Below are 203,692 nucleotides of genomic sequence, written 5' to 3' on the forward strand. Positions count from 1 at the left end.
ACATGTGGGGATTTTCATCATGGCACTGACAGTCATCACGACATCCGGTCTCGGCTCGGGCACGGCGCATACCTTTGCCGCCGCCGGGGACGAACTGTATGTTCCCGAAGGGATCTATTGGGGGTCGAACGACAACGCTCTTTGGAGCACCTCGCTGGAGAACCTTTCGGTCACCATCGCCGGGCAGGCGATCACCGCCGCAGGCGTCACCAACCAGACCGGTGACGGGTTTTCGCTGACCATCACCGAAACCGGATCGCTCGTCAGTTTCCAAAACAGCGCAAACCTCACCGTGCTGGGCTTCAATGGCGGCGTCGGGGCCGAGCAAACCCTTGTCAATCATGGCCTTATCTCCATCGAGAAGGGCACGGCGATTGTCAGCAGCGGCGGCACCACGGTGACCAACACGGGCCAGATTTCCGCCGCTTCCCCGATCTTCTTTTTCACTGGGTCGGGCGACGTGCTCGTGAACTCGGGCACGATCGCCGCCAATTCCTATGATGACGCCGTTCACAATGAACGGTTCAACAACGCGGTCATCGTCGAGAACGTAAACAGCCGGGTCACCAACCTGGCCGGGGGCGTCCTGTCGGCGGTCGGGACCGAAGCCGCGGGCCTGCGCCTGGACGGAAGTGCAGACGGGACGCTCATCATCAACGCCGGGGAAATCACCTCTGCCAACTGGTGGGGTGTCGATATTTCGAACACCGTCATCGATCCAACCTTCGTGCTGAACAATTCCGGTATCATTTCGGGCGACCAAGGCGCGCTGCGCGGCCATGACGGCGGCATCGACCGTGTCAGAAACTCGGGCCAGATGCTGGGCGATGTCGATCTGCGCGGCGGCAATGACAGGCTCTTCAACTCAGGCCAGATCATCGGCGAAGTCTACCTGGGCGACGGTTCCGACGTCTACAACGGCAATGGCGGCCTGGTGAGCGAGGACGTCACCGGCGGCGCGGGCAATGACACGCTGATCGGGGGCAGCCAGGGCGATTACTTGATCGGCAGCGGCGGCGGCGACCTTCTGCTCGGAAACGAGGGCAATGACACGCTCTATGGCGCCGACTCCACCGCCAGCGATACAGCCGCCGATATCATCCGCGGCGGCGCCGGCGACGACCAGATCCTTGGCGCCGCGGGCGACGACACGCTGATCGGCGGCGATGACAACGACACCGTCTTTGGCGCGGCGGGGAATGATCTGATCGTGGGCAACGCCGGGGATGACTCTCTTGTTGGGTTCACGGGCGAGGACACGATCTTTGGCGGCGCGGGCAACGATGAAATCAACGCGGGCGCGGACAACGACACCGTCAACGCCAATGCGGGCGACGACACGATCGATGGTGAAGGCGGCAATGACCTGCTGATCGGCCAGGACGGGCGCGATGTCATCGAAGGCGGCGACGGTCTTGACACGATGGACGGCGGCAACGGCGATGACGTGCTGGAAGGCGGCGCCGACAACGACATCCTGCGCGGCCGCGCCGGCGAGGATGAACTGGCGGGCGGGCTGGGCCGGGATTTCCTGACCGGGGGCCAGGATGCGGATGTCTTTGTCTTCCGCAGCACGGCGGAAACCGTGGTCGGTGCCAACCGCGACCAGATCCTGGATTTTGAACAGGGCCTGGACCTGATCACCGTGGCGGGCCTGTCGCCGGGTGTCTTCGAATTCAGGGGCACCAGCCCCTTCGACCCCTCCGGCAACCCGGAACTGCGCCTGCTGGAGACGGCGACCGGCTCGACCATCGTGCAGCTGGACAACGACGGCGACGGAATCGCGGACGCGGAAATCCGCGTGGCCAATGTCACCGGACTGACGGCAGAGGACTTTACGCTGTAGTAATAGGTCTCCCCACAGGAGGTCCCCGAGGGGGCCCCCTCAACCAGAATCCCCGGGGGCCGGCGCGACCCCGACCTTCGGGGTGATCGCGAAAGGGGCATCGATGGCCCTGATCGAGACAGGCCCTCCGGCTTCTCGGATCGGCCTTAAAATGTGCAAATGGGATTTACCAAATGGCAGACTTTACCCTGACCGGCTTTTCGACCACGGCGCAGACCCTGACCGGCAGCGAAACCGGTATCCTCACCGATGCCGATGCCAATCTCGTCGTCAACGGCGATGCCATCACGTCCAGCGGTAGTTTCAACAACCTGAGCATCAATGGGTCTGTGATCGCGAGTACTTTGGTTAACAACAACGCCATCGAACACGATGGTGGGACGTTCACGGCCTTTGTGGGCCCATCAGGCTACGTCAACTCAATCGAAGGCGACACGTTCTTCCTGTCGGGAACCTCCACGATGCGGATCCAAAACACCGGCACCATCCTGGCCGGCGCGGATGCGATCGACGCACGGGCATCGGACGGAGGTGCCCCGATCGACATCATCAACAGCGGCACGATCATCGGGGAATCGGACGGTCTTGTCCTTGATGGTGGGACAGCCAATGTCACGATCGTGAATTCGGGTACAATCGAGGGCGGCTCTGGCGGGATTTTTTCGAACTTCTTTAGCGGAAGTATAGGCACAACCATTCTGCGCAACAGCGGCACGATCTCGGGCGGCACAAGTTTCGCCTACACTTCCGAATTGGGGGGCGGTGTCGATCGCATCTTCAACAGCGGCGTCATGAACGGCGACGTCGAGATGGGCGTTGGAGACGACCGGCTCGACAACACCGGCGGCGTCATCAACGGCACCGTCTTTGGCGACTTCGGCAATGACACCCTGGCTGGCGGCGAGAACGCGGATGATTTCAACGGTGGCGCGGATGCCGACACCATCGTCGGACGCGGCGGCGACGACCTGCTGGATGGCGAAGGGGGGGATGACTTCATCCTCGGCGGCGCGGGCAACGACGACATCGAGGGCGGCAGCGAAAACGATACCATCAACGGCAACGCCGGCGACGACACGATCCTGGGCGACAGCGGCAACGACATCCTGGTCGGCCAGGACGGCAGCGACTTCCTGGACGGCAGCGACGGCCTCGACACGATGGATGGCGGCAACGGCGACGACATCCTTGAAGGCGGCGCCGACAACGACATTCTGCGCGGCCGCGCCGGCGAGGATGAACTGGCGGGCGGGCTGGGCCGGGATTTCCTGACCGGGGGCCAGGATGCGGATGTCTTTGTCTTCCGCAGCACGGCGGAAACCGTGGTCGGTGCCAACCGCGACCAGATCCTGGATTTTGAACAGGGCCTGGACCTGATCACCGTGGCGGGCCTGTCGCCGGGTGTCTTCGAATTCAGGGGCACCAGTGCCTTCGACCCCTCCGGCAACCCGGAGTTGCGCCTGTTCGAGACGGCCACCGGGTCGACCATCGTTCAGATCGACACCGATGGGGACGGCACCCAGGACGCCGAGATCCGCGTGGCCAATGTCACCGGTCTGACGGCGGACGACTTCGTGCTTTGATCCCCTCCCCACTGCCGGGTGACGTAAGACAGGCCCCTGCGGGGGCCTGTTCGGTTCCGGACGTTGGGGATTCGTGCCCGTTGCCCTATGATGGCACGCATTCACCAGTGCCCCCCTGCCCTTTCGCGCGCTCTGCTGGCGCATTTTTTAAGGGGTCCTGCCACAAGGCCGGGCGCTCGAAGGGCGTTAGTCCCGGCATTTTTCAAGGGAACCGATCATGACACTAGTGTTTCAGAACGTAAGCCAGAACAGCGGCGTGACCGTCAACAACGGCGACACCCTGGCCATTCGCGATTTCGTCGACCTTTATTCGGCCGGAACGATTGTCACCCTGTCGAGCGGCACCAGCACAACCGGCGTCGTGAACGATGGCGACCTCTACGGCTATCTTGTCTTCAACGTGAATTCGGACCATTCACGGATCGTCAATAACGGCACTGTCTCGGCCATTATTTCCGACGGCAACACCGGCGAGGCTTTCAACCTTGGCGGGGCCGGAGGAATTCACAGACTGACGAACTTCGGCACCATCACCGCTCAGGGTTCCCTGCTGGCCACCTACGAGGCGACCGGGCCGGTCACCATCGTCTTTACCAACCACGGCGAGGCGTTCACGGATTCCCAGATCCTCACCACTCTGCGCGCGAACCTGAACAGCTTTTACCTGAACAATGCCGGATTCCTCGCCGGCGGGACACTGGACATGGCCGGGGGATTCCTGGCTCGGCTCATGAACACCGGCACGCTTCATTCCAGTTTCATCGACATGGATGCGACATCCGGCGCGACACTGGTCAATCACGGCATCATCGCCGATGAGAATGACCCCACGACGGTCCTGACCAGCAGCGTTGGAGACACCGTCGTCAACTCCGGCGTGATCACCGGGAACCTCAACCTGTTGAACGGCAACGACCGCTACGAGGCCCTGAACGCAGGCATCGTTTCCGGCGGTATCCAAGGATCGAACGGCAACGACACGATTTCCGGCGGCAGCGGCGATGATAGCCTGGCCGGCGGCAACGACCAGGACCTGCTGGTGGGCCGGGACGGAGAAGACACGCTGGAGGGCGGTGCCGGGTTCGACACGCTGCTGGGCGGCAATGGCAACGATCTGCTGGACGGTGGCAATAACAACGACACGCTGAACGGCAACGCGGGCAACGACACGTTGAACGGTGGCTTCGGCAACGACCTTCTCGTCGGACAGCAGGGCGAGGACCTGCTCGAAGGCGGCCCCGGCAACGATACGATGGATGGCGGCGCGGACAACGACGTGCTCGAAGGCGGTGCGGACAACGACATCCTGCGCGGTCGGGCGGGCGAAGACGCCCTGGCCGGCGGCCTGGGAAGGGACCTGCTGACCGGCGGGCAGGATGCGGACATCTTTGTCTTCCGCAGCGCTGCCGAGACCGTGGTCGGCGCCAACCGCGACCAGATCCTGGATTTAGAACAGGGCGTGGACCTGATCTCTGTCGCGGGCCTCAGCCCCGGTGTCTTCGAGTTCCGCGGCACGGCGGGCTTCGCCCCCTCGGGCAACCCCGAATTGCGCCTGTTCGAGACCGCCACCGGTTCGACCATCGTGCAGCTGGACGTGGATGGCGATGGCAACGCCGATGCCGAGATCCGGGTGGCCAATGTCACCGGGCTGACGGCGGATGACTTTGCCCTCTGAGTTTCGGCCCCGGTCATCCTGCTGTGCGTCCGGGGCCCCTGCCCTGTGCAAGCGCGCAAGTTGTTATATCATAACATTCGGCCCATCTGGGTCGCATGACCTACGACATCGAGACCCGCAGCGGTCTGCCCACTGAAATGCAGACCCTGCTCCGGGACCTGCCACGCGATGGCTGGCAGGCACACCCGGGACTTGCCGACAGCACCCGCAACTGGATGCGCGCCCACCAGGGCTTTCGCCAGCTTGGAGAGATCCTGCAGGAGGATACAGAGGCTTTCCTGGACAAGGAGATGGAGGACCAGGCCTATGCCGGGCGTCTGGCGCATTTCGGCAACCTGCTGGTGCGCAACCTGCATGGGCACCACAGCTGGGAGGACCGCAGGTTCTTTCCAGAGCTGGAGGCCGCCGACCCGCGCTTTGCCGCCGGGCTGGAGATGCTGGAAAGCGACCATGTCGCGCTGGACGACCTGCTGGACCGTTTCACGCGGTCGGCCAACCGGGTGGTACAGCTGTCCTCGCTGGAGCCGCGCCAGATGGCAGAAGAGGCCCGCCCGGTGCGTGACCTGTCGGAGACGCTGCGCGGGTTCCTTGCCCGGCACCTGACCGACGAAGAGGACCTGGTGGTGCCGATCCTGCTGCATCACCGGCTGCGCGGCTAGGCACCGCACGCTGCGGAAACCAAGGGTTAACCGGGATCGGGCAAAACCGCTCCCGGTCGACCAGCAAACCGGATCAGCACCCCTCCCTCGGGGTCCGTTCGATCTGCGCAGAATGGGGCGGAACTCGCCCCCAGGGCCGGGATTGGCACTCCGGCGCTTGCGATCCGTTTCCGGCGGCCGCCGGCCTTGCATCCGCCCAAATGGGCAAAGGCACAAAGAAAACCGCCCCGGTCAGACGACCGGGGCGGCATTCGCGCTGCGCATTCGGCAGGTTTACCAACAGCTGACAAGCACCGTCATTTCGGCGGCCAGGTTGGTCAGGTCCTCGGGCGCCAGCGGGGTCAGACCGCCGCGCGCCACCGGCTGTATGCCGTTGTCGCGCAGGAAATCCAGGATCATCTCGCCCTTGGCGGCAAAGCTCACCTGCTCCGGCAGAACACGCCCGCCGGGCGCCTCCTTGGGCAGCAACATCCCCAGCACCGTGCCGCCACTGTCGAAGACGGGGCCGCCGACATCACCAGGCAGCGCCGAAAGCGCCAGCCGCTTGATGCGGTCCTCGCCGCCCAGGCCGCGCAGATCCTCGAGCGTGCCAAAGGTCAGCGTCGGCGCGGTCAGCACGCCACCAAAGGAAAACCCGGCCACGGCCACCTCGGATTGCAGCCGCAACTCGCCGGAGCGAAACTGCGCCACGCGGCGCGGCGCAAGCTGTTCGACCGGGGTCAGCACGGCGATGCCCAGTTCCTCGTTCACGACCATCACGCGTGCGTCATGGACGCCGTTCAGCGTCACCCGCTCGCAGCCGGCAACCAGCGCGGCAGAGGTCAGCACCGTGCCGCGCGCCTCGATGAAAAAGCCGGTGGCGCTGGCCTTGGCGGTGCGCACCTTCAGGCCCGAGACCAGGTCGACCGCCTGGCCATCGTCGCTGACCAGTGCCGGGTCAAGCACGCCGTCGATGCGGGTATAGCTGTCCTGCATGATCTTCAGGACGCGGGTGCGGCGTTCCTCGTCACCGGCCGGCCAGACCAGGCCAAAGCCCTTGATCTCGCCGTTCTGCAGGCCGACCTCGAACCGGGTCACGATACGGTCGTTCTGGCCGGTGATGGTAAAGCCCCGCGCATCGCGGCGGCGCTCGCCCTCGACCGGGATGATCTCCAGCGTCTGCATGATTTCATACAGGCCCGCCAGGTTGCCCGCGTCGCCGGGCTGGCTGACCAGGATGACCCGCGCGCCCAGGTCGCCCCTGGGCTTGTAGATCGCGAAGGGCGACTCGTAACGGTCGAACTCGACCACGCCCAGCGGCAGTTCCATCGCGATGCCGGTGCGCGCATCCTGCACCAGCTCCATCCCCATGCCGTCCAGCACGGCGTTGTACTGGCCCAGCAGGACCGCGCGCTGGCGTGTGCTGAGCACGCCGGTCGGATCAAAGTTGTTGGCCTCCTGCCAGCGCGACATGGACCCGCGCGTGCCGGGGCCAAAGGCGCCGTCGATGGCCCCTTCGTAGAACCCGGCCCATTGCAGGGCGATCTGCAGCGCATCGCGTTCCTCGCGGGTCAGCGCACGTTCAGAGGCGCGGGCCTCCTGCAGGGTTTCCTCGGGGATCGCGGGGACCACGGGCTCGGGCGCGGTGACGGGCGCCTCGGCGACCGGGTCTGCCTGCGGCGCGGGCGTGGGCTGTGCCGCCGGATCGGCCGTGTCCTGCGGCACCGGCACCACTGGGGCGCCGTCGTTGTTCACGCCGACCGGCCAGAACTGCTGGCCAAAGGTCTCGCGCGGCTCGATGTAGCTGTCCGCCGGGATGCGCCGCGCCTGCAACAGCGCGTTCAGCTGCGCCTCGGCCTGCGCGCGGGTATAGGGGCCCAGCGCAATCCCGTACCAGCCGCCGCCCAGCGCAAAGCCGTTCACGTCGGGCAGTCGGCCCGAGTAATCGCGCACGCTGTCCTGCGCGCTGGCCAGCGAGGTGCGCGCCTCGACCTGGATGAAGACGATGTCATCCGCCGCCTGCGCCGAGGCACCGTGCTGCGCCAATGTCGAGGCGACGACCAGCACCATCGCGAAGAAGACCGAAATTAGTCTTTGTATCATGGGAGTTAGGGACCCTTTGGCTCTGAAATCTCAACCTTATCCACCGACCGAGTCTTAACAGAAGCCCCGGCATATGCACGCCAAAAGGACGTGAGGCGCAGACCTCCTATCAGATTGACCCCGCCCGCGCACCGCCCTAATCAGGCGCCAGCCGAAAAAAGGAGCCCTGACATGGCCGGGAGCCCGCAAAAGCCTCGCAGTTTCCAGGAGATCATCCTGCGCCTCCAGACCTATTGGTCGGGCAAGGGTTGCGCGATTCTGCAGCCCTACGACATGGAGGTCGGCGCCGGCACCTTCCACCCGGCCACGACGCTGCGCGCGCTCGGGCCCCGCCCCTGGGCCGCGGCCTATGTCCAGCCCTCGCGCCGTCCGACCGACGGGCGCTATGGCGAGAACCCGAACCGCCTGCAGCATTACTACCAGTTCCAGGTGCTGATCAAACCCAGCCCGCCGGACCTTCAGGCGCTTTATCTCGGGTCGCTCGAGGCCATCGGCATCGACATGGCCCTGCACGACGTGCGCTTTGTCGAGGACGACTGGGAAAGCCCGACGCTGGGCGCCTGGGGCCTGGGCTGGGAGGTCTGGTGCGACGGCATGGAAGTCAGCCAGTTCACCTATTTCCAGCAGGTCGGCGGGCATGACTGTACGCCTGTCTCGGGCGAGCTGACCTATGGCCTCGAACGGCTGGCAATGTATGTCCTGGGCGTCGATCACGTCATGGAGATGCCCTTCAACGATCCGCAAAGCCCGCAGCCGCTGACCTATGGCGACGTCTTCCGTCAGACCGAAGAGGAATATTCGCGCTGGAACTTCGACGTGGCCGACACAGAGGTTCTGCTGCGCCACTTCGAAGAGGCCGAGGCCGAATGCGCCCGCATCCTCGACCAGGAGGCGCAGGACCCCAAGATGGCCCGCCGCATCGTCATGGCGCATCCCGCCTATGACCAGTGCATCAAGGCCAGCCACATCTTCAACCTGCTGGACGCGCGCGGCGTGATCTCGGTCACCGAACGGCAAAGCTACATCGGCCGCGTCCGTACTCTGGCCAAGATGTGCGCCGATGCCTTCACCCAGACCGAGGCCGGGGGGTACGCCGCGTGACCCTCGGCAAGCTTATGGCCATCGCCATCGTCCTCTGCGGCCTGATCGCGGGGGTCTCGATCTATTACCTGCAGGTCTACCACTTCTACGAGGACGTGGTGCCTTCGGGAACGGATGACGTCATGCTGACCACGCAGGACGGCAGCCGCACGGCGATCCCCTATGCCGATTTCCGGGGCATCGACGCCGACAGCTCGCCGATCCGCTACCGCGCCTGTTTCACCACCACGCTGACACCCGCCGAGGCGGCAGAAACCTACAAACCCTACGAGGGCGCAGAGCCGCGCAACGCCCCCGGCTGGTTCGACTGTTTCGACGCCGATGCCATCGGCGACGCGATCGAGGCTGGCACCGCCCGCGTCTTTACCGGCCACCGCAACATGGAATTCGGCATCGACCGTGTCGTGGCGATCACCGACGATGGCCGCGGCTATGTCTGGCACGAGATCAACGATTGCGGCGACAAGGCCTATGACGGCACGCCGCTTGGGGACGATTGCCCCGACCGCGACAGTTTCGAGAAGGATCAATAAATGCCCGATCTTCTGATCGAACTCTTCTCCGAAGAGATCCCCGCCCGCATGCAGGGCAAGGCGGCCCAGGACCTCAAGAAACTGATGACGGACGGACTGGTCGAGGCCGGGCTGACCTATTCCGGGGCCGAGGCCTTTTCGACGCCCCGCCGCCTGGCGCTGACCGTGCACGGGCTTAGCGCCGAAAGCCCCACCCTGCGCGAGGAACGGCGCGGCCCCAAGGTCGGCGCCCCGGACAAGGCGCTGGAGGGCTTCATGCGCGGCGCCGGTGTCACCCGCGACCAGCTGGAAGAGCGCGAGGAGAAAAAGGGCGCCTTCTACTATGCCACCGTGGTCACGCCGGGCCGCCCGGCCGCCGAGATCGTGGCCGAGCAGCTTGAAAAGACTATCCGCAATTTCCCCTGGCCCAAGTCGATGCGCTGGGGCGCCGGATCGCTTCGCTGGGTGCGCCCGCTGCACCGCATCCTGTGCCTGCTGACGGATGAGGCCGGCGACCATCCGATCGACCTGGACATCGACGGCATCAAGGCCGGCCAGACCACCGAGGGACACCGCTTCATGGGCGACGGCGCCTTCGAGGTGACGGGTTTCGAGGATTACGAGACCCGCCTGAAACGGGCCTTCGTCATCCTTGACCCGCAGGCGCGCGCCGATGCGATCTGGCATGACGCCACCAACATGGCCTTTGCGCGCGGGCTGGAGGTGGTCGAGGACCAGGGCCTCTTGCGCGAGGTGGCAGGGCTGGTGGAATGGCCCGTTGTGCTGATGGGCGACATCGCCGAGGAGTTCCTGGGCCTGCCGCCCGAGGTGCTGCAGACCTCGATGAAGGAACATCAGAAGTTCTTCTCGGTGAAGAACCCGGCCACGGGCCGGATCGAGAAATTCGTGACCGTCGCCAATATCGAGACCTCGGACAATGGTGCCACGATCCTCGCCGGCAACCAGAAGGTGCTGGCGGCGCGTCTGTCGGATGCCAAGTTCTTCTGGGAAAACGACCTGCGCGTGGCCAGGTCCGAAGGGCTGTCGGCCTGGACGGAACGGCTGGGCAACGTGACCTTCCACCATGCGCTGGGGTCCCAGCGCGACCGGATCGCGCGGATCACTGCCCTGGCGCGCGGCATCGCGCCCGCCGTCGGCGCCGACCGGCACCTGGCCGGTGAGGCCGCGGATGTGGCCAAGGCCGACCTGTCGACCGAGATGGTCTATGAATTCCCCGAGCTTCAGGGCCTGATGGGGCGCTACTACGCCGAGGCCGCGGGCCTGCCGGCCGAGGTCGCCGCCGCCTGCGAAGACCACTATGCGCCGCTTGGCCCGTCTGACGCGGTGCCCACGGCGCCGGTCTCTGTCGCCGTGGCGCTGGCGGACAAGCTGGACACGCTGACCGGATTCTGGGCCATCGACGAGAAACCCACCGGTTCGAAAGACCCCTATGCCCTGCGCCGTGCCGCCCTTGGCGTGATCCGGCTGGTGCTGGAAAACGGGCTGCGGCTCAACCTCGACCGGTTCATCGACGCGCAGCTGGTGCGCCACAAGATCGCGCTCAAGAACGGCGACCTGGACGACACCCAGGTGGCCGAGCTCGAGGAACTGGTGGACGAGATCGCCGATCACGGCGTCTTTGGCGCCGCCTGGGCCGCCCTGCGTGAGCGTCTCTCGACCGGGGGCAAGGAGATCGCCCCGGTCGTGGCCCCCGTCCCCGACCTGAGCGACGACCTGCTTGGCTTCTTCCACGACCGGCTCAAGGTCTGGCTGCGCGACCAGGGCATCCGCCACGACGTGATCGACGCCTGCCTTGCCATGCCGGGCACCGACGATCTGCGCCTGCTGGTCACCCGGGCCGAGGCGCTGTCCGCCTTCCTCAAGACCGACGACGGCGAGAACCTGTTGCAGGGCTTCAAACGCGCCAACAACATCCTGGCCCAGGCCGAGGAGAAGGACGGCGTCGAATACAGTTTCGGCGCCGACGTGAAATTCGCCGAGACCGACGAGGAACGCGCGCTCTTTGCCGCGCTCGAGGCCGCCGAGGCCCGCATCGCCCCGGCGATGAAGGACGAGGATTTCGGCGCCGCGATGGAGGCGATGGCCGGACTGCGCGCGCCCATCGACGCCTTCTTCGAGGCGGTGCAGGTGAACGCCGAGAACCAGGTGGTCCGCCGCAACCGGCTGAACATGCTGGCCAGCATCCGTCAGACCTGCCTGCAGGTTGCCGACCTGACGAAGATCGAGGGGTGAGCGGCGGTCCGGGCGCAGCCCGACAAAGGCGCCAGTGGCGCCTTTGAGCCGCGAAAGGGTGGAGCCCCGGTCAGCCTGAACCTGCGCTTAAGGCGTCGGCAAGGACTGACACGGGCGGCCCCCGGGCCGCAGGCATAATTCGCCCCCCGCAGGGGGCTCTGCCCCCGTCTCCCTGCGGTCGCCTCCCCCGAGGGTATTTGGAAAACCAAAGAAGCCGGGGGCCGCTCCTCTCCTCCTGCGCCCGGCGCTTCGGCATCGGTCACGGAGGCGCAGCCCCGCGTGGATTATCCTTGACGGGCGGCGACTTGTCTTGAGGCTCGAGAGGGCGCGCTGAGGGCAGACCTGCCTCTCAGACGCCTCCCGGCAGGAAGACGAAAACCCGTCCAAGGGCGTGACATTCCCAGGGTTCCCTGCAGGTCCCACCAGCGGCGCGGCGTGGGTGGGCGGGAGCGACGCCGCGCGCCCGCGCCCGCGTCGGAGGCGCGACCAAGATCCCGGCCGGAGGCGCGCAAAGCCCTTGTTCCACGGGTGCGTCACGCCGCCGTCGCACCCGATCCGGTTTCCCGCCTTGCCAAGCGCCGCTCAGCGCGTATTCTGCCCGCCAACGCAGAGGTGCTGCAGTGCAGAAACCCGATATCCAGAACCCGCATGTGACCCTGATCACCCAGGACGCGCCCATGTCCACGCCGACCCACGGCGGGCGGGCCAAGTGCCTGCAAAGACTGGTCCGTCTCAACCTGCCGGTGCCACGCACGGTGGCGCTTTCTTTCGACGCGGTGCATCGCATTGCCGCCGGCAGGTTTCCCGACATGGACGCGCTTATCGCAGCCTTCGATCCGGGCGCCCTGCTCTGCGTGCGCCCCTCTTCAGAGGACCCGGACTGGGGCGGGCCTGGCGCGATCCTGAACATCGGCATGAACGACGCCCGTTTCGTGGACATGTCCGACGAAATCGGCAAGGAGGCCGCCGCCGGGCTCTACCTGCGCTTCGTGCAGGCCTACGCGATCCATGTCGCCCGGCTCGACCCGGATCTTTTCGACGAGATCGAGGACAATGGCACCGCCGGCCTCTCTGCCGCGCTGCGCGCCTACGAGGAAGAGGCCGAGGAGCAGTTCCCGCAGGACCCGGCGCGCCAGCTGCGCGAGGTGCTGCGCAGCATGGCCCGCGCCTGGGAAGGCACCTCGGCCCGGCTGTTGCGGCAGGCCAAGGGCGCACCGGTGGACGCGGGACTTGGCCTTGTGGTGCAGGAAATGGCCTTGGGGCTGGGGCATGGCGAATGCGGCTCGGGTGTCTTGCAACTGGTCAATTCGGACACCGGCAAGCGCCAGCTGACCGGCCGTTACCTCAGCCAGAGCCAGGGCCGGGAGGCTCTGCAGGGAGGCGCCGCCAGCCTCTACCTGGAACGCGACCCGCGCGGCCCCTCGCTCGAAGAGCTGGCACCCAAGGCCTTTGCCGATCTCAAGGCCCAGGCCGACCTGATGCGCCGCAAGCTGCGCGCCGAAATGCAGATCGAGTTCACCATCGAGGACGGCGAGGTCCACATCCTCGACGGGGTGCGCGTCAAGGCAAGCTCGCGCGCGGCGCTGCGCATCGCGGTGCGGCTGGCGCAGGACGGGATCATCACGCCCGAGGACGCGGTGCTGCGGATCGAACCGCGCGCCATCAGCGAACTCTTGCACCGGCAGGTCGCCCCCGAGGCCCGGCGCGAGGTCATCGGGCGCGGCATCGCCGCCAGCCCCGGCGCCGCCACGGGGCGGATCGTCTTTTCCGCCGCCGAGGCACAGGCCAGCGCGGCGCGCAACGAACCCTGCATCCTGGTGCGCCGCGAGACCTCTCCCGAGGACGTGCGGGGGATGCATGCCGCCGTGGGTGTGCTGACCGAACGCGGCGGCATGACCAGCCACGCGGCGGTGATCGGACGGGGCCTTGGCCTGCCCTGCGTGGTGGGCGCGGCGCGGATGAATTTCAATCTGCAACGCAAGACCATCCAGGGCGAGGACGGGCGCATCTACCGCGAGGGCGACACCGTCACGCTCGACGGGACTTCGGGCCAGATCCTGCGCGGCGCGCCGGAGATGATCGAGGCGGCGCTCGACGATGCCTTCAACACGCTGATGGGCTGGGCCGACGAGGCGCGCGACATCGGCATCCGGGCCAATGCCGACACCCCCGCCGATGCCGCCACCGCGCGCAATTTCGCCGCGCAGGGGATCGGGCTGTGCCGGACAGAGCACATGTTCTTCGAGACCGACCGCATCACCCCCATGCGCGAGATGATCTTTGCCGACACGGTCGAGGACCGGCAGGCGGCGCTGGCCCTGCTTCTGCCCATGCAGCGCAATGATTTCACGGAACTTTTCCGCATCATGGAGGGCCTGCCGGTCTGCATCCGCCTGTTCGACCCGCCCTTGCACGAATTCCTGCCCAGCGACCGCGCGGGGCTGCGCGACCTGGCCGAGGCGCTGGACCTGCCGGTCTCGGACGTCACGCGGCGGGTGCAGGCGATGGGCGAATACAACCCCATGCTGGGGCTGCGCGGCGTGCGGCTGGGCATCACGGTGCCGGAAATCTACGACATGCAGGCGCGCGCCATCTTCGAGGCGACGCTGGACGCCAGCCGCGAAGGCGCGCCGCCGGTGGTGCCGGAAATCATGCTGCCGCTGGTTTCGGCCAAGCGCGAGGTCGACCTGATCCGCACCCGGATCGAGGCCGTCGCGGCCGCAGTGCGCACCGAACGCGGGCGTGACATCACCTATCGCCTGGGCGTCATGGTCGAGACCCCGCGCGCCTGCCTGCGCGCGGATGAGATCGCGCCCTATTCGCATTTCCTGTCCTTCGGGACCAACGACCTGACCCAGATGACCTACGGGCTGTCGCGCGACGATGCGGGCCGGTTCATGTCCGACTACGTCAGCCAGGGCGTGTTCAACGAAGACCCGTTCCATGTGCTCGACATCGACGGCGTCGGAGAGCTGGTGGCCACCGGCGTGCAGCGCGGGCGGGCGACCAATCCATCGGTGACACTGTCGATCTGCGGAGAACACGGCGGCAACCCCGAATCGATTGCCTTTTGCCGCTCGGCAGGCATGGATTACGTCAGCTGCTCGCCCTTCCGCGTGCCGGTCGCACGGCTGGCGGCAGCACATCTTGCGCTGCGCGACCGCGGGCTGGACGGGCCGCGCAAACGCTAAGCCTGCAAGGCCGGAATCGCCCCGGGCGCGGGTCAGGGGTCACAGTCGGGGGGCAATCCGCCGATGCGTCCCCCGGCATTCTTTACCCAATTGTCATTATTCGGTATGGCTGGGCCCGTCGCGTGACGTGAGGCACCACGCGATGCATGTTCGATTGGGGGATTTTTTCGACATGAAACTTCTGACCACTGCCCTGCGCCGTGGCCTTGTTCTTGCGGCCTTTTCGCTCGTTGCCGCACCTTTGGCCCTGACGTCCGGCCCGGTTTCTGCCGACCCGGCCCGGAGTGCGCAGACTCTCCTTTCACTCGAAAGCCGCGCGCTGGCGCGCGTCGGCAACACCCACCTGAAAGGGCTTGTAACGCCCGTGAAACCGACACCTGCCGCGGCCGGCACGGTGACCGGTGGCGGCGGCTTTCTCTATGACAAGACCTGGCTGTCCCGTCAGCCCGCGCCCGAGGGCGGCCCGCAATGGCGCTGCCTCGCGGAGGCGCTGTACTTCGAGGCCCGGGGCGAGACCATCGAGGGGCTGTTTGCGGTCTCCGAGGTGATCATGAACCGGGTCGCGTCGAAACGCTTTCCGAACTCGGTCTGCGGCGTGGTGAACCAGGGCACGGGGCGCAAGTTCGCCTGCCAGTTCACCTATACCTGCGACGGCCGCCCGGAACACATCGACGACAAACGCTCCTGGAACCGGGTGGGCAAGGTCGCCCGCGCCGTGCTGGACGGCAAGGCCACCGGCCTGACCAAGGGCGCCACGCATTACCACGCCACCTGGGTCTCGCCCGACTGGTCGCGGAAATACACCAAGACCTTTGCCCACGGGGTCCATATCTTCTACCGCCACACCTGGCGCGGCGAATAAACCGTCGCCAACGGTTCGCAAAAGGGCGCCTGCGGCTGGCCGTGGGGCGCCCTTTTCGTTACCACGAGCCATCATACAACAGACAGGGGCCGCCATGCCCAGCGATATCCGCCTAGCCTTTGCCCATCCTTCCGAACGCAGCGTCGCCACCGCCGGCGACACGCCGCATGACCGCATCTCGGTGCGCGACCATGTGGTCGAGGTCGACATCGGCGCCTTCCAGGCCGAACGCGGCCAGAAACAGCGCGTGCGTTTCAACGTGGTGGTCGAGGTCATCCCCTTTACCGGCACGCTGGACGACGACGTGGACCGCATCCTGTCCTACGACCGCGTGACAGAGGCGATCAGCCACGAGCTTGAGGCAGAGCGTCTCAACCTGCTGGAAACGCTGGCCGAACGCATCGCGGAACGTATCCTGCTGGAGCCGCAGGCCCTGCGCGCCTTCGTGCGGGTCGAAAAGCTGGACCGTGGCCCCGGCGCGCTTGGCGTGGAAATCGTGCGCTCGCGCCGCGACGTGGCCGACCAGCTGGGCGAAATCGCCGAGGAAATGGCGCAGGAGCGCCCGCACGCGCGGGTCGTCTACCTGTCGAACGCGGCGATGGCGGATCCCCGGCTGGCGTCCTGGCTGGACCAGCTCGAGGCGCGGCGGGCACCGCTGATCCTCTGCGTCGGGCGCCCCGATACCGAGATTCCCCAGACCGGCCACAAGATGACCCAGCGCCGGGTCGACCTGCTGTCGATCGAGCAGAACGCCTGGTGCCTGGCCGCGCGCGACGACCGGGCCAAGGTGGTCGCCACCCGCACGGAACTGGACTGGGCGATGAAGAATGGCCAGATCTGCGTCTGGGCGCCCTCCAAGGTCGTGCTGGACGCAACCCAGGGCCCGCAGGCGCAGCCCCGCGATTCCGTCGCGCTTGCGGCCTGGTTCGCGGGCGAACTGGATGCCTGCGAACTGCTGGTGATCGGCGAAGACCTGCCGGAAGAGGCCACGGTTCCGGCCCGTGCGCTCCCCCCGAGCACCTCGCTGTTCTAACCGCTTGCCAAGTCTTTCCGGATCGGTCAGTCACCCCGCATGAGCGTCTATTTCCGTCCCGTCGTCCGTTTTGACAGCCCCCGCCCCGATGACGCACTCGACCTCGCGGGCGGGCCGGGCTGGTTCGCGCAGGCCGTCCGTTACAGCCGCGATGCGCCGCCGCGCAGCGTTTCCGTCTCCGAGATCCCCGAGGACTGGCGCACGCGCCTGTCCGCGCCCCGGGCCGCCATCGCCGGCATGGTTCTGGACAGCCCGCGCATCATGGGCATCCTCAACGTCACGCCGGACAGTTTCTCGGACGGCGGCAGCCACCAGAGCGCCGCCAAGGCGGTGCAGCGGGCGCGCCGCATGGTCAGCATGGGCGCGCATATCATCGACGTCGGCGGCGAAAGCACGCGCCCCGGTGCCCTGCCCGTCCCGAACGAGGCCGAGATCGCGCGGATAGAGCCGGTGATCACCGCCCTGTCGCGCGAACTGGCCACGCCGATCTCGATCGACACGCGCAAGTCCGCGGTGGCGGATGCGGCGGTCACGGCCGGCGCGGCGCTGGTCAACGATGTTTCGGGCTTCACCTACGATCCGATGCTGGCGCATTACTGCCGCGACCGGGGGTTGCCTGTCTGCGTGATGCACGCGCGCGGCGACCCGGAAACCATGCAACAGGACCCGCGCTATGACGACGTGCTGCTGGACGTCTACGATTTCCTGGCCGCGCAGGTCGCCATGCTCGAAGAGATGGGCATTCCCCGTGCGCGGATCATCGTCGATCCCGGCATCGGCTTCGGCAAGACGATCGACCACAACCTGACGCTCTTGCGCGACGTGGCGCTGTTCCACGGTCTCGGCTGTCCGGTATTGGTGGGCGCCTCGCGCAAGGGGTTCATCGGCAAGATTTCCGGGGTCGAAACCTCTGCCGAGCGGGTCTCCGGCTCTGTCGCCGTGGCGCAGGCGGTGGCTGCGCAGGGGGTGCAGATCGTCCGCGTCCACGATGTTTCAGCAACCGCCCAGGCGCTGGCCATGTGGCGGGCCATTTCGAGAGGTAGTTTTCCATGAGCCGCAAGCTGTTTGGCACCGACGGTGTGCGCGGAACCGCCAACACCTACCCGATGACGGCCGAGATGGCCTTGATGCTGGGCGCGGCCGTGGGGCGTTATTTCCGCAACGAACACTCGGGCGTCCACCGTGTCGTGATCGGCAAGGACACGCGCCTGTCGGGCTACATGTTCGAAAACGCGCTGACCGCCGGGCTGACCTCGACTGGCATGAACGTGCTGCTGCTGGGGCCGGTGCCGACACCCGCCGTGGGCCTTCTGACCACCTCGATGCGGGCCGACCTGGGGATCATGATCTCGGCCAGCCACAACCCCGCCGCCGACAATGGCATCAAGTTCTTCGGCCCCGATGGCTTCAAGCTGTCCGATGGCGTCGAAGCCGAGATCGAGGCGCTGGTCGAGGCTGGCGTGCGCCCGGCCCAGCCCGACAACATCGGCCGCGCCCGCCGGATCGACGATGGCCGCTTCCGCTACCAGGAGCGGGTCAAGAGCACCCTGCCCCACGGGCTGCGGCTGGACGGGATCAAGGTGGTGGTCGATTGCGCCAACGGCGCCGCCTACAAGACCGCGCCCGAGGTGCTGTGGGAACTGGGTGCCGACGTGGTCCAGATTGGCACCGCGCCCAACGGTCTGAACATCAACGACAACTGCGGCTCGACCAAGCCCGCCGCCGCCGCCGAGGCGGTGCGCCGGCATGGCGCCGACGTGGGCCTGTGCCTGGATGGCGATGCCGACCGGATCATCCTGATCGACGAGAACGGCCAGGTCGCGGACGGCGATCAGTTCATGGCCCTGCTGGCGGCCCGCTGGGCCGAAGAGGACCGGCTGAAGGGCGGCACCCTGGTGGCGACGGTGATGTCGAACCTGGGGCTGGAACGGTTCCTGGATGACCGCGGGCTGCGGCTGGAACGTACGAAGGTCGGCGACCGCTATGTCGTCGAGGCGATGCGCTCGGGCGGGTGGAACCTGGGCGGAGAACAGTCGGGCCACATCGTGATGACCGATTACGCCACCACCGGCGACGGGCTGATGGCCGGGATGCAGTTCCTGTCGGAAATGGTCCGCACCGGCAAGCGCGCCTCGGAGCTGACCCACAGCTTTACCCGCGTGCCGCAACTGCTCAGGAACGTGCGCTACGGCGCCGGTGCGCTGCCGCTGGATGTCGACAGCGTGAAAAAGGCGATCGAGGACGCCGAGGGGATGCTGACCGGCAAGGGCCGGCTGCTGATCCGCAAGTCCGGCACCGAACCGCTGATCCGCGTCATGGCCGAATGCGAGGACGAAGACCTGCTCAGCCAGGTCGTCAACGGCATCGTGGCCGAGGTCGAGGCGGTCGCCTGACCGCCTTTGCGACCGCGTCCAGGGCCTGACACCGGACCTCTTGCCGCCTTGGCGTGCCCTCTGCCTCAGGCTTCGCCCCGGTTCGGCGTCTCGCCCCGTCCGCGCAGGGGCGCGGTCATGATCCGCCAGGACCGCCGCAGGATGGCAAAGCCCAGCGCCAGAACCGCCCAGCCCGCAAGGAAACCCGCCCCGGCAAAGACCGCGCCTTCGAAGGTTGCGGGCACCGCGGGCCTGTAGGTCTCGAAGGCGCGCGCGGCCACCTCGCTGTCGGGCAGCACCTCGAAGGCCAGTTTCGCCCGCATGAAGGGCCCCGCCCCTTCCAGCCGCGCCAGCGCCGCCGACAGGCGTTCGTGCCGGGCGATGTCGCTGGCCATGTTCCCGGCCTGGGTCCGCGCCATGTCGCCCTCTTCGGCCAGCGCGGCCAGGTAGGCGTCCAGGTCCATCCCAACCCGGGCGGCATCGCCCTCGTAGCGCGTGACCTGGCGCGCCAGTTCATCCACCGTACCGCCGAGGCGCTGCATGTATTGCTGGGAATACTCGGGGAATTGCGACAGGCCCGCCGCGCCTGTCAGCCCGGCTGCAAGGGTCAATACCCGCAAGAACATCTGCCTGTGCCTCCCGTCGCGTCTGCTGGCGATCTTGGCCCCAGAATGCCAGAAAGCGCAGCCCTGGACGAGGGGAAAGCGTGCGCCGGGGGTCAGTCGGCGAAAACCGCCCAGGCCAGCGCCGCGTCCAGCCGCGCCATCGCCTTGCCGTCGACACAGGCGCCATAGGCCGCGACCACGGTGTATTTCCCCGCCCAGTTGACCGCAAAGGCGCCCAGGCCCGCGTCGTCGAAACAAAGCGCGCCGAAATGCCAGTGGTTGGCCGTGTCACGCCCGGTGCGAAACAGCATCCCCAGCCCGTAGAAGGCGCCGCCGCCCAGACTGGCCGAGGGGGTATCCCGCGGGTCCATCGCCGCGAAACCGCCCCGCATTAGCCGCGCGTAGTCGCGCACCGACATCTGCCAGCCGCCCCAGGGGCCATAACCGCCATACTCGGGCGAGAGCCGCGCCGTGGTGATCCCCAGCGGTTCCAGCACGCGGGAGGCGCAGGCCTTATCGTACCACTCCCCCGCGACCTCCTCGATCACCAGGCCCAGGATCGCGTAATTCTCGTTGTTGTAGCGGTAGCTTCCGCGCCTGCCCCCTTGCCGGTCCCGGTCGAGCGCATTGGCTGTCACCTGCTGCCAGCGGCGGGTGGTGTCCCCGCGCCACAGGGCCATTGCACCCTGCGTTTCATCCGGCCAGAGGCCCGAGGTATGGGTCACGAGCTGGGCCAGCGTGATGGTGCCGCCGCCCTCGATCCAGCGGTTCAACGGATCATCCCAGGCCATCAGCCCCTCGTCCACCAGGGCCTGGGCGCAGAGCCCGGTGATCCCCTTGGACAGGCTGGCAATGGGCACCGCCAGATCGGGGTCAAAGCCACTGTCCTGCCCCAGCAACAGGCTGTCCCCGATCAGGAAGACCAGCGCACCGGGTGGATTGCCCTGCGCCTGCAGCCACTTGTCCCATTCCTGCGCCACGCGGTCGGACTGGGCCAGAACCGGTGCGGCGGCCACCCCCAGGACCAGTGCCAGGACCAGTGCCAAGGCCCTCAGCACGGGCCGAACCCTAGCGAACGCGCAATGCCCGCGATCAGCGGATCGTAGCGGGCGCGCTGCGCCTCGGGATAGCGGATTTCCAGGTAGGCCAACGCCTCTTCGCCGCCGCAGGTGCGGCCCGCCTCGACCCGCAGATAAAAGATAGTCTCGCCGGCGTAGCCCGAGAGCACGAACCAGTCCGCCCCCGCCGCGTCATAGGTGATCTCGGCGCCGTCCTGTAAGTAGTATCCACGCCGATTGGCGCGCTCCACGGCCAGCGGCTCCATTACCCAGCCGCCCCAAAGACGGATTTCGGCGCCATCGGGATAGAAGAAAGCACGCCCGTCGTCATTGCCCGGGCGCGGGCCGATTTCGTAGCCCTCGGGCAAGCTGGCCGAGACTCCGAACCGGCCCACGGTTTCAGAAAGGGCCGGACCGCAAAGGCCCAGCCCGATACACAGTGACAGGACTATGTGACGCATGGGGTCTCCCGGGGCTGACGCCCGCGGATCATGCCCCCGGCAGCACCTTGTTGTAAATCGCCGCGATCCGCGCCACCGCCTCTTCGGGGGGCAGCTCTTCGCTTTCGCCGGTGCGGCGCGAGGTCAGTTCGACAACGCCGTTTTTCAGACCGCGCGGCCCGACGGTGATCCGCCAGGGCAGACCGATCAGGTCCATCGTGGCGAATTTGCCGCCAGCCCGTTCGTTGGTGTCGTCGTAGAGCGGCTCCAGCCCCAGCGCGGTAATCGAGGCATAAAGCGCCTCGCAGGCGGCATCGGCCTCGGCATCGCCGGACTTGAGGTTGACGATACCGCAGTGGAACGGCGTCACGCCCTCGGGCCAGATGATGCCCTTGTCGTCGTGGCTGGCCTCGATGATCGCGCCCAGCAGGCGGCTGACACCGATCCCGTGGCTGCCCATGTGCACCGGCACCTTGTTGCCCTCGGCGTCCTGCACGGTCGCCCCCATCGGCTCGGAGTATTTCGTGCCGAAGTAGAAGATCTGGCCGACCTCGATGCCGCGCGCCTGCCTGCGGCGTGCCTCGGGGACCTTGGCAAAGATCTCTTCGTCGTGGGTTTCATCCGTGCGAGCATAGCGCGAGGTGAACTCCTCCAGCACCGCCTGGCATTCCGCGTGGCTGTCGTAGTCGATTGCGCGGTCGCCGAACTTCAGGTCGGTGATCTCGCTGTCGTAAAAGACCTCGGACTCGCCCGTCTCGGCCAGTACCAGGAATTCATGGGTGTAATCGCCGCCGATCGGCCCGCCGTCGGCGCGCATCGGGATCGCCTGAAGGCCCATGCGTTCGTAGGTGCGCAGGTAGCTGACGAGGTGGCGGTTGTAGGCGTGCAGCGCGTCTTCCTTGGTCAGGTCGAAGTTGTAGCCGTCCTTCATGTAGAACTCGCGGCCCCGCATCACGCCGAAACGCGGGCGGATCTCGTCGCGGAACTTCCACTGCACATGATACAGCGTCAGCGGCAGGTCCTTGTAGCTGCCGACATGGCTGCGGAAGATGTCGGTGATCAGCTCTTCGTTGGTGGGACCGTACAGCATGTCGCGGTCATGCCGGTCCTTCATGCGCAGCATCTCGGCACCGTAATCGTCGTAGCGGCCAGATTCCCGCCAGAGATCGGCCGATTGCAGCGTCGGCATCAGCATCGGGATATGGCCCGCGCGGATCTGCTCCTCGTGGACGATATTCTCGATGTTCTTGAGCACCTTGAAGCCCAGCGGCAGCCAGGAATAGATCCCGGCGGAGGCCTGCTTGATCATGCCGGCGCGCAGCATGTAGCGATGACTTACGATCTGCGCCTCGGAGGGCGTTTCCTTGAGAACGGGCAGGAAGTAGCGGGACAGGCGCATTTGGGTCCTCTGGAACAGCGGTTTTGCCCCTCGTAGCGGGTTGGATCATGGCGGGCAAGAGGCGCGCGGAGATGGCCTGGCGGGCAGTGGCGGGAGGATGGGTGTGAAACGCCATCCAAAGGGATCACGAGCGGGCTGACAGTGGGGGCACAACCGGATAACCTGCCCGACGGCAAGGCGGGAGGACCGAGTGCACAAGAAGGACATCGCGCCGAGGATGGCGGAGGTCTGGGAGATGATGCCCGAGAGCACGCGGACAAGCGCGCGGGCCGAGATGGTGCTGGTGCAGGATTTCCTGGAGGGCACTCGGCACGTGCCAGACCGGGAGATGCCCGCGCTGAGGCGCGAGTTCGACCGTTGCCTTGCCCGATATGTCACCCCCACCCCGCGTTCGTCCGAAGAGGCGCCCGAGACGGCCGCCCCTCCGCCCCCTACAGACGCAGAGATCTACGAAACCGTCGCGCGCACCGCTCTGTCCTGTTTCGACACCACCGTCGACGGGTCGGTCGCGCGGGCGGATTATCTGGCGGACCAGGCCCGGATCCGGGGACGAGAGGCGCTGCGCGGGCTGACCCGCAACCCGCTGAAGCGCCGCCGCCTGATGCGCCGGTTGGAGGCAGAGATCGCCGCTGAACGCGGCAAGGTGATATCCTAGGGCATTCATCCACCGAACACTCCCCAGTTTTCGCAGGGCCGTGACGTGCAAATCCTTGAATCCCGGCCATATACGGGCGATGAAGGACATGTTCGAAAGGATAGCAAATGGCCCTGCCCGTAAGGGATCAGTTGAAGTACTGGGGGATCGCGGCAGCGGTCTTTTCCGTCGTGCTCTGGTTCCTGGGAGACGTGCTGTTGCCCTTCATCCTGGGCGGCGCCATCGCCTATTGCCTGGACCCGGTGGCCGACGCGCTGGAACGCGCCGGGCTGAAACGCGGGGCGGCGACGGCGGTGATCACCGTGGCGGCGCTGATCCTCTTTGTCGTCATGACGCTGGCGGTAATCCCGCTGCTGATCCAGCAGGCCATCGCATTGTTCGAATTCGCGCCGCAGCTGTTCCGCGACCTGCAGGCCTTTCTGACCGAACGGTTCCCCAACATCATGGACGAGGGCAGCGTGGTGCGCACCACGCTGATCGACCTTGGCGACACGATCAAGCAGCGCGGCGGCCAGCTGATCCAGGCGGCGCTGGCCTCGGTGGGCTCGCTGCTCAACCTCGTCATGCTGCTGCTGATCACGCCGGTCGTGGCGGTCTACCTGCTGATGGACTGGGACCGGATGGTCGAACGGGTGGATGACATGCTGCCCCTCGACCACAAGCCGGTGGTCCGCCGCCTCGCGGCAGAGGTCGACCGGGTGCTGGCGGGCTTCATCCGCGGCATGGGGTCGGTCTGCTTGATCCTCGGTGGCTATTACGCACTGGCGCTCTGGGCCGTGGGGTTGCAATTCGGGCCGGTGGTGGGCGTGATCGCCGGGGCGCTGACCTTCATTCCCTATGTCGGCGCCATCGTCGGCGGGGTGTTGGCGGTGGGGCTGGCGATCTTCCAATTCTGGGGCGAATGGTGGTGGATCGTGGCGGTCTACGCCATCTTCCAGTTCGGCCAGTTCGTCGAGGGCAATATCCTGACCCCCAACCTGGTGGGCAACTCGGTCGGGCTGCACCCGGTCTGGCTCTTGCTGGCCCTGTCGGTCTTCGGCACGCTCTTCGGTTTTGTCGGCCTCCTGGTGGCGGTGCCGCTGGCGGCGGCGCTGGGTGTGTTGATCCGCTTCGCGATCCAGCAATACAAGGGCTCGCGCCTGTTCCTGGGCATCTCTGCGCGCGAGAGCTTTTTCGAAAGCGACGACAGATGAGCACGGCCAGCCAGTTGCCCCTGCCCCTGCCGTCGCGGACGGCGCTGGGTTGGGAGGATTTCTTTGTCAGTCCCGCCAACATGCTGGCAGTCGCCCAGATCGAGGGCTGGCGTGCCTGGCCCTCGCACAAGCTGGTGCTGGTCGGGCCGCAGGGATCGGGCAAGACCCACCTGGCCCATGTCTGGGCAGCGCAGTCGGGGGCGCGGATCGTCAAGGCCCGCGATCTCACCCCCGAGACCATCCCCGCGCTGGCGGGCGGCCCGGTCTGCGTCGAGGACATCGAGGAGATCGCCGGCGACCGCCCCGCCGAGGAAATGCTGTTTCACCTGCACAACCTGGTGCTGGCGAACGGCGGCACGCTGATGGTCACGGCGACACGGGCACCCGCGCACTGGCCGCTGGTCCTGCCCGACCTGGCCAGCCGCATGATGCACGCCCAGCTGGCCCAGATCAGCGAGCCGGACGATTCCCTGCTGGCGGCCCTGCTGGCCAAGCTCTTTGCCGACCGCCAGTTGCTGCCCAGTCCCGAGGTCCTGTCCTACCTTGTGCGCCACATGCCGCGCAGCTATGCCACGGCGGCGCGGCTGGTGGCGGCGCTGGACGCCGAGGCGCTGGCCCATCAGCGTGACATCACCCGCCCGATGGCGGCGCGGGTGCTGTCGCGGCTGGTGCCGCCCGGGGCCGAGGATCGCGGCACCTCGCGGCACGATCCCGGTGGCGCGCAGGACTGATCCGTCCGCACCGGCACCTGTCGGGCACCACCGGCCACGATCTTCAGGCACGTCACCCGCGCGCCGTCATAAACCTGTTTCACTTGCGGAGGCATAAGCGCCCCATGACTCAAGCCGACTTTCTCAAAGCCCCGCTGCCGCCCGCCACCGACCTGCCGGACCTCGATCCGGCCGGCCCGGGACGTTTCCACAACCGCGAGCTGAGCTGGCTCGGTTTCAACTGGCGGGTGCTGGAAGAGGCCGAGAATCCCCGTGTCCCGCTGCTGGAGCGGATGCGCTTCCTGTCGATCTCGGCGGCGAACCTGGACGAGTTCTATACCGTCCGTGTCGCCGGCCTGCGCGAGCTGGCCCACAACGGCAACACCACCCCCGCCGCCGACGGCCTGACCCCGGCCGAACAGCTGGTGCTGATCGACGAGGACGCCCGCAGCCTGATGGCCGAACAGCAGCGCGTGCTGACGCTGCTGCGCGACCTGATGGCCGAGGAAGGCATGTCCATCGTCACCCGCTCCGACCTCACCGAGGCGGATGTGAAATATCTGGCAGAGGCCTTCCTGGCGCAGGTCTTTCCGGTGCTCTCGCCGCTGGCGATCGACCCGGCGCACCCCTTCCCCTTCATCGCCAACATGGGGTTTTGCCTGGCGCTGCAACTGGAACGCATCCGCGACAAGCGGCCCTTGCAGGCGCTCCTGCCGATCCCGCAGCAGATCGACCGGTTCATGGAGCTGCCCACCGGCGACCGCGAACACCGCTTCATCCAGCTTGAGGACGTGCTGCTGCTGCACATCGACAGCCTGTTCCCGGGCTACCGGGTCAAGGATCACTTCGGCTTCCGCGTGCTGCGCGACAGCGACCTGGAAGTCGAGGAAGAGGCCGAGGACCTGGTGCGCGAATTCGAGGTGGCACTGAAGCGCCGCCGCCGCGGCGAGGTGGTGCGCCTGACCGTCACCAAGGGTGCCCCCGAGGGGCTGCGCAAGATCGTCATGGACGAGCTGCACGTCCGCCCCGAGGAAGTGATCGAGCTTGAAGGCATGATCGGCGTGGCCGACACCAAGGAACTCGTGATCGACGCCCGCCCCGACCTTCTGTGGCCCTCCTTCACGCCACGGGTTCCGGAACGGGTGCAGGACCACGACGGCAACATGTTCGAGGCGATCAAGCAGAAAGACATGCTGCTGCATCACCCCTACGAGACCTTCGACATGGTGGTCCGCTTTCTCAAGCAGGCGGCGCTGGACCCGGACGTTGTGGCGATCAAGCAGACGCTTTACCGGACCTCCAAGAACTCTCCCATCGTCGAGGCGCTCTGCGAGGCGGCGGAGGACGGCAAGTCGGTGACCGCGCTGGTCGAGCTCAAGGCGCGGTTCGACGAAGCCGCCAACATCCGCCAGTCGCGGCGGCTGGAACGCTCGGGCGCGCATGTGGTCTATGGCTTCCTCGACTGGAAGACCCACGCCAAGATTTCCCAGGTCGTCCGGCGCGAGGGCGACCGGCTGGTGACCTATACCCACTGGGGAACCGGCAACTACCACCCGATCACCGCCAAGATCTACACCGACCTGTCGTTCTTTACCTGTGACGCGGCGCTGGGGCGGGATGCGGCCAAGATCTTCAACTACCTCTCGGGCTACGCCATGCCCGCCGGGCTGGAGAACCTGCTGATCTCGCCGCATTCGCTGAAGACCGGTATGATCGCGATGATCGACCAGGAGATCGAACACGCCAAGGCGGGCCGCCCGGCGCAGATCTGGATCAAGATGAACTCGCTGATCGAGCCGGACATGATCGACGCGCTCTATCGCGCCAGCCAGGGCGGCGTGAAGGTCGATTGCGTGATTCGCGGCATCTGCGGGCTGCGGCCGGGCATCAAGGGCCTGTCCGACAACATCCGGGTCAAAAGCATCGTTGGCCGGTTCCTGGAACATTCGCGGATCGTCTGTTTCGGCAACGGGTCCGGCCTGCCGAGCAAGAAGGCGCGGGTCTTCATCTCTTCCGCCGACTGGATGGGCCGCAACCTGAACCGCCGGGTCGAAACCGGGGTCGAGATCCACAATGCCACGGTCAAGGCGCAGATCGTCAGCCAGGTCATGGCGGCGAACCTGGCCGACACGGCACAAAGCTGGGTCATGGAGCCCTCGGGCAAATTCACCCGTTATCCGGTGCCCGAGGGCGAGTTCTCGTTCAACTGCCACCGCTTCTTCATGGAGAACCCCTCGCTCTCCGGGCGCGGTTCGGCGGGCGCCTCGGACGTGCCCAAGCTGACCCATACCAGCGACTGACGCGGCACTGTGCTCATGAACGGAAAGCGCCCCTGCGGGGGCGCTTTTGCGTTTGGGGGGCCCCGGAAGACTGGCGCTATATCGGGCATGATGCTGCTGGCGGGATTCACCAGCCCGTCCATCACCCGCTTCACGCCCTGACGGTCACTTGCTGCAATTGGCAGAACGGTCGGCGTTTCGCCTTGATGCGCCGACGATGAGCGCAATGCCCAGAGCGGCCAGCCTCGACGGAAATGCCCCGTCGCGATAGGATGCACGGCAGACCCGTTGCCTGCGACCCCCAACGGGTTGCGGTCCGTTCGCTCCTTGTGACACCGATGTTGAACTTGCATGGAATATTGCTCGCCTGCCTTCTCCCCGGACTTGCCGGTCCGGTATTGGCCGAACGCGAGGTTCATGTCGTGTCGGTCGGCGATGGATACCAGACCGAAGATTACTATGCCCTGCCCGAGGCCCGGCTCGTGGTGGACCGCCCGGGCGAGGAAATCGGCCTTGTGTTGCTGGACGGCGGCGCATTGCACTGGAAGGTTGAAGCCACGGCCGGAACCATCATCGGCGAAATCATCAGGAGTGGCCCTGGCCCAACGGACAGCAAGGTCACGCTCAACGGGATACCGATGGCTGGCGTACAGGTCTCCGGGTTGCCCCTGGCATTCCGCCCGCTGGGGAGCGAGTTCCGAACGCTGGTCGAGGCCGTGACGGACAGTATGAAAACAGAGCGCCTCAGCAGCTTCCAGGGGGTGCACAAGGCAACCGACGTGCCGATCAGGGTGGATCATGTCGACACGAGAACCGAGGGGCTCTCGCGTGACTATCTTTCACGGCGCCTGGGCGAAAACCACGATCTGCCGCCGAAGATCCGCGACTGGACCCGGAACCAGGGTGGAAACAAAGATTTCACTCTGGTCTTCGAGGAAACCGGGATCACGCTTTCCAGCCCGACAGGCACACGACGGTTTGCGATCTCACCCGATGTCCCCGATGTCCTCTTGCCGGCAACGGCGGTGTACGACCCGGGCTCGCAGATGATCTATTGCATCACGTACGGCGACGAGGGTTACCTGTACTCTGTCGACGCTCGGACAGGGGCATGGGCCGTCGTGACCGACCTGGACCAGTATGATGCCGCGGAGATGCTCTATGACGCGGAAAGCCGCTTGCTGATTGCCACAGGCGCCTTTTCCCGACCAGGCGAGATCAGGATTTTCGGGTTGGACGGACGTCGTTCTTCGATCTTCATCCCGACCACCTCCTTTCCCGGACTGACGGACCTGTTCGACTACGGCAACGAACACGGGCCTCCGCTGACACCCTACGTGTTCAGCGACGGATGGCTCCCTCTCGAAGCGGTCGCGCGCCGCGACGGCAACACTCCGGTCGCGGGGGATTACCGGGTCTATGCCGTCCAGGTTGACACCGGAGACGTGCGTTTACTCAGCTATGGCAATGACTGAGCGGCCAACGAGACAGGATCGCCGAAAGACTGATTTGTCCGCCGAACCGACACCACGAGCAGCTGCATCGCGCAGGCCTTCGCGGGTGTTCTAGGGTCAAACGCCTCAGCGCGCAGGCAGCAGCCCGGCACGTCGTTACAGAAATTGGCGGCACACCCCTCCCCTGTTTCGAAATCGGCAACCTCTGTTTCCAGATCCTCAATAAACCCCGGACAATTCGCGCCATAGTCTTGCCCCAGTATCACCCCGTCAGCGCCGCAAATCGTTAAAGACGGGTTAAAGACAGCAGGGCAATAGTCACCCTGCACGAGCTTTTCGTGGCGCGGGCGACCCCCAGTCGTCCGCAGCGTCAGAACGGCGGCCATGATGCCGGGCGCGAAACGCGCCCTCTGACGAGAAAGGCGAAAGCGAATGTCGAGTATCAATTCCAATCCCGGGGCCACGGCGGCCCTTCAGACGCTGAAAGCGATCAACGCCTCGATGGGCGACACCCAGATGCAGATTGCCACCGGCAAGAAGGTGGCCTCTTCGCAGGACAATGCGGCGGTCTGGGCGATTTCCAAGGTCATGGAGGCCGACGTCCAGGGCTTTCAGAAGGTGTCCGACAGCCTGAGCCTGGGCCAGGCGACGATTTCCGTCGCCCGCCAGGGCGCCGAGACGGTGACCGAACTCCTGACCGAGGTGAAGGGCAAGATCGTCGCCGCGCAGGAGGAAAACGTCGACCGGGCCAAGATCCAGACCGATATCGACGCCCTGCGCGACCAGATCAGCTCGATCGTGAGCGCGGCGCAGTTCAACGGCCAGGCCATGCTGACCAACACCGACCAGACCGCAGGGTCCGGCGGCATCAACGTCCTGTCCTCGCTCAACCGGACGATGGACGGCGTGACCTCCAGCGACATCCGGGTGTCCAAACAGGACCTGGGCCAGGGCCAGAGCAGCATCGGCAGCGGGCTGACCGCGCTGGCCGGCGCGGCCAATGACATCACCGGCACCGGCGACGGCGCGGCGGCCACCATGACGGGCAACGCCACCGCCCCCACCGGCACAACGACCTTTGGCGCCGCGGCCACGACAACCGTCGCCGCCGGGACCGGGTTCTCGGTCGAGATCACGGCCACGGCGGGCAATGGCCCCTCCAACACCGCTGATCGCAATGACATTTCCTATGTCGCCCGCGACGGTGACACGATGGAGGACGTGGCTGCGGGCCTCGCCGCCGCCTTCAACAAATATGTCAGTGACGACCTGGGCGCCGGCAACGAGGGCACCATCGACGCCACGGCAAGCGGCAACCAGATCACCTTTACCGGCGCGGACCAGGGCGGCGACAACTTCTCGATCACCGTGCAGCAGTATGACCCCGATGCCACCACCACCATCGGCGGCGGACTGGCGGAACTGGGGAATATCGACGTCACCACCCAGGCCGGCGCCGACAGCGCCCTGGCCGAAATCGAGGGCCTGATCCAGACCTCCATCGACGCAGCCGCCGCCTTCGGCTCTGCCGAGATGCGCCTGGACACGCAGAAAGACTTTGTCTCGGGCCTGACCGACGCGCTGAAATCGGGCATCGGAACGCTGGTGGATGCCGATCTCGAAGAGGTTTCCGCCAAGCTGCAGGCGCAGCAGGTCCAGCAGCAACTGGCCATGCAGGCACTGTCGATCGCCAACCGCGCACCGCAGTCCCTGCTGTCGCTGTTCCGCTAAGCAAGATGCACCAGACCTTGAGAACGGCACGTCAGTGCCGCGCAAGGTCTGGTGCTTTTGATTGACCCCCCGGGTCCGAAAGGGTCATAACCCCGCCGAGAGACAGCGGGATTCGGATGGACGGGCAAGAGGAAACGCACGGGCACTGGGACCCGTTTGGCAGGCCGCTCTTCAACGATCCGAAGGCGCGGGCCCTGTCCCGGGTGGGTGTCGTGGACATCGGCTCGAACTCGGTCCGGCTGGTGGTCTTTGACGGGGCTGCGCGCAGCCCGGCCTATTTCTACAACGAAAAGATCATGTGCGGCCTGGGCGCCGGGATGGCCGAGACCGGCCGCCTGAACCCCGAGGGACGCGAGCGCGCGCTGCGCGCCATGCTGCGCTTTCGCGCCCTGGCCAATGGCATGGACCTGCCGGACCTGACCGTGGTGGCCACCGCCGCGATGCGCGACGCCGAGGACGGCGAGGAATTCCGCCGGGTGCTGGAATCCGCCACCGGCCTGCGGGTCTGGGTGATCGACGGCGCCGAAGAGGCGCGGCTGTCGGCGCAGGGCGTGCTGCTGGGCTGGCCCGGCAGTTACGGCCTTGTCTGCGACATCGGCGGGTCCTCGATGGAACTGGCGGAAATCCACGACGGAGAGGTTGGCCGCCGCGTGACCTCGCCGCTGGGGCCGCTGAAACTGCGCGATATCGAAGGCGGGCGCAAGGCGCGCGACAAGCAAATCAAGCGCGAACTCAAGGCCCTGGCCGAACACATGGGCACCCAGCGCGACCGGCTGTTCCTGGTCGGTGGCAGCTGGCGGGCGATCGCACGGATCGACATGCACCGGCAGGGCTATCCGCTGCAGGTGCTGCACGAATACCGGATGGACGCGGAGTCGGTCCGCGAGACCGTCGCCTACATCGAGGCCAACGAGGATCACGACGCGCTGCGCAAGGCCTGCGGCGTCTCGGCCACGCGGATGGCCCTGGTTCCCTTCGCCAGCGAGGTCCTGTTGCGCCTGCTGGAATGTTTCGAACCCAAGGATATCGCGATTTCCAGTTACGGCATCCGCGAAGGCATGCTGTATGAACAGATGCCGCAGGAACTGCGCGACCGCGATCCGCTGATCGAGGCCTGCCGCTTTGCCGAGGCCAAGGACGCGCGGATGCCCGGTTTCGGCGCCGCGCTCTATGATTTCGTGCTGCCGCTCTTTCCCGATGCCAGCGCCTCACGGCGGCGGCTGATCCACGCGGCCTGCCTGTTGCATGACGTCAGCTGGCGCGCGCATCCCGACTATCGCGCCGAGGTCTGTTTCGACAATGCCACGCGCGCCAACATGGGCGGGTTGAAGCACTGGGAGCGGGTCTACCTGGGGCTTGCCCTGCTGCACCGCTATCGCAACAAGCGCGAAGGCACCCGGTTCGAGGATCTCTTTGCCCTGCTCGACGCCCCGCACCAGACAGAGGCCGAGGTTCTGGGCAAGGCGCTGCGTTTCGGCGCGATGCTCTGGACGCTGAAGGCGGACGGCACCGGCCCGCGGCTGGCCTGGGATGCCGAGACCAGGGCGCTGGAACTGCACCTCGACGGCACCACGGCCCCGCTTTACGGCGAGGTGGGCGAGGCCCGGCTCAAGGCCCTGGCCGACGCGCTGGGGGCAGACAGCCGCGAAGTCATGATCGTCTGAGCCCGCATCCGGCCCGGCGATCCGACCGCCCTTACAGGTCGATCTTTTCGTCCGGGACCGCCTGCGGCTCTGGCAGGTCGGGCGCTTCGGGCACCAGCGGGACCCGGCGGCGAATGATGATGTCGCCGTTTTCCAGCATCTCGGGCGGATGATAAAGCGTCCAGTCCTCGACCTTTTCCAGGATCTCGCCCAGGGCGGGTCCCATCTCGGCGGCAAAATCGCGCATCATGGGCTGCATCTCGCGCAGGGTCCTGTCCATCTCCTCCAGCGCCGGTTCCATCTCTGTCATCAAGCCGCGCAGAAAGAGCTTGGCCCCCTCTTCCATCAGGTTGAGACCATCCGGTTCCTCCTCGGCGGCCAACGGCGCGGCGACAAGGGTCAGGACAAGGGCGGGCAAGGCAAGCTGTCTCATGTCCATAGATATAGGCACCGGGAATGGCCCTGGGAAGGGTTCAGAGGTCGATGTCCAGCGTGACCGGGAAATGGTCCGAGGCCACCAGCAGCGAAGCGCGCAGGGCCTCGTCCTGCCAGCATTCCGCGTCGTCGAAGGGATGCCAGATGCGCCAGCGCGGGTTCCGCGCCCGAAGCCCCGGCGAGATCATCACGTAATCCAGCAGCGCCTGCAGGTAGCGTTTTTCGTCGTAGAGGAAAAAGCGCGCGGTGGTGGGCTGCGCCCCCAGCCGCCGCTGCAGCGCCTCGGCCGCGTGCGGGTCATATAGATGCAGCTCTTCGCTGTCGCCATCGCCCAGCAGGATCTCGACCGAGCTGCGCCCGAACAGCCCCTCGTAACTGTCGAGGCCGGGGCCGTCGTTCAGGTCCCCCATCAACACCAGGTCCTCGCCCGCCTCGAGGTGTGCCGCCACCCGCCGGCGCAGCCAGACCGCCTGGGCCAGCTGCTTGCGCCGGTTGGCGATGGCCAGTTTCATGACCTCGTCCTCGCCCTTCGCCCCATGCGGCGCCTTGGATTTCAGATGCGCCCCGATGAACCGCAGGCTGTGGCCCGACATGGTTTCGACCGCCAGTTCCAGCGGCGGTTTGGAAAAGACCACGCGGTCGGCGCGGGCGTCGATGTCCAGGTCGATCTCGAACTCGGTGTCAAAGCGCGGCGCCGCCTTGCTGTCCTGCGGATCGTGACGCACGCGCAGCTTGTCCGCGTCATAGAGCAGCGCGATTTCCTGCTGGGTGTTGTTGACGAACCCCGTGGCCACCTCCCGCGTGCGCAGCCCCGCGGCCTCGGCGAAATTGGCCAGTGCGCGGGTGGTGGACCGGCGGCGATTGGTGTCGGGCGCCTCGATCACCATGATCGCATCCGCCTCCATCCACCGAAAGACGTAGCCCAGCGCCTCCAGCTGGTCGCCCCGGGCGATGCGGTGACGCCCGCCCAACTCGTTGTCGATCAGCGGGCGGCCCTTGTCATCGAACAGCGAGTCGAACCATTCGACGTTGTAGCTGGCCAGGCGCATGGCCCGTCAGGCGGTTTCGCGCGCGGAAATCTCTTCCCAGGCGCGGTTGATGTCGATCAGCCGTTTCTCCGCGATCTTGACCGCCTCCTCCGGCACGCCCCGGGCGATCATCGCGTCCGGGTGACTTTCACGGACCAACTGCCGCCAGGTCTTGCGGATCTGGTCCAGCGGCATCTCCGGGCTGACCCCAAGAACCGTGTAGGGATCGGGCGCCGCATCGGGCACGAAACGGCTGCGCAGGGTGCGGAACTGTCCCTCGTCCATGCCGAAGATGACGGCGACATCGGCCAGGAAGGCATCCTCTGCCGGGTGATAGGTGCCATCGGCCAGGGCGATGTGGAACAGACCTTCCATCAGGTCGCAAAGCGTGCCGGTGCCCTGCCCGAACATGGCCGCGATGCGGCGGGCGTAATCCTCGTATCCGGCCACGTCCTGCCGGGCGAGGTTGAAGACACGCGCTGCCCCGGCCTCGTCCTCGCGCGCGATGTGGAACACCTCGCGAAAGGCCGTCACCTCGTCACGCGTTACCAGCCCGTCGGCCTTGGCCATCTTGGCCGACAGGGCGATCACGGCGATGGTAAAGGCCACGCTGCGCTCGGGCGGCGCGCGCAGCCGGTCAAAGACGGCGGTCAGCCCCTCGCCCGAGGTCAGGGCCTGCAAGGCCCGCGATATGCGTGTCCAGATCGACATGGTGGCAAGTCTACGCGCTCCGGCAGGCGCTGTCAGGGGCGGATCGGGGAAAATTCTGCACCTGCGAACACCCGTCGCGGGTCAGAGGCGGATCGCGCCCTCCGGGCCGGTCATCTCTGCCGAAAGGCGCGGGCTGTCGGCGGGCTCGAACCGCACCAGCGGCGCCTGCAGATGCGGCGCCAGCAATGCCTCCAGGGCCGCCGCCTCGGGATGCGCCACGGTCAGGCAGGTCAACGTCAGCCCCGAAGGCGGCAGGCTTTGCCCCGGCGGGCTCGGCACATGCCACTGGATCAGCGCCGGGAACAGCCCGTCAAAGGGCAGCCTGCCATCCTCCGGCACCGCCATAGACCAGCGCAGCCCGTCGCGTTCCAGGTCCACCCGGCGCCCGGCCACAGGCAAGGCGGCGATGGCGGCGTCGATGTCCGGCACCCGGCAGATCCACTTGTCGAGCCGCGCCGGCCCGCTGAAATCATCCAGCCCGAACCAGCGCGCATCGGGTGGTGGCGGGGCATCGGGGTCGATGGCGATGGCCTCCAGGTACAGGCGCGGCGCCAGGCCGATCAGCCGGTTATGGGTGCCATAGCGCGCGTGTCGTCCGCCCGGCCCCATCGGAACGCCCAAGGCCGCCTCGCAACAGGCCACGGCCGTCGCCAGGTCCGTGCCCGCCACGGCAATATGATCGAGTTCCATCATCGCACAGACCCTTTTATCTAAATCCGGCGGCGACGATAGACCCGCGCCAACGGGATGAACAGGGGCACCGTCCGGCCTGCTCCTTCCGCTGCAGGCCCAGGAGCGCCCCCTGCTTCTTCTTGGTGTAAATACCCCCAAACGGGGGCGCAGCCCCCGACGCGCGCGCCCGACAGGGCGCGCGCGGGTCGGCCCGCGTCAGCGGGCCGAAACCTCTCTCGAACCGTGGCTCAGGCCGCGTCCGCGCGGGCGTCGCGGATCAGCCGCAGGATGTCCTGTGCGGCCTCGGGGATGTTGGTGCCGGGGCCAAAGATTGCCTTCACGCCGGCGCCGTAGAGGAACTCGTAATCCTGGTGCGGGATCACCCCGCCGCAGATCACGATGATGTCGCCTGCGCCCTGCGCCTGCAGCTCCTTGACCAGTTGCGGCGCCAGCGTCTTGTGGCCGGCAGCCTGGCTGGAAATGCCGATGACATGCACGTCGTTGTCGATGGCGTCCTGCGCCGCCTCTTCGGGCGTCTGGAACAGCGGGCCGACGTCCACGTCGAACCCGATGTCGGCAAAGGCGGTGGCGATCACCTTGGCGCCCCGGTCGTGGCCGTCCTGGCCCATCTTGACCACCAGCATGCGCGGGCGGCGTCCCTCGGCCTCTGCGAAATCCTCGACCGATTTCTGGATCGCGGCAAAGCCCTCGTCGCCTTCGTAGGCGGCGCCGTAGACGCCCGCCAAAGTCTTGACCTCGGCGCGGTGACGGCCGAATTCCTTTTCCATTGCCATGCTGATCTCTCCGACAGAGGCGCGCGCGCGGGCGGCTTCGACCGCCGCGTCCAATAGGTTCCCCCCTTCTTTCGCCCGGCGCGTGAGCTCGTCCAGCGCCGCCTGACAGGCCGCCTCGTCGCGGCTGGCCCGGATCTTTTCCAGGCGCGCCACCTGGCTTTCGCGCACCTTCTGATTGTCGATGTCGAGGATGTCGAGGTCATCCTCCTTGTCGAGCTTGTACTTGTTGACGCCGACGATCACGTCGGTGCCGCGGTCGATGGCGGCCTGGCGTTGCGCGGCGGCCTCCTCGATCCGCAGCTTGGGCATGCCGGACTCGACGGCGCGGGTCATGCCGCCCATCTCGTCCACTTCCTCGATCAGTTTCCAGGCTTCCTCGGCCAGGTCATGGGTCAGTTTCTCGACGTAGTAGGAGCCGGCCAGCGGGTCGACCACCTTGGTGACGCCGGTTTCCTCCTGCAGCACCAGCTGGGTGTTGCGGGCGATGCGGGCGCTGAAATCCGTGGGCAGGGCGATGGCCTCGTCCAGCGCGTTGGTGTGCAGCGACTGCGTGCCGCCCAGGACCGCCGACATCGCCTCATAGGCCGTGCGGATGACGTTGTTGTAGGGGTCCTGTTCGGCCAGCGACACACCCGAGGTCTGGCAGTGCGTGCGCAGCATCTTCGACCGCGGGTTCTGCGCGCCCAGTTCGGTCATGATCCGGTGCCAGAGCATCCGCGCCGCACGCAGCTTGGCCACTTCCATGAAGAAGTTCTTGCCGATGGCAAAGAAGAAGGACAGCCGCCCGGCGAACTTGTCGATGTCCATCCCTGCTTCCATCGCGGTTTTCACGTATTCCTTGCCGTCCGCCAGCGTGAACGCCAGCTCCTGCACCAGGTTCGCGCCGGCCTCCTGCATGTGGTAGCCGGAGATGGAGATGCTGTTGAATTTCGGCATCTCGTTCGAGGTGTACTCGATAATGTCCGAGATGATCCGCATCGAGGGTGCCGGCGGGTAGATATAGGTGTTGCGGACCATGAACTCCTTGAGGATGTCGTTCTGGATGGTCCCGGACAGCACCGACTTGTCGTGGCCCTGTTCCTCACCCGTGACGATGAAATTGGCCAGCACCGGGATCACCGCGCCGTTCATGGTCATCGACACCGAGACCTTGTCCAGCGGGATGCCGTCGAAGAGGATCTTCATATCCTCGACGCTGTCGATGGCGACACCGGCCTTGCCCACGTCACCGACCACGCGGGGGTGGTCGCTGTCATAGCCGCGGTGCGTGGCCAGGTCGAAGGCGACAGAGACCCCCTGCTGACCGGCGGCCAGGCCACGACGGTAGAAGGCGTTGCTCTCCTCCGCGGTCGAAAACCCGGCATATTGCCGGATCGTCCAGGGACGGCCGGCGTACATCGTCGCCTTGACGCCACGGGTAAAGGGCTCTGCCCCCGGCAGGGTGCCCATGTGGGGCAGTCCTTCGATGTCGGCGGCGGTATAAAGCGGCTTGACCGCGATGCCTTCGAGCGTGTTCCAGGTCAGGTCGTCCAGCGGGCGGCCCCGCAGTTCCTTTTCAGCCGTCTCGCGCCAGCTTTCGGGCAGATCCGTCATCGTCTCGTCCTCTCTTCAAGTCTTCATGGCAGCCGGGTCCGGGTCTCTGTCCCGGTTGACGACTGCGGGGTCTCTGTCAGTGTGGCCAGCCCGTCGGCGCCCGCGCGCAGCCAGGCCAGGTCCTGTTCGTAGGCATGGCGCAAGCGCGCCGATTGAACCTCGTCGAAGGGCGACCAGCGCGTCGGCACCGGGGCCTCTTGCAGTCCGCCCGTGTCCTCGCCCCGCGCCTCCAGCGCCGCGTGCAGCGCGGCGGTGTCGGGGCGACGGTTTTCCAGGAACCGCCCGGTTTCCGCCAGCGGCAGGCCCGGTTCCCCGGTCATGACCTGCAACAGCAGGTCGGGACGGTCGGCGAAACATTCGAAGGGCGTGACCTGGATCGTTGCATCGGGACAGGCGCAGGCCAGGTCGGTGATCACCGCGCGCCAGCTGCGCGTGCCCCGCGCCAGCGCGGCAATGGCGTCGGGCGCCGGGCGCGACTGCCCGCGCGGCACCAGGTAGGCCGCCACCGAGGCCCACCAGTGATCCAGCGAGCGGATCTGCAGCGTGATTTTCACCGCGCCCCCGACCGCCGCGGACAGGCGCGCCATCCTCTCGCCGATCGCCGGATAAAGCGCCTGCTGCCGCAGGCAGTTGCGCGCGGTGCCGATCATGTTCTCATCGGTGATGACCAGGTGGCGCAGGCCGAGACCCCGGGATTTTTCGAGATTCACGCCCAGGCGCCCGGCGGCGCGGCGGGCGGCCTCGGGCGACTCGGGACGTTCGACCACGTCGAAGAGCAGGCCGTTGCGTGTCCTGCGCGGGCCCCAGAACCCGATGCCGCGCGGCTTGAGCGCGGCACCATGCGTGCGCAGGTAGGCCTGGAAACTGGTGGTGGCGGTGCGATGGGCACCGGCGTGCAGGATGATGTCCATCAGGCAATGCCCCCCGGTCGCGACCCCGTGGCGCGGACTGCGCCGGGGTCCTGGAACGGGCGCGAGACTGCGCCGGGACAGGTGAGAATGCCGTTAAAGGTAAAATTTTTCCGGGCACTGGCGCGGGAAAGCTGTGCAGCCCGCCGGTCCGCGCTTATATCTTTTGTCATGCATGGTTTGACCCGACTGATCGCCGCTGCCCTGATGGGCGCCTTTGCCAGTACCTCGGCCGCCCAGGGGGCCGAGACCACGGATGATTTCGAGATGATCCGCCCCGCGGCCGAAACCTCACTGGAGGACTGGCTGTGGATCAAGCGGCCCGTCGTCGTCTTTGCCGACAGCCCCGCCGACCCGCGGTATGTCGAGCAGATCAACCTGATCACCGAACGGCTGGACGCGCTGGAAGAGCGCGACGTGGTGGTGATCACCGACACCGATCCCGGGGCGCGCAGCTCGGTCCGGCAGAAACTGCGCCCGCGCGGGTTCATGCTGGCGATCCTCGCCAAGGACGGCAGCATCGTGACGCGCAAACCCGGCCCCTGGTCGGTGCGCGAGATCTCCCGCTCGATCGACAAGCTGCCTCTGCGCCAGCAGGAGGCACGCGACAGGTAGGCCGAGTCGCCGTTCAGACGTTGCCGCGCAGGAAAAAGGCGATCTGCGAGGGCCGGTGCAGCAACGCCAGCGCGTTGGTCGCGGGATCGTAGATCATCACCGTCTCGTCCGACATCAGCGCCAGGTAGACATCGGCCTGGAATGTCGCGTCCATGCAGGCGCGGGCCGGGCCGACAAAGCTGGAGATCAGGCCCAGCCCCTCGTAGAGATTGACCGACATCAGCCCCTCGGACACCATGTTGGGGGTCATGCCGGGGATCTCGAAGGCCACCGCGCGGCCCTGCGACAGCAGGCGCTGACCGGCGTGCAGATCGTCCACCCGCCGCAACGGACCGGAGGCCCGCACCTCGCCCGAGATCGTGTCGAAGATCGCCGCCGTGCAGGTCCCGCGCGAGGTAAAGGCCCGCGTCTGTGCCAGGAAGACCCAGCCGCCCAGCTGCGCGCGCACCGCCTCTTCGGTGTCGAGGCGGAAACAGCCCGTCAGCAGCCCCCCGAGGGCCGCAAGAACCACCATCTGCCGAAGAAACCGCACCAGACCGCCCTGCCCCCTTGCCCGTACTCGTTGCGGGCAGGTTAGTGCCAAGGCGTTTAGGATCCGTTGCCGAGAGCCGGGTCATCCGCCGTCCCCCGTTTCTACCCGCGGTTCGTCGCCGCGCAGACGCAGGTGCAGGGCAATCCCGCCGATCCCGAACATCAGGGCATAGCCCAGAAGGCTGCCAGCCCCGGCCGCCAGCATCCGGAAATAGACCGCGCAAAAGACCAGCGTCATGACCGCCAGCACAACCAGCGGCCCGCCAAGGTAAAAACCCCAGCCGGGCAGCAGATCCAGAAGCGCCGCCAGCAGGGCCAGGTAAACGGCATAACCGGTCCCCACCGAAACGATGGAGACCGCAAGCGCGCTGCCGACGAACAGCGCGTTGCCGCCCTCTGTCGGCACCACGAACCACAGGCCGACCGCCACCACCCCCGACACCACCAGCCCGGCGAGGAACGCCAGGCTGTGCATGAGCCAGATGCGGAGGGCGCGGCGGACCATGCCTTATTCGAACTCCATGATGACGTCGTCGACGGCCAGGCTGTCGCCCGGTCCGGCGTTGATCTTGGCCACCACGCCCTTTTTCTCGGCGCGCAGGATGTTTTCCATCTTCATCGCCTCGACAGTGCAGAGCGCCTGCCCCTCCTGCACCTCGTCGCCCTCGGCCACGTTGACCTTCACGATCAGGCCGGGCATCGGGCAGAGCAGCATCCTGGAGGTGTCGGGCGGCAGTTTCTCGGGCATGAGCCGGGCCAGTTCCGCCTGCCGGGGCGAGCGGACATGGACGCGCATATCGGCGCCACGGGTGCGCAGGCGGAAGCCATGCGTGACCTTGTCGACCTTCAGCACCAGCGGCGCGCCGTTCAGCGTCATGTGGGCCAGCGTGTCGCCCGGGGTCCAGCGGCCCTCGACGCGCAGGCTGGAGCCATCGGCGAAATTGACGGTCGAGCCATCGGGGTCGGCGTCGATGACGACGTCGTAATCGACCCCCTGCAGGCTGACGACCCAGTCGCTGCCGACGCGGCGTTCGTGGTTGCCAAGACGCCCGGTGACACGGGTGCGCCGGATCTCGGCCACGCGGTTCATCGCGGCAGCAGCGGCGGCAACGCGCTTGAGCTCATCCTCGCCCAGGGTCACGCCCTCGAAGCCCTCGGGGTATTCCTCGGCGATGAAGGCGGTGGTCATGTCGCCCGAGATGAATTTCGGGTGGTCCATGACGGCGGCGACGAAGGGCAGGTTGTGGCCGATGCCCTCGACCTCGAAACTGTCGAGCGCGTTGCGCATGGTCTCGATGGCCGCGTCCCGCGTTTTGCCCCAGGTACACAGCTTGGCGATCATCGGGTCATAGTACATGCTGATCTCGCCGCCCTCGTAGACGCCGGTATCGTTGCGCACGATGCCCTCGCTCAGTTCGCCCTCGGCGGGCGGACGGTAGCGGGTCAGGCGGCCGATGGAGGGCAGGAAACCGCGATAGGGATCCTCGGCGTAAAGCCGGTTCTCGATCGCCCAGCCGTTGATCTGCACGTCGTCCTGGGTGATCGACAGCGGCTCGCCATTGGCGACGCGGATCATCTGTTCGACCAGGTCGACGCCGGTGATCAGTTCCGTCACCGGGTGTTCCACCTGCAGGCGGGTGTTCATTTCCAGAAAGTAGAAGTTCTTGTCGCCGTCGACGATGAATTCCACGGTGCCGGCGCTGGCATAGCCCACCGCCTTGGCCAGGGCGACCGATTGTTCGCCCATCGCCTTGCGGGTTTCGGGGTCGAGGAAGGGGCTGGGCGCCTCTTCCACGACCTTCTGGTTGCGGCGCTGGATCGAACATTCGCGTTCGTTCAGGTAGATGCCGTTGCCGTGGGTATCGCAGAGCACCTGGATCTCGATATGGCGCGGCTGGGTGACGAACTTCTCGATGAAGATCCGGTCATCGCCAAAGCTGCTGGCGGCCTCGTTCTTGGACGACTGGAAGCCCTCGCGCGCCTCTTCGTCGTTCCAGGCGATGCGCATGCCCTTGCCGCCGCCGCCGGCACTGGCCTTGATCATGACCGGGTAGCCAATCTCGTTCGAGATCTTCACCGCTTCCTCGGCGTCCTCGATCAGGCCCATGTAGCCGGGGACAGTGTTGACCTTCGCCTCCTGGGCGATCTTCTTGGAGGTGATCTTGTCCCCCATCGCCTCGATTGCGCCCTTGGGCGGTCCGATGAAAGCGACGCCGGCGGCTTCGAGGGCCTCGGCGAATTTCGGGTTCTCGGACAGGAAGCCATAGCCCGGGTGCACCGCCTGCGCGCCGGACTGCTTGATGGCGCCCATGATCTTGTCGATCACGATATAGGACTGGTTCGCCTGCGGTGGGCCGATGTGCACGGCCTCGTCGGCCATTTCCACATGCAGCGCGTTCTTGTCGGCGTCCGAGTAGACCGCCACCGTCTTGATGCCCATCTTGCGGGCGGTCTTGATGACCCGGCAGGCGATCTCGCCCCGGTTCGCGATCAGGATCTTGTCGAACATGTCTGTCCCTTCTTCTTGGCCCGCTGGGGGGCTGCGTCTGAACATGCAAACGCCGCCCGGGGCAAAAACCCCGGACGGCGTTGAAACGGATCTGTGGCGGCGCCAGATCGGCGCGCGCGGGTCTGATCAGCGGTTGCGGCAAACCTCTGGCGTGACGTCGTCGCAGACGACACCAGCCGCGCCGCCGATGGCGGCACCGGCCGCCACGTTGCGGCCCGTGGCTGCAGCGCCGGCAGCACCGATACCAGCGCCGATGACGCCGCGTTCGATGTCGCTGCCTTCACAGGCTGCCAAGCCGAGGGTTGCGACAAGTGCCGCGGAAATCGTGAGTATACGCATGAGGACCACTCCTTCTCCCATGTCAGTGCGTCGGGATCATTACCCGACAACGCGGCGCGGGAAAGTTGGTTCCAGTGCGGATGGCCCGGGGCGGCAAGAACCGGCGCAAGGCCGGCGAAGAGCCGCCGAAAGGCAGGGTCAGCAGCGCGAAGGGTAGCGGCTGCAATAGTTGATGTTGTTCGCGACCCCGACCCGCGAGCCGGAGAGCACGTTGACATCGAGCGCCACGGCGTCCTCGCTCTGCTCGCCCAGGTTGTCGCCGCAGGCCGCAAGCGCGACCAGTGCGACCAGCGCAAGGGATGTGCGGTGCGTGTTGGTGTCCCGTCCGTGCATGTGAGGCTCTCCTCATCGTTCTGCGACTGCTCGGGATGCAGGGAACACCATGCAAGGGGGAAAATCCAGTCTCTTGTCCCGACGTCACCCACAGAGCGCGAATATCCGCCAAGCCATTGACTCGGAGCGTGTTTCGCGAGGCAAGAACGGAAATGGGGCGGCCTGGCCGGGGACTGACCTGACCGCCCCCTAGGGGGTTGGGTACCGCGGAGACACAGGGACGAAATAGGACCTTCGCCGCGACCCGTGATCACGCTTGCAGAAACGCCGCGATCTGCAAAGCCCGCAATCCGCGCAAAATTTCCATCGGCAATCGCCCGCGCAATCTGGCGGCGAACTGGCAAGAAAGCGCCCAAGCTCATTCCCAGTCCTCCGACAGTTCGAAGGCCTCGGGAAAGGCCGCCCGTGCGGCGCTCTCGTCGATGACCAGGAGCGCGTCGTAGCTCTCCGGGTCGAAAGGGTCGTCGTAGGGCAGGACCTCGCGGCCAAAGAGCCAGGACAGGCGGCCCGCGTCGAGGTTGCCCCGTTCAAAGGGTTCGTCCCCGAAATGCTGCCAGAGCGCGGCCAGGAAGGCGGTGTCTGCACGACGGTCGGCGGGCCGGCGGTCGCGGTAACGCTCGCGGCGGGTGATCGGCGTGACGCCCTTGGGATTGGCGCGGCGGATCGTGAACTGGAAGTCGGTGCCGGTCAGACGGCCCGGGAACCCGCGGTGCTTCAGCATGTGCCCGCCTCCCCGACAGGGAGAGACGGCACAGCAGGTGATCGCGCGCCGGGACGGCGCGCAACGATGGCATTGCTCGTCAATCCTCCGCCTGCTGCCCCGAACCGGCGGAAAGGCGGGACGGACGCGCGCGCCCGCCCCGATAGGTTCTTACTTGTACTTGCCCGTGTAGACCGGCTCGACCGAGATGGGCTCGGGATCGACCACGATGTACTCTTCTTCTTCCTGCTGTGCGCAGGCGGAAACGCCGGCGATGACAGCAAACATGGCAAGCAGTTTGATGCTCTTGGACATCTTCTACTCCTGTCTAGTGCAACGAAACATTCAGCGCGCGAGCGCCCTGCCTGTCCCCGTTCAGAGGTTTCGATTGCTTGGGTGCAATCAGTCACGAACCTACCCGACTGTCGGGGAAAAAGATACGCACCCTTGGGCAACGAATCGGGTTGTGACTCAGAAGCCTCATAAACTTGTCCACATGAGAGTCGTATCGCAAGATATTGTGGGACCATCAGAAAGCCTCCCAGATGCAGAGGTCGCTTTGGACAAAGAAACTCTCGAAAAACTGCGTCACATCGGGGGTCATGATCCCGAAATCGACCGGTTCGGACATCAGCGTGATGACAATGGTGGCCGGTTCGCCGCCCGCGTCGGTCACACGGCGCAGCGCGTCCTGCGTGCACAAGAGCTCGATATCGCCCGCCACTTCCTCGAAAGGCAGTTCGGCGGTGTCCAGTGCGGGCACGACGTAGCGAACCCGCCAGAGCGGCGGTTCGGCGATGACGTCATGATACGTGAATTCCAGCCCCGAGGTCGGCAGGATGTCCTTCAGGACCGGCGCAGCTTCTTCCTGTGCGCGCAGCGGCCCGCAAAGGACCGTCAAGGCCAGGATGGGTGCGAAGAACAGGCGGCAGCCCCGGTACCTGCGAGCGATGCTCGCGGCTCCTCCCACCGGGGCCGCCAAAGCCCCGGGCACACCCGGGGCGTAAACTCTGGACCGGTTCATGAGCGGCCCTCCCCTGCCCAGCGCAGCCAGCGGGCGCGGTGCGCCGGGCTGTCGAGCAGATCGCGGATCCGGCTTTCCGTGCCTTGCGGCGCCCGCCCCTGAAGGCGACCGCCGGCGCGCACGGTCAAACCGCCTTCCGCCGCGTCAATCTGTATCACCGGTGAAAAACCGCGCAACCCCTGAAGCGCGCGCCAGAGGTCCTGCCGGATGTGGCGCGCCAGCCGAGAGGGGCGCACCGGCGGAAAGTCGCTGACCGCCGAGACATCGAACCGTGGCGGCCAGTGCCGGGCCAGGACGTATTGTTCCGGGTCGCTCCGGATATGCCATGCGTCGCGTTTCATGCCCTCACCCATTTCCGCAACCGGGCCATCAGACCGCGGGATTGCGCCGCCGCCAGCGCGGCGGCCTGCGCCCGCTCCTGTTCCGCCCGCTCGATGAAGATCAGCGCATACGGGCGCAGGGCCTCTTCGGTCCCGCCCTCCAGGCGCTTCATCACCTTGTTGTAGGGCACCGCGCTCAACCCGCCTTCGCGCAGGATAAGCGGCTCACCCCGCGCGCCTGCCACCCAGCCCCCGGCCCCGGCGCGGATGATGACCTCGCCGACATAGCAGGAGGCCGCCTGCAGCAGCAGCCGAAACCCCGACCCGCCGCCCTCGCCCTGGGCGAGGTCGTCCAGGATTTCCTCGACGAGGCCGAGGCTGTCGAGGCTGAAATCCATGTCACGCCCGTAGACGTCGCGCGCCGTCTTGACGAAGGCAAGCGCGACCTGGGGCGCCCGTTCCGGACCGGGGATCATGCGCGGGCCCTCCGGCACTCAAAGCGGGATATTGTTGTGCTTCTTCCAGGGCATCTCGCGTTTCTTGTCGCGCAGCATGGCAAAGGCCCGCGCCACGCGCCGCCGGGTCGAGCGCGGCTGGATCACCTCATCCACAAAGCCGCGTTCGGCCGCGATGAAGGGGTTCGCAAAACGGTCTTCATATTCCGCCGCGTGCCCGGCGATCTTTTCCGCATCACCCAGGTCGGCACGGAAGATGATCTCGGCCGCGCCCTTGGCGCCCATGACGGCGATCTGCGCCGTGGGCCAGGCATAGTTGACGTCGGCGCGCAGGTGTTTCGATGCCATCACGTCATAGGCGCCGCCATAGGCCTTGCGGGTGATGACGGTGACCATCGGCACCGTCGCCTCGCCATAGGCAAAGAGCAGCTTGGCGCCGTGCTTGATGACGCCGTTGTATTCCTGGGAGGTGCCGGGCAGGAAGCCGGGCACGTCCACCAGCGTCAGGATCGGGATCTCGAAACAGTCGCAGAAGCGCACGAACCGCGCCGCCTTCTTCGAGCTGTCGATGTCCAGAACACCCGCCAGCACCATCGGCTGGTTCGCCACCACGCCGACGGTCTGCCCCTCAAGGCGGATGAACCCGGTGATGATGTTGCCCGCGTGATCGGCCTGGATCTCGTAGAAATCGCCCTCGTCCGCGACCTTCAGGATCAGTTCCTTCATGTCGTAGGGCATATTCGGGTTGTCGGGGATCAGCGTGTCGAGGCTGGGCTCGATCCGGTCGACGTCATCGAAGAAGGGACGGACCGGCGGCTTTTCGCGGTTCGACTTGGGCAGGAAATCGACCAGGCGACGAACCTCGGCCAGCGCCTCGACGTCGTTTTCAAAAGCGCCGTCGGCGACCGAGGATTTCTTGGTATGGGTGCTTGCGCCGCCCAGTTCCTCGGCGGTGACGACCTCGTTGGTCACGGTCTTGACCACGTCGGGGCCGGTCACGAACATGTAAGAGGAGTCCTTCACCATGAAGATGAAGTCGGTCATCGCGGGCGAGTAGACCGCGCCGCCGGCACAGGGGCCCATGATGACGCTGATCTGCGGGATCACGCCGGAGGCCTCGATGTTGCGCTGGAATATCTCGGCATAGCCGGCAAGGCTGTCGACACCTTCCTGGATGCGGGCGCCGCCCGAATCGTTCAGGCCGATCACCGGCGCGCCGTTCTGCACTGCCATATCCATGATCTTGCAGATCTTCTGCGCATGGGTGGCAGAGACCGACCCACCCAGAACGGTGAAATCCTGGCTGAAGACATAGACCATGCGGCCGTTGATCGTGCCGACGCCCGTCACGACCCCATCACCGTAGGGGCGGTTCTTTTCCATGCCGAAATCGGTACAGCGATGGGCGACGAAGGTGTCGTACTCCTCGAAGCTGCCCTCATCGACCAAAAGCTCGATCCGCTCGCGCGCGGTCAGCTTGCCCTTGGCGTGCTGCGCGTCGATACGTTTCTGCCCCCCGCCCAGGCGGGCGTTCTCACGGCGGTCGTGCAGTTCCTGGATAATGTCTTTCATCTGGCGGCCCCTTTCGCTTTGGCGCGAAAATACAGGGGAATCCCGGCGCCTCAAGGATTTCCTCGCAAATTTGCAAATCCGGAAAATAACGACCGCCGCATAATGCAAATATGGAAATTACATGTCGACAGCATGTAATGTATGGACATTTCCCGCGGTGCGCCCTACCCCATTCCGCATGAGCCCGAATTCTCCGGCGCGCTTTCTCGACCGAAGCACCCCGCCACATATCGCAACACTTGTCCTGATGGCCGGCATGTCCGCGCTTGCCATGAACATCTTCGTGCCCGCGCTGCAGATCATGGCAGACTGGTACGCGGTGGATTACGCCCTGATGCAGGCCTCTGTGACCGGATATCTGGCCGGGAACGCGGTGTTGCAACTCTTTATCGGGCCGATCTCGGACAAGCTGGGCCGCCGCCCGGTGATCATGGGCGGCATCGCGCTGTTCATCCTGGCCACCATCGGCTGTCTGCTGGCGACGAACATCACGGTCTTCCTGATCTTCCGCATGCTGCAGACCACCATCGTGGTGACGATGGTCCTCAGCCGCGCGGTCGTGCGCGACCTTTACCCTCCGGACGAGGCCGCCTCGATGATCGGCTACGTGACGATGGGCATGTCCCTGGTGCCGATGCTTGCGCCGGTGCTGGGCGGCCTGCTGGCCGAATCGTTCGGATGGCAGTCCAACTTCTGGTTGATGCTGGTGATGGGCGTGCTGCTCCTGTGGCTTTGCCACAACGACCTGGGTGAAACCAAGGCCAGCAGCGGGCTGAGCCTGGCACAGCAGTTCCGCGAATACCCCGAGCTGTTCCGCAGCCCCCGCTTCTGGGGCTATGCCCTGGCCTGCGCCTTTTCCTCGGGCGCCTTCTTCTCCTATGTCGGCGGCGCCTCCTTCGTGGGGATCGAGGTCTTTGGCCTCTCGGCCAGCCTGCTGGGCCTGCTCTTCGGCGCGCCGGCGATCGGCTATGCCCTGGGCAACGGCCTGTCCGGGCGCTTCTCGGCCCGGTTCGGGGTGAACACGATGGTGCTCTGGGGCGGACTGATCGTGGCCGGCGGCGTCGGCCTGTCGCTGATGCTCTTTGCCATCGACATGGGCAACGCCTTTACCTTCTTCGGCTTCATGACGCTGGTCGGATTGGGCAACGGGCTGACCATCCCCAATGCCACCGCAGGCGCCCTGTCTGTCCGCCCGCATCTCGCGGGCACCGCCTCTGGACTTTCCGGCGCCATCATGCTGGGCGGCGGCGCGGCCCTGTCGCAGCTGGCCGGTGTCCTTCTGACCGAGGATGCGGGCGTCTGGCCGCTGCTGTGGATCATGTTCGGCTCCGGCGTGGCTTCTGTCGTGGCAGCGATGCTGGTGATCCGCAGGGCACGGCGTGTCGGGGGGCTGGACGCGGCCTGACAAAGTTTGCATCTTTGCCCGACTCGTTCGCAAAGATGCAAAGATGGCCACCCAGAAACTCTATGCCGGCGCCAAGCTGCGCGACATCCGCACCCGCCTGAACCTGACGCAAAAGGATTTTGCCGCCAAGCTCGGCATCTCCCTGCCCTATCTCAACCAGATGGAGAACAACAACCGGCCGGTCAGCACCACCGTCGTGCTGGCCCTGGCGCAGGAGTTCGGCTTTGACGTGACGGAGCTGGGCCAAGGGGATGCCGAACGGCTGGTCACCGACATGCGCGAGGCCCTGGCCGATCCGATCTTCGGCGAACACAGCCCTCAACTGGCCGACCTGCGCCTGACCGCCTCCAACGCGCCGGTGCTCGCGCGGGCCTTCCTGGCGCTGCACCGGGCCTACAGGCAGACCCATGAACGCCTCGCCTCGCTGGACGAGGCGCTGGGGCGCGAGGGCGCGCAACTTCAGCCAAGTCCCTGGGAAGAGGTGCGCGACTTCTTCCACTACTGCGACAACTACATCGACGCCGTGGACCGCGCCGCGGAACATTTCGCCAAGCTGCACGGCAGCGAGACGGACATGCGCGCCGCTGCCATCGAGCGGCTGGAATCGCGCGGCATCACGGTGCGGCAATCGCAGGGCGCCCCGATGCGCGCCTTCGACGAGGACCGCCAGGAACTGGTCCTTTCCTCGCTGCTACCGGTTGAGACCCAGACCTTCCAGCTCCTGGTCCAGGTGGCACTTCTGCGCCAGAACCAACTGCTGGAGGCGACGCTGGATCTCGCCCGTTTCCAGAGCGACGAGGCCCGCGCGATCGCCAAGCTCGGGCTTGCCAACTACTTCGCCGGGGCCGCGATGATGCCCTACAAGGCCTTCCTCTCGGCGGCGCAGGAAACCCGGCACGACCTGGAACTGCTGGCCGCGCGCTTCGGCGCCTCGATCGAACAGGTCGCGCACCGGTTGTCGACGCTGCAACGGCCCGGCGCCAAGGGCGTGCCCTTCTTCTTTGTCCGGGTCGACCAGGCCGGCACCATCACGAAACGCCATTCCGCCACCCGGCTGCAATTCGCCCGTTTCGGCGGCGCCTGCCCCCTGTGGAACGTCCACCGCGCCTTTGAAACCCCGGGCCGTTTCCTGCGCCAGCTTGCGGAAACCCCGGACGGGGTGCGCTACATCAGCCTCGCGGTGGATGTCTCGAAGACCGGCGGCCACTTCGGCGCCCCCGTCCGCCGCTACGCCATTTCCATCGGCTGCGAGGTGCGCCACGCCGCCGCCCTCGTCTATGCCGACGACATGGATTTCACCCGTCCCAGCGCCTTCGAGCCCATCGGGATCAGTTGCCGTATCTGCGAGCGCACCCATTGCCACCAACGCTCTGTCCCGCCGCTGGAAAAACGCCTGACCACCACGCCCAACCACCGCGACGTGCTGCCCTACCGTCTGGACTAACCGCGCCGATCTTCGTTCCGGAGCCATCCCTCGTCCCGCGTGCCGAAAGACGGCACCGGGCGACCGGGACAAGCCAAATCGCGGAGGGGCCCCGCTTGCGGGGAGACCGCTTTTTTGCTTGGCGCGGGTGCGCGGGGCTGTCAGGCACAAAGCGGGATGAGGGATGGATCAGGGACGAAGATCTTCGTTCTGGTGAATTGCGAAGTTCCGGACCACCGCGCCACCAGCGACCGATCACACAAAGGCGTCACGCGCCCAAACGCGGATAAAAGCGCGCGGAAGCGCTCAATTCAGCACCCGGCTCAGACGTCCCGACAGGGAAACCGTCGCGCCAGGTCCGCCATGATCGCGCAATCCGTGCCGTCGAGCGGCCCCTCCGCCCAGGGGCGAAAACGCAGCCGCACCGCACAGAGCACCTCCTCCCGCGTTTCCGGCGTCACCTCGTAACCGAAGGTCCGGCAATTGCGCCAGAACCGCGCCTCATCCGTGTCGGCGGTGCAGGGCTCGGGCCAGACTGCCAGTCCCCCCAGTGCCAGCCGTCGCCAATCGAACCGGTTGCCGGGGTCGATCTTGCGGCCAAGCGCGGTGTCCGAATGGCCGACGACACGCTCCGGCGGCACCGCCCAGCGGGAACAGATTCCACGCAGCAGGTCCTCCAGGACCGCCATCTGCGGCTCGGGAAAGGGATGAAACCCGGTATTCGCAAGTTCGATCCCGATGGAATGCGAGTTCACGTCAGCCACGCCCCCCCAGCAGCCGCGTCCGGCGTGCCAGGCGCGGTCCTCCTCGCGGACCAACTGCCAGCAGCGCCCGTCTTCGGCGACGACGTAGTGACAGGAGACTTCGCTCTCGGGATTGCACAGCCAGTCGCGCGCCGCTTCGGCGGAGGTCATGGCCGTGTAATGCAGAACCACCATGTCCGGCGCGGAGACACCGCGCCGGTCACCGTAATTCGGCGATGGATACCATTCGGGGGCGGGCGTCACCGCAGGGGTCAGCCGCCGCGCACGGCCCGGAAAGGCGCCGGGGTCCAGGTGCAGGCAAAGCCATCGCCGTCCGGATCCATGCCCTTGCGGTCCTTTTCCGGTCCGCCCATCCGCAGGAAATCCTCCTGCGCCAGATCGGCCGAAGAATATGTCGAACAGGCCCGCTGATACCGTGCCTGCGCGTTGAAGCTCGACCGTTTGTAGAGCGCCGTTCCGACCGGATTGGTCGTGCGCAGGGCATATTCGACGATATTCGGCGCGTCGGTGCCGGGACGCTTGGGCAGGGCCTCGGGCTGAACCACGGTGTACTGCGCGCGGTTGCGTTCGATCAGGCGGGCGTCGGCGTCGATGTCGCGGGTGCGCGAAACGGCGCTGAAGTCGTTCTCGCCCGAGATGCCGCGCGCGTTCGACACGATTTGCGGCGGCGGGTTCGACGGGTCCGCCTCGACCGGGGCCACACCGGAGTTGGCCTGGCGGGCCGCTGCCGCTGCGCGGGCCTCGTCCCCGTCGATGGGGCTGGACTGGACGTCCGGCGCCACGGGAATAGGGCCGGCGTCGCCGTTCAACTGCGCCTCGCGGCGGGCAGCATAGTCGTCGTAGTTGCCGAAACCGACGCCAGTGCCCGGGTCAGCCACCCCGGCACCGCTGTCGGGAACACTGGGTTCGCAAGCCGCAACGGCCAGGGCCGCCACAACCAGTAGATAGTTCCGCATCGTCTGTCCTGCCTGTGCTTTGGCCGCAGGCCTTACCACCATTTCGACGGTTTTGCCACAAATCCCGCAGCCTGTTCGAGCGCATAAGCGGTATTCAGCAGGTCGCCCTCTTCCCAGGGTCGGCCAATCAGTTGCAGGCCCAGCGGCAGCCCCTGCTTGCTCAGCCCGGCGGGCACCGCGATGCCCGGCAGACCGGCCAGGTTGACCGTCACGGTGAAGACGTCGTTGAGATACATGGCGACCGGATCGGCCTCCGTCATCTCGCCCAGGCCGAAAGCGGCAGAGGGGGTCGCGGGCGTCAGGATCGCATCCACGCCTTGGGCAAAGACATCCTCGAAGTCCTTCTTGATCAGCGTCCGCACCTTGCGCGCGCGGTTGTAATAGGCGTCGTAGAAGCCCGCGGACAGGACGTAGGTGCCGACCATGACGCGGCGCTTGACCTCGTCGCCGAACCCCTCGGCGCGGGTTTTCTCGTACATCTCGACGATGCCGTCGCCCTGGCTCAGCTTGGCGCGGTGTCCATAGCGCACCCCGTCATAACGTGCGAGGTTCGAAGAGGCCTCTGCCGGCGCGATGACGTAATAGGCCGGCAGCGCGTATTTCGTGTGCGGCAGGCTGATGTCGACGATCTTTGCCCCCGCGTCCTCCAGCATCTTGCGGCCCTCGGCCCAGAGCGCGTCGATCTCCTCGGGCATGCCGTCCATGCGGTATTCGCGGGGAATGCCGATGGTCTTGCCCTTGATGTCGCCGGTCAGCAGGGATTCGAAATCCGGCACGGCGAGGTCGGCGCTGGTCGAGTCCTTGGGGTCATGCCCGCACATGGCCTGCAGCATGATGGCACAGTCGCGCACGTCCTTGGCCATCGGCCCGGCCTGGTCCAGGGACGAGGCAAAGGCAACGATCCCCCAGCGCGAACAGCGCCCGTAGGTCGGCTTGATGCCGGTGATGCCGGTGAAGGCGGCGGGCTGGCGGATCGACCCGCCGGTGTCGGTGCCGGTCGCGCCAAGACAGAGGTCCGCCGCCACCGCCGAGGCAGAGCCGCCCGAGGAGCCGCCCGGCGTCAGTTGCGCGTCGTCATTGCCGCGCCGCCAGGGGTTCACCGCGTTGCCGTAACACGAGGTCTCGTTGGACGAGCCCATCGCGAATTCGTCCATGTTCAGCTTGCCCAGCATGACCGCGCCCGCGTCGAACAACTGGCTGGTCACGGTGCTTTCATACTCGGGCTTGAAGCCGCCAAGGATGTTCGAGGCGGCCTGCGACGCCACGCCCTTGGTGCAGAACAGGTCCTTGATCCCAAGGGGAATGCCGCAAAGCGCGGGCGCCTCGCCCGCCTTGATCCGCGCATCGGCGGCAGCAGCCTGCTCACGCGCGATCTCGGGCGTCTTGTGCACGAAGGCGTTCAGCGCGCCGGCGCCCTCGATGGCCGTCAGGCAGGCTTCGGTCAGTTCGGCGGAGGTCACGTCGCCCTTGCGCAGCGCATCGCGCGCCTCGGCGATCTTCAGCTTGGTCAGTTCGGTCATCACTCAACCACCTTCGGAACCGCAAAAAAGCCTTCGCGCGCATCGGGCGCGTTCGAGAGGACCTTGTCGGCCATGCCGCCATCCGTCACCCCGTCCTTGCGGCGCTTCAACCGCATCGGCGTGACCGACACCATCGGCTCCACGCCCTCGACGTCGACCTCGTTTAGCTGCTCGATAAAGCCGAGGATGTCGTTGAAGGCATTGGCCAGCGCCGGAAGCTCGTCTTCTTCCACCTTGATGCGGGCCAGGTGCGCCACGCGTGCCGCGGTCTCGATGTCGATCGACATGGGGGCCTCTTTGACTGTGAATTCAGCGCAGGCTTTACCGCCCCGCCCCGCGCGCCGCAAGCACATGCCGCGTCCAGACCTCGATCATCCAGCCCAGCATCACCGCATTCAGCACATGCCACAGGAAATGCGTGCCCAGCGGGATCACGTTGCACAAAGGTTCATCAAGGGTGCGCGCCAGCATCGAGGCCAGCAGGATCGCCACGCCGATCGCCAGTCCCCGCGCCGTCCCGGGCGCCCGGTTGCGCAGGAGGGCGGCATAGATCGCGATCAAGAGCGGCACCGGCGCATAGCTGGAGGTCCCTCCCAGGCCCGGGATCATGCCGAACAGCGGCGCGGTGACGGCCGCATAGGGAATGAACAGCGCCGTCAGGGCCAGCGAAGCCCAGCGCCCCAGCCCCCAGAAATCGCGGTTGGCGCCGTAGATATAGACAAGCACGTAGACCAGGATCGGCAGAACATCCGCCAGTCCCGCCCAGGGCTGCGCAAAGGTGTGGAACAAGAACGAGCCGATCCCGATCGCCGCAAGGATCGCGCACAGCACCCGGCCCAGCCCGAATGTCCGCCGCCACATCACCAGCGCCGCCAGGACAAAGGCGGCATTGGTCACCGCATTCACCGGCTCGGCCCAGAACTCCGACCCCAGCCGTTCGCAATACCCGTCCACCGCCCGTGTCCAGTCCATGTGTTTCTTCTCTCTGAAAATACTCAATCGTCCGTGCCGCGGGCGCCCCCGGTGGGATCTGGTCTCGCCGCGCCAAAATGCTAGGCTCGGGACAGAACAACAACGGGAGTCCACCATGCAAATCATCTGGCTCGGCCACGGCAGTTTCCGCATCGAGATCGGCGGCGAGGTGCTGCTGATCGACCCCTGGATCAACGGCAACCCGATGATGGAAGGCCAGGACACGGAGGCCGCGCTGGCTGGCGCGACGCAGATTCTCGTCACCCACGGGCATTTCGATCACACCAACGACATCGTCGAGATCAGCCAGAAGACCGGCGCGCCGGTCTCGGCCATCTTCGAGCTCGCTGCCCTGCTGACAGGCCAGGGCGCCAAGGAAGGCCATGCCTTCAACAAGGGCGGCACCGTTCGCTTCGGCGAGGCCTCGGTGACACTGGTTCCCGCCTCGCACAGTTCCTCGATGCAGGTCGAGGGCAAGACCACCTACACCGGCATGGAAACCGGCCTCGTCATCCGGGGCGACGGCCACACGATCTATTTCTCCGGCGACACCTGCATCATGGCCGACATGGCCTGGATCGGCGAGTATTTCCAGCCGGACATCGGCATCCTCTCGGCAGGCGGCTACTACACGATGGACATGGAACAGGCGGCCTGGGCTGCAAGGAAATACTTCGACTTCAAGACGGTGATCCCCGGTCACTACCGCACCTTCCCGGCGCTGGAACAATCGGCGCAGGTGCTGGCAGAGGGCCTGCCCGGCGTGGATGTCGTCGAACCGCAGGTGCTGCAGCCGATCACCGTCTGAGCCGAACCTGTTCCCCGGAGCCGCCTGTCGCTGATGCCGGACCGCGACAGACGGCGGAGGGATGCAAGGGGCCGCAGGCCCGCGCGCAGCGCGGCTTGCCCTTGCATCGCTCTGACGGCTGGCGCAGGCATCTTCGGCGACAGGGGGAACCGGGGAAGAGGTTTGTTCCCTGGTGAGCCTCGAAGCGTTGAAACGCGCGCAAGCGCGTCAGATTCGGGTCGGCGGGCACGGGTCGGCGGGCGGGCGATGCGGGCCCGCAAGGGACCGCGAGTCCCGTCCCCGACCCGCACGCGCCTCAGGGGATCAAGGCGCCCGTCCGGTTGAAGGTCGCCCGGTCGATGCTCAGGTCGTCGTAGATCAGCTCCACCGTCATCTCCTCGACGGAGTTCAGCGCAAACGCCCTGTAGGGCAGCTCGTCCGCCGGCATGGCGTTGGGTGCGGGGCTGTCCTCGTTGCAGGCGGGCAGTGGCCAGGGCTCGGGTTGTGCCCCGTTGATGCCGATGTGAATGGCCACCAGTCCGCAACGCCAGGACCACAGATGCGTGACATAGACCAGGTCCTGCCCGTTGAACTCGCGCACCGCGATCCAGTTCGACCGGGTGGCATTCAGGATCGGCTTGACCTCGACGGCGGTGGTGAACTTGCCCGAGGGCACCTGCTGTTCGGCGACATAGGGCAGCTCGCGAGGCGGTGCCGGGTCGGCCTCGGCACTGGGCGGCGGCGCTTCCGAGGAAAAGGGCCGCGCCTCGTCGGTTTCAGCCCGGGGTGCCACCGGCGCCTCGGTGACGGCGGCGGCGGGCGGGGCCTCGGCGGTTTCCAGGCGGGCCGCGTCCCCCGGCCCCCCGCTGGCCACGGCAATGACGAGAAGAACAAGATCGAACATCAGGTATTTCCTTCAAAAAATTCCCCGGGGCCTTGCGGCTTCCGGCGCCCGTCCGCCCTGCCTATAGTGGCGCGCAACAGGCAGCGGGCAGGTCCATCATGACACGCGAGGGCGCGGCGGCTCAAACCGTAAATATTCTCATCGTCGCCCAGGCCGGGCGGCTCTCCTACGAGGCCGCGCTCTTTGCCGCCTCGTTCAATGCCCGGGGCGGCACGGGCTTTCGCCTGGTCGTCGCGGAACCCGCCCCCGGCCCGCTCTGGCCCGAGGATCCCGGCATCCGCCAGCCGGAGATCCGCACCCTGCTGGAGGATCTGGGCGCCCAGATGCGCTCCTTCGAGAGCCGGCATTTCGGCGCCGCCTACCCCTATGGCAACAAGATCGAGGCGCTGGAGGTCCTACCCGAGGGCGAGCCATTCGTCTTTTTCGACACCGACACGCTGGTGCTTGACCGGCTCGACCGCGTGCCTTTCGATTTCGACCGCCCCACGGCCTCGTTGCGGCGCGAGGGCACCTGGCCGCAGATCGAGCTGTACGGTCCGGGCTACACCCAGATCTGGACATCGCTTTACGACCGCTTCGGGCTGGACTTCGCCAGCAGTCTGGACCTCACGCAACCGGACGAATACTGGCAGCGCTATCTCTACTTCAACGCCGGGTTCTTCTTTTACCGTTGCCCCCGCGTCTTCGGGCAGCGGTTCCGCGACTACGCGCTGTCGGTACGGGATGACCCGCCGCCGGAACTGGCCTGCCAGAGCCTCGACCCCTGGCTGGACCAGGTGGTGCTGCCGCTTGTGATTCACGGGCTGGGCGGCGGCCGCGACACGCTGCCCGCCGGGCTTCTGGACGGGGAAGTGACTTGCCATTACCGTCTGCTGCCCCTGCTCTATGCCCGCGAAAGCGACAAGGTGGTCGACGTGCTGGAAGAGGTCGCCGCCCCGAACCGCATCAAGAAGGTGCTCAAGGGCCATGAGCCGTTCAAGCGGATGATCTACCAGGGGCGCGGCCGGAAGGTGCGCGCGCTTTTCGACCGCGAGAACCTGCCGCGCAAGGAACAGGCGATCCGCAACCGCATCAAGCGCGAAGGGTTCTGGATGCGCTGAGCGCGGATTTCCGCTCGCCCCATGCGCGTGTCATGTTACCCTGCCCTCGCGTTCAGGAGGCTGTCTCATGTCACAGGCGATCACGGTGCTGGTGGGCACCAGCAAGGGCTTGTTCCTGCTGCAATCGGATGCGGCGCGAACGGACTGGTCGGTCAAGGGGCCGCTTTGTGATGGCTGGGGAATCAACCATGCCATCGGCGATCCCGAAACCGGTACGCTCTGGGCCGGGGGTGGCGGCGAATGGTCGGGGGCCGGGGTCTGGCGCTCTGTCGATGGCGGCGACAACTGGGAACTGGTCAAGCTGGCCGACGGAACCGTCGACGAATGGATTCGAAACGACCCGGAAACCGCTGCCTTTTTCGGCACGGAGCCCAAGCCCCCGGCGGAGTTCACCGGCCGGGTCGAGGCGATCTGGTCGCTGGGCCAGGTGGGCGGCAAGCTCTATGCCGGGGCCAAGCCCGCGACGCTGTTCGTCAGCGAGGACGCGGGCGCAAGCTGGGCCGCGGTCGAGAGCCTGACGGATCACCCCTCTGCCGACAGCTGGCAGCCCGGCGCGGTGGGGCTGACACTGCACACGATCGTTGCCAGCCCCGCGGACGCGGACAAGATGTGGCTGGGGATCTCCGCCGCCGGGGTCTTTGCGACCGAAGATGCGGGTGGCAGCTGGGAGCGGCGCAACCGCCTGTCCAACGCCGAGGCCTGCGGGCATGTGCATCACCCGGCAGGCCCAAAGGACGGTGAGACCGGGCATTGCGTGCACAACATGGTCCGCGCGCCGGGCGATCCCGACCTCTTGTACCAGCAGAACCATCACGGCGTCTGGCGGTCGTCGGATGGCGGGCGCAGCTGGGACGACATCACGGCAGGCCTGCCTTCGACCTTCGGCTTTCCGATCGCGGTGCATCCCGGTCAGCCGCGCACCTTGTGGACGCTGCCGCTGAACGGCGACATGGCCGGACGCTTTCCGCCCGAGGGCAAGGCCGCGGTCTGGCGGTCCCGCGACGGCGGCGACAGCTGGGAGGCCTGCCGCGAAGGTCTGCCAGCCGAGAACTGCTTTTTCACTGTGTTGCGGCAGGCAATGGCCACCGACCGGGCCGAGGCGCCAGGGGTCTACTTCGGCACCAACTCTGGCTCTGTCTTTGCCTCCTTCGACGAGGGGGACAGCTGGTCGGAAATCGCCCGCCACCTGCCCACGGTTCTCTGTGTCGAAACGGTGACGGCGACCTGACCTGTCAACCTTCCGGGTCTTCTGCCCATGCCGCAAGCGCCGCGCGCGCGACGTCTGCGCCGTGGGTTTCCTGCACGAAATGACCAGCCTCCGAGAGCATCAGCGGTGGCCGCGTGATCCCGAGGATCTCGTGCATCCGTTTCATCAGCCAGGGCGGGATCAGCTTGTCCTCTTCGCCCACGGCCATGAAGCTGTCGCCCCGGAATTCCGACGACCACCAGCGAGCGGCTCGGCGTGAGATTTCCACCCCTTCCATGTCGGGATCGGTCATGACGAGGAAGGGAAAGCGGCGGGCACCGGCGCGGTAGCGGGCGTCGGGAAATGGCGCGGCATAGGCGGCGGCCACCTTGTCGCTCATCCCCGGAACGTATTCCATGAACAGCGCGGCCATGTCGTAATCCGGATGCTCGCCATGCATCCGCCGCCATGCGTCGAAACCATCCGTGCTGCCGCCGCCCAGGCCAAGCACGGTGTCCATGACCAGCAGCCGGTCGAACCGATCCGCCATGTCGGGCGGGATCGTCAGCCCGAGAATCCCGCCCCAGTCCTGCACGACAAGCGTGATCCGCGACAAGTCCAGCGCCTCGATCAGCGCGACCAGGCTTTGCCGGTGAAAGCCGAAGGTATAGGTGCCGTCGTCGACCGGCTTGTCGGAGCGTCCGAACCCGTAAAGATCGGGCGCGACGACGCGCGCACCCGTGTCCAGGAAAACCGGGATCATGTGGCGGTAGAGAAAGCTCCAGGCCGGCTGACCGTGCAGGCAGAGAAAGACCCGATCCGCGTCTTCCGGACCTTCGTCGATGCGCGCCATGCGCAGGCCCTCGTAGCCGGCAAGATCGTCGCGATACCGCGGCTGCCACGGAAAATCCGGCAGATCGGTGAAACAGGCATCCGGAGTGCGTATTGCGTCAGGTCTCGGCAAGGCTGATCTCCCCCAAGCGTGGCAAGAGCAGACCCCGGGTGGGTCTGTCCTGTCAACGTCGACCTGGGCGCGCTGCCCTTAGATCCGCATGCGCGGCACGTCGTTCGGATCCAGCCGCAGGTCGATCAGCACCGGCTTGGTCCGCGTGTCGAGCGCCGACAGCGCCAGTTCAAGGTCATCGGCAGAGCGCACCTCGATACCCTGCCCGCCCAGCGCGGTGGCGACCTCGGCAAAGGACGGCCAGTCGAACTCTGTCAGGCTGGGGTCCATCTTGCGGTCGAGGAACTGGATGTGCTCGGCGCCATAGGCGCTGTCATTGGCAAGGATGACGATCAGGTCCAGCCCCAGCCGCACGGCGGTGTTGAATTCGTTGATGCCGCCCATCATGAAGCCGCCGTCGCCGGTGAACATCACGACGGGCCGCTCTGGCGCCGCCAGCCCCGCGCCGATGGCCTCTTGCAGGCCCAGACCGATGGAGCCGAAATTCGCCGTCACCACGAAGCTGCGCGGATCGGGCGCGGAAATCCGGCACCAGACCTCTGTCATGAAGCGGCCGCCGTCGGTGACCAGCACGCGGTCCTTGGGCAGAGCCTGTTCCAGCCGGTCAAGCGCGTGGACGTAGTTGACGCAGCCCGGCGCCGTCTTGTCAGTGCCCAGCGGATGCGCAGTCAGCGTCTCGCCGTCCAGTTCTTTCGTGAAGCCGCTGCCGGGGATCTCGGCCTCGTCCAGCCAGTAGAGGATGGTTTCGGCGGTCAGGCCCGCGTCGGCGACAAGGGCGGCATCGGGGTGGATGCTGCCGCCGATGGCGGTGGCCTCGATGTCCACCTGCACGATGCGCTTGTCCTTCATCAGCTTGCCACGATCGGACGTAAAATCATGCAGGCCGGTGCCGAAACAGACGATGCAGTCGGATTTGGCGATCAGGTCATAGGCGGCGGGCGTCGAGAGCGTGCCGAAGATGTCCATGTTGTAGGGGTGATCGTTGAACAGCCCCTTGGCCTTGAGCGTGGTCGCCAGCGGCGCCTCCAGCCGGTCGGCGAGCTTGATCAGCCTGTCCCGCGCGCCCACGGCACCGCCCCCGGCCAGGATGATCGGACGGCGGGCAGAGGCGATCATGCCGATGGCCTGGTCCAGCGTATCGCCCTCGGCCACGCCGCCGGGGTTTGTAAAGACGCTGAGAGGGCGGCAGTCGTGCGCCACCTCCTGCCACATGAAATCGGCCGGCATGTTCAGCACGATGGGGCGCCGTTCCACCTGTGCGCGGTAAAAGGCCCGGGCCACGTCGGCGCCTGTGGTCTCCGGCGCGCGCAGCTGCACGAAACCGGCGCCGGTGGATTTGACCAGTTCGCGCTGGTCGATGCCCTGCAGGTGGCGCGGGTTCGAGACCGGGGTATCGCCTGCCAGCAGCACCATCGGGATATGGCCGCGCACGCCCTCTGTCAGGGCGGTGGTGCAGTTGGTCAGCGCGGGGCCATGCGTGACGGTGGCCACGCCCACCTGCCCCGAGACATGGGCAAAGGACAGCGCCATCAGGACCGAGCTGCCCTCATGCGCCGCCGGAACAAAGCGCCCGCCACAGTCGCGCACGAAACTGTCGACCATGAAGAGATTGGCGTCCCCCATCAGGCCGAACATCGTGGTGATGCCGTGATCGCCCACGGCACGGGCAATGGACTGGTGGACGTGCATCAAATCGGTCATCGCGCGGGTCTCCTGTGTCTGTCCCGAAGGGAATACCGGAGACCGGATGCGGGTTTCACGCGAATCCGGCGCCAGAGGCACCGATTTCGCGGAATTTTCCGCCATTTGCAAAATTTCATGCGCAAACCCCGCACGCCCAACCTTACCAACGTCAAAGCCCCGCAGACCGCGACCGGGGCCGCGAAGAATCTGGCCCCCGGCCCGGCAATCGCTTACTCCTGTGCACAACACATGAAAGGGAGACCACTGAATGACCCAGGACGCGCCCAGCTTCGGCTTTGACACGTTGCAGATCCACGCCGGTGCCCGGCCCGACCCGGCCACCGGCGCGCGGCAGGTGCCGATCTACCAGACCACGGCCTACGTGTTCCGCGATGCCGAACATGCCGCCGCGCTCTTCAACCTGCAGGAAGTGGGCTATATCTATTCGCGCCTGACCAACCCGACCGTCGCCGCGCTGCAGGAACGCGTCGCGGTACTGGAAGGCGGCGTGGGCGCGGTCTGCTGTTCCTCTGGACACGCGGCGCAGATCATGGCGCTGTTCCCGCTGATGGCGCCCGGGCGCAACGTGGTGGTGTCGACGCGCCTTTACGGCGGCTCGATCACCCAGTTCAGCCAGACCATCAAGCGCTTTGGCTGGTCTGCGAAATTCGTCGATACCGATGACCTCGCCGCCGTCGAGGCCGCGATTGACGACGACACCCGCGCCGTCTTCTGCGAAAGCGTCGCCAACCCCGGGGGCTACATCACCGACATCGACGCGCTGGCCAAGATCGCCGACAAGGCGGGCCTGCCCTTGATCGTCGACAATACCTCGGCCACGCCCTACCTGTGCCGCCCGATCGAACACGGCGCGACGCTGGTGGTGCACTCGATGACCAAGTACCTGACCGGCAACGGCACCGTGACCGGCGGCGTCGTCGTGGATTCCGGCAACTTCGACTGGTCGGCCAGCGACAAGTTCCCCTCGCTCTCGGCACCGGAACCTGCCTACCACGGGTTGAAGTTCCACGAGACATTCGGTCCGCTGGCCTTCACCTTCCACGGGATCGCCGTGGGCCTGCGTGACCTTGGCATGACGCTGAACCCGCAGGCGGCGCATTACACGCTGATGGGGATCGAGACGCTGAGCCTGCGCATGGCGCGTCACGTCGAGAACGCTGAGAAGATCGCCGCCTGGCTGGAAGGCCACACGACCGTCGAAGGCGTGACCTATGCCGGGCTCGACTCCTCCCCCTACAAGGAGCGTGCCAGCCGGATCTGTCCCAAGGGCGCGGGCGGCCTGTTCACCGTTGCGCTCAAGGGCGGTTATGATGCCTGCGTCAAGTTCGTGGACTCGCTGGAGATCTTCTCTCATGTCGCGAACCTGGGCGATACCCGCAGCCTGGTGATCCACTCGGCCTCGACCACGCACCGCCAGCTGACCGAGGAACAGCAGATCGCGGCGGGCGCGGCTCCGAACGTGGTTCGGATCTCGATCGGGATCGAGGACGCGGACGACCTGATCGCCGACCTCGACCAGGCGCTGAACAAGGCCTCTGGCTGAACCGGATCGACATGAATGACAGAGGCCGCCGCAGGGCACCTGCGGCGGCCTCTTGATTGAAAAGCGCGGGAAGCCGCCTCACTCGCTGACGGAAAAGACCATCGTGACCTCGGCCCGCACCTCGATCTCGCCGGCGGCGACCGGCACGTCGCGGGCGGCCGGTGCCTCTTCCAGCACCATCGGTTCCGGTTCGACGATGGAGCGCACCAGCGGTTCGGCCGTGTCGCGCAGCTCCAGCACCGGGCCGAGGGTCACGCCAGCGGCATCGGCGTAGAGCTCGGCCTTGGCGATGGCATCGGCGACCGCGCGGCGGCGCGCCTCGTCCTCGACCTCGCGCGGTTCCTGCACGCCGAAGGTCAGGCTTTGCAGCTGGTTGGCGCCGTCGTCCAGGACTGCCGACAGCAGCGCGCCGATCCCGTCCATGTCACGGATCCGCACGCGCACCGTGTTGGTCGCGTAGTAGCCGACAAAGATGTCCTCGTTCCGGTCGCGGTCCCAGCGGGTCTGCTCGTTGACACGCAGCTGGGTGGTCTGGATGTCGCGCGCCTCGACCCCAAGGTCGGACAGCCGGGCCAGGATCGCATCCACCGCCGTCGAGGTGGCGTTCATCGCCTCGACCGCGGTCTTGCCCCGCCCCGTCGCCCCCAGCGAAATCGTTGCCATGTCGGGCACCGCCGCGATACGGGCCTCACCCGAGACGGACAGGCGACCTTCCGCCGATGCCGCATGTGGCGCGCCCAGGGGCAGCGCCAAGGCCAGGATCGTCAAGAATGCTGAAATTCGCATAAAATACCTCACAATCAGCAGGAATCTGCGCCGACTGTCTCGCGAGAGGGGAAAATCGGCAAGAGGGCAACAGGCGCTTTCTTTTCTTCGGCAAAGAGTTGCCCTATATATTTTAGGCAATGCCTTAGGACTCCCGCAGGCATGGATGGCCTGATAAGACACGCTTCATGATACCTAATTTCGCGCTCTCGCTCTCTTTCGAAGGCATCGCCCTACTACGGCGCATGGGCCCCCGATGGGCCCGGATCGACGATGTCGCGCTCGATCACCCGGATTTCGCCTCCCGCGTGATCGCCCTGCGCGACCGCGCCGAGAGCCTGGACCCAACCGGCGCCCAGGTGGCGCTGATCATCCCGAACGAACAGATCCGCTACCTCGACCAGCCCGACCTGGGCGGGGACGAAACGGCGCGCGACATCGCCATCCGCACCTCGCTGGACGGCGCGACACCCTATGCCGTGTCCGAACTGAAATACGACTATGTCGTGACCGACGGGCGTCTGCAGATCGCCGCCGTCGCGATCGAAACGCTGGACGAGGCGCAGAGCTTTGCCGTCGAACACGGGTTCGATCCGGTCAGCTTCATGGCGCAGGCCCCCGAGGGGGCGTTCGACTCGGCGGTCTTCTTCGGCAAGGCCAAGGGGTGGAGCAAAGCCGCCTCGCGTCCCGCGCGGGCCATCAGCATCGTCGAGGCCGACGAGACCGCATTGCAGCCGCTGCCCAAGCCGGAACTGGTTGCCCCCGCCGCGCCGAAACCGCAGGCGGCAAAGCCGGACACCCCCAAACCCGAGGCCGCGCAACCCGAAACGCCCAAGCCGACAGCTCGGCCCGCCGCAACGCCGGACGCGCCACGTGCCGCCCCGGCCCCGAAATCCGCTACGCCGACCGAAACGCCCGCTCCGACCGCGAAACCGGACGAGAGTGCGCAACCGGCGGCGCCCAAGGCGGACGCCCCGGCACCCGAGGCACAGGCCCCCAAAGCGCCCGCCCCGCAGGCCCCGGCACCAAAGCCGGCCACCGGTGTGTCGGCGCCAAAGGCTCCGGCGCCCAAAGTGACAGAGCCCTCTGTCCCGGCGGCCCCCAAGGCACCGTCGGCGCCGCCACGACCCGCGACAGCATCCCCTTCTCCGGCTCCGAAGACGCCCACAATCCCGTCCCCGGGTCCCGCTGGCCAAGGCGCCCCAAAGGCCCCGGCGGTTCCGGCCAGATCCGCCCCGGCGCCGAAAGCCCCTCAGGCACCCGGGCAGCCGACTGCTCAGGCGCCGGCGCCGCGTCCCGCCGCACAGGTGCAGCAGCCCAAGCCCCCTGCCGTCCCGGCCGAGCCCGACGCAGAGCGGCCCTATACATTTTCGACCATCCGGGCGACGCGTCCCGGTGCAACGGGGGCATCCGACGATGCCACCGCGCCGCGTCCGCCTGTCACGGGCGAACTGAAAGCGCGGTTTACGCCCGTCGCTCCGTCCGCGGACAGCAAGACAGAGATGCCGGATCAACCCGCCAAGGCACCCGCGCCCAAGGCGCGCACCGGGTTCTTTTCGGCACCCACGGCCTCTGCCTTGCTGGCGCAAGCCTCTGCCGCCGCGGACGAGGCCGAGGCAGCGCGACCCGCTGGCGGCACTGCCGCCCCGGCACCCGCGCAGGCCAAGCGCCCGGTCCTGCCGCCCAAGCTGAAAGGCAAGACCAAGGCTGCGGCGAAACCCGGCGTCAAACCCATCCCGAAAGTGGCCGCCGCCCGCGCCGCAGGGCTTGCCGCCGCGCCCGCCCGCGAGGCCAAGGAAGACGAATTCCTCGCCACGCCCGCCCCCGCGCGCAAAGCCGTTCCGGCAGCAGGCAAGGGGCAAAAGCCCGGCGGCATGCCGCGTCCGAGCCCCCTGGCCAAGCTGGCCGCCCTGCGCGGCCCCCAGGGGCAGGACCGCATTGGTGGACCGGCCGTGACCGGGGCGGGCAGCGCAGGTGCCGCCGCGATCCCCGCCGGAATGGCCTTCAACCAGCCAAGCGAACGCGACCGCATGACGGTTTTCGGCGCGCGCGACCGGGACATGACCGGCGGCAAGCCGCGATACCTGGGCCTGATGCTCACCGCGATCCTGCTGCTGTTCCTGGCCGGTGTTGCGGCCTGGGCCACCGTCTTTCTTGACGATGGGCTGGCCCGGCTGTTCCGCTCGGCCGACGAACCGGCCAGCGCGATTGCCTCGCTGCCCGATGGCGATACCGATGTGGCTCCGGCCCCGGGCGACGACGGCGTGATCCTCGAATCCGCGACACCTCCGGCCAGCGCGGCACCCGCGATTTCTGCGCGCCCCGTGGCGCGCCCCGAAGGAGAGGTCCAGATCGCGGCATTCGACCCGCCTACAACCGCGCCCGATCCACTGGTCGCGCCGCTGGCTGTCCCGACAGATCCGCGCCAGCTGACCCCCGAAGAGGCGGCGGCCAGCTATGCCGCCTCGGGCATCTGGCAGCGCGCGCCCGCCAAGCCGCACCGCCCGCCCGAGGACGGGGTCGATGACGTCTATGCCGCCTCGATCGACCCGAACATCCAGATTTTCGATGCCGTCGCCCTGCCCCAGTCCAAAGACCTGGCCCGAGAGCCCGACTTCCAGGATCCGGGCCTGCCGCCGCCTGCCGGGCTGACCTTCGACTTCGACGAGCGTGATCTTATTCGGGCCACCCCCGAGGGCGCGCTGACGCCGGACGGGCTGCGCATTTTTACCGGCCGTCCCCCGGTCATCCCGCCGCTGCGCGGCGAAGTGGCCGTGGGTCCGGACCCCGAGCTTGACGCACCCGGCGCGATCCGCACGCGGCTGAACGCCATGCCGCGCATCCGTCCGCAGACCCGGCCCGACGACCTGATGGAACTGCGCGAACGCAGCCAGCTGGGCGGCATTTCCCGGTCGGAACTGGCGGCGATTCGCCCCGTGATGCGTCCGCCCACGGCGCAGGAACAGGCCGAGATCGACGCCCCCGAGGCAACGGACCAGGCGGTGCGCCGCTCTCTGGTTCCGGTTGGCCGGCCGCGCAACATGGCCGCCATCGTCGACAACGCGGACCGCAGCCTTGTGCCGGCGGAACCGGTGCAGACCGCCGCCGCCGTGGCGCCGCGCACCGTCGCCCCGCAGGTGCCCTCCAGCGCCAGCGTCGCCCGAGCCGCCACTTCGACCAATGCGATCAACCTGAAAAAGATCAACCTGATCGGCGTCTACGGCACTGCGGAAAACCGCCGCGCCCTGGTGCGCCTGGCCAATGGCAAGTACCAGAAGGTCAAGGTTGGGGACCGGCTGGACGGTGGCCGCGTGACCGCCATCGGCGAAGAGGCCCTGCGCTATACCAAGGGCAGCCGCAACCTGACGCTGACCATGCCGCAGACCTGAAGCGGTTTGCCCTTTACGGCGGGCCGACCGGCACGCATCATCCCCGTATGACCAACGCTGTGCGCAAAACTCACGCACAAGAAGGGCAAACTATGCGGGAAAGACGCACCCCTCTGGATGAAACGGACATTGCCCTGCTGGACGCGGTCCAGCGGGACGGCCAGGCCACGGCGCAACAACTGGGAGACCGGCTGCACCTGTCGGCCAGCCAGGCGGGCCGTCGGCGGCAACGCCTGGAAGAGGCGCAGGTGATCCAGGGCTACAGCGCGCGGCTGAATCCCGAAAAGCTGGGTCTCGACGTGCAGGCCTTTGTCCAGGTGCAACTTGCGCGCCACGGCGCCGAGGAAGGCACGGGGTTTTCCCGCCTCCTCCGCCTGCGTCCCGAGATCGTCTCGGCCTGGACCATGACGGGCGAGGCGGACTACCTGCTCCGGGTCTATTGCCCCGACCTGCCGGCGCTCAACACGCTGATCCACGAGGTGCTGCTGGCGCATCCGGTGGTGGCCCGGGTGCATTCGCAGATCGTCATGGACCAACCGAAACCCGACGCGCCGCTGCCGATCGGCTGAGACCTGCGAGGAGGACCAGGCATGGAGACATTGCGGGGCAGCGTCCTGACCGAAAGCGGATGGATCGCCGGAGAGCTTGGCTTTGCGCACCGCTTGGACAGGATCGAGGGGCAGCCGACAGAAACGCCAGCCCCCCCCTTTGTCCTGCCCGGCTTTGTCGACCTGCATGTGCATGGCGGTGGCGGCGCGGACATGATGGCCGGGGTCGAGGCGATCCGCACAGCCGCCCAGCTGCATGCCCGGCACGGCACGACCGCGATGCTTGCCACCTCCGTCACCGCGCCCTTTGCCGAGATCGAGAGCTTCCTTGGGGCCGTCGGGTCCGCGATGGCGGCGGACTGGCCCGGCGCGGCCCGCGTGCTGGGCGCACATCTTGAAGGCCCTTTCCTCAACCCAGACAAGCTGGGCGCCCAGCCGGATTTCGCCGTGGCGGCGGATGTAGACGCCCTGCGCCGCTGGCTGACGCTGGCCCCGGTACGGGTGATGACCCTGGCGCCGGAAATGGACCCGGATGACCAGGTGATCGCCGCCGCGCAGGCGGCGGGGGTCAGGGTGCAGCTGGGGCACTCTCTCTGCGACTATGCCCGCGCGGCCGCCTGCCTGCAGGCCGGCTGTGGCGTGACACATCTGTTCAACGCGATGAGCCCGGCGGCACATCGCGGCAACGGGCTGGCAGGTGCGGCGCTGGCCCATGCCGATTATGCCGAGATCATCCCGGACCTGCTGCATGTGGAACCTGGGGCCATCCTGGCCGCGCGTCGGGCGATCCCGGGGCTTTACGGCGTGACGGATGCCACTGCGGGCGCCGGGATGCCGGACGGGATGTTTCGCCTGGGCGCGCAGCACGTTCACAAGGCCGAGGGCGCCATGCGGTTGGCGGATGGCACGCTGGCGGGGTCCTCCCTGACGATGGACCAGGCACTGCGCAACCTGGTCGGCATCGGCTTGCCTCTGGCCGAGGCGGCGGCGCGGCTTGCCACCTTGCCCGCCGACTGGATCGGACGCACCGACATTGGCCGCATTCGCGTTGGCGCCGCTGCCGACCTGGTGGTTCTGGACGGGGCGCTGGACCTCACGCGTGTCTATATCTGCGGTCAGCCCCTGCCCGTCTGAGCGCAACAGGCGCTAGAACGGCACGTCGTCGGCGGCGTGGATGAACCGCGCCACAACCTTCTTGGTGCCCGCCTTCTCGAATTCGATTTCCAGCTTGTCACCCTCGATCCCAAGGATCGTGCCGTAACCGAATTTCTGGTGAAAGACACGCTCTCCCAGCGTGTGAGCCGAAACGGCGTCCAGGTCGATCACCTGGCTGCGGCTCTCGCGCGGCTGGCTGATCGGGCGGTCTCCCTGGCGGGATTGCAGGCGCTTCCAGCCCGGGGAATTGTAGACATTGGCCTCTGCCGCGCGGCTTTCCAGCCCCGAGGACATGCCGCCCATGCCGCCCGCGGCACCGTAGCCACCGCCATACAGGCCCGGCGGCGTCAGAACCTCGACGTGCTCTTCGGGCAGTTCGTCGACAAAGCGCGATGGCATCTGTGACTGCCACTGGCCAAAGACCCGCCGGTTGCCCGCGAAAGAGATGGTACAGACCTCTTCGGCGCGGGTGATGCCGACATAGGCCAGGCGCCGTTCCTCTTCGAGGCCCTTGACCCCGCTTTCATCCATGCTGCGCTGCGAGGGGAACAGCCCGTCTTCCCAGCCCGGCAGGAAGACCACCGGAAATTCCAGCCCCTTGGCCGCGTGCAGCGTCATGATCGAAACCTTGGCCCCCTCGGCGTCGGATTCGTTGTCCATGACCAGGCTGACGTGTTCCAGGAAACCTTGCAGGTTCTCGAAGCTTTCCAGTGCCTTGACCAGTTCCTTGAGGTTCTCCAACCGGCCCGGCGCCTCGGGCGTCTTGTCGTTCTGCCACATGGTCGTGTAGCCGGACTCGTCAAGGATGATCTCGGCCAGTTCCATGTGGCTGAGATCCTTGTCCCCTGTCATGCGGCCCCAGCGGGCGAAATTGGCGACCAGTTCGCCCAACACCTTCGCTGCCTTGCCAGTAATCGCACCCTGTTTGATTGCCAAAGCCGCACCGTCCAAAAGACTGACATTGTTGTCACGGGCAAACCTTTGGATTGTTTGGTGTTTCTGGTCGCCCAGACCGCGCTTCGGAGTATTGAAGATGCGTTCAAAGGCGAGATCATCGGTGGGCGAAACCACCAGCCGGAAATAGGCCATCGCGTCCCTGATCTCCATCCGCTCGTAAAAGCGGGGGCCGCCGATGACACGATAGGGCAGGCCGATGGTCAGGAAGCGGTCCTCGAAGGCGCGCATCTGGTGGCTGGCGCGGACGAGGATGGCCATGTCGTCAAGGCTGTAGGGGCGCATCCCCCGCGTGCCGCCCTGCATGGATTCGATTTCCTCGCCGATCCAGCGGGCCTCTTCCTCGCCGTCCCAATGGCCGATCAGGCGCACCTTCTCGCCCTGCTGTGCCTCGGTCCAGAGTTCCTTGCCCAGACGGCCCTGGTTGCCCCGGATCACACCGCCGGCCGCGGCGAGGATATGCGGGGTCGAACGATAGTTCTGCTCCAGCCGCACCACATGCGCGCCCGGAAAATCCTTTTCGAACCGCAGGATGTTGCCCACCTCGGCACCACGCCAGCCATAGATCGACTGGTCGTCGTCGCCCACGCAGCAGATGTTCTTGTGCCCGCTCGCCAGCAGGCGCAGCCAGAGATACTGCGCCACGTTGGTATCCTGGTATTCGTCCACGAGGATGTAACGGAACCAGCGCTGATATTTTTCCAGGATGTCCGGGTGGGTCTGGAAGATGGTGACCACATGCAACAGCAGGTCACCGAAATCGACGGCGTTCAGTTCCAGCAGGCGGCGCTGGTAGGCGGCATAAAGCTCTGGCCCGCGATGGTTGTAGGCGCCCGCGTCAGAGGCGGGGATCTTGTCCGGCGTCAGAGCGCGGTTCTTCCAGCCGTCGATGATATTGGCCAGTTGCCGCGCGGGCCAACGCTTGTCGTCGATGCCCTCTGCCTGGACCAGCTGCTTGAGCAGGCGCAACTGGTCATCGGTGTCGAGGATGGTGAAGTTCGACTTCAGGTGCGGGCCTGCGCCTTCGACCACCGAATCGGCGTCGTCGGTGATCAGCTCCGCGTGGCGACGCAGCAGCTTCACACAGATCGAGTGGAAGGTGCCCAGCCAGGGCATCCCCTCGACCGTCTGGCCCAGCATCCCCGAGATGCGATTCTTCATCTCGCGCGCGGCCTTGTTGGTGAAGGTGACCGAGAGGATTTCGTTCGGGCGGGCGCGCCCGGTGTTCAACAGATGCACAACGCGGGCGGTCAGCGCCTTGGTCTTGCCAGTGCCGGCGCCGGCCAGCATCAGGACAGGCCCGTCGAGCGTTTCCACCGCCTCGCGCTGCGCGGGGTTCAGCTCGTCCAGGTAGGGGGCCGGGCGCGCGGCCATTGCGCGCGCCGACAGCGAGGACGCCTCGAATGCGTCGAATTCATCGAAACTGCTCATGACGCCAATCTAGCGTCAATGCGCGCGCAGGGAAAGCCGTGTTCGCCTTGTGTTCCTTGCCCCGGCGCGGATTTTCAGGCCCCGCCGGGTTCTGCCTGCGCTCAGGCGTGCATGGCCACCTCTGTCAGCATGACAGGTTTTCGCCGCGTGGTCGAGAAGACCGGCAGCGGCACCTCTTGGGCCGGCTTTGGCGCGGCATCGGCGCGCACCGGGGTCATCTTGCAAGCCGCGCGGCCCGCGAGCGAGGCCTGCGCCATGCGCGCCACCATGCGCGGGGACACGCGCCCGTCCAACACGCAATGCAGCGAGGTCACGGCGTCGGAATAGAGATCCGTCGCCTCCCCCACGTCACGGGCCAGCATCAAGGTGACAAGCCGCGGATTGCGGCGCTGCGCCAGCGCGGTCAGCGCCGCGATTCGTTCCGGACCGCAGCCATCGTCCAGCACCAGCACATCGACCACCGCCCGTTTCAGACAGGTTTCAGCCACGGCATGACTGCCGGACCCGGTGACGTGAATCCCCGCCTCCAGAAAGGCGATCTGGCTACGTTCAAGCCGGGTGGCATCGTGGTCGACGATCATCGCGTGCATGGGCTGTCCTTTCCGTGTCGATGCCCACACACTCCGTCACGGCACTTAAAATAAGTTGAAGATTTGAGGCGAATGCAGGCCAGCCCGCTTGCGGACCACGGCTTTCCGACGCCAGATACCCGCATGGACCTGCACAGCCGCTACATGACTGTCGCCGATCTGCGCCGCGCCGCGCGGGCTCGCGTGCCACGATTCGCCTGGGCCTACCTGGACACGGCGACGGGAACAGAGGCCACCGCCCGGCGCAATCGCGCGGCGCTCGATTCGGTCCTGTTCACGCCCTCGATCCTCGACGGCGAGGTCGCCCCGGATTTCGCTGTCTCCCTGTTCGGGGAAACCCACCCCCTGCCCTTCGGCGTGGCGCCCGTGGGCCAGTCCGGGCTGCTTTGGCCCGGCGCCGAACGGATGCTGGCACGCGCGGCGACAGCGGCCGGCCTGCCCTACACGCTGTCAACCGTGGCCAATGCCACGCCCGAGGAGGTCGGCCCCGAGACCGGCGGCAAGGGCTGGTTCCAGCTTTACCCGCCGCGCGACCCCGAGATGCGGCGCGACATGTTGGCGCGTGCGAAGGCCAGCGGCTTTCACGTTCTGGTGGTGACGGTGGATGTCCCCGTGGCCTCGCGCCGGGAACGACAGGTCAAGGGCGGGCTGGTTCAGCCACCCCGGATCACGCCCCGGATCGCGCTGCAATGTGCGATGCGCCCTGCCTGGTCGCTGGCCCGCCTGCGCGCCGGGATGCCGCGAATGAAGACGCTCGACCGCTATTCGCAGGACATGGCCAGCCGAGACCCGACCGCGCACATCGGCTACCTGCTGCGCACGGCGCCGGACTGGGACTACCTGCGTTGGCTGCGCGAGGCCTGGGACGGGCCGCTGGTGGTCAAGGGTGTGCTCAAAGCCGAGGACGCAGAACGGCTTGAGCGCGAAGGCGTGGATGCGATCTGGGTCTCGAACCACGGCGGGCGGCAGTTCGACGGGGCGCGCGGCGCGGCCTCTTACCTGCCCGCAGTGCGGGCCGCCACGCAGTTGCCAGTGATCTTCGACAGTGGAATCGAGGGCGGGCTGGACATCCTGAGGGCCGTGGCACTGGGTGCGGATTTCGTCATGCTGGGCCGGGCCTGGCACTATGCCGTTTGCGCGCTTGGCGCTGCAGGCCCCGCGCATCTGGTGGAAATGCTGCGCCGCGACATGGCGGCCAATATCGGGCAGTTGGGTGCCGCGCGGCCTGTCGATCTGCGCGGGAAAGCCGAGTTTGCAAACGCGACCGTCACGCGGGAATAATTTGCAAACCCCCCTTGCGCTGCGTCGCGGCATACCCTCAAAGTAATAATATTGCGCAAAACACGCGCAGCTGTGCCGGAGAAGGACCCTCGACACATGGCAGATTTTGAAAAGATCCTGGTCGCGAACCGGGGCGAAATCGCGATCCGCATCATGCGTGCGGCGAACGAGATGGGGAAGAAGACGGTGGCCGTCTTCGCGGAGGAAGACAAGCTGGGGCTGCACCGCTTCAAGGCGGATGAGGCCTATCGCATCGGCGAAGGGCTTGGCCCCGTTCAGGCCTATCTGTCGATCGAAGAGATCATCCGCGTGGCCAAGGCCTCGGGCGCCGACGCGATCCACCCGGGCTATGGCCTGCTGTCGGAAAACCCCGATTTCGTGGATGCCTGTACCGCGGCCGGCATCACCTTTATCGGGCCCAAGGCCGAAACCATGCGCGCCCTGGGCGACAAGGCCAGCGCCCGCAAGGTGGCTGTTCAGGCCGGCGTGCCCGTGATCCCCGCGACCGAGGTGCTGGGCGACGATTTCGACGCCATCACCAAAGAGGCGGAGGAGATCGGTTATCCACTGATGCTCAAGGCCTCCTGGGGCGGCGGCGGGCGGGGCATGCGCCCGATCGAATCCTCCAAGGAACTCAAGGACAAGGTGCTGGAAGGCCGGCGCGAGGCCGAGGCGGCCTTTGGCAACGGCGAGGGCTATCTCGAAAAGATGATCACCCGCGCCCGCCACGTCGAGGTTCAGATCCTCGGCGACAAGCAGGGCAACATCTACCACCTCTATGAACGCGACTGTTCGGTCCAGCGGCGCAACCAGAAAGTCGTGGAACGCGCCCCTGCCCCCTACCTGTCCGAGGCCCAGCGCGAAGAGCTCTGCGAGCTAGGCCGCAAGATCTGCGCCCATGTGAACTATGAATGCGCGGGCACCGTCGAATTCCTGATGGATATGGAGACGGGCAAGTTCTACTTCATCGAGGTGAACCCCCGCGTGCAGGTGGAACACACCGTCACCGAGGAAGTGACCGGCATCGACATCGTGCAGGCACAGATCCTGATCGCCGAGGGCAAGTCGCTGGCCGAGGCCACCGGAAAGGCGTCGCAGTACGATATCCGCCTGATGGGCCACGCGTTGCAGACCCGGATCACGACCGAGGACCCGTCCAACAACTTTATCCCCGACTATGGCCGGATCACCGCCTTCCGCTCGGCAACGGGCATGGGCATCCGCCTGGACGGCGGCACCGCCTACGCGGGCGGCGTCATCACCCGGTTCTACGATTCGCTGCTGGTCAAGGTGACGGCCAAGGCCCCGACGCCGGAAAAGGCCATCGCCCGGATGGACCGGGCGCTGCGCGAATTCCGTATCCGGGGCGTGACCACGAACATCGAGTTCGTGATCAACCTGCTGAAACACCCGACGTTCCTGAACAACCAGTACACGACCAAGTTCATCGACACGACGCCGGAGCTGTTCGACTTCAAGAAGCGGCGCGACCGCGGCACAAAGGTGCTGACCTATATCGCGGATATCACGGTGAACGGTCACCCCGAGGTGCAGGGCCGTGCCATGCCGCACCCGGACCTGAAACCTGCGCGCCCGCCGAAGGTGCCGCTGGAGACGCCGCCCGCAGGGACAAAAAACCTGCTGGACGAAAAGGGCCCGCAGGCGGTCGCCGACTGGCTGGCAGCACAGAAACAGGTGCTGATCACCGACACCACAATGCGGGACGGGCACCAGTCGCTCTTGGCGACGCGGATGCGCAGCCTCGACATGATCCAGGTGGCGCCGGCCTATGCGCACAAGCTGCCGCAGCTTTTCAGCGTCGAATGCTGGGGCGGGGCGACCTTCGACGTGGCCTACCGCTTCTTGCAGGAATGCCCCTGGCAGCGCCTGCGTGACCTGCGCGAACGGATGCCGAACCTGATGACGCAGATGCTGCTGCGCGGTGCCAACGGGGTGGGCTATACCAACTATCCCGACAACGTGGTGCAGTTCTTTGTCAAACAGGCGGCCGAAACCGGCGTCGACGTCTTCCGCGTCTTCGACAGCCTCAACTGGGTCGAGAACATGCGCGTCGCAATGGACGCGGTGCTGGAAACCAACAAGATCTGCGAAGGCACGGTCTGTTACACCGGCGACATCCTTGATCCCGACCGGGCCAAGTACGACCTGAAATACTATGTCGCGATGGGCAAGGAACTGCGCGACGCGGGCGCACATATCCTTGGCCTCAAGGATATGGCCGGTCTCTTGAAACCCAATGCGGCGGCGGCACTGGTCAAGACGCTCAAGGAAGAGGTCGGCCTGCCGATCCACTTCCACACCCATGACACCTCGGGTGCGGCGATTGCCACCATCATGGAGGCGGCCCGCGCGGGCGTGGACGCGGTGGATGCGGCAATGGATGCGCTCTCGGGCAACACCTCGCAGCCGACGCTGGGCTCGATCGTCGAGGGCCTGCGCTTTACCGAGCGCGACACAGGGTTGGACATGGCCGCGATCCGAGAGATCTCGAACTACTGGGAGGCGGTGCGCGGCCAGTACGCGGCCTTTGAATCGGGGATGCAGTCGCCCGCGTCCGAGGTCTACCTGCACGAGATGCCGGGCGGCCAGTTCACCAACCTCAAGGCGCAGGCACGGTCCCTGGGACTTGAGGAACGCTGGCACGAGGTGGCGCAGACCTATGCGGACGTGAACCAGATGTTCGGCGATATCGTCAAGGTCACGCCCTCGTCCAAGGTGGTGGGCGACATGGCCCTGATGATGGTCAGCCAGGGCCTGACACGGGCGGATGTCGAGGACCCCAAGAAGGACCTCAGTTTCCCCGACTCGGTCATCGACATGATGAAGGGCAACCTGGGCCAACCCCCGGGCGGCTGGCCGAAGAAGATCCAGAAGAAGATCCTCAAGGACGACAAGCCCTTTACCGAACGTCCGGGCCTGAAGGCGGCGCCGATCAACATCGACGACGCCCGCAAGGAACTGGAAGGCAAGCTCGAAGGTGTCGTCTTCGACGACGAGGACCTGAACGGCTACCTGATGTATCCCAAGGTCTTTACCGACTACGCAGCCCGGCACGAGACCTACGGCCCGGTGCGCACCCTGCCCACGCGGACCTTCTTTTACGGGATGGAGCCGGGCGAGGAGATCACCGCCGAGATCGACCCGGGCAAAACGCTGGAAATCCGCCTGCAGGCGGTGGGCGAAACCCATGACGATGGCGAGGTGCGGGTCTTCTTCGAACTGAACGGCCAGCCGCGCACCATCCGCGTGCCTGACCGCAAGGCGCAAGGGTCCAGCGCGGCGCGCCCCAAGGCAGAGCTGGGCAACCCCTGCCACATCGGCGCCCCGATGCCGGGTGTGGTCGCGACGGTCGCCGTTTCCGTCGGCCAGCAGGTCAAGGAAGGCGACCTCCTGCTGACCATCGAGGCCATGAAGATGGAAACCGGCCTGCACGCCGAACGGGACGGCACCGTCAAGGCGGTGCATGTCACCCCGGGCGGCCAGATCGACGCCAAGGACCTGCTTGTCGAGCTGGAGTGAATCCCGCCCTCATCCAAGATCTGAGAACAGCCCCGCAAGGGGCTGTTTTTCTTCCCCCCTTCGGGATATCCACAACGTTACGGCACAGGGTCCCCGCCCTGTGGACAAGCCGATTTCACCCGACAGCCCAAGACGTTGCCGCACGCGGGTCCGACGGCTATGATCCCCCTGCTGATATTCCAGAATCGGGAAGGATTCCCGCATGCTCTTTCGCCGGACGACCGCCATGCTCTGCGCCCTTATGGCGCTTGCGCTTGCGGCTCGCAGCGCGACCGACGGCGAGATCCCCTTCGACACCCCCGGCCCGGTCATCGAGATCCCCGAGGACGCCCTGCCCCCGGGGGAGCTGGACGTGCTGAAGGTCCGCAGCAGCGACCCGGCGATGAACCGCGCCTTCGGGCTGGCCCGCGCGTCCTTGCCTGCCGCGCTCTCGGCCACGGAAAAGAAATACGGGTTCTTCTCGCCCTCGCTTGCGCTTTACATTGCGGTGCGGGTCGATGACCCGGACAAGCGGATCGAATTCGTCTGGGTCGACAATATCCGGCGCAAGGGCAAAGGCTTCACCGGCAAACTGGCCAGCCAGCCGCGTTTCATGCCCGGCAAGCGCCTGCGCGCCCCGATCGACTTTCTGAACCCGCAGATCGCGGATTGGGCCGTGCAAGCCCGGGATGGACGCTATTACGGCTATTTCACCACGCGCGCGCGGCTGAAACGCATCGAAGAGCCGCTGGCCAGTGAATTGCGGGCCTTGCTGGTGGACACCCCCGTTCCGCAACTCTGGCAATAAGCCATGCACCTGGCCCTTGTCGCGATCCTTGTCCCCTCCTACGATTCGGGCCTTGCCTTTTTCGTCGACGGGCTTGGCTTTGACCTGATCGAGGACAGCGACCTAGGTGGCGGCAAACGCTGGGTGCGCGTGGCCCCGAAAGCTGCACAGACCCAGTTCCTTCTGGCCCGCGCCGTGGGCCCACAGCGCGACCATATCGGACAGCAAGGCGGTGGACGGGTCTGGCTGTTCCTGCACACGCAGGATTTTGCAGGTGATCGTGACCGCCTGGTCGCTGCCGGCGCGCAGTTCGAAGAAGAGCCAAGGCACGAATCCTACGGCACCGTTGCCGTCTTTCGCGATCCTTTCGGCAATCGCTGGGACCTGATCGAACCCGCCGGGGACTGAGCCGCAGCACCTGTCAATTCTGCCAGTCTCGGGAAATCCCTACTGTCCTTTTCGACGCCGCTACGGAAAGTGTCTGCATGACACATTTCGACGGCACCGCCCTGAAGGGCACCGAAAAATTCATTCCCTCAAGACTGCTGGATTTCCTCGTCCGGCTGGAAGCAACGACCACAACCGAAGACGTCTGGGACCTGATCGTCTGCCTCGCCGACGGCATGGGGCTAGAGGTGGTCGATTATGTCTACGCCACTGATTTCCGAAACTGGGAGCAGGCGCAATTCATTCGCACGACGATCGACTCGCGCTGGTTCGATTACCTGCGCCGATTTCCGCATATCCGGCACACCTCTGCCTTTCGGATGCATGGCTGCCGCTACCTGACCCCCATCATGGTGGGCGAGGAATACCTCGACGAGATGGGCGAGATTTCGGAGGACCGGCGCCGCCATGTCCGGATCGGCGCCGAGATGGGGATGCGGGCCGGGATCTCTATCCCGCTGCGCATGGGCGATCCGGGTCAGGCCGCGCTGATCACGCTTGGCGGTGATCTGGACAGGGCCGATTTCGACGCCCTGCTGGAACGGCACGGCTGGACCATCCACGCCGCCATGTTGAGCGCCCACACGCGCTATACCGAGCTGTTCAAGCTGGAATTCATCGAGCGCAACCAACTGACCGACAAGCAGAAAGAGATGCTGCGACTGGTCGGACAGGGCCTGATGGACAAGCAGATCGCCCATGAACTGGGGATTTCGTTTTCCGCCGTGCGCCAGAGGATGGCCACGGTGCAGCAAAAGACCGGCGCACAGAACCGTGCCGACCTGGCGGCACTTGCGGCACGGGCCGGACTGGTCTCGGATCCGCTGCTGCGGGCGCATGGCGATGACCTGACGGTGTTCCTGTGCACCGGTGACGGCAAGACCGGGACAGAGGTCCGGCGCCCCGGTGCAAGCCCGCCCGCGGCCGCCGAATAGCCCTATGACAGGTGCACGGATCAAAAGCGACGGGCACGTGCATTTTCCTCTTGCACCCCCGCGCCGTAGAGGCTAATTCCGCGCTCACCATTTGGCACGCGGGCGTAGCTCAGGGGTAGAGCATAACCTTGCCAAGGTTAGGGTCGGGCGTTCGAATCGCCTCGCCCGCTCCAAATGGCCGGATTTCCTTGGGCGGCACCCACCGCCAAGACACAAGGGACCGGAACGACAAGATGGTTTCGCGGGCGTAGCTCAGGGGTAGAGCATAACCTTGCCAAGGTTAGGGTCGGGCGTTCGAATCGCCTCGCCCGCTCCATCTGTCACACTCTTCTGAATTGGAAATCCCAGCCCCGCATCCCACCTGCGGTGCAATGCGCCGTAGATATCCCTCAGGGAATTGCCCGCAACTCTGTCGACGCTGAAGCTGTCCGCACCTGAACCACTTGCGCCATCAGTGGTTTACATGGCGCGCGACGCTGGTTAGCGTCACAAGGTTCGTACTAGGGGTATCGTGATGAAGGCAATTTTCCTGGCCGTTGTTCTTGGCACCTGCGCGCTCACTGCCGGTGCAGATCCCATGCGCTTTGAAAAACGCTGGTTGGGCGGAAACTGCATCAGTTGCGCGTGGACCTCTGCCGAGGGGGAAATCACCGAGGAGACGCCAGAGGCGTTCCGGACGTATCTCCGGGAAAACGGCATTGGCTACAGTCTCAACCTGGATTCCCCCGGCGGCAATCTCGGCGCCGCCATCGCCTTGGGGCGTTTGTTCCGCGAAGAGGGCATTCGCACAACTGTCGGTCGCAGCGCGCCCATGCCGGACATGCCGCAATATGACCAGCGGATCGACGGCGGCACATGCGAATCCGCCTGTGTCTTTGCCCTGATCGGCGGAACCAGCCGCCAGGCAGACAGCGGCGAACTGGGCGTGCACCAGTTCCACAGCCCCGATGGCAGCAACATCCCGACCGCCGCCACGCAGCAGATCATGGGCCAGCTTGTCCTCTACCTGATCGAGATGGGGGTCAGCGCGGAACTCTTGACCCTGGCCAGCAAGATCCCGGGAGACCAGATGCACTATCTGTCCGAGCCGGAACTAGCGCGCCTCGGCATCAGCACGGAAAGCAGCCGTTCGCCTCTCCGCCTCGAAACCGGGGATGGGGGGCTGGTGGCCCGCTGGGACTCCCTTGGCTCGGACGGCCATCTCGACAGGGCCTATAGCCTGCGATGTTCGCGTGGGCATTCGGGCTGGTTGCTCTCGGTCCTCGATACGGGAATCCGTGCAAACAACGGCGTGCCCGACCGGCAAAGAGGGGCACCGGACATGCAGGTCGCCCTGGGGGGCACGGCCTACCCGATGCCTTTTGACACTGTCATCGAACTGGGTCCCCGAGGAGACGACTATTTCCTCACGGTCCGCCTGCCCGCCGATCTGCATCGCCACGTCGGCAAAGACCTTCGCTTCCAGACCAACCGGATGACTAATTTCAAATACGTCCTCTCGGCGCAGGGAACCGTCCCGGACAAGACGACGCTGGATGTTCTCACCCGCGCTTGTGGGGACTGACGGACGCGCCTCGACAGTACCTGCCATCAGAAGTTTACAGCGCACCCGACGCTGATTAACGTCAGCGCGATTTCGACACCCGGAGTTTCCATGATGCGTTTCCTTCTTGCCACCGCCCTCTGCTTTGCGGCCGCCACCGCCACTTCCGAACCGATGACCTTCAAGCGCGCCTCCAGCGGCGGCATATGCGTCGGCTGCACCTGGGTCGCCGCCGCAGGAGAGATCACCGCCGAGACCCCCGACGCCTTCCGCGCCTTTCTCGAAAAGACCGGGGTCGAAGGTCACATCGAGCTTGATTCACCGGGTGGGAACCTTGGCGCGGCCATCGCATTGGGGCGACTGTTCAGGGACCACGGTCTGACGGTCAGCGTCGGTCGCACTCAAATTGTTGACGGCTTTGCCGAAACCCTACAGGGCGAAGGCACCTGTGAATCCGCCTGCACCTTTGCCCTGCTCGGCGGGCAGGAACGCTGGGTCGAGCCCGGTCAGCTGGGCGTGCACCAGTTCTACGCCCCGGAGGGACAGAACCTGCCCACGTCGGCCACGCAGCAGATCATGGGACAGATCGTGCTCTACCTGGTCGAAATGGGCATCAGCGCAGAGCTTGTGACCCTGGCCAGCCGTGTCCCTCCCGGCGGCATGCACTATCTCGACGCGGCGGAGCTGGATCGCCTGCGCATTGCCTCGGCGCCTCGGGACACACGCCGCGTCGAAGTCGCCGAGGGCGGGCTGGTGCTGCGCTGGGAGATCCTGTTCGACAACGGCGCGCCGGAAAAGGAATTCACCCTGCGCTGTTCGCAAGAACAGGAGGGCTGGCTGCTGATGATCCGCGACCACTCGGCGCATGAGTACATCTACACCTTCGACCCGGCCAAGGCAGACAACATGGCCCTGACCATCGCCGACAAGCGGATTCCCATGTGGCAGGCGCACAATATCGCCAGCGGCGTCGACGACGATGTGCATTGGATGACCCTAGGCCTGCCGGTCGATCCAAAGGCCCATGCGGACACACGCTTTTTCTTTGAAAGCAACGACCTGCCCCGCGAGCGGAGCGTTCTGTCCGGTGGCGGACAATTTCCCGACGCCGCCACGCTGGACGCGATGCAGCGCGCCTGCGGGGACTGAGCGCCCTCCCCCTTTGACGCCGCCGCCGCCATGCCTATAAGGGGCCGACTTCAGGGGACAAGATGATGCGCACCGCCAAGATCACCCGCAAGACCGCCGAGACCGAGATCAGTGTCGAGGTCAACCTCGACGGCACCGGCACTTACGACAATGAAACCGGCGTCGGTTTCTTCGACCACATGCTGGACCAGCTTTCGCGCCACGCGCTGATCGACATGACTGTACGGGCCAAGGGCGACCTGCACGTCGACGATCACCACACGGTCGAGGACGTGGGCATCGCCCTGGGCCAGGCACTGACCCAGGCGATGGGCGACAAGACGGGCATCGTGCGCTACGGCTCCTGCCTGCTGCCGATGGACGATGCGCTGGTCCGCGCCGCGCTGGACCTGTCCGCGCGCCCCTTCCTGGTCTGGAACCTGGACCTGCCCAGCCAGAAGATCGGGACCTTCGACACCGAACTGGTGCGCGAGTTCTTCCAGGCGCTCAGCACGCATGGCGGCATCACCCTGCACATCGACGGCCTGCACGGCGTCAACAGCCACCACATCACAGAGGCCGCCTTCAAGGCCGTGGCGCGCGCCCTGCGCGACGCGCTGGAAACCGATCCGCGCAAGGCGGATGCGGTGCCCTCGACCAAGGGCGCGCTCTAGCCTGCCCCCCGAAACGATCCGCTGACCAAGGAGGCCGCGATGCTGACGGCAATCATCGACTACGAAAGCGGCAACCTGCATTCCGCCGAAAAGGCGTTTCAGAAGATGGCGCTGGAAACCGGGGCAGGCGAGGTGCGCGTCACCGACGACCCCGACATGGTGGCCCGGGCCGATCGCATCGTGCTGCCCGGCGATGGCGCCTTTCCCGCCTGTGCCTCGGCGCTGCGCAACTCTGGCTGTTTCGAGGCGATGATCGAGGCGGTGGAAACCCGCGGGCGGCCCTTCCTCGGCATCTGCGTGGGCATGCAGCTGATGGCGCGGGTCGGCCATGAATACGCCAAGACGCCGGGCCTGGGCTGGATCGATGGCGAGGTCGAGGTGATCGCACCGACCGACAAGGCGCTGAAGGTCCCGCACATGGGCTGGAACGACCTGGTGATCGACAATCCGCACCCTGTTCTGGACGGGATCGCCACCGGCGAACACGCCTATTTCGTGCATTCCTACCAGATGCGCCTGAACGACCCGGCACAGCGGGTCGCCCATGTCGACTATGGTGGCGATGTCACCGCCATCGTGGCGCGCGACACCATGATCGGCCTGCAGTTCCACCCGGAGAAAAGCGCCGGGGCCGGACTGCGCATGATTGCAAACTTCCTGACCTGGCAACCCTGAACACGCCTTCCCGGCCCCTGCCTGGTCGGAACGGCTTCTTTGGTTTGAAAAATACCTCGGGGGAGTCGACCGGAGGGAGACGGGGGCGGAGCCCCCGCCCCGGCCTCAGTGGGCGCGGACCCAGGTCTGGCCGTCGCAGACCAGCCCCTTGCAGCCCGTCACGCGCAGCCTGTTGCCCGACAGTTCCGCCTTGGCATTGGCCTGGACATTCAACAGGGGCACATGGACGGTTCCGCCCGCATAGTTGCCCGATCCTGCGGGCTTGAGATCCCAGAACAGCCGCTTGCCGACATTCGCGGTCTGCACCTCGCGCCCCTGCGGATCAAAGGCCTTGAGCACCGTGCCGCAAAGCGCGGCGCCGCAGGTGTCGATGCGGATCAGGCTGGTCAGGTTCTTGCGGTCGGGTTCCGTGCGCCAGAGACCGACGGCCGGATCGGCAAGAGCGGGGGCCGCCAGGCTACCGAGAACAAGCGGCAGAAACAGGCGAAAGCGGGGCATGAGATGCGTCCTTTGATACAGAAGTTTCGGGACTGAACCCTAGCACGCATGTGGTAGCCGCGCGGCGCATTTCCAGAGGCCGAACGCCCGTCCGCAAGATATTGCCGGTCACAGCCCTCTTATTGTACCCGTCGCCAGGTCTGCGCCGAACAGATCAACCCGCCCGCCACGCAGCCGCGCAGTTTCAGGCGGCTGCCGTCCAGGGTCATCTTGCCGAGGTAGATCTTGTTGTTCGACGGACGCCAGACCTTGCCCTCGTACTTGCCGTTGCCCTGCGGGACCATGTCGATCACCAAGGTCTTGCCCCTGGTCGGAGAGGCATATTCGCCGCCCGCGTTGAAGGTGCGCGCGATCTGCCCACAGATCTTGCCCCCGCAGGGCGCCATCACGATATGCGCATAAGAGCCGTCGTCGGGTTCGGTCTGCCAGGTGCCTTCGATCGGGTCCGCCGCAGCCGCACCGGCCGCCAATCCGCAAACTGCCGCAATCTTGAGTAGTTTCATGCCTGTCTCCTCCCGTTCAGGTCATTTCGACTGTGTCGGCGGCGCAAGTCCCCGATCAAGCATGACGCAAGGTCGCGTTGCATCTATCGTGGCGTCATACTAAGGCGCGGCAAAACTCTGAAAGGGCAGCCCGAAATGATCCTTTATCCCGCGATCGACCTGAAGGACGGCAAGGCCGTGCGCCTGCTGCGCGGCGACATGGACAAGGCGACCGTCTTCAACGACGATCCCGCCGCCCAGGCGCTGGAATTCGTGGCGCAGGGCTGTGAGTGGCTGCACCTTGTCGACCTCAACGGCGCCTTTGCCGGAGAGCCGGTGAACGCCGCCGCCGTCGAGGCAATCCTCAAACAGACCAAGACGCCAACCCAGCTGGGTGGTGGCATCCGCGACATGGCCACCATCGAGATGTGGCTGGGCAAGGGCCTGTCGCGGGTCATCCTGGGCACCGTTGCCGTCGAACGCCCCGAGCTGGTGCGCGAGGCGGCGCGCGCTTTCCCCGGACAGGTGGCCGTGGGCATCGACGCCAAGGACGGCCGCGTGGCCACCAAGGGCTGGGCCGAGGTCACGCAGGTGGATGCCGTGGACCTTGCGCGCAGCTACGAAGACGCGGGCGTGGCGGCGATCATCTACACCGACATCAATCGCGACGGCGCCATGCAAGGCCCGAACGTCGAGGCGACGGCGGCCCTGGCCAACGCGGTGACGATCCCGGTGATCGCATCGGGCGGCGTGTCGTCGATCAAGGACCTCAAGGCCCTGCGCGACTGCGGTGCCGCCCTGAACGGGGCCATCTCGGGCCGCGCGCTTTATGACGGGGCCATCGACCTCAAGGCCGCGCTCGAGGCACTCAGGGGCTGAACCACATCACAGGATCAGGTCGGGACTTCCTGACTGCGCCGCCTTCCGGCGGCTTGGTAAACATCCTTCCCAGACAAGTTCCCAAAAGGACCGTTTCATGTTCATGGCCGCGATCTGGATCGTAAACGTGATCTTTTCCGTGCTGGAAAACCCGGAAAAAGGCGGGCCTTTCCGTCCGAACGACCTGTTGTGGAATGCGCGTCTGCCGCTGGGCTACTACCTTGTCCCCGCCACCACCCTGCACCGCGTTGCCCGTTCACGGCCAAGCGTTTTCAGACTGAAGGTCTCCCGGGGCGCGCCCTCGCTTTCATGAGCGGCCCGGGGCGTGCCCGCCAGAGCGGTCGCGCCCGGCCCTCTCCCCCCTTCCCTCGCCGGTCAAATCGCGCTAACGCAACGCCATGCTCAAGACCCGCATCATCCCCTGCCTCGATGTCGCCGACGGCCGTGTCGTCAAGGGCGTCAATTTCGTCGACCTGCGCGATGCGGGCGATCCCGTGGACGCCGCCCGCGCCTATGACGCCGCCGGCGCGGACGAGATCTGTTTCCTCGACATCCATGCCACCCATGAGAACCGCGGCACCATGTTCGACGTGGTCACGCGCACAGCGGAACAGTGTTTCATCCCGCTGACCGTGGGCGGCGGCGTGCGTACGGTTCAGGATGTCCGCGCCCTGCTGCTCGCGGGTGCGGACAAGGTGTCCTTCAACTCCGCCGCCGTCGCCAACCCCGACGTGGTGGCCGAGGCCGCCGACCAGTTCGGCAGCCAGTGCATCGTCTGCGCCATCGACGCCAAGACGGTCGAACCGGGCCGCTGGGAGATCTTCACCCACGGCGGGCGCAAGTCCACAGGGATCGACGCGGTGGACTTCGCCAAGACCATCGCCGCCAAGGGGGCCGGGGAAATCCTGCTGACCTCGATGGACCGCGACGGCACCAAGGCGGGCTTCAACCTGCCCCTGACCCGCGCCATCGCCGACGCGGTGGACATTCCCGTCATCGCCTCGGGCGGTGTCGGCACGCTCGATCACCTTGTCGAAGGCGTGACCGAAGGCCATGCCAGCGCGGTGCTGGCGGCCTCGATCTTTCACTTCGGCACCTTCACCGTGGCCGAGGCCAAGGCGCATATGGCGGCCGCCGGCATTCCGGTCAGGCTGTAAAGGGGGCAAGCGTGTTCAGCGACGGCTCTGACGTCACCCTCCGCGAGGGCGAGATCGAAGAGACCGCCTGCACCTGCTGCGGCGCCCCCACCACCGTCGTCACCGGCTATCTCGAGGTTAGTGACATGTCCGCCGGATGGTACACCGTCGGCGTGACGCTGGGCACAAAGGATCACCTGCCGCTCGTCCGCCTCTACATCGGTGACTGGACCGAAGGCGCGGGGCCGGATGAACGCTGGGGCCTGCGGATCGGTATCTCGCGCGATGGTCCCAGCCTGCTGGACTGGCCCGAGGCCGACATGGCCGAAGCCCGCCCGGTCTTTACCCCGCTGAACCGGGCGCAGGTGCTGGGCACGCCGATGGAGGCACAGCTCTGGTCCCTGCTCGACACCATTCTGACCGGGGACAGCCGTCTCTGACGACCGCCTGAAAAGGAACCGACATGACCCTGGACGATCTCGAACAGATCATCGCCACCCGCGCCGCCGCCTCGCCGGACGACAGCTGGACCGCCAAGCTCCTGGCCAAGGGGCCGGAGAAGGTGGCCGAAAAATTTGGCGAAGAAGCCATCGAGGCGATCATCGAAGCGGTCAAGGATGACCGCGCGAAGCTGGTCTCGGAAACCGCCGACGTGCTGTTTCACCTGCTGGTCATGCTGAAATCGCGGGACGTGGCGCTGAGCGAGGTCATGGCGGAGTTGGCCCGGCGCCAGGGGCAATCCGGCATCGCCGAAAAAGCGGGGCGCTGAGACGATACCATGTCCGACAGGCTGCACTTCACCGGCACGGTCCGGGATCTGAAACACGCAGCGATCTGCGCCCGCCTGCGCCGCCGCCACCAGCCCTGGCTGATGCGATGGGGGGTGCTGGCCGCCCTTGTCGTCTATGTCGCGGTCTTGCTGGGGCTGGTCATTCTCGCCAATGCGACCGACATGCGCCTGCCGGAATGGTCGTCGTACCTGCCCTTTGCCGCACTCATGGCCGCGCTGATCGGCTTGTTCGCCTGGCGCCGCCGCCACGTATGGGAGTCGGTCCGGAACGCTCCGGTCCGTCAGGCGCCGCTGCATTACCAGCTCTCCGCAGAGGGCCTGCGCATCACCGGAGAGGTGAGCGAGAGCCTGTTGCGCTGGCCCGCCGTGCTGGAGGTGATCGAAGACCCCGAGGGCCTGCTGTTCCTGACCGGGCAGATGGAGTACATCGTGATCCCGACAGCGGCCTTTGCGGATGCCGCAGAAATGCGCGCGGCGCGCGAAGATTGCCTGGCCTGGATCGCCGCACATCGCTGAGGCAACCCGGGGCCGTCATGCCGCGTTGGCCTGTCAGACATTCGCGAAAGGACCCCGGATGCAGGTTTTCAACTGCCCTGCTTGCCAGACCCCGCTCTGGTTCGACAATGACCGCTGCACGTGCGGACAGGAGGTCGGTTTCGACCCTCAGGCGCAGGTCATGGTGGCCGTCACGGCGCGCTGCGCCAATCACCCCGCCATCGGATGCAACTGGCTGCCCGAACCGGAGGCAGACGGCCTGTGCCGGTCCTGCGCGATGACGGAAACCGTGCCGGACCTGCGCGAGGCGGACAACCTGCCGCTCTGGGCGCGGACAGAGGCGGCCAAGCGCTGGATGCTGGCCAACCTTGCCCGCTGGGGCTGGTTTACCGACACGGACCCCGGCCCGCGTCCGGTGTTCAGCCTTTTGTCGGAAGATACCGCCCAGGGCGAACAGCAGGTCACGATGGGCCACGCCCAGGGCGTCATCACCATCAACGTCAGCGAGGCCGACGAGGCCACACGGGCGGAACGCCAGGACGACCTTGGAGAGCTCTACCGCACCATGCTGGGCCACATGCGCCACGAATGCGCGCATTTCCTGTTCGAACGCCTGACCGTGCGGCCCGCATTTCTCGCCCGGTTCCGCGGCCTCTTCGGGGACGAACGCGCCGACTACGCCAAGGCGCTGGATAGCCACTATGCCGCGCCGCGCGATCCGGGCGAAACCCACATCACCCCCTACGCCACCGCTCACCCGCACGAGGACTGGGCGGAAACCGTCGCCCACCTTCTGCATCTCGTGGATATCGCCGACAGCGCCGCCGCGGCAGGGCTCTCCCTGCCGGAGGGACCGCCGCCCGGCTATAACGCCTATGCGGATGCCGACGCGGATCGCGTCTTGAACCACGCGGTACGCCTGTCCCTGGCCGTCACCCATGTGAATCGCGCGCTGGAACTGCCGGATCTCTATCCGTTCGTGTTGACCCCATCGGTGCGCGGGAAACTGGGCTTTGCCCACGACCAGCTGCGCGCCGCCTTCAGGACCTAGCGCAGGCGGTCAAGGCGCCCCGTCACAGCTTGGACGAGATGATCCCGGTGTTGAAACCGCCCATGCGCAGTTCACCGAACAGGCGCTGGTACTCGATCTTGGGACAGCGATCCATCACCACGTCGACGCCGCGCGCCTCGGCCATCTGTGCCGCCTCTTCGTTGACGACACCGATCTGCATCCAGACCGTGCGCAGATTCGGAAGGACTTCCAACGCCTCTTCGACGATGGGCGGCACATGTTCCGGCCGGCGAAAGATGTCCACCATGTCCACGGTGTCGGGGCAATCGGCCAGCGATGCGCGCACCTCTTGCCCGAACAGGCGTTTGCCAGCATGTCCCGGATTGACCGGGATCACCTTGAAACCCTTCAGCGAAAGATATCGGGCGACGTAGTAGCTGGGCCGTACCGGATTCATGGATACGCCCACCACCGCGACGACCTTGGTCCGCGTCAGAATCTCTTTCAGCTTGTCATCCGAATAGCTCATGCCCTCTCAAATATACCGGGATCGGGAAAAGAAAAAGCGCCCGGGCAAAAACCCGGGCGCCAGTCACGGAACGAGGGACAGTGAAGGTCTCACGGGGGTTCCGGCCCCGCGATCCTGATAGAAAGATAGGCACCAAAGCCACAGTTCCAAGGTCTGTAAAGAAACTGTGAACATTTTTCTTGACTGCCCCGTCAGCCAACAGCCTGCGCCCCTGCGGGCGCCATCGACCCAACAAGGGTGGGGTGCAGGCTCTCCGAAGCATCCCGCCCGACACGACGCGCCCCGCGCAGGATGAACAGCTTGCTGACCCCCATCCAGGTGCCGACCGAGGGCGCATTTACATCGCAGGGGAACCGCGTCTTCCACCCTTCCGGCAGGGCCACGCCGCGGGCCTCCAGCCGGTCAAGCATCCAGACGAGCGGAATATTGGACAGGGGCCGCGCCGCATCGAAACCGCCCAGTTGACCGCCGATGTCCCCGTGTGTCCCCCGGAACCACACCTGTTCGACCTTGCCCGCCCAGCCCGGCGGGCATTCCCAGAGCACAGGCGCATAGGCGGCACGCGTCTCGTCATGGGCCAGCGCGTGATAGCCGTGCCGGATCGCGGGACCCAGCGAGTGATTGTGAAACTCGTGCTCGGATTCGGTCAGCCGCCAGAGCAGCGGGAGACGCAGGCCCAGCGCCTTGACCGTGTCCCAGACCCCGATCATTTCGACCGGCGACTCGGCATGGCAATTGCGCGCCGCAAAGGCCCGCGCGGCGGCCCCCTTGGGGGCGTATTGGTACAGGCGATAGATCTGGCGGATATTGCGTTCGGTGGCGCATTCCGCCCGCAAGAGCCCGACCATGTCGATGATCCCAGCCAAAGAGCGGACGGCGTAGGCGCCCCGCGAATAGCCCATCAGGAAGATGCGGTCGCCCGCCCGATAGCGCGAGGCGAGATAGCCATAGGCGCGGCGGATCTGCCGGTTGATGCCACGGCCCAGTGCCACGTCGGTGGTGGCGCCCCAGTCCGTCCATTGCACCCCGGCCTCGTAATAGAGTGAGGAATGCCCGGCCTCTTTCAGCAGCAGGTAGGTCAGCCCGGCGTTGGTTTCCTCGCCGGGCGTGAGCGAAGACATGGTGCCATCCAGAATGAGGACATGATCGACCGGCCCGCGCCGCCGCGCATACGCGGAATGGTCCGCCGAAGACTTGCGGCGGAGCCAGCCGAAAACAATGTCACTCAGCTGCGATCGCATCACCTTCCAGCATGGCCCAGACGCGCGCCGGCGTGAAGGGCATGTCCACCTGTTTGATTCCACGCGCCCAGAGCGCGTCCTGAACCGCGTTCGACACCGCGGCCATAGACCCGACCGTCCCGGCCTCGCCGCAGCCTTTCATTCCCATCGGGTTTGCGGTCGAGGGCACCGGCTCTGTCTCGAACCCGATCATGGGCATATTGTCGGCCCGCGGCATGGCATAGTCCATGAAAGAGGCCGTGAGCAGCTGCCCATCCTCGTCGTAGACCACATGTTCGGTCAGCGCCTGGCCCAGCCCCTGCGCCACGCCGCCATGCACCTGCCCCTCGGCCAGCATCGGGTTGATCAGGTTGCCGAAATCGTCGACCACGCTGTAACGGTCGCAGATCGTCTGGCCGGTTTCCGGGTCGATCTCAACCTCGGCGACATGGCAGCCGTTGGGATAGGACCGCCCCGGCAGGGTCGAGGTCGCCTGCCAGACAAGCAGATCCTCGCGCCCGGCTTCGCGCGCCATCTGCGCCACCTCCAGCATGGTCGGCGTCAGGTTCGATCCGTCCGCGCGGAACGTCTCATCGTCGAAGGTGATCGCCGCCGCGTCCACGCCCATTTCGCCCGCGAGGAAATCGGAGAAGCCCGCAACCATGTCGCTGACCGCCTGCAGGGTCACGTTTGTCTGCACGGTGACGGAACGGGACCCGCCGGTGCCGCCGCCCGAGGCGATCAGGTCACTGTCGCCCTGCACCACCTCGATCTTCTCGGCGGGAATGCCGGTTTGATCGGCCAGGAACTGGCGGAACACGGTTTCATGCCCCTGCCCGTTCGACTGGGTGCCGACATAGATCCTTGCGCCGCCGTCTTCGGTGAACTCCACCTTCACATCCTCGTTCGGGGCGCCCAGGATAGACTCGATGTAATAACAAACCCCCAAGCCGCGCAGCTTGCCCGCCTTCTCCGAGGCGGCGCGCCGGGCCGCAAAGCCCGCCAGGTCCGCCGTCGTCTCGGCATGGCCCATAACGCGCACGAAATCGCCCACGTCATAGTTTTCGCCGGTCACTGTCTTGTAGGGAAACTGGTCGGGCTTGATGAAGTTGATCCGGCGCAGCTCCAGCGGATCGACACCCAGTTCGCGCGCGGCCCGGTCCATCACACGTTCCAGGACATAGATCGCCTCTGGACGGCCGGCGCCGCGATAGGCGTCCACCTGCACGGTGTTGGTATAGAAGCCTTCCGAGCGGTAGAAAGCGGTCTGGATGTCGTAGGTGCCGGTCAGCACGCGGGCAAAGAGGTTCGACTGGATGAATTGCCCGAAATGCGAGTTGTAGGCACCCAGGTTCGACCGCGTGTGCAGCCGGTAGCCGGTGATGCGGTTGTCCGCGTCAAAGGCCAGTTCTGCCGTCGTCACCAGGTCACGCCCGCCGTTGTCGGACAGCATCGCCTCTGTCCGGTCGGACATCCAGCGCACCGGGCGGCCCGTTTCACGCGCCGCGTAGGGCAGCACGAAATACTCCGGGTAGGGAAAGCCCTTCATGCCGAAACCGCCGCCGACGTCGGGGTTGGTGGTGTGGATCTGCTCGGGCTCCATGTGATAGGCGCGCGCCAGTTCGGCCTTCATGCCCCAGACGCCCTGCCCGCCAAAGCCAAGGTGGATGCGCCCGTCGGTCCATTCGGCAAAGGCGCCGCGCGGCTCCATCGAATTGACGATGATCCGGTTGTCGCCGATCTCCAGCTTGACGGTCTTCGCCGCCGCATCGAACGCGGCGTTCGTGGCGTCCTCGTCGCCGATGCCGAAATCGTAGGCCCGGTTATCGGGGGCCTCGGGGTGGATCGTATTTTCTCCGGGCGCCAAGGCCATCGCCACCGGCAGCTCGTCGTAGTCCAGCTCGATCAGCTCGGCGGCGTCGCGCGCCTGTTCCAGCGTCTCGGCCACGACCAGCGCCACCGGTTCACCGACATAACGCAGACGGCCTTCGGCCAAAACCGGGCGCTTGGGCGCGGCGCCCTTGCTGCCGTCGCGGTTGGGCGCCAGCGCACCGGACATTCCGGTGTCGATGCCCGCCGCCAGCAGATCGTCCGACGTCACCACCAGATGCACGCCTTCCGCCTCGCGCGCGGCGCTTACATCCAGCGTCGTGATCTCGGCATGCGCCACGGGGGAGCGGAAAACAAAGGCCCGCAAGGCCCCCTCGGGCGCAACATCGTCCACGTAACGCCCGTGCCCGGTCAGGAAGCGCACATCCTCGACCCGTTTCACCGGCTGGCTCTTGCCGAACTTGTCCATGAGTGTCTCCCTCGCAATTGTCCTGTCGCGGCGGAGATTAGTCGTCATGGCGCGGGTGTCCAGAGGGCGCACCGCAGCCCGCCCCCGGTTTTCCCGGAGCGGCCGATTATCGCGCCAAAGTCACGATGCGCCGGGCACCGTAACCATTGAACCGGGTGGCCAGCGCCGTGGAATAGGCGCCGCAGGCGTGGAACAGCAGGTAATCCCCCTCTGCCAGGTCCGCGGGCAGGTCGACACGGTCCGACAACCGGTCGAGGCTGTCGCAGGTCGGCCCGAAGACCTCTGTCGCCCGGATGGCTCCGGCCCTGGGCAACCCATCCGGAGCCAGGGCGCTGATCCGCGTTGCGGGGCCAAGATCGCGCCATTCGCTGAGCCCGCCATAGATGCCGTCGTTCAGAAAGACCGCGTCCCCGTCCCGCGCCTTGACCTGCAAGGCCAGCTCAAAGGCCTCGGCCACCATCGCCCGGCCCGGCTCGCAGACCAGCGCCGGACGGTCCGCGCCGAAGGCTGCCCCGACGGCCTCGTCGATGGCTCTGAAAAGCGCGGGCAGGTCGGGGGCCGGGTCCTCGCGGTGCGCCGGAAACCCGCCGCCGACGTTCAGCCGATGCAGGCGGATGCCATTGGACCGGGCGATCTCGGCCGCTGCCTGAATGTAGGAGACCCAGGCCCCCGGCGCGCGGCATTGCGTGCCCGGATGAAAGGTCAGCGAGGGGCGCCCGCCCCGGGCAACAACCGCGCGCAGCAATGCGCCGCACGCCTCTGGCCCCGCTCCGAATTTCGACCCGAAATCATAGACCGCCCCGGCCACCGGCAGCTTCAGCCGCACCGCCACCTCGGCGCCCTCCAACGGCCCCAGCTTGTCCAGTTCCGCCATGCGGTCAACCGACCACGAGGTGATGCCATAGCCCCGCGCCGCCGCCACCTCGGACCGGGCCCGGACCGGATTGTGATAGTGCAGTCGCGCGCGCGGCGCGACCGCCCGCACCAAGGCCATCTCCTCGGGAGAGGCCACGTCAAAGGCCTCCATCCCCGCCTCTGCCAAGGTCTCGATCACGCCCCGGTCGGGATTGGCCTTGACCGCATAGGTCACTTCGCCCGGAAACCGGTCAAGGAACAACCGCGCCACGTCGCGCAGCCGCCTGGGATCGTGAAAGAAAACCGGATCTTCGGGGCGCTCGCGCGCCAGCCAGAGCGCGGGATCGCGCTGGAATGCCTCATGCAGCACCATTGCTCGTGCCTCCTGTTCGCCTGTGAAACCAGTCTGGCCCTTGCAACGCACGGATTCACCTGCAACTCTGTTCGAAATGCACGTCAATTATGGGCAAACTGACGACATGGACCAACAGATCGACGAAACGGACCGCGCCCTGGTGGCCGCCCTCGCGGAAAACGCCCGCGCGCCGGTGGCCGACCTGGCCCGCCGGCTGGGGCTGGCGCGCACCACGGTGCAGGCCCGGCTCGACCGACTGGAGGCGCGTGGCGCCATCGCCGGCTACACGCTCAAACGCGGCCCGGGCCTGCGCCCAGCCCTGCGCGCCACGGTGCTGATCTCGGTCGAACCGCGCGCCACGCCGGCGGTCCTGTCACGCTTGAAAAGCCTCACGGCGGTGGAAACGGTGCACACGACGTCGGGAAGGTTCGACATGATCGCCCAGCTCAGTGCAGAGACGACAGAGGCGCTGGACCGCACGCTGGATGCCATTGGCGAGGCAAAGGGCGTCAGGGCCTCGGAAAGCCTGATCCACCTCAGTACGAAGATCGATCGTGGGAGTTGAGGGGGCAAAAGCCCCCGGTCACTCTTCGTCCGCGTCCTGGGTGCCGTATTGTTTGAACAGACCGCCCTGGAACATGAAGAACAGGAAAATCGCCACCGTGAGACCGAAAGTCTTGAAATAGACCCAAACCTCTGTGTCCATCGTGCGCCAGATCACCTCGTTCAGCACCGCCAGCAACAAGAAGAACCCGGCGACCCGCTTGGTCAGGATCATCCAACCCTCGCGCTGCAGGGGCACCAGCCCGTCCATGACGTATTGCAACCAGCTCTCGCCGCGCATCAGGCCGATCGCCAGTGCACCGCCGAACAGGAGGTAGATCAGCGTCGGCTTCATCTTGAAGAAACGGTCGTCATTCAGCCAGACACTGAGCCCACCAAAGACCACGATCAGCACCGCCGTGACCACCTGCATCCGGCTCAGATGTCCAGTCAGGGCCCAAAGCGCGCCCATGCAGACGAGGAACACCGGGATGAACCCCGCCGTAACCACGATGAACCCTTCGTATTCAGTGCCCCCGATCACGAAGATCCGGCCCTTCAGCCACAGGTAAGCCGCGAAGAACCCCAGGATCGGGCCGAACTCCAGCGCCGTCTTCAGCATCGGGTTGACCTGGCGTTGTTCCATTGCGCGCTCCTCTGACTTTGCCTGCGTCACATAGGTCTTTCAGCCGCCAAGCTCAACGATCACCGCCCCTGCCGCGATCAGGACCATCAGCGCGATGCGCCTTGGACCCACTGTCTCGCGCAGGATCAGCCAGCCGATGACGGCGGCAAAGACGGTCGAGGTCTCGCGCAGCACCGCCGCCTCGCCGACCTTGTCCAGCCGCGTGGCCATCATGACCGACCCGAAGGAGCCGTAGGCCACCAGCGCCCCCGCCAGCCCGCGCAATACCAGGGGCCGGAGGGGAAAGCCCGACACCCTGTGCCGCATGGGGGTCAGGAACAGCAGGGCCGGGAAATCCAGTGCCGACAGGAAAAAGAACCAGGCGAGGAAGGTAAAGGGATCGGCGGTGGCGCGGATGCCGTAGGCATCAAAGGTGGTGTAGAGCGCCACGAAAAACCCCGTCGCCAGCGCGTAGGCCAGGGCCGGACCCAGCGTCTCGCGCGCGGTTTCGAGAAAGATGAAGTTGTAGACCGCCAGGCCAAAGATCCCGGCCAGCAGCACGCCAAGACCCAACCACTGAACGCCGGTAAAGCTCTCGCCAAAGATCAGCCAGGCACCGATCACCGTGAACAGCGGGCCCGTCCCACGCACGACCGGATAGACCACAGTGTAGGCACCACGGGTATAGGCCATCGCCTGCAACAGCTTGTAGGTGAAATGGATCGCCATGACCCCGGCAAAGATCGGCCACATGTGCGGTTCGGGCCAGGGCACGAGGAACAGCATCGGAAAGCTGAGCATCACAAGCCAGCCGTCGATCGCCGCACGCGACACCCAGGGGTCGTGCCGCCCCTTCTGCAACGCGCCAAAGACCGCGTGCAGCAGGGCCGCCGTCAACGCCAGCATCAGCGCCGCCTGGTGGCCCGCCTCGGTGCCCTCCAGCGAAACCAGCCAATCGCTCACCGACGGCCCTCCGGACGCGCCCCATCGCACAGGTTGCGCGTTGGTGCTACGGTGAACGCAGAGAGGTCCCCATGCTCGACAGCCTGACATCCGAACTGTACGGCGATTTTGCCGTGGTTCCCGCCTGGTCCGCCTTCCTGCGGCTCTGCGGAGCCGTGGTGCTTGGCGCCGTTATCGGGTTCGAACGGGAATGGCACCACAAACCGGCGGGCCTGCGCACGCATATCCTGGTGGCCGTGGCCGCATGCCTCTTTGTGCTGATCGGGCGCGAGTTGAGCGCGCTGGACTTCGGCGGCGCGGGTGAGCAACGCAACGATCCCCTGCGCATGATCGAGGCCGTCACGGCGGGCGTGGCCTTCCTCGCGGCGGGCGTGATCTTCCGCTCGGCGGACAAGGTTCACAACATCACCACCGGGGCCTCTATGTGGCTGGCCGGAGCCGTGGGCCTGGGCTGCGGCGCGGGGCGCCTGACGCTTGCGGCAATGGCCACGGTGATTGTGGTCATCGTCCTTGCGCTTCTGAAATGGATCGAGGACATCGCCCACGACCGCTAGGCCGCTCATTCCGTGTCGAGGCCGGTCAGCGCCGCGGCGAATTCTTCGGGGTCGAAGGGGGCCAGGTCTTCGATCTGCTCGCCCACGCCGATGGCATGGATCGGCAGGCCGAACTTGTCCGCAAGCGCCACCAGCACCCCGCCCTTGGCTGTGCCGTCCAGCTTGGTCATCACCAGGCCCGAAACATCGGCCAGCTTGCGGAAGGTCTCGACCTGGCTGAGCGCGTTCTGGCCGGTCGTCGCATCCAGCACCAGCAGCGTGTTGTGCGGCGCATCCGGGTCCTTCTTGCGGATCACCCGGACGATCTTGGCCAATTCCTCCATCAGGTCCTGGCGGTTCTGCAGCCGGCCCGCGGTGTCGATCATCAATAGGTCCGCACCGTCCGCCTGCGCCTTGGTCATGGCGTCAAAGGCCAGGCTGGCCGGGTCGCTGCCCTCGGGCGCGGTCAGCACCGGCACATTGGCCCGTTCGCCCCAGACCTGCAGTTGCTCGACGGCGGCGGCGCGAAAGGTATCGCCCGCCGCGATCACCACCTGCTTGCCCGCGGCCTTGAACTGGCTGGCGAGCTTGCCGATGGTCGTGGTCTTGCCCGACCCGTTGACGCCGACAACCAGCACCACCTGCGGCTTTTTCGGATAGAGCGGCAGCGGACGCGCCACCGGCTCCATCACCCGGGCGATCTCGGACGCCAGCGCCTGCTTGATCTCCAGCGAGGACAGACGCTTGCCGAACCGCCCCTCGGCGATGTTCGAGGTCACGCGCAGCGCCGTGTCCACCCCCATGTCCGAGGCGATCAGCAACTCTTCGAGCTGTTCCAACATCTCGTCGTCCAGCACCCGGCGTGCCACCGCACCCTCACCCGGCGACCTCCCCATGATCCGACCCAGCAGGCCGCCAGAGGGTTTCGCCTCGGCCGGGGTCTCTGGTTCAGGCACCGGCACCGGTTCGACCGGGATGGGTTTCGGCGCCGGGGCCTGGGGTCGAGGCTCTGCCGCCTCGGCCTTTGGCTCGGGTGTCTCGGCGACGTCTTCCTCACCGCCCTCCTGGACAATCGCGTCCAACCCCTCGTCCAGCTTGGAGGAGGATTTGAACAACTTGTTCTTGAGCTTGCCGAAAAAGGACATGGGCCGCGCCTGATGCTTGAGTTGTCTTCACCTAATACGCTTGCGCGCGCAATGAAAGGTGGCTTTCACCACGGCACCAGCCCGGAACCCCGGCCACAGCCCCCTTAGCACTTATCCCAAGCCAACAAAAAACCGTCCACAGGTGCCTGTGGACGGTTTCAGCTATCACCTTCCCGACTTTTTTCGGGAATTCAGATCTCTTCCGGGAAATGCTTGATCGTCAGCCGGATCGGGTTCGGCGCCGCCTGTCCCAGGCCACAGATCGACGCATCGCCCATCGCCTGGCACAATTCCTCGAGCAGGTCGGTGTTCCAGCTGTCCGCGCTCATCAGCTTGACCGCCTTCTCGCAGCCGACCCGGCACGGCGTGCACTGGCCACAGCTTTCATCCTCGAAGAACCGCAGCATGTTCAGCGCGGCATCCCGCGCGCGGTCCTGATCCGACAGCACGACAACGGCGGCGGACCCGATGAAGGATCCATGCGGTTGCAAGGTGTCAAAATCCAGCGGCACATCGCTCATCGAAGCCGGCAACAGGCCCGAAGACGGCCCGCCCGGTTGATAGGCCTTGAGGACATGCCCCTCGGCCATGCCACCGGCGGCCTCGATCACGTCGAGGATGGTCGATCCGGCGGGCAGGAGGTAGACGCCCGGTTTGGCCACCCGGCCAGAGACCGAGTAGGACCGCAGGCCCTTGCGGCCGTTTTTTTCGATTCCCGAAAGGATTTCAGGACCTTCCCGGCAGATCTTCGCAACCCAGTAGAGCGTCTCGACGTTGTGGACCAGCGTGGGTTGATTGAAGATCCCGACCTGCGCGACATAGGGCGGACGGTGGCGCGGCAGACCGCGCTTGCCCTCGATCGACTCGATCATCGCGCTCTCTTCGCCGCAGATATAGGCGCCTGCACCACGGCGCAGGTCGATATACCCGGGTTCGACGATCCCCTCCGCTTCCAGCGCGGCGATCTCGCGGCGCAGGATTTCCAGCACGGCGGGATATTCGTCGCGCATGTAGATAAAGCAGCGGTCCGCCTCCACGGCCCAGGCAGCGATCAGCATTCCCTCAAGGAAAACATGAGGTTCCCGCTCGAGGTAAAAGCGGTCCTTGAAGGTGCCCGGCTCGCCCTCGTCGCCATTCACGGCCAGGTAGCGCGGTCCGGGATTGCCACGGACGAAGCCCCACTTTCGGCCCGACGGGAAACCCGCTCCGCCAAGGCCACGCAGACCGGAAGAGAGGACCGTTTCCTGCACCTCTTCCCAGTTTCCGCCCTCGCGCAGATCCTTGAGACGGGCATAGCCGCCATCTGAGGAATAGGTCGCAAACCCTTGATATTCCGGGACATGTGCGTGTGTATCGCCTGCTTCGATCGCGGCATGCACCTTGGCCACGTCGGCGTGGTCGATGTGGTTGTGCCCCAGCTCCAGCACCGGCGCCGTGTCACAGCGGCCCATGCAGGGCGCGCGCAAGACGCGGACCTGCGTCGGATCCATGCCCTCTTCCAGCGCGGCGCGCAGTTGCTCGGCCCCGGCCAGTTCACAGGACAGCGAATCGCAGACCCGGATGGTCAGCGCGGGCGGCGGCGTCTCGCCTTCTTTCACGATGTCGAAATGGGCGTAGAAGCTGGCCACTTCGTAGACCTCGGCCATGCTGAGGCGCATTTCCTCGGCCAGGGCGCGCAGATGCGCGGCCGAGAGATGGCCGAATTCATCCTGGATCAGGTGCAGGAATTCGATCAGCAGGTCACGGTTGCGCGAGCGGTCGCCCAGTAGCGCCTTCACCTCGGCCTGGGCCGTATCGTCGACCTGGCGGCCCTTCGGCGTGTGACGCCCCTTGCCCTTACCCGATTTCCAGACGCCCTTGCGTTCGTCGAGTGCCATGCGTGCCTCCATTCGTTCCGCCAGACCCTAACGCCGAAAGCTTCCGGGCAAGGGGTGAAAAACGACCGAATTGGGCAGGCGAACGCCCAGAAAACCCCTCGATTTCGTCGCAAGGGGAACGGAAAGTTCCGATATGTTAAATTCCGGATCGTATTGGAGCGGTGATGCTGCGTTTCACACTGGCAACCCTGGGCATGGTCGTTCTGCTGGCGCTTGCGCTGGTGGTGGATGGCCCTTTTCCGGCGCTGGCGCTGGTCTACATCACCGTCTTTACCTACGCGATGGACAGACTATCGGCACTGGCCGCCCCCGACCATCCGGAACAGGAATTTCCCGCCGGGGACGGGCTATCAACGCTGCTGGCAATTGCGCATTTTCCTCTGCTCTACGGCGGCGTCTGGACCTTGGTGCATTCCACCGCAACAACGACCGACAAGATTTTGATATTCCTTTCTCTTTCACTGTTTATCGGTCAGGTTGGAAACTCCAACGCGCATGAGTTGATCCACCGCTCGTCCCGCATACTGCGGCGCCTGGGAACGGCGGTCTATGCCTCCTTCCTCTTCGGGCACCATGCCTCGGCCCATGTCCGGGTCCACCATGTCCACGCCGCGACGCCGCGCGATCCGAACTCTGCCAGACCCGGAGAGAGTTTCTACGCCTTTGCGCCGCGCGCCTGGATCGGCGGGTTCCGGGCAGGATTGCGTGCCGAATCGCGGCTGCGGCAAACCCGCGGGTGGCATCCCTATGTCGGCTATGTCGGGGGTGCAGCGGCATCCGTGTTCGTGGCGGCCCTCATCGGTGGGGCCGGTGGCGTGCTGGCACTGCTGGCGATTGCGGCCTACGCCCAGGCGCAATTGTTGCTCAGCGACTATGTCCAACACTACGGCCTGCGCCGGCGCGAACTCACGCACGGGAAATTCGAGCCGGTCGGGCCGCAGCACAGCTGGAACGCACCGCAGAGTTTTTCCTCGGCGCTGATGCTGAACGCGCCGCGCCATTCGGATCACCACGCGCATCCCTCCCGGCCCTACCCGGGGCTCGACCTGGACCGGGACAGGATGCCGATCCTGCCGCACTCCCTGCCGGTCATGGCGGTGATCGCCCTGGTGCCCCCGCTCTGGCGGCGCCTGATGGACAGGCGCGCCCGAAAATGGCGCGAGCCGGAGCCCGCCTATGGTTAACCATTCATTAATACCCGACTTCCGGTAGAGCGGGGATTCTGGCAGGCTCCGGCGCATGAAACAGATCTACGCCATTGCCCTGACCTGCCTGACCGCTCTGCCCGCGTTGGCGGCCGAGCCGATGTCGGCCACTGATTTCGAAAGTTATGTCACCGGAAAAACGCTTTATTTCGGCCTCAACGGTGAGGCCTACGGCGTCGAGAAATACCTGCCCGACCGCAAGGTGCAGTGGTCCTTCCTCGATGGGAAATGCAAGGACGGCTTCTGGTACGAACAAGCGGGCCAGATCTGCTTTGTCTACGAGGACAACCCCGATCCCCAGTGCTGGAGCTTTTTCCGCGAGGGTTCGGGCCTCAGGGCCGTGTTTGAAAACGACCCTTCCAGCACGGTGCTCTACGAGGCGCAGCAGAACGACGACCCGATGCTGTGCCACGGGCCGGACGTCGGTGTCTGACCGCTAAAGCGACGCCATGCTCTGCCGGATATCCTCGCAAAGCGCCCGCGTATAGGCCGCCTGCCCGCTGCCCTGGTAGAGATTGACCTTCATCATCCCCAGGTCAGGAAGGTTGTGGCAATCGACATAGGCAAGGTAGGGCGCCAGGTGCCCTTCCAGCCGCGCGGCAATGGCCAGGTCGGCGCTGACGGTCGCGTCGATGGTTGTTTCGCTGTCGGAATCCACCGCCAGTTCCCAGGGAATATCCGCCTCGTCGAGACGCCGCATTGCCTCGTCCCGAAAGACGCAGGTGCGCGCCATTGCGATCCGCAGCGGGCGTTCCCGCCAGGCCTGCCCCTGCGGCGCCCCGACCCAGCGGACCGGCACGTCCAAAAGGGTCTCTCCGCCCGCCTCGACCCCGGTTTCCGTGGTCAGGATCACGTCCATCTCGCCGCGCGCGAACTGCGCTTTCAGAACGCGCGTGAATGAGCTGACAAGCTGCACCTTCACCCGTGGAAAACTGCGCGCCATGCGTTGCAAGACCAGCGGAATCACCGGGTAGACGATGTCCACCGGCACGCCGAGGCGAATTTCGCCTTCCCAGCTCTGGTCGGTCAGCCGGGTATAGGCCTCGTCATTCAGCGACACGATCTTTTCCGCGTAGCCCAGCAACTGCCCCCCCGCGGGTGTCAGGGTCACGCCCCGCCCCGTCCGGTCAAGCAACTGCAGGTTCAGCATTTCTTCCAGCCGCTTGATCTGCATCGAGACCGCGGATTGCGTCAGGTTCAGGAACCCGGCGGCACGGGTCACGCCCCCCGCCTGGGCCACCGCCACGAAGGATCGCAGCGTCGTTACATCGAGATTTCGCATTCATCACCCCTTGTGATGAGAGAGGTCACATACATTCACTTCCAATATCAAGCACGGATCGCCACATTCATCAACGAAGAAGATACCAACCCGGCCTGCAATCATTTCTCGTGAAGGATGCCATGATGATCCGCGCCCTGCCCGCCCTGTTCCCCCGCCCGTTCTTTCGCGCTGACCATTCGGCGCAGTCCGCCCAGCCGGTCCGCCACCTTGCGCGGTTGCGCCACCCTTCCGCAGCGTCGGTTGCTGTGGGGAAACCTGCCTCCGAGGCGCCGCGCTGGGACGCACCGGCCCATTGGATCGAGCCTGAACGCGAATGGTGACAAATCGGGGAATCTTATTGACCCGTTTCCGACCCGAAGTTCTTGAAAATCCCCTGCGTTCCTCCAATATCTAGCGTGAAGTGCGGGGGCCTTGGGCCCCCGGACCTATGTCAACATCGGAGGCTTACATGGCAGAATATGATACAGTCCGGGCAGCTGGCGTCTCCGGCGCACGCGCTGCCCAGATTGACGAGGGGCTGCGCGCCCATATGAACAAGGTCTACGGCACGATGTCCGTGGGCACTTTCATCACCTTCCTGGCAGCCTGGGCCATTGCCGGGCTTGCGGTCACCAGCGATCCGTCGGGCGCCACCGCGATGATCCGCGACGGCCAATACCTGACCAGCTTCGGCGAGGCGATCTACATGTCGCCGCTGAAATGGGTGATCATGTTCGCGCCGCTGGCCTTCATCTTCTTCGGTTTCGGTGCCGCCGTGAACCGCCTGTCCGCCGCTGGCGTACAGCTTGTGTTCTACGGGTTCGCCGTGCTGATGGGTCTGTCGCTCAGCTCGATCTTCCTGGTCTTCACCGGCTTCTCGATCATCCAGGTCTTCCTGACCACCTCGATCGCCTTTGCCGGCCTGTCGCTCTGGGGTTACACCACCAAGAAGGACATCTCCGGCTGGGGATCGTTCCTGATCATGGGCGTGATCGGCCTTCTGGTCGCCTCGATCATCAACATCTTTCTCGGCTCGCCCGCGATCCAGTTCGCGATCTCGATCCTTGGCGTGCTGATCTTTGCCGGCCTGACCGCCTATGACACGCAGAACATCAAGAACACCTACATCGCCCATGCTGCGCATGGCGACAAGGAGTGGCTGGGCAAGGCCGCCATCATGGGCGCGCTGAACCTCTACCTCGACTTCATCAACATGTTCATGTTCCTGCTGCAACTGCTGGGCAGCCGCGAATAAGCCCCCGGGCAACATCGCGACCCAAACATGCTATAGCGAAAGGGCCGGTCTTCTGACCGGCCCTTTTTCGTGTTGGGCCAATGGGCCGTGGGGGACAACATGCCAATCATCACCAAAGACTCCGTCCAGAGACGATCGGGCGACGGCGCGCTTGGCAGTTTCGAGGCGCTGCTGTTCAGCGAATCGGGAGGACTGACGCAGTTCGGCGCACTGGTCGAAATCCTGGCGCCCGGGTCCGCCTCTTCCTTTGCGCATTGGCACGAGGCCGAGGACGAGATGGTCTACGTGCTCGACGGCACCGTGGTACTGGTCGAGGGCGACAGCGAGCAGGAGATGGGCACCGGCGACGTCGCCACCTTTGCCGCCGGGGTCGAGACCGCGCATCGCCTTGAAAACCGGGGCGACAGGCCCGCGCGTGTCCTGGTGATCGGCACCCGGGCCACCCGCGACCGGGTGCATTACCCCGGCCACGACAGGGTGCAGCTGATCGAACGCAGCCACGGCGAGGAGCGCCGCTGGACCAAGGCGAACGGCGCCCCGGCAGAGCCCCTGAAAGGCTAAGTCCGGAGCGGGCAGGTCATGAAGACCGCCGGAAAGGTTATGCCTCCCCCGAGCGGCACCGTGATCTCGTGCCGTGGCTGGAACCCCATTCTTTCATAGAAGGGGCGCGCGGTCAGCGTGCTCTGGCAATGCATCTCCTGCAGCCCTTCGGCCCGGGCTTCTTGCAGAATATGGCCCAGCAACTGGCGGCCGACACCGCGCCGTGTCGCATCGGGATCGGTGGCGACATGGCGCACATGGCCGATCCCCGGTGTCGCAGGCCGTCCACCCGGCCCCTGGACAGACCAGCCGCCCGCGCCCAACAGGCGCCCGGCATCATCCTCGACAACGTAGAACCGGCCAGAGGCGACAAGCGCGGGCTGCGCCCGTCCGATCACCGGGACCGCCGTAATCAGGGTCGAAGGCGGATAATCAGGCGCCAGCAGCCGCGCGTAGCTGCGTTGAAACAGGTGATCCAGCGCGCCGATGTCCTCTTTTCGGGCGCTGCGCAGCGTTGTCTGGCCGGACATGGCACGACCTCCTGCCGAACATGTTCCAAAGACGAAAAGGCCGCGTGGGGCATCCCCCGCGCGACCCGAAAAAAGACCTTCGGCCAGAATGGCTTACTTGATCTTGCCTTCTTTGTACTCGACGTGCTTGCGCACGACGGGGTCGTACTTCTTGATCGTCATCTTCTCGGTCATGGTCCGAGCGTTCTTCTTGGTCACGTAGAAGTGGCCGGTGCCCGCGGTGGAGTTCAGGCGGATCTTGATGGTGGTCGGCTTCGCCATGTGTCGTCTCCTGCAACACCGGAAGATCGCCCGGTGTGAAATCTGTATGAAGCCCGCCTTTTACCGCGTATCGCCCGCGAGTCAACACGGGATCGGGCCAAAAACTCATGCGCGGAAGGCCTGTAAGCCGGATTCTGTTCTTGGGCGGGTTTCCCCGCCCTCAGACGACCATTCCTCTGGACCGCGCGTTGCCACGCGGCTCTAGCTGCCAACCCGGATCGCCGGGGCCGAAGCGGCCCTGCGCCCGAGGGCGCGCACGATCCCTATTCGGCATTGCTCCCGGTGGGGCTTGCCATGCGGGCGCTGTTGCCAGCCCCCCGGTGGGCTCTTACCCCACCGTTTCACCCTTACCGCCACAGTCTCCTTCGGTTTCACCAGAAGCGGACTTCCAGTGCGCACCTCCGGTGCGACGGCGGTTTCATTTCTGTGGCGCTTTCCGTCAGGTTGCCCTGCCCGGGCGTTACCCGGCACCGGTGCTTCGGTGAGTCCGGACTTTCCTCTCGCCAATGGCAAGCGGCCGTCCGGCCTTCCGCGCACGCCCCACATAGGGACGCCGCCCGCGCCGGTCAATCCCGCAAACTCAGCGCAAGAGCAGCGGTTTCGCCAGCCAGTCGCGCAGCGCCTGCGTGACCTCTTCGGGCTGTTCCAGGGTCGGCATGTGGGCCGCCTCCTCGATCACGCGCAGCTCGGCCTTGGGGATCATCTCGGCCATGAAGGTGTGGCGCTTGATCGGGCAGATCGAATCCTCTGCCCCGCAGAGAACCAGCGTCGGCACGTTGATACGCCGCAACGTGCCCTGCTGATCGCGCCGACGCTGCATTGCGCGGGACTGGCGGGCGAAGACCTCCACCCCAAGGCCCAGTGCCATGTCCATGACCAGTGCGCCGATCTCGGCACTGTGGGGGCCATGTGCCAGGTATTGCGGGAGAAGGTCACTCGAAACGACCTCTCGCAGCTTGCCGGATCGCGCCCTGATGATCTGCGGATCGCGCAGCGCCGCCATCTGGGGAGGCTCGGGCAGCGGGCTGGTGTCCATCAGCGCAAGCCGTGTCACCCGGTCGGGGGCGCGGCGGTAAAGCTCCATCGCCACCATGCCGCCCATGCTGAGCCCGGCCAGGGCAAAGCGCATCGGCGCCACGTCCAGCACGGACGAGGCGATCTCCTCGATCCTCTCGCCCTGCGTGATCGGCACCGTCATCACCGCGTGATCGCGGGACAGATCCGTGATCTGCGGCCCGAAAAGCCGCGCGTCGCACATCATCCCGGGCAGAAAGACCACCGGCTCCGTCATGATCCTGCGGTGCCTGAACTGTGCTGCATGTCCTGCATCTGTATGGTTTCACCCCTGCCCGTGCGGCGGCACCCTAGGCCCCGCCCGGGCGCCGTGCAAGCAACAGCGAATGCCCGTTGCAGGCCGGGTCCTCGGGCACGAAATCCTCGACCGGAGCGCCTGCCTCTGCCAGAACCTCCGCGTAGTCCTCCGGAGACAGCGAGGCATGGTAGACAGGTTCCCCCCCGACTTTGCCCCAGGCCTCTCCGGCCTCCGGCCCGACCGTCAGCAACAGCCGCCCGCCCGGCGCCAGGTGCGCCACGATACGCGGCAAGGCGGCGCGCTGCTCCGCCTCCGTCAGGTGAAAGAAACTGCCCCAGCCGATGATCGCGTCGAAGGTCCGGCCCAGGTCCAGCGTGCGCATGTCCGCCAGCAAGGCCCGCGCACCGGGGACGTTTTGCGAAAACAGCGCCAGCATGGCCGATGAGAAATCGACACCCGTCACGGCAAACCCCTGCCCCGCCAGGAAGACCCCGATCGGCCTGCCTGCCCCGCAGCCCAGGTCCAGAACGGCCCCACCCGCAGGCACGTCCGCCAGCGCGCGGTCCAGCCAGGCGCGTTCGAACAGAGTCTGTCCACGCTCGGCATCATAGCGCGCCGCCTGCCGTTCGTAGGTCCTCGCGCAGGCTCACCCGGTCTGGGCCACGATCTGCGTCCAGACCGCCGCCTCGTCGTACAAGGTCCACTCCCGGCGCAGCCCGCCGGGGCCGAATTCCGCGTGGCTCATGCCCATGACATAGATGTCCGCGCCTGTTGGTGCCCCGAAGGCCCCCCAGCCTTCGTGCCGGCCCTTGAGCGACCAGCGCAGCGCGGCGCGCGGCGGCATCAGCGGTTCTTCCATGCCGATCCGGTGATGGACTTCGAACCGGGCCGAGGGCAGCGCCGCCCGGAGCCCCAGCCAGAAGCGATCCGCCGCCTCCGGCCCATGCGCCTCGACCCCGCAGGGATAATGCAGGTGGCAGGCCCGGTCGTACTGGTCGGGGATGATCGAGAGGTCGCCCTCCATCACCCGGATCAACACGTTGGCAAAGCCCTCTCCCCACTGGTCGGCATTGCCCTGGCCGGTATAGGGGCCGGTGACGTCGACGCGGGGCGTGAAGGGCTGCGTATCGGGGTCCAGATGCGGCAGCCGTGCCCGCGCCCATTCCTCTGCCGTGCGGTCCAGCTGGCGCAGCAGCGCGCCGCTGTCGATCACCCGCCAGACATCGCTGATCTGGTCACGCTTGGCATAGCTGTCCACGATTTCGCGGTACTTCAGAGTGCGCCCCGTCGCGGGGCCAAGGGGGCCGTCCCCGCTATGGGTTGCGAGGGTCAGGATGCGTTGAGACCCCAGCATGCCCACCCGGTCATGCCCCGACCAGATCACGTCCTCGCCCAGCAGGCGCCGGTCCGGCAGGCTGACCAGCGTGGCCATCGCGTCCTCGGCCACGGCACGGGCGCCGAACTGCACGCCTTCGGCGCCGCGCAGGATCACGTCGGGATGATAATAGGCCTGCGCGCGGGCGGTCAGGCCCCGCCCCTCCCAGATCTCGCGGGTCGCGGTCAGCAGGAAATCCGCGAAATCGCGGTTTTGTGGATCAAGGCCATGCATCAGCTGCGGTCCCCAGGGCGGGACATCTGAACGGATCTCTGCGGCGCGGGCGCCATCGCATCTCTCTTTGGTTGTGTTTTCCGCACGCTAGCCCCGGTCCACGGTCCTGTCCAGCACGGCTCACCCCGGAAAGGCAATGCCGCGGAACGGCGGGAAATCCCGGTAGCGCGCTGTCCGAACATCAGGCGGTTCGACGGGTGATGCCCCGGGTTTCAGCAGGCAGCCCCTGGGCGCGATGTAACTGTCGATCCGGCGCAAGGGCCTTGGCCGCCAGGCGATGTTGAAGGCGCAAAGTTTGGGAAAGAACCAGATTTCCGAGTAGTCGAGGTGGTCGTGCAGCCACCAGGCCAGGTCGCGCCAGTCGCGGCCCTGCGCATGGCGGTCCGCAAACCACGGGATCACGATCGAGGCGCCGGCGACGGGCCGGTCGGGCAGATCCCAGATATGGCATTCCAGCGGATAGTCGTTGCGCGCGCAGTTCAGCCGGTGCGCGTTGCCAAAGGCATTCAACCGGGCCGAGCGATAGCCCGACCGGACAAAGACCCGGCCAAAGGTTTCCTCCAGCGGGTCCAGCAGGGTCGCGGCAAAGGTCCGCCCACGTTCCAGCGCCAGGTCGGGATTGTCCGGGATGTTGCTGATCTCGTGAAAGTTGCCGATTTCCGAACAAAGGAACTCGCGCATCCAGAAATGCCGTGACAGGCGTTCGCGCCCCAGGGTTTCCAGGGACCACATGGAGCGCGGGCGCCTCATCGCGCTGCCCGGTCAACCATCGCCGTAGCCTTCCCAGCGGAACTCCCCGTTCGGCCCCAGCCTGGAAAACGGGTTGTGCGCCACCTCCCAGACGTGGCCATCGGGGTCGGCGAAATAGCCGATGTGCCCCCCCCAAAAGACGTCATGCGCCTGTTTCAGGATCGTGGCGCCCGCTGCTTCGGCCGCCGCCTGCACCTTGGCCACCTCTGCCTTGTCACGGACATTGCAGGCCAGGGTCGCCGCCCCGGTGCCCAGGTCCTCCGGCGCGCGCCCCATGTCGCGGGCCAGGTCTTCCAGCGGATAAAGGCCCAGCGCCTGCCCGATCAGGTCAAAGACCACGATCCCCTCGGGCGTCTCGACCCGTTTCCAACCCAGCGCCTCGTAAAAGGCGCTGGCGCGCGCCATGTCCCGGCATCCCAGCGTGATAAGACTGACCCTCTGGTCCATCATTCTCTCCTTGTTCGGCGTCATGCTATAGCCTGCGCGCCCAGTCGAGCATGGCCCCGGCCACCGGCTCTGACATGCGCGGCGACAGGACATCCCCGGCCACGAGGTGACGCGACGGATCATCCTGCGGCCCAAGGTCCAGTTCGTGCAGATCGGCCCGCGCGCCCCAGCGCGCGGCGACTTGGCGAGTTACACCGTGATCGACGATCCGGTCGCCGGGGTCGAAGACAAAAAGGGCGGGCACGGACAGGTCCTGGTGCCGTCGCCGATGCACCTCGCGCACCGCGGCCCCCATCGGCAGAACGGCCAGACTGGGATAGCGCGAGGTCCAGTATTGCCCGTGCATCTCTCCGCGCGGCTCAAAGCCGATCTCGCGCCCGGCCAGCAAGGGCACCCACCAGCGCGCGCCCGGCCATGTGATCAGCGCGCTCTTGGGATCGGCCAGTTTGTAGTTGGGAGAGACGAGGATCACACCCGTGACCTTCGCGCCCATCGACTCGTGCAGGGCCAAGGTGGCAAGCGTGGCGCCGGTGGAACAGCCCATCAGCAACACGCGGCGCCCGATACGATGCCCGATGGCCAGCGCCTCGGCCATGTCCTCCATCCAGCCCTCGACCGTGGCCTCTGCCATCGCGGGGCCGTCGCGGCCGTGGCCCTTGAGCCGGGTGAAGACAAGGTTTGCCCCCAGCCCCTGCGCGACCATGTCCGGCACCGGCCGGATCTCCTGCGGGGCGGCGGAAAACCCGTGCACATAGACCAGTGCCCAATCCGTCTGCACCTCGGGCGCGCCAGCCCAGATCACCTGTTTCTGCGCGCCGGGGCGCAGGTTGGGCACCTTGGCCTCGCTCTCCGCCAGCCAGTCATCGATGCCGCCGTCCAGCTGCTTCGCGTCAAATCGGACGTCCGTCACCACGGGTTCGCGGGTGGCAAAGGCGCCATAGGCGCCACCCGCCGCGGCCAGCGCACCCAGCCCCCAGAGCAGCGCACTCACCCCAGGACCTCGCGGATGGCCCGTTCGATCTGGGTCAGGCAGGCCGGCGTAGAAAAGCGGTGATCGGCGCCCTTGACCAGCGTCAGACGCACGTCCGGCCCCTCGATATGGTCCAGCAGACGCAGCGCGGTTTCGCGGCTGACCGCCTCGTCCAGAGTGCCCTGCAACAGACGCACCGGCCAGTCCATCGGCAGCGGAGAGCGCAGGACCAGGTTTCGCCGCCCGTCCTCGATCAGCTTGCGGGTCACGACATAGGGGTCCTCGTAGGCGGAGGGCATCAGGATCTTGCCTTCTTGCATGACCTGGCGCCGCGCCTGTTCGGAAAACCCGGCCCAAAAGCCGTCCTCGGTGAAATCCGGAGCGGCGGCAATGCCGACGAACCCGGTGATCTGCGGCAGGCGCCTGGACAGGATCGACGCGATCCAGCCGCCCATCGAAGAGCCGACCAGCACCACCGGCCCCTCAACCGCATGGGTGATGACCGCCTCGGCATCCGCGGCCCAGTCGCCGATACACCCCTCTTCAAAGACCCCGCCGGATTGACCGTGCCCGGCATAATCCAAACGCAGGAAGGCCCGCCCCTCCGACTTGGCCCAGCCTTCGAGATGCACCGCCTTGGTGCCTTCCATGTCCGAGCGATAGCCGGACAGGAAGACCACGCAGGGTCCCCGGCCCGAGGTCTTTGCATAGACCAGCCTGTCGCCGCGCGGACCTTCGACATGGGATACGACCGTCATTCAGCCCCCTTTCTCTTCGCCCCGAACCATAGCGTCAGCGTTTCGGGATCGAAAACGGCTTTCCGGTTTCCTTTGGGGCAAGGCGGCCCCCCTGCCCTCAGGCGTCGACGCTTTGCGCCAGGACGCGGCTGATGACCGTCAGGTTTTCGCCGCTCTGGTCCTTCCAGGTGTTGAAGGCCGCCTGCACCGCCTGCATCGCCTTTTTCGACGTGGGCGCCTTGTCCACCACACCCTCTGCCACCAGCCGGGCGACGACCGACGGCGACAGGATAAAGCTTTCCTTGCCAAGGAACCGCAGCGTATAGGCGCCGGTGGCCCCGCCCAGCCGGGCGCCGTTCGTTTTCATCCAGTCCAGCAGCCCGGCGAAATCCTCGGCCGGCCAGTCGCCCACCTTGCGCCCGAACGACCCCGCCTCGGCGGACACCTCCTGAATGAATACGGCATTCTGCTGGATCGCCTGCACCTTGGGCGGGCTGCGCACGATACGCGGATCGGCCAGCAATTCATCGAACCAGTCCTCGGACATCATCGCGGCGCGGCCCACGTCGAAACCGTGGAACGCCTCCTCGATGCCAGGCCATTTGTTTTCCACGACCTGCCAGCTGATCCCGGCCTGAAAGATGCCACGCGCCATCTGGGCAAGCCAGCGGTCATCGGGAATGGCCGCCAGCGCATCCGCATCCAGAACCGGCGGGATGTCGGCCAGAACAGCCGCGCGCCCGCCCTTGCGATCCGCCGCGAAATCGAGAATCTCTTCGTATGTCCGCATGACGCCCCTCCCCCTGCTGGGGTCAGACTGCGCCGCGCGGCAAGGACAGGCAAGCGCCTATCGCTCGACCTCGTCGAGGCCCAGCGACAGCGCGGCCCCCAGCAGGCTGAGCAGCGCGAACCCCGCCAGCGCCACCTGCGGCCCGAGCGCCGCCAGCGCACCGCCCAGCACGCCCACCACCAGAAGCAACAGGCCGATGGAGGTGTTCGCCAGCGCGGCATAGGTCGAGCGCTGTTCCCCCGGCGCGAAATCGACCAGGTAGACGGACCGCCCCTGACGCACCCCGTGATAGGCCAGCATCAGGCCGAACAGCAGCGCAGGGATGACCCAGGGCGCGCCCGCCCAGCCGGCAAGGTCGGCCAGCACCGCCAGTGCCATGAACAACGCCGCCAGCACGCCCGAGGCCGCCAGCACCAGCCGCGACGACCGATCCGCCAAACGCCCCCAGACATAGGACGACAGGAAAGAGGCCGCAGACGAGGCCAGAACCAGCGCCCCCAACGCCTGCAGGGCGCTTTGCCCTCCGCCCAGCAGGACGAAATAGGGCGGCGCCAGCGCGGTCACGGTCAGCGCGCCACGGGCGGCCACGAAGCGGCGCAGCCGCGCGTCCTCACGCAGCGGCGACAGGTTCAGCCCCGCGCCCTTTTCCGGCTCCGAGGCGTTTTCCTCCAGTGTCGAGAACAGGAGCGCGCCCAGCAGCCAGAGCGCCGAGGCCATGCCGATCGCCGCCATCACCGGCCAAAGCGCCTGCCCCGGCCCCACCATCAGGATCAGCGCGAACCCAAGCACCGCCAGCGCCGAGACCGACCCTGCAATCCCCGTCACCGCACCACGCCGGGTCTTGCCCACCGTCTTGCCCAGGATGTCCTTGAAGCTGACGGAACACAGCGATCGGCTGACCGCCAGACCGCCCAATGCCAGCGCCATCGCAACACCCGCCACCCAGCCGGACAGCAACACCGCCGCCAACACGATCAGCGCGGCACAGATCCCTTGTCCTGCCGACCCGGCAACCCAGGCCCATTTCCGGTGCCGCATCGCCTGCACCCGCCCCGCCAGCACGATCTGCGGCAAGAGCGCACCCGCCTCGCGGATCGGTACGAACAATCCGACGATACCGGCAGGCACACCAAGGGCGCCACCCAGCCAGCTGAGCACCAGCTTGGGGTCGATCAACCCGTCGGCGATCTTGGTCATGATCAGGCTGGTGGCGTGCCGCAGCCCGTTACGGGCCTCGCGCGCCTTGACCTCTTCGGCCCCCGTCAATCCTTCGTAGACTTCTGTGGTGCTATTGCTCATCCCGCCCTCTTCCCGCTTGACTTCACTGACCCCGGGGGCCATTGCCCTTGGCATAACGCATACCCGCAACCGGGCGTTCCGTGGGCGCCAAACCGACGAGGAGACTAGGCCGATGAGCCAGATTTCCCTGACATTTCCCGACGGCTCGAAACGTGACTTCGACAAGGGCGTGACCCCTGCCGAGGTGGCGGCGAGCATTTCCAAATCGCTTGGCAAGAAAGCGATCTCCGCCACCCTGGGCGAGGCCCACTGGGACCTGCAATGGCCCATCGAGGAAGATGCGCGCATCGCGATCAACACGATGGCCGATGACGCGCCCGCGCTGGAACTGATCCGGCACGACCTCGCGCATATCATGGCCCGCGCCGTGCAGGAGATCTGGCCCGACGTGAAGGTCACCATCGGCCCGGTGATCGAGAACGGCTGGTACTATGACTTCGACCGGGCAGAGCCCTTCACGCCCGAGGATCTGGGCGCGATCGAAAAGAAGATGAAAGAGATCATCAACCGCCGCGATCCGGTGACCACCGAGGTCTGGGACCGCGAGCGGGCGGTGAAATACTACGAGGCCAACAACGAGCCCTACAAGGTCGAGCTGATCGAGGCCATTCCCGGCAACGATCCGATCCGCATGTACTGGCACGGCCACTGGCAGGATCTCTGCCGTGGCCCGCACCTGCAGCACACCGGCCAGGTCCCCGGCGACAGCTTCAAGCTGATGAGCGTGGCGGGCGCCTACTGGCGTGGCGACAGCGACCGGCAGATGCTGCAACGCATCTACGGCGTCGCCTTCAAGAACCGCGACGACCTGAAAAAGCACCTGCACATGCTGGAAGAGGCCGCCAAGCGCGACCACCGCAAGCTGGGCCGCGAGATGGACCTGTTCCACATGCAGGAAGAGGCGCCGGGCCAGATCTTCTGGCATCCGAACGGCTGGAAGATCTACACCACGCTGCAGGATTACATGCGCCGTCAGCAGACGCGCGGCGGCTATGTCGAGGTGAACACGCCGCAGGTCGTCGACCGCAAGCTTTGGGAACGCTCGGGCCACTGGGAAAAGTACCAGGAAAACATGTTCATCGTCGAAGTGGACGAGGAACATGCCCGTGAAAAGGCGATCAACGCGCTCAAGCCGATGAATTGCCCCTGCCACGTCGAGATCTTCAAGCAGGGCCTGAAGTCGTACCGCGACCTGCCCCTGCGCATGGCCGAATTCGGCTCTTGTGCGCGCTACGAACCCTCGGGCGCGCTGCACGGGATCATGCGGGTGCGCGGCTTTACCCAGGACGACGCGCATATCTTTGCCACCGAGGACCAGATCGCGGCAGAAACCGAGCGTTTCATCGGGTTCCTGGCCGGGATCTATCGCGACCTCGGCTTCCCCTCGTACAAGATCAAGTTCTCGGACCGGCCCGATACCCGCGCCGGATCGGACGAGATCTGGGACAAGGCCGAAGAGGCGCTCTTGACCGCAACACGCAAGGTGACGAACGACATCGAGCTGAACCCGGGCGAAGGCGCCTTTTACGGGCCCAAGCTGGAATTCGTTCTGACCGACGCGATCGGACGTGACTGGCAGTGCGGCACCTTCCAGGTGGATTTCGTCCTGCCCGAACGTTTGGACGCGCATTACATCGGCGCCGATGGCAACAAGCACCGCCCCGTGATGCTGCACCGCGCGACGCTGGGGTCCTTCGAGCGTTTCATCGGCATCCTGATCGAGGAACATGCCGGCAAGCTGCCCTTCTGGCTGGCCCCGCGCCAGGTGGTCGTGGCCTCGATCACCTCGGAGGCGGATGACTACGTGGCCTATGTGGTCGAGACGCTGACCAGGGCCGGTGTCCGGGCAGAAGCCGACATTCGCAACGAAAAGATCAACTACAAGGTCCGCGAGCATTCGGTCGGCAAGGTCCCGGTCATCCTGGCCGTCGGCCACCGCGAGGTCGAGGAGCGCACCGTCACCGTGCGTCGCCTGGGTGAAAAGCAGACCCAGGTCGCCACGCTGGACGAGATCACCGCCGAGCTTGGCCGTGACGCGACCCCGCCCGATCTGCGCGCCTGACAGCCGCTCCGGTTGCAAGGATGACGTTGCAAGGATGACAAGGGCCGTCCCCTCGGGGGCGGCCTTTTTTGAAATTCAAGCGACGGAAACCCCGACTTGACGCGTTACAGCCCTGACGAAACCCGTGAAGAGACCTGCCCGCCTGCCCGGGCGGGCCATGCGTCCTGTAACATTCTGCCATGCAGCATGGGCATACGGGCAGCTATCGTTACAAATCCCCCCTTCCAGCGGCAGGAATCCCCCCTCTGACCTCTCGGGCACGACACGGGGGCTGACGGGCGCGTGATGCACAGGCCCGTGTATCGCGGCAATCCTTCCAGCGCGGCACCCTGCAGTCACCGACGGGCAAATCGGCCCGCGGCCAAGTTTCGCAACGTGCAAACACCGGAGGAACCCACATGTCCTACACTCTGAAATCCGCCGCCCTCGTCGGCGCCGTCGCCGCCGCCATCGCCGCAACCGGCGCCCATGCCGACGAAATGGCACAGGAAAAGTGCTACGGCGTCAGCCTCGCCGGCGAAAACGACTGTGCCGCAGGCCCCGGCACCACCTGCGCCGGCACATCGACCGTCGACTACCAGGGCAACGCCTGGACGCTGGTCGACGCGGGCACCTGCACCGAGATCGAGCTGCCGGAAATGGCGGACGGCACCGCGCGCATGGGCTCGCTGGATGCGCTGGAACGCGACCTGCCGATGGACTCGTAAGGTCCATGTCACGGGGCGCCGCCGCGCGCGCGCCCCGTGGCCTCTTGCCCTTTCACGCCCCGATCCGAGTCAGAGCGATGTTCGACACGACCAGCCCCCTCCCCCCCTTGCCCGGCGTCGGCTACAAGCCGCAGCACTATTCGGCCATCCACAACGATCCCGCCCCCGTGGGCTGGTTCGAGGTCCACGCCGAGAACTACATGGGCGATGGCGGCAGGCCGCTGGCACAGTTGCGCGCGCTGTCCGACCGCTTTCCGATTTCCGTACATGGTGTCGGCCTGTCCATCGGCGGGCCGGACAGGCTGGACGCGGAGCACCTTGCCCGGCTGAAACATCTCGTCGGCTGGCTGAACCCGGCGAGCTTTTCGGAACATCTCGCCTGGTCGACCCATGACAGCGCCTTTCTGAACGACCTGCTGCCACTGCCCTATACCCCTGCCACGCTGGCCCGCGTCTGCGACCACGTCGACGAAGTTCAGGAGGCGCTGGGGCGGCGAATGCTGCTGGAAAACCCCTCGAGCTACCTGGCCTTTGCCGAAAGCACGCTGGACGAGACGGACTTTCTGAACGAGGTCGTCCGACGTACCGGCTGCGGGCTCTTGCTGGACGTGAACAACGTTTTCGTCTCGGCCACCAACCTGGGCTACAGCCCGCAGGACTACATCGCGCGCTTTCCGATGGCGGCGGTGGGCGAAATCCACCTGGCGGGCCATGACGAGGATCACGACGATTTCGGCGCGCCACTGCTGATCGACAGCCACGGACGCGAGGTGGCGGACCCGGTCTGGGCCTTGCTGGACATGGTGCTGGATCGCGCCGGGCCACTCCCGCTGCTGATCGAATGGGACAACGACGTGCCGGACTGGCCCGTATTGGCGGCAGAGGCCGCGCGGGCAGCCGGGGCGCTGGCGCGCTTGACGGCGTGAAGATCGGGGCTCCGCCCCCGCGTTATTTGGACAAAGAAACACGAAGGAGCGCGCAATGGCCAGCCATGCCGAGACAGGTTTTCGCACTGCGCTGCTGCGCGGGGACGCGCCTGTTCCCAAGGGCCTGACCGATGGTGCGGGGCGTCCCGCCGGGCGGCGGTTCAACGTCTATCGCAACAACGTGGCCGTGGCCCTGCGCGAGGCGCTGGAAGTCGGCTTCCCGGCGGTGGCGAAACTGATCGGACCCGAGAATTTCGCCCGCGCGGCAGGGATGTTCCTGCGCGCCCATCCGCCCGCCAGCCCCTTGATGATGCACTACGGCGCGGGTTTTCCCGAGTTCCTGGAACGGCTCGAGGCGCTGCGCGGGATCGGCTACCTGGGTGATGTGGCACGGATGGAACTGGCCCTGCGCCAGAGCTATCATGCCGCGGACGCGCCGGCGCTGGATGCCACGCGTCTGGCGGGGATGGATGAGGCTGCGCTCATGAGGGCGCGCCTGGTGCCGGCGCCGGCCCTGCGGCTTCTGCGATCAGACTGGCCGGTGCTGTCGATTTACCGGTTCACGATGGAACCGGGCCAGCCCAAGCCCCCGGCCCGGGCCGAGGCGGTTGTCATCACCCGCCCGGATTTCGACCCCTTGCCACATCTTCTGCCGCCGGGCGGGGCCGGTTTCCTTGCCGCGCTGATCAAGGGCGGGACATTCGGCGCGGCGGTCGAAACCGCAGGCCCCGACTTCGACCTTTCCGCCACGCTCTCGCTGCTGTTGCAGCAGGGCGCCTTTTCCGACCTGCTCACCGATTGAGGATTCGATGGACCGTCTCATCTCCCTTCACAATGCGATCTTTGCCCCTGTCGAACGCCTGGGCAATCAGGTGATCCCGCTGCTGGCGCGGCTGATCTTTGCGGCGACACTCTTGCGGTATTACTGGAATTCCGCCGGAACGAAGGTCTGGGATCGCAAGGGCGAAGAGGGGATCCTGGATTTCTTCACGCTGGAATCCGGCACCTATGCGCAGATGTTTCCCAAGGCCTTCGAGGCGGCGGGCTACAATACTGCCAACATGGGGTTTCACCATGATCTGATTGCCATTGCCGGAACCTACGCGGAATGGCTTTTGCCCCTGTTGATCGTCCTCGGCCTGTTCACGCGGCTGGCGGCGCTGGGGATGATCGGCTTTGTCACCGTGCAGACCTGGGTCGACGTGACCGGGCATGGCGGCACGCTGGGCGCGCTCTTCGACACACGCTATGGCCTGATCGACGAGCGCGCGCTCTGGATCGTCTTGCTGATGGTCATGGTGATCCGCGGCGCAGGCGTTCTGTCGCTGGACCGGCTGTTCGGACTGGCGCCTGTCGCGCGCCAGGTCCCGGCCTGAGCGATCAGAAATGCGCCTTGGGCTCGTCGGGTTTGCCCGCCGCGAGCGCCAGCACCCCGCCCAGCCCCGCGAAGGCGATGGGGAACATGGTAAAGACGTTGAAGCCGAAGGCATGGAACATCGCCGCCGCCGAAAGCAGCAGCAGAATTCCGCCCCACAGTGCGCGCGCCTTGGCCATCGCGCCACCGGCAATGGCCAGCAGGGGTGCCAGGATCGACACGATGCGCACCGTCTGGGGATCGTCGAACATGCCGAACATCTCCTCGACCTCGCCCACGTTCTTGACCAGTTCCGTGTAGCCGAAGCCGAAGAAGCCCACGATCATGCCGATCACACCGGCGATGATGCCCAGTGTCAGTGCCGCGTTGCGCATTTTCCTGCCTCCTTCAAACCACGCCGAGGGCCGACTGGGCCGCCTTGTCCCACCCCAGCACCATGCGCTGATCCTCGACGAAGAGCGGACGTTTCATCACCGTCGGATGGGCCGCGATCAGCGCGGCGGGCTCCATCGCGCGCGTATCCTCGTCGAAATCCCGCCAGGTGGTCGAGCGCGTGTTGACCAGCTTGTCCCCGAACTGCGCCAGGGCGCGATCCAGGATCTCGGCCGGAACGCCCTCTTCGCGGACGTCGACAAATGTTGCCGCCGGCAACGCCTTGCGTGCCTTTCGGCAGGTATCGCAGGTCTTCAACCCGTAGATGATCATGCACAATCCCTTGGCAGTCCGCGGTTCAGGATCGTCAGATAGGCAAGTTTTCGTCGAAATGCGAGAGTGGGACTCTTGTAATTCCCCTATCTGCGCTAATCTCACCTGCGTGATATTCGTACACCGGATGCTTGACGCCCCGGCGTCCTGCGGCCCTGAAAGGCGAATGTGACCTTCTCCGATCTGCACGGGGATGAACGCTAGGACTTGAATAGGAGCACGGGGATTATGCCGAACGGCACCGTGAAGTGGTTCAACACCACGAAAGGCTATGGATTCATCGCGCCGGACGAAGGGGGAAAGGATGTTTTTGTCCATATCTCCGCTGTCGAACGCTCGGGCTTGACCGGGCTCGCCGACAATCAGAAGGTCAGCTATGAGCTGCGAGAGGGACGCGACGGCCGCACGATGGCCTCGGACCTCAAGATCCTCTGACCTGGACGCCGGTCACGAGCCCCGGCTTTCCGAATTAAAAACAGGCCGGGCGGTCACGCCCGGAGCCTTATGTTTTGACTGTCTGCACATCCGAACAGGATGCGGCTGCCATTAGATTTGTCCCAAAATTCAAGATACTTGGCGCTTCGCCCCCACCGAAGGTCATAGTACCCTCACGGGGCCGGCGTGGGGTCCGGCCCGGGCGATCCGCCTGCCTTTTCGTGCACCCCTTCTGGAACCCGTGATGCCGATCAGATGGATCACCGCTGCCACCGTTCTGGCGACCGTCGCCTTGCTGGTCGTCGGGGTGAACCAGCTGCCGCCTCTGACCGAAGGCGGGCTGCCGCGCAGCGGCCCGCCGCCCTTTGGCGCCGCCTCGGCCCCTGCCGACCCGGTCGCCTGGTGCCGGGCCAATCTGGCCGGCGTGGACTGCGGCTGTTTCGCCCAGAAGGCGGACGAGGTCATGAACGCCCGCCATGAACCGCTACAGAGCGTCGCCTATGTGAACCGATGGGATCTGGCCCTTGCCCAGGCGGACAAGGGCTGTTGAGCACTTACGCGGCCTGCAACCTGCGCGCCTCTTCCCCTGCCAACCGGATCAGCAGCTTCATGAAGGGTTTGTCCAGGTCCTCGGTCCGCACGGCCGCATATAGGCGCCGCGTCAGCCCCTCTTTCGTCAGCGGCCGCGTGACATAATCCGAGCTGTATTTCACCTCGCGGACGACCCAATCCGGCAGGACCGACACGCCGCGGTTGGACGCCACCAGCAACAGGATCACCGCCGTCAGTTCCACCTGCCGGATCGCCGCCGGTTCCACCTTGGCCGGGGTCAGGAGCTGGCTGAAGATATCCAGGCGTGAGCGGTCCACCGGGTAGGTGATCAGCGTCTGGCCCCGGAAATCCTCGGCCTCGATGAAATCCTTTTCCGCCAGCGGATGCTGAGAGGAGGCGACGAAAACCGGGCTGTAGTCGAAGAGCGGCACGAAGGTGACGCCAGCCAGGTCTTCGGGATCCGAGGAAATGACCACGTCCACCTCTTCCTTCATCAGCGCGGGCAGCGCGTCAAAGGCCAGACCGGGGCGAATGTCCACGTCCACGTCGCCGAATTTCTTTCGGAACCCTTCCAGCACCGGGAACAACCATTCGAAACAGGCGTGGCATTCAATGGCGATGTGCAGCCGTCCGGATTTACCCTCGCGCAGCCCCGCGAACTCGGCCTGCACCGCCTCAACCTGCGGCAGGATCTGTTCCGCCAGCCGCAACAGGCGAAACCCCGCCGCCGAGAGTTTCATCGGCTTGGACCGGCGCACGAACAACTCGACCCCAGCCTGGTCCTCCAGCCCCTTGATCTGGTGGCTGAGCGCCGATTGGGTGATGTTCAGCATCTCCGCCGCCCGCGCCACGCCGCCCGCGTCATGGATCGCCTTGATGGTCCGAAGATGCCGGAATTCGATATGCATGGGGGCTTTCCCTCATCCGCCTCATGTTGATCTTGAAATTTATGAGTTTGTCTCACAATGCTGCACGTGCGACAAGGGCTCCAACGTCATAGAGGACACCCCGGATCATGCAGCGCCCCGAAATCTCCTTCGAATTCTTCCCGCCGAAAAACATCGAGGCCACCTTTCGCCTCTGGGACGCGGTGCAGGTTCTGTCGCCGCTGGCGCCGCGCTTCGTCTCGGTGACCTACGGCGCGGGCGGCACCACCCGGGACCTGACCCGCGACGTGGTGGCCACGCTGCACAAGCATTCCGGCCTGCGCACGGCAGCGCATCTGACCTGTGTCAACGCCACCCGCGCCGAGACCCTGGCCATCGCCGAAGGCTTTGCCGAGGCGGGCGTCACCGACATCGTCGCCCTGCGTGGCGACCCGCCCAAGGGCGCGGCAGGCTTTACCCAGCACCCCGAGGGCTTTGCCAACTCGATCGAACTGATCGAGGCACTGGCCGAGACCGGCAAGTTCACCCAGCGCGTCGGCGCCTACCCCGACTGCCACCCCGAGGCGGCGGACATGGACGCCAACATCGCCTGGCTCAAGCGCAAGCTGGACGCCGGAGCGGACGAGGCGCTGACCCAGTTCTTCTTCGAGGCGGACACCTTCTTCCGCTTCCGCGATGCCTGTCAGAAGGCCGGGATCGACGGCGACAAGCTGGTGCCGGGCATCCTGCCGATCGAGAACTGGAACGGCGCGCGCCGCTTTGCCGAAAGCTGTGGCACCTACATCCCGCAATGGGTGTCTGACGCCTTCGAAAAGGCGCAGCGCGACGGGCGCGAAGACCTGCTGGCGACGGCGATCTGCACCGAACTGTGCAGCGACCTGCTCGAAGGCGGCGTGGACAAGCTGCACTTCTACACGCTCAACCGCCCCGAGCTGACCCGCGACGTCTGTTTCGCTCTGGGTGTCACGCCCGAGGTGGCACTGGAACAGGTGGCCTGACCACCCTTCCCCGTTGACTCAATCGCCCCGCCCGGCCCCGCCGCGGCGGGGTTTCTCGTGCTTGGCATTAGCCTTGGTGAGACCCAAAGCGGAAGGCCTCGACCAAAGCGCCCAAAGGGACGGTGGGCGGGGCGTCTTTCGCGCCGCGAGGCGCGGAACAGCGTCCGCCCCCGTCCCACCACCCAACGCCTCTCAGCGCATCATCGGCGGTCGCGCCTCCACCCAGGCGCCCTCGGCCTTGCCGCTCTCCGCCACCGCGAAAACCGCCGCCATGGACCGCAACCCGTCCTCCGCCCGCGGATAGAGATCCGCCGCCGGGTCGATCGCGCGCCCCTCGGCCCGCGCCCGGATCGCCTCGGCCAGGTCGGCGTAGATATTGCCGAAGGCCAGCGGCATCCCCTCGGCGTGGCCCACCGTCACCCGGCTGGCCCGCGTGGCCTCGGGCGACAGGCCCGGCCCGCCGCGTTCGATCACCTCCAGCCGCCCGCCCAGCGGCATCCAGTACAGCTGGTTCGGCTGCTCCTGTGCCCAGCGCAACCCACCCTTTTCGCCAAAGACCTGCAAGGTCAGCCCATGCTGCCGCCCCAGCGCAATCGACGAGGTCCAGAGCCTCCCCACCGCGCCGCCGTCAAAGCGCAGGTTCACCTGGGCGTCATCCTCCAGCACCCGGCTTTCGATACAGCTCACCGTGTCCGCCGACAGCCGTTCGACCTCCTGCCCGATCACGAAAGAGGCCATGTGCAGCGCGTGGATGCCGCAATCGGCAAACTGCGCCGAAACCCCGGCCTGCGCCGGGTCATAGCGCCAGCGCACGCGCGGGTTGTCTGCATCCCCCGCATCCGCGTGATGGCCGTGGGCAAATTCCGCCACCACCATGCGCACCCGGCCCAGATCCCCCGCCGCCACCATCGCCCGCATCTGCCGGACCAGCGCATAGCCCGAGTAGCCATAGTTCACCGCGCAGATCCGCCCGGTCTCGCGCGCCAGGCCCACAAGTTCCTCGCCCTCAGCGACCGTCATTGTCATGGGCTTTTCGACCAGAACGTGAAACCCACCCTCCAGGAAGGCCCTGGTGATCTCGAAATGCGTGGCATTGGGCGTGGCCACGGTCACCAGGTCCACCCGGTCCGCGCGGCCCCGCTCGCTCTCCAGCATCTCGCGCCAGTCGCCATAGGCCCGGTCCGCGGCCAGCCCCAGCCGCCGGCCATAGGCGCGGCCCTCCTCGGCACGGTGATCCAGCGCCCCGGCGACGAAATCAAACGCCCCGTCCAGCCCGGCGGCCAGCCGGTGGGCCGGGCCGATCTGGCTGCCCTCGCCGCCGCCGATCAAGCCCCAGTTCAGTTTTCCCATTCCCACGTCTCCCGGTCTCAGAAATCCGCCACCCGCGCCCAGGTCCCCGACACCGCCGCCGCGCGCGCCGCGGCCATCACCCGGTGCACCTCGACCCCGTCAGCGAACGTCGGCCAGACCGGCGTTCCGCCGTCGATGGCCTGCAGAAAATCCTTCGCCTCGATGATGATCTGATCCTGGTAGCCGGTGCCATGCCCCGGCCCCGGACAGAATCCCCGGTAGTCGGGATGCGCCGGACCGGTCAGGATCTTGGTAAACCCCGCCCGTTCCGCCGGGGCCGTCCCGTCACAAAGCAAGAGCGCGTTCTGATCCTCCTGGTCAAATCGGATCGCGCCTTTTTCCCCGGTCACCTCGTAGGCATAGCCCATTTTCCGGCCCGTCGCGACGCGGCTGGCGAAAAGCTGTCCGCTGGCCCCGTTCTCAAAGCGCAGCGTCATCAGCACCTGGTCGTCATTAGTCACGGTCACGCCGTTGCGTTCGGGAAAGACCGTCTCGATCACAGCCGAAACCTCGGATATCTTTCCGCCCAGCGCCAGGGCGGCATTGATCGGATGCGGTGCCAGGTCGCCAAGACAGCCGTTGGCCGCGCCCTGCGATCGCCAGGGCGGCAGGATCGAGGTCAGGTGGAAATCCTCGGTATGTTCGATTCGCAGGTGATGCACCCGCCCAAGATCACCCCCGGCAATCAACTGGCGGGCAAAGCCTGTGGCGGGGGTCCGGCTATAGTTGTAGGCCACCATATGCGCGACCCCGGCGCGCTCTGCCGCCGCCAGCATGGCCCGTGCCTCCTCCAGCGACAGCCCAAGCGGCTTCTCGCAGAGCACCGGCTTTCTCTGGGCAAAGGCGGCCTCGGCGATCTCGCGGTGCGTCGACTGCGGAGAGGCGATCACCACCGCCTCCACCTCTGGGTCCTCGACAAGCGCCCGCCAGTCGCGGGCAGCGCGATCGAAACCATAGGCCTCGGCATAGCGGGCCCCGCTGTCGGGCGTGGACCCGGCGATTGCCACCAGTCGCGGTTTCAACCCTGTCTCGAACACCGTACCAACGGCGGCGAAGGCGGCGGAATGCGCCTTGCCCATGTATCCGCCGCCGACGATTCCGATCCCGATGCTGGCCATGTCCCCTCCCCCGATGTCAGCGCGCGACAACCCTGCGGCGCCGACCATCAGGGCGACAAGCGCTATCTTGGCGCGCGCTTGGTCAGACCCAGTTTTTCTCTCACCGCTGAGGGACCGATGACCTTGGCGCCGAGAGTCTCGATGATCCCCACGGCACGCTCGACCAGCTGGGCATTGGTCGCCAATACGCCCTTGTCCAGGAACAGGTTGTCCTCCAGCCCGACGCGCACGTTGCCGCCCGCCAGCACCGAGGCGGCGACATAGGGCATCTGGTTGCGCCCCAGCGCAAAGGCACTGAAACACCAGTCATCGGGGACGTTGTTGACCATTGCCATGAAGGTATTGAGATCGTCCGGCGCGCCCCAGGGCACGCCCATGCAAAGCTGCACCAGCGCAGGCCCCTCCAGCACGCCTTCCTTCACCAGTTGCTTGGCGAACCACAGGTGGCCGGTGTCAAAGGCCTCGATCTCCGGCTTGACCCCCAGCGCGGTCATCCGCGCGCCCATGTCGCGCAACATGCCGGGCGTGTTGGTCATGACGTAATCGGCCTCTGCGAAATTCATCGTGCCGCAATCCAGCGTGCAGATCTCCGGCAGGCACTCGGCGATATGCGCCACGCGTTCGGCGGCGCCGATCATGTCGGTCCCGGCCGCGTTCACCGGCAAGGGCGCCTCGGTCGAGCCAAAGGTGATGTCGCCCCCCATGCCCGCCGTCAGGTTCAGCACCACGTCCACATCCGCATCGCGAATGCGTTCGGTCACCTCTCGGTAATAGGCCAGTTCCCGCGAGGGCGCCCCGGTCTCCGGGTCGCGCACATGGCAATGCGCCACCGCCGCGCCTGCCTTCGCGGCCTCGATGGCGCTTTCGGCGATCTCCCTGGGGGAGCGTGGCACATGCGGGTTGCGGTCCTGCGTCCCACCCGATCCTGTCACCGCGCAGGTGATAAAGACCTCTCGGTTCATCTCAAGCGGCATCGCCTTCTCCTTCCTGTCTTTCCGTCCTCAACTGGATCAGCGCATCCGCCGCCACTGCCCGGTCGGGCGTGACGATCAGCGGGTTGATCTCCAGTTCCTCGATCCTGTCGGCATGGGCCGCGACGAAAGCCTGCACCGCCAGAACGGCGGCCACAACCGCCGTTTCATCCGCCGCCGGCGCACCGCGATAGCCTGCCAAGAGCGGCGCGATCCGCAGGCCCGCCAGCGCGTCGCGCAGGTCCGCTTCACAGACCGGCAACAACCGCACCTGCGTGTCGCCCAGGATCTCGGTCCAGATACCACCGGCCCCCAGGGTCAGGACAAACCCGTGCGCCGGATCGCGGACCACACCGACCAGCAGTTCCGCCACCGCGCCACCGACCATTTCCTCGACGAGGTAACCCTGCGCGCCCATCTCTTCCGCCGCCGCCCGCACCGCCTCCGCCGAAGCCAGGTTCAGCTTCACCGCTCCCGCCTCGCTCTTGTGAGCAAAGCCCTCGCCCTTCAGAACCACCGGGAAACCGATCCGCGCCGCCGCCTCCGCCGCCTCACCCGACGTTTCAGCGCGCGCGTGCGACGGCACCACAAGGCCCGCGCCCTCCAGAATCCGCTTCGCCTCGGCCTCCTGCAGAACGCCCCCGGCTTCTTCTTGGCAAAAATGCCCCGGGGGAGTCGCGGAACGCGACGGGGGCAGCGCCCCCTCCCCCCGCGCCAACAACACCGGCGCCGGGTCCACCGCGCGCCCAAGGAACGCCGCCGCCGCCATCGCCTCCAGCGCCGCCGGCAGGTCACAAAGTGGCACGATGCCCAGCCCCGCCAACCGTTCCGCCACATCCTCCGGCAGCGTCTCGACCAGGCTCGACAGCACCGCCAGCGGAACGTCGCCCCGCGCCCGGGCCAGGGCCTCGATCACCGGCTTCCAATCCGCCGTCGAACAGCGGTCACCGCGCGGGAAATCCAGCACGACCACTCCGGCGCCCAGGTCTTCTCCCCGCAGCAGGCCGGCGAAACAGGCCGTCATCGCAGGCACGTCGCCCCAGATATAGGTGTGGTAATCCAGCGGGTTGGCCAACGCCACCTTGGGGCCAAGTGCTGCGCGCAGTGCCTCCCGCTGGGCGGCGCCCAGGGGCGGAAACGCGATGTCATAACCCAGCCCGGTATCCGCCATCAGGCTCGCCTCGCCGCCCGAGCACGAGGCCGAGACCAGCCGGTTGGACCGCAAAGGCCCGGCCACATGCAGGATCTTCAAACATTCCAGCAAGGTCGACAAGGAAGAGACCTGCGCGACCCCGATCCGCCGCAGGAAGGCCCGCGCACCCGCATCGCTGCCGGTCAAGGACGCGGTATGCGACACCGCCGCCAACCCCGCCTGTTCGGAGGCCCCCAGTTTCAGCGCCACGATCCGCTTGCCCAGCGCCCGCGCCCGCGCCGCCAGCGCCTCGAATCCCCGGACATCCGCGATCCCCTCGATGTAAAGCCCCAGCGCCGTGATCCGTGGATCCTCCAGCAGCGCCATGCCAAGGGCACTCAGATCCACCTGCGCCTGGTTGCCCACCGTGCCCAGAAAGCCAATCGGCAGGCCGCGCCGCTGCATCGTCAGGTTCAGCGCCACGTTGGAGCTTTGCGACAGGATCGCCACGCCACGGTCCACCGGCACCAGCCCGTGCTGATCGGGCCAGAGTGCGACCCGGTCGAGCGCGTTCAGCATCCCGTAACAGTTCGGCCCCAGCACCGGCATCTCCCCCGCCGCGTCCAGAAGCGCCGCCTGCATGTCCCGGCCATCCGCCAGTTCCGCCTGCGCCTCGGCAAAGCCCGAGGCAAAGCAGATCGCGCCGCCCGCACCCCGTTCAGACAGCACCCGCACCGCCGCAACCGTGGCCGACCGGTTGATGCCGATATAGACCGCGTCCGGCGGCCCTGGCAGGTCTTCGATCCGCGCCACGGCCGGCAGCTCGCCAACCTCGGCGCGCGTCGGATGCACCGGCCAGATCGGCCCGCTGAACCCCATTCGGCGGCATTCGCGGATGACATTCGCGCACCAGCCCCCGCCGCCGATCACCGCGATGCTTTGCGGGCGCAACAGCCGCGACAATCGTCCGACCCCTGTAGGGTGGGTCATCGACCCACCACCCCCCGCCGCCATCACGCCCCCAGGGGGCGGAAGATCTCCCGCCCGATGATGTGGCGCTGGATCTCGCTGGTCCCGTCCCAGATCCGCTCCACCCGCGCATCGCGCCAGAAGCGTTCGATGGGGAAATCATCCATCAGCCCCATGCCGCCGAAGATCTGCAAGGTCGTGTCCGCCACCCGTGCCAGCATCTCGGTCGCGTAGACCTTGGCCGAGGCGATCTCGCGGTTCGCCGGCAGACCTTCGTCCAGCCGCCAAGCCGCGGCCAGGGTCAGCCAATCGGCAGCGTCGATCTCGGTCACCATGTCCGCCACCTGGAAGGACACTCCCTGGAACTTGGCAATCGCTTGCCCGAACTGCTTGCGCTGTGCCGCGTAATCCACCGCCATTTCGAAACAGCGCCGCGCCCGGCCCACACTAAAGGCCGCCACGGTCAGCCGCGTGGCATAGAGCCAGGTGTTCATCACCTCGAACCCGCCATCGACCTCGCCCAGCACCTGGGCATCCGGCAGCCGGCAATCGGAAAACTCCAGGATGCAGTTCTTGTAACCCCGGTGGCTGACAGACCGATAACCATCGCGCACCTCGAACCCCGGATGGCCGCGATCCACCAGGAAACAGGTGATCCGCTTTTTCGGCCCCTTCGGCGTCTCGTCCACCCCCGTGGCGATGAAGACGATGAAGAAATCCGCGTGATCGGCGCCCGAGATGAAATGCTTGGTCCCGTTCACCACCCAGTCGCCGCCCTGCCGCTGGGCGGTGCACTTCATGCCGCGCACATCGCTGCCCGCCTCCGGTTCCGTCATGGCCAGCGCATCCATCCGCTCGCCCCGCACGGCAGGCAACAGGTATCGCTCGCGCTGCGCGCCCTCGCAGGCCATCAGGATGTTCTGCGGCCGGCCAAAGAAATGCGTCAGCGCCATGCTGCCGCGCCCGAGTTCGCGCTCGACCAGCGTGAAATCGAGGTGGCCCAGCCCCGCGCCGCCCACCTCCTCGGGGAAGTTGCAGGCGTAAAAACCGAGATCGATCACCTTGCGCCTGATCTCTTCGCCCAGGCCCGGCGGCACCTCCCCGCTCCGTTCGACCTCGGCCTCGAAAGGATAGATTTCCTTTTCGACGAAGCTGCGCACCGTCGAGACGATCATCTCCTGCTCGTCGCTCAATCCGAACTGCATCGCGCCCTCCCTGCTTTGGCCCCATCCAAGTCGAGTTTGGCGCGACCCTCAAACCGAAAACGCCCGATCCTCTCCTGAATGCGACAAAGCAGGCGAAGAGCTCTTGCCTTGACGTAGCGTCTTCTGGAAAATGGTATACCAAATCGGACGAGGGAGGAGACCATGTCCACCGAAACGCAACACGCGGGCGCCAATGTCAGCCTCGCGCGCAGGGCCTGGTCCATCCGGCGGCTGGCGCTGCGCATGGCCGAGGTGCAGGGACAGGGTTATATCGGGCAGGCGCTCGGCGTGGCCGACGTGCTGGCCGTCAGCTATTTCCACGCATTGAATTACAAGCCCGAAGACCCGGAATGGGAAGGGCGCGACCGGTTCTACCTGTCGATCGGCCACTACGCGATCGCGCTCTACTCCGCGATGATCGAGGCCGGCATCCTGCCCGAGGACGAGCTGGAAACCTACGGCATGGACGACAGCCGGATGCCCATGTCGGGCATGGCCGCCTACACGCCGGGCATGGAGATCACCGGCGGCTCGCTGGGCCACGGCCTTGGCATCGCCGTGGGTGCGGCGCTGGGGCTGAAGCGCAAGAAGAACCCCGCCTTCGTCTACAACTTGATGTCGGACGGCGAACTGGGCGAAGGCTCGACCTGGGAGGCGGTCATGTCCGCCAGCGCCCACCAACTGGACAACCTGATCTGCGTGGTGGATTTCAACGACCAGCAGGCCGACGGGCCGACCACGCAGGCGCTCGCCCGGGGCGACGAGGCACCGAAATGGGCCGCCTTCGGCTGGCACGCGCAAGAGGTGGACGGCAATGACCTGGACGCGCTGGTCACGGCCTTCGACACCGCGCGCACCCTGTCTGATCCGCGCCCCCGCGTCATCATCTGCAAGACCCAGATGTGCAAGGGCGTCCCCTTTCTCGAAGAGCGCGAGATCACCCATTTCGTCCGCGTGGACCCCTCCGAATGGGCGCGCGCTATCGCCATCCTCGACGACGCCATCCCGGCCTGAGCCGGACCGACAAGGAGCCAGAGACATGCAAGACGCCCCCATCGGCCCGACCTCGCGCCGCAAGTCGAAATACACCCCCCGCGCCGTCCCCGTCTCCGAGGATGGAGAGCGCCTGACCACCTCCGCCATGATCGCCTCGCTGGACGCCGAGGGCCGCGACACCGTCGCCGCTCCCTTCGGAAACGCGCTATGCGATCTGGCGGCGCAGCGGGACGACATCGTCGGCCTGACGGCGGACCTGTCGAAATACACCGACCTGCACGTTTTCGCCAATGCCTACCCCGACCGGTTCTATCAGATGGGCATGGCCGAACAGGTGATGATCTCGGCCGCTGCCGGGCTGGCGCGCGAGGGCTTTACCCCCTTCGCCACGACCTACGCCGTCTTCGCCTCGCGCCGCGCCTACGACTTCATCATCATGGCCATTGCCGAGGAAAACCTGCCGGTGAAAATCGTCTGCGCCCTGCCCGGCCTGACCACCGGCTACGGTCCCAGCCACCAGGCGACCGAGGATCTGGCGATCTTCCGCGGCATGCCCAACCTGACCATCGTCGATCCCTGCGATGCGACAGAGATCACCCAGGCCACCCACGCCATCGCGGATTTTCCCGGCCCGGTCTACATGCGCCTCCTGAGGGGCAAGGTGCCGGACGTGCTAGGCCAATACGGCTACAGGTTCCAGCTGGGCAAGGCGCAGGTGATCCACGGCGGCAGTGACGTGCTCTTCATCTCCACCGGCTTCATGACCATGCGCGCGCTGGACGCCGCCAAGGCGCTGAAGGCCGAGGGCACCGATTGCGCCGTCCTGCATGTGCCGACGCTGAAGCCGCTCGACACGGGAACCATCCGCAAGGAAGCCGCCAAGACCGGGCGCCTGGTCGTGACGCTGGAAAACCACACCATCGTCGGCGGCTTGGGCGAGGCGGTCGCGGCGGACCTGATGCGCGCGGGCATCCACCCCGCCTTCGACAGCATCGCGCTGCCGGACGAGTTCCTCGACGCCGGCGCATTACCCACGCTGCACGACCAGTATGGCCTCAGCGTGCGCGCCATCACGGCCCGCGTGAAGACAAGGCTCTGACGCCGCATCTTCTTTGGTTTTTCAAATACCCTCGGGGGTGAATGGCCGCAGGCCAGAGGGGGCAGAGCCCCCTGCCCCCGACAACCACAGGACACCCACATGCTTCTCAAGGACAAGACCGCCGTTATCACCGGCGCCGCCAGCCCCCGAGGCCTCGGCAAGGCCACGGCGCAACTCTTTGCCGAACACGGCGCCCGCATCGCCATCCTCGACCTCGACGGCGAGGCCGCCCGCGCCGCCGCCGCCGACCTGCCGGGCGAAGGCCACGTCGGCCTGGCCTGCGATGTCACCAGCAAGCCCCAGTGCGAAGCGGCAGCCAAATCCGCCATCGACGGGTTGGGCCAGGTCGACATCCTGGTCAACAACGCCGGCATCACGCAGCCGCTGAAACTGATGCAGATCGAACCCGAGAATTACGAGGCGGTCACGGACGTCAACCTGCGCGGCACGCTCTACATGAGTCAGGCGCTGATCCCGCACATGCGCGCGCGCAAGACCGGCTCCATCGTCAACATATCGTCCGTTTCGGCCCAGCGCGGCGGCGGCATCTTCGGCGGGCCACATTACTCGGCGGCCAAGGCGGGCATCCTCGGCCTGACCAAGGCGATGGCCCGCGAACTGGCCCCCGACGGCATCCGGTCGAACGCGATCTGTCCCGGCTTCATCGCCACCGACATCACCGGCGGGGCACTGACCGACGAGATGATGGAACAGATCCTGTCCGGTATCCCGATGGGCCGCGCGGGACAGGCCAGCGACGTGGCGGGCTGCTGCCTGTTCCTGGCGTCGGAGCTCTCGGCCTATGTCACAGGCTCCGAGGTCGACGTGAACGGCGGTTCGCTGATCCACTAAAAGGAAAGGGCCTTCAAAGGCCCTTTCTCAACGCTTTTGCAAAAGCGTTTCCAAGCGGCTTCGAAGCCGCCTGGATGCCCCGGCTCAGCTGGCCGCGACCGTTTCCTGCCGCTGTTCGCCCAGGCCCTCGACACGCACTTCCATCACGTCGCCCGGCTTCAGGAAGCGCTGCGGCTTCATCCCCATGCCGACACCCGAAGGCGTGCCGGTGGCGATGATGTCGCCCGGCTGCAGCATCATGAATTGCGACATGTAGGAAATGATCTCGGCCACGCCAAAGATCATGTCCGAGGTATCGCTGTCCTGAACCGTCTCGCCGTTCAGGTCGAGCGAGAGTTTCAGTGCCTGCGGGTCCGGCACTTCGTCCGCCGTGACCAGCCAGGGGCCGGTCGGGCCGAAGGTCGGGGCTGACTTGCCCTTGATCCACTGGCCACCCTTCTCGATCTGGAATTCGCGCTCGCTCATGTCGTTGATGACGCAGTAACCCGCAACGTGGCTCAGCGCGTCCGCCTCGCTGACGTAGGAGGCGGTCTTGCCGATCACCACGCCCAGTTCGACCTCCCAGTCGGATTTGACCGAGTTGCGCGGGATCACCACGGGGTCATAGGGCCCCGACAGCGCCGAGCTCGCCTTGGAAAAGAGGATCGGCTCCTTCGGCGGCTCCGACCCGGTTTCGGCGGCATGCTTGGCATAGTTCAGACCGATGCAGAAAAAGTTCGGAACGGAGGCCAGGCAGGAGCCGATGCGGCCCGGCTCGGCCACCAGCGGCAGGCTGGCCGGGTCGATGGCCCGCAGCGCCTCCAGCGCTTCCAGCGAGACGGAGGCCCCGGCAAAATCGGTCACGTGGGCCGACAGGTCACGCACCTGGCCGTCGCCGTCCAGCATGCCGGGCTTTTCCTGGCCCGCCGGGCCAAAACGCAGTAGTTTCATTGATCTCCCAATCCTTGTTCCTTGGTCTTTCTTCTCTGGCCGCTCATTCGACCGGCTCCGGCGCCTCGCCGCCTTCGTCCTTCACGGACTCGAAGAAATCGGCCACGTTGATCAGCAGGTGATCCAGATGCGCCTGCACCTGGGCCTGGGCGGATTCCGCATCGCGCGCTCGCAGAGCGGCGACGATCTCGGCATGTTGGCGCAGCACCCGCTCGCGCGAACGTTTGCGACTGGCAGACAGATACCGCGCCCGCCACAGACGCGCCAGCAATGACTGGTGGACCTCTGCCAGAACAGGATTGCCCGCCGCGCGCGCGATGGCGAGGTGAAAACTCATGTCGATCTCGAAGATGTCCAGCATGTCGAGGCTGTCATATTGCCGGTCCATGCGGTCCGCGACCTCGGCGATGCTCTCGATCTCTTCGGCGCTGGCCCGCTCGCAGGTCAGCCGGGCCGACAGCACCTCCAGCGCCGACATCACCTCGATGTTGTGCGCCACTTCCTCGAAACTGGGCCTGGCCACGATCGGCGACCGCGCCGGGCGCAGCTGCACCAGCCCCTCTTTCGCCAGGATCCGAATCGCCTCGCGCAGGGGTGTGCGGCTGACGCCGAGTTCGGCGGCATGGTCGCGTTCCTTGACCGCCGTGCCCGGCGGCAGCACGCCCCGCAGAATGTCCCGGCGTAGCCGAGTCGCGATCTGTTCGGGCAGAGTCTCATGCGTCATGGCGCAGTTCACCTCCCTGAATCCGCACCTTTTTTCCACCCGGAAGGGCGGCCTCCCATGAAGCAAATTTGGTATACCAAAAATCCTTGCCTGTCGACATTGCTTTGGTTAGCTTGCCTTTACGGGATGGTATACCATCCGGGTACGGGGTCCGACCCCGATAACCATCGGCGGGGGGGAGCCCGCCACAGGGAGGAACATATGAAAAAGATCCTGACGACGGCCGCGGCCGTTGCCATTGCCGCATCCGCGGCCCACGCGCAGGACGTGACCCTGCGCATCCAGACACACTATGCGTCCGAGCACCCCTCGGGTGTGCTGGCGGCGCAATTCGCGGATGACGTGCAGGTGATGTCCGGCGGCGAAATCGCCATCGAGATGTTCTACAGCTCGTCCGTCGTGGCCACGACGGAAACCTTCGACGCGGCCATCAACGGCATCCTCGACTGCGACATGACCGGCGGCGCCTACCAGACCGGCAAGAACCCGGCGTTCCAGTTCGTCGGCGACATCATGGGCGGCTACGACACCCCCTGGCAGCAGATTTCCTGGCTGTACTACGGCGGTGGCTACGATGCCGCGCAGGAACTGTACAACGCGCAGGGCATGCAGCTGATCGGCTGGTGGCTCTACGGCCAGGAGTCGCTGTCGTCGTCCAAGCCGCTGGCCGGCCCGGACGATCTGAAAGGCTGGAAGTTCCGCTCGCCCCCGGGTCTGGAAACCGAGATCTTCACCGAAATGGGCGCCACGCCTATCGTGATGGACTTCACCGAGATCTTCACCGCGCTGGAAACCGGCATCATCGACGGTGCAGACGCCTCGGGCCTCTACAACAACGTTGGCCTGGGCCTCTATGACATCGTCAGCCATGCCACCTACCCCGGCTTCCACTCGATGCCGTCGGACCACCTGGCCTGCAACCAGGCCGTCTGGGACGGTCTGAGCGAAAAGCACCAGCGCATCATCGACACCGCGATGCAGAAACTGACCCTGCACACCGCCCTGTCGAACGAGAAGAAGAACGCCGAAGCCGCGGCAGAGCTGCAGGCCAAGGGTGTGACGCTTCACAACTGGTCGGCCAAGGACCGCGCGGACTTCCGCAAGGCGGCGCAGACCTCCTGGGACCGCTGGGCCGAAAAGACGCCCGAAGCGGCTGCCCTGGTGGCAAGCCACCGCGAGTACCTGACGGCGCTCGGCCTGATCGCCGAGTGATCGCCGGGCTGACCGCCTCGTGACCTCGCGGCGAGCCTTTCGCAAGGCTCGCCGTTTTCGTCTCTGCCACATGCGCCCGCACGCAGGACGCGGAACGGCCAGGGGGACGGCACGGGCGACAGGCCAACTGCCACTCTTCACATCGGGGTGACCGCGCATGCAACAGGACAGCGTCTGGCTGGGACCGCTCAGAAAGCCGGTTCAAATGGCCATGATCGGGTTTTCGGGCCTGACCATCGCACTCTTCATCTTTCTCGTCTTCCACCAGTTCATCTCGTCCGATGCCATCGGCATGCACGACATGATCCGCCCCCAGGGCAAACCGATCGTCACGGTGACGCTGCTCAGCCTCGCGCTTGCGCTGCTGTTCACCGCGCTTTTCCTCAGCGATGACAAGGGCACTATCGAGGTCGACCGCACGGGGCCCTTCGACATCCTCTCACTGGTCTGCGCCCGCCTGGCCATGATGTCGATCGCCTATATCGTGATCGTCATGTTCTACGAGGTGGTGTCGCGCTACGTCTTCAACCAGCCGACCATGTGGGCCAACGAACTGTCGCTCTGGATCGCCAGCTTTCTCTTCCTGCTGGCCGGTCTCTACGCGATGCAGCAACGCAGCCACATCCGCATCTACGTCATCTACGACATGATGCCCCGCTGGATGCAGAAGGCCGCGGACTGTGTTTCGGTCTTCCTGATCTGGGTCTTCACCTTCTGCCTTGTCTGGGGCGGCTACAACGACGCCATGCGCCGGATGCTGCGGATGGAAACCTTTGGCACCGCCTGGGATCCGCCCATTCCGGGGACGGTGAAACCCGCCATCCTGTTCATCATCGTGCTGGTCGCCATCCAGGCCCTGTCGAACCTGATCGCCGACTGGAACAAGGCACCCGAACACCACAACCCGGCCGACGAGATCGACGAGCACGAGATCGAGGCCCTGCGCCGCACCCTGGAAGAGGACAAGAAGTAATGGTCGACATCGGCACCCTCTCCCTGATCCTTCTGCTGGCGATGTTCGCGCTGCTGGCCATCGGGATGCCCCTGGGCTTTGCCTCGGCCTTCCTCGCGGTGGTCACGCTGGTCCTGAAATTCGACGTCGATATCCTGTTCCGAACCTGGGGACAGGGGCCGCTCAGCGTGCTGGGCCAGGCCGTCTACCGACAGATGACGAACTACGTGCTGATATCAGTACCACTCTTCATCTTCATGGCAGCGCTGCTGGAGCGATCCGGCATCGCGCGCGACATGTATTCCTCGCTGAACGTCTGGCTCAGCCGGGTGCGCGGCGGCATCGCCATCGTGACCTCCGTCATGGCAGTCATCATGGCCGCCATGTCCGGCATCATCGGCGGCGAGGTGGTCCTGCTGGGCCTGATCGCCCTGCCCCAGATGCTGCGGCTGGGCTACAACCAGAACCTCGCCATCGGCACGATCTGCGCCTCCGGCAGCCTCGGCACCATGATCCCGCCCTCGATCGTCCTGATCTTCTACGGGCTGGTGACGGAAACCTCGATCAAGGCGCTCTTCACCGCCTCTTTCCTGCCCGGTTTCATGCTGGCATCCTTCTTCATCATCTACATCATCGTAACCACGCAGCTGTCGCCGGAAAAGGCGCCGCTGCCGCCCGAGGATCCGGACGCGCCCAAGGGCGGGGAAAAAGGGCTGATGTTCCTTGGTTTCCTGTCCCGCTTCGGCATCTGGATCACCGGGGTGCTGATCCTGCGCGCGCTTTTCTTCACCGTGACCGGCGTCAACGAGGTTGTCGAGGGGGTCGATCCGATCCTGCTCGGCATGGTCTCGGACATTCCCTGGCTTGCGGGCGCGCTGGTGATCTTTGCGCTGATCGTCTTCTTCGTGGTCGGGCGTGAACGCACCGCCGCGGGCTGGGAGATGGGCAAGGGCCTGATCGCACCCATCGTCGTCATCGGCGTCGTTCTGGGGTCGATCTACGGCGGCATCACCGGCATCACCGAGGCCGCCGGCATGGGCGCTGTGGCGGTCTTCGTCATTGGCCTGATCCGGCGCGAGATGACCTGGGACATCGTCTATGACAGCCTGATGCGGACGCTGAAATCCACCGGCACGATCATCTGGGTGACCATCGGCGCCGCGGCGCTGGCCGCCGCCTATACGCTGGCGGGCGGGCCGCAGTATGTCGCCAATATGATCGTCGGCGCCGACATGCCCACCATGAGCGTGATCCTGGTGATGATGCTGATCTTCCTCATCATGGGGATGTTCATGGACTGGGTCGGCATCGTGCTGCTTGTCATGCCGGTCTTCCTGCCCATCGTCGTCCGCCTGCCGGCGGAAGAGATCGGCTGGTTCGCCCATGTGGACGCACGCTATGTGCCCATCTGGTTCGGCGTGGTCTTCTGCATGAACATGCAGGTGAGTTTCCTGTCGCCCCCCTTCGGGCCGGCCGCCTTCTACCTGAAATCGGTGGCCCCGGCGCATATCTCGCTCACCGACATCTTCCGCGGCTTCCTGCCCTTCATCGCGCTGCAACTCTGCGCGCTGGCGGTGCTGCTGGCCTGGCCGCCCATCGTCACGATCTTCCTGTGACCCCGGACCGGACCGAGGCCCCCGCGCCCCGGTCCGGTCCCCTTGCGACCCCCGGGCTTCTTCTTGGCGAAAATACCCCGGGGGGCCGCGGCCCTGCCGCGGCGGGGGCAGAGCCCCCTCCCCCCCCCGCGCCCCGGAGCGAAAGGACAGCCCATGCCCTTGATGTTGACCCAGGACCAGGTCACGCAGTTCGACCGCGAAGGGTATCTCGTGGTCGAGGATGTTCTGAACCCCGATCTGCTGGCATCGGTGAAGGCCGAATATGCCGCGCTGCTGGATGCGCTCTATGCCCGCTGGCAGGACGAGGGCCGCGTGCCCGCCGCCGAGGGCATGGATTTCTGGCAGAAGCTGCTGACCTCCTACAAGGCGGGCTGCGACTGGTTCCAGCCGATGGACATTTCCCTGCCCGGCGGAGAGATCGCCGCCGATACGCCCTTTCACTTCGGCCCAGCCGTATTTGACATGCTGACCGATGCCCGCCTGCTTGACATGGTCGAGGACCTGATCGGCCCCGAGCTGACCTCCAACCCGATCCAGCATGTCCGCCTGAAGCCCCCCGCCACCCATCTGCACGCGGATGAGCCGCGCGCCCATGTCACCGCGACCGCCTGGCACCAGGACCGCGCCGTGGCCCATGAAGAGGGCGACGAGACCCGCATGGTCACCGTCTGGCTGGCCATCTCGGACGCGACCGTCGAAAACGGTTGCCTGACGGTGGTGCCGGGCAAACCGCGGATGTACCCGCATTGCCCGCAGAAACAGACCGCCATCGCGCCCGGCTACCTGGACGAGGACAAGGCCGTGGCCCTGCCGGTCAAGGCGGGCGGCGCGGTGCTCTTCCATCCGCTGACGCCCCATGCCTCGCTGGAGAACCGCTCCGAGAATTTTCGCTGGAGCTTTGACATCCGCTACAATGTCACCGGTCAACCCACGGGCCGCGCCCATTTCCCCGCTTTTATCGCCCGCTCGCGCAGCGCCCCGGAGGCAGAGTTGCGCGACTGGAAAAAGTGGAAGACCATGTGGGAAGAGGCCCGCGCCCGGCTGGCGCCGGCACCGCATATCCCCATTCACCGCTGGTCGGGCGACAGCCCGGTCTGCGCCTGACCGCCACCGGAAACACCCGCCCCGGCCCCGCGCCGGGGCCTCGTGCCATGACGCCCCGGCACCGGGGCCAATCAGCCCCCTGAGAGACCGAGATGAAAAAGACAGTCCGCCTTTCCGACGCCGACAATGTCGTCACCGCCGTCACCCCGCTTGAAATCGGCCAGGAAGGCGCGACACAGCTGATCCCGCGCGGGCACAAGCTGGCCACGCAGGCGATCCACAAAGGCGCGCCGGTGATCAAATACGCGCAGGTGATCGGCTATGCCGCCGAGGACATCGCGCCGGGCGCCCATGTCCATACGCACAACCTCGAATTCCGCAACGTGGATACCGAGTATGACTACGGCACCAACCTGCGGCCCGCGACCCCTGCCGACACGCCGGACACCTTCATGGGCTATCGCCGCGCGACGGGCCGCGTCGGCACGCGCAACTACATCGCCGTGCTGACCTCGGTGAATTGTTCCGCCACCGCCGCCCGCAAGATCGCTGAACATTTCACCGACGAAAAACTGGCCGCCTATCCCAATGTCGACGGGGTCGTGGCCTTTGTCCACGGCACCGGCTGCGGCATGGCGGGCCAGGGGTCCGAGGGGTTCGAGGCGCTGCAGCGGGTCATGTGGGGCTATGCCCGCAATCCCAACGTGGGCGGCGTTCTGATGGCGGGCCTCGGCTGCGAGATGAACCAGATCGACTGGCTGGTCGAGGCCTATGGGCTGACACCCGGCCCCCTGTTCCAGTCCATGAACATCCAGGACGTGGGCGGGCTGCGCAAATGCGTCGAACTGGGCATCAAGAAGATCGAGGCCATGCTGCCCGTGGTGAACGAGGCCACGCGCACCGAATGCCCCGCCTCCGACCTCATGGTCGCTTTGCAATGCGGCGGCTCGGACGCCTGGTCGGGCATCACCGCCAACCCCGCCGTGGGCCATGCCTGCGACCTGCTGGTGGCGCAGGGCGGTACCGGGGTGCTGGCCGAAACGCCCGAGATTTACGGCGCCGAACACCTGTTGACGGCCCGCGCCGTCGACCGCGCGACGGGCGAGAAACTGGTGGAGCTGATCCGCTGGTGGGAGGATTACACCGCCCGCAACAAAGGCTCGATGGACAACAACCCCTCTCCCGGCAACAAGAAGGGCGGGTTGACGACCATCCTCGAAAAATCCCTTGGCGCGGCGGCCAAGGGCGGCACCACGCCTCTGACCGGCGTCTACAAATACGCCGAGCCGGTGACGGCCCGGGGATTCACCTTCATGGACAGCCCCGGCTACGACCCGGCCAGCGTGACCGGCCAGATCGCCTCGGGCTGCAACCTCGTGTGTTTCACCACCGGGCGCGGCTCGGCCTTCGGGGCGAAACCCAGCCCCTCGATGAAGGTCGCCACCAACACCGAGATGTACACCCGCATGACCGAGGACATGGACGTGAACGCCGGGACCATCCTGACCGAAGGAAAATCGGTCGAGGAGGTGGGCCGCGAGATTTACCAGATGTGGCTGCGCATGGCGAGCGGCGAACAGACCAAGTCCGAAGCGCAGGGCCTGGGCGATTACGAGTTCGTGCCTTGGCAGATCGGGGCGGTGATGTGATGGGCAAGCCATTTCGAAAAGGCTTGAAAGCGATTTCCAAATCGCTTTGCCCGCGCAGGCGAGGACGTTCCGCGTGAGTGTCCCCCTCCCCCTCTGCATCATCGGCGCCGGCGCCATCGGGCGCCGCCACATCGAGGTGGCCAGCGCCTCGCCCGCGATCCGGATCACGGCCATCGTGGAGCCGGACGCAACCACGCGCGCGACGCTCACCACCGAGGGCCTGCCCGCCGTCGCTACGATTGACGACGCCCCGGCAGAGACCCGCGCCTGTGTCATTGCCACGCCGACACCGGACCACTGTCTCTCGACCCTCGCCGCGCTGGCGCGCGGCTGGGCGGTGCTGGTGGAAAAGCCCATCGCCGACACGCTCGACAACGCGCAGCTCATGGCGGAGACGGCTGCGGCCAAGGGCCTGCCCCTGATCGTCGGTCATCATCGCCGGTGCCATCCCTTCGTCATGGCCACCCGCGCCGCCTTGCCGGACATCGGGCAACTGGTCGGCTTGCAGGGCATGTGGTCGCTGCGCAAGCATGACACCTATTACGACGTGCCCTGGCGCCGCCTGCCCGGCGCCGGCCCGCTGGCCACCAACCTCAGCCACGAGATCGACCTGCTGAACGTCTTCGCCGGCCTGCCCGTTGAGGTCACTGCGCTGACCTCCAACGCCGCGCGCGGCCATGTGATCGAGGACACCGCCGCGCTCGCCTTCCGCTTCGACAGCGGCGCGCTGGGATCCTTCCTGATCTCGGACGCGGGCGCCTCGCCCTGGTCCTTCGAGGCCGCCAGCGCCGAGAACCCCGCCATCGCCGCCTCGGGCGAGGATTACATCCGCATCACTGGCACCCTGGGCGCGCTGTCCTTCCCCTCGCTCACCCGCTGGGGCGCCTCCGGCCCGGGCGAGGTGGAATGGTCGAAACCGCTCAAACGCTTTGCCCCGCCCGGCTTCGACAAGGTCGACCCGCTGCTGGTCCAGATCGACCGCTTTGCCGCCTTCCTCGAAACCGGGGCCGACGACATTCTCTGCCAGCCCCGGGACGGCATCGCCGCGCTGGAAATGACGCTGGCCACCGCCTTGTCCGGACAGACGCACCGCCCCGTCAGGCGCGGCGAGGTTCCGGGAGATTTCACAGGAGTTCTGACATGAGATTAGCCGGCAAACGCGCCTTCATCACCGCCGCGGGCCAGGGCATTGGCCGCGCCATCGCCGAAGGCTATGCCCGCGAAGGCGCCGAAGTCACCGCGACCGACCTCAACCCCGACCTGCTGGAGGGGCTGACCGGCACAACCTTCGCACTGGACGTGACCGACAAGCCCGTGCTGACCCGCGCCATCGAGGCCGCCCAACCCGACATCCTGGTCAACTGCGCGGGCTTCGTGCACGCGGGCACGCTGCTCGAGGCGACCGACGAGGATTTCGAATTTGCCATGATGCTGAACGTCCGGTCGCAATTCCATTCCATGCAGGCCGCCCTGCCCGGCATGATCGAACGCGGCGGCGGGTCGATCGTCAACATCGCCTCCATCGCGGGCAGCATCGTGGCCGCGCCCAACCGCTGTATCTACGGCACCTCCAAGGCCGCCGTGATCGGACTGACGAAATCCGTGGCGCTGGACTATGTGACCAAGGGCATCCGCGTGAACTGCATCTGCCCCGGAACCGTCGACAGCCCGTCATTGCATGACCGGCTGCGGGCAATGGGCGACTACGAGGAAGCGCGCCGGGCCTTCAACGCGCGCCAGCCGATGGGACGGATCGGCACACCCGAGGAGATCGCCCATCTGGCCATCTACCTCGGGTCCGACGAAAGCGCCTTTACCACCGGACAGGCGCATGTGATCGACGGCGGATGGGCGGTCGGCTGACCGCATCCGCCCAGCCCTTTCCCTTGCCCAACCGCCAAGTACCCCCCATGTCCGAAGCTCTCCCCCGCGAAGACCGCACCGCCGCCGGCGTGCTGATGATGGCCCTGGCCGTGCTGGGGTTCACCTGTATCGACAGCACGGCAAAATGGCTGATGCTGGCGGGGCTACCCGCGCTGCAGGTGGTCTTTGCCCGCTACGCGGGGCATTTCCTGGTTGCCGTGGTGATCTACGGCGCGCGGGAGGGGCGCCAGGCCTTCGTCTCGAATGCGCCCTGGCGCCAGCTCCTGCGCAGCTTCTTCCTGCTGGGCAGCACCGTGTTCAACTTTTCGGCGCTGAAATACCTGCCGATCACCGTGACCACGACCATTACCTTTGCCGGTCCCATCGTCGTCACCCTGCTGGCCATCCCGATCCTTGGCGAAAAGGTTGGCCTGCGCCGGATCATCGCCGTCTGCGTGGGTTTCCTCGGCGTGATCGTGGTGATGCAGCCCTGGGGCGTCGATTTCCACCCCGCCATGTTCCTCTCCATCGGGGCGCTCAGCATGGCGGCGCTCTACTTCATCATGACGCGGCTCCTGGCGGGGATCGAAGGCAACGCCACACAGCAGATCTGGTCCAGCGGCTTTGCCGCGCTGGCGCTGCTGCCTTTCGTTCTGGGCGGCTGGGTCTGGCCCGAGGGACCGGTCTGGATCGCCTTCTGCCTGATCGGCATCTTCGGAGCCAGCGGCCACATCGCGGCCGTGATCGCGCACCGCTGGGCGGATGCATCGATCCTGGCGCCGGTGATCTACATCCAGATCTTCCTGGCCGCCGTCGCCGGCATCCTGCTCTTCGACACCTGGCCGACGGTCTGGACGCTGGGCGGCGGCGCGATCATCATCGCATCCGGTCTCTATATCTGGCAGCGCGAGCGCGTGGTGCGCGGGAGGGTACGCCGCCCGGTGCCGCATACGCGGTAGATGCGCCGGGGGCTCTGCCCCCGGACCCCCGGAGGTATTTCGGGCCCAAAGAAACATGGGCCCGGGACAGTGTTCAGCCCCGCCCGATATAGGGCATCGCGCTTGCCATGACGGTCATGAACTGCACGTTGGCCTCCAGCGGCAGGGACGCCATGTGCAGCACCGATTTCGCCACGTTCGACACGTCCATGACCGGCTCCACCGCGATGGAGCCATCGGCCTGCGGCACGCCCTTGGTCATCTTCTCGGCCATGTCGGTCAAGGTGTTGCCGATATCGATCTGCCCACAGGCGATGTTGTAGGGCCGCCCGTCCAGCGACAGGGACCGCGTCAGCCCGGTGATCGCGTGTTTCGACGCCGTGTAGGGCGCCGACCCCCAGCGCGGCACATGGGCCGAAACCGACCCGTTGTTGATGATCCGCCCGCCCTGCGGGTCCTGTGCCCGCATCCGGCCAAAGGCGGCGCGCGCACAGATGAAGGACCCGGTCAGGTTGATCTCGATGCAACGGCGCCAGTCATCAACGCTGATCTCGTCCACCGGACCTCCCATGACCGACACGCCCGCATTGTTGAACAGCGCGTCGATCCGGCCCCATTCCGACAACGCCTTGTCGAAAGCCGCGTCCACCTGTGCCTCGTCCACCACGTCGCAGGGCAGCGCCAGCGCGTTTTCGTGGCTACCGGCCATCTCGGCCACCGATGCCTCGGTCCGCCCCACGATCCCGACTTTCCAGCCCGCCGCCAGGAAGGCCTCGGCGCAGGCCTTGCCGATCCCGCGCGCCCCGCCGGTGATGATGATTGTCTGGCTCATATGTCCCTCCCCCATGTTTCTTTGGGCAAATATATACCTCCGGGGGGAGCCGAAGGCGGGGGGCAGAGCCCCCCTCCCGCGTCACCGCCCCGAACCGTGTTCAGTGATTGTCGCGGGGCAGATCCTTGGCGATGCGCTGATAGGCCGTCGCCAGTTCCAGGCAGCCGCCGTCGCCAAGCTGGCCGACATGGGTGCGATAGATCTCTTCCCAGGGCGTCTGGCTGACGATCTCCGGCGCCTCCCAGGCCGCTTGCCGCGCGGCCCAGTCCTCGTCCGAAACCAGCGCATCCATGCGGCTGGCGTTCAGGTCCAGCCGCACCCGGTCGCCGGTCTGCAGGAAGGCCAGCCCGCCGCCCACCACCGATTCCGGCGAGGCGTTCAGGATCGACGGGCTTTCCGAAGTCCCGGACTGGCGCCCGTCCCCCACCGTCGGCAGATGGGTGATCCCCGCCTTGATCAGTGCATCGGGCGGCTGCATGTTCACCACTTCGGCCGAGCCGGGATAGCCGACACAGCCCACGTTGCGGATGAACAGCACCGTGCGTTCGTCGATGCCAAGGCTCTCGTCATTGATCCGGTCGTGGTAATCCTCGGGGCCTTCAAAAACCACGGCGCGGGCCTCGAAGACCCCCTCGTTGCCGGGCTCCGACAGGAATCGCTTGCGGAAGTCCTCGGAGATCACGCTGGTCTTCATCAGCGCACTGTCGAACAGGTTGCCCGAAAGCACCTTGAACCCGGCATTCGTGCGCATCGGCGCGTCGTAGCGCTTGATCACTTCGGTATCCAGGCTGTCACACCCGGCCAGGTTCACCCCCACGTTGTTGCCCGTGGCCGTCATCGCCCCGGCGTGCAACCGCCCGGCGCTCATCAGTTCACCCATGACAGCCGGCACGCCCCCGGCGCGAAAAAAGCTCTCGCCCAGGTATTCGCCCGCAGGCTGCATGTTGACCAGCAAGGGCACGTCAAAGCCGATGGTCTCCCAGTCCTTGACGTTCAGTTCCACCCCGGCATGGCGCGCGATGGCCTGCAGGTGCGGCGGCGCATTGGTGGATCCGCCGATGGCACTGTTGACCACGATGGCATTCTCGAAGGCTTCACGGGTCAGGATGTCAGAGGGTTTGAGATCCTCGTAGACCATCTCGACGATGCGCTGCCCGGTCTCATAGGCCATCGCCATACGCTCGCGGAAAGGCGCGGGAATGGCGCTGGAGCCCGTCAGCGTCATGCCCAGCGCCTCGGACATGGCGTTCATGGTGCTGGCGGTGCCCATCGTGTTGCAATGGCCCAGGCTGGGCGCGCTGGAACAGACGCGGCCCATGAATTCCTCGTAGTCGATCTTGCCCTCGGCCAGCAGGCGGCGGCTCTCCCAGACGATGGTGCCCGAGCCGGCGCGCTTGCCCTTCCACCATCCGTCCAGCATCGGCCCGCCGTTCAGCCCGATGGCGGGAATGTCGACGGTCGCCGCGCCCATCAGCATGGCCGGCGTGGTCTTGTCACAGCCGGTGGTCAGCACCACGCCGTCGATGGGATAGCCATGCAGCACCTCGACAAGGCTCAGGTAGGCAAGGTTGCGGTCCAGCGCGGCGGTGGGCCGCTTGCCGGTCTCCTGGATCGGGTGGACGGGGAATTCCATCGGGATGCCCCCGGCCTCGCGGATGCCGGCCTTGATCCGGTCCATCAGGAAGACGTGGATCTTGTTGCAGGGCGCCAGATCGCTGCCGGTATTGGCGATGCCGATGATCGGCTTTTCGCCCTGCAGTTCCTCGCGGGTAAAGGCCTGGTTCTGGTAACGCTCGACATAAAGCGCGGTCATGCCCGGGTTGTTGGGATTGTCGAACCACTCCTGCGAGCGGAAGCGCTTGTTGGCGCGGGTATCTGACATGTCCTTCCTCCCCTGGCACGCCTGCCGATTCTGGCAGGTCTGTTCTCTTGTGCGAGTGTTCCAATTTGGTATACCAAATGCAAGCCGCTCGGTGGGAGGCCGGGCAAGAGAGGGCGCAAACCGCCCCCAGGCCGGGAGGACTTGACCATGACGACACGCCCCGCCGCGCAGCGGATGGCGCCCCTGACGCTGGCCGCGCTGCTGCTGGCAGCCCCCCTGCAGGCTGAGCCGCGTCTCGACCTCGACAACCTGCGCAGTTGCGTCGAGACGGCGGTGGACCTGGGCAAGGCCCCCACCGCCTGCGTGGACACTGCGCACGCGCCCTGCCTTGAAATCTCGACCGAAACCCCCGCCGTGGCGGGCCTCTGCTTTGCCGAAACCCGGCAGGAATGGTCAGAGGCCATCGCCGCACGCATGGCGGATCTGGGCGAAAAGGCCCCTGAACGCATTGCAGCACTTGCCGGGATCGAGGTGAAATACGACCTGCTCTCCTCGCTGGTGCAATGCGACCGGATGGAGGAACTGGCCCTTCTGCGCGAATTGCCCGCCGAAGAAATCCAGCTGCAGAAGGCCCGCTGTACCGCCACCGCCTCGGGGCTGGCCTATATCCGCCTGCTCTGGCGCCTGCCCGACCCGGACACACCACTTGCCAAGGAGACTGACCAATGATCGGAGAACCGTCCCGCCTGACCATCGTCAAGGGTGCCCCCCGCCCGACAGAGGCGCAGATTGCCGCCCTGCAAGGAGTCGAGACCGCCTTCCTCTGCGACGCGATGGGCGGCATGGGGGCAATGGCAACACCCATCGCGCCCATCGGCTTCGGGCGTGACCTCGACTGTCACGCGGTGGGCCCCGCACTGGTGGCCGACAGCGGCCCCGCGGACATCATCGCCACACTCGCAGCGGTCAACCTGCTGACCCCGGGCGACATTGTGGTCCATGCGGCCCACGGCAACCAGGACCGCGCCACCATCGGAGACCAGCTCTCGGGGATGCTCAAAAACGCGGGCGCCGCCGGTTTCGTCACCGACGGGCCGATGCGCGACTACGCCGGCATCGTCGCCGCCGGCCTGCCCGCCTGGTGCACAGGGCTGAACCCCAATTCGCCTTATACATCGGGTCCCGGCACCCTGGGGGCAAGCGCGACCGTCGGCGGCTGCCATGTCGCCACCGGCGACATGATTGTCGCCGACCGTAACGGCGTCGTGGTGATCCCCTTTACGCGGATCGACGAAGTCATTGGCCGCGTCCAGGAGGTTCAGAAGCTCGAGTCCGAGCTTGAGGCCAAGGTCAAAGACGGCTTCAAGGCGCCGCTGGACATCGACGCGATGCTGGCGGACGGCTCGGCCGTGGAAATCGGGTAAGGGGGCGCTGCCCCCGTCTCCCTCTGGTCGACTCCCCCGAGGGTATTTGGACCAAGAAGAAGCTGCAGGCGCGTCCCTGATGTTTCTTCTTGGACCAAATACCCAGGGGTGAATGCGCAAAGCGCAGAGGGGCGACGCCCCTCCTCCGCGTGTCTCAGCACGCAGGCCCCTCACGCAAAGGCGCTCTTGGCGCCGCCGCTCATCTGGGTCTTGAAGATCGAGGTATTGTCCGGCGCCGGGGGCAAAGGCAGCGTCACCGGCACATCCGCCAGCCGTGGCGTGAAGACCGGCGCGCCGGTGATCATCCGGTCCTGGAAATCCTCCCAGAACTTTCGCTGTCCGAGCGAATGGATGTAGCTCGACCCGCCCAGCAGCGGCCAGGCATCTGCGCTGGCGCATTCGTAGAACAGGATCTTGCGCGCCCGGTCCGAGACATTGGGCGCCGAGCCGTGCAGCAGGCGCACGTGATGCACCGTCATGTCCCCCGCCTTGCCGGTCAGCGTGACGATCCTGTCCTTTTCGAACAGCGGATCGTCCGGGTCGATCGCCCCGCAGAACACGCCGCCCGCGTGATGGCTCAGCACCGGCCCCTTGTGTGATCCCGGGATCACCAGCAGCGGACCGTTGTCCTCGGTCACATCCTCCAGCATCAGCCCGAAGGCCAGAAGCGAGTCGTTGGTGGCCGGGTAAAAGGCCCAGTCCTGGTGCCATTCCACCGCCGCGCCGCCACCCGGCGCCTTGCAGTTCAGCTTGGCGGTGTTCAGCACCGTGTCCGGGCCGAGGAGGTCGTTCAGCACCTCCGTCACCTTCGAATGTTTCAGGATGCGGTCGTAAACGGGGTGCTGCTTGTGCGGCAGCTTGATCCGGGTCAGGCGCGGAGTGTCGGCGCAATGGCCGGTATCGAGGTCGAAACGCTCGTCGCTTTCGGTGATGGCCCGCGAGGCGTCGATCAGCCCGTCGGTCACGGCCTGCAGTTCCGCCAGTTCCTCGGGCGTCACCACCTGCTCGACCTTGAGATAGCCGTTCTCGGCGTAGAAATCCTGTTGTTCGCGGCTCAGCATCGCGTCTCCTCCCCTGCTGCACGCTTGATGGCTCGACAGATGGTATCGATACCACGACTTGCATGGTATCGATACCACCCTATCCTGAGCGCTGTCAAACGAAGGAACGGACATGAACCGCAAATGGGTGACGATGGGTGACGTGGCGCGGGCGGCGGGGGTGGGCAAGATCACCGTCAGCCGCGCCCTGCGCACCCCGTCCAAGGTCAGTGCCGACACGCTGGAGAAGGTGCAAAAGGCGGTAATGGAGCTGGGATATGTTCGAGACGAGACCGCCGGCGCGCTGTCCTCCCAGCGCTCGCGCGTCGTTGGGGCGCTGGTCTCGACGCTGGAACAGCCGGTTTTTGCCTCCACCATCCGGGGTCTTGAAGAGGGGCTGAGCGCGGGCGGTCTGCAACTGCTGCTGGGCAGCACGCGCTACCAGCCCGAGAAAGAGGCGCTGATGGTCTCGACCCTGCTGGGCCGCCGGCCCGATGCGCTGGTCCTGACCAGCAGCGACCATACCGAGGACACCCGCCGCCTGTTGTCCGGCGCCGGCCTGCCGGTGATCGAACTCTGGGAGCTGCCGGAGGTGCCGATCCACGCCGCCGTCGGCTTTTCGAACCGGCAGGCGGGGCGCGACATGGCCCGCCACCTGATCTCATCCGAGCGCCGCGCGCCGGTCTTTCTGCGCACCGAACGCGCCAGCGACACCCGCGCCGACATGCGCGAGAAAGGCTATCTGGATGCGCTGGAGGGGCACGCGCCGCGCATCCATTCGGTGCCGCCCCGCGAGGACCAGGGCGGGCCGGACTACGGGGCCGAGGGGCTGGCGCAGGTCCTGCAACGCTGGCCCGATACGGACGCGGTGATCTGTGTCAGCGATGCGCTGGCGGTGGGCGCGCTCTGCGAGGCGCGGCGGCGCGGCATCGACGTGCCCGGCGCCCTGGCGGTGACCGGCTTTGGCGACATCGACGTGGCGGGGGCCGCCGCGCTGGACCTGACCACCGTGCGCATCGACGGCGCCGCCATCGGGCGCGAAGCCGCGCGCCTGACCCTCGCCGCCTGCGACGGCGAGGACATCAAGGGAACGCGGATCGACCTGGGTTACCAGCTGATCCGCCGGGCGACGGGCTAGTCGCGGCCCTTCTTCGCCTCTTCCTCCAGGTCCAGCCCGTTCATCCGCGCGATGTGATCGGCGATCCAGGGCACGTAGTCCTCGGCATGGCCCTGTGCCTCGATCTGGGTGAAATATTGCCGCGTGGCAGAGGCCATCGGCGACAGCGCCCCCGCCTCTGCCGCCATCGACAGGGCATAGCGCACATCCTTCGACGCATTGGCCACGGAAAACTTGTGCGCGTCGCGGTTCCGATTCACCGCGTAGTCCATGAAGGTGTCGAAGAACCCGTTGCCCAGCCGGGACGAGCCGATGACCCGCTGGATCGTTGCAGGCGGGATGCCGACTTTGGCGCCCAGAGAGGTCACCTCGGCATAAAGCGCGGCATAGCTCATGGCGATGGTGTTCATGATCAGCTTCATCTTGTGGCCCGCGCCCACCGGGCCGACGTGGTTGATGTTACCGGCCCAGCAATCCAGCACCGGCAGGATGCGCTGGAAGACCTCCGGGTCGGCGCCCACCATCGCGTCCAGCGTGCCGGCCTCGGCCTCCTTGGGGGTACGGCCCAGCGGCGCGTCCACCATGTGCCCGCCGCGTTCGCCCAGTTCGGCGGCCAGCGCCAGGGTCACGTTGGGATCGGAGGTGGAACATTCCACCACGATCAGACCGTCGCGCATCCCCGCAAGGATGCCGTCCTCGCCCCGAAAAACACTTTCGACCTGCGGCGCGTTGCCAAGACAAATGTGGATCACGTCGCAGGCTGCGGCCATCTCGCACGGGGTCGCCACCTCGACCGCGCCGCGCGCCACCAGGTCCTCGACCGGTGCGCGGTTGCGGTTGCCCTTGACGACCAACGGGTGGCCCTTTTCCAGCAGGTTCTTCGCCATCCCGTGACCCATGAGACCCACCCCGATGAACCCGACCTTGACCTTGTCAGACATGCGCTTCCTCCCCTTTTTGAGCGCGCCGGGGCGGGTCGGCGCACGGGGCAAGGCGGCACCTGGCCGCAAACGGCCTCCCGCCGTCCCGCACGCCGTTGACATTCCCGCCCCGGCTGGTTTGATTGCAGATGGTATACCAAACCGGCCGCCACGCAAGCAGGCCGGACATCAGCCGGATCAGGAGGAGAACATGACAGCGACACGGGCGCCTGCCCCATGCTGACCTTTGCGCTGGCCGTCCTTTTCCTGATCATCACGCCGGGTCCCGGGGTGTTGTCGACCGCCGGGCTGGGCGCCGCCTACGGGTTCCGTCCCGGGCTGGCCTATGTGCTGGGGCTTTTCATCGGCACCAACCTCGTGGCGCTTGCCGTGATTTCCGGCGTCGCCGCCGTCGTGCTGTCGGTGCCGGTGGTGCGCACTGTGCTGATGGTGGCCTCGATCGCCTACCTGCTCTACCTCGCGGCACGCATCGCCTTTGCCGGCAGCAAGATAGCCTTCATCGAGGCCAAGGCGCCCCCGGCCGTGATGGCCGGCATCCTCTTGCAGGCGATCAACCCCAAGGCATACGCCGTCAACACCACGCTTTTTGCGGGCTTTCCCTATGCGCCCGACAACATCATGTTCGAGACGGTGACCAAGCTGCTCATCGTCAATACGATCTGGATACCGATCCACCTGGGCTGGCTTCTGGCCGGGGCCACGCTGCACCGGCTGAACCTGTCCGACAGGGACCAGCGCCGGATCAACTACGTCATGGCCGCCTCGATGCTGGCGGTCGTGGTTCTTGCCATCTTCGCCGCCGGAGACGCCGCCAATGCCCCATGAAACCGCCATCGCCAGGCTGCAGGAGCTGCTGGGAGACCGGCTGAGCACCTCAAACGCCGAACGCACGCTGCACGGCCAGAACGAGACCTATTACCCCAATACGCCGCCCGACGCGGTGGCCTACCCGGAGACAACCGAGGAAGTCTCGCAGATTCTGCAGATCTGCCACGCGCAGGACTGCCCGGTCACCGCCTATGGCGCCGCCAGTTCGCTGGAGGGCCAGCACCTGGCCCTGCACGGCGGCATCAGCCTGGACATGGGCCGGATGAACCGCGTTCTGGCGGTCGACCCAGAGGACCTGACCTGCACCGTGCAGCCCGGCCTGACCCGCAAGGCCCTGAACGAGGAGCTGCGTGCCACCGGCCTTTTCTTCTCGGTCGATCCCGGCGCGGATGCCAGCATCGGCGGCATGGCGGCCACCCGCGCCTCTGGCACCACCGCCGTCCGCTATGGCACGATCCGCGACAACATTCTGGCGATCGAGGCGGTCATGGCCGACGGCACGGTGATCCGCTCGGGGTCGCGCGCGCGGAAATCCTCGACCGGCTATGACCTCACGCACCTGATGATCGGCTCCGAGGGGACACTTGGCATTCTCACCGAACTGACCCTGCGCCTGCACGGCACACCGGACGCCGTGACCGCCGCCACCTGCCGTTTCGAGGATGTCGAACAGGCGGTGCAATGTGTCATCACCACCATTCAGTGCGGCATCCCGATGGCCCGGATCGAGCTCTTGGACCACATGATGGTGCGCGGCTTCAACGCCTATGCCGATGCGGGCCTGCCAGAGAAACCGCACCTGTTCCTGGAATTCCACGGCGCGCCGCAGGCGGTCGCCGAACAGATGGCAAGTTTCGAGGAGATCGCGGCCGATTTCGGTGCCGAGGGCTGGCAGACCGCCACCACGACAGAGGACCGCAACGCGCTCTGGGCCATGCGTCACAACGCGCATTACGCCTCTGCCGCCCTGGGCAAGGGCAAACACATCTGGCCCACGGATGTCTGCGTGCCGATCTCTCACCTGGCCGAGGCCGTGGCGCAAAGCCAGGCCGATGCCACCCGCCTCGGCCTGACCGCCACCATCGTCGGCCACGTCGGCGACGGCAATTTCCACGCCGGCCTGTCGGTCGATCCCAATGACCCGGATGAAATGGCCCGCGCGCATGAGTTCACCCATGCCCTTGGCGAAACCGCCCTGCGGCTGGGCGGCACCGTGTCGGGCGAACATGGCATCGGCATCGGCAAGCAATCGTTCATGGATGCCGAACACGGCGCGGCGCTGGCCTATATGCAGGCCATCAAGCAGGCTTTCGACCCCAAGGGCATCCTCAACCCGGGCAAGCTCTTGCCCGCCCAACCGCAGGCAAGGGCCGCCGAATGACCCGCTTTCTTTCCCTTGGCGAAATCATGGTCGAAATGGCCCCGGCGCCGCAGAACCCCAGCCTGTTCCGGCTGGGCTATGCCGGCGACACTTTCAACACGGCCTGGTACGCGCGCCGCCTGCTGCCCGCCACATGGACCGTCAGCTATGGCACCGTGCTGGGAGAGGACGGAATGTCCGATGACCTCGCCCGGTTCATCGGGGCGCAGGGCATTTCCAACGACGCGATCCGACGCCACCCGACCCGGACGCCCGGCCTCTACATGATCCAGACCCGCGACGGTGAACGCAGCTTTTCCTACTGGCGCGGCCAGTCCGCGGCCAAGACGCTCGCCGATGATCCCGCCTGGCTGGACGAGGTCATGGCCGAACGCGACGTGATCCAGTTCTCGGGGATCACCCTGGCCATCCTCGCACCCGAGGCCCGCAGGACGCTTTGCGCCGCGCTGGGACGGGCGCGGGCAGCGGGCGCCCATATCGCCTTTGACACCAACCTGCGCCCGCGTCTGTGGGAAAGCGCCGAGGCGATGCGCTCGGGCCTGCTCATGGGCGCTGCCGTCTCGGATACCGTGCTGCCCAGTTTCGACGAGGAACAACTGGCCTTCCAGGACGCCACGCCCGAGGACACGCTGCAACGCTATCGTGCCGCCGGGGCCAGTTGCGTGGTGATCAAGAACGGCGAGGCGCCCTGCCACGGCTGGTCAGAGGCGGACGGCACGGTCACCACCACCCCGCCCGAGGTGACGAAAATCACCGACAGCACGGCGGCGGGCGACAGTTTCGGCGCCGGGTTCCTGGCCGCGCGCGCCACCGGCGCCAGCCTCGGCACCGCCATGTCCCGCGCCGCCCATCTGGCGGCAGAGGTCATCCAGCACCCCGGCGCGCTGGCGCCGCAGATCTTCGACCAAGGAGAGACCCCATGAACATCCTCATCATCGGCGGCGCCGGTCTCGTCGGCCAGAAACTCGCCCGCCTGCTGGCAAAGCGTGGCACGCTGCGCGGCAAGCCCATCACCCGCCTGACCCTGGCCGATGTCGTCACCCCCGCCGAAATCGACGCGCCGTTCGAGGTCGCCTATCAAAAGGCCGACATCACCGATCCCGTTTCCGCCGCCGAAGCCATCGCGCCGGACACCGACGTGATCTACCTGCTGGCAGCGGTCGTCTCGGCCCATGCCGAAGAGGATTTCGACTTCGGCTACAAGGTCAACCTGCACGGCCATCTCAACGTGCTGGAACGCGCCCGCGCGCTGGGGACACAGCCGGTGGTGGTCTTCACCTCCTCCATCGCCGTCTACGGCGGCGAGGTGCCCCAGCCCTTCACCGACGACAGCTTCCTCAACCCGCAGATCAGCTACGGCACGCAGAAGGCCATCGGGGAACTGCTGTTGAACGACTATTCCCGGCGCGGCTTCATCGACGGGCGCGGCTTTCGCCTGCCGACAATCTCGGTCCGCCCCGGCAAACCGAACCGCGCCGCCTCGGGCTTCATGTCCTCGATCTTTCGCGAACCACTGCAGGGCCAGGCCGCCAACTGCCCGGTGGATATGGATTTCCACCATTTCTACCTCAGCCCCCGCAAATGCGTGGAAAACCTGGTCAAGGGCGCCGAAATCCCGCGCGAGGACCTGGGGCTGAACCACTGCATGACCATGCCCGGCCAGGTCTGGACCATACGCCAGATGATCGACGCCATGACCGCCGTTGCAGGACCGGAACCCGCCAGACTCATCACCTGGGAGCCCCAGCCCGAGATCGCGGGCATCCTCAAGGGCTGGCGCAACGACATCCGCCCGCAAAAGGCCGCGCGCCTCGGTCTCGAACCGGACACCAGCTTCGAAGACAACATCCGCTACTTCCTCGAAGACGACCTGCCCGCCTGAAACAGGCCCCGGGTTTCTTTGGTTTGAAAAATACCTTGGGGGTGAATGCGCGGAACGCGCAGAGGGGGCAACGCCCCCTTCCCCGCCAACCACGGAGAACAACATGCCAGATTTCGCGATCTATCCCAGCCTCAAGGGCAAGACCGTCTTCATCACCGGTGGCGCCTCGGGCATCGGCTCCGAGATGGTCCGCGCCTTCGCCGCGCAGGGCGCCCGCACCGGCTTTGTCGATTTCGACCGCGAGGCCGGCGAAAAACTCGCCGCCGAGACCGACGGAGAGGTCCTCTTCGACTTTTGCGACCTGCGCGAGATCGACCAGCTCAAGGCCAGCTTTGCCCGTCTCGCCGATAAACTGGGCGCCGCCACGGTGCTGGTCAACAACGCCGCCCGCGACGACCGCCATACATGGCAGGACGTGACCCCCGAATACTGGGACGAGCGCATGGCCACCAACATCCGCCACCAGTTCTTTGCCATCCAGGCCGTCGCGCCCGGCATGATCGAGGCCGGCGGCGGCTCGATCATCAACATGGGATCGAACAGCTGGTGGGAAGCGGGTGGCGGAATGCCCGCCTACACCACCGCGAAATCCGCCGTGCACGGGCTGACCCGGACGATGGCCCGCGACCTCGGCGAGCACAATATCCGCGTCAACGCCATCGTGCCCGGCTGGATCATGACCGAACGGCAGAAAGAGCTCTGGGTCACGGCCGAGGCCATCGACAAGCACCGCCAGCGGCAATGCCTCCCGGACCTGATCGAGCCGGTCTACCTGGCACGGATGGCGCTGTTCCTGGCCTCCGACGACAGCGCGATGTGCACCGCGTCGAACTACATGGTCGAGGCCGGGTCCATCTGATCGCCCGGACCGCTACCCCTTGCGCGCCGCGCGGATGTCGCGCGGCGTGGCGTCATAGTGTTTCCTGAAGGCCCGGTTGAAATAGGACACATCCCCGAACCCGGCCTCCAGCGCGATGCGGCTGATCGGGACGGCGTCCCGGGCCGGGTCCGACAGGGCTTCGAACGCCAGGTCAAGGCGGCGCGCCAGCACAAGCGCGGTGAATGTGTCGCCCTCGCTGGCCAGCAGCTTGCGGATATAGCTCGGCGTCACGCGCATGGCGCCCGCCACCTCGGCGATGCCGAACCCCTCGTTCGCCGCGCCGAACCGGATCGCCGCATGGATCTGGCGCAGGCGGGCGGCCGCCAGGCCGCGCTGGTTGGCAATATGCCAGTCATCGCGGCGGGCACCGATGGCACAGCCGGCCAGGTCCGCGATATGCAGGCTGATCATCTCCAGCGTCGCGGGATCGATCCGGTCCTCTGCCATCAGCATCCGGACATAGCCGGTCAAAAGGCTCAGCCCGTTGGTTCCACGGGGCAGCACGGTCATGGTCAGCCGGTCGATGTCGGCCACCCGGCATTCCATCGCTCGGGCCGGCAGGGTGACGGTCATGTAACGTCCGCTGCTGGACAGGGTGCGGCCCGCATCGTCGGACCGCCGCACCAGCACATCACCGGACCGGGCCACCAGCTCTGCCCCACGCTGTTGCAGGCTGACGGTGCCTTCGATCGGGATCAGCAGGATGATATCGTTGTTGCCATCGCCCAAGAGCTCGGGTGTCCGCTCGCAACTGATCGAGGAAACGACGCCCAGACCAAGCGCGGCCGAGCCGAAATCCCGGAACACCGCGTCATGAAAGATCGGGCCGTCCTCCAGCGGCGCCATGTCCAGCCGGATCACCTCGCGGCCAAAGACCTCGCGCCAGATTTCCATCCGGTGCGCGGGCGGCAGGTGACTGGCCGAGAACCGCACAGGCGGCGCGCCGGCCAGCTTCGTATCGGACCGAATCTCCGTCATGACGCCAGGTTAACACGGCATCGGCTGCGCCGCGTTTCAGATATTGGCATCCGGATCCAGGAAACCGCAGTAGTCGCGATCGCTGCCTTCGTCATCCGAAACGTCCGCAAGGGTCCGGCACTCGCCGGGCGCCGACTTCGGATTGAAGTTGTGCGGCGTGTAGGACCAGGCGATGCAGCCCTCGGTATCGCGGCAAAGCTGCTCGCAGGCGGCGGGGCCGACCTGCTCATAGTTGAACACGGCAGAGGTGGACCCGGGCAATAGCTTGCAGTGCTCGTAGTCCTCGGCCAGGGCCGGCACAGCGGTCATGCAGACCGTGGCCATCAGGAAAAGCGTGCGGAACATGGTCGGTTTCCTCTCGGTTCAGCGTGCGATCTTGCCGCAAAAGGCGCGGTCTGAGGCTTCGGTCTTGTAGACATCGCCCAGCAACTGGCAGTGCCCGGCCATCGACGAGTCAAAGCTGTGGGGGCGGAAATTCCAGGCCGCGCAGGCCTCGTCCGCCTCGCAGGCGGCAAGACAGGTCGCGTATCCGGTGTGATTGTCGTTGTCATTGGACAGAATGGTACTGACCGCCGACTGCCAGCACTTCTCGGGTGCGTCCTCTGCGAAGGCCGGAGCCGAGAAACAGATCAGGGCTGCGGCTGCAAGTGTCGAAAATCGTTGCATGAATGCTCCTGGGAACAGTGAATTGGTTCCCAGAGCTTAATCCTGCGGTCGCGCGGCAGTCTTGGACTGACCGCGCCAGGGTCTTGGCCTCAACGCGCCTTTTGGCCGACATCCGCGACAATCCGCCGACGAGCCCGCGCCGCGCCCCTGCGGTATCCGCGCGCCCCGGGTCATGCCCGGGGCGCGCACCACGTTGCTATTCCGCGGCCATCTGCGCCGTGGGGGTCGACAGCGAGATCGCCATTTCTTCTTCGGTCATGTCCTCCGGCAGCCCTTCGAACAGCGGCGTCGACAGGTAGCGCTCGCCGGTGTCCGGCAGCATGACCAGCATGACAGAGCCTTCCGGCGCGCTTTCTGCCGCCTTCATCGCCACGGCAAAGCTGGCCCCGCCGGAAATGCCGGTAAAGATCCCCTCTTCCGCGGCTAGCCGCCGCGACCAGGCGATGCCATCGGGACCCGGCACCGGCACCAGGTCATCGTAATACCCCTTGTCGATGCTTTCCTGCAGCACCCAGGGGATGAAATCCGGGGTCCAGCCCTGGATGGGGTGCGGTTCGAAATTCGGGTGGCTCTCGGTGGGCTGATGCGCCTCGTTGCGGGTGTTCGTATAGCCAGACCCGACAATCGCCGCATTCGCCGGTTCGCTGAGGATGATCTTGGTGTCCGGGCGTTCCCTGCGCAGCACACGCGCCACGCCGGTCACCGTGCCCCCGGTGCCGTAACCGGTGACGAAGTAATCCAGCCGCTCGCCGTCGAAATCGGCCATGATCTCGCGCCCGGTGGTGCTGGCGTGGATGTCTGCATTGGCTGCGGTCTCGAACTGGCTGGCCAGGAACCAGCCGTTCGTCTCGGCCAGTTCCTTGGCCTTGGAATACATGCCAAAGCCCTTCAGTGCCTTGGGTGTCAGCACCACCTTGGCCCCCAGGAACCGCATCAAACGGCGCCGTTCGACCGAGAAACTCTCGGCCATCGTCACCACCAGCGGATAGCCCTTGGCGGCACAGACCATCGCCAGCCCGATCCCGGTATTGCCGCTGGTCGCCTCGACCACGGTTTGCCCCGGTTTCAGCGTGCCATCCCGTTCGGCCTGTTCGATGATCCCGATGGCTAGACGGTCCTTGACCGAGCCCGCCGGGTTAAAGGCCTCGAACTTGACATAGACCGTGACGTGGTCCGGCGCGATGCGGTTGATGCGGATCGCGGGTGTGTTTCCGATCGTGTCGAGCACGCTGTCATAGCGGCGCCCCCGGCCCTCGGTGCTGCGCTGTGTCATGGTCTTCCTCCCCTTGTGCCCCCGCCTTGCGCGGGTTCCTAGGGGCAAGCCTAACCGATTCTGCCCATTGGGTGTCAGCCCTTGGCGGACAGCCAGTCATCCAGGGCCGCGCCCAGCGCCTGCCAGTCTGTGTATTCGTGATCCTTGTCCGGGTCGGCCTGCGGGTCCTTGGCCGCCACGATCCGGCGCATGACGAAACGGCGAAAGATGTCGTACTCCGAGGGCCGGTAGGCGCCCGCAACCTGCACCACCTTCTTCGGATGCCAGTCGGTCGCCTGCGCGAAATCCGACACGATCCGGTCGAGGTCGGCCCATTCCTCGGCGTCATGCCCGGCGGCGGCCAGCGAGACAGAGACAAAAAGCACCGGCAGCTGGTCCAGCGCGGCCCCATGCCTGGCCGCGAATTCGCCCATGTCCTTCTGGTAATGCCCCAGGTGGACCGAGGCCGCCAGGATCACCCGGTCGAACCGGGTCAGGTCGATGTCCGCGGCCTCAGTAACGGGCAACAGCTCGACCGAATGTCCCTGATCGGCCAGCCGGTCCATGAGAAACCGGGCGATCCTGCGGGTCTGCCCCTCGGTCGAGGCATAGGCGATGAGCATTTTCATGGGCGTCCCTCCTGTTGCGCGCAAGATGGCGCAACAGGTGCCCCGTTGCCTTGACCGAGGTCATGTGAGATCCGGCGGATCCGTCTCCGTAGGGTGGGTTGTTTCAACCCACCCTTCCGAACGCCCTCAGTTGACCGGCGTCACCAGCGGTTCACCCTTCAGGAAAGCCGCCACATTGGCCAGTTGGAGTTCCGCCATCGCTGTCCGCGTCTCGACGCTCCCCGACCCCTGGTGCGGCTGCAACACCACATTGTCCAGCTTCAGGAAGCGCGGGTCGATATTGGGCTCGTTCTCGTAGACGTCCAGCCCCGCCCCGGCGATCTCGCCCGCTTCAAGCGCATCCAGCAACGCGCCCTCGTCGACGGTCGTCCCGCGCGATATGTTGATGACCACGCCGCGCGGCCCCAGCGCCTGGATCGCCTCGCGGGTCACATGACCCTTGGTCTCGGCCCCGCCGACCAGCGCGATCACCAGGAAATCCACCGCTTGCGCCAGCGACACCACTTCCGGGTGATAGGTCCAGCCCGGTGTCTCCTTCTCGGAGCGCGAGGAATAGTGGATCTCGCATTTGAAGGCCGCCAAACGGTCCGCAATCTCGCGCCCGATGCGGCCCAGCCCCACTATCCCCACACTCGAGCCGGACACCTTGCGATTGAGCGGGATCTCTCCTTCCTTCGCCCAGCGCTGCGAGGCGACATGCGCATGGCCCCGGATCATCGTCCGCGCCTGGGCGATCATCAGCCCGACCGCCAGGTCGGCCACGTCGTCCGACAGCACGTCCGGCGTGTTGGTCACCGCGATGCTGCGGGCGCTGGCGGCCTCGACGTCGATGGCATCATAGCCGACACCGTAATTGGCGATCACGCCCAGTTGCGGGAACAGGTCCATCTGCTCGGCCCCGAAGGGCGCGTGCCCCTTGTAGGCCACCGCGCGGATGCTGGCGCGCAGGGTCGAATCCAGCCCCGCCATGTCGCCCGGCCCGTCGACGAAGACCGCCGGATAGGCCGTGCTCAGCCGGTCACGCTCGTCTTGCTTGAAGCTTTTTCCGCAGATCAGCAGTTGCGTATCGCTCATGGCATTGGCCCCTTTCACAGAAGTTTTCGGATGCGCGCCAGCGCCTCCAGGATGTTCTCGGTCGAATTGGCGTAGGAAAAGCGCAGATAGCCCTCTCCCCAGGCGCCAAAGGACGTGCCGGCCACCGTGGCCACGCCCGCCTCTTCGAGAAAGCGTGTCTCGGCCTCTTTCGAGGTCAACCCCGTGCCCTCGACATTCGGGAAGGCATAGAAGGCCCCCGCCGCATCGGCACAGCGCACGCCGGGCAGCGCGTTGAGCTCTCGCACGATCACCTCGCGCCGCGCGTCGAAGGCAGCGCCCATCTCGCGCACCGCGTCCTGCGGCCCTTCCAGCGCGGCGATCCCCGCGTATTGCGTCGCCGCGTTCACGCAGGAATGGTCGTTGATGCACAGCCGCGTCGCGTGATCCACCAGCGCATCCGGCCAGACCGCGTAGCCGATGCGCCAGCCGGTCATGGCATAGGTCTTTGACCAGCCATCCAGCACGATCAGCCGGTCACGGATCTCGGGATAGTTCAGCAAGGACACATGCTGACGACCGCCATAGAGCATGTTGGAATAGATCTCGTCCGACATCAGCGCCACATGCGGATGGTCAGCCAGACCGGCGACCAGCTTGTCGATCTCTTCCTTGGGCGTCACGCCGCCGGTCGGGTTGGCGGGCGAGTTGATGATGATCAGCCGCGTCTTGTCGGTGATCTGGCCCAGCACCTCCTCGGCGGAAAAGGCGAAATCGTTTTCCTCTTTCAGCGCGATGGGAACCGGCGTGGCGCCGGAATACTTGATGACGCTTTCGTAGATCGGAAATCCCGGGTTCGGGTACATGATCTCCGCCCCCGGTTCGCCGAACATGAGGACGGCAAAGAACATGGTCGGCTTGCCACCCGGCACCACAACCACGTTGTCGGGGTTCACCTCTGCCCCGTGGCGGCGGTGCAGGTCGGCGGCCACCGCCTCGCGCAGGGCAGGAATGCCATTGGCCGGCGTATAGCCGTGATGGCCGTCGCGCAGCGCCTTGATCCCGGCCTCGACGATGTGCTCGGGCGTGGCGAAATCCGGCTGCCCGATACCCAGGTTGATGATGTCGCGCCCCTCGGCGGCCAGCTTTCCGGCCCGCGCCAGCACGACAAAGGCGGATTCAGTGCCCAGCCGCGACATGCCCGCGGCAAGTTTCAGATCACTCATGCGTCCTCCCCGGCGCCTCGTTTCGTCATTTTGGTATACCAGAAGCCCCGCAAGGAAAAGCGGATATGCCACCAGCCCAAGGCGCAAGCCCGATTGACTCCGGCGGCGGAAATTGTTTACTTGGAAACGAATTTACCGCCAGCGCGGCACCCTGGGGAGGAGTTTTCCGACATGACGGCACAACCGGAAACGATGGGCGACGGCCTGATCACCTATGAACTGGACGGCGACATCGCCGTCATCGGGCTGAACCGCCCGGACAAGCGCAATGCGCTCTCCGACCGTTTCGTGATCGCGCTGGGCCAGGCCGTGGCCCGCGCCACCACCGAGGCCCGCGCAGGCGTGATCCACGGTCACGGCAAGAACTTCAGCGCCGGGCTGGACCTGGCCGAGCATTCCGAGAAACCGCTGTTCGAGGCGGTCAAGGGATCGCGCCTCTGGCACCGCACCTTCGAGAGCATCGAACTGGGCGAGATCCCCTTCGTCGCCGCCATCACCGGCGCGGCCGTGGGCGGCGGGTTCGAGCTGGCCTCCAGCACCCATATCCGCGTGGCCGAGGAAAGCGCCTTTTTCGCCCTGCCCGAGGGGACGCGCGGCATCTTCGTCGGCGGCGGCGGTTCTGTCCGCATCTCGCGTCTGATCGGCCCGGCGCGGATGGGCGACATGATGCTGACCGGGCGGTCGGTTTCGGCCAGTGACATGGAACGCTGGGGCGGCGTGTCCTACGTCGTCGAGGACGGCACGGCCCTGACCCGCGCGCGCCAGATCGCGCACCGCATGGCGGAAAACGCCGAGTTCACCAATTACGCCATTCTCAACGCCCTGCCCCGCATCGCGGACATGTCCGCCGATGACGGGCTCTTCACAGAGGCGATGGTCGCCTCGCTGGCCACCATGACGCCCGAGGCCAAGCAGCGCCTCAAGGACTTCCTGGAAAAGCGCGCCGCCAAGGTGCAGGCGCCCACCAGCTGACCGAAGGCATAGGAGAGAGACCATGATGAACGTCGACGATCTGATCGCCATCGACATCCACACCCATGCCGAGGAACCCTGCTGCGGCCCCCGCGACGACGGTTATGACGAGTTCCAGGCCGGCATGGCCAGGTATTTCAAGAACCCGGCGGGCGCCTCCGGCATGCTGCCCTCGGTCCAGCAGACGGCCGAGTATTTCCGCGAACGCAAGATCGGCGCGGTGATCTTTCCCGTCGATGCCGAACGTGAGACCGGCTTCCGCCGCTACTCGAACGAGGAAGTGGCCCAGATCGCCGCCGAGAACGACGACATCCTGATCCCCTTCGCCAGCATCGACCCCTCCAAGGGCAAGGCCGGCGCCCGCGAGGCGCGCCGCCTGGTCAAGGAGTTCGGCGTCAAGGGGTTCAAGTTCCACCCGACGATGCAGGGCTTCTACCCCAACGAACGCTGGGCCTATCCCCTGTACGAGGCGATTGCCGAGGAAGGCGCGGTCATGCTGTTCCACACCGGCCAGACCGGCGTCGGATCGGGGATGCGCGGCGGCATGGGGATGCGGCTGAAATATTCGAACCCGGTGCATGTCGACGACGTGGCGGTGGATTTCCCGGACACGCCCATCGTGCTGGCGCATCCCTCGTTCCCCTGGACCGAAGAGGGCCTGATGGTCGCCCAGCACAAGCCCAACGTCTACATCGACATGTCCGGCTGGTCGCCCAAGTATTTCCCGAAGATCTTCGTGCAATACGCCAACACGATCCTGAAGAAGAAGATGCTCTTCGGCTCGGACTGGCCCGCCATCACGCCGGATCGCTGGCTGAAGGATTTCGAGGAGCTGGACATCCGCGACGAAGTGCGTCCACTGATTCTCAAGGAAAACGCCAAGCGCCTGCTGAGCCTCTGAGGCGGCCCCGGGCTTCTTCTTGGCAAAAATACCCCAACCCGCGCGCCAGAGGCGCCGCGCGGGCTTTGGGCCTTGCCCCCGGTCACGGGGCCGATACGCTCCGGTGATCGGCACGGCAGGGGAGGCAGGCCATGACAGACGTGGCACTCATCACCGGCGCCAGCCGGGGCATCGGGCGGGCCTCTGCCCTGAGACTGGCCCGGGCAGGCATGAATGTTCTGTTACATGGCACCGATACCGCCAAGCTGGAAGAGCTAGCCCAGGAGGTCACCGCATACGGCGCACAGGCAGCGATCCTTGCCGGTGACGTGGCTGACCCAAAAACGGCGAGCCGCGCCGTCGAAGCCACTTTGGCACGGTTCGGACGGATCGACGTGCTGGTGAACAACGCCGGGATCAACACCCGGTCCTCCACACTGGAAATGCCGCTGGACGACTGGCAGCGGGTCATGGACGTAAACCTGAACGGAACGCTGCATTTCTGCCGCGCGGTCCTGCCGACGATGATCGCACAGGGGCGCGGCAGCATCGTCAACGTCAGTTCGACCACCGCCAAGACGCCACATCGCAACGCCGCCCCCGCCTATGGCGCCTCCAAGGCGGCGGTCAATTACCTGACCATGCACCTGGCGCAGGAAATGGCGCCGAATGGCATCCGGGTGAACGCGGTCTGCCCCGGTCCGGTTGAAACCGATATGTCCGACCAGTGGAGTGCGGAGTACCGCAAGACCGTCACGGCGCGGGTGCCACTGGGCCGCTTGGGCACACCCGAAGAGATCGCCGAGATCGTCGCTTTTCTCGCCTCCGATGCCTCGGGCTTCATCACCGGAGAGACGATCAACGCCAATGGCGGAACCTACATGAACTGAGCCGGGACAGCTGCCCGACAACCTTACACATTCAAGACAACAAGGCCTTGACCTAAAAACAAAATCGTAAGAAGATCAGACAAATTTACCTGGCCCATAGCAGATGCAGGACACCGTCATCATCGCCGACGATCTGACCGGCGCGCTCGACAGCGCGGCGCCGCTGGCCGGGCCTGCGCGGGTCGTTGTCGCCACCAGCGTCGCGGCGCTGGATCGGGCGCTGGAACATCCGCACGATATCCTCGCCGTTTCGACCCGCTCCCGCGAGATCCCGGCAGAGCAGGCGCGCGCAAGGGTGGCCCGGGTGCTGGCCTCGCTGCCCGGGGGCATCCGCCTGTTCAAGAAGGTGGATTCGCGGCTCAAGGGCAACATCGCGGCAGAGCTTTCGGCCCTTCCGGACCGCCCGCTGCTGGTGGCCCCGGCGATCCCCGATTTCGGGCGGATCGTGCGCGCGGGCCAGGTCAGCGGCTTTGGCGTGGACACCCCCATCGACGTGGCCGCCGCCCTTGGCGGACGGCCCGCCACGATCCCCGACACCCTCACGGCAGAGGACATGCGCGCCGCCCTTGCCGCCGCAGCCCCGGGCACGATCCTTGTCGGTGCGCGCGGCCTCGCGCTGGCGCTGCGCGGGGATCAGGCGCCTGCACCCGTTCCGCACCTGGACGGCCCGCTGACCATCGCCGTCGGCTCTACCGATCCGATCACGCTGGAACAGGTCGCCGCCCTGCGCGCCGCGCGGCCCGACCTTGTGCATGTCACGGCGCCCACCGGGGTCGTTCCGCCGCCCCCGAACAACGCTGCGCCGGTGACGCTGATCCAGATGACGGACGGCCCCGAAACGCCGCCCGCACAAGCTGCCCAGCGTTTTGCCGGCGGCCTCGCGCCCTGGCTCGACCGGGCGGGCACGGTGGTCATCACCGGCGGCGCCACCGCCGAGGCGGCACTGGATGCTATGGGCATCGACGTCATGACCGTGGCGGGCGAGATCCTGCCCGGCCTGCCCTGCTGCCGGGTCGGTCCCCGCAGCATCGTGACCAAGTCCGGCGGTTTCGGCACCCCCGACACGTTCCTGCGCCTTGCCGCCATGACCGAAGGAGCGCGGGCGCATGGCTGACAAGACCACCCGCACCAAGCGCAAGAGCCTGTCCGAGGACGTTTTTGACAAGCTCGTGCGTTCGATCAAGTCCGGCGCCTATGGCGAGAACGAGCGTCTGCCGACGGAAAACGACCTCGCCGCCGAATTCCAGGTGTCGCGCCCCACGATCCGCGAGGCGCTGCGCAAGCTGCGCGAACAGGGGTTCATCTATTCCCGGCGCGGGGCGGGCAGCTTCGTGCGCCAGTCCGGCCTGCGCGAACCGCTGGGTTTCGGCAACCTGCAAAGCATCGCCGACCTGGAACGCTGCTACGAATTCCGCCTGACGCTGGAGCCCGAGGCCGCCGCCAGCGCCGCAGAGCGCCACGATGCCGCCGGGCTGGCGGCGATCGAGGCCGCGCTGAAACTGATGCGCGACGCCACCGAACAGTCGCGCCACCGCGAGGACGCGGATTTCGCCTTTCACTGCGCCATCGCACGGGCCAGCGGCAACCAGTATTTCGCCACCGCGATGGAAGCGCTGGAGGAACATATCGCCGTGGGGATGCAGTTCCACGGCATCTCGCTCAAGGCCTCGAACAACGGTCTGGCCGCCGTCTATGCCGAGCACCGGGAAATCTACGAGGCGATCCGCGACCGCCGCGCCGGGGACGCGCGCGACCTGATGCGCGCCCACCTGCAAGGCTCGCGCGACCGGCTGTTCACCGGCCAGCCGCAACGGGGCGAGGCAGGCTGAGCCCTCAGAAGGCCGCGCGGTAGATCGCCTCGATCGCGTCCACGTCCATGTCGCGCGGGTTGTTGTCCATCAGCCGCCGGATGCCATGCGCCTCCTCGGCCCAGGCGCGCAGGTCGCCTTCTTTCGCGCCATGGGCCTGCATCGACATCTCGATGCCCAGATCGGCGCAATACGCGGCCACACTGGCCCGGATCCGTGCCGGATCGTCGGTGGCGGGCAGGCCCAGCGCCGCCAGCACCTCTGCCGTCTTGCCCGGCACGGCGGGCGCGTTGAAGCCCAGCACATCGGCAAAGAGCAGCGCCACCGACAGCCCGTGCGGAATGCCCGCCCGCGTGCCCAGCGGATAGGCCAGCGCGTGCCCTGCGGCGGTGTTGACCGGCCCAAGACAGAGCCCGCCGTAAAAGGACGACAGCAGCATCCCCGCCCGCGCCTCCGCGTCCGAGCCATCGCTCACCGCGCGGCGCAGGAACCGCCCGGCCAGCCGGATGCCCATGCGCGCGTAATCGTCGATCAGCGGATGGGCGTTGACGTTGGTAAAGGCCTCGACGCAATGGGCCAGCGCATCGACACCCGTCGCGGCGGTCACCGCGGGCGGCACGCTCATCGTCAGGTCGGGGTCGAGGATGGCGATGTCGGCGGCCATGTGCGGGCTTTCGACGGCCACCTTCATGCCCGTCTCCGTCGAGGTGACCAGCGCGCGGATGCCGCCCTCGGACCCCGTCCCGGCGGTCGTCGCCACCTGCGCCAGCAGGCTGGATTTCTGCGCCACCCTGTTCGGCCCGGCCACCTCGGCCAGCCCCTGGTCGGAATCCCACAGGGCCGCCACCAGCTTGGCCACATCCATGACCGATCCGCCGCCCAGCCCCACCACCAGCTCGGGCCGGAAATCGCGCGCGGCGGCCAGCGCTGCGTCCAGGTCGCTGTCCTTGGGTTCCGGCTGCACGCCGTCGAACACCTGCACCTCGCCCGTCAGCCCCAACAGGCCGACCATCCCGGCGGTCACCGGCTGCGCGATGACCAGCGTGCGGGCCTCCCCCGCCCAGGCACCCAGCCGGGCCGCCGTGCCCTGCCCGACCTCGAAACGCTTGGGCAGATGCAGGGTGATTGCGCGTGAAATGTCCATGAGAGCCTCCCTCAGCCGCCCAGTTGTTCCATCCGGAGCCAGACCGCCCGCCGCTCTGCCTCGCCCAGTTCGACAAGCGGCGGCATCAGGTTCAGCCAGCCCAGGTCGTCGCGCGACCGCGCCAGCATGGCCTTGACCGTGGGCAGTTGCACATAGGCGTTGGTCAGCCCGCGCCAGTCGTCGATCCGCGCCTGCGCGGCGGCGACCGTCTCGGCCTGCGCCGGGTCGTTCCACCCCTCCCAGACCACGCGCAGCGCGTCGGATCGCAGGTTCGACGTGGCGGTGATGCAGCCCGCGCCGCCGACCTTCAGCAGGGGCAGCATCAACGGGTCCGCGCCCGCCAGCACCCCCAGGTCGGGAAAGCGGCGGCACAGCTCGGTCATGTTGTCCATGTCGCCGGAACTGTCCTTGATCCCGCAGACGATCCCCGGAAACGCGGTCATCAGGCGGTCGATCAGGTCGTGCGAGATCGGCACCTGCGTCACCTGCGGGATGTGGTAGAGCACCACCCGCAAGGCGTCCGACCCGATGCCCTCGATCACCCGGGCATAGAAACGGAACAGCCCCTCGTCGCTCACGCCCTTGTAGTAGTAGGGCGGCAGCAGGACGACGCCCTTGCAGCCCGCCTCCAGCGCATGTCTTGTCAGCGTGATCGTGTCCGCGACCGAGGGCGAGGACGTGCCGGGCAGCAGCGTCCCGGCGGGCACGCCATGCTCTACCGCCGCCTCGACCAGCGCCATGCGGTCGTGCAGCCCGAAACTGTTCGCCTCTCCTGTCGTGCCCAGCAGGGCGATGCCGTGACAGCCCTCTTCCAGCAGCAACCGGCAGTGTTCGGCAAAGAGCGGCAGGTTCGGCTGCCCCGCGGGCGTGACGGGCGTGGCGGCGGCGCAATGCACCCCCTCTATGGCATGGGTCATTGTCCCCTCCCCGCGGCCAGCTTGCGCGCGTAGGCGATGGCCTTTTCAAGGTTCTCGTGGCTCGCGATGCCCTTGCCCGCGATGTCGAAGGCGGTGCCGTGATCGACAGAGGTCCGGTCGATGGGCAGGCCCAGCGAGACGTTCACCGCCGTATCGAAGGCCACCAGCTTGACCGGGATGTGCCCCTGGTCATGGTACTGCGCGACCACCAGGTCGAACTCGCCCGAATAGGCGCGGTGAAACAGCGTGTCGGCGGGCACCGGGCCGGTCACCACGATGCCCTCGGCCTGCGCCGCCTTGACCGCCGGTGTGACCTGCGTGTCGTCCTCTGTCCCGAAAAGCCCGCCTTCGCCGCAATGCGGGTTGATCCCCGCCACGGCGATGCGCGGCGCGTCATAGCCCAGCCGCTTGAGATGCGCGTTGCCCAGCCGGATCGTCTCCAGCAGCGCCTCGGGCGTGGCCCGGTCGATGGCGTCGCGCAGGGATACATGGGTGGAGTTGTGCACCACCTTCAGCCGTTCCGAGGCCAGGATCATCCAGGCCTTCGGCGTGTCGGTCAGATGCGCCAGCATGCCCGTGTGCCCGTCATAGTGATGCCCCGCCGCGTTCAGCGCCGCCTTGTTCAGCGGCGCGGTCACGATACAGCCGATCTCGTCCGTCAGGGCCGCCGCCACCGCCGCGGTCATGAAGCGGAAGGCCGCATCGCCGCCGCGCGCATCCGCCTGCCCCCAGGGCAGCGGCGCGCCCTCGACGGGGATGTCGGTCACCGCGACCGCGTCGAGGTCCAGCCCCGACCGCACCGCCCCCTCGGCCGCGCGCAACGTGGTCAGGCAGCCAAAGATCCGGGTCTGCGCGCGGTCGCCGGGCGCCATGGCCGCCACCGCCTTGAGGATGATTTCCGGGCCGACCCCTGCCGGGTCGCCCATGGTGATGCCGATCATTCAGCCCTCCAGCCAGTCTTTGCCCAGCCGCACGTATTTGATCGCGCGCCGGTGATAGGTGTACGCCAGGTGCAGGGCGCCCGTGTCATCCTGCAAGAGCGAAGGATAGGACATCTCGCTGTTCCCGCCGTCGATGGAATTGTTGGACAGGCAGGCTCCCGGTCCGTCCTCGATCATGCGCCACACGGGAAAGGTCAGGCCGCCGTCGCTGGACAGGGCGACAATGACCGGCGCGCGCGGCACGCCCCAGATCGGGTAACAGCCGCCCGCCGCGTTGGGCCGGTCGTCGCCCGCGCCCAGCTCGTCATAAAGCGACTCGCGCCGCGCCTCGGGGAACATCTCGGCGTTGACCGGATTGCAGGCCATCGCCAGCCGTCCGTCCGCCAGCCGGATGACGGAAATCGACGAATTGTTGTTGGGCACATCCGTGGCGACCGGTTCGCTCCAGCTTTCGCCGCCGTCCCGGCTTTCGGTCCGGTGCACGAAATCCGACTGGCGCCGGCGAAAGAAGGCGGCCAGGTGGCCGTCCCCCAGCACCACCGGCGTCATGTGCACGCAGCCCATCGAGCCCGGCACATCCACCACGCGCCAGGTCTCGCCCGCATCCGCGCTGATCGCCAGCGCGGCGGTGTCATGGCTGCCGGTCCAGCGTTCGCCGGGGCGCGAGACACAGCGGAACAGTCCCATCAGCCAGGCGCCATCGTCCCGAACCACGATGGGAGCACGGATGAAGGTGCCGCGCGGCAGCGGCAGGTCGCGTGGCGCGCCGCCCTCCTCGCGCATCCGCACGACGCATTGATCCTGGTTTCCTCCAGGCTGCGCCGTGTGCAGGATCAGCCGCCGCCCGTCCGGCGCGTCGAACTGCACCGGGTTCTGCTCGGACCGGTCGGGATCGTCGGTCAGCCTCTCCGCCGCGCTCCATGTCCCGTCACGCAGCACCGACCGCCAGATCGAGATATCCGATTTCCCCTCCAGCGAGCCGCCAAACCAGAGGCAGGACAGACCGTCATCGCCCAGCGACAGGAACGCGGCGTGATTCTGGACACAGGGTGAGGGCAGGAGCGCCTGCGCCCCACCAGCCGAATCGGGCCGCAAGAGCCCGTCCATGCCAGAGGCAATTTCCTGCGGGGTGGGCGTGGCTTGCATGATCTCGCCGTCCTTTCTCCGGGGCCTCGATAGGCGCCAGAGTTCAGCCAATTTTCCAAAGTTGTCAAGTTGAATGAGATATTCGTGCAGCGCAGAAAGTCGGATAATCGTCCTGCATATTGCTGTTTTGAAATGATTTTATTGAAGCAATATTTCTCAAATCCTCTCCGGCCTCAAAATAATTTGACAATTCAACGCGACGCTGTGACAGTCACTGCCATCAGCCGGGCGACCCATCCGTCGCCCGCTGCCAAGCCTGGCAGGAGGAGGCCGGTGGGGGTTGAGAAGCGATCAGAAAGAGCTGCTGGGTGTCAGCCTCATGATGCTGGCCTCGGCGCTGGGGGCCGTGGACGCGGTGCTCGTACGGCAACTCAGCCCAGAGGTGCATCCCTTCGTCATGGGGTTCACACGCTCGCTCTTTGGCTTGCTGGTGGTCCTTCCGTGGATTCTGTCACGGCCCGGGATGCTGAAATCCAACTATCATTTCCGGCACTTCCTGCGCGCGGCGCTGAAACTGGCCTCGCTGCTGGCCTATTTCGTGGCCTTCGCCACAGCGCCGCTGGCGATCGTGACCGCCATCGCCTTTACCGCGCCGATCTTTGTCACCATCGGGGCCTGGCTTTTCCTGTCGGAACGGCCCCGCGCACTGCGGATCGCCGCGGTGGCGGTGGGCTTCGCCGGGGTGCTGATCGTGCTGAATCCGGGCAGCGACACGGGTATCTCCCTGGGGCTGCAATTCGCGCTGCTGGGCGCCCTGCTGACGGCGCTGATCCAGCTGATCCTCAAACCCATGTCCGCCCGCGATTCGACGGAAACGCTGGTCGCCTGGAACCTGATCGCCACCGTGCCCGTCGCCGCCATTCCCGCCGCCTTCGTCTGGTCCAACCCGACGCTGGCGCAATGGGGGCTGCTGGCGGTGCAGGGTGTGCTGGGGGCGCTGGCCATGACCTGCGTCACCCGTGCCTTCTACTACGCCGAGGCCTCCTTGATCGGGCCGGTGGATTTCCTGCGCCTGCCCTTCGTGGCGGCACTGGGCTACCTGTTCTTCGGGCAGGTGGTGGCCATGTCCACCTGGATCGGGGCACTGGTGATCTTCGTCGCCACCATCCTGATGGCGCAAAGCGCGCGCCGGCGGCCCGTCCTATGAGCAGCGCCTCAGCGAAACGGCTCCAGAGACCGCAGCGTCGCCGCTTTCAGCCGTTGGTACAGCGGCGTTTCCAGCCGCTTCGGTCCGGCAGTCAGATAAAGGGTCGAGCGCAGCTGGTCCGGTGTCACGATCTCGCGGTAAGCCAGGTTGGCCATCTGCACCGTCTGCGCCGACTTGGGCACCAGCGCCAGCCCCAGCCCCCGGTTGACCAGGGCCAGCACGGAAATCGTCTGGCTGACCTCCAGCACGGTCGTGGGCGTCACCCCCTCGGTCGCCAAAGCCGCGCCCAGCATCTCGCGCAGGAACCCGCCGCGGTCGGCGGAGTAGCCGACAAAGGGCAGCCCGTCGAGATCGCCCAGACCGGGCTGCGCCTTGCCGGCCAGCGGATGATCGGCCGGAATCGCCAGCACGAAGGGCTCGCTGACCACCAGCGTGCTCTCGATCTCGGCATGGCGGCGCGCGGTCCGCGTCAGCCCCAGGTCCAGCCGCCCGGACAGCAGCGCCTGGTTGATCTCGTAGCTCATCATCTCGATCGGCTTGACCGTGACATGCGGCAGGGTCCGGCGCACCTCGGAGACCAGGCGGGGCACGAAGTCGATGGCCGCCGAGGGCACAAAGCCCAGCGCCACGTCCCCCGCCTCGCCCCGCGCAGCCTGACGCACCATCAGCGCCGCGTGTTCGGCCCGCTGCAGGATGTCACCGGCGCTGGCCAGCAGGCTGTCCCCCGCCGGGGTCAGGCGCACCGCGCGGTTGGACCGCTCGAACAGCTGTTCGCCCAGCGCGTGTTCCAGCATCTGGATCTGCCGCGACAAGGGCGGCTGGGTGATGTTCAAACGCTCTGCCGCGCGGCGAAAGTTCAGCTCTTCGGCCACCGCCACGAAACAGCGCAACTGGTAAAGATCGAAACCGGCCCTGGCCAAGACGGCGCCTCCTGCAGCCTTGCAGCGTGTTGCCATACATTGATCCAATTTGTGGATCATATCAATTCAAGATTGGAATATACATCGGGGCGCAGAGGCGTACCCTGAACGAAATACCGATCCCGGCAGTGAACCGGGTCGGAAAAGAGGCGCCCGTCAGGGGTGCCGGTATTCGGGGAATAGGGAGGAGAACCATGACCCACAAGTTCGGCCGCATCAGCGCGGCGCTTCTTGCATCAACCATCGCCGGTTCGGCGCTGGCTCAGGACAATTCCGTCACCATCGTCCTGTCCGAGGAACTGGACGTTGTCGAACCCTGCATGACCTCGCGGTCCAACATCGGCCGCGTCATCCAGCAGAACATCTCTGAAACCGTGACCGAGCTTGTCCCGGGCGAGGGCCTGCAACCGCGCCTGGCCACCAGCTGGGAGGACATGGGCGGCGGCACCTGGCGTTTTGCCCTGCGTGAGGGCGTGACCTTCTCGGACGGCACCACATTCGGCGCCGAGGACGTGGCCCATTCCATCGCGCGGACCACCGGCGACGCCATCGTCTGCGAAATCGGCGCCAAGTTCTTTGGCGGCATGGAGATCACCACAGAGATCGTCGACGAACACACCATCGACATCACCGCGGACCCGGCCCAGCCGATCCTGCCGCTGCTGATGTCGACCATGACGGTGGTACCCTCGGAAACCCCGATGGACAGCTTCGTCGACACGCCCATCGGCACCGGGCCCTATACCTTCGACGAATACAACGTCGGCCAGAACATCAAGCTGAGCGTGCGTGATGACTACTGGGGCGACGCGCCCGTGGTGCAAAGCGCGACCTATGTCTTCCGCTCGGACAGCGCCGTGCGCGCCGCGATGGTCAAGACCGGCGAGGCCGACATCGCGCCGAACATCGCCCTGCAGGACGCCACCGATCCGGACATGGACTATTCCTATCCGAACTCGGAAACCGTCTACCTGCGGGTCGACAACATGACCGCCCCCCTGAACGACGTGCGGGTGCGCCAGGCGCTGAACCATGCCGTCGACCGCGAGGCATTCATCGGCACGATCCTCGCCGATGGCACCCTCTTGGCCACGGGCATGACACCGCCCTCGACCATTGGCTACAACCACGACCTGACGCCCTATGCCTATGACCCGGACAAGGCCAAGGCCCTGCTGGCAGAGGCCAAGGCCGACGGTGTGCCGGTCGACCAGACCATCACCCTGATCGGGCGGACCAACAACTTCGGCAACGTGCTGGAGACGATGGAGGCGATGCTCCAGATGTTCCAGGATGCGGGCTTCAACATGGAGCTGCAGATGTACGAGGTGGCCGAGTGGGAGAACTTCTACTCCAAGCCCTTCGCCGAGGATCGCGGCCCTACGATGGTGCAGGCGATGCATGACAACGCCAACGGCGACCCGGTCTTCTCGATGTACTTCAAGTACCATTCGGACGGCCTGCAGTCCGGCACCACCGACGCCACGATCGACGACATGATCGCCGCCGCAACCGCCGCAACCGGCGACAAGCGCGAACAGCTGTGGAGCGAGCTTTTTGCCTATATCCACGGCGAGGCCGTCACCGATGTCCTGCTGTTCCACATGGTCGGCTTTTCCCGCGTGAACCCGCGCCTGGACTTTGCGCCCACCATCAAGACGAACAGCGAACTTCAGCTGTCGCAGATCGCCTTCAAGTAAGGTTCCCGCAACGCCGGGGGCGGGTCCCCTGCCCCCGGCACAGCATCAAGGCCACCTCCCATGAAAAGCTTTCTCGGACAACGCGCCATTGCCAGCGCCATCTCGCTTGTCGCCTTGATCGTCCTGGTCTTCTTCCTGTCGCGCCTGACCGGCGATCCGACCACGCTCTACCTGCCGGTCGATGCCTCGCTTGAATCGCGCGAACAGTTCCGCAAGCTGCACGGGCTCAACGATCCGCTGATCGTCCAGTTCGGCCGCTATGTCGGAGACCTCATCCGCCTCGATTTCGGAGAGTCGATCCGCCGATCGGAACCGGCGCTGGACGCGGTGCTGCGCGCCTTTGTCTGGACGCTGCAACTGGCCGTGATCACGATGGCGCTTGTCACCGCCGCGGCCATCGTCCTGGGCAGTCTTGCCGCCTTCAAGGTCGGCGGCCTCTTCGACCGCATCGCCACCTTCTTTTCCCTGATCGGCGCAAGCGCCCCGGATTTCTGGATCGCCATCGTCGCCATAGTCATCTTCTCGGTCAACCTGGGCTGGGTGCCGACCTCGGGCACCGGATCGGTCTGGCACTGGATCCTGCCGATCTCGGTCCTGTTCATCCGCCCCTTCGGCCTGATCCTGCAGATCGTGCGCGGGTCCATGATCACCGCGCTCAGCTCGGCCTACGTCAAGACCGCCCGCGCCAAGGGCGTCAGGAACCGGCCGATCATCTTTGTCCACGCGCTGCGCAACGCCATGCTGCCGGTCATCACCGTCATCGGCGACCAGGCGGCGGCGCTCTTGAACGGCGCCGTGGTGGTCGAGACGGTCTTTGGCTTTCCCGGTGTCGGCAAGCTGATGATCGACTCGATCCTGCAGCGCGATTTCACCGTGGTGCTGGCGGCGATCTTCGTCACCGCCGTCGCCATCTTCCTCATGAACATCCTGATCGACATCCTCTACGCGGTGCTCGATCCGCGCATCCGGTACTGATCCAATGGCCGTCTCCGAAAACTCCGGGACCATCCCCGAGACCCCGCCCGCCTGGCTGTCGATCCTCAAGATGCTCTGGCGTGACAAGTTCGCGCTCTGTGCCGCGGTCTTCCTGACGGTCATCGTGCTCTGCGCGATCTTTGGGCCGATGTTCCTTGAGGATCAGGCCATGCGCAACAACCTGCGTGGCCGCAATGCGCCGCCCTTCGACTTCTCGAAGGACTGGAAATTCTGGCTGGGCGGCGACGCCCTGGGCCGCCCGCTCTTGGCCCGCATCATCGTCGCGGCGCAGAACACCATGATGGTGGCCGCCGGCGCGGTCTTGTTTTCGATGGCCATCGGCACCGGGCTGGGCCTGATCGCCGGCTACACCTCGAAACTGGGCAGCCAGATCATCATGCGGCTGGCGGACGTGATCATGTCCTTCCCCTCGCTGCTGCTCGCCGTGATCGTGCTCTACATGCTCTCGCCCTCGGTCACGAACCTGATCATCGTGCTGGCGATCACCCGCATCCCCGTCTACCTGCGCACCACCCGCGCCGAGGTGCTGGAGATCCGCGAACGCATGTTCGTGCAGGCGGCGCAGGTCATGGGCGCCTCGACCTGGCGGATCGTCTTTCGCCACATCCTGCCCGTCGTCTTCCCGACGCTGGTCACCATCGCGACGCTGGATTTCGCCTTTGTCATGCTGGCCGAGTCGTCCCTTTCTTTCCTCGGCATCGGCATCCAGCCGCCCGAGATCACCTGGGGCCTGATGGTTGCCCAGGGCCGCCCCTACCTGACCAACGCCTGGTGGCTGTCCTTCATGCCCGGCCTTGCCATCATCCTCACCACCCTGTCGCTGAACCTGCTGTCGAACTGGATGCGCACCGCGCTGGACCCGGTGCAACGCTGGCGGCTTGAAATCGCGAGGAAGAAGAAATGAGCCACCTGCTGGAGGTCCGAAACCTCACCGTCGATTTCCACACCGCCCAGGGCACCGTCCATGCCGTCCGCGACGTCAGCTGGCATCTCGACCGCGGCGAATGCCTGGCCATCCTGGGTGAAAGCGGCTCAGGCAAATCCGTCTCGGCCTCGGCGATCATGAACCTGATCGACTGCCCCCCGGGAGAGATCGTCACGGGCGAGATCCTCTTCGAGGGCGCCGACCTGCTGAAGAAGTCCGGCGAAGAGCGCCGCCAGCTGAACGGCAAGCGCATCGCCATGATCTTTCAGGATCCGCTGAGCCACCTGAACCCGGTCTATACCGTCGGCTTCCAGATCGAAGAGATCATGACGGCGCACGGCTGGCCCGCCGACAAGGCGCGCGCCCGCTGCCTGGAACTGCTGGAACGGGTCGGCATCCCGGATTTCGCCAACAAGGTCGATGCCTACCCGCACCAGTTTTCCGGCGGCCAACGGCAACGCCTGATGATCGCGATGGCGCTGGCGCTGAAACCCGACATCCTGATCGCGGACGAACCCACCACCGCGCTGGACGTGACCGTGCAGGCGCAGATCCTCGCCCTGCTGGAGGAGTTGCAGCGCGAGACCGGCATGGGCCTTCTGCTCATCACCCATGACCTTGGCGTGGTGGCCGAGGTGGCCGACCGCGTGGTGGTCATGAACTCGGGCCAGATCGTCGAGACGGGCAGCGCGGCAGAGGTCTATCGCGCGCCCGCGCATCCCTACACGAAAAAGCTGATCGGCGCCGTGCCCGGCGGCGGCGACATGGCCCAGCCGCTGGACACCGGCATCGCGCCGATCCTCGAGATCAACGGGCTGAGCAAGCACTACGGCGCCTTCGCCGCTCTGGACAACGCCAGCCTGACGGTCCTGCCCGGCGAGACGGTGGCCATCGTCGGCGAAAGCGGCTCGGGCAAGTCGACCCTGGCGAAATGCCTTTTGCGTCTCGAAGAGGCCAGCATGGGCGAAGCGCTGTGGCAGGGGCGCGACCTTGTCACCATGCCCGCGCGCGACCTCTTCGAGATGCGCCGCGACATCCAGATGGTGTTCCAGGACCCGACGCAATCGCTCAACCCGCGCATGTCGGTCTACCAGATCATCTCCGAGGCCTGGGCCATCCATCCCGACATCCTGCCCAAACCGCAGTGGAAGGAACGGGTGCGCGACCTCCTGGAACAGGTGGGGCTGAGCGCCGATCACATGTTTCGCTACCCGCACCAGTTCTCGGGCGGACAGCGGCAGCGGATCGCCATCGCCCGCGCGCTTGCGCTGGAACCCAAACTGATCGTCTGCGACGAGGCGGTTTCGGCGCTGGACGTGTCGATCCAGGCGCAGGTGATCGAGCTGCTGACCCGGCTCCAGGATGAGCTGGGGCTGAGCTATCTCTTCATCGCCCATGACCTGCCGCTGGTGCGCGATTTCGCGCACAGGGTGGTGGTGATGCAGGGCGGGCGGATCGTCGAACAGGGCCCCGTCGCCCAGATCTTCGACGCGCCGCGCATGAACTATACCCGCAACCTCATGGCCGCCTCTCTGCACCCTGACCCGGAGGTACAGGCCGAACGGCGCGCGGCGCGGGACGCAATCAAGGAGGCCTCGTGATGAGCAAGGAAGACGTTCTGGTTCTCTACCCCGCCCGGCCCAGGGCGATGGAACAGCTGGAGGCCGCCTATACCCTGCACCGGCTCGACGAGGCCGAGGACAAGGCGGGCTTCCTGGCGGAACACGGTCCGCGCTGCCGGGGCATCGTCACCAACGGCCATGCCGCGCTGACCCGCGCCGACCTTGAACATCTGCCCAACCTGGAAATCGTCTGCTGCTCTTCGGCGGGGTTCGAGTCCATCGACGACGCGGCGCTGCGTGAAAAAGGCATCGCCCTGACCAACAGTTCCGACGCGCTCTGTGACGACGTGGCCGATACCGCCGTGATGCTGACGCTGGCCTGCCGCCGCGATCTGGTGGCCGCGCATGACTATGTCAAATCCGGCGACTGGGGCCGCAAAGGGATGTACCCGCTTCTGTCGGCGCTCAAAGGCAAGAAGGTGGGCATCGCCGGGCTGGGCACCATCGGCAAAGCCATCGCCAGCCGCCTGGCCCCTTTCCGGGTCTGCCTGGGCTATCACAGCCGCAGGCCCAAACCCGTGGACCACGCCTATTTCGAGACGGTGACGGAGCTGGCCCGATGGGCCGACATCCTGATCGTCATCGTCCCCGGCGGGCCGGAAACAGAGGGGATGATCAATGCCGAGGTGCTGGAGGCGCTGGGACCGCAAGGCACGCTGATCAACGTCGCGCGCGGATCCGTGGTGAACGAGGCCGACCTGATCGCCGCGCTGACCTCCGGCACGCTGGGCAACGCGGGCCTTGATGTCTACCTGAACGAACCCAACCCCGACCCGGCGCTGACCGCCCTGCCCAATGTCACGCTTTACCCCCACCACGCCAGCGGCACGGTGGAAACGCGGGACGCGATGGCACAGACGGTCGTCGACAACCTCAGGGCGCATTTCGCCGGTGAACCGCTGCTGAACCCGGTCTACACCCTGCCCGAGAGCGTCGCATGAAAGACCTCCTGCCCTATTTCAAATGGCCGGTCGGGTTCACCATCGTCGGCCTGATCCTCTCGTTCTGGCTGGGCTGGCAAAGCACCGGCCACCTGGGCGGCGCGCTGTCCTTCCTGATGATCGGCGCGGTGCTGGCGGTGCTGGAAATCTCGCTGTCCTTCGACAATGCCATCGTCAATGCCAACAAGCTCAAGGACATGACGCCGGAATGGCAGCACCGTTTCCTGACCTGGGGCATCCTGATCGCCGTCTTCGGCATGCGCATCGTCTTTCCGCTGCTGGTGGTGGTCATCGCCGCCCGCATCGGCCCGATCGAGGCACTGATCCTCGCCGCGCGCGAACCGCAGGAATACGCCCACATCATGGAAGGGGCGCATCTGTCGATCTCCGCCTTCGGCGGCACCTTCCTGATGATGGTCGCGCTGAGTTATTTCATGGACGAGGAAAAAGAGGTCGACTGGGTCAAGGCGCTGGAAAGCCGCCTGCGCGACTGGTCCGAGATCCGCGGCATCGAGGTGGCGCTGGTGCTGGCCGTCGCCGTCGGATTCACCGTCAGCCTTCCGGCGGGCCAGGGGGCAGAGTTCCTCTTTGCCTCGGTCTGCGGGCTTCTGACCTTCCTCGCCGTGGAACTGGTGGGCCATGTGCTGGATGCCAGCGAACAAAGCCGCAGCACCGCCGCAACCGGGGGCCTCGGGGCCTTTCTCTACCTCGAGGTGCTGGATGCCTCGTTCAGTTTCGACGGGGTGATCGGCGCCTTTGCCCTGACGCAGAACCTGTTCCTGATCGCCATCGGGCTGGGCATTGGCGCCTTCTACGTCCGGTCGATGACCCTCATGCTGGTCGAACGCAAGACACTGGCGCAGTTCCGCTACCTTGAACACGGGGCTTTCTATTCCGTGCTGGTCCTGTCGATCATCATGTTCGCCCAGTCGCTGACCCATGTGCCGGAGGTCATCACCGGCCTTCTGGGCGCCTGCCTGATCGGCCTGTCGCTGCTGGCCTCGATCCGGCATGAACGCCGGGCGGAGGGCAACGGATGAGTCACGCCACCTCCCGCCGCGCGCTCTGGATGCAAAAGATCGCGGACCAGGTCGCCGATACGCTGGCCGAAAAGATCCGCGCCGGGACACTGGCACCGGGCGACAGCCCCGGCAGCCGCGAGGCGCTGATGGCCGAATTCGTGACCGTCGGCTCGGTCATCGACAAGGCACTGGACGACCTGACGGAGCGGGGCCTGCTGCGCCCAGGCGCGGATGGCGCGCCTGTGGTGGCCGATCTGCCGCCCCGCGCCGAAGCCTTCGCCCTGCCGCCCACGGAGACCCTCTCGGACGTCAAGGCAGTGCTGGAACTGCGGCTGGGGCTGGAGGCGGTCGCCGCCTCGCTGGCCGCCGAGCGGCGCAACCCCGCGCAACTGGCCGCGATAGAGGCGGCGGCAGAGGCCTTTGCCCATGCCGCGCCCGCCGAGACCGCGCAGGCCGATTTCCGGTTTCACAGCCAGATCGCGGCGGCCAGCGGCAATGCCTACATGTCCGACCTTCTGGACTACCTTGGCCCGCTGCTGATCCCGCGGATGCGGCTCACCCTGCCCGCCGCGCCCGGCGAGACGGGCGACCGCAACCGCGAACGCTCGATCACCGAACATGCCGCCATCGTCGCGGCCATCGCCGCGCAGGATGCCGAGGCGGCGCGCGCCCGGATGCGCGACCACCTGCTGCGGTCGCTGGCGCTGATGGAACAGATCCAGACCGCCGGCTGAGCCGTCCTCACACGCGCAGGATGCACGGGGCGGCACGCAACTCGCCCCGACGTAGCAACCAATTGCTTCGGCTGGATTTTTGGCATACCAGATCAGCGCCCAGCAACGGAGAGCGCAATGACCCGTGTCATCATCGCAGGCGGCGGCATCGGTGGTCTTGTCACCGCGCTGACGCTGCACCAGATCGGCCTGTCCTGCACCGTCTACGAGGCGGTGCGCGAGCTCAAACCGCTGGGCGTGGGCATCAACCTGCAGCCCAACGCGGTGCGCGAACTGTTCGACCTGGGCATCGGCGAAGAGCTGCTGGACCGCTGCGGCGTCCCCGCCCGCGAATGGGCGCTGGTCGGGCTCAGCGGCGCCGACATCCATGCCGAACCCCGCGGGCTCGAGGCGGGGTACAACTGGCCGCAATACGCCGTCCACCGTGGCCGGTTCCACATGGCGCTTTACGACCTCGTGCTGGACCGGCTTGGCCCCGACGCGGTGCAGACCGGCTGTCGCGCGGCGGGCTATACCCAGACCGAGGACAGCGCGACCCTGCACCTGGAATGCGCAGAGGGCGCGCGCACCGACACCGCCGACCTGCTGATCGGGGCCGAGGGCATCCACTCGGCGATCCGCGCCCAGATGCACCCCGACCAGCCGCCGATCCACTGGGGCGGTGCGCTGATGTGGCGGGGCACCACGCGGGCGAAACCGATCCGCACCGGCTCCAGCTTTGTCGGCCTCGGCACGCACCGGCACCGTATGGTGATCTACCCGATCTCCGCCCCAGACGAGAACGGGCTGGCCGAGATCAACTGGATCGCCGAACGCACCCTGGGCGAGGATGAGGACTGGACCGAGACAGGCTGGTTCCGCGAGGTGCCGATCGACAGTTTCGTGCATCACTTCGAGCAGTTCCGCTATGACTGGCTGGACGTGCCGGCGATGATCCGGGGCGCCTCGCGCGCCTTTGAAAACCCGATGATCGACCGTGACCCGGTGCCGACATGGGTACAAGGCCGGGTGGCGCTGATGGGGGACGCGGCGCATGCCATGTATCCCACCGGATCGAACGGGGCCAGCCAGGCGGTGATCGACGCCCGCACCCTGGGCGCCAGCCTGCTGGAGCACGGCACCGGACCTGCCGCGCTGAAGGCCTATGACGCCCGTCTCTGCGAACCGGTGTCCAAGCTGATCCTGCGCAATCGCGGCGCCGGTCCCTTTGGCCTGCTCAACCTTGTCGACGAACGCTGCGGCGGGCATTTCGACGACATCGACGCCGTGATCCCCCCGGCCGAGCGCGAGGCCTTCCTGGCCGACTACAAGGCCGCTGCCGGTTTCGCCATCGAGACGCTGAACGCCGCGCCGCCGCTCATCGGGCGCGAGGCAAGGGTTTCCGCCACTTCTGCCTGAAATGATGGAATCCTCTCAGGATGCGGGGTCACAGCCCCTCATCCATGAGGGAATTTTGCCGCCGACCGGCCCGAAATCCTCGACGCAGCGACCTTGGGTCGTTAGCGATAACGCCACCCGCCGCGGGGGGACGGGAGGAGGCATCAATCCATTGCTGACAACTCCCCGGGGCGTTGCTAGGCTTTCTACCGGAAAACAGCTCCGGAAGAGAGCCGATCCGCACCAAATGCCCGGAAAAACGGGCAATTGTCCAATGGAGGAGACACCATGAAAAAGATCCTGCTTGCCACCGCGGCCCTTGCCGCAATGGCATCCGCCGCGTCGGCCGAACGCTATGTCATGATCACCCACACCCAGGGCACCGACCCGTTCTGGCCGGTGGTCGAGAAAGGCGCAAAGGACGCCGCCGCCGCCGTCGGCGCGACGCTGGAATACAACTTCGACCCCTCGGGCGACATGTCGGCGATGGCCAAGCTGATCGAGGCCGCCGCCGCGACCGACCCGGACGGCATCATCGTCTCGCTGCCCGACGCCGATGCGCTTGGTGGCGCGATCCGCGATGCCGTCGATGCGGGCATCCCCGTCATCACCATCAACTCGGGGCTTGAGAACTCCAAGGACGTGGGCGCGCTGATGCACGTCGGCCAGCCGGAATACGACGCCGGCAAGGCCGCCGGTGAGCGCGCCAAGGAAGAAGGCGTGACCAACGGTCTCTGCCTCAACCAGGAGGCCTACAACACCGCACTGGTGGACCGCTGCACCGGCTATTTCGATGCCTTCGGGCAGGAGCTGAACCAGATCGACGTGTCGAACGACGTCACCCAGATCAAGACCCGCACCGCCGCCGCCCTGCAGGCGGATGAGAGCATCGACGGCCTGCTGGCGGTTGGCCCCCACGTCTGCGAAGCCGCCTGGGAAGCGGTCGAGGAAGTGGGTGCCGACGTGCACCTGTCCTGCTTTGACCTCTCCCCCGGCGTGATGGACCTGATCGAGGCGGGCCACGTCTCCTTCACCATCGACCAGCAGCAGCGCCTGCAAGGCTACATGCCGGTCATCGTCCTGCACCTCTACAATACCAACGCAGGGATGCTGCCGGGTGCCAACGTGACCTCCGGCCCGGGCTTCGTGGATGCCTCGAACGCCGCCGACGTGAAATCGCAGGCGGGCGTGAACCGCTGATCGCGGGCACATTCGGAAACATCGCGGGGACAGGCGGCAACACCTGTCCCCTTTTTCGATACATCCTTACAGAATGGGGGGTCTCATGTCTGACCGCAGCGAAGCGGACCGACTGACGCAGGAATCCACCTTGATGCGCCTTGTGCGCCGTCCCGAGGCCGGGGCCTTCATCGTCATGCTCGTCGTCGTGACCGCGATCACCTTTGCCTCGGACTTCAAGGCGTTCAACGCGTTGGGGCTGAAGAACAACATCGCCATCATCTCGCAGTTCGGCATCATCGCCACCGGCGCCGCCATGCTGATGATCGCCGGGGAATTCGATCTGTCCATCGGCTCGATGATCGGCTTTGCCGGCATGTCGATGGCCATGATGCTGAAATGGGGGCTGCCCTTCGGCATGGGAGAGGCGACGCCGCTGACCGCCTTCATCCTGACCATGTGCATGACGCTGTTCATCGGCTGGATGATCGGTACCATCGTCGTACGATCCGGCCTGTCCAGCTTCATCGTGACACTGGCCTTCCTGTTCTTCCTGCGCGGCCTGACAGAGGTCTGCTTCCGCCTCATCAACCAGTCCACCCAGATCTCGGGCCTGCCCGATTTCAAGGAGGAAAGCTGGGTCGCCTGGATCCTGGGCGGCGAGGTCTTCGGCTGGTTCTACGATCTGTGGTTCCAGCTGGGTGGCAACATCAACCGCCGCGGAGAGCAATGGGTCGACGGGTTCGACGCCCGCTTCCTGTGGTGGATCGTGATCGCCTTCTGCGCCTGGTTCGTGCTGTCGCGCACCCAGATGGGCAACTGGATCTACGCCACAGGCGACAACAAGGACAGCGCGCGGGCCAACGGCGTGCCGGTGAACAAGGTCAAGATCAGCCTGTTCATGTTCACCGCCTTCTGCGCCACCATGTTCGCCGCCTGCCAGGTCTATGACACCAACACCGCCGATGCGGCCAAGGGCAACCTGATGGAACTCAACGCCATCGCCATCGCCGTCGTGGGCGGCACGCTGATGACCGGCGGTTTCGGCTCGGTGATCGGGGTGGCCTTCGGCGCCGTGACCTTCGGACTGGTGGCCAACGCGGTCTTCTACATTCCCTGGCTCGACGGGTCGTTCTACCGGGTCTTCGTAGGCCTTGTCCTGCTGGCGGCGGTCTTTGCCAACGAACGTATCCGCAAACGCATCACGGGGGGGATCTGACCCATGACCGAACCCTATCTCCGCGTCGAAAACGTCGTGAAGAAATTCGGCCCCTTCATGGCCCTGAACGGCGTCAACCTCGAGGTCTACCCGGGCGAGGTCCACGCCCTCCTGGGGGACAACGGGGCCGGCAAATCCACCCTCATCAAGACGCTGGCGGGCGTGCACCAACCCACCTCTGGCCAGCTCTACATCGAGGGCAAACCCGTCAACTTCCGCTCGCCCCGCGATGCCTCGGATGCCGGGATCGGCACGGTCTACCAGGACCTGGCCGTGAACCAGCTGATGAGCGTCACGCGCAACTTCTTCATGGGGCGCGAGCTGAAAGGCCCGCTGGGCACCCTGCGCATGGCGGAAATGGACAAGATCGCCCATGACGAGATGCTGAAAATCGGCATCGACTTCAGCGATCCGACCCAGGCGGTGGGCACCATGTCCGGCGGTCAGCGCCAGACGCTGGCCATCGCGCGCGCCATCTACTTTGGCGCCAAGGTGCTGATCCTCGACGAACCGACCAGCGCCCTGGGGCAAAAGCAGCAGATGGAGGTCCTGAAGACGATCAAGCGCGTACGCAAGCGCGGCGACATCGCCATCATCTTCATCACCCACAACGAGATCCACTCTCAGCTGGTGGCCGACCGCTATACCTTCCTTGCGCTGGGGCAGGTGATCGGCGCGGGCAAGGCCGGAGAGCTCAGCCATGACGAGATCCGCCGCCTGATGGCCGGCGGGGCCGAGATGAAGGACCTCGAAGGCGAACTGGCGGCGATCTGACGCCACCCCTGCAGGGACCCGCCGGCCCAACGGCGGGTCCCTACCATCCAGCGCAAGACGCCGTTGCAAAGTCAATCATACAGCCATACGATGAAACACTCTCTGATTTCATCCGCTAAAGGCAAGTGATGACAAGGCTGATCCCGCTGGGGCACGACCTCTGGACAGTCGACGGCCCGCCGATCCGGGGCGCCGCAGGTTTCGATTTCCCAACCCGCATGTGCGTCGCCCGCCTGCCCGACGGCGGTCTGTGGGTGCATTCGCCCATCGCGCCCGATCCCGCCCTGGCCCGCGACCTGGCCAGCCTGGGGCCGGTGAGGCACCTGGTGGCGCCCAATGACCTGCATCACAGCTTTCTGGCGCGCTGGGCCTCGGCCTACCCGGCGGCACAGGTTCATGCGGCGCCGGGCGTGCAGGCGAAATCCCCCGGCGTGGCGGTCGATCACCCGCTGGACGAGGTGCCCCCGCCGGACTGGGCCGACACGCTGGACCAGCTTGTCTTTGCCGGCAACCGGATCACCACGGAGGTGGTATTCTTTCATCGCCCCAGCGGCACCGCGATCTTTACCGACCTGTTGCAGCAACTGCCCGAGGGGATGAACCGCGGCTGGCGGGCGACGGTGGCACGCATCGACCTGATGACCGCGTCCGCGCCCACGGTGCCGCGCAAGTTCCGCATCGCCTTTACCAATCGCCGCGCCCTGCGCCACTCGCTAAAGCGGTTGCGCGCCTGGCCGGTGCGCCAGATGGTCATGGCGCATGGGCCTGTGGTCACGCAAAACGCGGAGCGGCTGCTGGCGCGGGCCTTCGACTGGGCCCGTTGAGCGCAACGCACGCCGTGCTCATCTTTCGTCAACCTGCCCGCCGCATCCTCTGCCCCGCTAGCACTGAAAACCGGATCACGACCCCGCTCGGGGGCCTTTTGATCTGCGCGGAACAAGGGGGCGACGCCCCGAGAGGACCGGGACTGACACCCCGGTTCGGCACGATCCGTCCGGCGGCCGCCGTTTTCAGCCTTTCATGACAGGGTTGCCCCTCCCCGCCCGGCCACTGCGCCGACGGCGGGCAAAGGCGCGGCCCCTGGCCGCCTAGGTATAGCCCGAGGGGACCAGCCGGGTCAGGTGGGCGAGATTCTTCAGCCCGATCTTCAGATGTGCCAGTGGGCGGGCGCCGACCAGCTTCTTGTTCATGTAGGCCTCGAAGGTCAGGCTTTGGACGTCGACGTCATGACAGAGCGAGACGAAACGCTCTCGCCGCTCGTCCGAGCGGTAGTAGGCCCGCTGCATCGACCCCAGCACCCGGAACACCGTCTTGTGCTCGCGCATGAAAAGGCGCCGCGCCAGCCGCAGGTCGCGCACACGACCGCTGGCCAGACAGGCGGCGGCGGCGGTGGCGGCCACACGGCCGCCAACCATCGCGTAATAGATCCCCTCGCCCGAACTGGGGGCAACCACGCCGGCGGCATCGCCCGCCAGCACCACGTCGCACCCGTTGTCCCAGCGCGCCAGCGGCTGCAAGGGGATCGGCGCGCCCTCGCGGCGCAGGGTGCGGCAGGCGCTCAACCCCGAGGCGGCGCGCAGGTCGGCGGTGGCCTGTTTCAGGTCCACCCCCTGCACCATCGACCCCATGCCGACGCTGGCAGAGGCCCCGTGCGGAAAGACCCAGCCGTAGAAATCCGGAGAGATCCGCCCGTCATAGACCACATCGCAGCGGCGCGGATCGTATTGCCCGGAGGCCGCGGGGGCGTCGATGATCTCATGGTAGGCCATGACATAGGGGATGCGGTCGCCGCCCGGCACCTCGGCCCGGGCCACCAGCGAGCGCGCGCCGTCGGCGCCGATCACCAGCCGGGCGCCCAGGCGGCGCTCTTCGCCGCTGACCTTGTCGCGGTAGACGACCTGCGGGCCCGCCGCGTCGCGGGTGATCCGGCGAAAGGTCCCCGAGAACAGCCGCGCCCCGGCCCGGCGGGCACGGGCGCGCAGGAAGGCGTCGAAATGCTCGCGGTCGACCATGCCGACAAAGCCGTTCTCGATCGGGATATCCACCCGCCGTCCGGTGGGAGAGATCATCCGCGCGGTGGTGATCCTGGCCACAAGCTGGTCGTCGGGGATGTCGAAATCCGCGATCAGCCGCGGCGGGATGGCACCGCCGCAGGGCTTGATCCGCCCGGCCCTGTCCAGCAGTGCAACCCGGTGGCCCGAGCGGGCCAGGTCTTCGGCGGCGGTGGCCCCGGCGGGGCCGCCGCCCACCACGATGACATCGAACATGATCTATTCCCCCGGCGTGATCCGGACCGCCAGGTGGCGACGGTCCGGGATGACCCGCAGCGCCATCAGCGCGGCAAGGATGAAAAGCCCGGCCTCGGCCAGGAAAACGAGCCCGAAGGCAGAGGCGTCGGGCACCAGAATCAGGCGCAGCAGGTCGACCGCCGCCGCCCCTGTCAGACCGCCAAAGCCCGCCGCAATGGCCTGTGCCGCGCCCCAGAGGCCCATGCGCGTGCCCTCGCGCGCGCCGCGACCCTGTCCCGCCAGCGCCATCATCGACCCGATGGCCGCCACCGCGAACATGCCGTTGAACAGGCCCAGCGCGACCACGGCCGGCATCAGCGCCGCCGCGCTGCCGGTGGCGCCGGTCAGGGTGATCGCCGCCAGGCTGGCCGCCGACCCCAGACAGCCCGCCACGACCCAGGCACAAAGGCTGCCGATGCGCAGCCCCGTCGCCGCCACGCCCACCGCCAGCATCCCCAGGAAGACGCCGCCGTTCTGTGCGCCGCTCAAGGTGGTGGACTGGCCGGGCGTAAAGCCGAAAACGAGGCCCGCGTAGGGTTCGAGGATCAGTTCCTGCATGAAATAGGCGATCATCGAGAGAAAGACGAAAACCGTGAAGGCGCGGGCGTCCGCTTCGGCCCAGACCTCGCGCAGGCCCTCGATCAGCGAGGGCGGCGCGGCCTGAGGCGCGGGCGGGGCCAGGTGGCGTTCAATCCCCCAGGTGGCCAGAACCGTCAGCACCAGCGCGCCCAGCGTGACGCCCGCCACGATGCGCAGCAGCAGCGCCGGGCTGTAGGGATCCAGCAGCGCGCCGATGCCGCCCGCCGTCAGCGCGATGCCCGCGATCATCATCAGCCAGGTGATGGTGGCGGCGGCAGCGCGGCGGCGCGGTTCCGTCGCCGTGGCCAGCAGTGCCAGCAGCGAGGTGCCCGAGGCCCCCACCCCCAACCCGATCAGCGCGTATGACAGGATCGACAGGATCAGCGCGGCGGCAAAGGCGGTGTCGAACAGGGCCACGCCCAGCGCCGCCCCGACGGCGCCCAGACCCAGGACCGCCATGCCGCCGATGATGAACCGCGTACGGCGCCCGCCGATGTCGGACAGGAAGCCCCAGTTCGGGCGGGTGATCTGGATGCCGTAGTGCAGCGCCACCAGAAGCCCCGGCAGGACCGCGGGCAAGGCCAGTTCCACCACCATCAGCCGGTTCAGAACCGAGGTCGTCAGAACGACGATGGCACCCAGGCACATCTGCACCAGTCCCAGCCGGACAATCGACAGCCAGCCCAGCGTCATGCCCCTGCCCCCAGGCTCCGCAAGGCGAAGGCGGCGACCATCATGCCGCTGACATACATCAGCACGCCGGTGCCATTGTACCACGGCGCGCGGCCCTCGGGATCACGCAGGAGGACGGTCATCGCCCAAACCTGGCCCGCCAACAGCGCCGCGATGACCAGTGCCAGCACCGGCGCGCCCCAGAGCGTCAGCAGCGCGATCACCACCACCTGCGGCAGCGCCATGACACCACAGGCCACGCGCGCGGCGCGCTCTGGCCCCAGAGTGACGGGCAAGGAGTTCACCCCCATCTGGCGGTCCCCCTTCAGCGCCTTGAAATCGTTGAGCGTCATGATCCCGTGCGCGCCCGTTGCATAGAGCGCCGCAATGGCGATCACCTGTGCCGAGGGCGCCCCGGCGGACAGGACGGCGGCGCCGGTGAACCAGGGCAGCCCCTCGTAGCAGAGCGCCACCAGCCCCGGCCCCCAGACGCCGGAGCGTTTCAGCCGCACGGGTTCGGCGGAATAGGCCCAGGCCGCCAGCACGCCAAAGACCGTCGCGCCAAAGCCCCAGGGCCCCAGGAATGACCCGATCCAGAGCGCCAGCAGTGTCATCGCCAGCGCGATCCACAGCCCCCAGCGACCCGGGATGCGCCCCGAGGGGATCGGCCTGTCGGGTTCGTTGATGGCGTCGACATGGCGGTCGCACCAGTCGTTCGCGGCCTGGCTCATGCCGCAGACCACCGGGCCGGCCAGCACCATGCCCAGGATCACCTGCCCCGGCGCCGCGCTGACGGCGACACCGCAGGAGACCGCGCCGCAGAGATAGGCCCAGATCGGTGGAAACCAGGTGATCGGCTTGACCAGGGTCAGCACCGCCCGCGGGTGCGGGGTGCGGCGCGCAACATGTAAACCTGACGATACATCCATACCGTCAAGTAAACTACACACATCGAGTCGGAGAAAGGGTTTTCTTTGACCGAACCCCTGCCGGCCTAGCCCGACCGGCCCGCCTGGTCGCCCGAACCGGCGTCCGAGGGTTCGCCGTTCAGCATGTCGTACTTGCGCAGCTTGACGTAAAGGCTTTGCCGCGACAGGCCCAGCATCTCGGCGGCGGCGACGCGGTTGTTCTTGGTCAGTTGCAGCGCGGTGTCGATGCACATGCGTTCGATCACGTCCGACGTGGCCGAAACCAACTCCTTGAGCGAGGCGGTGCCGACAAGGTCCATGACGTTCTTGAGCGCCTCTTCGCTGACCGCCGCCCCGGCGGCCCCGTCGACCGCCAGATCGCCGCCCGAGACATCGCGCAGTATCAACCCGATGCCCTGGTCACGCCCGCCCTTGCGCAGTTGCGCCGTCGAGATGTCGACGGTGGTGCGGGTGCCCACGACGCTGCGGAACTGCGCCATGAAGCTGCGGATGCGTCCCTCGCGCTGGGTGCTGTCCATCAGCAGGCGGCTGTTCACCCCGCCGCGCACCAGGAAATCGGAAAAGGGCCGGTCCTTGACGTCACGCAGTTGCGCCGCGTCGGCCATGACAAGGAAGGCCTCGTTGGCCTCGCGGATCATGCCGTTGGCGTCCAGCAGAACGATGGCATCGCTGGTGGCGTCAAAGAGGGTCGACAGCGCCTGCCCCACCTCGGTTCCGCCGCTGGCTTCCTCGCGGGTCGCGGCAAGCCGACAGAGCAGGCCCAGCTCTCCGGCGGCGCGGAAGAACTCGGGGAACAGGACCACGGGCTTGTCGTTGCGGCGCGCCACCAGGTCGATGCCGGGGCGGTCGTCCTGCCCCCCCGCCGCCTGCAGCGCCTCCATCAGCTCGGACCGGCGGCGGCCCTCGAAGGCCTGGTTCAGCGCGCTGCCGGGCAGCGTGTCGGGCTTGGCCCCCAGCAGGGCGGCGGCGGCGCGGTTGGCGTCACGGATGCGCCCGGTGTCCGGGTCGACCAGGATCAGCGGGGTCTCGGCCGCCTCCAGCACCACGCGGAAAAACGTCTCGGCGCTGCGGATGCGCAGCTTGTCCCGCTCGCGGGCCAGTTGCTCGTTGACCAGACGCTGCTGGACCTCGGCCACCGGCTGCATGTCGCGCCCGATCAGCAACAGCGTCTCTCCCCCGTTGACCGGCAGGGGCACGTAGCGCACCGGGAATTCCCAGTCGGCATTGTCGTAGTGATTGAGTTCAAGCGGGCCGCCGAAATGCTGCGGGCTTTCGGCCAGGCTCTCGCGGCGGGCGGCGTATTTGACCTTGCTTTCGACGTTCAGAAAAGTGTCGAACTTGCGCCCCACCCAGTGATCCAGGCACCCGAAGGCCGGGCATTCGGGACTGACAAAGATGCCGATGACCGTGTCCCGGGCGTCGACGTGCACGGCGATGTCGGAGGTGTGCTCGATGATCTGGCTGACCGAAGACGCGTCCGGCAAGATGCCGACGTGCTCGAACTCCGATGACGCATCCTGCCGTGTCAATGTGCATCCTCACTTGTCTTACATGCGTCAGCTCCTAACGCAGTAGCTACGCAAGCGAGTCGACGGTCAGCGACTTGGCCACAGAGGCAAGTCCGCATCCCTCTATTGCCTCACGCGCCGACCGGACCGCAAGGTCAGCCCCGGTCAGAACCTCGACACCGTCGGAATCAGCAACATATTTGCCGCCAACGACAATCGGAGGGCACCGATCAAGGCTGGACTTCAGATTCTTTATGATTTCCTGAACGTTTTCAACAGATTTGTAGGTCGCCATCGAGATCCCGAGCATCGAGAACCGGCCTTCTTCGACGACGCGCAGCAGTTCGGCGTTCGAAAGACGGATCGCCATGCGCACCCAGAGACCGTGCCGGCGGAACTGGTCGGCGGCAACGAAGGCGCCCAGGGTGTGGTCCTCGACCGCCGGGAGAATCATCAGGATCGACTGTCCCAGCGGCACGGTACGGTCCAGCCAGGTGCCCCTGGGCAGGTCGGTGCGGTTCTGGAACAGGGCCTGCAGCCGTGCCGCGCCGATCGTGACCTGGACGAACGTGGCCTTGTCCTGCACCCAGAGCTCTCCGATCCGTCGCGCCACGGCGGGCACGTAATCGCCCAGCACCTCGTCCGAGGTCACGCCAGTTGCGATCAGGGACGAGAGGACCGCCTGGTGGCTGGTCTCGGACGCGGACATGATCTCTTCGCAGAGACGGTCGATCCAGTCATCCTTGGTTTGCGGAGACCGAATTCTGCGTTTGTCTGCAACGGATTTGAGCGCCGCCTCGACGAGGAACCGTATCGCCGTGTCCCGGTCGTCGGACTGGTCGCGCCCACTCATGCTGTGCTCCATGCGACCATCCCCCCTCCTGGATGGTGGCACCGGCGGCTTTCGCCATAAACGAGTCGCCAGCGCATCTTATGAGTGTGCGGGCGGCACAGGCAGCTGTCAATTTTTATTGACATCGAGTTTCCCTCACGGTCATCAAGCAGATGAAAACACCGAACATTATCTGAGATAGTGCGTTTTTTCACAGGACAAGACCTGCTCTGCAGCTTCTGGCGGCCGCCCACCAGTGTCCAAAAATTCTGCCAACATCGGTGTAAGTTTTAATTGACACTTTGCGAGTCCGGACCCTAGCATCGGGGGTGATTTCTCCGCTGGGGAGGGCGAAGATGCTGCGACAGATCCAAGAGGACGCCGGCCGCGAGACGCTCTACACGCAGGCGCAGAAGCAACGCCGCGACGAGAGCGCCTGGACCCTTGTTCAGGGCATCCTGGCGCCGCTGCAGTTCCTGGCCTTTCTGATCTCGCTGGCACTGGTGCTGCGCTACATGGCGACGGGCGCGGGTTTTGAGGCGGCGACCGTCTCGATCCTGGTCAAGACCGGGTTCCTGTACCTGATCATGGTCACCGGGGCGATCTGGGAAAAGGTCGTCTTTGGCCAGTACCTCTTTGCGCCTGCCTTCTTCTGGGAAGACGTCTTCAGCATGGTCGTGATTGCCCTGCACAGTGCCTATGTCTGGGCGCTGCTGGCGGGCAGCCTGACACCGGGCGGGCTGATGCTGCTGGCGCTGGCGGCCTACGCCGCCTATGTCGTCAACGCCGCGCAATTCCTGCTGAAACTGCGGGCCGCACGGCTGCAGGCGGCGGTGCCCGCATGACCGACCCCGCCCCCGCAACAGGATGCCGTGACGTCCCCGTGCTGGCCGAACGCGGCCAGCACGAGGTGTTTTGCGGACTGACCGGCATCATCTGGCTGCATCGCAAGATCCAGGATGCGTTTTTCCTGGTGGTCGGCAGCCGGACCTGCGCCCACCTGCTGCAAAGCGCCGCCGGGGTGATGATCTTTGCCGAGCCGCGTTTCGGCACCGCGATTCTCGAAGAGACGGACCTCGCCGGACTGGCCGACGCACAGGAGGAACTGGAACGCGAGGTCGACCGCCTGCTGTCAAGGCGTCCTGACATCCGCCAGCTGTTCCTGGTGGGCAGTTGTCCGTCCGAGGTCATCAAGCTGGACCTGTCGCGCGCCGCCGAACGACTGTCGGCGCGACATGCCCCCAAGGTGCGGGTGCTGAATTACTCGGGCTCTGGGATCGAGACGACATTCACCGAAGGCGAAGACGCCTGCCTGGCCGCGATGGTCCCGGCCCTGCCGGACACCGACCGGCGGCAGCTTATCCTCGTGGGCGCCCTGCCCGACGTGGTCGAGGACCAGGCGCTGGACCTTCTGAGCAAGCTGGGGATCGAGGACGTCGCCGTTCTGCCCGCGCGCCATGCCGACAGCGGCCTGGCCATCGGGCCGAACACCGTCTTTGCCCTCACACAGCCGTTCCTGGGGGGCACGCTTGCCGCCCTTGAACGGCGCGGGGCGCGGCACATTCCCGCGCCGTTCCCGTTTGGCGAGGAGGGCACCACCGCGTGGCTGACCGCCGTGGCGCGGGAATTCGGCGTTGATCAGGCGCATTTCGATGCCGTGACCGCCGCGCCCCGTGCCCGCGCCGCCCGCGCCGTGGCCCAGGCCGCCGAGGGCCTGCGCGACCGGTCGGTGTTCTTCTTCCCCGACAGTCAGCTGGAAATCCCGCTGGCGCGTTTCCTGACCCGCGAATGCGGGATGCGGGCCATAGAGGTCGGCGCCCCCTACATCCACCGCGCCGTCGTCGGGCCGGAACTGGATCTGCTGGATCGCGGCCCGCAACTGGCAGAAGGCCAGGACGTCGAACGCCAGCTGGACCGCTGCCGGGACGCCCGCCCGGACCTGACGGTCTGCGGTCTTGGCCTTGCCAACCCGCTGGAAGCCGAGGGTCTGGCCACCAAGTGGGCCATCGAGCTGGTGTTTACCCCGGTACATTTCTACGAACAGGCGGGCGACCTGGCCGGGCTCTTCTCGCGCCCCCTGCGCCGCCGCGCGGCCCTGCGGCTGGAGGCGGCGGAATGAAGCTGTCGGTCTGGACATACGAAGGCCCGCCGCATGTGGGCGCCCTGCGGGTGGCGACGGCGATGAAGGGGCTGCACTACGTGCTGCACGCGCCGCAGGGCGACACCTATGCCGACCTGCTGTTCACCATGATCGAACGGCGCAACCACCGTCCGCCGGTGACCTACACCACCTTCCAGGCGCGCGACCTGGGCGCCGACACGGCTCAGCTGTTCAAGACCGCCTGCCTGGCCGCCCATGACAGGTTCCGGCCACAGGCGATGATCGTCGGCGCCTCCTGCACCGCGGAACTGATCCAGGACGATCCCGGCGGCATGGCCGAGACGATGGGCCTGCCGGTGCCGGTGATCCCGCTGGACCTGCCCAGCTACCAGCGCAAGGAGAATTTCGGCGCCGATGAGACCCTGTTCCAGCTTGTCCGCGCCCTCGCCCGCCCGATGGACAGGTCGGCCCATGTCACCTGCAACCTGATCGGCCCGACGGCACTGGGGTTCCGGCACCGCGACGACATCACCGAACTGACCGCCCTTCTGGGCGACATGGGGATCGGCGTGAACGTCTGCGCCCCCTATGGCGCCACGCCGCAGGACCTGACCCGGTTGGGCGCGGCGCATTTCAACGTGTTGATGTACCCCGAGACCGGAGAGGCCGCCTGCCGCTGGATGGAGCGTGAGCTGGGCCAGCCCTATACCCGCACCGTGCCCATCGGGGTCGGCGCCACCCGCGATTTCCTGGGCGAGGTCGCGGCCCTGACGGGCCGGTCGCTGGCGCTGGACGAAAGCCGCCTGCGCCTGCCCTGGTATTCCGCCAGCGTCGACAGCACCTACCTGACGGGCAAGCGCGTCTTCATCTTTGGTGACGGCACCCACGTGGCCAGCGCCGCCCGCATCGCCCGCGACGAGATGGGGTTCGAAGTGGCAGGACTGGGCTGCTACAACCGCGAACAGGCCCGGATGATCCGCGCCCTGGCACGCGACTATGGCGTCGAGGCGCTGATCACCGAGGATTACCTCGAGGTCGAGGCCCGCATCGCCGAGCTGGCCCCCGAGATGATCCTGGGCACCCAGATGGAACGCCACATCGGCAAGCGCCTGGGCATTCCCTGCGCGGTCATCAGCGCGCCGGTCCACGTCCAGGACTTTCCCGCCCGCTACTCGCCCCAGATGGGGATCGAGGGCGCCAACGTGATCTTCGACACCTGGGTGCATCCGCTGGTCATGGGGCTGGAGGAACACCTGCTGACCATGTTCCGCGAGGATTTCGAGTTTCACGACGATGCCGGGGCCAGCCACCACGGCGGCGCCGCCACGCCGCGCGTTGCCGATCCCGCCCCCGCCCCCGCCGAGGCGCCTGACACCGGCGGCGAGGTCATCTGGCTGGACGAGGCGGAACGCGAGCTGCGCAAGGTTCCCTTTTTCGTGCGCGGCAAGGCGCGCCGCAACACCGAGACCTATGCCAGCGAACGCGGGCTGACCCGGATCGGGCTGGACACGCTTTATGACGCAAAGGCCCATTATGCGCGATGACGGGTTCATAGGCGGCCCCGGCGCCCCGGACGGCTACAGCGTCGTGATCCTGACGCTGGACGCTCATGCCGCCGGCCCCTGCGCCCGCGCCGCGGACCGGCTGCGGGGCGAGTTTCCCGGCCTGCGCGTCGCGATCCATGCCGCGGCCGAATGGGGCGAACATCCCGAGGCGCTGGAGGCCGCGCGCCGCGACATCGCCACGGGCGACATCATCGTCACCAGCCTGCTGTTCCTCGACGAGCACATCCGCGCGATCCTGCCCGACCTGCAGGCGCGGCGCGAAAGCTGTGACGCGATGGCGGGGCTGATCTCGGACGCGCGCATCGTCAAGCTGACCCGCATGGGCGGGCTGGACATGGCCGCCCCGGACAGCGGCGTGTCGAAGCTGATGAAAAAACTGCGCGGCGGCGGCAAATCCGGCGTGCAGGACGGCGCCCGCAAGATGCGGATACTGCGCCGCCTGCCCCGCATCCTGCGGCTGATCCCGGGCCGCGCGCAGGACCTGCGGGCCTGGTTCCTGTCCATGCAATACTGGCTGGGCGCGTCCGACGACAATGTCGAGGCGCTGATCCGTTTCCTGATCTCGCGCTATTGCCGCCACGCGGACTGGCGCGGGGCCGAAGCCCCGGCACCGCAGGACTATCCCGAGGTGGGCCTGTACCACCCCGACCTGCCCGACCGCATCGCCACCGATCCCGCCGCCCTGCCCGGCCCCGCGGCACCGCGCGCAACCGTCGGCCTGCTGATGATGCGCAGCTATGTCCTGTCGGGCGACACGGCACATTACGACGCGGTGATCCGCGCGCTGGAAGCGCGGGGCCTGCGCGTCCTGCCCGCCTTTGCCGGGGGCCTGGACGGGCGCCCCGCCATCGAGGGCTATTTCCAGCACCAGCACGGCGCCAGGATCGACGCCCTGCTGTCGCTGACGGGGTTCTCGCTGGTGGGCGGGCCGGCCTACAACGACAACGCTGCCGCCACCGCGCTGTTGCAGGCGCTGGACGTGCCCTATGTCGCCGCGCATCCGCTGGAGTTCCAGACACTGGGCGAATGGGCCGCCTCGGCGCAGGGGCTGGGCCCGATCGAGACCACCATGCTGATCGCCCTGCCCGAGCTGGACGGCGCGACCAACCCGACGATCTTTGCCGGGCGCCACGGGCCGTCGGGCTGCGACGGTTGTGCGCGGGCCTGCCAGGCGGCCTCGACCGTCAAGGCGCTGGCCCCCTGTCACGACCGGATCGAGGCGCTGGCCGCCCGGGTCGACCGGTTGGCGGCGCTGCGCCGTTCACGGGTGGCCGAACGGCGGGTCGGCATCGTCCTGTTCGGCTTTCCGCCCAATGCGGGCGCCGCCGGGACAGCCGCTTACCTGGACGTGTTCCAGTCGCTTTTCAACACGCTGCACGCGATGGCGGACCGCGGCTATGACCTGACCCCGCCCGACAGTGTCGAGGCGCTGCGCGAGGCGGTGCTGGGCGGCAACGCCCGCCAGTACGGGCAAGAGGCCCACGTGGCCGACCACGTCGGCGCCGAACGGATCGTGACCGACACCCCCTGGCTGGACGAGATCGAGGCGCAGTGGGGTCCCGCCCCCGGGAAGGTCCAGAGCGACGGGCGCGGGGTGTTCATCCTGGGCGCCACCTTCGGCAAGGTCTTTGTCGGGCTGCAACCCGCCTTCGGTTACGAGGGCGACCCGATGCGCCTGCTCTTCGAGCGCGGCTTTGCCCCGACCCATGCCTTTGCACAGTTCTACCTCTGGCTGCGGGACCAGTTCCGCGCCGACGTGCTGCTGCATTTCGGGATGCATGGCGCGCTGGAATTCATGCCCGGCAAGCAGGCTGGCCCCGGCCCCGCCTGCTGGCCCGACCGCCTGATCGGCGACATGCCGAACGTCTATCTCTATGCCGCCAACAACCCTTCAGAGGCAACGCTGGCCAAGCGGCGCAGCGGCGCGGTGACGGTCTCTCACCTGACGCCGCCGCTGGCGGCGGCGGGGCTCTACAAGGGGCTGGCCGAGCTGAAGGACAGCCTGACCCGCTGGCGCGGCGCCGCCCCCAGCGATCCCGCTCGCCACGAGATCGCCGCGCTGATCGCCGACCAGGCAGAGGCGCTGGACATGGCCGACACCGACCCCGAGGCGCTGTGGCTGCGCCTGCTGGAAACCGAAGAGGCGCTGATCCCCGAGGGGTTGCATGTGGTCGGCCGCGCCATGTCGCCCGAGGCGTGCAACAGCTACCTGGACCTGCTGCCGCCCGAGGCCGACCGCGAGGAGATCGCGGCGCAACTGGGGCGTGAAACGGAACTGCCCGCGCTGATGCGGGCGCTGGAAGGACGCTTTACGCCGCCGGTGCCGGGCGGCGACCTGATCCGTTCGCCCGAGATCCTGCCCACCGGGCGCAACATCCATGCCTTCGATCCCTTCCGGATGCCCAGCGCGCTGGCCTGCCGCGACGGCGCGGCGCAGGCAGACCTGCTGCTGGACACGCACAAGACCCTGCCGCGCAGCATCGCCGTGGTGCTCTGGGGGTCCGACAACATCAAGTCCGACGGGGCGCCCATCGGGCAAGCCCTGGCACTGATGGGCGCGCGGCCCCGGTTCGACGGCTTCGGGCGGCTCTGCGGCGCCGAACTGATCCCGCTGGAGGACCTGGGCCGCCCCCGCATCGACGTCATCATGACCCTGTCGGGCATCTTCCGCGACCTGCTGCCCCTGCAGACCCGGATGCTGGCCGAGGCGGCACTGAAGGCGGCAGAGGCCGACGAGCCCGCCGACCGCAATTTCATCCGCGCCCATGCGCTGGCCTGCATCGAGGAAACCGGCTGCGACATGGCCCAGGCGGCGCTGCGGGTCTTTTCCAACGCCGAGGGCGCCTACGGGTCGAACGTCAACCAGATGGTGGATTCCTCGGCCTTTGGCGACGAGGACGAACTGGCCGACGCCTACGAGGCGCGCAAGAGTTTCGGCTATGGCACCGATGGCAAGGCACAGGCCCGCCCGGCGCTGTTGCAACGGGCGCTGGCCCGCGTCGACCTGGCCTATCAGAACCTCGAATCCGTCGAGCTGGGCGTGACCACGGTGGACCATTATTTCGACACGCTGGGCGGGATTTCCCGCGCGGTGAAACGCGCGCGGGGTGGTCAGGGCGCCGCCGTCTACATCTCGGACACGACGCGGGGCGCAGGCAAGGTCCGCAGCCTGGCCGACCAGGTGGCGCTGGAAACCCGCGCCCGCTCGCTGAACCCCAAGTTCCACGAGGCGCTGCTGAAACATGGCGCCGAGGGCGTCCGCCAGATCGAGAGCCACGTCACCAACACGCTGGGCTGGTCGGCCACCACCGGGGCGGTCGAACCCTGGGTCTATCAGCGGATTTCCGAGACCTTCGTGCTGGACGAGGAGATGCGCAACCGGCTGGCGGCGCTGAATCCGGCGGCCTCGTCCCGGATGGCGAACCGGCTGCTGGAGGCGCACGACCGCGCCTATTGGCAGACCAGCGCCGAAACCCTGGCGGCGCTGCGCGAGGCGGCAGATTCGCTGGAGGACCGGATGGAAGGGGTGGCCGCGGAATGACCGGGCGTTGCGCATCCGGCACGGTCGGACCGGGGCTCTGCCCCGGACCCCGAGGTATTTGCGGCCCAAAGAAACAAGGGGCGTTGCGCCCCGTTTGGAGGACTTCATGAGCCCGAGAGACGACATCCCGCAATTGCGGCGCGGTCAGGACGGCGAAGGCTCGGTGCAGGTGCACCAGGACGCCGACGCCAGGATCGAGGGGGCCAAGGTCTTTTCCGTCTACGGCAAGGGCGGCATCGGCAAGTCGACGACCTCGTCCAACCTCTCGGCGGCCTTTGCCAAGATGGGCAAGCGGGTGCTGCAGATCGGCTGCGACCCCAAGCATGACAGCACCTTTACCCTGACGGGCCGGTTGCAGCCCACGGTGATCGACATCCTCAAGGAGGTGGATTTCCACGCCGAGGAGCTGCGCCCCGAGGACTTCGTGACCGAGGGCTGGGGCGGCGTGCATTGCGTCGAGGCGGGCGGCCCGCCCGCCGGGACCGGCTGCGGCGGCTACGTCGTGGGCCAGACGGTGAAGCTGTTGAAACAGCACCACCTGCTGGAAGACACGGACGTGGTGATCTTTGACGTCCTGGGCGACGTGGTCTGCGGCGGCTTTGCCGCGCCCCTGCAGCACGCCGACCGGGCGGTGATCGTGACCGCCAATGATTTCGACAGCATCTACGCGATGAACCGGATCATCGCCGCGGTGCAGGCCAAGTCGGCCAACTACAAGGTGCGGCTGGCGGGCTGTATCGCCAACCGGTCGAAGGCGACCGACGAGGTGGATCGCTACTGTGCGAGGGTCGGCTTCGACCGCATCGCGCATATGCCCGACGTGGACGCCATTCGCCGCTCGCGGCTGAAGAAGAAGACGCTGTTCGAGATGGACGACGAAGACGACATCATCGCCTGCCGGGCGGAATACCTGCGGCTGGCCGAGACGCTCTGGCGCGGGACCGAACCGCTGGCGCCGGCGCCGATGGAAGACCGCGACATCTTTGAAATGCTGGGGTTCGACTGAATGAGCTACGAGGCCACCAGATCCCGGGTCGAGACCTATTTCGACACCACCGCCACCCGCACATGGGAGCGGTTGACCAGCGATGCGCCGGTCAGCCGCATCCGCGAGACCGTGCGGCGCGGACGGGATGCGATGCGGGCACAGATCCTGTCGCGCCTGCCTGGGGACCTGCGCGGGGCGCGGGTGCTGGACGCGGGCTGTGGCACCGGACAGATGACCGCCGAACTGGCGGCGCGCGGGGCCGAGGTGGTGGCCGTCGACATTTCCCCGGCGCTGGTCGGGATCGCGCGGGACCGCCTGCCCATCGACCTGCGCGGGCAGGTGCATTTCACCAGCGGCGACATGCTGGACCCGACGCTGGGCCGGTTCGACCATGTGACCGCGATGGACAGCCTGATCTACTACGCCGAAAGCGACATCGCGCAGGCTCTGCAGGGGCTGGCCCGCCGCACCGAGGGTCGCCTGGTTTTTACCGTGGCGCCGCGCACGCCCCTGTTGATGGCGATGTGGCGCATGGGACAGCTGTTCCCGCGCGCCGACCGGTCGCCGGTGATGGTGCCGCATGTCCCGGCCCGCCTGTCGCGCGCGCTGGGGCGCGCCGGGGCGCCCGGGCGGCTGGCGGTGCTGGAGCGGGTTTCGGTCGGCTTCTACATCAGCCAGGCGATGGAGCTGGCCTCATGATCCTGCGCCCCGCCCATCTCAAGGCCCTGACGGCGCGGCTGTTGCCCTTTGCGGATGCCGCCAGCCCCGGCCTGCCGATGGGCCAGCTCTTGCGGTTGTCGCTGTTCCAGGTCTCGGTCGGCATGGCGACGGTGATGCTGCTGGGTACGCTGAACCGGGTGATGATCGTCGAGCTGTCTGTGGCGGCCACGGTGGTCGCGGCGATGATCGCCCTGCCGGTGCTGATCGCGCCGTTCCGGGCGCTGCTGGGGTTCCGGTCGGACACCTACCGCAGCGCGATCGGCTGGAAGCGCATTCCCTACCTCTGGTTCGGCTCGCTTTGGCAGATGGGCGGGCTGGCGGTCATGCCCTTTGCGCTGCTGGTTCTGTCCGGCGACGCGGTGCACCAGCTGCCTTTTGCCGGAGAGGTGCTGGCGGCGCTGGCCTTCCTGATGACGGGCCTGGGCCTGCACATGACCCAGACCGCCGGGCTGGCCCTGGCCACGGACCGCGCCGATGCGGAGACGCGCCCGCGCGTGGTTGCCTTGCTTTACGTGATGTTCCTCTTGGGCATGGGGGTTTCGGCGGTGGTGATTGGCTGGCTGTTGCGGGACTTCAGCCCCCTGACGCTGGTGCGCGTGGTGCAGGGCGCGGCGGTCGTCGGCATCCTGCTCAATCTGGTCGCGCTGTGGAAACAGGAACACATGCGCCCCATGTCTCGCGCCGAGCGCGAAGCGCCCCGCCCGCGCTTTGCCGAGGCCTGGGCCGACCTACTGGCCGGCGGAGAGGCCGGGCGGCTGCTGGCGGTGGTCTTCCTGGGCACGCTGGCCTTCAACATGCAGGACGTGCTGCTGGAACCCTACGGCGGCGAGATCCTGGGCCTGAGCGTGTCAACCACGACGCTGTTGACCGCCATCTGGGCGGCGGGCGCGCTGGCGGGCTTTGCCCTGGCGGGCCGGGCCCTGGCGCGCGGGCGGGACGCCATGCGCATGGCGGGCACCGGCATGCTGACCGGGATCGCGGGTTTCTGCGCGGTGATCTTTGCCGCGCCGATGCAGGCGCCCGGACTGTTCTTTGCCGGGGCCGGGCTGATCGGCCTGGGCGGCGGGCTTTTTGCAGTTTCGACCCTTTTGGCGGCGATGCGGATGCCGGCCACCGGCCGGGCCGGGCACGGCCTTGCCCTGGGCGCCTGGGGGGCCGCACAGGCCACCGGGGCCGGGCTGGCCATCGCCCTGGGCGGAGGCCTGCGCGACTGGATCGGGGCACTGGCCAGCGCCGGCGGCCTGGGCACCGCGCTGCAATCCCCAGCCACCGGCTATGCCTTTGTCTACCACCTGGAAATCGGGCTGCTTTTCGTGACCCTTGCGGCCCTTGGCCCGCTGGTGCGCCTGCGCAGGCGGCCCCCAACCGAGACCCGCATCGGACTTGCGGATTTCCCCACCTGAGACCCCGAGGCGAGAGCACGGACACCCTGGAAAGGACAGACCAATGGCAGACCCCTTCTTCGGAAACTTCGACCTGGCGAGCCTGGCGCTCTGGCTGTTTCTCGTCTTCTTCGCCCTGCTGATCTACTACATCCAGCGCGAGAACATGCGCGAGGGCTATCCGCTGGAAAACGACGACGGCGACCCGGCGCCCAACCAGGGCATGTTCCCGGTTCCCGACGACAAGACCTTTTCGCTGCCCCACGGGCGCGGCACCGTCACCGTGCCGTCGGGCCAGAACAGGGAACGGGCCGACCTGGCGCTGGCACGCACCGCCGCCTCGGACGGGTTCCCCTTTGAGCCGACCGGCGACCCGATGGCCGATGGTGTCGGCCCCGCCTCCTGGGCGGCACGGCGCGACGTGCCGGAACTGGACGGCCACGGCCACCCCAAGATCGTGCCGATGAATGCCACCGGCACCTTTCACGTCGCCGCCGGGCGCGACCCGCGCGGGCTGCCCGTGGTGGCCGGGGACGGCGCCGTCGTCGGCAAGATTTCCGACATGTGGGTGGACGCGCCGGAACAGCTGGTCCGCTACCTGGAGGTGACGCTGGACGACGAGGCGGGCAAGCGGCTGATCCCGATGACGATGGCCCGCATCCGCAAGGACGGCGTTCGCGTGCGCTCGATCTTTGGCGCGCAGTTCGCGGGCGTGCCGCAACATGCCTCACCCCGGCAGGTGACGCTGCTGGAAGAGGAAAAGATCTGCGCCTGGTACGGCGGCGGCACGCTTTACGCCAGCGCCGCGCGGCAGGCCCCGCAACTGGGCTGAGACCGGGAAAGGAAGAGCGCCATGAACCATGACGATTTCGCCTTCGAGCCGGTCCGCGGCCTGCCCGAACGCCCACCGGAGGGAGAGCAGATCCTCTGGCAGGGGCACCCGGACTGGTGGGCGCTGACGGTGGAGGCGCTGAACCTGAAATGGGTGGCGCTCTACTTTGCCGGGCTGGCGGCCTGGCGCTTTGTCACCCTGGTCGACCAGGGCAGCGCGGGTCAGGCCTTTGCCGCCTCGTCCCCCTTCCTGATCCTGGGCGCGATCGTCTGCGTGCTGCTGATGATCGTGGGCTTTGTCCAGGCCCGGGCCACGGTCTACACGATCACCAATCGCCGGGTCGCGATGCGCATCGGCGCCGCGCTGACCGTGACGCTGAACCTGCCCTACAGCCAGATCCGCAGCGCCGACCTGTCGCTGCGCCGCCGGGGCACCGGGACCGTCGCGCTGGACCTGCTGCCCGGGGACGTGCGCCTGTCCTACCTGGTGTGCTGGCCGCATGTGCGCCCCTGGGTGCTGCGCCGCACGCAGCCGGCGCTGCGCTGCATCCCCGAGGCCGAAAACGTCGCGCGCCTGCTAGCTGACCAGGCCGAGGCCGAGATCGCGACGCCCCGCGTGGCCCGTGGCACCCCTGCCCGCCCCGCGACCCTGGCCGCAGAGTAGAGGTTTCGCAATGTCCCGCACCGCAATGCCGCCCCGCCTGAGACGCCCCGCCGACGACAAGGAGCTTGTCCCGCGCGTCATGGTGCGGCTGGTGGGCCTGCTGATGCTGACGGTGCTGGCACTGGTGACCGCCGCCCGCCTGACCGGCCGCCCGCTGGAGGCCCTGCCGCCCGGCGGCGCCGTGACCCTCAGCCGCGAGATCGTGCTGTCCGGCGACATGGCCGGTGCCGCCCGGGTCCACACGCCCGAGGGTGTGCTGATTGCCGATCTTTCGCCCGAAGAGGGTGGATTCATCTCCGGTGTCTACCGGGTCCTGCTGCACGAGCGTGGCAAACATGGTGTCGCGCCTGACGCCCCCGTCACGCTCGTGCAACGCGATACCGGCAGGCTCGAGCTGCACGACAGCAGCACCGGGTGGCGCGCCGACCTGATGGGGTTCGGCGCAGACAATGCCAGGGCCTTCGGGCGTTTGCTGGCGCAATGAGGGAAGGAGGCCAATAAATGGGATGGCTGACACATGAACTGGAAAGGGCGCCCTGCACGGTAGAGATCTCGCACAGGTTCGAGAGCCTGCACGCGCATGTGCGTTTCGACAACGGCACCACCGTCTACCCCGGCGACAGCGTCCGGGTCCACGGACCCGAGATCATGGCGCCCTACGGCGAAGTGATCCGCGAGGCGCGCGAGGCGACGATCGTCCGCGCCTCCGGGCTGGAACGGCTCTGGACCCGGCTGACCGGCGATTTCGAGGTCATGGAGCTCTGCGAATTCTCCTTCTCCGAGGAGGTCACGCTATGAACGTCCAGAACATGCACAGCGCCGACGCCACCACCGCCGAGGAAGGCCTGGCGATCCAGGCGGAACAGGCGAAATTCGACAGCAAGGCCGCCACCGAGACGGCGATGCAGAACACCCTGCTGACGCCGCGCTTTTACACCACCGATTTCGACGAGCTGGACGCCATCGACGTCAGCCCGGTGCGCGACGACTGGGACCGGCTGATCGCGCAGATGGTCAGCGACCCGAACAAGGGCCATTTCAAGAAGAACGAGGACTGGGACCGGATCGACTGGGACGGGATGGAGCCGCAGTTGCGCAAGGAATTCATCGACTTCCTGATCTCCTCCTGCACTGCCGAATTCTCGGGCTGCGTGCTGTACAAGGAGATGAAGCGGCGCGGCACCAACAAGGACGTGACCCAGCTTTTCCAGCTGATGGCGCGGGACGAGGCGCGGCACGCGGGCTTTATCAACGACGCCCTGCGCGAGGCAGGCGTGGCGGTGAACCTGGGCTTCCTGACGCAGAAGAAGAAATACACCTATTTCCGGCCCAAGTTCATCTACTACGCCACCTACCTGTCGGAAAAGATCGGCTACGCGCGGTACATCACCATCTATCGCCACCTCGAGGCGCACCCCGAGCACCGCTTTCATCCGATCTTCAAGTGGTTCCAGGAATGGTGCAACGACGAGTTCAGCCACGGCGAAGCCTTTGCCCTGCTGATGAAGACCGATCCGAAACTGACCTCGGGCGTCAACGTGCTGTGGATCAAGTTCTTTCTCACGGCGGTCTTTGCCACGATGTATGTCCGCGACCATCAGCGACCCGCCTTTCACAAGGCGCTTGGCGTCGATCCGGACTGGTACGGGCAAGAGGTCTTTGCCAAGACCAGCGCCCTGTCGAAACAGATCTTTCCGATCACGCTGGACATCGACAGCCCGCGCTGGTCGGCCGGGCTGAAGCGGCTGCAAAAGGCCAATGCCGATCTTGACCGCGCCCGCAAACAGGGCGGCGTGACAGGGCTGGCACGGCGGATCTCGGCGCAGGTGCGGGCGGTGACGGCCTTTGCCGGGCTCTATTTCATCCCGGCGAAAAAGCACCGCCTGCCGGCCAGCACCCGGCTGGAGCCGGCCTATTGAGCGACCGGGCGCATATCCCCCGGCGCCCCCGTGCAGACAGCGCCTTTCGGGTGTGCCCGTCATGACGGGCGCGCCCTGGATCGCTGCGCTGGCCGCGCTGTTTCTCTGGTGGTTTTCCACCGGGGCGATCCTGGTCGTCGTGCGCATGGCGGACCGGCGCGGGGCGCGCGCGCGGCGGGCGGTCACGCTGGCGGGCCTGCCCCTGCTGGCACTGGGCGCCTGGGGCATTCACGTCACCCAGGCGCTGGCAGGCCCCGGCGGCGCCTACTGGGCCTTCCTGTCGGCGCTGGCGGTCTGGGGTTGGATCGAGCTGTCCTTCATGACCGGCGCGATCACCGGCCCCAATCCCTATGCCTGCCCCCGTGGCCTGCCGGAATGGGAACGCTTCATCCGCGCCTGGGGCACCATCGCTTACCACGAGATGCTGCTGGCCGCCGTGATGATCGCGATCTGGCTGCACGGCCATGACGCCGCGAACAGCGTTGCGCCCTGGACCTTCACCATCCTCTATTTCGCGCGCATCTCGGCCAAGCTGAACCTCTATTTCGGCGTGCCCCGGATCAACACCGAGTTCATCCCCGAGGCGCTGTCGCACCTGGCCAGCCATTTCCGCGTGCAGCGGCTCAACTGGTTGTTCCCGGTGTCGGTCACGGCGCTGAGCCTGGCCACCGCCTGCTGGCTGGAACGGCTGGTGGCGGCGCCAACGCCGGGGGAGGCCACGGGGTTCGCCCTGCTGGCGGCCCTGACCGCGCTGGCGCTGCTGGAACACTGGCTGATGGTGCTGCCCCTGCCCGATGCGAAACTCTGGCGCTGGATGCTGCCCGCGCCCCGCCCTGCCACGACGACACGACACCCGGAGGAACCTCATGGAATTTGACGCTCTGTTCACCGCCCAGCTCGACGCGCTCAAACAAGAGGGCAACTACCGGATCTTCGCGGAACTCGAACGCCGCTGCGGGGCCTTTCCCGCCGCGCGCAGCCATGACCCCGACACGCCGGACGAGGTGACCGTCTGGTGTTCGAACGACTACCTCGGGATGGGCCAGCACCCTGACGTGCGTGCGCGGATGAAGGAGGTGGTGGACCAGTGCGGCACCGGGGCGGGCGGCACGCGCAACATATCCGGCACCAATGCGCATCACGTCGCGCTGGAGGCGGAACTCGCCGACCTGCACGGCAAGGAGGCGGCGCTGCTCTTCACCTCGGGCTATGTCTCGAACTGGGCCGCGCTTTCGACCCTGGGCAGCCGTTTGGCGGATGCCGTCATCCTCTCGGACGCGGCCAATCACGCCAGCATGATCGAGGGCATCCGCCATTCCCGCGCCCGCAAGGTGATCTGGAAACACAACGACCCCGAGGACCTGGACCGCAAGCTGGCGGCGCTGCCCGCCAACGCGCCCAAGATCGTCGCCTTCGAATCCGTCTACTCGATGGATGGCGACATCTGCCCGATGGCCGAGATCGTCGAGGTGGCGGAACGCCACGGCGCCATGTCCTATCTCGACGAGGTGCACGCCGTGGGGCTTTACGGTCCGCGCGGCGGCGGCATCGCCGAGGCCCGCGGCCTGGCCGACAGGATCACCCTGATCGAGG

The 203,692-nt window shown here is 66.4% G+C and carries 197 protein-coding genes, 2 tRNA genes and 1 other RNA gene; 113 read left to right on the plus strand and 87 right to left on the minus strand.

Annotated features, from left to right (window positions below; translation table 11 throughout):
• Positions 1 to 19: 19 nt before the first annotated feature.
• The 4 genes from BLQ71_RS08580 (at position 20) to BLQ71_RS08595 (ending at position 5,763) form a co-directional block, all read left to right on the plus strand.
• A complete protein-coding gene (locus tag BLQ71_RS08580; RefSeq protein WP_133066156.1) occupies positions 20 to 1,846 on the plus strand; it encodes a calcium-binding protein in 1,827 nt (608 codons plus the stop codon).
• Positions 1,847 to 2,019: 173 nt separating this feature from the next.
• Positions 2,020 to 3,429, plus strand: coding sequence for a calcium-binding protein (locus BLQ71_RS08585; RefSeq protein WP_074621404.1), 1,410 nt, complete (start codon positions 2,020 to 2,022; stop codon positions 3,427 to 3,429).
• A 217-nt stretch (positions 3,430 to 3,646) separates the two neighbouring features.
• Positions 3,647 to 5,104, plus strand: a complete 1,458-nt coding sequence (locus BLQ71_RS08590) for a calcium-binding protein (RefSeq protein ID WP_074621405.1) — start codon at positions 3,647 to 3,649, stop codon at positions 5,102 to 5,104.
• Between the two features lie 95 nt (positions 5,105 to 5,199).
• Positions 5,200 to 5,763: a hemerythrin domain-containing protein gene (locus tag BLQ71_RS08595; RefSeq protein ID WP_074621406.1), complete on the plus strand. Its 564-nt coding sequence runs from the start codon at positions 5,200 to 5,202 to the stop codon at positions 5,761 to 5,763.
• Positions 5,764 to 6,036: 273 nt separating this feature from the next.
• Here BLQ71_RS08595 and BLQ71_RS08600 read toward each other — a convergent pair whose 3' ends face one another.
• Positions 6,037 to 7,845 (minus strand): serine protease, encoded by a 1,809-nt coding sequence (locus tag BLQ71_RS08600; RefSeq protein ID WP_074621407.1) that lies wholly within the window; start codon positions 7,843 to 7,845, stop codon positions 6,037 to 6,039.
• Between the two features lie 171 nt (positions 7,846 to 8,016).
• Between BLQ71_RS08600 and BLQ71_RS08605 the strand changes: the two genes are divergently transcribed.
• The 8 genes from BLQ71_RS08605 to glmM all read left to right on the plus strand — a co-directional run bounded on the left by BLQ71_RS08605 (position 8,017) and on the right by glmM (position 19,190).
• A complete protein-coding gene (locus BLQ71_RS08605) occupies positions 8,017 to 8,946 on the plus strand; it encodes a glycine--tRNA ligase subunit alpha (RefSeq protein ID WP_074621408.1) in 930 nt (309 codons plus the stop codon).
• A gap of 14 nt (positions 8,947 to 8,960) precedes the next feature.
• Positions 8,961 to 9,479 (plus strand): DUF6446 family protein, encoded by a 519-nt coding sequence (locus tag BLQ71_RS08610; protein ID WP_069209918.1) that lies wholly within the window; start codon positions 8,961 to 8,963, stop codon positions 9,477 to 9,479.
• Positions 9,480 to 11,711, plus strand: a complete 2,232-nt coding sequence (gene glyS / locus BLQ71_RS08615) for a glycine--tRNA ligase subunit beta (RefSeq protein WP_074621409.1) — start codon at positions 9,480 to 9,482, stop codon at positions 11,709 to 11,711.
• A 677-nt stretch (positions 11,712 to 12,388) separates the two neighbouring features.
• Positions 12,389 to 14,902, plus strand: coding sequence for a putative PEP-binding protein (locus BLQ71_RS08620; RefSeq protein ID WP_209037643.1), 2,514 nt, complete (start codon positions 12,389 to 12,391; stop codon positions 14,900 to 14,902).
• Positions 14,903 to 15,074: 172 nt separating this feature from the next.
• Positions 15,075 to 15,764, plus strand: coding sequence for a cell wall hydrolase (locus BLQ71_RS08625; RefSeq protein ID WP_052244643.1), 690 nt, complete (start codon positions 15,075 to 15,077; stop codon positions 15,762 to 15,764).
• Positions 15,765 to 15,858: 94 nt separating this feature from the next.
• Positions 15,859 to 16,797 carry a dihydroneopterin aldolase gene (locus tag BLQ71_RS08630; RefSeq protein ID WP_069209920.1) on the plus strand — a complete coding sequence of 313 codons (939 nt, stop codon included), beginning with the start codon at positions 15,859 to 15,861 and terminating at the stop codon, positions 16,795 to 16,797.
• A 39-nt stretch (positions 16,798 to 16,836) separates the two neighbouring features.
• Complete coding sequence (gene folP / locus BLQ71_RS08635) at positions 16,837 to 17,850, plus strand: dihydropteroate synthase (RefSeq protein ID WP_074621410.1); 1,014 nt, start codon at positions 16,837 to 16,839, stop codon at positions 17,848 to 17,850.
• A complete protein-coding gene (gene glmM / locus BLQ71_RS08640) occupies positions 17,847 to 19,190 on the plus strand; it encodes a phosphoglucosamine mutase (protein ID WP_043144296.1) in 1,344 nt (447 codons plus the stop codon). Before folP ends, glmM begins: the two co-directional genes overlap by 4 nt.
• 65 nt (positions 19,191 to 19,255) lie before the next feature.
• Here glmM and BLQ71_RS08645 read toward each other — a convergent pair whose 3' ends face one another.
• The 4 genes from BLQ71_RS08645 to proS form a co-directional block, all read right to left on the minus strand.
• Positions 19,256 to 19,795 (minus strand): DUF2937 family protein, encoded by a 540-nt coding sequence (locus BLQ71_RS08645; RefSeq protein ID WP_043144294.1) that lies wholly within the window; start codon positions 19,793 to 19,795, stop codon positions 19,256 to 19,258.
• A gap of 92 nt (positions 19,796 to 19,887) precedes the next feature.
• Positions 19,888 to 20,832, minus strand: coding sequence for a serine hydrolase domain-containing protein (locus BLQ71_RS08650; RefSeq protein WP_157923309.1), 945 nt, complete (start codon positions 20,830 to 20,832; stop codon positions 19,888 to 19,890).
• Positions 20,826 to 21,293 carry a hypothetical protein gene (locus BLQ71_RS26365; protein ID WP_074621412.1) on the minus strand — a complete coding sequence of 156 codons (468 nt, stop codon included), beginning with the start codon at positions 21,291 to 21,293 and terminating at the stop codon, positions 20,826 to 20,828. The genes BLQ71_RS08650 and BLQ71_RS26365 overlap by 7 nt, the downstream gene beginning before the upstream one ends.
• A gap of 28 nt (positions 21,294 to 21,321) precedes the next feature.
• Positions 21,322 to 22,671, minus strand: coding sequence for a proline--tRNA ligase (gene proS / locus BLQ71_RS08660; RefSeq protein WP_043144292.1), 1,350 nt, complete (start codon positions 22,669 to 22,671; stop codon positions 21,322 to 21,324).
• A 190-nt stretch (positions 22,672 to 22,861) separates the two neighbouring features.
• Between proS and BLQ71_RS08665 the strand changes: the two genes are divergently transcribed.
• From BLQ71_RS08665 to BLQ71_RS08695, 7 genes are all read left to right on the plus strand, one after another.
• Positions 22,862 to 23,326 (plus strand): hypothetical protein, encoded by a 465-nt coding sequence (locus tag BLQ71_RS08665; protein ID WP_133066157.1) that lies wholly within the window; start codon positions 22,862 to 22,864, stop codon positions 23,324 to 23,326.
• Positions 23,327 to 23,433: 107 nt separating this feature from the next.
• The gene (locus BLQ71_RS08670; RefSeq protein WP_043144290.1) at positions 23,434 to 24,519 is read left to right on the plus strand and encodes an AI-2E family transporter; all 1,086 of its coding nucleotides are present in this window, start codon (positions 23,434 to 23,436) and stop codon (positions 24,517 to 24,519) included.
• Complete coding sequence (locus BLQ71_RS08675; protein WP_074621414.1) at positions 24,516 to 25,250, plus strand: HdaA/DnaA family protein; 735 nt, start codon at positions 24,516 to 24,518, stop codon at positions 25,248 to 25,250. Before BLQ71_RS08670 ends, BLQ71_RS08675 begins: the two co-directional genes overlap by 4 nt.
• A gap of 104 nt (positions 25,251 to 25,354) precedes the next feature.
• Positions 25,355 to 27,529 carry an RNA degradosome polyphosphate kinase gene (locus BLQ71_RS08680; protein WP_043144289.1) on the plus strand — a complete coding sequence of 725 codons (2,175 nt, stop codon included), beginning with the start codon at positions 25,355 to 25,357 and terminating at the stop codon, positions 27,527 to 27,529.
• Positions 27,530 to 27,906: 377 nt separating this feature from the next.
• Positions 27,907 to 28,983 carry a hypothetical protein gene (locus BLQ71_RS08685; protein ID WP_074621415.1) on the plus strand — a complete coding sequence of 359 codons (1,077 nt, stop codon included), beginning with the start codon at positions 27,907 to 27,909 and terminating at the stop codon, positions 28,981 to 28,983.
• Positions 28,984 to 29,394: 411 nt separating this feature from the next.
• Positions 29,395 to 30,693: a flagellin N-terminal helical domain-containing protein gene (locus BLQ71_RS08690; RefSeq protein ID WP_069209929.1), complete on the plus strand. Its 1,299-nt coding sequence runs from the start codon at positions 29,395 to 29,397 to the stop codon at positions 30,691 to 30,693.
• A gap of 116 nt (positions 30,694 to 30,809) precedes the next feature.
• The gene (locus tag BLQ71_RS08695; RefSeq protein ID WP_074621416.1) at positions 30,810 to 32,357 is read left to right on the plus strand and encodes a Ppx/GppA family phosphatase; all 1,548 of its coding nucleotides are present in this window, start codon (positions 30,810 to 30,812) and stop codon (positions 32,355 to 32,357) included.
• A 31-nt stretch (positions 32,358 to 32,388) separates the two neighbouring features.
• On the opposite strand, the gene BLQ71_RS08700 is transcribed toward BLQ71_RS08695, so the two are convergent.
• The 6 genes from BLQ71_RS08700 to BLQ71_RS08725 form a co-directional block, all read right to left on the minus strand.
• Complete coding sequence (locus BLQ71_RS08700; RefSeq protein ID WP_074621542.1) at positions 32,389 to 32,769, minus strand: hypothetical protein; 381 nt, start codon at positions 32,767 to 32,769, stop codon at positions 32,389 to 32,391.
• Between the two features lie 40 nt (positions 32,770 to 32,809).
• Complete coding sequence (locus BLQ71_RS08705) at positions 32,810 to 33,820, minus strand: endonuclease/exonuclease/phosphatase family protein (protein WP_074621417.1); 1,011 nt, start codon at positions 33,818 to 33,820, stop codon at positions 32,810 to 32,812.
• 6 nt (positions 33,821 to 33,826) lie between these two features.
• A complete protein-coding gene (locus BLQ71_RS08710) occupies positions 33,827 to 34,510 on the minus strand; it encodes a molecular chaperone DjiA (RefSeq protein ID WP_069209932.1) in 684 nt (227 codons plus the stop codon).
• A gap of 81 nt (positions 34,511 to 34,591) precedes the next feature.
• Positions 34,592 to 35,203: a VOC family protein gene (locus BLQ71_RS08715; RefSeq protein WP_074621418.1), complete on the minus strand. Its 612-nt coding sequence runs from the start codon at positions 35,201 to 35,203 to the stop codon at positions 34,592 to 34,594.
• A gap of 227 nt (positions 35,204 to 35,430) precedes the next feature.
• Entirely contained in the window at positions 35,431 to 37,569 is a 2,139-nt protein-coding gene (scpA, locus tag BLQ71_RS08720) for a methylmalonyl-CoA mutase (RefSeq protein ID WP_069209934.1), read from the minus strand.
• Positions 37,570 to 37,592: 23 nt separating this feature from the next.
• The gene (locus BLQ71_RS08725; RefSeq protein WP_229754835.1) at positions 37,593 to 38,480 is read right to left on the minus strand and encodes a hypothetical protein; all 888 of its coding nucleotides are present in this window, start codon (positions 38,478 to 38,480) and stop codon (positions 37,593 to 37,595) included.
• 177 nt (positions 38,481 to 38,657) lie between these two features.
• Between BLQ71_RS08725 and BLQ71_RS08730 the strand changes: the two genes are divergently transcribed.
• Entirely contained in the window at positions 38,658 to 39,092 is a 435-nt protein-coding gene (locus tag BLQ71_RS08730) for a DUF4174 domain-containing protein (RefSeq protein WP_373286030.1), read from the plus strand.
• A 13-nt stretch (positions 39,093 to 39,105) separates the two neighbouring features.
• On the opposite strand, the gene BLQ71_RS08735 is transcribed toward BLQ71_RS08730, so the two are convergent.
• The 11 genes from BLQ71_RS08735 to BLQ71_RS08780 all read right to left on the minus strand — a co-directional run bounded on the left by BLQ71_RS08735 (position 39,106) and on the right by BLQ71_RS08780 (position 46,875).
• Entirely contained in the window at positions 39,106 to 39,624 is a 519-nt protein-coding gene (locus tag BLQ71_RS08735) for a hypothetical protein (RefSeq protein ID WP_074621419.1), read from the minus strand.
• Positions 39,625 to 39,705: 81 nt separating this feature from the next.
• Positions 39,706 to 40,128 carry a hypothetical protein gene (locus tag BLQ71_RS08740; RefSeq protein WP_074621420.1) on the minus strand — a complete coding sequence of 141 codons (423 nt, stop codon included), beginning with the start codon at positions 40,126 to 40,128 and terminating at the stop codon, positions 39,706 to 39,708.
• A 3-nt stretch (positions 40,129 to 40,131) separates the two neighbouring features.
• The gene (locus BLQ71_RS08745) at positions 40,132 to 42,132 is read right to left on the minus strand and encodes an acetyl-CoA carboxylase biotin carboxylase subunit (protein ID WP_043144245.1); all 2,001 of its coding nucleotides are present in this window, start codon (positions 42,130 to 42,132) and stop codon (positions 40,132 to 40,134) included.
• 126 nt (positions 42,133 to 42,258) lie between these two features.
• Positions 42,259 to 42,471, minus strand: coding sequence for a hypothetical protein (locus tag BLQ71_RS08750; protein ID WP_074621421.1), 213 nt, complete (start codon positions 42,469 to 42,471; stop codon positions 42,259 to 42,261).
• Between the two features lie 138 nt (positions 42,472 to 42,609).
• On the minus strand, positions 42,610 to 42,804 hold the full coding sequence (locus BLQ71_RS08755; protein WP_043144243.1) for a hypothetical protein: 195 nt from the start codon (positions 42,802 to 42,804) through the stop codon (positions 42,610 to 42,612).
• Between the two features lie 358 nt (positions 42,805 to 43,162).
• Positions 43,163 to 43,525 carry a hypothetical protein gene (locus BLQ71_RS08760; protein ID WP_074621422.1) on the minus strand — a complete coding sequence of 121 codons (363 nt, stop codon included), beginning with the start codon at positions 43,523 to 43,525 and terminating at the stop codon, positions 43,163 to 43,165.
• A 150-nt stretch (positions 43,526 to 43,675) separates the two neighbouring features.
• A complete protein-coding gene (locus BLQ71_RS26370) occupies positions 43,676 to 43,819 on the minus strand; it encodes a hypothetical protein (RefSeq protein ID WP_162846276.1) in 144 nt (47 codons plus the stop codon).
• Positions 43,820 to 44,033: 214 nt separating this feature from the next.
• Positions 44,034 to 44,528: a DUF6497 family protein gene (locus BLQ71_RS08765; RefSeq protein ID WP_133066160.1), complete on the minus strand. Its 495-nt coding sequence runs from the start codon at positions 44,526 to 44,528 to the stop codon at positions 44,034 to 44,036.
• Positions 44,525 to 44,869, minus strand: coding sequence for a hypothetical protein (locus BLQ71_RS08770; RefSeq protein ID WP_043144240.1), 345 nt, complete (start codon positions 44,867 to 44,869; stop codon positions 44,525 to 44,527). Before BLQ71_RS08770 ends, BLQ71_RS08765 begins: the two co-directional genes overlap by 4 nt.
• The gene (locus tag BLQ71_RS08775; protein ID WP_074621424.1) at positions 44,866 to 45,324 is read right to left on the minus strand and encodes a hypothetical protein; all 459 of its coding nucleotides are present in this window, start codon (positions 45,322 to 45,324) and stop codon (positions 44,866 to 44,868) included. The genes BLQ71_RS08770 and BLQ71_RS08775 overlap by 4 nt, the downstream gene beginning before the upstream one ends.
• A gap of 18 nt (positions 45,325 to 45,342) precedes the next feature.
• On the minus strand, positions 45,343 to 46,875 hold the full coding sequence (locus BLQ71_RS08780) for an acyl-CoA carboxylase subunit beta (RefSeq protein ID WP_074621425.1): 1,533 nt from the start codon (positions 46,873 to 46,875) through the stop codon (positions 45,343 to 45,345).
• Positions 46,876 to 47,053: 178 nt separating this feature from the next.
• Between BLQ71_RS08780 and BLQ71_RS08785 the strand changes: the two genes are divergently transcribed.
• A complete protein-coding gene (locus tag BLQ71_RS08785; protein WP_074621426.1) occupies positions 47,054 to 48,280 on the plus strand; it encodes a multidrug effflux MFS transporter in 1,227 nt (408 codons plus the stop codon).
• 43 nt (positions 48,281 to 48,323) lie between these two features.
• Positions 48,324 to 49,724 (plus strand): helix-turn-helix domain-containing protein, encoded by a 1,401-nt coding sequence (locus BLQ71_RS08790; protein ID WP_043144237.1) that lies wholly within the window; start codon positions 48,324 to 48,326, stop codon positions 49,722 to 49,724.
• Between the two features lie 302 nt (positions 49,725 to 50,026).
• Here the strand turns inward: BLQ71_RS08790 and BLQ71_RS08795 are convergent, their stop codons facing one another.
• From BLQ71_RS08795 to BLQ71_RS08815, 5 genes are read right to left on the minus strand one after another with little or no spacing between them, the layout of a single operon-like run.
• Positions 50,027 to 50,710: an N-acetylmuramoyl-L-alanine amidase gene (locus BLQ71_RS08795; RefSeq protein WP_487246595.1), complete on the minus strand. Its 684-nt coding sequence runs from the start codon at positions 50,708 to 50,710 to the stop codon at positions 50,027 to 50,029.
• A gap of 8 nt (positions 50,711 to 50,718) precedes the next feature.
• Positions 50,719 to 51,423 (minus strand): hypothetical protein, encoded by a 705-nt coding sequence (locus BLQ71_RS08800; RefSeq protein WP_069209942.1) that lies wholly within the window; start codon positions 51,421 to 51,423, stop codon positions 50,719 to 50,721.
• A 32-nt stretch (positions 51,424 to 51,455) separates the two neighbouring features.
• Positions 51,456 to 52,943, minus strand: coding sequence for an Asp-tRNA(Asn)/Glu-tRNA(Gln) amidotransferase subunit GatA (gene gatA / locus BLQ71_RS08805; protein ID WP_043144233.1), 1,488 nt, complete (start codon positions 52,941 to 52,943; stop codon positions 51,456 to 51,458).
• Positions 52,943 to 53,230 (minus strand): Asp-tRNA(Asn)/Glu-tRNA(Gln) amidotransferase subunit GatC, encoded by a 288-nt coding sequence (gatC, locus tag BLQ71_RS08810; protein WP_043144230.1) that lies wholly within the window; start codon positions 53,228 to 53,230, stop codon positions 52,943 to 52,945. The genes gatA and gatC overlap by 1 nt, the downstream gene beginning before the upstream one ends.
• 34 nt (positions 53,231 to 53,264) lie before the next feature.
• Positions 53,265 to 53,915 (minus strand): ceramidase domain-containing protein, encoded by a 651-nt coding sequence (locus BLQ71_RS08815; RefSeq protein WP_074621428.1) that lies wholly within the window; start codon positions 53,913 to 53,915, stop codon positions 53,265 to 53,267.
• A 115-nt stretch (positions 53,916 to 54,030) separates the two neighbouring features.
• On the opposite strand from BLQ71_RS08815, the gene BLQ71_RS08820 reads away from it, so the two are divergent.
• Positions 54,031 to 54,723 (plus strand): metal-dependent hydrolase, encoded by a 693-nt coding sequence (locus BLQ71_RS08820; protein ID WP_074621429.1) that lies wholly within the window; start codon positions 54,031 to 54,033, stop codon positions 54,721 to 54,723.
• A gap of 295 nt (positions 54,724 to 55,018) precedes the next feature.
• On the opposite strand, the gene BLQ71_RS08825 is transcribed toward BLQ71_RS08820, so the two are convergent.
• The gene (locus tag BLQ71_RS08825; protein WP_088702345.1) at positions 55,019 to 55,606 is read right to left on the minus strand and encodes a hypothetical protein; all 588 of its coding nucleotides are present in this window, start codon (positions 55,604 to 55,606) and stop codon (positions 55,019 to 55,021) included.
• A gap of 98 nt (positions 55,607 to 55,704) precedes the next feature.
• On the opposite strand from BLQ71_RS08825, the gene BLQ71_RS08830 reads away from it, so the two are divergent.
• The gene (locus BLQ71_RS08830; RefSeq protein ID WP_074621431.1) at positions 55,705 to 56,706 is read left to right on the plus strand and encodes a GT-B fold glycosyltransferase domain-containing protein; all 1,002 of its coding nucleotides are present in this window, start codon (positions 55,705 to 55,707) and stop codon (positions 56,704 to 56,706) included.
• A 67-nt stretch (positions 56,707 to 56,773) separates the two neighbouring features.
• Complete coding sequence (locus tag BLQ71_RS08835) at positions 56,774 to 57,934, plus strand: WD40/YVTN/BNR-like repeat-containing protein (RefSeq protein ID WP_074621432.1); 1,161 nt, start codon at positions 56,774 to 56,776, stop codon at positions 57,932 to 57,934.
• A 4-nt stretch (positions 57,935 to 57,938) separates the two neighbouring features.
• Here the strand turns inward: BLQ71_RS08835 and BLQ71_RS08840 are convergent, their stop codons facing one another.
• Together BLQ71_RS08840 and BLQ71_RS08845 are read right to left on the minus strand one after the other, a co-directional pair.
• Complete coding sequence (locus BLQ71_RS08840; protein ID WP_074621433.1) at positions 57,939 to 58,856, minus strand: haloalkane dehalogenase; 918 nt, start codon at positions 58,854 to 58,856, stop codon at positions 57,939 to 57,941.
• 78 nt (positions 58,857 to 58,934) lie between these two features.
• Entirely contained in the window at positions 58,935 to 60,557 is a 1,623-nt protein-coding gene (locus tag BLQ71_RS08845) for a thiamine pyrophosphate-binding protein (protein ID WP_074621544.1), read from the minus strand.
• 250 nt (positions 60,558 to 60,807) lie between these two features.
• Between BLQ71_RS08845 and BLQ71_RS08850 the strand changes: the two genes are divergently transcribed.
• Positions 60,808 to 62,103: an O-acetylhomoserine aminocarboxypropyltransferase/cysteine synthase family protein gene (locus tag BLQ71_RS08850; RefSeq protein ID WP_074621434.1), complete on the plus strand. Its 1,296-nt coding sequence runs from the start codon at positions 60,808 to 60,810 to the stop codon at positions 62,101 to 62,103.
• Positions 62,104 to 62,181: 78 nt separating this feature from the next.
• Here BLQ71_RS08850 and BLQ71_RS08855 read toward each other — a convergent pair whose 3' ends face one another.
• Positions 62,182 to 62,889, minus strand: coding sequence for an SIMPL domain-containing protein (locus BLQ71_RS08855; protein ID WP_074621435.1), 708 nt, complete (start codon positions 62,887 to 62,889; stop codon positions 62,182 to 62,184).
• Positions 62,890 to 63,056: 167 nt separating this feature from the next.
• Between BLQ71_RS08855 and BLQ71_RS08860 the strand changes: the two genes are divergently transcribed.
• The 3 genes from BLQ71_RS08860 to BLQ71_RS08870 all read left to right on the plus strand — a co-directional run bounded on the left by BLQ71_RS08860 (position 63,057) and on the right by BLQ71_RS08870 (position 67,939).
• Positions 63,057 to 66,257: a hypothetical protein gene (locus tag BLQ71_RS08860; protein ID WP_133066161.1), complete on the plus strand. Its 3,201-nt coding sequence runs from the start codon at positions 63,057 to 63,059 to the stop codon at positions 66,255 to 66,257.
• Between the two features lie 92 nt (positions 66,258 to 66,349).
• Complete coding sequence (locus BLQ71_RS08865; RefSeq protein ID WP_074621437.1) at positions 66,350 to 66,826, plus strand: Lrp/AsnC family transcriptional regulator; 477 nt, start codon at positions 66,350 to 66,352, stop codon at positions 66,824 to 66,826.
• A 21-nt stretch (positions 66,827 to 66,847) separates the two neighbouring features.
• Complete coding sequence (locus BLQ71_RS08870) at positions 66,848 to 67,939, plus strand: N-acetylglucosamine-6-phosphate deacetylase (protein WP_074621438.1); 1,092 nt, start codon at positions 66,848 to 66,850, stop codon at positions 67,937 to 67,939.
• Between the two features lie 12 nt (positions 67,940 to 67,951).
• Here the strand turns inward: BLQ71_RS08870 and BLQ71_RS08875 are convergent, their stop codons facing one another.
• Positions 67,952 to 70,345, minus strand: coding sequence for an ATP-dependent helicase (locus tag BLQ71_RS08875; protein WP_074621439.1), 2,394 nt, complete (start codon positions 70,343 to 70,345; stop codon positions 67,952 to 67,954).
• A 101-nt stretch (positions 70,346 to 70,446) separates the two neighbouring features.
• A complete protein-coding gene (locus BLQ71_RS08880) occupies positions 70,447 to 70,935 on the minus strand; it encodes a hypothetical protein (RefSeq protein ID WP_074621440.1) in 489 nt (162 codons plus the stop codon).
• Between the two features lie 72 nt (positions 70,936 to 71,007).
• On the opposite strand from BLQ71_RS08880, the gene BLQ71_RS08885 reads away from it, so the two are divergent.
• From BLQ71_RS08885 to hisH, 11 genes are all read left to right on the plus strand, one after another.
• Positions 71,008 to 72,216, plus strand: a complete 1,209-nt coding sequence (locus BLQ71_RS08885; RefSeq protein WP_437438246.1) for an alpha-hydroxy acid oxidase — start codon at positions 71,008 to 71,010, stop codon at positions 72,214 to 72,216.
• 96 nt (positions 72,217 to 72,312) lie between these two features.
• Positions 72,313 to 75,756, plus strand: coding sequence for a pyruvate carboxylase (gene pyc, locus BLQ71_RS08890; protein WP_074621441.1), 3,444 nt, complete (start codon positions 72,313 to 72,315; stop codon positions 75,754 to 75,756).
• Positions 75,757 to 75,958: 202 nt separating this feature from the next.
• Positions 75,959 to 76,543, plus strand: a complete 585-nt coding sequence (locus BLQ71_RS08895) for a DUF2314 domain-containing protein (protein WP_074621442.1) — start codon at positions 75,959 to 75,961, stop codon at positions 76,541 to 76,543.
• A gap of 3 nt (positions 76,544 to 76,546) precedes the next feature.
• Complete coding sequence (locus BLQ71_RS08900; protein WP_074621443.1) at positions 76,547 to 76,930, plus strand: VOC family protein; 384 nt, start codon at positions 76,547 to 76,549, stop codon at positions 76,928 to 76,930.
• A 77-nt stretch (positions 76,931 to 77,007) separates the two neighbouring features.
• On the plus strand, positions 77,008 to 77,904 hold the full coding sequence (locus BLQ71_RS08905; RefSeq protein ID WP_043144194.1) for a helix-turn-helix transcriptional regulator: 897 nt from the start codon (positions 77,008 to 77,010) through the stop codon (positions 77,902 to 77,904).
• A gap of 98 nt (positions 77,905 to 78,002) precedes the next feature.
• Positions 78,003 to 78,077, plus strand: a tRNA-Gly gene (locus BLQ71_RS08910).
• Positions 78,078 to 78,145: 68 nt separating this feature from the next.
• Positions 78,146 to 78,220 (plus strand) — tRNA-Gly (locus BLQ71_RS08915).
• Between the two features lie 198 nt (positions 78,221 to 78,418).
• Complete coding sequence (locus BLQ71_RS08920; RefSeq protein ID WP_074621444.1) at positions 78,419 to 79,468, plus strand: COG3904 family protein; 1,050 nt, start codon at positions 78,419 to 78,421, stop codon at positions 79,466 to 79,468.
• Between the two features lie 90 nt (positions 79,469 to 79,558).
• A complete protein-coding gene (locus tag BLQ71_RS08925; RefSeq protein ID WP_074621445.1) occupies positions 79,559 to 80,596 on the plus strand; it encodes a COG3904 family protein in 1,038 nt (345 codons plus the stop codon).
• A 65-nt stretch (positions 80,597 to 80,661) separates the two neighbouring features.
• On the plus strand, positions 80,662 to 81,249 hold the full coding sequence (hisB, locus tag BLQ71_RS08930) for an imidazoleglycerol-phosphate dehydratase HisB (RefSeq protein ID WP_069209959.1): 588 nt from the start codon (positions 80,662 to 80,664) through the stop codon (positions 81,247 to 81,249).
• Between the two features lie 39 nt (positions 81,250 to 81,288).
• Positions 81,289 to 81,924: an imidazole glycerol phosphate synthase subunit HisH gene (gene hisH / locus BLQ71_RS08935; RefSeq protein WP_074621446.1), complete on the plus strand. Its 636-nt coding sequence runs from the start codon at positions 81,289 to 81,291 to the stop codon at positions 81,922 to 81,924.
• Between the two features lie 105 nt (positions 81,925 to 82,029).
• Here hisH and BLQ71_RS08940 read toward each other — a convergent pair whose 3' ends face one another.
• The gene (locus BLQ71_RS08940) at positions 82,030 to 82,422 is read right to left on the minus strand and encodes a DUF2147 domain-containing protein (RefSeq protein ID WP_043144184.1); all 393 of its coding nucleotides are present in this window, start codon (positions 82,420 to 82,422) and stop codon (positions 82,030 to 82,032) included.
• 119 nt (positions 82,423 to 82,541) lie between these two features.
• Positions 82,542 to 82,925 (minus strand): DUF2147 domain-containing protein, encoded by a 384-nt coding sequence (locus BLQ71_RS08945; protein WP_074621447.1) that lies wholly within the window; start codon positions 82,923 to 82,925, stop codon positions 82,542 to 82,544.
• A 135-nt stretch (positions 82,926 to 83,060) separates the two neighbouring features.
• On the opposite strand from BLQ71_RS08945, the gene hisA reads away from it, so the two are divergent.
• From hisA to BLQ71_RS08980, 7 genes are all read left to right on the plus strand, one after another.
• Positions 83,061 to 83,783: a 1-(5-phosphoribosyl)-5-[(5-phosphoribosylamino)methylideneamino]imidazole-4-carboxamide isomerase gene (gene hisA, locus BLQ71_RS08950; RefSeq protein ID WP_074621448.1), complete on the plus strand. Its 723-nt coding sequence runs from the start codon at positions 83,061 to 83,063 to the stop codon at positions 83,781 to 83,783.
• A gap of 97 nt (positions 83,784 to 83,880) precedes the next feature.
• The gene (locus BLQ71_RS08955; RefSeq protein WP_043144174.1) at positions 83,881 to 84,096 is read left to right on the plus strand and encodes a hypothetical protein; all 216 of its coding nucleotides are present in this window, start codon (positions 83,881 to 83,883) and stop codon (positions 84,094 to 84,096) included.
• Positions 84,097 to 84,181: 85 nt separating this feature from the next.
• Positions 84,182 to 84,940, plus strand: a complete 759-nt coding sequence (hisF, locus tag BLQ71_RS08960; RefSeq protein WP_074621449.1) for an imidazole glycerol phosphate synthase subunit HisF — start codon at positions 84,182 to 84,184, stop codon at positions 84,938 to 84,940.
• Between the two features lie 11 nt (positions 84,941 to 84,951).
• A complete protein-coding gene (locus BLQ71_RS08965) occupies positions 84,952 to 85,359 on the plus strand; it encodes a hypothetical protein (RefSeq protein WP_074621450.1) in 408 nt (135 codons plus the stop codon).
• A gap of 23 nt (positions 85,360 to 85,382) precedes the next feature.
• Entirely contained in the window at positions 85,383 to 85,688 is a 306-nt protein-coding gene (locus BLQ71_RS08970; RefSeq protein ID WP_074621451.1) for a phosphoribosyl-ATP diphosphatase, read from the plus strand.
• A gap of 9 nt (positions 85,689 to 85,697) precedes the next feature.
• Entirely contained in the window at positions 85,698 to 86,225 is a 528-nt protein-coding gene (locus BLQ71_RS08975) for a YcxB family protein (protein WP_074621452.1), read from the plus strand.
• Positions 86,226 to 86,283: 58 nt separating this feature from the next.
• Positions 86,284 to 87,255, plus strand: a complete 972-nt coding sequence (locus BLQ71_RS08980) for a zinc-binding metallopeptidase family protein (RefSeq protein ID WP_074621453.1) — start codon at positions 86,284 to 86,286, stop codon at positions 87,253 to 87,255.
• Positions 87,256 to 87,277: 22 nt separating this feature from the next.
• Here the strand turns inward: BLQ71_RS08980 and BLQ71_RS08985 are convergent, their stop codons facing one another.
• The 4 genes from BLQ71_RS08985 to BLQ71_RS09000 all read right to left on the minus strand — a co-directional run bounded on the left by BLQ71_RS08985 (position 87,278) and on the right by BLQ71_RS09000 (position 92,492).
• Positions 87,278 to 87,745, minus strand: coding sequence for a CoA-binding protein (locus BLQ71_RS08985; RefSeq protein ID WP_074621454.1), 468 nt, complete (start codon positions 87,743 to 87,745; stop codon positions 87,278 to 87,280).
• A gap of 191 nt (positions 87,746 to 87,936) precedes the next feature.
• A complete protein-coding gene (locus BLQ71_RS08990) occupies positions 87,937 to 88,986 on the minus strand; it encodes a T6SS phospholipase effector Tle1-like catalytic domain-containing protein (protein ID WP_074621455.1) in 1,050 nt (349 codons plus the stop codon).
• Positions 88,967 to 91,264 carry a xanthine dehydrogenase family protein molybdopterin-binding subunit gene (locus BLQ71_RS08995; protein WP_074621456.1) on the minus strand — a complete coding sequence of 766 codons (2,298 nt, stop codon included), beginning with the start codon at positions 91,262 to 91,264 and terminating at the stop codon, positions 88,967 to 88,969. Before BLQ71_RS08995 ends, BLQ71_RS08990 begins: the two co-directional genes overlap by 20 nt.
• Positions 91,265 to 91,370: 106 nt before the next feature.
• Positions 91,371 to 92,492 (minus strand): type III PLP-dependent enzyme, encoded by a 1,122-nt coding sequence (locus BLQ71_RS09000; RefSeq protein ID WP_074621457.1) that lies wholly within the window; start codon positions 92,490 to 92,492, stop codon positions 91,371 to 91,373.
• Between the two features lie 106 nt (positions 92,493 to 92,598).
• Here BLQ71_RS09000 and BLQ71_RS09005 point away from each other — a divergent pair, with 106 nt between their 5' ends.
• The gene (locus tag BLQ71_RS09005) at positions 92,599 to 93,039 is read left to right on the plus strand and encodes an Lrp/AsnC family transcriptional regulator (RefSeq protein ID WP_043144272.1); all 441 of its coding nucleotides are present in this window, start codon (positions 92,599 to 92,601) and stop codon (positions 93,037 to 93,039) included.
• Positions 93,040 to 93,057: 18 nt separating this feature from the next.
• On the opposite strand, the gene BLQ71_RS09010 is transcribed toward BLQ71_RS09005, so the two are convergent.
• Together BLQ71_RS09010 and BLQ71_RS09015 are read right to left on the minus strand one after the other, a co-directional pair.
• Entirely contained in the window at positions 93,058 to 93,663 is a 606-nt protein-coding gene (locus BLQ71_RS09010; RefSeq protein ID WP_074621458.1) for an inner membrane-spanning protein YciB, read from the minus strand.
• A gap of 39 nt (positions 93,664 to 93,702) precedes the next feature.
• Positions 93,703 to 94,605: an EamA family transporter gene (locus BLQ71_RS09015; RefSeq protein ID WP_074621459.1), complete on the minus strand. Its 903-nt coding sequence runs from the start codon at positions 94,603 to 94,605 to the stop codon at positions 93,703 to 93,705.
• Between the two features lie 71 nt (positions 94,606 to 94,676).
• Here BLQ71_RS09015 and BLQ71_RS09020 point away from each other — a divergent pair, with 71 nt between their 5' ends.
• On the plus strand, positions 94,677 to 95,159 hold the full coding sequence (locus BLQ71_RS09020; RefSeq protein WP_074621460.1) for an MgtC/SapB family protein: 483 nt from the start codon (positions 94,677 to 94,679) through the stop codon (positions 95,157 to 95,159).
• 5 nt (positions 95,160 to 95,164) lie between these two features.
• On the opposite strand, the gene ftsY is transcribed toward BLQ71_RS09020, so the two are convergent.
• Both ftsY and BLQ71_RS09030 read right to left on the minus strand, forming a co-directional pair.
• Positions 95,165 to 96,283 (minus strand): signal recognition particle-docking protein FtsY, encoded by a 1,119-nt coding sequence (gene ftsY, locus BLQ71_RS09025; RefSeq protein WP_074621461.1) that lies wholly within the window; start codon positions 96,281 to 96,283, stop codon positions 95,165 to 95,167.
• Positions 96,284 to 96,474: 191 nt separating this feature from the next.
• Positions 96,475 to 98,160 carry an NAD(P)H-dependent oxidoreductase subunit E gene (locus BLQ71_RS09030; protein WP_074621546.1) on the minus strand — a complete coding sequence of 562 codons (1,686 nt, stop codon included), beginning with the start codon at positions 98,158 to 98,160 and terminating at the stop codon, positions 96,475 to 96,477.
• Positions 98,161 to 98,324: 164 nt separating this feature from the next.
• On the opposite strand from BLQ71_RS09030, the gene BLQ71_RS09035 reads away from it, so the two are divergent.
• Together BLQ71_RS09035 and BLQ71_RS09040 are read left to right on the plus strand one after the other, a co-directional pair.
• Complete coding sequence (locus BLQ71_RS09035) at positions 98,325 to 99,344, plus strand: alkane 1-monooxygenase (RefSeq protein ID WP_074621462.1); 1,020 nt, start codon at positions 98,325 to 98,327, stop codon at positions 99,342 to 99,344.
• Positions 99,345 to 99,399: 55 nt separating this feature from the next.
• Complete coding sequence (locus tag BLQ71_RS09040) at positions 99,400 to 99,798, plus strand: hypothetical protein (protein ID WP_043144144.1); 399 nt, start codon at positions 99,400 to 99,402, stop codon at positions 99,796 to 99,798.
• A 3-nt stretch (positions 99,799 to 99,801) separates the two neighbouring features.
• Here BLQ71_RS09040 and BLQ71_RS09045 read toward each other — a convergent pair whose 3' ends face one another.
• Positions 99,802 to 100,647 (minus strand): LysR family transcriptional regulator, encoded by an 846-nt coding sequence (locus BLQ71_RS09045; RefSeq protein WP_043144142.1) that lies wholly within the window; start codon positions 100,645 to 100,647, stop codon positions 99,802 to 99,804.
• A gap of 122 nt (positions 100,648 to 100,769) precedes the next feature.
• On the opposite strand from BLQ71_RS09045, the gene BLQ71_RS09050 reads away from it, so the two are divergent.
• The 3 genes from BLQ71_RS09050 to BLQ71_RS09060 all read left to right on the plus strand — a co-directional run bounded on the left by BLQ71_RS09050 (position 100,770) and on the right by BLQ71_RS09060 (position 102,445).
• Positions 100,770 to 100,970, plus strand: a complete 201-nt coding sequence (locus tag BLQ71_RS09050) for a hypothetical protein (protein WP_074621463.1) — start codon at positions 100,770 to 100,772, stop codon at positions 100,968 to 100,970.
• Between the two features lie 128 nt (positions 100,971 to 101,098).
• Complete coding sequence (locus BLQ71_RS09055) at positions 101,099 to 101,884, plus strand: Bax inhibitor-1/YccA family protein (RefSeq protein ID WP_043144139.1); 786 nt, start codon at positions 101,099 to 101,101, stop codon at positions 101,882 to 101,884.
• 99 nt (positions 101,885 to 101,983) lie between these two features.
• Positions 101,984 to 102,445: a cupin domain-containing protein gene (locus BLQ71_RS09060; protein WP_069210091.1), complete on the plus strand. Its 462-nt coding sequence runs from the start codon at positions 101,984 to 101,986 to the stop codon at positions 102,443 to 102,445.
• Here BLQ71_RS09060 and BLQ71_RS09065 read toward each other — a convergent pair.
• From BLQ71_RS09065 to BLQ71_RS09120, 12 genes are all read right to left on the minus strand, one after another.
• Positions 102,442 to 102,954: a GNAT family N-acetyltransferase gene (locus BLQ71_RS09065; RefSeq protein ID WP_074621464.1), complete on the minus strand. Its 513-nt coding sequence runs from the start codon at positions 102,952 to 102,954 to the stop codon at positions 102,442 to 102,444. The two genes, BLQ71_RS09060 and BLQ71_RS09065, sit on opposite strands and share 4 nt — an antisense overlap.
• Positions 102,955 to 103,047: 93 nt before the next feature.
• Complete coding sequence (gene rpmG / locus BLQ71_RS09070) at positions 103,048 to 103,215, minus strand: 50S ribosomal protein L33 (RefSeq protein WP_043144134.1); 168 nt, start codon at positions 103,213 to 103,215, stop codon at positions 103,048 to 103,050.
• A gap of 107 nt (positions 103,216 to 103,322) precedes the next feature.
• Positions 103,323 to 103,748: RNase P RNA component class A (gene rnpB / locus BLQ71_RS09075), an RNA gene on the minus strand.
• A 47-nt stretch (positions 103,749 to 103,795) separates the two neighbouring features.
• Complete coding sequence (locus tag BLQ71_RS09080) at positions 103,796 to 104,506, minus strand: alpha/beta fold hydrolase (protein WP_074621465.1); 711 nt, start codon at positions 104,504 to 104,506, stop codon at positions 103,796 to 103,798.
• A 73-nt stretch (positions 104,507 to 104,579) separates the two neighbouring features.
• Positions 104,580 to 105,113, minus strand: a complete 534-nt coding sequence (locus tag BLQ71_RS09085) for a class I SAM-dependent methyltransferase (protein WP_074621466.1) — start codon at positions 105,111 to 105,113, stop codon at positions 104,580 to 104,582.
• A gap of 60 nt (positions 105,114 to 105,173) precedes the next feature.
• Positions 105,174 to 106,136: an ester cyclase gene (locus BLQ71_RS09090; RefSeq protein WP_043144129.1), complete on the minus strand. Its 963-nt coding sequence runs from the start codon at positions 106,134 to 106,136 to the stop codon at positions 105,174 to 105,176.
• A 120-nt stretch (positions 106,137 to 106,256) separates the two neighbouring features.
• Positions 106,257 to 106,868 carry a hypothetical protein gene (locus BLQ71_RS09095; RefSeq protein WP_074621467.1) on the minus strand — a complete coding sequence of 204 codons (612 nt, stop codon included), beginning with the start codon at positions 106,866 to 106,868 and terminating at the stop codon, positions 106,257 to 106,259.
• A 30-nt stretch (positions 106,869 to 106,898) separates the two neighbouring features.
• The gene (locus BLQ71_RS09100; protein ID WP_074621468.1) at positions 106,899 to 107,333 is read right to left on the minus strand and encodes a VOC family protein; all 435 of its coding nucleotides are present in this window, start codon (positions 107,331 to 107,333) and stop codon (positions 106,899 to 106,901) included.
• A 25-nt stretch (positions 107,334 to 107,358) separates the two neighbouring features.
• The gene (locus tag BLQ71_RS09105; protein WP_157923310.1) at positions 107,359 to 108,324 is read right to left on the minus strand and encodes an alpha/beta hydrolase; all 966 of its coding nucleotides are present in this window, start codon (positions 108,322 to 108,324) and stop codon (positions 107,359 to 107,361) included.
• Positions 108,321 to 109,061: an alpha/beta hydrolase gene (locus BLQ71_RS09110; RefSeq protein ID WP_043144122.1), complete on the minus strand. Its 741-nt coding sequence runs from the start codon at positions 109,059 to 109,061 to the stop codon at positions 108,321 to 108,323. Before BLQ71_RS09110 ends, BLQ71_RS09105 begins: the two co-directional genes overlap by 4 nt.
• 97 nt (positions 109,062 to 109,158) lie before the next feature.
• The gene (locus BLQ71_RS09115; RefSeq protein WP_074621469.1) at positions 109,159 to 109,830 is read right to left on the minus strand and encodes a DNA-3-methyladenine glycosylase I; all 672 of its coding nucleotides are present in this window, start codon (positions 109,828 to 109,830) and stop codon (positions 109,159 to 109,161) included.
• Between the two features lie 57 nt (positions 109,831 to 109,887).
• On the minus strand, positions 109,888 to 111,129 hold the full coding sequence (locus tag BLQ71_RS09120; protein ID WP_074621470.1) for an MFS transporter: 1,242 nt from the start codon (positions 111,127 to 111,129) through the stop codon (positions 109,888 to 109,890).
• A 112-nt stretch (positions 111,130 to 111,241) separates the two neighbouring features.
• Between BLQ71_RS09120 and thrS the strand changes: the two genes are divergently transcribed.
• The 5 genes from thrS to BLQ71_RS09145 all read left to right on the plus strand — a co-directional run bounded on the left by thrS (position 111,242) and on the right by BLQ71_RS09145 (position 116,200).
• On the plus strand, positions 111,242 to 113,191 hold the full coding sequence (thrS, locus tag BLQ71_RS09125) for a threonine--tRNA ligase (RefSeq protein WP_074621471.1): 1,950 nt from the start codon (positions 111,242 to 111,244) through the stop codon (positions 113,189 to 113,191).
• Positions 113,192 to 113,589: 398 nt separating this feature from the next.
• Positions 113,590 to 113,898 (plus strand): BufA1 family periplasmic bufferin-type metallophore, encoded by a 309-nt coding sequence (locus BLQ71_RS09130; protein WP_043144113.1) that lies wholly within the window; start codon positions 113,590 to 113,592, stop codon positions 113,896 to 113,898.
• Positions 113,899 to 113,975: 77 nt separating this feature from the next.
• Complete coding sequence (gene bufB / locus BLQ71_RS09135; RefSeq protein WP_074621472.1) at positions 113,976 to 114,824, plus strand: MNIO family bufferin maturase; 849 nt, start codon at positions 113,976 to 113,978, stop codon at positions 114,822 to 114,824.
• Between the two features lie 55 nt (positions 114,825 to 114,879).
• Positions 114,880 to 115,626: an HvfC/BufC N-terminal domain-containing protein gene (locus tag BLQ71_RS09140; RefSeq protein WP_074621473.1), complete on the plus strand. Its 747-nt coding sequence runs from the start codon at positions 114,880 to 114,882 to the stop codon at positions 115,624 to 115,626.
• 7 nt (positions 115,627 to 115,633) lie between these two features.
• Positions 115,634 to 116,200, plus strand: a complete 567-nt coding sequence (locus BLQ71_RS09145; protein WP_074621474.1) for a DoxX family membrane protein — start codon at positions 115,634 to 115,636, stop codon at positions 116,198 to 116,200.
• 4 nt (positions 116,201 to 116,204) lie between these two features.
• Here the strand turns inward: BLQ71_RS09145 and BLQ71_RS09150 are convergent, their stop codons facing one another.
• Both BLQ71_RS09150 and BLQ71_RS09155 read right to left on the minus strand, forming a co-directional pair.
• Complete coding sequence (locus tag BLQ71_RS09150) at positions 116,205 to 116,573, minus strand: hypothetical protein (RefSeq protein WP_069209984.1); 369 nt, start codon at positions 116,571 to 116,573, stop codon at positions 116,205 to 116,207.
• A 13-nt stretch (positions 116,574 to 116,586) separates the two neighbouring features.
• Positions 116,587 to 116,904 carry an arsenate reductase family protein gene (locus BLQ71_RS09155; RefSeq protein ID WP_043144103.1) on the minus strand — a complete coding sequence of 106 codons (318 nt, stop codon included), beginning with the start codon at positions 116,902 to 116,904 and terminating at the stop codon, positions 116,587 to 116,589.
• Positions 116,905 to 117,132: 228 nt separating this feature from the next.
• Here BLQ71_RS09155 and BLQ71_RS09160 point away from each other — a divergent pair, with 228 nt between their 5' ends.
• Together BLQ71_RS09160 and BLQ71_RS09165 are read left to right on the plus strand one after the other, a co-directional pair.
• Positions 117,133 to 117,339: a cold-shock protein gene (locus BLQ71_RS09160; RefSeq protein ID WP_043144101.1), complete on the plus strand. Its 207-nt coding sequence runs from the start codon at positions 117,133 to 117,135 to the stop codon at positions 117,337 to 117,339.
• Between the two features lie 244 nt (positions 117,340 to 117,583).
• Positions 117,584 to 117,889, plus strand: coding sequence for a hypothetical protein (locus BLQ71_RS09165; RefSeq protein ID WP_074621475.1), 306 nt, complete (start codon positions 117,584 to 117,586; stop codon positions 117,887 to 117,889).
• Between the two features lie 4 nt (positions 117,890 to 117,893).
• Here BLQ71_RS09165 and BLQ71_RS09170 read toward each other — a convergent pair whose 3' ends face one another.
• A complete protein-coding gene (locus BLQ71_RS09170; protein WP_074621476.1) occupies positions 117,894 to 118,799 on the minus strand; it encodes a LysR family transcriptional regulator in 906 nt (301 codons plus the stop codon).
• A gap of 107 nt (positions 118,800 to 118,906) precedes the next feature.
• Between BLQ71_RS09170 and metF the strand changes: the two genes are divergently transcribed.
• A complete protein-coding gene (metF, locus tag BLQ71_RS09175) occupies positions 118,907 to 119,776 on the plus strand; it encodes a methylenetetrahydrofolate reductase [NAD(P)H] (protein ID WP_043144092.1) in 870 nt (289 codons plus the stop codon).
• A gap of 192 nt (positions 119,777 to 119,968) precedes the next feature.
• On the opposite strand, the gene BLQ71_RS09180 is transcribed toward metF, so the two are convergent.
• The 5 genes from BLQ71_RS09180 to BLQ71_RS09200 form a co-directional block, all read right to left on the minus strand.
• Entirely contained in the window at positions 119,969 to 121,126 is a 1,158-nt protein-coding gene (locus tag BLQ71_RS09180) for a Gfo/Idh/MocA family protein (protein ID WP_074621477.1), read from the minus strand.
• Positions 121,127 to 121,143: 17 nt separating this feature from the next.
• Positions 121,144 to 122,244: a Gfo/Idh/MocA family protein gene (locus BLQ71_RS09185; protein WP_074621548.1), complete on the minus strand. Its 1,101-nt coding sequence runs from the start codon at positions 122,242 to 122,244 to the stop codon at positions 121,144 to 121,146.
• Between the two features lie 62 nt (positions 122,245 to 122,306).
• A complete protein-coding gene (gene bcoG, locus BLQ71_RS09190) occupies positions 122,307 to 123,218 on the minus strand; it encodes a 3-dehydrocarnitine:acetyl-CoA trimethylamine transferase BcoG (RefSeq protein WP_074621478.1) in 912 nt (303 codons plus the stop codon).
• Positions 123,208 to 125,337 (minus strand): acetate--CoA ligase family protein, encoded by a 2,130-nt coding sequence (locus BLQ71_RS09195; RefSeq protein WP_074621549.1) that lies wholly within the window; start codon positions 125,335 to 125,337, stop codon positions 123,208 to 123,210. Before BLQ71_RS09195 ends, bcoG begins: the two co-directional genes overlap by 11 nt.
• A gap of 23 nt (positions 125,338 to 125,360) precedes the next feature.
• Positions 125,361 to 126,521 carry an acyl-CoA dehydrogenase family protein gene (locus BLQ71_RS09200; protein WP_074621479.1) on the minus strand — a complete coding sequence of 387 codons (1,161 nt, stop codon included), beginning with the start codon at positions 126,519 to 126,521 and terminating at the stop codon, positions 125,361 to 125,363.
• A gap of 162 nt (positions 126,522 to 126,683) precedes the next feature.
• On the opposite strand from BLQ71_RS09200, the gene BLQ71_RS09205 reads away from it, so the two are divergent.
• The 3 genes from BLQ71_RS09205 (at position 126,684) to BLQ71_RS09215 (ending at position 129,468) form a co-directional block, all read left to right on the plus strand.
• Positions 126,684 to 127,535, plus strand: a complete 852-nt coding sequence (locus BLQ71_RS09205; protein WP_074621480.1) for a transketolase — start codon at positions 126,684 to 126,686, stop codon at positions 127,533 to 127,535.
• 25 nt (positions 127,536 to 127,560) lie between these two features.
• Entirely contained in the window at positions 127,561 to 128,616 is a 1,056-nt protein-coding gene (locus BLQ71_RS09210; RefSeq protein WP_083342203.1) for a transketolase family protein, read from the plus strand.
• Positions 128,617 to 128,715: 99 nt separating this feature from the next.
• Positions 128,716 to 129,468, plus strand: coding sequence for an SDR family NAD(P)-dependent oxidoreductase (locus tag BLQ71_RS09215; protein WP_074621481.1), 753 nt, complete (start codon positions 128,716 to 128,718; stop codon positions 129,466 to 129,468).
• 84 nt (positions 129,469 to 129,552) lie between these two features.
• On the opposite strand, the gene BLQ71_RS09220 is transcribed toward BLQ71_RS09215, so the two are convergent.
• A complete protein-coding gene (locus BLQ71_RS09220; protein WP_074621482.1) occupies positions 129,553 to 130,398 on the minus strand; it encodes a fumarylacetoacetate hydrolase family protein in 846 nt (281 codons plus the stop codon).
• Positions 130,399 to 130,441: 43 nt separating this feature from the next.
• Positions 130,442 to 131,122 carry a GntR family transcriptional regulator gene (locus BLQ71_RS09225; protein ID WP_074621483.1) on the minus strand — a complete coding sequence of 227 codons (681 nt, stop codon included), beginning with the start codon at positions 131,120 to 131,122 and terminating at the stop codon, positions 130,442 to 130,444.
• Between the two features lie 201 nt (positions 131,123 to 131,323).
• Here BLQ71_RS09225 and BLQ71_RS09230 point away from each other — a divergent pair, with 201 nt between their 5' ends.
• The 8 genes from BLQ71_RS09230 to BLQ71_RS09265 all read left to right on the plus strand — a co-directional run bounded on the left by BLQ71_RS09230 (position 131,324) and on the right by BLQ71_RS09265 (position 140,417).
• A complete protein-coding gene (locus BLQ71_RS09230) occupies positions 131,324 to 132,334 on the plus strand; it encodes a TRAP transporter substrate-binding protein (RefSeq protein ID WP_043144068.1) in 1,011 nt (336 codons plus the stop codon).
• Between the two features lie 157 nt (positions 132,335 to 132,491).
• On the plus strand, positions 132,492 to 133,307 hold the full coding sequence (locus BLQ71_RS09235) for a TRAP transporter small permease subunit (RefSeq protein ID WP_074621484.1): 816 nt from the start codon (positions 132,492 to 132,494) through the stop codon (positions 133,305 to 133,307).
• Positions 133,307 to 134,902: a TRAP transporter large permease gene (locus BLQ71_RS09240; protein ID WP_043144063.1), complete on the plus strand. Its 1,596-nt coding sequence runs from the start codon at positions 133,307 to 133,309 to the stop codon at positions 134,900 to 134,902. The genes BLQ71_RS09235 and BLQ71_RS09240 overlap by 1 nt, the downstream gene beginning before the upstream one ends.
• A gap of 153 nt (positions 134,903 to 135,055) precedes the next feature.
• A complete protein-coding gene (locus BLQ71_RS09245; protein ID WP_229754838.1) occupies positions 135,056 to 136,006 on the plus strand; it encodes a phytanoyl-CoA dioxygenase family protein in 951 nt (316 codons plus the stop codon).
• A gap of 92 nt (positions 136,007 to 136,098) precedes the next feature.
• Complete coding sequence (locus BLQ71_RS09250) at positions 136,099 to 137,595, plus strand: UxaA family hydrolase (protein ID WP_074621485.1); 1,497 nt, start codon at positions 136,099 to 136,101, stop codon at positions 137,593 to 137,595.
• A gap of 73 nt (positions 137,596 to 137,668) precedes the next feature.
• Complete coding sequence (locus BLQ71_RS09255) at positions 137,669 to 138,739, plus strand: Gfo/Idh/MocA family protein (RefSeq protein WP_074621486.1); 1,071 nt, start codon at positions 137,669 to 137,671, stop codon at positions 138,737 to 138,739.
• The gene (locus BLQ71_RS09260) at positions 138,736 to 139,458 is read left to right on the plus strand and encodes an SDR family oxidoreductase (protein ID WP_043144052.1); all 723 of its coding nucleotides are present in this window, start codon (positions 138,736 to 138,738) and stop codon (positions 139,456 to 139,458) included. The genes BLQ71_RS09255 and BLQ71_RS09260 overlap by 4 nt, the downstream gene beginning before the upstream one ends.
• A 47-nt stretch (positions 139,459 to 139,505) precedes the next feature.
• Positions 139,506 to 140,417: a DMT family transporter gene (locus tag BLQ71_RS09265; RefSeq protein WP_074621487.1), complete on the plus strand. Its 912-nt coding sequence runs from the start codon at positions 139,506 to 139,508 to the stop codon at positions 140,415 to 140,417.
• A 73-nt stretch (positions 140,418 to 140,490) separates the two neighbouring features.
• Here the strand turns inward: BLQ71_RS09265 and BLQ71_RS09270 are convergent, their stop codons facing one another.
• Both BLQ71_RS09270 and BLQ71_RS09275 read right to left on the minus strand, forming a co-directional pair.
• Positions 140,491 to 141,228, minus strand: coding sequence for an SDR family oxidoreductase (locus BLQ71_RS09270; protein ID WP_043144047.1), 738 nt, complete (start codon positions 141,226 to 141,228; stop codon positions 140,491 to 140,493).
• Between the two features lie 100 nt (positions 141,229 to 141,328).
• Positions 141,329 to 143,110 (minus strand): IlvD/Edd family dehydratase, encoded by a 1,782-nt coding sequence (locus tag BLQ71_RS09275; RefSeq protein WP_074621488.1) that lies wholly within the window; start codon positions 143,108 to 143,110, stop codon positions 141,329 to 141,331.
• Between the two features lie 147 nt (positions 143,111 to 143,257).
• Between BLQ71_RS09275 and BLQ71_RS09280 the strand changes: the two genes are divergently transcribed.
• Both BLQ71_RS09280 and BLQ71_RS09285 read left to right on the plus strand, forming a co-directional pair.
• On the plus strand, positions 143,258 to 143,779 hold the full coding sequence (locus BLQ71_RS09280; protein ID WP_074621489.1) for a hypothetical protein: 522 nt from the start codon (positions 143,258 to 143,260) through the stop codon (positions 143,777 to 143,779).
• A complete protein-coding gene (locus BLQ71_RS09285) occupies positions 143,776 to 144,474 on the plus strand; it encodes an RraA family protein (RefSeq protein ID WP_074621490.1) in 699 nt (232 codons plus the stop codon). Before BLQ71_RS09280 ends, BLQ71_RS09285 begins: the two co-directional genes overlap by 4 nt.
• Positions 144,475 to 144,644: 170 nt before the next feature.
• Here BLQ71_RS09285 and BLQ71_RS09290 read toward each other — a convergent pair whose 3' ends face one another.
• Positions 144,645 to 145,535, minus strand: coding sequence for a phytanoyl-CoA dioxygenase family protein (locus BLQ71_RS09290; RefSeq protein WP_074621491.1), 891 nt, complete (start codon positions 145,533 to 145,535; stop codon positions 144,645 to 144,647).
• 112 nt (positions 145,536 to 145,647) lie between these two features.
• Between BLQ71_RS09290 and BLQ71_RS09295 the strand changes: the two genes are divergently transcribed.
• A complete protein-coding gene (locus BLQ71_RS09295; protein ID WP_074621492.1) occupies positions 145,648 to 146,652 on the plus strand; it encodes a LacI family DNA-binding transcriptional regulator in 1,005 nt (334 codons plus the stop codon).
• On the opposite strand, the gene BLQ71_RS09300 is transcribed toward BLQ71_RS09295, so the two are convergent.
• A complete protein-coding gene (locus tag BLQ71_RS09300) occupies positions 146,649 to 147,572 on the minus strand; it encodes an NAD(P)-dependent oxidoreductase (RefSeq protein ID WP_069209999.1) in 924 nt (307 codons plus the stop codon). The two genes, BLQ71_RS09295 and BLQ71_RS09300, sit on opposite strands and share 4 nt — an antisense overlap.
• Positions 147,573 to 147,788: 216 nt before the next feature.
• Between BLQ71_RS09300 and BLQ71_RS09305 the strand changes: the two genes are divergently transcribed.
• The 5 genes from BLQ71_RS09305 (at position 147,789) to BLQ71_RS09325 (ending at position 152,522) form a co-directional block, all read left to right on the plus strand.
• The gene (locus BLQ71_RS09305) at positions 147,789 to 148,397 is read left to right on the plus strand and encodes a LysE family translocator (protein ID WP_043144025.1); all 609 of its coding nucleotides are present in this window, start codon (positions 147,789 to 147,791) and stop codon (positions 148,395 to 148,397) included.
• Positions 148,387 to 149,781: an FAD-binding oxidoreductase gene (locus BLQ71_RS09310; protein WP_074621493.1), complete on the plus strand. Its 1,395-nt coding sequence runs from the start codon at positions 148,387 to 148,389 to the stop codon at positions 149,779 to 149,781. The genes BLQ71_RS09305 and BLQ71_RS09310 overlap by 11 nt, the downstream gene beginning before the upstream one ends.
• Positions 149,778 to 150,704 carry a sugar kinase gene (locus tag BLQ71_RS09315; protein ID WP_074621494.1) on the plus strand — a complete coding sequence of 309 codons (927 nt, stop codon included), beginning with the start codon at positions 149,778 to 149,780 and terminating at the stop codon, positions 150,702 to 150,704. The genes BLQ71_RS09310 and BLQ71_RS09315 overlap by 4 nt, the downstream gene beginning before the upstream one ends.
• Positions 150,701 to 151,663, plus strand: coding sequence for a D-erythronate dehydrogenase (gene denD, locus BLQ71_RS09320; RefSeq protein ID WP_074621495.1), 963 nt, complete (start codon positions 150,701 to 150,703; stop codon positions 151,661 to 151,663). Before BLQ71_RS09315 ends, denD begins: the two co-directional genes overlap by 4 nt.
• A 103-nt stretch (positions 151,664 to 151,766) precedes the next feature.
• Positions 151,767 to 152,522: an SDR family NAD(P)-dependent oxidoreductase gene (locus BLQ71_RS09325; protein WP_069210003.1), complete on the plus strand. Its 756-nt coding sequence runs from the start codon at positions 151,767 to 151,769 to the stop codon at positions 152,520 to 152,522.
• Positions 152,523 to 152,534: 12 nt separating this feature from the next.
• Here BLQ71_RS09325 and BLQ71_RS09330 read toward each other — a convergent pair whose 3' ends face one another.
• From BLQ71_RS09330 to BLQ71_RS09360, 7 genes are all read right to left on the minus strand, one after another.
• On the minus strand, positions 152,535 to 153,521 hold the full coding sequence (locus tag BLQ71_RS09330; RefSeq protein WP_052244609.1) for a helix-turn-helix transcriptional regulator: 987 nt from the start codon (positions 153,519 to 153,521) through the stop codon (positions 152,535 to 152,537).
• Positions 153,522 to 153,557: 36 nt separating this feature from the next.
• Positions 153,558 to 153,866: a PAN domain-containing protein gene (locus BLQ71_RS09335; protein WP_043144011.1), complete on the minus strand. Its 309-nt coding sequence runs from the start codon at positions 153,864 to 153,866 to the stop codon at positions 153,558 to 153,560.
• Positions 153,867 to 153,884: 18 nt separating this feature from the next.
• Positions 153,885 to 154,187, minus strand: coding sequence for a hypothetical protein (locus BLQ71_RS09340; protein WP_069210004.1), 303 nt, complete (start codon positions 154,185 to 154,187; stop codon positions 153,885 to 153,887).
• 196 nt (positions 154,188 to 154,383) lie between these two features.
• Positions 154,384 to 155,460, minus strand: a complete 1,077-nt coding sequence (locus BLQ71_RS09345; RefSeq protein ID WP_043144002.1) for a PLP-dependent cysteine synthase family protein — start codon at positions 155,458 to 155,460, stop codon at positions 154,384 to 154,386.
• Positions 155,461 to 155,534: 74 nt separating this feature from the next.
• A complete protein-coding gene (locus BLQ71_RS09350) occupies positions 155,535 to 156,068 on the minus strand; it encodes a flavodoxin domain-containing protein (RefSeq protein ID WP_043143997.1) in 534 nt (177 codons plus the stop codon).
• A gap of 126 nt (positions 156,069 to 156,194) precedes the next feature.
• Positions 156,195 to 157,142 (minus strand): 2-hydroxyacid dehydrogenase, encoded by a 948-nt coding sequence (locus tag BLQ71_RS09355; RefSeq protein WP_074621496.1) that lies wholly within the window; start codon positions 157,140 to 157,142, stop codon positions 156,195 to 156,197.
• A gap of 14 nt (positions 157,143 to 157,156) precedes the next feature.
• Positions 157,157 to 158,326, minus strand: coding sequence for a pyridoxal phosphate-dependent aminotransferase (locus BLQ71_RS09360; RefSeq protein ID WP_074621497.1), 1,170 nt, complete (start codon positions 158,324 to 158,326; stop codon positions 157,157 to 157,159).
• Positions 158,327 to 158,497: 171 nt separating this feature from the next.
• Here BLQ71_RS09360 and BLQ71_RS09365 point away from each other — a divergent pair, with 171 nt between their 5' ends.
• The 5 genes from BLQ71_RS09365 to BLQ71_RS09385 all read left to right on the plus strand — a co-directional run bounded on the left by BLQ71_RS09365 (position 158,498) and on the right by BLQ71_RS09385 (position 162,897).
• Positions 158,498 to 159,298: a crotonase/enoyl-CoA hydratase family protein gene (locus BLQ71_RS09365; RefSeq protein WP_074621498.1), complete on the plus strand. Its 801-nt coding sequence runs from the start codon at positions 158,498 to 158,500 to the stop codon at positions 159,296 to 159,298.
• A gap of 25 nt (positions 159,299 to 159,323) precedes the next feature.
• Positions 159,324 to 160,199 carry an amidohydrolase family protein gene (locus BLQ71_RS09370; protein ID WP_074621499.1) on the plus strand — a complete coding sequence of 292 codons (876 nt, stop codon included), beginning with the start codon at positions 159,324 to 159,326 and terminating at the stop codon, positions 160,197 to 160,199.
• A 131-nt stretch (positions 160,200 to 160,330) separates the two neighbouring features.
• Positions 160,331 to 161,068, plus strand: a complete 738-nt coding sequence (locus tag BLQ71_RS09375) for an SDR family NAD(P)-dependent oxidoreductase (RefSeq protein WP_074621500.1) — start codon at positions 160,331 to 160,333, stop codon at positions 161,066 to 161,068.
• Positions 161,069 to 161,171: 103 nt separating this feature from the next.
• Positions 161,172 to 162,182: a four-carbon acid sugar kinase family protein gene (locus BLQ71_RS09380; RefSeq protein ID WP_074621501.1), complete on the plus strand. Its 1,011-nt coding sequence runs from the start codon at positions 161,172 to 161,174 to the stop codon at positions 162,180 to 162,182.
• Complete coding sequence (locus tag BLQ71_RS09385) at positions 162,175 to 162,897, plus strand: FadR/GntR family transcriptional regulator (protein ID WP_074621502.1); 723 nt, start codon at positions 162,175 to 162,177, stop codon at positions 162,895 to 162,897. The genes BLQ71_RS09380 and BLQ71_RS09385 overlap by 8 nt, the downstream gene beginning before the upstream one ends.
• Before the next feature lie 4 nt (positions 162,898 to 162,901).
• Here the strand turns inward: BLQ71_RS09385 and BLQ71_RS09390 are convergent, their stop codons facing one another.
• Genes BLQ71_RS09390 through BLQ71_RS09405 form a run of 4 tightly spaced genes read right to left on the minus strand, consistent with a single transcriptional unit; the run spans position 162,902 to position 167,024 of the window.
• Complete coding sequence (locus tag BLQ71_RS09390) at positions 162,902 to 164,020, minus strand: iron-containing alcohol dehydrogenase (RefSeq protein WP_074621503.1); 1,119 nt, start codon at positions 164,018 to 164,020, stop codon at positions 162,902 to 162,904.
• An 11-nt stretch (positions 164,021 to 164,031) separates the two neighbouring features.
• Entirely contained in the window at positions 164,032 to 164,937 is a 906-nt protein-coding gene (locus tag BLQ71_RS09395) for a dihydrodipicolinate synthase family protein (protein WP_074621504.1), read from the minus strand.
• Positions 164,934 to 165,878, minus strand: coding sequence for a 4-hydroxythreonine-4-phosphate dehydrogenase PdxA (gene pdxA / locus BLQ71_RS09400; RefSeq protein ID WP_074621505.1), 945 nt, complete (start codon positions 165,876 to 165,878; stop codon positions 164,934 to 164,936). The genes BLQ71_RS09395 and pdxA overlap by 4 nt, the downstream gene beginning before the upstream one ends.
• Positions 165,879 to 167,024 (minus strand): sialidase family protein, encoded by a 1,146-nt coding sequence (locus tag BLQ71_RS09405; RefSeq protein WP_074621506.1) that lies wholly within the window; start codon positions 167,022 to 167,024, stop codon positions 165,879 to 165,881. It lies immediately after the preceding gene.
• A 280-nt stretch (positions 167,025 to 167,304) separates the two neighbouring features.
• Between BLQ71_RS09405 and BLQ71_RS09410 the strand changes: the two genes are divergently transcribed.
• Positions 167,305 to 168,171 carry a DMT family transporter gene (locus BLQ71_RS09410; RefSeq protein ID WP_223306241.1) on the plus strand — a complete coding sequence of 289 codons (867 nt, stop codon included), beginning with the start codon at positions 167,305 to 167,307 and terminating at the stop codon, positions 168,169 to 168,171.
• Between the two features lie 8 nt (positions 168,172 to 168,179).
• On the opposite strand, the gene BLQ71_RS09415 is transcribed toward BLQ71_RS09410, so the two are convergent.
• Positions 168,180 to 169,091 (minus strand): LysR family transcriptional regulator, encoded by a 912-nt coding sequence (locus tag BLQ71_RS09415; protein ID WP_074621507.1) that lies wholly within the window; start codon positions 169,089 to 169,091, stop codon positions 168,180 to 168,182.
• A gap of 194 nt (positions 169,092 to 169,285) precedes the next feature.
• Here BLQ71_RS09415 and BLQ71_RS09420 point away from each other — a divergent pair, with 194 nt between their 5' ends.
• From BLQ71_RS09420 to BLQ71_RS09475, 12 genes are all read left to right on the plus strand, one after another.
• The gene (locus BLQ71_RS09420) at positions 169,286 to 170,791 is read left to right on the plus strand and encodes an ABC transporter substrate-binding protein (RefSeq protein WP_074621508.1); all 1,506 of its coding nucleotides are present in this window, start codon (positions 169,286 to 169,288) and stop codon (positions 170,789 to 170,791) included.
• A gap of 60 nt (positions 170,792 to 170,851) precedes the next feature.
• Positions 170,852 to 171,766, plus strand: a complete 915-nt coding sequence (locus tag BLQ71_RS09425; RefSeq protein WP_074621509.1) for an ABC transporter permease — start codon at positions 170,852 to 170,854, stop codon at positions 171,764 to 171,766.
• A 4-nt stretch (positions 171,767 to 171,770) separates the two neighbouring features.
• On the plus strand, positions 171,771 to 172,691 hold the full coding sequence (locus tag BLQ71_RS09430) for an ABC transporter permease (RefSeq protein ID WP_074621510.1): 921 nt from the start codon (positions 171,771 to 171,773) through the stop codon (positions 172,689 to 172,691).
• Positions 172,688 to 174,313, plus strand: coding sequence for an ABC transporter ATP-binding protein (locus tag BLQ71_RS09435; protein WP_074621511.1), 1,626 nt, complete (start codon positions 172,688 to 172,690; stop codon positions 174,311 to 174,313). The genes BLQ71_RS09430 and BLQ71_RS09435 overlap by 4 nt, the downstream gene beginning before the upstream one ends.
• Positions 174,313 to 175,275, plus strand: a complete 963-nt coding sequence (locus BLQ71_RS09440; protein WP_074621512.1) for a 2-hydroxyacid dehydrogenase — start codon at positions 174,313 to 174,315, stop codon at positions 175,273 to 175,275. The genes BLQ71_RS09435 and BLQ71_RS09440 overlap by 1 nt, the downstream gene beginning before the upstream one ends.
• Positions 175,272 to 176,315, plus strand: coding sequence for a DUF475 domain-containing protein (locus BLQ71_RS09445; protein ID WP_074621513.1), 1,044 nt, complete (start codon positions 175,272 to 175,274; stop codon positions 176,313 to 176,315). The genes BLQ71_RS09440 and BLQ71_RS09445 overlap by 4 nt, the downstream gene beginning before the upstream one ends.
• Complete coding sequence (locus BLQ71_RS09450) at positions 176,312 to 177,031, plus strand: FadR/GntR family transcriptional regulator (RefSeq protein WP_069210020.1); 720 nt, start codon at positions 176,312 to 176,314, stop codon at positions 177,029 to 177,031. Before BLQ71_RS09445 ends, BLQ71_RS09450 begins: the two co-directional genes overlap by 4 nt.
• A gap of 117 nt (positions 177,032 to 177,148) precedes the next feature.
• The gene (locus BLQ71_RS09455) at positions 177,149 to 178,429 is read left to right on the plus strand and encodes a flavin-dependent oxidoreductase (RefSeq protein WP_074621514.1); all 1,281 of its coding nucleotides are present in this window, start codon (positions 177,149 to 177,151) and stop codon (positions 178,427 to 178,429) included.
• A 267-nt stretch (positions 178,430 to 178,696) separates the two neighbouring features.
• On the plus strand, positions 178,697 to 179,608 hold the full coding sequence (locus BLQ71_RS09460; protein WP_043143957.1) for a sugar ABC transporter substrate-binding protein: 912 nt from the start codon (positions 178,697 to 178,699) through the stop codon (positions 179,606 to 179,608).
• Between the two features lie 85 nt (positions 179,609 to 179,693).
• On the plus strand, positions 179,694 to 180,806 hold the full coding sequence (locus BLQ71_RS09465; RefSeq protein ID WP_043143955.1) for an ABC transporter permease: 1,113 nt from the start codon (positions 179,694 to 179,696) through the stop codon (positions 180,804 to 180,806).
• 3 nt (positions 180,807 to 180,809) lie between these two features.
• Positions 180,810 to 181,580, plus strand: coding sequence for an ATP-binding cassette domain-containing protein (locus tag BLQ71_RS09470; RefSeq protein WP_043143954.1), 771 nt, complete (start codon positions 180,810 to 180,812; stop codon positions 181,578 to 181,580).
• Positions 181,581 to 181,708: 128 nt separating this feature from the next.
• Entirely contained in the window at positions 181,709 to 182,404 is a 696-nt protein-coding gene (locus tag BLQ71_RS09475; protein ID WP_069210022.1) for a DUF4336 domain-containing protein, read from the plus strand.
• A 264-nt stretch (positions 182,405 to 182,668) separates the two neighbouring features.
• On the opposite strand, the gene BLQ71_RS09480 is transcribed toward BLQ71_RS09475, so the two are convergent.
• From BLQ71_RS09480 to BLQ71_RS09500, 5 genes are all read right to left on the minus strand, one after another.
• A complete protein-coding gene (locus BLQ71_RS09480; RefSeq protein WP_175459231.1) occupies positions 182,669 to 183,847 on the minus strand; it encodes a geranylgeranyl diphosphate reductase in 1,179 nt (392 codons plus the stop codon).
• A gap of 3 nt (positions 183,848 to 183,850) precedes the next feature.
• Positions 183,851 to 185,140, minus strand: coding sequence for a BCD family MFS transporter (locus tag BLQ71_RS09485; protein ID WP_074621516.1), 1,290 nt, complete (start codon positions 185,138 to 185,140; stop codon positions 183,851 to 183,853).
• Entirely contained in the window at positions 185,137 to 186,048 is a 912-nt protein-coding gene (chlG, locus tag BLQ71_RS09490) for a chlorophyll synthase ChlG (protein ID WP_074621517.1), read from the minus strand. The genes BLQ71_RS09485 and chlG overlap by 4 nt, the downstream gene beginning before the upstream one ends.
• A 65-nt stretch (positions 186,049 to 186,113) precedes the next feature.
• Positions 186,114 to 187,577, minus strand: a complete 1,464-nt coding sequence (gene ppsR, locus BLQ71_RS09495; RefSeq protein ID WP_229754839.1) for a transcriptional regulator PpsR — start codon at positions 187,575 to 187,577, stop codon at positions 186,114 to 186,116.
• A 46-nt stretch (positions 187,578 to 187,623) separates the two neighbouring features.
• On the minus strand, positions 187,624 to 188,409 hold the full coding sequence (locus BLQ71_RS09500; protein ID WP_229754840.1) for a cobalamin B12-binding domain-containing protein: 786 nt from the start codon (positions 188,407 to 188,409) through the stop codon (positions 187,624 to 187,626).
• A 335-nt stretch (positions 188,410 to 188,744) separates the two neighbouring features.
• Between BLQ71_RS09500 and bchF the strand changes: the two genes are divergently transcribed.
• The 14 genes from bchF to hemA all read left to right on the plus strand — a co-directional run.
• On the plus strand, positions 188,745 to 189,233 hold the full coding sequence (gene bchF, locus BLQ71_RS09505; protein WP_074621518.1) for a 2-vinyl bacteriochlorophyllide hydratase: 489 nt from the start codon (positions 188,745 to 188,747) through the stop codon (positions 189,231 to 189,233).
• Complete coding sequence (locus tag BLQ71_RS09510; RefSeq protein ID WP_074621519.1) at positions 189,230 to 190,507, plus strand: ferredoxin:protochlorophyllide reductase (ATP-dependent) subunit N; 1,278 nt, start codon at positions 189,230 to 189,232, stop codon at positions 190,505 to 190,507. The genes bchF and BLQ71_RS09510 overlap by 4 nt, the downstream gene beginning before the upstream one ends.
• Positions 190,504 to 192,033: a ferredoxin:protochlorophyllide reductase (ATP-dependent) subunit B gene (bchB, locus tag BLQ71_RS09515; protein WP_074621520.1), complete on the plus strand. Its 1,530-nt coding sequence runs from the start codon at positions 190,504 to 190,506 to the stop codon at positions 192,031 to 192,033. Before BLQ71_RS09510 ends, bchB begins: the two co-directional genes overlap by 4 nt.
• Positions 192,023 to 195,595, plus strand: coding sequence for a magnesium chelatase subunit H (locus tag BLQ71_RS09520; RefSeq protein ID WP_074621521.1), 3,573 nt, complete (start codon positions 192,023 to 192,025; stop codon positions 195,593 to 195,595). The genes bchB and BLQ71_RS09520 overlap by 11 nt, the downstream gene beginning before the upstream one ends.
• A 106-nt stretch (positions 195,596 to 195,701) precedes the next feature.
• A complete protein-coding gene (gene bchL, locus BLQ71_RS09525; protein ID WP_043143940.1) occupies positions 195,702 to 196,601 on the plus strand; it encodes a ferredoxin:protochlorophyllide reductase (ATP-dependent) iron-sulfur ATP-binding protein in 900 nt (299 codons plus the stop codon).
• Positions 196,602 to 197,282: a magnesium protoporphyrin IX methyltransferase gene (gene bchM, locus BLQ71_RS09530; protein ID WP_074621522.1), complete on the plus strand. Its 681-nt coding sequence runs from the start codon at positions 196,602 to 196,604 to the stop codon at positions 197,280 to 197,282.
• Positions 197,279 to 198,706, plus strand: coding sequence for a PucC family protein (locus tag BLQ71_RS09535; protein WP_074621523.1), 1,428 nt, complete (start codon positions 197,279 to 197,281; stop codon positions 198,704 to 198,706). Before bchM ends, BLQ71_RS09535 begins: the two co-directional genes overlap by 4 nt.
• Positions 198,707 to 198,749: 43 nt before the next feature.
• On the plus strand, positions 198,750 to 199,517 hold the full coding sequence (puhA, locus tag BLQ71_RS09540; protein WP_074621524.1) for a photosynthetic reaction center subunit H: 768 nt from the start codon (positions 198,750 to 198,752) through the stop codon (positions 199,515 to 199,517).
• Between the two features lie 21 nt (positions 199,518 to 199,538).
• A complete protein-coding gene (gene puhB / locus BLQ71_RS09545; RefSeq protein ID WP_074621525.1) occupies positions 199,539 to 200,180 on the plus strand; it encodes a photosynthetic complex putative assembly protein PuhB in 642 nt (213 codons plus the stop codon).
• Between the two features lie 10 nt (positions 200,181 to 200,190).
• On the plus strand, positions 200,191 to 200,664 hold the full coding sequence (gene puhC / locus BLQ71_RS09550; RefSeq protein ID WP_074621526.1) for a photosynthetic complex assembly protein PuhC: 474 nt from the start codon (positions 200,191 to 200,193) through the stop codon (positions 200,662 to 200,664).
• A 17-nt stretch (positions 200,665 to 200,681) separates the two neighbouring features.
• A complete protein-coding gene (locus BLQ71_RS09555) occupies positions 200,682 to 200,978 on the plus strand; it encodes an O2-dependent cyclase accessory protein (protein WP_043143925.1) in 297 nt (98 codons plus the stop codon).
• Positions 200,975 to 202,099: a magnesium-protoporphyrin IX monomethyl ester (oxidative) cyclase gene (acsF, locus tag BLQ71_RS09560; RefSeq protein ID WP_074621527.1), complete on the plus strand. Its 1,125-nt coding sequence runs from the start codon at positions 200,975 to 200,977 to the stop codon at positions 202,097 to 202,099. Before BLQ71_RS09555 ends, acsF begins: the two co-directional genes overlap by 4 nt.
• A gap of 61 nt (positions 202,100 to 202,160) precedes the next feature.
• A complete protein-coding gene (gene puhE, locus BLQ71_RS09565) occupies positions 202,161 to 202,976 on the plus strand; it encodes a putative photosynthetic complex assembly protein PuhE (RefSeq protein WP_074621528.1) in 816 nt (271 codons plus the stop codon).
• Positions 202,966 to 203,692: 5-aminolevulinate synthase (hemA, locus tag BLQ71_RS09570; RefSeq protein ID WP_074621529.1), on the plus strand; the 727-nt coding region annotated here is incomplete at its 3' end. The genes puhE and hemA, both read left to right, overlap by 11 nt.

This window comes from Antarctobacter albus, assembly GCF_900101505.1.
In the GTDB taxonomy this organism is placed as follows: domain Bacteria; phylum Pseudomonadota; class Alphaproteobacteria; order Rhodobacterales; family Rhodobacteraceae; genus Antarctobacter; species Antarctobacter albus.

Coding starts and splice junctions, on each gene's coding strand:
- BLQ71_RS08580 (WP_133066156.1), top strand. CDS start 20: ATGGCACTGACAGTCATCACGACATCCGGTCTCGGCTCGGGCACGGCG.
- BLQ71_RS08585 (WP_074621404.1), top strand. CDS start 2,020: ATGGCAGACTTTACCCTGACCGGCTTTTCGACCACGGCGCAGACCCTG.
- BLQ71_RS08590 (WP_074621405.1), top strand. CDS start 3,647: ATGACACTAGTGTTTCAGAACGTAAGCCAGAACAGCGGCGTGACCGTC.
- BLQ71_RS08595 (WP_074621406.1), top strand. CDS start 5,200: ATGACCTACGACATCGAGACCCGCAGCGGTCTGCCCACTGAAATGCAG.
- BLQ71_RS08600 (WP_074621407.1), bottom strand. CDS start 7,845: ATGATACAAAGACTAATTTCGGTCTTCTTCGCGATGGTGCTGGTCGTC.
- BLQ71_RS08605 (WP_074621408.1), top strand. CDS start 8,017: ATGGCCGGGAGCCCGCAAAAGCCTCGCAGTTTCCAGGAGATCATCCTG.
- BLQ71_RS08610 (WP_069209918.1), top strand. CDS start 8,961: ATGGCCATCGCCATCGTCCTCTGCGGCCTGATCGCGGGGGTCTCGATC.
- glyS (WP_074621409.1), top strand. CDS start 9,480: ATGCCCGATCTTCTGATCGAACTCTTCTCCGAAGAGATCCCCGCCCGC.
- BLQ71_RS08620 (WP_209037643.1), top strand. CDS start 12,389: ATGTCCACGCCGACCCACGGCGGGCGGGCCAAGTGCCTGCAAAGACTG.
- BLQ71_RS08625 (WP_052244643.1), top strand. CDS start 15,075: ATGAAACTTCTGACCACTGCCCTGCGCCGTGGCCTTGTTCTTGCGGCC.
- BLQ71_RS08630 (WP_069209920.1), top strand. CDS start 15,859: ATGCCCAGCGATATCCGCCTAGCCTTTGCCCATCCTTCCGAACGCAGC.
- folP (WP_074621410.1), top strand. CDS start 16,837: ATGAGCGTCTATTTCCGTCCCGTCGTCCGTTTTGACAGCCCCCGCCCC.
- glmM (WP_043144296.1), top strand. CDS start 17,847: ATGAGCCGCAAGCTGTTTGGCACCGACGGTGTGCGCGGAACCGCCAAC.
- BLQ71_RS08645 (WP_043144294.1), bottom strand. CDS start 19,795: ATGTTCTTGCGGGTATTGACCCTTGCAGCCGGGCTGACAGGCGCGGCG.
- BLQ71_RS26365 (WP_074621412.1), bottom strand. CDS start 21,293: ATGCGTCACATAGTCCTGTCACTGTGTATCGGGCTGGGCCTTTGCGGT.
- proS (WP_043144292.1), bottom strand. CDS start 22,671: ATGCGCCTGTCCCGCTACTTCCTGCCCGTTCTCAAGGAAACGCCCTCC.
- BLQ71_RS08670 (WP_043144290.1), top strand. CDS start 23,434: ATGGCCCTGCCCGTAAGGGATCAGTTGAAGTACTGGGGGATCGCGGCA.
- BLQ71_RS08675 (WP_074621414.1), top strand. CDS start 24,516: ATGAGCACGGCCAGCCAGTTGCCCCTGCCCCTGCCGTCGCGGACGGCG.
- BLQ71_RS08680 (WP_043144289.1), top strand. CDS start 25,355: ATGACTCAAGCCGACTTTCTCAAAGCCCCGCTGCCGCCCGCCACCGAC.
- BLQ71_RS08690 (WP_069209929.1), top strand. CDS start 29,395: ATGTCGAGTATCAATTCCAATCCCGGGGCCACGGCGGCCCTTCAGACG.
- BLQ71_RS08695 (WP_074621416.1), top strand. CDS start 30,810: ATGGACGGGCAAGAGGAAACGCACGGGCACTGGGACCCGTTTGGCAGG.
- BLQ71_RS08700 (WP_074621542.1), bottom strand. CDS start 32,769: ATGAGACAGCTTGCCTTGCCCGCCCTTGTCCTGACCCTTGTCGCCGCG.
- BLQ71_RS08705 (WP_074621417.1), bottom strand. CDS start 33,820: ATGCGCCTGGCCAGCTACAACGTCGAATGGTTCGACTCGCTGTTCGAT.
- BLQ71_RS08710 (WP_069209932.1), bottom strand. CDS start 34,510: ATGTCGATCTGGACACGCATATCGCGGGCCTTGCAGGCCCTGACCTCG.
- BLQ71_RS08715 (WP_074621418.1), bottom strand. CDS start 35,203: ATGATGGAACTCGATCATATTGCCGTGGCGGGCACGGACCTGGCGACG.
- scpA (WP_069209934.1), bottom strand. CDS start 37,569: ATGACGGATCTGCCCGAAAGCTGGCGCGAGACGGCTGAAAAGGAACTG.
- BLQ71_RS08725 (WP_229754835.1), bottom strand. CDS start 38,480: ATGGACATCATCCTGCACGCCGGTGCCCATCGCACCGCCACCACCAGT.
- BLQ71_RS08740 (WP_074621420.1), bottom strand. CDS start 40,128: ATGGTCCGCCGCGCCCTCCGCATCTGGCTCATGCACAGCCTGGCGTTC.
- BLQ71_RS08745 (WP_043144245.1), bottom strand. CDS start 42,132: ATGTTCGACAAGATCCTGATCGCGAACCGGGGCGAGATCGCCTGCCGG.
- BLQ71_RS08750 (WP_074621421.1), bottom strand. CDS start 42,471: ATGCGTATACTCACGATTTCCGCGGCACTTGTCGCAACCCTCGGCTTG.
- BLQ71_RS08755 (WP_043144243.1), bottom strand. CDS start 42,804: ATGCACGGACGGGACACCAACACGCACCGCACATCCCTTGCGCTGGTC.
- BLQ71_RS08760 (WP_074621422.1), bottom strand. CDS start 43,525: ATGCTGAAGCACCGCGGGTTCCCGGGCCGTCTGACCGGCACCGACTTC.
- BLQ71_RS26370 (WP_162846276.1), bottom strand. CDS start 43,819: ATGTCCAAGAGCATCAAACTGCTTGCCATGTTTGCTGTCATCGCCGGC.
- BLQ71_RS08765 (WP_133066160.1), bottom strand. CDS start 44,528: ATGAACCGGTCCAGAGTTTACGCCCCGGGTGTGCCCGGGGCTTTGGCG.
- BLQ71_RS08770 (WP_043144240.1), bottom strand. CDS start 44,869: ATGAAACGCGACGCATGGCATATCCGGAGCGACCCGGAACAATACGTC.
- BLQ71_RS08775 (WP_074621424.1), bottom strand. CDS start 45,324: ATGATCCCCGGTCCGGAACGGGCGCCCCAGGTCGCGCTTGCCTTCGTC.
- BLQ71_RS08780 (WP_074621425.1), bottom strand. CDS start 46,875: ATGAAAGACATTATCCAGGAACTGCACGACCGCCGTGAGAACGCCCGC.
- BLQ71_RS08785 (WP_074621426.1), top strand. CDS start 47,054: ATGAGCCCGAATTCTCCGGCGCGCTTTCTCGACCGAAGCACCCCGCCA.
- BLQ71_RS08790 (WP_043144237.1), top strand. CDS start 48,324: ATGGCCACCCAGAAACTCTATGCCGGCGCCAAGCTGCGCGACATCCGC.
- BLQ71_RS08800 (WP_069209942.1), bottom strand. CDS start 51,423: ATGCGGAACTATCTACTGGTTGTGGCGGCCCTGGCCGTTGCGGCTTGC.
- gatA (WP_043144233.1), bottom strand. CDS start 52,943: ATGACCGAACTGACCAAGCTGAAGATCGCCGAGGCGCGCGATGCGCTG.
- gatC (WP_043144230.1), bottom strand. CDS start 53,230: ATGTCGATCGACATCGAGACCGCGGCACGCGTGGCGCACCTGGCCCGC.
- BLQ71_RS08815 (WP_074621428.1), bottom strand. CDS start 53,915: ATGGACTGGACACGGGCGGTGGACGGGTATTGCGAACGGCTGGGGTCG.
- BLQ71_RS08820 (WP_074621429.1), top strand. CDS start 54,031: ATGCAAATCATCTGGCTCGGCCACGGCAGTTTCCGCATCGAGATCGGC.
- BLQ71_RS08825 (WP_088702345.1), bottom strand. CDS start 55,606: ATGTTCGATCTTGTTCTTCTCGTCATTGCCGTGGCCAGCGGGGGGCCG.
- BLQ71_RS08830 (WP_074621431.1), top strand. CDS start 55,705: ATGACACGCGAGGGCGCGGCGGCTCAAACCGTAAATATTCTCATCGTC.
- BLQ71_RS08835 (WP_074621432.1), top strand. CDS start 56,774: ATGTCACAGGCGATCACGGTGCTGGTGGGCACCAGCAAGGGCTTGTTC.
- BLQ71_RS08845 (WP_074621544.1), bottom strand. CDS start 60,557: ATGACCGATTTGATGCACGTCCACCAGTCCATTGCCCGTGCCGTGGGC.
- BLQ71_RS08850 (WP_074621434.1), top strand. CDS start 60,808: ATGACCCAGGACGCGCCCAGCTTCGGCTTTGACACGTTGCAGATCCAC.
- BLQ71_RS08855 (WP_074621435.1), bottom strand. CDS start 62,889: ATGCGAATTTCAGCATTCTTGACGATCCTGGCCTTGGCGCTGCCCCTG.
- BLQ71_RS08860 (WP_133066161.1), top strand. CDS start 63,057: ATGATACCTAATTTCGCGCTCTCGCTCTCTTTCGAAGGCATCGCCCTA.
- BLQ71_RS08865 (WP_074621437.1), top strand. CDS start 66,350: ATGCGGGAAAGACGCACCCCTCTGGATGAAACGGACATTGCCCTGCTG.
- BLQ71_RS08870 (WP_074621438.1), top strand. CDS start 66,848: ATGGAGACATTGCGGGGCAGCGTCCTGACCGAAAGCGGATGGATCGCC.
- BLQ71_RS08875 (WP_074621439.1), bottom strand. CDS start 70,345: ATGAGCAGTTTCGATGAATTCGACGCATTCGAGGCGTCCTCGCTGTCG.
- BLQ71_RS08880 (WP_074621440.1), bottom strand. CDS start 70,935: ATGCACGCGATGATCGTCGACCACGATGCCACCCGGCTTGAACGTAGC.
- BLQ71_RS08885 (WP_437438246.1), top strand. CDS start 71,008: ATGCAGGCCAGCCCGCTTGCGGACCACGGCTTTCCGACGCCAGATACC.
- pyc (WP_074621441.1), top strand. CDS start 72,313: ATGGCAGATTTTGAAAAGATCCTGGTCGCGAACCGGGGCGAAATCGCG.
- BLQ71_RS08895 (WP_074621442.1), top strand. CDS start 75,959: ATGCTCTTTCGCCGGACGACCGCCATGCTCTGCGCCCTTATGGCGCTT.
- BLQ71_RS08900 (WP_074621443.1), top strand. CDS start 76,547: ATGCACCTGGCCCTTGTCGCGATCCTTGTCCCCTCCTACGATTCGGGC.
- BLQ71_RS08905 (WP_043144194.1), top strand. CDS start 77,008: ATGACACATTTCGACGGCACCGCCCTGAAGGGCACCGAAAAATTCATT.
- BLQ71_RS08920 (WP_074621444.1), top strand. CDS start 78,419: ATGAAGGCAATTTTCCTGGCCGTTGTTCTTGGCACCTGCGCGCTCACT.
- BLQ71_RS08925 (WP_074621445.1), top strand. CDS start 79,559: ATGATGCGTTTCCTTCTTGCCACCGCCCTCTGCTTTGCGGCCGCCACC.
- hisB (WP_069209959.1), top strand. CDS start 80,662: ATGCGCACCGCCAAGATCACCCGCAAGACCGCCGAGACCGAGATCAGT.
- hisH (WP_074621446.1), top strand. CDS start 81,289: ATGCTGACGGCAATCATCGACTACGAAAGCGGCAACCTGCATTCCGCC.
- BLQ71_RS08940 (WP_043144184.1), bottom strand. CDS start 82,422: ATGCCCCGCTTTCGCCTGTTTCTGCCGCTTGTTCTCGGTAGCCTGGCG.
- BLQ71_RS08945 (WP_074621447.1), bottom strand. CDS start 82,925: ATGAAACTACTCAAGATTGCGGCAGTTTGCGGATTGGCGGCCGGTGCG.
- hisA (WP_074621448.1), top strand. CDS start 83,061: ATGATCCTTTATCCCGCGATCGACCTGAAGGACGGCAAGGCCGTGCGC.
- BLQ71_RS08955 (WP_043144174.1), top strand. CDS start 83,881: ATGTTCATGGCCGCGATCTGGATCGTAAACGTGATCTTTTCCGTGCTG.
- hisF (WP_074621449.1), top strand. CDS start 84,182: ATGCTCAAGACCCGCATCATCCCCTGCCTCGATGTCGCCGACGGCCGT.
- BLQ71_RS08970 (WP_074621451.1), top strand. CDS start 85,383: ATGACCCTGGACGATCTCGAACAGATCATCGCCACCCGCGCCGCCGCC.
- BLQ71_RS08975 (WP_074621452.1), top strand. CDS start 85,698: ATGTCCGACAGGCTGCACTTCACCGGCACGGTCCGGGATCTGAAACAC.
- BLQ71_RS08980 (WP_074621453.1), top strand. CDS start 86,284: ATGCAGGTTTTCAACTGCCCTGCTTGCCAGACCCCGCTCTGGTTCGAC.
- BLQ71_RS08985 (WP_074621454.1), bottom strand. CDS start 87,745: ATGAGCTATTCGGATGACAAGCTGAAAGAGATTCTGACGCGGACCAAG.
- BLQ71_RS08990 (WP_074621455.1), bottom strand. CDS start 88,986: ATGCGATCGCAGCTGAGTGACATTGTTTTCGGCTGGCTCCGCCGCAAG.
- BLQ71_RS08995 (WP_074621456.1), bottom strand. CDS start 91,264: ATGGACAAGTTCGGCAAGAGCCAGCCGGTGAAACGGGTCGAGGATGTG.
- BLQ71_RS09000 (WP_074621457.1), bottom strand. CDS start 92,492: ATGGTGCTGCATGAGGCATTCCAGCGCGATCCCGCGCTCTGGCTGGCG.
- BLQ71_RS09005 (WP_043144272.1), top strand. CDS start 92,599: ATGGACCAACAGATCGACGAAACGGACCGCGCCCTGGTGGCCGCCCTC.
- BLQ71_RS09010 (WP_074621458.1), bottom strand. CDS start 93,663: ATGGAACAACGCCAGGTCAACCCGATGCTGAAGACGGCGCTGGAGTTC.
- BLQ71_RS09020 (WP_074621460.1), top strand. CDS start 94,677: ATGCTCGACAGCCTGACATCCGAACTGTACGGCGATTTTGCCGTGGTT.
- ftsY (WP_074621461.1), bottom strand. CDS start 96,283: ATGTCCTTTTTCGGCAAGCTCAAGAACAAGTTGTTCAAATCCTCCTCC.
- BLQ71_RS09030 (WP_074621546.1), bottom strand. CDS start 98,160: ATGGCACTCGACGAACGCAAGGGCGTCTGGAAATCGGGTAAGGGCAAG.
- BLQ71_RS09035 (WP_074621462.1), top strand. CDS start 98,325: ATGCTGCGTTTCACACTGGCAACCCTGGGCATGGTCGTTCTGCTGGCG.
- BLQ71_RS09040 (WP_043144144.1), top strand. CDS start 99,400: ATGAAACAGATCTACGCCATTGCCCTGACCTGCCTGACCGCTCTGCCC.
- BLQ71_RS09045 (WP_043144142.1), bottom strand. CDS start 100,647: ATGCGAAATCTCGATGTAACGACGCTGCGATCCTTCGTGGCGGTGGCC.
- BLQ71_RS09050 (WP_074621463.1), top strand. CDS start 100,770: ATGATGATCCGCGCCCTGCCCGCCCTGTTCCCCCGCCCGTTCTTTCGC.
- BLQ71_RS09055 (WP_043144139.1), top strand. CDS start 101,099: ATGGCAGAATATGATACAGTCCGGGCAGCTGGCGTCTCCGGCGCACGC.
- BLQ71_RS09060 (WP_069210091.1), top strand. CDS start 101,984: ATGCCAATCATCACCAAAGACTCCGTCCAGAGACGATCGGGCGACGGC.
- BLQ71_RS09065 (WP_074621464.1), bottom strand. CDS start 102,954: ATGTCCGGCCAGACAACGCTGCGCAGCGCCCGAAAAGAGGACATCGGC.
- rpmG (WP_043144134.1), bottom strand. CDS start 103,215: ATGGCGAAGCCGACCACCATCAAGATCCGCCTGAACTCCACCGCGGGC.
- BLQ71_RS09080 (WP_074621465.1), bottom strand. CDS start 104,506: ATGACGGAGCCGGTGGTCTTTCTGCCCGGGATGATGTGCGACGCGCGG.
- BLQ71_RS09090 (WP_043144129.1), bottom strand. CDS start 106,136: ATGCATGGCCTTGATCCACAAAACCGCGATTTCGCGGATTTCCTGCTG.
- BLQ71_RS09095 (WP_074621467.1), bottom strand. CDS start 106,868: ATGTGGTCCCTGGAAACCCTGGGGCGCGAACGCCTGTCACGGCATTTC.
- BLQ71_RS09100 (WP_074621468.1), bottom strand. CDS start 107,333: ATGGACCAGAGGGTCAGTCTTATCACGCTGGGATGCCGGGACATGGCG.
- BLQ71_RS09110 (WP_043144122.1), bottom strand. CDS start 109,061: ATGACGGTCGTATCCCATGTCGAAGGTCCGCGCGGCGACAGGCTGGTC.
- BLQ71_RS09115 (WP_074621469.1), bottom strand. CDS start 109,830: ATGCGGACATACGAAGAGATTCTCGATTTCGCGGCGGATCGCAAGGGC.
- BLQ71_RS09120 (WP_074621470.1), bottom strand. CDS start 111,129: ATGAGCAATAGCACCACAGAAGTCTACGAAGGATTGACGGGGGCCGAA.
- thrS (WP_074621471.1), top strand. CDS start 111,242: ATGAGCCAGATTTCCCTGACATTTCCCGACGGCTCGAAACGTGACTTC.
- BLQ71_RS09130 (WP_043144113.1), top strand. CDS start 113,590: ATGTCCTACACTCTGAAATCCGCCGCCCTCGTCGGCGCCGTCGCCGCC.
- bufB (WP_074621472.1), top strand. CDS start 113,976: ATGTTCGACACGACCAGCCCCCTCCCCCCCTTGCCCGGCGTCGGCTAC.
- BLQ71_RS09140 (WP_074621473.1), top strand. CDS start 114,880: ATGGCCAGCCATGCCGAGACAGGTTTTCGCACTGCGCTGCTGCGCGGG.
- BLQ71_RS09145 (WP_074621474.1), top strand. CDS start 115,634: ATGGACCGTCTCATCTCCCTTCACAATGCGATCTTTGCCCCTGTCGAA.
- BLQ71_RS09150 (WP_069209984.1), bottom strand. CDS start 116,573: ATGCGCAACGCGGCACTGACACTGGGCATCATCGCCGGTGTGATCGGC.
- BLQ71_RS09155 (WP_043144103.1), bottom strand. CDS start 116,904: ATGATCATCTACGGGTTGAAGACCTGCGATACCTGCCGAAAGGCACGC.
- BLQ71_RS09160 (WP_043144101.1), top strand. CDS start 117,133: ATGCCGAACGGCACCGTGAAGTGGTTCAACACCACGAAAGGCTATGGA.
- BLQ71_RS09165 (WP_074621475.1), top strand. CDS start 117,584: ATGCCGATCAGATGGATCACCGCTGCCACCGTTCTGGCGACCGTCGCC.
- BLQ71_RS09170 (WP_074621476.1), bottom strand. CDS start 118,799: ATGCATATCGAATTCCGGCATCTTCGGACCATCAAGGCGATCCATGAC.
- metF (WP_043144092.1), top strand. CDS start 118,907: ATGCAGCGCCCCGAAATCTCCTTCGAATTCTTCCCGCCGAAAAACATC.
- BLQ71_RS09180 (WP_074621477.1), bottom strand. CDS start 121,126: ATGGGAAAACTGAACTGGGGCTTGATCGGCGGCGGCGAGGGCAGCCAG.
- BLQ71_RS09185 (WP_074621548.1), bottom strand. CDS start 122,244: ATGGCCAGCATCGGGATCGGAATCGTCGGCGGCGGATACATGGGCAAG.
- bcoG (WP_074621478.1), bottom strand. CDS start 123,218: ATGCCGCTTGAGATGAACCGAGAGGTCTTTATCACCTGCGCGGTGACA.
- BLQ71_RS09195 (WP_074621549.1), bottom strand. CDS start 125,337: ATGACCCACCCTACAGGGGTCGGACGATTGTCGCGGCTGTTGCGCCCG.
- BLQ71_RS09200 (WP_074621479.1), bottom strand. CDS start 126,521: ATGCAGTTCGGATTGAGCGACGAGCAGGAGATGATCGTCTCGACGGTG.
- BLQ71_RS09205 (WP_074621480.1), top strand. CDS start 126,684: ATGTCCACCGAAACGCAACACGCGGGCGCCAATGTCAGCCTCGCGCGC.
- BLQ71_RS09210 (WP_083342203.1), top strand. CDS start 127,561: ATGCAAGACGCCCCCATCGGCCCGACCTCGCGCCGCAAGTCGAAATAC.
- BLQ71_RS09215 (WP_074621481.1), top strand. CDS start 128,716: ATGCTTCTCAAGGACAAGACCGCCGTTATCACCGGCGCCGCCAGCCCC.
- BLQ71_RS09220 (WP_074621482.1), bottom strand. CDS start 130,398: ATGAAACTACTGCGTTTTGGCCCGGCGGGCCAGGAAAAGCCCGGCATG.
- BLQ71_RS09225 (WP_074621483.1), bottom strand. CDS start 131,122: ATGACGCATGAGACTCTGCCCGAACAGATCGCGACTCGGCTACGCCGG.
- BLQ71_RS09230 (WP_043144068.1), top strand. CDS start 131,324: ATGAAAAAGATCCTGACGACGGCCGCGGCCGTTGCCATTGCCGCATCC.
- BLQ71_RS09235 (WP_074621484.1), top strand. CDS start 132,492: ATGCAACAGGACAGCGTCTGGCTGGGACCGCTCAGAAAGCCGGTTCAA.
- BLQ71_RS09240 (WP_043144063.1), top strand. CDS start 133,307: ATGGTCGACATCGGCACCCTCTCCCTGATCCTTCTGCTGGCGATGTTC.
- BLQ71_RS09245 (WP_229754838.1), top strand. CDS start 135,056: ATGCCCTTGATGTTGACCCAGGACCAGGTCACGCAGTTCGACCGCGAA.
- BLQ71_RS09250 (WP_074621485.1), top strand. CDS start 136,099: ATGAAAAAGACAGTCCGCCTTTCCGACGCCGACAATGTCGTCACCGCC.
- BLQ71_RS09260 (WP_043144052.1), top strand. CDS start 138,736: ATGAGATTAGCCGGCAAACGCGCCTTCATCACCGCCGCGGGCCAGGGC.
- BLQ71_RS09265 (WP_074621487.1), top strand. CDS start 139,506: ATGTCCGAAGCTCTCCCCCGCGAAGACCGCACCGCCGCCGGCGTGCTG.
- BLQ71_RS09270 (WP_043144047.1), bottom strand. CDS start 141,228: ATGAGCCAGACAATCATCATCACCGGCGGGGCGCGCGGGATCGGCAAG.
- BLQ71_RS09275 (WP_074621488.1), bottom strand. CDS start 143,110: ATGTCAGATACCCGCGCCAACAAGCGCTTCCGCTCGCAGGAGTGGTTC.
- BLQ71_RS09280 (WP_074621489.1), top strand. CDS start 143,258: ATGACGACACGCCCCGCCGCGCAGCGGATGGCGCCCCTGACGCTGGCC.
- BLQ71_RS09285 (WP_074621490.1), top strand. CDS start 143,776: ATGATCGGAGAACCGTCCCGCCTGACCATCGTCAAGGGTGCCCCCCGC.
- BLQ71_RS09290 (WP_074621491.1), bottom strand. CDS start 145,535: ATGCTGAGCCGCGAACAACAGGATTTCTACGCCGAGAACGGCTATCTC.
- BLQ71_RS09295 (WP_074621492.1), top strand. CDS start 145,648: ATGAACCGCAAATGGGTGACGATGGGTGACGTGGCGCGGGCGGCGGGG.
- BLQ71_RS09300 (WP_069209999.1), bottom strand. CDS start 147,572: ATGTCTGACAAGGTCAAGGTCGGGTTCATCGGGGTGGGTCTCATGGGT.
- BLQ71_RS09305 (WP_043144025.1), top strand. CDS start 147,789: ATGCTGACCTTTGCGCTGGCCGTCCTTTTCCTGATCATCACGCCGGGT.
- BLQ71_RS09310 (WP_074621493.1), top strand. CDS start 148,387: ATGCCCCATGAAACCGCCATCGCCAGGCTGCAGGAGCTGCTGGGAGAC.
- BLQ71_RS09315 (WP_074621494.1), top strand. CDS start 149,778: ATGACCCGCTTTCTTTCCCTTGGCGAAATCATGGTCGAAATGGCCCCG.
- denD (WP_074621495.1), top strand. CDS start 150,701: ATGAACATCCTCATCATCGGCGGCGCCGGTCTCGTCGGCCAGAAACTC.
- BLQ71_RS09325 (WP_069210003.1), top strand. CDS start 151,767: ATGCCAGATTTCGCGATCTATCCCAGCCTCAAGGGCAAGACCGTCTTC.
- BLQ71_RS09330 (WP_052244609.1), bottom strand. CDS start 153,521: ATGACGGAGATTCGGTCCGATACGAAGCTGGCCGGCGCGCCGCCTGTG.
- BLQ71_RS09335 (WP_043144011.1), bottom strand. CDS start 153,866: ATGTTCCGCACGCTTTTCCTGATGGCCACGGTCTGCATGACCGCTGTG.
- BLQ71_RS09340 (WP_069210004.1), bottom strand. CDS start 154,187: ATGCAACGATTTTCGACACTTGCAGCCGCAGCCCTGATCTGTTTCTCG.
- BLQ71_RS09345 (WP_043144002.1), bottom strand. CDS start 155,460: ATGACACAGCGCAGCACCGAGGGCCGGGGGCGCCGCTATGACAGCGTG.
- BLQ71_RS09350 (WP_043143997.1), bottom strand. CDS start 156,068: ATGAAAATGCTCATCGCCTATGCCTCGACCGAGGGGCAGACCCGCAGG.
- BLQ71_RS09355 (WP_074621496.1), bottom strand. CDS start 157,142: ATGAGCGATACGCAACTGCTGATCTGCGGAAAAAGCTTCAAGCAAGAC.
- BLQ71_RS09360 (WP_074621497.1), bottom strand. CDS start 158,326: ATGAGTGATCTGAAACTTGCCGCGGGCATGTCGCGGCTGGGCACTGAA.
- BLQ71_RS09365 (WP_074621498.1), top strand. CDS start 158,498: ATGACGGCACAACCGGAAACGATGGGCGACGGCCTGATCACCTATGAA.
- BLQ71_RS09370 (WP_074621499.1), top strand. CDS start 159,324: ATGAACGTCGACGATCTGATCGCCATCGACATCCACACCCATGCCGAG.
- BLQ71_RS09375 (WP_074621500.1), top strand. CDS start 160,331: ATGACAGACGTGGCACTCATCACCGGCGCCAGCCGGGGCATCGGGCGG.
- BLQ71_RS09380 (WP_074621501.1), top strand. CDS start 161,172: ATGCAGGACACCGTCATCATCGCCGACGATCTGACCGGCGCGCTCGAC.
- BLQ71_RS09385 (WP_074621502.1), top strand. CDS start 162,175: ATGGCTGACAAGACCACCCGCACCAAGCGCAAGAGCCTGTCCGAGGAC.
- BLQ71_RS09390 (WP_074621503.1), bottom strand. CDS start 164,020: ATGGACATTTCACGCGCAATCACCCTGCATCTGCCCAAGCGTTTCGAG.
- BLQ71_RS09395 (WP_074621504.1), bottom strand. CDS start 164,937: ATGACCCATGCCATAGAGGGGGTGCATTGCGCCGCCGCCACGCCCGTC.
- pdxA (WP_074621505.1), bottom strand. CDS start 165,878: ATGATCGGCATCACCATGGGCGACCCGGCAGGGGTCGGCCCGGAAATC.
- BLQ71_RS09405 (WP_074621506.1), bottom strand. CDS start 167,024: ATGCAAGCCACGCCCACCCCGCAGGAAATTGCCTCTGGCATGGACGGG.
- BLQ71_RS09420 (WP_074621508.1), top strand. CDS start 169,286: ATGACCCACAAGTTCGGCCGCATCAGCGCGGCGCTTCTTGCATCAACC.
- BLQ71_RS09425 (WP_074621509.1), top strand. CDS start 170,852: ATGAAAAGCTTTCTCGGACAACGCGCCATTGCCAGCGCCATCTCGCTT.
- BLQ71_RS09430 (WP_074621510.1), top strand. CDS start 171,771: ATGGCCGTCTCCGAAAACTCCGGGACCATCCCCGAGACCCCGCCCGCC.
- BLQ71_RS09435 (WP_074621511.1), top strand. CDS start 172,688: ATGAGCCACCTGCTGGAGGTCCGAAACCTCACCGTCGATTTCCACACC.
- BLQ71_RS09440 (WP_074621512.1), top strand. CDS start 174,313: ATGAGCAAGGAAGACGTTCTGGTTCTCTACCCCGCCCGGCCCAGGGCG.
- BLQ71_RS09445 (WP_074621513.1), top strand. CDS start 175,272: ATGAAAGACCTCCTGCCCTATTTCAAATGGCCGGTCGGGTTCACCATC.
- BLQ71_RS09450 (WP_069210020.1), top strand. CDS start 176,312: ATGAGTCACGCCACCTCCCGCCGCGCGCTCTGGATGCAAAAGATCGCG.
- BLQ71_RS09455 (WP_074621514.1), top strand. CDS start 177,149: ATGACCCGTGTCATCATCGCAGGCGGCGGCATCGGTGGTCTTGTCACC.
- BLQ71_RS09460 (WP_043143957.1), top strand. CDS start 178,697: ATGAAAAAGATCCTGCTTGCCACCGCGGCCCTTGCCGCAATGGCATCC.
- BLQ71_RS09465 (WP_043143955.1), top strand. CDS start 179,694: ATGTCTGACCGCAGCGAAGCGGACCGACTGACGCAGGAATCCACCTTG.
- BLQ71_RS09470 (WP_043143954.1), top strand. CDS start 180,810: ATGACCGAACCCTATCTCCGCGTCGAAAACGTCGTGAAGAAATTCGGC.
- BLQ71_RS09475 (WP_069210022.1), top strand. CDS start 181,709: ATGACAAGGCTGATCCCGCTGGGGCACGACCTCTGGACAGTCGACGGC.
- BLQ71_RS09480 (WP_175459231.1), bottom strand. CDS start 183,847: ATGTTCGATGTCATCGTGGTGGGCGGCGGCCCCGCCGGGGCCACCGCC.
- BLQ71_RS09485 (WP_074621516.1), bottom strand. CDS start 185,140: ATGACGCTGGGCTGGCTGTCGATTGTCCGGCTGGGACTGGTGCAGATG.
- chlG (WP_074621517.1), bottom strand. CDS start 186,048: ATGGATGTATCGTCAGGTTTACATGTTGCGCGCCGCACCCCGCACCCG.
- BLQ71_RS09500 (WP_229754840.1), bottom strand. CDS start 188,409: ATGAGTGGGCGCGACCAGTCCGACGACCGGGACACGGCGATACGGTTC.
- bchF (WP_074621518.1), top strand. CDS start 188,745: ATGCTGCGACAGATCCAAGAGGACGCCGGCCGCGAGACGCTCTACACG.
- BLQ71_RS09510 (WP_074621519.1), top strand. CDS start 189,230: ATGACCGACCCCGCCCCCGCAACAGGATGCCGTGACGTCCCCGTGCTG.
- bchB (WP_074621520.1), top strand. CDS start 190,504: ATGAAGCTGTCGGTCTGGACATACGAAGGCCCGCCGCATGTGGGCGCC.
- BLQ71_RS09520 (WP_074621521.1), top strand. CDS start 192,023: ATGCGCGATGACGGGTTCATAGGCGGCCCCGGCGCCCCGGACGGCTAC.
- bchL (WP_043143940.1), top strand. CDS start 195,702: ATGAGCCCGAGAGACGACATCCCGCAATTGCGGCGCGGTCAGGACGGC.
- bchM (WP_074621522.1), top strand. CDS start 196,602: ATGAGCTACGAGGCCACCAGATCCCGGGTCGAGACCTATTTCGACACC.
- BLQ71_RS09535 (WP_074621523.1), top strand. CDS start 197,279: ATGATCCTGCGCCCCGCCCATCTCAAGGCCCTGACGGCGCGGCTGTTG.
- puhA (WP_074621524.1), top strand. CDS start 198,750: ATGGCAGACCCCTTCTTCGGAAACTTCGACCTGGCGAGCCTGGCGCTC.
- puhB (WP_074621525.1), top strand. CDS start 199,539: ATGAACCATGACGATTTCGCCTTCGAGCCGGTCCGCGGCCTGCCCGAA.
- puhC (WP_074621526.1), top strand. CDS start 200,191: ATGTCCCGCACCGCAATGCCGCCCCGCCTGAGACGCCCCGCCGACGAC.
- BLQ71_RS09555 (WP_043143925.1), top strand. CDS start 200,682: ATGGGATGGCTGACACATGAACTGGAAAGGGCGCCCTGCACGGTAGAG.
- acsF (WP_074621527.1), top strand. CDS start 200,975: ATGAACGTCCAGAACATGCACAGCGCCGACGCCACCACCGCCGAGGAA.
- puhE (WP_074621528.1), top strand. CDS start 202,161: ATGACGGGCGCGCCCTGGATCGCTGCGCTGGCCGCGCTGTTTCTCTGG.